Raw genomic sequence first — 230,686 nt, forward strand, 5'->3', positions numbered from 1 at the left:
ACGCAAAGATCACGGATGTAAAAATGGTACGTGCAGCAGATAACAACAGGGTGATCGGCCTCAAGAACTCGTCCGGGGTAACGGTATCCCCTAAATAATTTCCTATGAAATTTGATTTCTACGAGCAATATAAGGACTACTCAAACACAGATCTACAGAAGATCGTGCAACAGCCTGATGCTTACCAGCCGGAAGCGGTGGAAGCAGCCTCCGGGATATTGAAAGAAAGAGGAGTGACAGATAAACCACAGGTGCTGGAGCTTAAAGAACAAACCACCCACCTGCTGGACTCCTTCGACGTGACAGAAGAAACAAAGCCCCCTAATTTACTCATACTCTTCCTGATCACAGTGGGCATGGAATACCTGTGGATGGTCTATAATACAGTGATAGTGTTTCGTGAAAGCATGCCACTCTATTTCATCCTGCTCAAATCAATAGACCTTGCGTTTACACCCTTCGTATTTTACCTGCTGTGGAAAAGAAAGTCGTGGGGCTGGATACTCATCTTTATCAGCACTGCCATAACTGCTGTTACAAGGCTCATACAGCTGGATCTCATTTTCCAGTACGTAGGGCTGGACACTGTACAAGGACTTACCTATATTGCTATTACCTTCCTGAAAATAGCCTTCGCCTGGTATCTATGGCGGAAGGAGATCCGGGAATTCTTTCATGTATCAAAAGAAGTAAAGTTCTGGACTGCCGTTGCAGCTATTTGCATATTAGTAGCCGTTGCGTTCTATAGGATCTCTGCGTTGACCGGTGGCATCTGATCAATCCAGGCTCCACTTGTGATAAGGTAAACCCGCCAGCAGCAAACTGGAAAAACTCACTACGAACACAGAATAATTAAACGGTGCTCTGTAATTAGCAAAGAAGAACATACTTAAAGCAAAAATAAGCGTCAGTCCAAAACTGCCGAAAGCGGCCCATTTTGTTTTATACCCGATAATTAAAAGGATACCGAACACCACTTCTGCAATGGTTGCTATAAGCCCTGCTATATTAGCCAGCGAACGATCTATATACGGCATCAATGAATGCGTATAATCTACAAAATTGCTCCAGTTACCCCATCCAACGCCACTACTTCCCGGAGCACCTAACGCTCCGATGCGATCCAGGACAGGTAAGATAAAGCCTATACCGAGCGCAAGTCTCAGTAAGAATTGAGCATTTGAAATGTGCTTGTTCATAGTCTCACAAAAATAGGCGTATCCGGCATAAGAAAACTTAATCTAGATTAAGAAAGCTTTCAAAATGAAAAAAGCGCGACAATATGCCGCGCTTTTTTGTATAACGTATATAAGACATCCCTATCTTCCACAATCTGCTGACCAGTTCCGTCCGGACCTTGCAAATGTGATCACCAGTCTGTCTTTATTAATAGTGATCAGACCAGTTCCGTCAGAGCCAATGCTTGTGAGGGTATTATCATCTTTTCTTTCAAAATCCACACCGGTAAGGTCCGGAATACCATCTGAAAATCTGAAATTATAACGAGTACCTACTTTAGTTACAAAGATGCTACCATTATCCTGGCTGATATTTTTCTCAGCATCAATATATCCGATCTTTCCTCTGAATGTACCAGCGAAAACGTCAACATCTGCAGGATCAGTATCTTTACTGCAAGCACTAAATACTAATGCTGATAACAGCAGTACTCCGACAATCTTAAGCATGAATTTCATACACTATGGTTTTATATTTTAGAAATAACTCTACACCTACCTAAACAATTAGCATACCAAACCTTAAAAACAGCTGTAGACAGGCATTTCAGGAGGGATCAATAGCATCAATATGTTTGCAACAGTCAACACTTTGATGTGGATGTACCTAAAAAAAGTATGGCGCATACCTTTCAGTATGCGCCATACTTTTTTCTCTTTAAGCAACTAGCGTAAGGTTACCCAAACATTGCTTCCAATACCATAATCAGCCAGTGTGAGGCCATCATTAAGCGCCTGACCATTGTAATACAAGGATTTGCCGCTTACATCTACTCCGGCTATAGCACCTGCCTCTGCTTTCACATCCCCTACATTGGAAGTGGGGAACACTAACAACCAAAGGTTAAATGTGGTGCCATCTGCTCTTTTTCCTTTTACATAAAGATTGTTGGGATGCGGCTGCGGTTCTTCTGATGAAGCAACCCGGGTTTCAGGGATCTGTGCAGTAGTAATAGTTCCGGAAACAGCCATAAGAATGGCCAGCATGGTCAATAGTTTTTTCATAAAATAGTATTTGATGTGGGTTATTGAATAGTCAAAGTAAGTGGAATTCACTGCATTCTCGTATCAGTAATCTATGCATAAAAAAAGCGCCTCCGAAAATGGAGGCGCTTCTGCATTACCAGCAAATGCTATCTATTTAACTGCTTTCGCAATCTTCTTTCCTACTTCTTTACCAGCCTTTGCATAACATTCCTTGATGCTCGGAGTTGGATCAAATTCCCAGTCACTTCCTCCCATTAAAACACCTGTAGCTTTCATTTCACCTTTGGCCATTACTTTGCCGGAGGATATTTCTATTACACTGATCTCAAAAACACATTTCGGATTTCTTTTCATTACAACAACGTTCCATCCCGGATCAGTATTCAAAGTTTTTACATAAACTGTATATTTTGCATCAGCTTGTTTTTTTGCAATGAGACCGCCATTCGCTTTATAAACATATTTGCTGATCAGCTCTTCGAACATTGGTTCATAAACAAGCTGACGGGCGTTCACCCATTTTTCAGCCCAACGTTCACCTTTACCCGGTTGCTTTGCATTCAACTTGGCCATTCTTTCCTTTTTGTACGTTTCTTCCGAATCATCCACCACCTTCATATTATCATAATCGTACTCGATGTTAAATTTGGTCTGCCCGGCAAGGAATTTAAGATCTGCCTTTTCAAAATCCTGGGCCTTCAGGTTAACGGTAAGCGCTACAGCAGACAAAAGCAACAAACTGGTCTTTAAAAACTTCATGTGGTATAGGATTTAGGTTTTATAATTTAGGGATAAATGTAATATATTTTATATTAGTAAAAAAACATCCTTATATTTTATTATCATACAGCGCAATGTGCTTATTGCTAACAAACAGCCCTCTATAGAATCCTGAAAGCCAATTCCACCGCAAACAATATATTTTTATTGTTTTTCAATAAATATTTATTATGTTTGCATCGTTATCCTTTAAAACGAGCAATTATGGAAATTAAAATTACAACCAGGCAGATCCTGAAAGCACTGTATATCCTGTCCTGGATAATATTTCTTGGCGTGTGTGTTGATGCGGGCGGTATTATATGCAATGCTTTTGTTGTCCTGCTGTTCAACCCCAATGGCGCCAGCACTTTCTGGAATGGAATTGATCTGTCCAGTCTTTATAAATACGATCCCGGGTATTTTCTTGTAGAGACATTACTGATGGGCATTGCAGCAGTATTGAAGACAATTATATTTTATCTGATCCTAAAACTGCTACACGATAAAAAATTAGACATGTCCCAGCCTTTCAGCAAGGAAGTGGCACGCTTCATATTCACCGTATCTTACCTGGCTTTAGGAATAGGCCTGTTCTCAGCATGGGGTGCTAAATATGTAAAGTGGTTTATTCAACAGGGAGTAGAAATGCCCGATATACAAGACTTAGGCATAGGAGGAGCTGATGTATGGCTGTTTATGGGCGTTATCCTCTTTGTAATTGCACAGATCTTTAAAAGAGGAATTGAAATTCAAGCAGAAAACGACTTAACTGTATAGCCATGCCGATCATTGTAAATCTTGATGTAATGATGGCTAAGCGGAAGATGTCGTTAAATGAACTTTCGGAGAAAGTGGGTTTGACCTTATCTAATCTTTCCATCCTCAAAACCGGTAAAGCAAAAGCTATACGGTTTAGTACGCTTGAAACTATTTGCAAAGTGCTGGATTGTCAGCCTGCCGATATTTTGGAGTATAAAGAAGAATAGCCCGTCCAATCCCTCTATTTGTAAGGAAAACGCTGCTACCACTATCATTATTGTGCGTAAAAAATATAGTTAAAAAAGGGCGTTTTGATGCCTCACACCTCATACTTTTGACCTTTCATATCTCTAAAAAAGGCAAAATATGAACACATACGTACTTCGTTTTCAGGAAATAGACAGATCAAAGTTTATGGCCGCAGGTGGCAAAGGCGCCAATCTGGGTGAACTGTCCAGGATCAGGGAAATACAGGTGCCAGAGGGTTTCTGCGTTACCACCGAAGCGTATAAAAGAATAACTGAAAATGATCAGGAGCTGAACCACCTGCTCGATGAATTAACGCGAAGTGAAAACATCAGTGAGGTCAGCGCAAAGATCCGTGCAACCATTGAAAGCAAACCTATTCCAAAGGATATAGCAGAAGAGATTGCAGGTTATCTCAATGAAAAGGACGCCTTTGCTGTGCGTTCAAGTGCTACAGCGGAAGATCTCCCTACAGCTTCCTTTGCCGGCCAACAGGACACGTATTTGAACATCATCGGAAAGGAAGCCATCCTCCAACATATCAGCAAGTGCTGGGCATCGCTGTTTACGGAGCGGGCAGTCATTTACCGCATTCAAAATGGTTTCGATCATCATAAAGTCCATCTGTCTGTGGTTGTTCAGAAGATGGTCTTCCCACAGGCAGCAGGAATTTTGTTCACTGCTGATCCCCTCACTTCTAACAGGAAAGTATTATCCATTGATGCCAGTTTCGGATTGGGTGAAGCCCTGGTCTCCGGCCTGGTGAATGCTGATATTTATAAAGTGTCTAACGGAAAGATGATCGATAAGAAGGTATCCACCAAGAAACTGGCCATCTATGCTTTAAAAGATGGCGGCACAAAAAAACAGGAGATCGGGCCGGAGCAGCAAAATGCTCAAACACTTACTGACCAGCAAATTTTAGAACTGGCACGCATAGGAAAAAAGATCGAAGAACATTTCGGCCAGCCACAAGATATCGAATGGTGTTTGGCGGATGATACATTTTATATTATACAGAGCCGGCCTATCACTACTTTATATCCTGTCCCTGAAGCAAATGATCCTGAAAATCACGTTTATCTATCTGTCGGCCATCAGCAAATGATGACGGACCCCATGAAACCACTGGGATTGTCCATATGGCAATTAAGAGCTGCCAGGCCCATGTTTAAAGCCGGCGGAAGATTGTTTGTTGATGTCACGAATGAGCTGGCCAGACCTGCCAGCAGGGATAATTTATTAGAAAACATGGGGCAACATGATCCGCTCATAAAAGATGCATTACGGACTATCGTAGAGCGGGGAGGTTTTATAAGATCGTTACCAGATAATGAAAAAGGAGCAGGGCCTTTTAAAAGCAGTAAAGGTATGTCACCCGCGGATATTTTGGCGCAAGTGGGGAACGACCCGGCCATCGTTACTGATCTGATCAAACAGAATGAAGCATCCGTAGAAACACTAAAACAAAACATCCAAACGAAGTCAGGACCGGATCTGTTTGATGCTATCCTGGAAGATATCCAGCAATCAAAGATGATATTTCATGCACAACACCTGGGTGTGATCATGGCTGCCATAAATGCTTCAGCCTGGATCAATGAAAAGATGAACGAATGGTTAGGTGAAAAAAACGTAGCAGACATACTTACTCAATCCGTATCAAACAATATTACTTCGGAGATGGGTTTGGCACTATTGGATGTTGCGGATGCGATCCGTCCTTATCCGGCAATAATTGCGCATCTGCAGCAGGTAAACTTTTTGGATGAACTGATTAAATTGGAGGGTGGTAAGGAAACCCGGAATGCTATCTATGCTTTTCTCAACAAATATGGTATGCGATGCGCCGGAGAGATCGATATTACTAAAACCCGCTGGAGCGAAAATCCTACTATACTGGTCCCGATCATTTTGGGTAATATTAAAAACTTTGAACCTGGCGAGAGCAAACGAAAATTTGAACAGGGGCTACGGGAGGCACTGAAGAAAGAACAAACGTTGTTAGATCGACTGAAGCAATTACCGGATGGTGAACAAAAAGCAAAAGACACAAAATCGCTGATCGACCTCCTCCGGAATTTCGCCGGTTATCGTGAATATCCAAAATATGGTATCGTTAATCGCCTCTTCGTTTATAAGCAGGCTTTAATGAAAGAAACCGAACAACTCCTGCAAGCCGGCGTTGTGCATGAAAAAGAAGATGTTTACTATCTTACTTTTGAAGAATTCCGCGAAGCAGTACGCACCAATAAACTGGACTACCAGCTTATCAGCCAACGAAAAGAAGAACACAAATTGTATGAGAAGTTAACGCCCCCACGTGTTATCACGTCTGACGGAGAGATCATTGCAGGTAAGTACAACCGGGAGGATCTGCCGACAGGGGCCATTGTAGGTTTGGCCGTTTCTTCAGGCATTATAGAAGGACGGGCACGTGTGATCTTAAACATGGAAGATGCTGATCTGGAAGAGGGGGACATATTAGTTACCACCTTTACTGACCCTAGCTGGACGCCATTGTTTGTATCCATTAAGGGCCTGGTTGCCGAAGTTGGTGGATTGATGACCCATGGCGCAGTGATTGCGCGGGAATATGGCTTGCCGGCAGTTGTAGGAATGGAAAATGCGACCAAACTGATCAAAGACGGACAGCGGATCCGGGTGAATGGAACGGACGGATATGTAGAAATACTATAACGGTAAATCATCAGGTGATGCCAAACGCTGCACCTGTTCCTCTTTCTTCAGATCGTTCTTATCATAACTCTCATAAGGAACTGCAAGGTATTCAAGCTTTGTGATATGCGACCTGAGATAAGAAACGATTGGATTGTCGTTACCCTCGTCTTTCTCAAAGAAGGTAGTAGGTTGCTCATTAAAAAATTCCATGCTGGTTTTATTACTCACCTTCTCCAGGATCACTTTGCGGGAAACTGGCAACCTGGAATTAGAGATGGAAACACCAATGCCTTTCAGCAGGCTCACTGTAGTGGAGTAAGTGGGAGGCAGAACGAAATGAGCCATGAAGTGATCTGTGATCATGGTGCCTACTTCAGACAGTTGCATGGTAAGCAACTGTGGATTGGATATATATGCCAGTCCTACATAGCGGGCTGGCCCCAGATCATTTCCTTTGAATACCTGATACTGGTTATGCCGCGGATTCATTTTTATGAGGAAGGGTTCCTTTTTTATCCTGTAGCCGAATGAAGAAAGGTAATAACAATCATACAGCCCTTCTAATATTTTCAGCGTGTCGTAAGGTGTATTTTTTATCAGGTCTTCTATAAATCCCATTTGTGATTTCTGCTGTGTAGTATCTTCATGACCCAGCAAATTTTCCAGCACCTCGATATAATGCGGCAACGCTCTTTTGGTTTTCACTTCAGAAACATTTCCTGCACGCGCAAAGATCTCTGCAACCGGTATCTCCTTCTCCGGCGATTCTATATGCATTTTCACCACCGGCTTTATCACTTTATTCATCAGCGTAGAAAACGCAGAAGGGAATATATCCAGGTATTCCGCAAGATCTTTATTCTTATAACCTTTTAATTGAACCAGGTCAATTACTTCCTGCAAGCGAATAGCATCCTTTATAAATCTCGTCATAACAGCTGTATTACGCCATAAATAGAGGCCTGATAAATTAATTAATTTAATTAATACGGTTAATATATAATTAAGAATTATGTAACAATTCCTGACCCTAAAAAGCACTTGCAGGCATATACATTTGTACAGCTGGCTTCACTTTCACAACATTCCTAAAATTAGATAAATAAAACAGAAAATGGTAAGATCAGGTTATGATATAATAATTGTGGGTGGCGGTATCCTTGGAATCTCACATGCTTATTATTGCCTGAAAGCAGGATATAATGTTGCATTGATAGAACGTAATTCCTATGTGCAGGATGCTTCTGTGAGGAATTTCGGACAGGTGATACCTTCCGGGTTCAGTAGCAAGTGGCAGGCTTATGGTTTGGAAAGTCTCCGTTTTTATAACGAGGTACAGCAAAAGGTTGATATAACAGCTCGCAAAGAAGGTACTGTATATATCGCCAGCAATCAGGAAGAGGTACAGCTGATAGAAGAACTGGCAGCTATCAACAAAAAAAACGGTTACATCTCACAATTGTTATCGCAAAACAACTGTCTGAACATGTACCCCGGTATCAATGACAGTTACGCTAAAGCCGGTTTGCTCTTTCCCGAAGAGGTGGTAGTTGATCCGCGCAATGCTTTACCCCGGCTGATCGATTATTGCGTTGAACAGTTATCCCTCCATTATATTCCGAATACTACTATTAAGGAGATTGTACATACGAACGGTACAGTAACCTTAGAATCCGTTTCAGGAAAGAAATGGACCGCAGGCAAAGTGTTTGTTTGCTCCGGTAATGAATTCCAGTTACTATACCCCGATCTGTTCAGCAAAAGTGATATTAAGATCGTGAAGCTGCAAATGATGGATACGATGCCACAGGCGAATGTGAAGATAAAAGGTGGCGTATTAACCGGCTGGACCATCAGGCGTTATGAAAGCTTCCAGGACTGTCCATCCTGGGCTGACATTAAAAGCAGGGAAAACAAAAACGACTTTCATCAGCAGCATGGTGTGCACATCTTATTTAAGCAGTTACAAGATGGTTCTGTTGTTATAGGAGACTCCCATCATTATACCCCTATAGCAAAAAGCGCCGTTCCGGATTTTGATACCGATGCGGCCCTCAACAGCTATATGATAGAAGAAGCTAAAAAGATCTATTCACTTGATAACTGGCAGCTCCGCAATACCTGGCTGGGCTTCTACGCACAATGCGAAAGCAGGGAAATATTCAGAGAAACAATTGATGAGCATATTCACATCATTACCGCCATCGGCGGAAAAGGCATGACTGCATCTCCCGGTTATGCAAAAGAAACGGTCGCCGAGCTTTTATCAGTTAATGTATAGATCCTGGAAAGAAAAGGGCCTTCAACTGCGAATTGAAGACCCTGCATTTGTTTCAGGTTAAAAATTTAGATCTGTTCTGACATAATTTTTCAATCCTTAAACCTGGCAAATATATGAAAAGCAAATTTTACGGTGAACAATTGAAAAGAAATGCCCGCGGGGCAATACTTCTGCTTCTGGCAGCATGTATGTCCCTCAATGTTTCAGCCTTCTACCAGGCTTCTCCTTCCATCGAAAAAGGCAGGGTAATATCCGAAGCCGGAGAAGTCCTGCCCGGCGTTAGCGTACAAGTAAAGGGTACCTCAAGAGGTGCCTTCACTGATGCAAACGGTGAGTTTAATATTAACGCCGCCAATGGCGATGTACTCGTTATTTCCCTGATGGGTTTCACGCAACAACTAGTGCCTGTTAAAGCAGGAAGCCCCATTACTGTTACATTAAAACAGTCCGTTGCCGACCTGAACGAAGTAGTGGTAACAGCCCTGGGTGTTAAAAAGGAAAAGAAGGCAGTAGGTTACAGTGTGCAGGATGTAAGTGGTAAAGACCTGGTAAAAGCCAGGGAACCCAATGCCATCAGTTCACTAACAGGAAAAGTAGCAGGCCTTACCATCTCCCCCAGCCCCAATCTTTTTGGCGATCCCGGTATTATGCTACGTGGCAGGACCGGCGTACTGATCGTTGTAGACAACGTTATTGTAAAATCTGATTCCTGGAACCTCTCTCCGGACGACATCGAATCCTATTCCATATTAAAAGGTCCAAGTGCTGCAGCACTATATGGCGCACTGGGCATGAACGGCGCCATTATCATCACTACCAAACGCGGCACAAAGAACAAACGTGGTTTTGCCGTAGACTTTAATTCCAGCACACAATGGCAAACCGGTTATAACGCCATCCCGAAATACCAAACGGAATATGGCGCCGGTGATGGTTTCAAGTATGCCTTTAAAGATGGTATGGGCGGCGGCATCAACGACAATGATTATTTCATCTGGGGTCCCCGTTTTGAAGGGCAGCCCATTACACAATATAACAGTCCCGTTGATCAGCAAACCGGTAACCTGCAACCACTTCCATGGCTGGCCAGGGGTAAGGATAATCTGAAGAACTTCCTCCGTGATGGTATCCTCAGCACTAACAATATTGCCATATCCGCCAACAATGATAAAGGTGACATCCGCCTGTCCATCACACAAACCTATCAAAAAGGAACAGTGCCCAATTCACAGATCGCCTCTACCAACTTTAATGTTACCGGCGGGCTGGATGTAAGTAAGAAAGTTCGTTTTGAAACCAACATCAATTATAATAAACAGTACACCAAAAACTACCCTACACTGGGTTACGGGCCGCAAAGCCTCATATACCTGATCACGGTTTGGGGTGGTACAGACTATGATATCCGTGATCTCCGCAATTACTGGAAACCCGGTAAAGAAGGAATTGAAGTATATAACAGGGAATACACACTGTATAACAATCCCTGGTTAGTAGCCTATGAAAACCTGCGCGGTTATTACAAAAATGACTTGTACGGTTACGTGAAGATGGATTATAAGATCACAGACAAACTCGCATTCAACGTCCGCACCAATGTGAGTACTTATGACCTTACCCGTACTACCCAATATCCTTACGGCGGTACTTTCTACAGTCCATACAGCAAGATAGGCGGATACACAGAAGAATGGTCCAAACTCTGGGAAAACAACACAGAAGCATCGCTGAGTTATACAGATAAATTCTGGAACAATATCAACTTCAGAGGGGCCGTTTTCGGAAACCTCCGTACACTCTCTGCCAAACAGATCAGTGGCGCCACCAAAGGAGGATTAATTGTTCCGGGAGTATACAAACTCTCCAATACCAAGGAGCCAAACTCTCCTACCAATAGCAGCGCTGTTAAACAGGTAGCCAGTGCATATAGTTTTGTTGACCTCGATTATAAAGGATATGTGTACCTCAACCTCACCGGTCGTTTTGACCGATCCTCCACATTACCGCAAAAGAACAATACCTACTTCTACCCTTCTGCTTCCGTAAGCACTGTACTGTCAGACATGTTCCGGTTGCCCAGGGCAATATCTTTTCTTAAACTGAGAGGATCATACGCGAATGTTGCAGGAGACCTTGGCACAGAGCCTTATGACATCTTCAACCTCAACCCCACCTATTCCGAATATGGAACAAGATGGGATAATAATGTAGGTGTAGGTTACTCCGGTACTTTGTATAATCCTGATATCCTGTCTTCCCGCGTTAAGAACATTGAAACAGGCATGGAGATCCGTTTCCTGAATAACAAGCTGGGAGTAGATGTGGCCTGGTTCCGGAATGTTGAAGGCCCGGGGATCCAGTATGTAACTGTATCCAACAGTTCAGGCGTTACCTCTGTACAAAAGAATGCTTATACCTATATACGCCGTGGATGGGAAGTAGTATTGACAGCAGCACCTGTATCCGGGAAAAATTTCAGCTGGAATATATTGGGCAACTGGTCCACCAACCACCGGTGGCTGAAAGAGATTGATGGCGTATTGCAACGGGATGGTAACATCCGCCTTGGAGAAAGAGCCGACGGTTATTTTATCACCGATTTTCAACGGGACGGGAACGGCAATATGATTGTTGGCAGTAACGGATTCCCCGCTTATAATCCATATAGAAGCAAGATCGGATATAGCGATAATGATTTCATTGCAGCCATTAACAACAGCTTCCGGTATAAATCTTTTAACCTGTCATTCCAGGTAGACGGACGTTTTGGAGGCCTCATCAACAATTATTTGGATGGCTATCAGTGGAGTGCCGGCACGCATCCAGCATCCGCCAGTGAATATCGTTTCCTCGATTGGACCAACAGGAATAATCCCAGCTGGAAAGGTTCAGTAATGACGAACGGGCAAAAGATCGTCAGCGGACAGTTAAGTACAGACCAGGATGGCAAAGTGATCACCGATACAAGAAAGTTTGAACAGAATAATGTACCCGTTCTCTGGCAAACATGGGCACGAAATTTCTATCAATCAGGTGACCAACTGGCCAGGAACAGGACCTATCTAAAATTGCGGGAAGTGATCCTCAGCTGCAATGTGCCTTCCGGGTTGCTGAAAAGAGTGGGAAGTATCCAAAGCGCCAGCGTTTCACTTGTAGGCAGGAACCTGCTATACTTTACCGGTAAAGGAACACAGAGCATGGACCTCGACCAGTACACAGGCAGTGTATCCGATTTCCAAACACCTTCCGTGAAAAGCTTTGGCGTAAACCTCAATCTTACTTTTTAATCTTAAAGACGCAGAATCATGAAAAGCACTATAATATTACTTGCCTGTGTTCTGATGAACATTATAGCGTGTAAGAACATCGACGAGTTGCAGAAAGACCCGAACGCCATCACCAATCCACATCCCCAGCTAATTCTAACAGGATTATTGCTGGACATGCGCTCAAGCCCCTGGGGAGGAGATCAGCAGAACAACCAGTATATGGTGATCAATGAAGCTTATTACGGCAATCAGTCGTATGCATGGGGAGCAGGTAGTACTGCAGGATATAATCAACTGAGGAATGTAGTGCGACTGGAAGCAGAAGCGGAGAAAAAAGGAGAAGAAGGCAAACCCTATCTTGCCCTGGCAAAGTTTTTCAAAGCTTACTTCTTCACGGAAATGACGGTGATGCTGGGTGAACTTCCTTTAGGAGAAGCACTAAAAGGCCCAACAGAAGGCATCTTCCAACCTAAATTCGATACGCAGGAAGCAATCTATAAACAATGTCTGCTATGGCTGGAAGAAGCCAATGCAGACATCACACCACTCGCAGAAAAAAAAGCAACCGTTGGCGGTGATTTTTACTTCAAAGGTAACATGAAGAATTGGCAACTACTGATCAACTCTTATCGCTTAAGATTACTCATCAGCCTTAGCAAACGCGCTATCGATGCGCCCAATCTGAAAGTCAGGGAGCAGTTTGCAGAAATAGTCAACAATCCTGCAAAGTACCCACTGATCCTGGAGAATACAGACAATTTCAAACTGGTATACAACAGCGCATCCCGCGATAACAATTATCCCTTATGGCCGGCAGATGGTGTGGTAGTTAAACGGGATCTGAGAAACCACATAGGTGATACTTACCTCAGCATTCTCTCTGCTACCAAAGATCCAAGAATATTCGTAGTGGCCACCCCCACGGATTCAGCAAAAAATTCCGGCGATCCTGGTTATGCGGCCCGCTTTACTTCCTTCCGTGGCGGTAAAACCGGAGAGTTACAAACAACACTTAAAGATCAGGCTGTTAACGGAAAATTATCCAATATCAACTTTGATTACTGGGTAAGCTCTCCTTCAGGAGTGCCATACATTATGTTCGGAGCCGCCGAAACCTCCTTTACCATTGCCGAAGCTATCAACAGAGGCTGGGTAGCCGGCGATGCGGCTGCCTATTATAAGAAAGGTATCACACTCTCCATGAAAACCTATAGTATCAGTGATAATGATATAGCACAATACTTCCTCGCAGACCCCACAAATAATTATGCCGGGGATAATGTAAATGGATTGAATCAAATCCTCAAACAGAAGTATGTGGCCTTCTTCCAGAATTCCGGCCGGGAGGCGTATTATAATTACCGGAGGACGGGAGTGCCTGCTTTTCATATCGGGCCTGCCAATGAGAATAATAACCAGATACCCGTGAGGTGGGCTTATCCTACATCAGAGTATACTACTAATGAAGTTAATCTTAAAGCATCATTGCAGCAGCAGTATAATGGTTCTGATACACGGAATGATGTTATGTGGCTGGTGAAATAACTGCCTGGATTTTTTTGGATGCAAGGCCCAAAAGATAAAAAAGCGAAGAGAAATAATTCTCTTCGCTTTTTGCGTGAAAACAGCCTTCCATTAGCTTTGGAATGTAACTGGTAATTTCTATCTTTATTGATCATATGATCTATACTTTAATTGGACTTGTTGTTTTGGGTGGGCTTATTTTTTATATAAGTTACAAACAACGCGCTAAGCAGACAGAAAATAAACCATCTGACAGCCCTTACCTGGATTTAAGGAAGATGGCTTTTAATGTTACACCTGAGCAACTGGAACTTTCAATCCCTTCAGGCGAAACCAAAGTATTCGGTGTTATCATGGATTGGGATTTGGGTGAAGGTACTATGTCACTTATTTCTTATGAAACTGGTGATGCAAGCATCTATTTCAGCAGTGGTGGAGGTGTTATTGGTGGAGGGAAACATGAAAATGTAAATAAAGCATCAAAAGAATTTGTATCAAAGGCACAAAATTACCTTGGAAAATCCCTGAGAACTGAAATACTTCCTTTACCAGACAAAAATTGTGTAAGATTCTATTTTTTAACAAACAAGGGGAAATTTGTTGCTCAGGAAACAATGAGTAACATAGAAAATAATTCATCCGAATGGACCCTCTTTTTTGAAGAGGCTAATAATGTGATTACTGAATTGAGGCTTACAACTGAGAAAAAATAAAGCAGGACATACATTAAAATGGATACAAACAAACCCACCGCGGCAATTCTGCAAACAAAACAGCATTTCAATATTCTGGATGGATTGAGGGGCATTGCCGCCCTGGCCGTTGTAGTGTTTCATTTTATGGAATGGGCTTACACCGATTTCAGCAAGAATTTTATCGCACATGGTTTTTTAGCCGTCGATTTCTTTTTCTGCCTTTCGGGGTTTGTGATCGGATACGCCTATGACGATCGTATAGCAAAAATGGGTGTTCTCGAGTTTTTTAAATCGAGGCTCATCAGGCTGCACCCACTGATCATAGCAGGATCAGTATTAGGCCTGCTCGCATTTTTATTCGATCCATTCGGCGGCCATCCCGAATTGTACAACGCCGCTGAGATCATCGTGGCATTTTTGTGCTCATTACTACTAATTCCTTTGCCTGTCGTAGCCGACCGTGGATTCAACCTGTTCAGCTTTAATGCACCGTCGTGGTCATTGTTTTGGGAATATATCGCCAACATCGTTTACGCGCTTGTGCTTTCTAAGATCAAACGAGGCTTCCTGATACTGTTAACCATCATCTCAGCAGTAGCGATTTGCTTTGTAGCTTACCGTTCCGGCAATTTATTAGGCGGTTGGAGCGGCCCAACCTTTTGGGACGGGAGCGCCCGGATATCGTATTCCTTTTTAGCAGGACTACTTATTTACCGTTCCAACTGGATCATCAAAAACAAGCTGGGATTTATCGGCATAGCCATGCTATTGTGCCTTGCCTTTATAATGCCATTTTCAGAATGGAATTGGTTAACCGAACCTTTGGTAGTATTGTTTTACTTTCCTTTGATAATAGCTTTGGGCGCAGGGGCTACGTTAGCACCTCGTTTACAAAAGATCTGCATATTTTCAGGAAAGATCTCTTACCCATTGTACATGACGCATTATGCCGTATTATGGATGTTCGGAAATTATTACACCAGTCATAAGCCGGATACAATGCAACTGACGCTCATCATTATAGCAGGGCTAATCCTGCTGGTTGGAGCAGCCTACCTCGTAATGGTAGTTTATGATATCCCTGTAAGGAAATATCTAAGTGAAAGACGCGTCAGAAAAAATAAATAAGCCCTATGATCAACAAGTATTTTCTTCCCTTAAGCCTGGTATTTATACTCTCTACGAGTATAAATACTTCAGCACAAAATAAAAACATACTCCCCGGTTGGGCGCTGGGCGGCTTTGTCAGGCCGGAAGGTGTAAATCCTGTCATCTCAGTAGACTCAAACACAACATTCCTGGACCCAATGACCAATACCAAAATTCATTGGGAGGATAATGATACCTTCAACCCGGCAGCTGCAGTCAAGGATGGAAAAATCATTGTCCTCTACCGGTCTGAAGATAAAACCGGGATAAAAATTGGTAGCCGTACCTCAAGGCTGGGTTATGCCATTAGTCCGGACGGACTGCATTTTACCCGCAAAACAGCACCTGTTCTTTACCCTGCTAACGATGATCAAAAAGAATATGAATGGCCGGGAGGATGTGAAGATCCTCGTATAGCAGTAACCGAAGATGGCACTTACGTCATGTTATATACGCAATGGAATAGGAAAGTACCCAGGTTAGGAGCAGCCACATCAAAGGACCTGCAGCATTGGACAAAACATGGCCCAATATTTCAAGACGCCCATGAAGGGAAATTTCTTAACGTGGCTACAAAGTCAGCATCCATCTTAACACAGGTTAAAAAAGGCAGGCAGGTTATTGTTAAACTGAATGGTAAATATTTTATGTACTGGGGCGAAAGACATGTATATGCTGCAACCTCAACAAATCTGGTTGACTGGACGCCATTAGTGGACGAACAGGGAGCATTACTGAAACTGGCCTCACCACGAAAAGGCTTTTTCGACAGCGATATGACGGAATGCGGCCCACCAGCTGTAATGACCAAAGAAGGGATCGTTCTGCTTTATAATGGCAGAAACCATGCTGGCGACAGAGGCGATAAACGATATAATGGAGGCGCATATTGCGCTGGGCAAATGCTGTTTGACAAAACCGATCCTACCAAATTGCTGGCCCGCCTCGACGTCCCCTTTTTCAGACCGATGGAATCGTTCGAAAAAAGTGGGCAATATGGAAACGGTACCGTATTTATAGAAGGCATGGCATGGTTTAAGAAAAAATGGTATCTCTATTATGGTTGCGCTGATTCAAGAGTGGGTGTGGCGATATATGATCCGGCCAAACCCATTGATGCCGATCCGATTAGCGACATCAAACCATAAAGATCATTTATTAAAAACTGCAGGTAAGATAAGATCTTCCATCATTCGATCTGCCTGCCTATGTGCATAGGCCATGCCATATGCAGTTGCTGTTAGCACCACAACGAGAGGATGATCTTTAAAGATGAAGATCTTGTTACCACCATTTCCGGAACAGTAATACACTTCATAAAGTTTGCCATTCACACGGTAAGTCTTGTTCCAGAACAGATATCCGTAAAACTCGCCAGGCCGTCCGGTTATGGGTAGTTGATGTGAGAGGCTTTCACTCACCCATTTTTCCGGGAGGAGCTGTTGTTCGTTCCATTTGCCTTTGTTGGCGTACAGTTGCCCGAATTTTGCGTAGTCCAGTGAATTCATGCGGATGCCGCCAGCTGTATTTGCTACGCCTTGTGGTGTATAACTCCAACGGTAGTTGATAATATGCAGCGGTTTAAAAAAATGGTCTGCAGCATACTTTTCCAGCCCTCCGGGAATTATCTTGTCAAGTGTACTGCCCAGCAGCATCACACCGGCTGTAAAATAATGCCACTGTTTCTGATAGCGTACGGTATCCAGCGGCAGGTCCATTGTAAACTTCACCCAATTATCCGTCGGGTACATGTTTTCTTCATTACCAGGAGAGTCTGGATCATTATCATCGCCGGCGAACCGGGAACTCATTGTTAGCAATTCCTTAAGTGTTACCCGTGCTTTTTCCGGAGAGTAATGCTTATAGTTCTCCAGTTGATAGAATTCTCCGAGTGTTTGCTGCGGGGATTGCAAATAACCATCGCGAATAGCGAGGCCGGAAAGTGCCGATGTAAAGGTTTTTCCTACAGAGCGCGTGTTATGAAGACTATCACGCGAGGAACCATTGAAATATTCTTCAAAAAGGATCTTACCATTTTTCAATGCTACCACGCTGGTCACATGCCTGAAAACATCAGCTTCTATATATGCCCGTAAAGTTTTTATCTTATCCTTATCGAAGCTATCAGGAGATGCAACAAGATCATAATAAGGCCTGACAGGAGATAATTTTATAGTTGATAATCTAACCTCTGGCTTACGCTTTACCAAAAGTGCCAGTTGTCCTTCAGCGATTATTTCACCGGTGATCAGACCGGGGCTTTTAACGTAAGGGCGTAAAATAATCTGGAGATGATGCGATCCATCCGTCAGTACGCTGTCACCACCATTATACATAAATCTGTTCCAGGCCGACTGGCTCCACGATCTGCCCTCATGTTCATTGTCGATAAGTGGTTTCGTCCATATTGTATCTGCTTGCTGCTGTGCAGCAAGGGGGGCGCCGGGTAACAATTCGGTTTGATAGATCAGCTTTCCATCAACTAAAAATGAGAACTGGTAATTTCCGACTTTAGCAAGCGAATCCCGATAGATGGAGGGAGCCAGCTCACTCAGATAATCAGTTAGCGGTTTTGACAGCGAAACGGTGAGGTACAGGTTTGTCTTGTTGGACAACGTTAGCTGTTGTATTCCTTGTTCCTTTATCAGCGCATCCTGGCTGAAAAATATCTTGCCGGAAGGACGTTGTGCTGATGTAGCTAAAGCTATTGCAAGAACAGCAACCAATAGGGAAATTCGTAATGAACATTGGAACATGACACGTCATGAATTTAATCCAATATAAGATATTATACTGATATTATTCTTTATCTCTCCACCGTGTAATTCAGTTCAGTTACCCCGGAAGCAAACTGTCTGGTAGTCAATAGTTTTAGTTTTATTTTGTCTTTGATGCCTGCAAACAAGGGAATACCCTGCCCAAGAATAATTGGATTAACAAATAGCCAGTAGCCATCAATTAAGTTCAGTTGCATAAGTGAATGTGTTGCTGTCGGGCTGCCAAAAAGCAAGATGTCTTCACCTTCCTGTTGTCTTATTTCATTTATGCTGTCCGAAAGGTTGTCGCTTATAATTGTTGTGTTATCCAAACCCTCAGCTTCCATCGTTTTTGATAAAACAACTTTGTGAACCTCTTTATACCACTTTGAATGTTCAATGTCGTGTTGGCTCGCTGTCGGCTTGTCTGCTGCGGTAGGCCAGTAACTCTCCATCATCTGATAAGTTACCCGTCCATATAATGCAGTGTCGCCTTCGCCTATCCGTTTACCAACGTGGTCAAAAATTTCCTCATCTACTTTAATCCAATCCATTTCTCCGTTTGGCCCTGCTACATACCCGTCAAGCGATATGTGCATAAATGAAATGATCTTTCTCATAAAATTATTTTATTCGTTAATTAATATATTGAGGTACTCCCCAAGGCGGTTTAAAGTCTGTTTGCCACCTTCGATAGCATTTACCTTTCTGTTTAATTCATCAATAATTTCTTTTGACTTAAATACTGACTTCATTGTCAATAATGTTTTCCCTTCAGCCTCTTCAAATGAAACAGAAACAATGAAGTTATAATCTTCGTTTTCTGCGCCAGAGTGTTTATAAGATAACAGGGAAGGCTTTTTCACTTCTACATACTCAATTTTATTATCCCAATCCCGTCCCATACCATGCATGATAAAATCCCAGATCTTACCTGGTTCTACAGTCATTGATTTAGTAGTTAGCGAAAAACCGTTTGGTCCCCACCATTCTTTTATATGTGCCGGGTTGGTCCATACTTCCCAAACCAGATCTCTTGGAGCATCCAGAAGTCTTGTATGTATAAGAATGTTCCCTTCTTGTTTGAATGTATTGTAGTTTTCCATCTTTCTATTTTTTCTTTTTTTGAATTTTTGCCAGATAGCCTTCCAATGAATCAAGTTTTTTGTCCCAATATTTCCGGTATTGATCTACCCAGGCCGTTACTTCATTTAATTTTTCGAGTTTCGCTTCACAATATCTTTCCCGGCCTTGCTGCTTGATTATAATAAGGCCACAATCGTTAAGGAATTGTATATGTAATGAAACTGCCTGCCGGGTTATATCAAACTCTTTGGCAATGGCATTCACATTGAGTGATTGCCCAGCCAGCATGCCTATAATTTGCCTGCGGGTTGGATCTGCTATCGCCTGAAAAATGTCTCTTGTTTGTGCCATAATGCGCAAGTTATTCCTTGCAAATATATGCGCAAGGTTTGACTTGCGCAAATATTCGCTGATATTTTTGTTGGAGAGGGGAAAAGGCAAGGTCATTTTATCCATTATTAAACAGGTATAATCCATTGCACAGTATGGTAATACAGGGTATTTTTGAGTTCCATCATATAAACTGAACCAGGTCTATGTACAACCGCATTTCTTCTTTATTTATACTCTTGTCTTGCTTATCTGCATCTGTTAATGCACAGCAAAAGCCCTTAAGGTTATGGTATGATAAGCCGGCAAAATTATGGGAGGAAACTTTACCGCTTGGCAATGGCCGATTGGGAATGACCCCTGACGGCGGGCTAACAAATGAAAAAATTGTACTCAACGATATCACGCTTTGGTCAGGATCTGAGCAGGATGCCAATAATTATGAGGCCAACAAAAGCCTTCCGGCTATAAGAAAGTTGATCCTGGAAGGAAAAAATGATGAAGCACAGGCGTTGGTTAACCGTGATTTTGTATGTAAAGGCCCCGGCTCCGGCGGCGCGCAGTGGGGAAAATACCAGACCCTGGGCGCCCTTGAGATCCATTACAACCATAAGGACGAGGATGCCACACCCAAAGACTATAAACGCGAACTGTCCCTGGACAGCGCCATTGCCAGCTGCAGTTATACTTTGAACGAGGTAAAATATAAAAGAGAATATTTTAGCAGTTTTGACGATGATGTTGATATCATAAAGATCAGCGCAGACAAAGCAGGAATGATCAATTGCAGGATCAACATCAACCGTCCTGAAAAGTTTGCTGTCAAAATCGAGGGCCAGCAGTTGCAGATGTCCGGGCAGCTTGATAATGGAACAGATGGTAAGGGAATGCAATACCTGGCCAGGGTAAGTGTTAAGCTAAAGGGAGGAAACGTAAGTGCAGATCAAAACTCCCTGATCATTAAAGACGCGACGGAGCTGATCATTTATGTTTCAGCAGCTACTGACTTCAGAGGGAATGTATTTAAAGAAAAGACGCAGCAATATCTGGCCGCGGCGATGAATAAGTCTTATGCAACACAGAAGGCCAATCACATTGCCAATTTCAGGAAACTGTTTAAAAGATTAAGCATCGATCTTGGATCTGGTAAAACAGAAGAGCAGTCCACCGATTCCCGGCTGGCGGCTTTTTATCAACGCTCAGAATTGGATCCGGGCATGGCCGCGCTTTTTTTCCAGTATGGACGGTATCTTACCATCAGCAGCACAAGAGTTGGCCTGCTGCCTCCAAACCTGCAGGGATTATGGGCTAAAGAAATTAACACACCCTGGAACGGAGATTACCATCTGGATGTGAATGTGCAGATGAACCATTGGCCTGTGGAAGTAAGTAATCTTTCGGAACTAAACCTTCCCCTGGCAGATCTGGTAAAGGGCCTGGTAAAACCTGGTGAAAGAACAGCAAAAGCATATTATAATGCGGAGGGCTGGATCGCCCATGTGATCACCAATGTATGGGGTTTTACAGAGCCGGGAGAAAGTGCATCCTGGGGAGCGGCCAATGCAGGTTCAGGCTGGTTGTGCAACAATCTTTGGGAACATTATGCTTTCAGCATGGATCTGAAATACCTCAAAGAGATCTATCCGGTATTAAAAGGGTCCGCACTATTCTATAAAAGTGCACAGGTTAAAGATCCTAAAACAGGCTGGATGCTTACCTCCCCTTCCGTATCTCCGGAGAATACTTTTTACCTGCCAAATGGAAAGACCGCCAGTATTTCCATGGGACCCACCATCGACAATCAGATCATCAGAGAACTGTTTAACAATGTGATCACCGCTTCTACCATCTTAGGTATCGATGCGGATTTCAGAAAAGAACTGGAAAACCGATTGAAGCTGGTACCTCCTGCAGGAGTGATCAGTAAAGATGGCCGCATCCAGGAATGGATAGAAGATTATAAGGAAACGGATCCTCAGCATCGTCATATCTCTCACTTATATGGCCTGTATCCTGCGGCATTAATTACACCAACCCATACGCCGGCGCTGGCCCAGGCAGCCAGAAAAACCCTGGAAGTAAGAGGAGACGATGGGCCAAGCTGGACCATTGCGTATAAATTATTGTTCTGGGCAAGACTGCAGGATGGCAACCGTGCTTTTAAACTTTTTAAAGAGCTGCTCAAACCAACCCTCAGGCTGGATATCAATTATGGAGCAGGTGGTGGAGTATATCCAAATATGCTGTCCGCCGGACCGCCATTTCAGATAGACGGAAACTTTGGTGCCGCTGCAGGCCTGGCCGAAATGCTGATACAAAGCCATGATGGCTTTATCGATCTGATCCCTGCACTGCCAGATGCATGGAAAGCATATGGAAATGTAAAAGGATTAAAAGCCCGTGGAAACTTCACGGTAGATATGAACTGGAAAGATGGTAAGATCATCTCCTACAGGATAAGCTCCACAAAAGCAAAGAAGGTCAAAGTAAAAGTAAACGGAGAGATCAAAGAGATCACTTCCAAAAGTAATTAGGTTTCATACAAAACCTAATTACTTTCTATTTCCAATATCACACTGGTCCTGCCTGTATTTACATGAGGATTAAGACCTATGGTCATCAGGAATTCCCCAGTATAAGTTTTGGTGGAATCTATTGTTGAGCTGGTTCCGGGATATACATTCAGTTCTTTGATGCGATAGTGTTTAGCCGGATCCAGTCCCTTTAACCGAACAGGAAATTTACTGCCCTGATCGTAGCGGTTGTTCACCAGGAAATTAAACATGACGGCAGAAGTTTGCGTTGCGTTCACATACAGCATGGATGCCAGGCTGCCCTCTGTTGGATTAGCCAACCGGTATTGATCACCTTGCCAGATGATCGGTTTGATGTTGTTATACGTTTTTACTGCCTGCTGCACATAATTCAGATCATTGTCGTTTAGATGTTTGATCACAATATCAAAACCCAACTTACCCATCATGGCTACATCAGTACGGAATTTAATGGGTTGTTTGCCCCAATCTGTCACATGGTTGGAGGATGTGATGGCCGGATAAAAATAGGAGTTCTGCCATTGGATAAAGATCCGTTCCAAAGGATCGGTATTATCACTTGGCCAAAATTCTGTAAAGTATTTCAGGGCTGCATAATCTACACGGCCACCGCCACCAGAGCAAAGCATCATGGGCACAGTCGGGTATTTGCTGCGTATCCTTTCCAGCACTTTATACAGACCACGCATGTATTCAATATAGAAATGATCCTGGTTGCCTAAAGTCGCAGAATAAGCATTGTAGATGACTGCATTACAATCCCATTTGATATAGGCAAGCTCAGGATTTTTGGTAAACAGATCATTGACTACGCCGAACACAAAGTCCTGTACTTTGGGGTTGCTCAGGTCCAGTACAAGTTGATTTCTGAAATAGTATTCCTCGCGCTTCGGCTGCTTAATCACCCAATCAGGATGTTTTTCGTACAAATTACTTTTAGGATTCACCATTTCAGGCTCAATCCAGATGCCGAATTTCACCCCATTGGCTTGCGCTTCCTTCACAAGAGAAGATATCCCGTTTGGCAGCTTGGCTTTATTTTCCTCCCAGTCGCCCAGGCCGGCAACATCGCCATTACGTGGATACTTGTTTGCAAACCAGCCGTCATCCAGCAGAAACATATCCACGCCAAGCTTTTTGGTATCCTTCAGCAGTTCAAATAATTTGCTTTCATTAAAGTCGAAATAAGTGGCTTCCCAGTTATTCAGCAATGTCAGTCTTGTTCCTTTACCATCCAGCAATTTATACTGCCTGGCCCAGTTGTGCATATTCCTGCTTGCGGTACCTTTTCCGTTGCTGGACAGGGTGTATAGGAATGCTGGTGTCTCAAATTCTTCGTTTGGCTTAAGCGTGTATACAGAAGCGTAATTATTGATGCCCGAGATGATCTTTAGATTATCCTGATAATCCAGTTCCAGGTCAGTCCTGAAATTACCACTGTACTCCAGGGAACCATAAAGTACAGTTCCTTCATCTTCTGTAGCAGGTTTATTCAATGAGACCATAAATACCGATGGCATAAACAAATTTGCTCTGGTGCCAAGTTTACTGTCTAAAGTTTTTATACCATGGGTGACTTTTGATTCTTCAGGCTGCATTTCTTTAGCCCAGTCTCCATGGTATTGGGTCAGCCAAAATCCGCCTTCTGCTTTCAGGTATAAGTTGGCAGATGCATATTTGGAAAGTAGAACATTCCCTTTTTCCCGATGTTTAACGATACTCCATTGCTCCACTACATCATCTTTGAAATAGGTTTTATAATAAAGCGTTACCTGGAAATCATAAACAGGATCTTTCAAAAGTACCGTAGTCAAAGACACATCATCATCCACTTTTGTCACCTGATGGCTTACGTACCGTAAGTCGAGCGAATTATTCCCGTCAGCATGACTGACACTTATCGCAGGCTCAAACAGGCTTTTAGAACCGGAAGAAGTATAGGCTGAATTCAGAACACCTGTATAATCTCCCGCCTGCTTGTAAGCAGCTGGAATATGTGCATACTCTTCCGCGCCGGACAATTTCCTGCCAAAGTAAATGGTAGCAAGGTTGTTTTTGGCATCAGCCTGCAATACCAAAGCATTATGCCTCGTCTCTATCGGAATGGTAGTTTGACCAACACTCTGGAGTGTACATACGATCAATAAAGCAACAGGGATAAATTGTTTCATGTAATTAATCTATAAGATCTATTATCGGTTTCTGGATTTCAAGATGTTGTTTAGCCCCCAGGTGCTCAGCATCGAGGTTGAGCACATCAAGGAACGAACGGTTCGCCAGTTCATTGGACCCTAATCCCAGGTATCCCAGTCCACTGATGAAAAGGCAATGGGCCTTATTCCTCAACTGGAGATCATCTTCAAATACCAGCAGATTGGGTAGTGAAACCGCAAAGTAATCAATTTTCACGTCGTCGGTCATATGCTGCAGACCATAATTGACCAGGCGCTTAAAAATTTCAGTTGCTTTTTCATCATCTCCCAGTTTTTTCCAGGCCAGGCCCTGGTAAAAGATCTTGTCCGGTTGCTGATCATTATAGAAAATAGCGGCAGCAGGTTCCGTACTCCCGATGGTTGCTTTTTGGAAATAAGTGATGGCCTGCTGCTGATCACCGAGGTCATTAAAAGCAGAGCCCATCAGATAAAATATCTCGTTCTCCTGTGCTCCGAACAACTTTCCTTCACCCAGGTTATGGGGATAAACCTGGGCCTGTTTCAACAATTCAATAGCTTGCGCGGGAAGCCCGTCTGCAATCATCATTTTTGCTGTTTGTACCAGCGCATACACATACTGCCCGGAAGCTTTACCTTCTCCTCCTTCCCAGGGATGGAACTGTCTGTTCCTGAGCATTTGCATGGCTTTAGCATGATCACCCATAAAATTATGGATCGTGATCATTTCCAGGTAAACATCATCCCTTTGAGCAGCGGTTTCCTGGTGTTTTACCAAAAACTTCAGCCTTTCCCAGGGCGTATAGTTCAATCTTTTGTAAAGCTGGTGTAATTCCATCAGCACACGATCATCTTTGGTATCCAGTTCAAACGCTTTTTCAAAACACATTAAAGCCTTCTGCTGATCATTCAGTTTATTAAAATAAGCGATGCCAAGATTTCTCCATACCGTTGGGAATGCAGGGTCTGCTTTGGCAGCGTTCTCCCAATAATGTATGGCCAATAAATACTGGCGCTTGTCATAAAACAGGTTACCCAGGTAATAAGGAGCCCGGGGATCTGCCGGACGGAGTGATATAGCCAGCTGCAAGGCGTTTATGTCCTCCAGCCTGTTTGGAAAACACAAATAAGGATCCGCTTCAGCCGCTTTGCTGAGCAGATCTTCAACCTTATTCTTCTTGTTCAGGTGATGAGCAAACGAGGCCAGATGATAATACACCATCGGATGCGTCCCTGTTTGTTTAACAGCATAATGGAGCAGGTCTGATGCTTCACTATACAATCCTGCCGCGGCATAATCCAGCGCATAGACGATAAAATTCTGCTCATATCCCCTGGACAGTTTCATCAGCTCTTCCAAAGCGGCGGTACATTCAGCCGTTTGAAATGTTGCACCAAAAGCCAGGGAAAGTTCATATAGTGCGCCCAGGTTAAACGGATCTCTGATCAGGGCCGCTTTGGAAACCGCGATGGCCTGATCATGTTGTTCCATCTTCCGGTATGCAGCAGCTTTGACAACGTAGGCTTTGCTGTTGCCGGCATTACCATCTATTGCAGCATTGATATGTTCTAAGGCTAATTGGTGATCTCCCCGGGCCATGTCTATCTGCGCTACGGCAAAGTATCCACTGTCTTTCCAGGCTTTACCCCATGTTGCTTTATAAAAAAACTCATAAGCTTCATCGTGCTTGTTCTGGAACTTAAGGCTTAAAGCAAGGTTATAATACGGCTCAGTATCATAAGGGTTTGGATTGCGCTGTGTACTTGTCTGGATGGCTTTTCTGAAGTAAGGTTCGCTTTGGCCAAACTGACCTCTCCGCAGGTACCAAAGGCCTAATGCATTGTTACACCTGATGTCCTGGGGATCACGCTTTAAGGCTTCTTCATAATAGGGCACCGGGCTATAGGTTGCATGACGGTATTGTTCCAGATGCTGGCCTGTTAAAAATAACTGTTCGTTATTCTCTGCCAGTTCAGGTGCAACTGCAGGTTTTGCTGCTTCCGGGATCACATTGATCTTATTAGCTGCCGGTTCATACCTGATGAGCTCATTACCCTTTTGAGAATGGATGATCAATAACAAACCGTTTTCCTTTACCGCTTCCGGCAGGTTAATTTTTTTGACATAAACCAACTTCGGATCAATACTTGCCTGATCGGAAAACAGTTCAGTCCCTTCATAAAAGAGTTGAATGCGGATGTCCTTCTGCAATGAAGTCACATATATCTTTAGTTCTGCTTCTGCCTCGTGCAGCTCCAATGCCAGCAGAATATCCCGGGTAGCATTTTTCACCATACCCAATTCCTGGTAAGGCATAAAGTACTGCGTAAAGGATTTTTCTTCATTCGGCAACAGCCAGGTAAAATCCGGCTGATTGTCTGTAAACATACCGGTCATCAGTTCTATATAAGGCCCGTCTTCATCCGTCAGGTTCCTGTCCCAGGCTTGTCCAAAATCACTATGCCCCCATGTCCACTGTTTTTTCCCGGGAGAAACATGGTGATTGGCAACATGGAGTAATCCACCCTTTGAATCGTGTTCGTAGCCGCCTACAAAATCATAAGCAGAATTAATGGCCATGTAAGAAGTAGGGACCGGAATATTCTTATACATGGATATATCTGTTCCGGGAGCATAATTTACTTTGTAATAAGTGCCGGTGGCTATTGGAAAAGTAGATACATCACGTTTGCCATGATCAAACACAGCATTCACATCAGGAGGAAACACAGACTGATAGTGGTCATTCACTTTTACTGCCGGATTGGCCCACCAGAGAAAAGTCTGCGGTAAGCTGGAGCGGTTAAGCAGTTTAGCTTTGATCTCAATATAGGCCTTGCCCGGATGTAAAGTAAAACCGGCAAGTCCTTTTGTGTGGAACATCTGCTCCACCTCGTTCACCCATACCGTCATGCTTCCATCCGGATTTTCTTCAATCTTATAATCCACAGGATCAAATGTACTGGGACGATGATGTTGAGGCCAGTTGAACTCGATCCCTCCTGATATCCATGGACCGGTAAGTCCCACCAGAGCAGGTTTGATCACCTGGTTATAGTAGATAAAATGCCGCTGTTTGATCTTATCATATGCCATCTGTATCCTGCCTCCAAGTTCGGGCAGGATCATGATCTTCAGGTATTCGTTCTCCAGGAAGAGTGCTTTATAAGCCTTGTCTGTTTTTTCATCGTATATCTTTTCGATAACCGGGTTTGGATAAACTACGCCACTGCTTCCCTGGTAAATACGTTTTTCAAAGAACATAGGGTTCTTGTCTGGTTTACCGATACCATAGGTGGGTATGATCACCTCTTCTTCCCAAACGTTTACTTGCGCTGTTTTCATACTAATGTCTGATTAAATTGTCTTCGAGTTCTTCGAGGGTTTGTCCTTTGGTTTCCCTGACTTTCCTTAACACAAAGAGAAAGCCCAGAAAACAGATGACTGCATAGAGATAGAACGGTCCATATGCACCTAATTTTTTAGCGAGGATGGGAAATGTAAACACCAGGATAAAGTAGGCTCCCCAAAGAGAAACAATAGCTACCGATGAAGCCATGCCCCTTATCTTGTTTGGAAAGATCTCCGAGATCAACACCCAGGTTACCGGCGCCAGGGAAATTGCATACATGCTGATGGCCAATAAAACAAAAATGGAAACCATACCTGCGGGGTACTGATTTTGCAGCATAAAGGCCAGGATGATGTATACGACAGATAGCCCCAATGAACCGATCAGCATCAGTGGACGGCGGCCCATTTTATCCACCTGCCACATGGCCAGCAGCGTAAACACAAGATTCACAAATCCGATCGCTACCGTTTCAAAAAGCTGCCTGTCCAGGTTTGCCCCAACAGATTCAAATATGGTAGAAGTATAATTGAACACCACATTGATCCCGCAGAACTGCTGGAATACGGCTAAAGTGATCCCAACAACTACAGCAGGCCGCACACCCTTATCAAATAGTTCTTTATAAGTGTATTTAGTAGTGCCCGTCAATGATCTTTGAATGGCAGAAACCGTACTTTCAACAAATTCCACTGAACCAATTTTGTCTAAAACTTTTCTGGCTGCTACATCCTGCCCATCTTTCAGCAGCCAGCGCGGACTTTCAGGAAGCCATATCACACCTAATAAAAAGAAAACAGAAGGTACTGTTCCCAATCCGAACATCCATCTCCAGGCATTTTCACCCGTATCGGCCAAAAAATAATTCACGAGGTTGGTGATCAGGATCCCAAGAACTACCGTCAATTGGTTGATCGCTACATTCCTGCCCCGTACTTTTGCAGGCGAGATCTCAGCAATGTACATCGGGCATAACATAGATGCCATTCCAACACCGATTCCTGCGGCAAAGCGCATCAGTATAAAGAAAGTAAGGCCTGGGGAAAATGCTATTGCTATGGAAGAAACTGCGAAAATAAAAGCAGCGAGCATCAAGCCAGGTTTCCTGCCATATTTATCGGCGAGCTTTCCGGCAATTAAACAACCTGCTATACATCCTAAAGCTAAGGAACCTGTTAAAAAGCCCTCCCACCAGGCATCCAGCATAAACTGTTCCCTCAGGAAGGGTAAGGCTCCGGATATCACCGCAAAGTCGAATCCAAACAAATAACCGCCAAGGGCAGAGATGAATGAAATTCCAATAATGTACCTGTTGTTGAATGTGTTTTTGTTGTCCGTCATGTCATTACGTGGTTACTTAAAGTTGCCTTTTTGTTAGAAGTTGAACAATGGATGGATTCAGTTAAACCATGGACTATATGCTCATTCTATATTGATATAAGCAACCGCCCCTCCCCCTTTAGCCAAAGGCAGCTTTATTTTCGTTTGGCTGTTAACTGACATGGTCTGATAATGATAGTCTGAAGCATTGGTGCTACCTGCATCCGTATATAAGTTAACCTGGTAGTTTTTGCCGGCAGGTAAAAAAGAAAAATCAAGCTGCAGTGTTCTTTCATTCCAGTTAGTCATGGCACCAACAAACCATTTGTTCTGATATCTTTTGGCCATTAAAGCATAAGCGCCTACCTGGGCATCCAATACCCTGGTTTCATCAAATACAGTGGGAACAGCTGACAGGAACTTCAATACGTCCGGGTACTTCTCATATTCCACCGGGGAATCGCACAGCATGGCAAGGGGCTGATCGAAGATCACAAACATCGCCAGTTCATGGCATCTTGTTCCTTGTGTAGAAGGCAATCCCGGATCTACAGGTTTAAATGTTTCTTTGCTGCTGTTCCGCATGGAGCCCGGTGTATAATCCATAGGGCCTGCGAGCATGCGAATGAAGGGGATCAGCAAGTGATGGTCCGGATTGGCACTATAATCCCATTTTGAACATTCCGCTCCTCTTACGGCCTCATAGTTTACAATGTTGGGATAGGTCCTCTGCAGGCCGGTAGGTTTGCTGCAACCATGGAAGTTTACCATCAGGTTTCTTTTGGCTGCCGCACGGGCAATCTGCTCAAACCACTGTATGGCCAGCTGATCGTCCCGGTCAATAAAATCTACCTTAATGCCGGCTGCTCCTATTGACTTTAGAAAATCCAATTGTCCTTCAAGGTCCTTCATCAATGTACTGGCTACACACCATAGAAAAACGCCTACATGTTTTGATGCAGCACGCTGGATCACACCGCGCACATCAAGCTTTGGATTCACTTTTAGCAAATTATAATTGTCGGACCAGCCGGCATCGATCATCAGGTATTCGAAATGATTTTCTGCTGCAAAATCTACATAGTAATTATAAAGCGCAGTGTTCCTGTTGGGCATCCCGGAAGGGATAGCTGCTCCCGGCAGCAATGCATCATGCCACCATTCCCAGGCGGCCTTTCCTGGTTTTATCCATGAAGTGTTACTGATCTTTGAAGGAGTAGCAAGTTTGTAGATCAGCTGATTGTTAAGCAGCGTTTTATCGTCATCAGTAGCTATGATCACTCTCCAGGGGAAACTTCTTTCGCCATAGGTTTTAGCAATAAAACCAGACCTCTCTTTCACGACCGATACAAAATCGCCCCAGCTTCCCATTACCGTCTTTAAAGGATAGTGTGACCATAAGCCGGTCATTTTGCCATTATCTTTAAGTACATACATACCGGGATAATCAAACAGATCTGATTCTGCGATCACCACTTTAAGGCCAGATTCCGGATAAGCGAATAAGGTGGGGGTAATGGCCTTTTTCCCATCAGGTATCAGTGCCAGTTTGTTATATGTTACATAGGGCACTTCCCAGGCAGTAAAGTTGTCTGTTTCAGGAAAGATCACCTGCGGGGTGCCGGGGAGGTTAAAATCTGCGCGTTCTGCCATTACTTTTATCGTATCTGCGATATGGGTGATGAACCGGTAAGCAAGCCCATCATTATAAGCCCTGAAGGTTATAGCATACTGGCCCTGAAAGTCGATCAGCAATTCGTTGAAAGCGTTATTGAGTGCGGCCTCCTTACCATACAAGGGTTTTATCTGATCCCTGGATTTTTTCTCTCTTATCTTCTGGATATCTGCAGACTTTCCCAGCACCTGGTTTTCCAATGTCATGGAGATCACAGATGGAGCAATCACCATCTGATCTTTTAGCGATACGCTGTAAGTAATGCTGTCATCTATCAACACATTGAATTGCAGTTTGCCATTTGGTGATGCCAGTGTATACCTTTTAGGGGGCGTAGCAGCACTGGCCACTTTACAGATGAGAAGTCCGCAAATTAAAATAAGTTTTATGTTCATGACTATGCTATTGTTCTGAATTTAAAATGAATACTATGCTGATAGACAGATCCCGGCGTTAACACTGTTGAAGGAAATAAAGACTGGTTGGGACTATCCGGGAAATACTGGCATTCTAAACACAACCCGTCAAAAGGCCCGTATACCTTTCCATGATTTCCTATTTCGCTGCTTTGCAAATAATCTCCTGTATATAACATTAAGCCGGGATAGGAGGTATATACTTCCATTACCCTGCCTGATTGCGGCGAGGTGAGTATACAAGCCGGTGCTTTAGCCCATTCGCCTTCATCCAACACATAACAAACATTCAAACCGGAAACATCACCAGCTTCATTCACTGTTAATTTCTCGCTGATCTTATTCTTCTTAAAAGATAACTCAGCAGCAGGAACGATCAGGCCGGATGGTATATGGTCCGGTCCGGCATCAACTAAGTAATTCGAATGGATCGTAAGCTCGTGATCAAATATCTTGGTGGTAGCGCCTGAGAGATTAAAATATGCATGATTAGTAAAATTGGCGATCGTATTCTGATCACTGCTTGCCCAATAATCGATCAGCAGTTCGTTGTCATCAGTCCAGCGATAGCTCACCTTAAATTCCAGGTTACCCGGAAAACCTCCTTCTCCATCTTCGCTAAACAGGCTAAAGGAGAGCGTTTCCCCGTCAATATCAAAATCAAATACCCGGGCATTAAATCCGGCACTGCCACTATGGATATTATTTCCGCCATCATTAGCATTCAATGTATAACTATTGCCATCCAGGATAAACTTTGCGCCAGAGATCCTGTTAGCAAATCTTCCAATAGTGGCCCCGATATAATTTTTATCGCAGAGATATCCCTGCAGGTCTGGAAAACCGAGTATGACATTGCCTGGTAAACCTTTTCTATCAGGAACATAGGCTGCGACTAATGTCGCCCCATAATTGCTAAGGTTTACAAAAGCACCGCTGGCATTTTCCATCCTGAACAGATGGATCCTGGCATTGTTCTGTTTACTCCACGGATGATGTGTGATCTTACTCATAAACTTCTAAAGGCGCAGATTGGTTAACTGTAATTACATACTCCTGGCTATCCGCCTGCAATGTGCCTCGGTGATATGGTTTCAAATAAGCAGGAATGAAAATTTAGCTGGTTCCTTTTAGTAGTATCACTAAAAGGAACCAGCAGATCAATTAATTCACTTTAAAGAAAGACAATTCCAAAAGGTGGATGTAGTTAGCTCCACCCCATGTTTCCAGCACTTTAAAACGGAGATATTTTACCTGGGGAATACCCGCAGGAAAAGTAAACTTTTCACCAGCTCTTGCAAATGCACGGTCTGCATCAGTCAGCTGCCCCCTTGGCAGGCCCGATGGTTTAACCGAAGTAAAAGTCTCTAATTTTGTCCAGCTGTTATCAAAACTTCCGTTTGTATTTGGATTGTTGCTGCCCCATACTTCAAACACTTTAAGATTAGCGACGTCGTATAAAGCATTATCACGTTGCCAAAGCCTGAAATGGTCAAGCTTTGTGGTCTGCCCCATGTCTATTGTAAACCATTGCGGCAAACCGGAACCACCCGTATGGAAGCCCGCCGGATCTCCGCCACCTGTACCATTATTGTTGTCCCATAAGTTCTCCAGCTTCCATCCATATTCATCATTGATGTCTGTAGGCAGTTTATAGGTTCTGAATAATGATTTGTCTAATTGCGTGACCTTAATGATCGTTGGGAAATCTGCAAACTGCGTTACGTTGAAATTGTCAATAGATCCAAGCTCCGGAATATAAGAAGAACGGTATTGTATGGTTGTGCCCAGCTTGTAATTCGGGATCACGATGCTGTTATTCTCCGCCGGCAACTGTCTTTCTTCTATTGCTCCCGTGCTGTTGGTATAACGGATCGTTGTCGCTACATTCATCGTATCTTTCTTATTAAAGTTCAGCTGCAGGGTTTCATCAGGTAAGAACTGATAAGGCTCGACTGTATTTATTCCTCTGTTCAGTAATGTACTGCTATAAGTTGCCCCGTATACTCTTACATTGTTGATCTCGGTCGCAATGGACTTACTGCCTTCACTATCATAGGAAACCACTACGAAAGCATAGACATATTCATTCAGGTCAGGCACGATCACTTTTACGGTATCCTTAGGATCATGGGTGGTTGCAGCTACCTCCATTTTATTCACGCCGTTGTTCCAGGAAATAACATACTTAGTAATACTTGGATCGGGGCTTGGATGCCAAAACAGTTGTGCACGTAAGTTACCGGTGTTATAACCTGCCGTCTGGATCTTTCCGGGATACTTTATCTCTTTATCCTCCAGGAAAGCTTTATAATCATCACCATACTTTTTACACCCCCAAAATGCGAGGGATATAAAACAGATGAGGGCAATATTATTTATGATCTTCATAATCTGGTTCTTTAAATTGAACGTTAACGTTTATAGCGGATTACCATACAAGCTTATTTCCAAAGCATTTACATAAGTTAAGCCACCCCAGGTTTGGGTAATTTCAAGCCTGATGTATTTCGCAGGTCCGGCTGATCTTGGCATAGTGAAGTTGACACCTTTAGCCACAAAGGCTTTATCAGCCTCATTTGCCTGGCTTGGCGCCAAACCTGATGGTGGATTTGGGAAAACAAAATTGCCCATATTCACCCAGTCCCCGGCAACAGTGCCCAGCGCAGAACCGGTTGGCAGGTTTACATCTGCAGGGTTATCCTTATTGGACCCCCATAGCGTAAATTTGCGCGTATTCTGATATTCATAATAACTTGAACCCCTTTGCCACATTACCAAACGACTGATCTTGGCAGATACGCCTAAACCAAATGTGCCAATACTTCTGGGAACATTGGTATTGGTATGCCAGCCCGGTTCTCCCAAATTACCATCGAACATATACTTGAAGTCCCAGCCAAACTGATTGGTTGGTGCGTCACTGGCCAGTTGATAAACAGAAAATTTACTTTTATCCAAAAGGGTTTCAAACAGTGGTGTTACCGTCTTAAATACCGTATCTGAAACATTCCCAAATCTGTCTGTGGTATATACACCAACCTTCTGCGGCACCGGCGGTAAATTCCTGATAGAAACATCTATCGTGTCTGTGTTAACATATTCCGGATCCTGCTCGTCATATTTTTTGGTGGTTTCGTTGTACACCAGTAAATGCAGTGCAAGAGGTGATTTATTTTTGTTTAGTCCATAAAAATTAGCGCCTCCAAAATCAGGTGTAATTTCAAGACCGGAATTGATCATCACATAATTGGGCGTTTTGGGATGTACTTTTATAACTACCGGGTCAGACATCACATTTGCCCTGCTCACAGCAAATAAAGAAACTTCGTATTCTTTCTCCCTGGCAAAACCGTCTACCATGATAGTATCTGTATAGTAACTGGCTTTAGTTTCCCTTACACGATCATCGTTAATGGCATAGCGGGCCAAAACATACAGGAGGTTCTTTGAATCAGGTAACCTGTAGGTGATCCTTGCAGCTCCATCCAGGTTCTCTACACTTACATTACTGACCACGCCAGGTTTTGTCTTATCTGTTGAAATGATATCAATATTATCGTCCTGCTCTTTGCAGGAGGCCAGCAATATGATAAACATTAAAAAAAACAGGCTTTTTATATCATTCAATTTTTTCATCTTCATAAGTTTTGAATTACCAAAATATGGTTTGGGTCAGATTCTCATTTTTAACCACCTCTTCATTTTTTACAGGCCATAAATAATCTTTCAAACCAAAAGTTGGTACAGCCACCGTTACAGGCCTGTAATAGTTTGAAGGAGCATCCTCATTTACATTCCAACCTTGCAGCGGTCTGCTGAGTACACCTTGTAACTCTTTCCAGCGGCGCAGGTCCCAGCCACTCTGACCTTCAAAACATAACTCTATCCTTCTTTCCTGGTGGATGATCTCTCTCCTGCCTTCTTTGGTATCGGGCTTGCCGGGTTTATTTGAATACTGCTGCCATGCCGTTGCCACGCCGGGCAAACCGGCCCTGGTCCTCACTTTATCTACCCAGGATAAAATATCTGCTTTAGATGCAGTGCCTTCTTCATTTAAAGCCTCAGCATATAATAAGTATAATCCGGCCAAACGCGCAACAGGTAATTTGAAGGAAGAAAAACTGGCATTCTGATTCATGATCGACATATAGTGCACCAGTTTCTTAGGCCAGTATCCGGTTACATTCGTGGCATATTGACTCTTAGGGCCTGCAAGTGCAAACCGTCCCCTGGCCTGTACGTAATAAGCATCACTCTCGTTGATCTTATCATTACCAAACCAGATACCGCCATCGAATCCCAGTGCTGCGTAAAACCTTGGTTCGCGATTAAAATTGGCTTTTGCAGTTTCGTAACCTTCTTTGATATAATGTTTATTGGCAGCATCTCCAATCAGCGTAGTATTCCTTCCCGTGTAATCAAAAACACCACTTTTATCCTCATTGATGGGCACACCATTTTTGGTATAGAACAATTCCGTAGTGGATAACGGCACTGCCCAGTTTGAAGGATGCTCGTTACCCAGGGAAACCGATTCCTGGTTCAGTTTGGGAAAGCTGAATCCCTGGTAAGGAAAATCATATTGTGAAGAAATGATCACCTCAGGGTTCTGGTCCCATTTTTCCGTGATCACAGCTTGTAACTTCAATACCTGTTTCACTTCATCAGATACATTAGATACCTTATCGATAGGAACCCTATTGTACAGATCACCACCCTGTGCGATAAACTCATCGATGGCTTCTTTGCAGGCTTTGGCTGCCAGGGCCCATTTCTGAGGATCGGCAGTAGCTGTAAAAAAGCTCCGGCCATCTTTGTCTTTAAAATCAACATAGTCAGGATTACCATTAAATAAAGGGCTTGCGGCTGTGGTTAATACTTCAGCTTTTAAAGCCATCCCCATCGCTTTCGTTGGCCGGCCCAACTCTAAAAGACGATTACCAATAATGACCGGCAGATCCGGTATGGCTTCCTCTAAAAGCTGTGTTACATAAGCAAAGGATTCGTCCACAGTTGATCTTTCAACTTTTGTTGCCTCTATCGGGCCGTCAATTGGCCGGTTTTCTTTAGCCAGTGTGATCGGGCCATATAACTTGATCAAATAGTAATGGTAAAATGCTTTTAAGAACTTGGTCTCCGCGATCCATCTTTTCTTTTCAGGCTCTTTCAGATCATAAGGCTTGTTAATGTTCTCCAGCATGATGTTACACCTTCTTAGCACAACATACAGGGGCTGACCTCCATTGGAGCCGTTCCAGTAATTTATTACCGGGTCCGATGTATTTTGCACACCTCCTCTTATCAGCTTAAAGCCCGGAGATTTGATCTGGTTAAAGGGGTTATCATCCAGGCCAAGCGGATAGACCACTTCTGATGAGGTCACAAAACCCACATTATTCTCCACATCACGATTGATACTCTGATATGCATTAAAACACCCATAGAGGTAGTTCTCTGCTTCATTCCTGTTCGAAAAAGCGTAATCGAGCGTCCCCACATTATTAGGAACAACATCCAGGTATTTTTGACAGGACGCCCCCTGGATACACAGTACAACCACGCAGGCCAGTTTATAATAGAATTTCATATCTCAATTTTTTTCTGCTATGATTAACAATTATAAATTCAGGTTTATACCCAAATTGAATACCTTCTGTATGGGATAAGCAAATCCATTACCTGCCAACTCCGGATCCCACATTTTAAAGGGACTCCAGGTGATCAGATTCAATCCGTTAAAGTAAAAACGGCAGTTGGAGATCTTTAAAGACCGCAGTACATTTTTGGGCAGGGTATAACCAATTTCAAGTGATTTTAACCGGATGAAACTTCCATCCCGAAGCCACCATGAACTGGGCTGCAAATTATTAGCGATCAATTCATTACTGGTACCCAGGCGCGGGTAAGTAGCATACACATCCTGGTTTTCTTCAGACCAGTGACTGTCTGCAAAATCTTGCAATACCTGCGATCTCCCTTCTACATATTTTACATTACGTTCTAAAAACGGACTCACTTTTCTCGGATCAATAAAGAAGGACACCCTTGCCTGACCCTGAAAGAACGCGGAGAGATCAAATCCCTTAAACCCTGAGGAAACACCAAAGCCATATACAATTTCCGGTGTGCTGGGATAACCCATAAATACCTGATCCAGATCATCAATCCTACCATCTTCATTCAGGTCGCGATATTTAATATCACCGCCTCTTGGCATCACGCCTGTAATTTTGTTATCGTAAGCATCCACTGTGGTGAACAACTGTTTTGGTGAGTTGGCCACTTCAGCATCATCAACAAACAGGCGTTCAGCAATATAGCCATAGCCACGGCTGATCGGCTGCCCCATAAAATGCCTCCATGTTTCAGGATAATTCGGCTCTTCTATATAAGTGTATTTGTTGGTTGAATAAGTAAAGTTGCTTCTGATGGAAGCCCACAGCCCATTGTTGAAATTCTGTTTGTAATCCAGTGATAAGTCCAGCCCTTTTGAATCCACCACTCCGAGGTTGGTTAGAACATCAGCTTCAAAACCTTCTGTTGCCGGAATGTTCCGCGTGCGTAAGATATCGTAACGGTGATTCTTATAAATTTCGGCTACGATATTGAGGTTTTTCAACAAGGTGATCTCTGTTGCCAGGTTCGTTTGTCTGGATGTTTCCCAGGTAATATTTGAATTGGCATAACTTCTGATGGTCACGCCGTTTAACTGGTTTTGGTTATTGATACCAAACTGGGCAAAGTTGCCTCCATTCAGATTCACATCAGAAAGGTAGAAGAAACGTTGGGAACCGATCGCATCATTACCCACTAAACCATGGCTAAAGCGGAACTTTAAACGGTTCACGATATCGTTCTCTTTCCAGAAGGCTTCGTTAGAAGGTACCCACGCTGCACCGATGGTTGGGAAAAAACCATAGCGGTGATTGGAAGAGAAACGTTCAGATCCATTATATCCAGCGTTAAACTCTACAAAATACCTGTCCTTAAATGAATAGGTTGCCCTGCCCGCCAAACCAAGGTTTCTGAAAGGCAAAGAATAAGGCAGCGTAGTTGTCTGTGTCCTGGGATCTTTAGCACTTGAATATAAAGTCTGCTGTGAAGTACCGATCAGGGTGGAGCTGACGCTGTGGTTACCAAATTTTCTGTTATAGTCTATAGCACCCTGAATGTAGTAGAAGGAATTGGCATTGGGTTCATTCTTATAATATTCCAGGTATTCTGTAGGCACGTTGCTGAATGAGGTTCCCTTCATGGGATTAAGCCAGGTCAGTGCATAGGTATTGTCTTCCTTATTATAGCTATCCGCGCTATAAAAATAAGGGGAGTAAGCAAGTTGAGAATCAAAATAAGAATACCTGTTGGTGTTAAAGATCCCTCTTAGTTTAAGGCCCTTAGTAATAAAATCTAAGTTCTGATTGAGCTCCAGCTGTGCGGACATGCGCGACTCTGAAGAGTTCTTGTGTCCTTTTAAAAGTTGTGCATAAGGATTACCGTTCGGATAAAGAATGCTATTACTTCTTGTTCCATTTGGCCCGCCTACGTTTCCAAACAGGATGTGATTGGCTCCTATATTGGCCTCATCAGCAGGATAATAGGCCGGGAACAAAACAGGGCTGGCATGAGAAGCAATCGCATACAGGTCCGAAGCAAAAGATCCGTCTAAGGTGATCGGTCCGTTATAATCACTAAATGTCCCAGAAAGTCTTACGATCAGTTCTGTAGATTTAGTGAGGGTAAGGTTGACGTTTGAACGCAACTGATAATTCTTAAAATTAACGTTGTTCTCATTGTTGTTGCGTATATCCGTTTTCAATATTCCATTGTCCACATTATAGGAGCCGGAGATATAATACTTAGCCACACCGCCACCGCCACTAATACTTAAATTGTTACGCTGTGTGCTGGCCTTGTCTTTAAACAACATATCGATCCAGTCAACCGCCGGGTATACATAAGGATTACTGCCCGGTGTGCCGGCAATGGTGGCTTTTGTATTTTGTACTTTAAGTGCCGGAAAAGGTAAGGGTAAAGCCGGATCACGTGTTAAGGAAGCTTCATTAAAAAGCTCCATGTACTGAATAGGATCTACCAGGTTAAGTGTCTGCGTAGATTGCGATTGAGAGTATTCCGAACGGAAATTTACATTAGCCTTTCCTTCTTTACCTTCTTTGGTACTTACCAGTATTACACCATTGGCACCACGGGCACCATAAAGTGCTGTTGCACTGGCATCTTTCAGGATGGTAAAACTCGAGATATCATCAGGTTGTAAGCGGGCCAGATCATTAGGTGTCAGCTCCACGTTGTCGATCAGGATAAGCGGGTCCTGTTTGTAACCAAAAGTGGTTACTCCCCTGATGAAAAAAGAGGCATTGTCCTGCCCGGGTTGTCCGCTACGCTGATAAGCAATGATCCCTGCTGCTTGTCCGGCAAGTGCAGCGGTCAGGTTACTGGCGGGGATCTTCAGATCACCAGGTTTAATGGTGGTTACCGAACCTACTACAGCTTCTTTCCTTTGTTTTTGCCCCATCGCCGTGATCACTACTTCATTGGCCTGCATGCTGTTCTCTACGAGGCGGATGTTGATGGTTTTGGTAGTGGCCGTTACAGTGATCCGCTGCTCTTTAAATCCGATGGAAGTGATCCTGAGCACTGCTCCTTCGTTCACTACGATCACAAATTTGCCATTTACATCGGTCTGGGTTCCGAGCTTAGTGTTTCCCACGACCGCTATCGTAGCTCCGGGAATGCTTCTGCTTAGTGTGTCTGATACTGTACCGGATACAGTGATCTTAGCAGTTTCCTGTGCGTAGGCCTTATTTTCCACAATTGAAAAAAAGCATATCAGCAGAAAAATGTATCTCATAAATATGGAATTAAGTTTGTGAACAGATTAGAAGAGGATTTGTGCAGATAACGGGAATAAAAACACCTTCTGTTCCACAGAAAAAAATGATAAAACAGCTTTATACGCTGGGTAAAAGTTAGATTCATAACGCTTGGGTGGTTGATAAGTGGTATAGTAAAACTACTTTAAATCGGCTTGCAGGAAATGTATAAACTAATCATAATGATGGACAATAACATCATCCACCCCCTTCTAGACAAGGTTGAATTTTCAGATTTAAGCCTTTAAACATGCATAAAATGATCATAATGATGGACTATAGTATTATTCAAGAATCTTTATAATCACTAAAAAATGATTAATTTTCGCACAGCGGCACTTTTTTAAATATCACGTATGGAAGAACACAAAAAACTGATGGAAGAGGGTTTCCTTGGGCAAAGGATGATTGTTTTAACACCCAATATCAGGAAGGAAATCAAATCAAACCCTTTAATAAACACCCTTTACCTCACAGCCATTGGACATTATCCACATGCTGTTGGCCATGAATGTGAACGGCCAAGAGGTGCCGGCGAGTTTATTTTCCTGTACTGTACCGATGGAGAGGGCAGAATAGAAATGAACGGAGAAGAGTATGTGTTAAGGGCAAATAATTTTTTCATCATCCCCAAAAACATAGCTCACCGTTATTATAGTTCAGAAAAGGCACCCTGGAGTATTTACTGGCTGCATTTTAGCGGAACAAACTCCAGGATGATCTACGAACGCTTTTTGATCGAAGGCGAGCATCAGGTTCAGGCTATTCCATTTGAAGGATACAGGATTAAATCATTCGACCAGATATTTACTACCCTGGACCGGAGCTTCAGTTCCAGGGATATGGAAATTATGAATTTCCGGGTACTTTATTTTATCACCTCCTTCATCTATTATAAGGAGATCAATCCTATGGTGTATAGTGTGGATATGGTCAGCAATTCAATTGCCTATATGAAAATGAACCTTGATAAAAAGAAGAGTGTAAAAGATCTGGCTGATCAACAGAATCTATCCGTTTCTCATTATCTGCGCAGTTTCAAAGCGAAGACCGGGCAACCGCCTACCACGTATTTCAACCAGCTTAAAGTACAGCAGTCCTGCCAATACCTTTACTTTACGGATAAAAACATCAAGGAGATCTGCACTTTACTGGGTATTGACGACCAGTATTATTTTTCGCGGTTGTTTACAAAGCTTATTGGGACGTCGCCGTCTGCTTACCGGAAGACTTATAAAAGGTGAGAATTCTTAAGCCTGGCAATTAAAAGAGCAACTCTCTATACTCGCACCTATGCAAACACCCCGGTCCGCAAAATATTTTAATACACTCATTATCAATCAATTGAAATTTCCGTAAACTCCTGGTACCCTTAAAGGAAAAGAACGCGCAGCCTATGCCTCTGAAACCCTAAAACCCTTGGCATGTATTAACAGAACGAGAGGAGGTTTAGTCTATCACACATAATGTCAAGGTTTATTTACAAAGTTTACATTTTTATTTACAATCCAGATTCGTCGCGTCGAAAAATATCAAAGTAGATTCGCTGAATCAATTCTAACAGGATCAATAAATAAAAAACTATGAAATACATACACGTATATGCTTTGTTCCTAATGTCTGTTTTTCTCACTTCCTGTGGACAAACCCAAACAAACGTACCAAAAGATAGTATCAAGTCCGAAATTAAAGACATAGGGCCTAACATAATGGTTCGTAATATAAAAAAAGGCAGAAATGGCACCATTCTGATTGCTGGCCCGAACAACTCATCATTTGGTGATGTTTTTCGATACGATGGAAAATCTTTTACTAATCTTACAAGTAAAATAGGTTCGCACCAATTCTGGGATGTCCTGGAAGATCGCAAAGGAAATCTTTGGTTCACTTCTACTGATTCAGGCGTTTATTATTACAACGGGAAATCCATTCAACATTTCACTACCACGGAGGGACTTGCCAATAATCGGGTCAGGTCTGTTTATGAAGATAAAGCCGGCATTATTTGGTTCGGCACCGGAGATGGAATAAGCCGTTACGATGGGAAATCTTTTCGAAATTTCACATCTCCGAACGCCCCGCTTTTTTATAAAGAAGGGAATTTGAATAATGATATTAATACAATCATTGAAGATAAAACAGGGAAATTATGGGTTGGTACACAGGGCGACGCCTTTGTTTATGACGGGGGAAAATTTACCACTTTAACCCATAAAGGCGAACCCTTTCTCGACGTTTGGGGTATAATGGAAGATAGAAAAGGCAATATTTGGCTCAGCGGTTTCAATGGCTGGAAAGTAAGCCAGACCGGTGGCCTTTGGCGCTATGACGGCAGTACCTTTACTAAGGTATCGCAGAGAGGTGCTTATACTATAATCGAAGATAAAAAAGGAAACATCTGGACTACTGGTTCAGTAAATCCCGCTAATTGGAATATCCAGGCACTTTCCCGTTATGATGCAGATTCCCTGTATAGTAAGGAGCCCACTGTAACCGAAATTATGTCAGGAAATGCTTTTATGGGGCTTTTGGAAGCTAACGATGGAAGTATTTGGTTTGGATCTGCAACCGGAGTGTATAGTTATGATGGAAACACCATCACGGACTTTTATAATAAAGAGGGTCAGAAAAAATATATCATAGATACGATGCAAAGTGTTGTAATATGGAAAAGCTCTATGCTACTTGGTGCATGGGAAGGTTCTGTGTTACTTGGTGATGGTTCCAGTACAGGGGACGTCGATATATTAAAAGGAGAATTGTTGATCGAAAACAGTCATCTGGTGGGCGGTGCAGTTGAAGTAGACATGAATACAATTGAACAAAAATTTGATGATCCAGGTCCACACAATAAACCACCTGAAATTTTTGATGTCAAAAAATTCCCTGTTTCTACATTCGCCATTACGAAGGTTGAAACATGGAATGAAGGAAATGTAAAAGCTGCAGGGAAAAATATAAAAGTTACAGGGAACCTGACCATTGAAGGTATCACGAAGGCAGTTACTTTTCCAGCCAAAATGGATTTTAAGGACAGAATGGACGGAACTGTCGTGGTGAATGGCACGCTGATCATTGATCGAACAGATTGGGGTATCAATTATTTATCAGAAAAGCTCTTTGATAAGTATGGTGATGGAACTATTTCGGACGACGTTAAGCTATTTATGAAAATCGTAGCAAAAAAATATAGCAGATAATTTGAGATTCAATTTATTTGAAAATGCCCGTATTTGGCGGTATTACGCAAAAAAAAGCACTCGTTATGAGTGCTTTTTTCAATTTTGCGGACCGGACGGGACTCGAACCCGCGACCTCCGCCGTGACAGGGCGGCATTCTAACCAACTGAACTACCGATCCTCAATACCAGCGGGCTTCTACACCCACTTTTATTCCCTTGAGGGGCTGCAAATATAGAAATTTTAATCTCAAACCACCAAATATTTCTACTAAAAAGTATCAAAAAGTCCAAATAAAAGGCCTTCCCACGAAAAACGTTTCCCTTAGTTTTGAAAGATAATCCAACAGTCCGCAGATGGCCAAACTCACCCTGATCCTCTCCTCTCTTCTATTTCTTTTTCATACAGCAGGAAAAGCAAACGATAAAACAATTACCATCACCACTTCTGATAAGAAGCTTTCTATCACTATCGACTATTCAAACGGCTGTATAATAAAGGGACTAAGCATAAAAGGCAAAAACACCTTATCCCCTTCCGGGGTTTACACAGGGATCGGTGCATTTTCCTCTAAGGACGCAAAGGATATCAAAGTAACCGGAACCAGCATCGTATTAAGCTACAACAATGTAAAAGAAGAGTGGAACTTCAAAACGCAGAAAGATAAGATACTCTGGACCATCACACGGCAATACGCTCAAACCACCACCCTGGAAGACATGGCATTCCCCCAATGGAATTTTGCTGATCTATCCGTCTGGAAAGGAGGGATCATGGACAACGGAGGAATGATCTGGTGCAAATACCTCAAAGAAGTAAACGATACCTACGGCGTCCACACCGGCGGCGTTACATTCTGGAATGCGGACTCAGGAGATGCCTTACGTATCACTGCAAAAACTAACAACGCAATCGCCACAAAATATTCCCATAGCCCGAAAGGTGAATTCACCTGCACACAGCTGATAACGAATACCCCCTTACAGCAGCGATACGATCTAAGCCGCTTTGTATCCAAAAAGGCAGATGTATTTGCCCCTTTCGAAGTTAAAAAAGGAACCATAACCGCAACCTTCGAATTGCAATACGTAGATTATAATAAGGAATACAGCAGAGGAACACTTCCCGGCATAGATGCCATAGCCGTAAGGGAATTACTGAATACAACCGGCCGCTATGGCGTAGTAGATAATAATATCGTGGGAGCAAATGGCTGGCTCACCAATTGGAAATGCCTGCACGAACCCTTCTTCGCACAGATCGGTATGGCCCTGAATGATAAGAACTATACCAGGAATATGTCTGCCACACTTGATCAGGAAAGGGATCTGGCCATGCTGAATGATGGGCGTGTTCTATCCCGCTGGCACAATGTACCCGGAGATGAAATACGCGGCACCTACAACGCCAAAACCGGATACTACGAAGCCATGTGGGGATACACCATAGACTCGCAAACAGGTTACGTGATCAACACCAGTGAACAATTCTCACTAAACGGAAACATAGACTGGCTCCGCTCCCACCAGCAAAGCTGCGAAAAAGCACTGGACTGGCTCATCAAACGCGATTCCAACAACAACGGCCTCTTCGAAATGATGAACGACGGCATTGCAGAAAAGAAAGCCAGCGACTGGCTGGACATCGTATGGGCAAGTTTTGAGAATTCCTTCGTGAACGCACAGTTATATGAAGCCCTCACCCTCTGGTCCAAATGTGAAAAAATATTAGGCAATCAACAGAAAGCAGATCATTATGCGGCCATAGCAGCAAAATTAAAAACCACATTCAACAAGCCGGTGGAAGAAGGTGGTTTCTGGTCAGAAACTAAACAACAATATGTATACTGGCGGGATAAAGATGGTTCTATTCATGGTGATAACCTCGTCACCCCTGTTAACTTTGCAGCGATTGCTTTTGGCTTATGTGATGATCCAAAACGAATAGCCCTCGTCCTTGATCAGATAGAAAAGAGAACAAAGGCTGAAAACTTGTTCCACTGGCCCTTGTGCTTCGATTCATTTAAAAAGGAAGAAGTACATAACAACAACTGGCCCTTCCCCAAATATGAAAACGGAGATATATTCCCTACCTGGGGATACCTTGGCGTGAGGGCTTACATTAAACATGATAAAGCCCTCGCCCTAAAATATATCAATAACATCCTCGAACAATATAACAAGGATGGCCTTTCCTCTCAACGATATAGCAGAGTTACCCAGCTGGGTCTGGGAGATGATATCTTAGCAGGTATCTGCACCAGCATAACTGCCCTGTACAGAGACATCTACGGCATCCGCCCGCAATGGAACAGAATGGGCCTTGAACCGAATATGAGTAACACACTGAATGGAACAAAATTCTCCTATACCCTGCGGGATACTGTATACAACGTGGAACTCAGCGTGAATGATTACAGCATGCGCACGAATAGCTTTTCTATAAAGAGCAAAGAAAGTTTTGGTGCGAACAGGAGCGGAAATACCCTCACCTTTTACCCTCATAACAGAGAGGATGTAACCCTTTCCATCACCGGCCCAGCTGTTGATATAGAAATAGCAAGCACTCTTGATTGGACCATCAAATCACCCGGCAATTTCCAATTCACCATTAACGGACTACAGCCTGGAGCCAAATACCAACTTCGGATAAACAACGCCCTTCAAAATATAGAAACAACAAAAGATGGGCGTTTTTTAATAAAGAGAAACTGCAGCACAAACACGAGGTTTGTTATAAAAAAAGTCCGGCAATGACAACACTTTTTGCCTAACTTAGAGATAAGCAATCATCATTAAAAATGACGCGCACAGCATTTATCAAGGCCGCTACCTGGCATGGTTCATTGGATGAAGCAGACCAACTCCTGGCCACCCACCCTGAATTAGCCACCAGTGACATTCACACCGCAGCCATCACAGGTAATGTGGAAGCTGTCAACCGGTTCCTCAAAGAAGACCCGGCAAATGCTACTGCTATTTCGGCTCCCTACGGCGGCACGGCCCTTATCTACTTATGCATGTCCAAATACCTGCGCCTGGACAGAAGCAGAAGTAATGACTTCCTGCAAGCCGCCACCGCCCTGCTCCATGCAGGCGCCGATGCAAACGCCGGTTTTTGGACAGAAGGAAAATACCCTGAATTTGAAACCGCCTTATACGGCGCAGCCGGCATTGCGCACCATGCCCCGCTAACGAAGTTACTCCTGGAACATGGCGCAGATCCAAATGATAACGAATCCGTTTACCATTCCACTGAAACGCATGAAAATGATGCCATGAAATTACTCGTGGAAACGGGTAAGCTCACAGAGGACAACCTCACCCTCATGCTCATTCGCAAACACGACTGGCATGACTATGAAGGCGTAAAATATTTACTGGAAAAAGGAGTTGATCCCAATAAAACATGGAGCGGCCGCGGATGGTATCCACTGCATCATGCCCTCGCAAGGAGTAATTCATTGGCCATCATAAAGTTACTACTTGATCATAAAGCTGATCCCCATATAGTCAGTGATGGCCTCACCGCCATTGCCAGGGCTGCCAGAGAAGGCCGCAGTGATGTATTAGCTTTACTGGAAGAAAAACCTGAAGAAGGCATTGATCAATTAATCGCCGCCTGTGCCATGGGAGATAAAGAAGCTGCACAACACATCATTGAACAAAAGCCCAAACAGTTTACAACACTCATGAACATGAGCAGTCAATTGCTCCCACGGTTCTGCCTCTCCAATAATAAACCCGGGGTGCAATTACTCCTGGATCTCGGCATCGATGTAAATACACCTTATGATACAGGTGATGGATATTTTGGAATTCCTGAAGGAAGTCTTCCTATCCATGTGGCTGCCTGGCTTGGCTGGCCGGCCATTGTGCAGTTACTCATTGAACGTGGCGCATATATTGAAACGCCGGATAAGAATGGCCATACACCACTTGCATTGGCAATAGGAGCCTGTGTACACTCCTACTGGACGGATCGCCGCAACACTATTTCAATAGAAGCATTGCTGGATGCAGGAGCTTCTCCTGTAAACATCCCTTTGCCATCAGGATATCCGGAAGCCGATGATCTGTTGCGGGCGGCGTTGCAGAAATAAGCATCATTTCTTGTAGTTGACAACATTCATGGAAACGATCTTCCACTCGCCCGATATCTTTTCCATATAGCGGGATTCATGTGTTTGCCCAATGATCTTCTTTCCTTTCAATGAATTTTGATCGAAAGTAACATAGGCAGAAGTGGCATTTATCCGGAACTTCCAGCGTGAGCGGTCAAAAGTATCCGGGAACACCGTTTTGCTCAATTCCTTTGTGGTATATGCCACATCCAGTTCTTTGTCTGTAAGATAGAGGGTCTCCCCATTCAGATGGCTTACGATACCCACCGATTGAGGAACAACATGCCATTTGGAATAGGATGTTTTGAAATCATGTTTAAAAAAGCTGGTTGTTTCTTCTGCAAGTACTTTTTTGATCGCTTGTTCTTCTGCCTGCGCAAATGCTCCTATTGAAGAAAACATAGCGAATAGTACGATACTGATCGTTTTCATGTGTTTTACTTTTATTGAGGTTAATTAAAAAGGTTTAATATTTTGATTTACCCTGAACAGGTTATGCGGGTCATATCTGGCTTTTGTTTCGGCAAGCCTGGTATAGTTATCTTTATAAATTGATCTCACACCTTCCTCGCCTTCGTCCATCATAAAATTGACATAACCACCACCAGCAGCATAAGGCCGCAGTGCATTCCAGTATTCTTTTGTCCAGTTGATAATGGTCTCTTTGCCGGCAGCATCTGCATCTATACCGGATATCACCATGGCCCAGGTAGCATCTCTGTAATGCCAGGCCGTTTTATCCTTTCCAATACGGGCAGCAGCAGCATTTACCGGATATAAATGCATGGTGGAAAGAGCTGATGGCGGAGCACCTACGTATTGCAAATGAACATCGATCGCTTCATCACTTAGTTCATTTAAATAATCCGCTTTCCAATACCATTGCATCCCCGGCGGTAAAAGCGGATCAAATAAGCCCTGCAAAGCAATAAAAGGAATAGGCCCCGCCAGATCGATGGCAGGCTGTTTAATACTACGGATAGATTCAAATACAAAATCTGCATCTTTCATATCACCCGTAAAACACCAAATGATTGCACACATTCTTTTATGATGATATGCTTCCGGAAAAGGAGGTGCCGGTGGTACGGTGAGGAAAGCCAGGAAACCATAGATATCATCTGGTGCCTCTTTTATAAATGTCCGATACCATTGCATAATTTTCTTCACATCTTTCATTTCCCAGATCATAGGGCCACCATATACCATATCAACAGGATGCGCTTTAAAAAGGAAAGAAACTACCACACCAAAATTTCCACCGCCACCACGAATGGCCCAGAACAGATCCGGATGTTCATCCGCAGATGCCTTTATACAACTACCATCTGCAAGCACCATATTTACCTCCAGCAGGTTGTCAATAGAAAGACCATATTTGCGGGTAAGATAACCAAGCCCACCACCCAGCGTTAATCCTCCTATTCCTGTACTACCAACAACACCGGCAGCAATGGCCAGACCAAATGGATGCGTAGCCTGATCAATATGCGCCAGTGTACATCCTCCTTCCGCAAGCACTGTTTTGTCAGCCACATTTATATGCACAGACGTTAAATTGCAGAGATCAATGACCAAACCATCGTCACACATACCCAGGCCGGCACCATTGTGTCCACCTCCTTTTACAGCCAGTAATAGATCATGAGCGGATGCAAAATTCACGCAGGTTACAACATCCGCAACATCAGCACAGCGGACGATCATAGCCGGTTTTTTATCAATCATACCGTTATGTACTTTCCTGGCTTCGTCATAATAGTCGTCCGCAGGTAATATCAATTGGCCACGCAGGCTGTTCTTAAATGAACTGATCAATTCTACTGAAAGCATATACAATATGTTTGATGGCTGATTAAAGTTATGGAGGTTATTACTGGGAGGGTTAGCTATAAAGGCTAAAAATATATCTATAAAGGCGGGGAGGTGATGATGAGTTTGTTTATTCAGCAGAGGTAAGCTGTTTCCGGTATTGTAAAGGAGCCATGCCAAATTTTTCTTTAAATACCCTGCTGAAATGTGTGGTACTTTCAAAACCACACTCGTAAACGATTTCGTTGATGTTTTTTTGCGAACTCGTTAATAATAGTTGCGCATAATCCAGTCTTTTTTGAAGTAGCCATTTACCCGGTGTATTATGAAATGTTTCTGCAAAATCCTTTTTAAAAACAGTAAGGCTGCGCTGGCTTATTTTTGCAAACTCTTCCAGGGAAAGGTTAAACAGGTAATTCGCTTCCATAATTTCTGTAAGCGGGGGTTTGCTGTAATCGCTCACACTTTTTAAATAGGCTAAAAATGCCGTATTCTCCGGGTGAGAAAACATATTAAAAACAAGTTCACGGCATTTTAATTCGAGCAGGCTTTCCGATGGCGGTGGTTGCTGGGTAAAATAAGGAAGCAGCCCGTAAAAGTACGCATGTGTAATATTATTGGTACTTATTTCTATAACAGGATCTGTTTCCTGGAAAGGCAGAAGAGGAAGTACTGATTGAGCACGGTATTCTTTAAACAGTTGCTGTAAATAACTATCCGGAACACAAAAAACAATGGTACGCCAATCCACATTAAAAAACTTCCCCTGCCTCATAGCCCCCTTCTTCAGGAAAATCAGTTTACCTTCCGTTAGCAGGTAGGATTTACCGGAACCGGCAAGTTGTTTCTTTCCGCCCACAGTATAGATAATATGATTAAGATGAGAGTATAGGTCAACCCATTCTTCCATTTGCGGGCATTGATAATTTACCAGAAGACCGTCTCTTACAGTGAGCTGTTTAAAATACGTAGGATCTGCGAGGATTGCTTCATACACATTGATCATAGCAACAACGGTTTAAGATGTGGGGTGTATGTAATATACAATAAAACAGTGGCGTACAGGCATAAAAAAAAGGAAACATTGCTATTTCCTTTTAACCTTTTTTACCGCCTGGAACGAACTTATCCCACCGGCCCAAATATGTAGTCAATATTCATGATCTGCTTAATCTCATATCCCAACCCCGTCATCAAAGGCAACAACACCGTATTATACTCTTCCTTCGTCATACACTCCAATTGAATAACAGGTTTGAACTTCTTAATCAACTCCCTTCCCCCTTTCACCGCCTTTTCTTCAAATCCCTGTATATCCATTTTTATATAATCCAGCTTATCCAGGCTATGCAGAAAAAGTTCATCCAATGTGCGCATGTCAAAATTGCCATCTTCCGCTTCTTTCAGATACACACCTCCATGATTCGTCTGCGCTACCCTGCTGGATATTTTATGATCGTCTCTGAAATCAACACTTGCCTTTGTCTGATGTTCTCCTAATGCATATTTATAAGGGATCACGATATCATTTAATCCATTCAGTGAGATGTTCTCCTGTAAGATCTTAAAGATCTCTTCCTGTGGTTCAAAAGAAAGCACCTTTGCAGCCTTGCAGATCTTAGCATAATAAATAGCATGATTCCCGATGTTGGAACCCGCATCAATTACCACACTGCCGGGTTGGATATAATGACGTGTTGCCGTCAGATCAGCGATATCATAAAAAGTACGCCGCCTGATAATATTGAAAGAAATAAAATCACGCACATCAGACACCTTTATCCTGATATCCTGGCCTTCATAATTGAATGTAAAAATATTGGTAGCGGCATCAAAGGCCGGTGTAAATTTCTTGAACTTCAGTACCCTGTATTCAAATTTTAATTCTTTAAATACTTCGTTTACTCTCTTAAATATATTGGGCATATCATTCTAAATTAACCACAACAAGTTGATAATCATGCAATAATGATCTAATAAGGCAGGTTTCTGCGCTTTGATCCGCGCTCAAATGTAGAGTTTTTACTATAAAAAAGCCCCCTCTGACCAGTCCGTTATGCCGATTTTGCCGGAATTTACCCCTTAAATTGTCGTTGTTACACCAAGTCTAATCCTGAAATGAATTCCATCTTTGTATCGTCAATAAATAATGGCGATATGAAAAATTTATTCAAAGCACGTTCAATAATACTAATTGCAATCATTATGGTTACGGCATCTCAATCCAACGGACAAAACAAACCTTCTGCCAGTGGTTACGCACCTGTTAATGGTACTGAAGTTTATTATGAAGTATATGGCGATGGTATGCCTATAGTTTTACTGCATGGCGCTTATATGACCATTGATAAGAATTGGGGCCAGTTTATACCTGAACTGTCAAAAACGAGGAAAGTAATTGCTATTGAATTGCAGGGACATGGGCATACACCGTTTTCAGAAAGAAAATTATCACGTACTACTTTAGCAAGTGATGTGGAAGGAGTGATGGATTACCTGAAGATTGACAGTGCAGATGTAGCAGGATATAGTTTTGGCGGCTCTGTGGCTTACCAGTTTGCGATACAAAGCCCTAAACGGTTGAGAAAATTAGTGATCATTTCTGCTGCTTATAAAAGTAGTGGCTGGATGCCCGAAGTAAACAATGCGTTTAAAAACCTGAAACCTGAACTTTTTGCGAACTCTCCTATGCAAGCCGCATACGATGCAGTAGCGCCTGACAAAACAAAATGGACAAAGTTCGTGGAACAGATGATCGTCTCAGCCGGGGAGCCATACGACCTGGGTGATGCCAATATTGCTAAGATCACTTCTCCCGTATTACTGATCGCTGGCGATAATGACGGCCTTGATAAAATTGAGTTGGTAAAAACGTTTCAACTGCTTGGAGGTGCTGTGGTTGCTGATTTTGGGGCAATATCCAAATCACAATTAGCCATTATCCCTTCACAAGGACATGTTAGCCTGATGTCGCAGACTACAACGATCCTGACTTACCTGGATAGTTTTTTAAAGTGACCTAATGAACAGAAAATGAGAAAGTTACGGCTACCGGGTCTCAAAAAACGGGGAAGTCTTACGATTTCCCCATATCAACAAGGCTTGACACTTCCATATTCTAACTGATAATCAACATATTACAAGTGAATCAGACCCTCTAAATCAGGTTTTGTACTAATTTTACTATTTTTACAACAAATGGAGTATAATGATACCAGAAGCAAACTTGAGAATATCATTAGAGGAGTTATCATTGAGGGGTCAACAGATAATTGCACAGCAATCAGAAATCTCCTATGCCGAAGCTTTAGCACAAGTACAACGGTTAAAACAGATTTCGAAAGTAAATCAGTCATCAAAGAAGAACAGGTCGAATTCCTAAAAACGTATGCCCTGGAAAACAACCTGTGGGTAAATCAAGCCCCTGATCCCCAAAAATTTCTCGCCAGAGGAGGTGAAGCAAGCGTATACTTTGATCATGACAGTAAAAGTGTTATTAAGTTAAATGATGGCGTATATTATGCTACCTGGCTGGAGTTTTTAATAGCATTGTAATACACAATCTCCTTTTCCCTAATACAGCCTATACATTTCTTGGATTTATTGAGATAGAAGGTTCTTTTCAGGCAGTTCTGCAACAACCTTTTATTACTTCTGACAATGCCATTGATTTATCAGATGTAACGAAATTGCTCGCCTATAATGGTTTTGAAAACCGGAAAAGAAATGGTGTGCCGACTAATAACTACTACAATAAGGAATTGGGCATCATTCTGGAAGATATTCACGATGAGAACGTGATTGTAAATTCAAATACGCTCTTTTTTATTGATACAGTATTCTATACTGCTTTTCAGGATAATTGATTCCCCCACCACGGACCTCCTACCATTCCAACGGCATCTCCCCAAACGAAAAAAGCTAAAACAAACCCCTGATCCTACTACTAACTTTCATAAACACCATAAATTCAACTACTTAGTATGGAAAATAAAGGGTGGCCAGTTTTGATGAAATACCCACATTATACCTCGACAAAAAAAATATAAAATATATTTGCGCAACTCAAAAGTTGCATATATATTTGCAACCTAAGGGTTGCACAATTAATAATCAAGAATGAAACAAGATATATTCCAGGCCATATCAGACCCAACACGCAGGGCTATTTTAACGTTAATCGCTATCCAGGCATTAACACCAAATGCAATGGCGGAAAAATTTGACATGACCCGCCAGGCGGTATCAAAACATATTAAAGTATTGCACGAATGCGAATTGATTAAACCTGTGCATAGCGGCAGGGAGATCTATTATCACTTTAACGCGAAAAAAATGCAGGAGTTTGACCATTGGTTAGCCCAATTCAGGCAAAACTGGGAAACTCAATTTAACCAACTTGACCAATTATTAACAACAATTAAAGAACAGAAATAATGAACAACGATCTGCTATTTGATTTTAATGTTGACAAAAACGCGAAAACGGTTTATATAACCAGGGAGTTTAATGCCGGACTTTCTTTAGTATGGGATGCTTTTACCAAAGCGGAACTACTGGACCAATGGGGTGCACCTGCACCTATGCGCGCCAAAACTAAGTATATGGATTTCAAAGTAGGAGGGCAAAGGTTTTATGCTATGATAAGCCCCGACGGACAAGAGCGTTGGGCAATTCAGAAATATACATCCATTACTCCGAAAACGAATTTTAAAATGTATAATTCTTTTGCAGACAAAGACGAAAATCCCGAATTGCCGGGTTCTGAATGGGATTACATTTTTAGCGAACAAGACGGAAAGACAAAAGTCAGTATTACTATTTATAATGAATCCCTTGCCCGCATGGAGAAGATGATTGAAATGGGCTTCACAGAAGGATTTAAGATGTTAATGAGCAATTTGGAAAATCTGTTGACAGCCTTATCGCTGAAATTATAAGAAGGAAAATTAAAAACTAAAAAATAAAGTTATGAGAACAATTACCCCCTGGATCAACTTCAATGGAAATGCTGAAGAAGCATTCACTTTTTACAGATCAGTTTTTGGCGGAGAATTCACCAAGGTCATTCGTTTCGGGGACCTGGCAAGTGCTGAATTTCCGGTAGCAGAAAAGGAAGCAAGTAAAATAATGACCATTGCCTTGCCTATAGGAAAACACAATGTGTTAATGGCCAATGATGTTCCGGAATTTATGGGGCGGGTAAACGAAAACGAAAACCGGTCTAAAATAGTTGTTAGTGCCGAAAGTAAGGAAGAGGCCGATCAAATATTTAACGGACTATCGGCAGGCGGAGACATTGAAGGGTCTATTGGTGACAGTCCCTGGGGCACCTACGCAGGGATGTTTAGGGATAAATACGGTATTGAATGGATTGTGGAATTTGACCCAAATTGATTATCAAAAAAAAAGCGGATAAAATTGATTCAGAATCAATTTTATCCGCTTTGCGGACCGGACGGGACTCGAACCCGCGACCTCCGCCGTGACAGGGCGGCATTCTAACCAACTGAACTACCGATCCAAACCCACATCAAAACCCGAAGGCTCTTCCGTTTTGGGATTGCAAAGATAAGCACAAATAAATCATACCTACAAATATTTTTTTACCCCACACGCGAACCCAGGGAAGCCACTAAAACCATCGTACACCTGCTCGTATTTTCCGTCCTGAATTTCTTAATCGCCACATATTCCGGATCATCATACATCCCCAATGCCGCTTCCTTAGAAGGAAACTTCACAATGGCATTCATCATCCTCCCCTCCCCTTCCACAACGATCCCCGCCGTATCAGATGCCAATACCTCAGCCCCATATTTCTTAAATAAAGGAACCAACGCAGGTCCGTATTGAGAAAACCCTTCCCAATTGTCGATGTCATAACTGATCATATAATATACTGCTTCCATAAAATCAAAATTAGCCCATACACCGGCCCGGTAATTGCGATATCCTGCTTTTTATTAAGTAAATTTAAGAGAGCCAAAACCACCATATATGAGATACCTCCTGCTGCTTGCATTATTCTTCAGCTGTAACACTGCTGCCACCAACAATCAGGAAGACAGCAGTATCGTGGACGGCGCCAAAGAACTCTTACCGGTTCAACCAGCCCCTCAGCCTGTAGTAAATCCCCAAACCCATGAGATCCATGCACAGGACACCGTTTTTGAAGACGGCTCCATCCCCTCCACCTGGGCCAATGCCGGGTTCGACGATCCCGCCGGCTTCAAAGAATTCCTCCTTTCTTTTAAGGATTGGGTAAAGAAAGACCAGGTAGATAGTATTACAGCGTATATTCGCTTCCCATTAAAAAACTACAAAACGCCGGAGGCCTTTAAAAAAGCCTACTCCAAAGTTTTTGATGAAAGCCTGAAAAAAGTGGTGGAAACCCAGCGGCTGGACAGGATTTTCCGTAACTATCAGGGTGCCATGATCGGAAGCGGGCAGATATGGTTCAACACCAGCCCCGAAGGATATAAAATAATAGCGATCAATAAATAATGGAACTATCAACAGCCATAGAGCTCATAAGATCAGATGAATTTGATAAAAGCAGTATTGCCGTGTGGGCGGATCTTGGCTGTGGCAGCGGGCTCTTTACCAATGCCCTGCTCAATTATCTCCATCCCAAAAGTACCGTGTACGCCATAGATCAATACCCTGTAAAGATCAACCACCCCTCCATTGTCTTACAAAAAATGGATTTTATAACGGCAGACTGGGAATTGCCACCACTGGATGGGATCTTAATGGCCAATTCGCTACACTTTGTAGAAGATAAACGTTCCTTCCTCCGAAAAGTAAAAGCAGCCCTGAAACCCAACGGCACACTCTTACTCGTGGAATACGATACGGACACTCCCAACCACTGGGTTCCCTTCCCCGCCAGTTTCTCTTCCCTTAAAAGATTATTGCTCGAATCCGGTTTTAAAAATGTGCATCGCCTGCAGGAGCAACCATCTATTTACGGCAAAGCCAACCTCTATGCTGCATGGATAAACTGAAATACTTAGCCTTGATGTTATTATGCATGGCCTGCTCCACCAGCCCACGCGAAATAACACCTGCCTTCTATTTCTGGAAGCAACGTTACCAGGGAGAAACCACCCCGCTGGCCAAAAAGTTATACGTAAAAATGTTCGACGTAACCTGGGACGCCACAAAACATACAGCCCATCCCGTTGCCATCCTCGATCAGCGTGCCCCCTTTCCTGATAGCATGGAAATTGTGCCCGTCGTATTCCTCATGAATGAGATCTGGCAAGAGAAAAAGGAAGACACTCTGCTCATGGCCCAACGCGTATGCTCCCTGCTGGAACAATTATGCAAAAACACCAAAGTAAAAGAAGTACAACTGGATTGCGACTGGACACGGAACAGCAAAGCAGCCTATTTCGGTTTCTTAAGGAACGTCCGCCAACAGGCCTTTATGGCCAATAAACAATTGTCTGTCACCATCCGCATGCACCAGGTAAAATATACCCGCACCAATGGTATCCCGCCGGCAGACAAAGGTTTGCTGATGTGTTATAACATGGGAGATCTCCGTAAATTCGGAGATCATAATTCCATTCTCAATATGGAAGAATTGAAAGCCTACACGGAAGATGATCAGATCCGCCATTATCCATTATCTTTGGACCTGGCATTGCCCCTGTTCGAATGGAGTGTGTTGTTCCGTAATAAACTATATGCAGGGCTGCTCCGGAATATCGGAAGCACCCAACTGGAAAACACAACACTCTTTGAACCCCAGGGAAAACAACTATACACCAGCCTGCAGGATACTACCCTCAACGGTTATATGATCCGCAGGGGAGATGTGATCCGCTTCGAGACGTGCAGCCCCGATCTGTTGAAAAAAGCAGCCCGTTATTTGTCCCGGCAAAGGCAAGCCTACAATCCTACTGTGATCTTTTATCATCTTGATTCTCTTATCCTGCGAAAGTATAACCACCATGAACTGGAAACGATTTACAATATTTTTGAGTAGCCTGCTGTTTTGTTTCTTTGCAGACGTTTTCTCCTGCGGCCCGGAACCAGACCCTTACGATTATTACCCGAATTTCTACAATCCCAACATCGGCGCCAAACAAGGATTTGAACCTTTCTATTATACCGGCCTCACCAGCTACTATGGCATGGAAGAGTCGGAACAAACAATAAACCTTAAAGAATGGAGTGCTTTCTTTAAAGAGAAAGTAAAAGAGAACGACCTGAATGAATTCATTTATGGTTACACCCGTCCGGACCTCGCAGCCCTTTATGCATTTATTGATAAAGGCACACCTCATAAGTTGACAAACAACTTCATAAAAAATGAACTCACCCGCTATTTCATAGAGAGTAAAGACCTGGAAACACTAGGTTATCTCATGTATGCCAAACAATGCGAAGCCTATACCCATAGCGAAGATGTATGGACAGCCCCCATTCCCGATTCCGTAACCATGATGCGCCTTTCCCGTAACGGCGTTCAATTATATAAAGCCTGTAAAGATCAGCGCATCAAAGAACGTTTTGCCTTCCAGGCCATACGCATGGCGCATTACAGCAAAACATTCAAACAGGCGATCAATCTCTATGATTCAATAGCAGCACCTGTTGCATCATCTTCACTCATCCATTATAAAGCCCTGGCATTAAAAGCCGGCGCATTATTACGCACAGGGCAGCCTGCAAAAAGTGTCTACTTCTTCTCCCGGATCTTCGAAAACGCGCCCTCACAAAGAACCCTGGCCTATCTGAATACAGGATGGGCAGCAGCTGATCCCCAACAAGTAATGAAGTTGTGCGCCAATAATAGCGAAAAAGCCACAGTAGCTGCGATGTACGCCTTCAGAGCCGTAGATTATAATCCCGAAGGTTTAAAAGAAGTCTACCAGCTGGATCCAACATCCCCCATGCTGGACGTATTACTCGCCCGGGAGATCAATAAAATGGAAGATGGTTTCCTATATTCCGTCTTAGATGATCAGGCTAATTTCTTAGCCATGGTATCAAAACCGGAACAAACCCAGGTACTAAACCTCCAGCAACTTTTAGACAATTTCGCCACAGGCGGAAAAGTAAAAGAGCCTGCCCTATGGCACACCTCCTCTGCTTATATATCTTTCATGTTGAAAGATTATGCCGGTGCGAATAAAAGGCTCGCCACTGCCAAATCCAATAACAACCGCACTGCCGTACAGGATCAGTGGGAAATTGTACGCCTGCTGGTAACCGTAAATGAACAACCGAAAATTGATAAAGACTTCGAAGCCAAACTGCTGGAATCTTTCAAATGGCTGGATACCCGTATCGATACTTCTAAAAAAGACAACAAGTCCATCAATGAGATGTTCTTTGCCAGGATGTACCGCAACCTGCTGGATTACATGATCGCCCCACGGTATGCCAAACAAAATGATCCTGTAAAGAAAGCCCTGATCTTCATGAAAAGAGACCAGGTAGAACAGTATTCCTTCCGTTACGACATCGCCACCGGAAGGGGTTTCATCACAGACAGCCTGCAAACGGCACAACTGCACACACTATACGACGGAAAACAACAAAAGCGCAAAACACCTTACGAACAATACCTCTACGATAACCTGAAACTAAGCGATAACGAACTGGGACAGATCATCGCCCTCAACTACGTAAGGCAACATGATTTCAACAATGCCGTTACCTGGTTCAAACGCAGCGGCAGCAGCAGTTATTCCAAAAATGTATTCATAGATCAGCTGCAGGACTTCGGATACGAAGATGCAGACTCCGCAAAACAAGGCGGCATCAGTCAACTGGATTATGCGATTAAAATGGCAGATCTTGAAAAGAAGATGAAAGGAAAGAACGTAGACCCTAATGTTTACTACCAATACGCCACTGGTTTATTCAGCATTTCCTACTACGGTCACGCCTACCAGTTTTCTGTAGATTATCGCCCAAGTACCTGGTGGTATGCACCTGAGCATGAAAACACCCCTTTCCTGAAACAATATTTCGGTTGCTACGATGCGGAAGAATATTATAAGAAAGCCGCGGAAGCTTCTACGGACAAGGAGTTCAAAGCTAAAGCCCTGTTTATGGCAGCCCGTTGTGCCCAAAAGCATATTAACGCTAAAGATGATGACTGGTACATGCAAGCCACCCACCAGAACGCCTATTTCCCTTTACTGGTAAAGGATTACAGCAATACGGAATTCTATAAAGAGATCATGGGCCAATGCGGTTATCTGAGGGATTTTGTAAAAGCTAAGCGCTAGTAAACGTTATCATCTTCATCCAACTCCTCCAGGTTGAGGATGGCATCTGCAATCTTAACAAGCAGCTGAGGGTCAATCTTCCCCTTATAAGCCTGTGGCCGGAGATCATATTGCCTGTCCAGCGCAAACGTAATATCCTCACCCCTCACATGTGCAATAAACACAGCGATGTTGTTGTTGCGCAGTTCTGAGCGTACTTCAAACTCTTCTTTATCAACCGTTACTTTAAAGGAGGTCATCATACCCGTAATTTACATTTTTAGGGCTGGATTCGAAAAGATTCCCTTTTGCGTAAATATTTTTCCCGATTTCGAAGACCATTTTTCCCTGTCTGCTGCAATTTTGCACAAAAAACCACCCGGGATCCATCATGCAGCAAAGCACGCAAAAGAAAAAGGGTAAATCCACCTGGCGCCGCATCAACAACTGGCTACATCTCTGGCTGGGCCTGTCATCCGGACTCATCGTATTCATCGTAAGCGTAACAGGCTGCCTGTATGCTTTCAAAGATGAGCTGTCCGATCTCACCCAACCCTACAAGTTTGTAACAGCGGAAGCCAAACCTTACCTCACGCCTTCCCAACTGAAAGCCATTGCAGGAAAAGAAGCCTTTGGTGCTGGCAGGGACACTGGTATCAACAAGATCACCGGCGTTTCCTATGGCAGCCCTAAAACAGCTGCGATAGCCTCTTTCGTGGATAAGAAAGATGGCTTCACCATGATCTACATCAACCCTTACAACGGCACCATACTAAAGAAGAAAGCCCTCAAGCATGATTTCTTTCGCTTTGTACTGGAAGGTCATTTCCAACTATGGATGCCCCGAAACATCGGCCAGCCCATTGTTGCCACAGGTGTATTGATCTTCGTGGTACTCCTCATCACCGGCCTCATCATGTGGTGGCCGAAGAAATGGAGCAAAGCCAACCGCAACAAAAGCTTTAAGATAAAAACCGACGCCGGCCCCAAAAGGATCAATTACGATCTGCACAATGTGCTGGGTTTCTATGCCATGGTCTTTGCTTTGGTGATTGCCATGACAGGGCTCGTTTATGGTTTCCAGTGGTTTTCAAAGTCTTATTACTATACGCTCACGGGAGGAAAAAGCCTCCCGAAATTTCAAAAGGGCGTTTCAGATACCTTATTGGCAAAGTCAGCAGTACTGGTATCTCCGGAAGATAAAGCATGGGCAAACCTGCAAAAAGAATACCCGGAGCAAACAGGAACTATCCAGATCCAGTTTGCGTATTTACCAACAGATGCCATCGGTGCAGTATACAACCCGGGGGAAGGAACTTTCTACAAAAGGCAGTTCCGGTATTTCGACAAGTATTCTTTAGCAGAAATAAAAGGCGGGGGCATTTATGCTAAAACATTCGCCAACGCTTCTACCGGAGAAAAAATTTACCGGATGAACTATGACATACATGTGGGTGCCGTTTTGGGCCTCACCGGCAAGTTCATTGCTTTCTTTGCCAGCCTAATTTGCGCCAGTTTACCCATCACTGGTTTTTACATCTGGTGGGGGAAACGAAAAAAGAAGTCCGCCAAACGAATAAAACCAGCCACCCGGAGGTTACCCCGGGTAGCCGCCTCACTTTAAACAACAGAAGGTGTCTTGCAAGAGGTACCTTCCAATACCCTAGATTCGCTTGACATAGGCTAAAGATTCGATGAGAAATGCAAGATAATAGTCTTATCTTAGTATTATGGCACTAACAAACGATAACGTCATCCTCCGGAAGGCCACAGGTACCTTCGCAAAGCAGATCGTCTTCCGTCAGCGGTTCGGTAAAACGGTCATGTGCAACCGCCCCTGCAAATACCCTCCCAAAACCCCCACCCAGATAGCGAACCAGGAACGCTTCAAAAGAGCCAACGACTTCGCCAAAGCGGCTGTCAAAGACCCGGAAAAGAAGGCTTACTATCAATCCATAAAGAAACCCGGCCAAACCGCCTTCAACGCAGCTTTTCAGGATGCCTACCACAAACCGGAAGTAGAAGTAATTGTAGAAGAGAAAGTGGTCATCAAAACCACAGGCAAACACCGGATAATAAAAGTGCAGGTAGGCACAGGACATGCCGTACTGAATAACAAACAATGGGAACATCCCCTCATAGAAAAACCTTTCACCGTAAAAGTCTATGATATAGCAGGAAACATCTGCACCATAGAGATACAGGTGTAGTTTTTTTAGAAGAGTAGAATCACACACCAAAAAAAAGCGCCTTCTCAAAAAAGAAGAAAAGAATCATGCGCCCTAAAAAATGCTCCCCTAAAAAATAAAAAAACCTCCGCCCTTTGCTGCGCGGCAAACACCCAGCCCCCTACAACAAAAAAAAGACCGCCCAAAAAGGCGGCCTCCAATATCTTACAAAACCAAGCTACAAATACCATTTCTTATACCGCATCAACCCCTCCAAAAAATAATAATCCGCATAGGTAAGAGGCACATCCACTTCAGAATTAGCAAGAAAAGACCCCACACTATTCTTCAAAATAAACCCTCCATTCTCCCCCAACTTAGCCCTATACACATCAGAAGACAAAGCCCGCAACATCACAACCGCCGCACCCACATACTTATCTTTATCAGTTTTACCAACATACTGCCCAAGCTCCAACAAAGCAGACGCCGCAATAGCCCCAGCAGAAGCATCCCTGGAAGTAGGTATCTTCGGCGCATTATAATCCCAATAAGGGATCTTATCCGCCGGCAGATTAGGATGATTGAGAATAAACGCAGCAATCCCCTGCGCCTGAGAAAGGTATTTAGCATCCTTCGTAAAACGATACATCATCGTGTACCCATAAAGCCCCCAAGCCTGCCCACGACTCCAGGCCGAAGTATCATGCGCGCCCTGCCCATTCACCTTCTTAATGATCGAGCCGGTAGACAGATCATAATCCACAATATGAAAGGTACTATGATCCGGACGATAATGATTCTTCAAAGTAGTATTCGCATGTATGATCGCAATCTCCCGGAACTTTTTATCACCACCTTTTTCAGTAGCCCAGAGTAACTGCTCCAGGTTCATCATGTTATCAATGATCACCGGGCAGTTGAGGTTTTTGCTTTTATTCCATGACTGAATAGAATGAATAGCAGGCCTGTAACGCGTGATCTGGTAAACCGCCGCTGTATCGATCACGTCTTTATATTTCTTATCTCCTGTGATCCGGTAAGCATTCCCGAAACTGCTAAAGATCATAAACCCGATATCATGATCTCCCGTATGTCGTTTTTCCTTTTCCAGTATAGCCAATCTGCGTTCCGCCTCTGCACGTACATTAGCATCTTTCGTATATTCATACAGGTACCAGAGTGTACCCGGATAAAAACCACTGCACCACCAATAGGTATCAGAAGTAATGGACCGCCCCTTTTGAAAAGAACGCGGCATCCTGTTGGCCGGGGTACTATCCTGCAATACTTTATACTGCTTAACGGCAAATTGCATGTTCTCATCTATCAGCTTGGCCATCTCCTTTTTAGAAGGCTGCTGCGCCATTGAAAATAAAGGCAGGAGGAATAATAAAATTAATGTGGACCTCATGGGAGAGTGTATTTAATTGACTGTGAACGTGGTAAGGCTGCAAACGTTTGCATCATAGAGGATAAAAATACCAAACGGATTGAATTTACCAAGGATTTTTTTCTATACTTGCGCCCATGCGAGTTTTCCTGATCACCCTGATCCTTTTTATATCCGCCACAACAACCGCTCAAACCTACACCGGAAAAGTAACCGCCGTAAAGGATGGGGACACGATTGAAATGCTTGTAAACGGAAAACCAATACGGATAAGGTTCTTCGGAGTAGATGCTCCGGAAAAAGGACAACCATTTGGTGAAAAAGCCAAACAATTCACGTCAGGCCTATGTTTCGGCAAAGTGGTAAAAGCCGTACAAAAGAGTAAAGATCAATACCGCCGCGTAGTAGCAGAAGTATTCCTTCCGGATAATACCTCCCTCAATTACCGTCTCTTACTAGCAGGTTTCGCCTGGCACTATAAGAACTTCTCCAAAAGCGAAGTATGGGCGGCTGCAGAATTGAAAGCGAAGAAAGAAAAGGCGGGGTTATGGAATGATAAACATCCTATTGCCCCATGGGATTGGCGTAAGAAGAAGAGATAAATCCTACCAGATCCTGTTCTTATCCTCTAATGCCCGCAGGCGCTCTTCATCCCATGTAAAGATCACAAATATCAATAACAGGAAACCACTACTTAAAAGTGTACCGAAGATCGTCCATTTCAGCTCCCGCTCATATCTTTTTTCAAATGGAGAAAACTTCGCCTCGAGTATCAGCAGTTCATTCTTCCTATCCTCCCTGATGATCGTTTTCCTGTATTCACGCCGCAAAGTATTATTACCCATTCTCTCCATGTAAGTAACGCCGGAAAACCCCTTATCAATAAAGTTGGCGATACTCTCATCAATAAATTCCCTTTCTATTGCTTCCGTATTCGCTTTCTTTTTGATCTTAAACTGCGTCTCTGTACACAGCCATACCAGCGGCATCTTATCATCTTTAAATAACTGATTAAAGGCAATCATTGTATCTCCCACAAAATACCAATTCTGAAATACCGCTTTATCGATCAGCGGCATAGCAAAATACACATGATGCACATATGTTTTCCCTTTATTGGATGTGGTAGTAGCGGATCTGATGTATGCATACTTTTTCAATTCCGCAAACTGTGGCACCGAATAATATTTTGCATAACCTTTCTTCACTATATCAGACGGAGCATTCAAATGCGCGAATTCACCCGTAATTTTAACCAGCAAATGCTGTAACAGAATAACAGGAATGGCCATCGCCGCAACAGACAGCATATTCAAAGTAAACTGCGGACGCGTTCTTTCCGCTTTTACTGTCAGCAGCCGAAGCCTTGGCCGCAACCAGATCAGGACTACCACAATAGCCAGCACAATCGGCCCAAGGATGAGAACAACGCCCTCGGGTATTTTATCAGAAGGTTTGAGCAGGTATAACCGCCAGTCTAAAAAAGAGTAAACCACCATGCATGCCAGCAACAGCAAGAGGTAAGGAATAAATATCAGGCGGATCTTTTTATACAGATTTTCCATAGGTATAAACAATACAACAATATACTCCCTTTCCCGGAAATGTATTAATATAGCAGCATGAAAACACCGCAACATACTGTAACACTCCGCTTCTTAGCAGAACCCTCTGATGTGAATTTTGGTGGAAAAGTACATGGTGGAGCCGTGATGAAGTGGATTGACCAGGCCGGTTTTACCTGTGCTGCCAATTGGAGTGGCCAGTATTGTGTAACCGTTTATGTGGGAGGTATCCGTTTTTATAAACCCATCTCTATCGGGGACTTAGTAGAGATCTCTGCCTCAATTATTTATACCGGCAATACCAGTATGCATATCTCCATTCATGTGTACGCCGGAAATCCAAGGCAGGCGGAAAAAGTAAAAACCACCCACTGTATCATGGTATTTGCGGCCATCGATGATCAGGGAAAAACAATACCGATCCCCAAATGGGTGCCACAAACAGAACACGAATTAAGTATGGAGAAGTATGCCCATCGGCTGATGGACCTTCGTAAAGATATTGAAGACGAAATGAAGCAATTCCTTTAGGCGATCATCTTAAACAAAAGCCATAAAGCAATAATCTCTTAGGCGAATCACTTTCAAATAAAGCAAACTCTACGCAATAGCACGGCTCAAAGCCACTGCCTGCCCAGCCCTGTACACTTCAGAAAGTAACTCCCGCTCATTGATCTTCTTCTCAAAATAATGATCAATATAGGTATACGTCAGTCTTTGCGATTGCCCGATCACATATACAGCCGGCAATGGCGCATTGACTTCAATACCAGAAATACGATCCCAAAGCGGATCCGTTTCAGCATAAATGCCTGCACCCTGCGCAATCTTATGATTACGGTCGAGGGCTAAAGGGAAAGTATAATTATGTTTAGCAAGCTCCGCTTCCAACTCCTTCCTGTCATCCGCAGAAACCACCAGCAGCTGACCACCCATTACCTGGATGTCCGCATGTAATGCTTCCAGTTGTTCGAGGTAATTAACACCATAATCATTCCAGTGAATGGAATAAAATGCCAGTACCAGCGGTTGGTTGAGCAACTCGCTGCCTACTATATAATTACTCTCCTGTTGCAGGAAAGAAAAAGGTACTACAAAATCATCTTTATGCAGATGGAACAAGGGGAAAGTGCTGCCGGCAACGATCGGTTTGATCTTCGTTTTGTCAAGCGGCTTAGTATTCCTGATCTCGTAATTCTGGGGCAAAAAGTCCGCATATCGGTTTGTAGTACGCATATGTTTTCTTTAATGTTGTTGGTATAATGATCTTAAAAACGGGTAATATTCTGATGTAAAGATAGGGATATTTTTCTATTATCCTACCAATCCTGTAGACTTTATATAAATAAACAAAAAAACCCGCTCTGGGAGCGGGTTTTTCTATTCAAAAAAGTTTAAAATTATTGCTTGTTGAACTCGCCATCAGCAGTAATGGTCACGTCTTCGCTCAGGGCAGCAGCCGGGAACTTGGAACCGAATTTAAAGTCGCTGCGTTTGATGGAACCCGTTACACGGAAACCAGCTACAGGTTTTTTAGTCATTGGGCTATCGCCGGTACCACGATACCAGAGGTCCAAAGTTACTGACTTAGTTACACCAGCCAGGGTCAGGTCGCCTGTTACTTTATATTTACCCTCGCTTACCTTGGTCAGGGAAGTGCTTTTGAAAGTCAAAGTAGGGTTAGCGGCTACGTTAAAGAAATCCGGACTTCTCAAATGATCATCACGTTGGCCAACACCTGTATTGATAGAAGTAGCCTGTGCGGTCAGTTCAAATTTAGCGTCGCTGAAATCAGGTTTATCAGATGTGATAGTAGCGTCAAAATCAGTAAAATTACCAGAAACGGTAGAAAGTCCCATGTGCTGCACATCAAACTTCAGTTGTGCGTGGTATTTGTCCACTTTCCAGGAGGTTTGAGCAAAACTGGTTGCCGATGCTGCCAGCAGGAAGATAAAGAGGGTAATCTTTTTCATAAATCTATTTGGTTTTTATTTTTAACAGGTTTGCAAACTTATGTACATTTGCTTACAATTAGTAAGCGGTTACCCAAAGGTAAGTAGTTACATCGAGGTAAGTCATACTTCTTATAAAGATATGCTATGTTACAATTACAAACTATTTCAGCTGAATGGGAAGCTTGCACTGCCCTCAGTGCCGTACAGGATGCATTATACGTTTTAAATGGCAAATGGAAACTGCCTATTATCGTTGCGCTCAGTTCTGGTAATAAACGTTTTAATGAATTGCAGAAAACGGTAAAAGGTATTGCTGCAAAAGTATTATCCCATGAATTGAAAGAACTGGAGCTGAATGGTTTTGTAATACGCCATGTATATACTTCCACTCCTGTAACCATAGAATATGAGCTAACCGAATACAGTAACTCCTTAGGCCAGGTCGTAGATGCTTTAAGAATATGGGGCACCATGCACCGGGAAAAGATCCGCAGCCAACTGAGGCAGCCAAAGGCAGTTCCAGAAACCACTTAACACACCAGCAAGAGCAAAAAGGAGGTGTCGTTTTTTTACTATAATAAAAAACATTCCCTGCGCGGAAAGAGGTGTCGTTTTTTACTATAATAAAAAACATTCCCTGCGCGGAAAGAGGTGTCGTTTTTTACTATAATAAAAACCATTCTCTGCACTGAAGGAGGTCTCGTTTTTTTACTATAATAAAAACCATTCCCTGCACTGAAGGAGGTCTCGTTTTTTTACTATAATAAAAACCATTCCCTGCACTGAAGGAGGTGTCGTTTTTTACTATAATAAAAACCATTCCCTGCACTGAAGGAGGTGTCGTTTTTTACTATAATAAAAACCATTCCCTGCGCGGAAAGAGGTTTTTTAAAACTATAATAAAACCATCCCTCAAAAAAAATAAAAAAATTCCGCCCTTTGCTGCGCGGCAAACTTCCAGCCCCTCCTATTTCTTCAACCCCGTCCCCAAAAACCTACTCAGCCCTCTGGCCGCATCCCCATACGCCTCCGCAATCCTCAATGCAGGATCTTCATCATACTTCCCTTTAGCCGCCGCATTCTCCACCTTGATCTTCACCAATGCCTTTTTCGGATTATCCTTCTCCACGATCCAAACTTCCGCATCCAGTTTCGCCGCTTTATTTATAACCCCATTACTATAACCCGGCTCCAGCAACATCGGTTTAAAGATCAGCTGATAACGCGTATCAGGAAAATCCCCCACTTTAATATCTGACGCCTTTAAAAACTGCTCGATGAATTTCGGCTCATAATGTTTGCCTTTATCATTCCTCCATTTCTCCTCCCAGGCATACGCACTACCCGGCGCCCTTTTCTCTGCCTCTGCCCTTTTCAGCCGGATATAATTTGCCTCCCGGCCTGCATCACCCACAGAAAGCTTCGTGTAATCAAATACAATATGGAAGGAATCCACCCCCTTCAACCCTTCAATTTTTCCGGAAGCCAGCTTCACATCCTGCGCTTTCCCAAAGGAAGCCAATAGTAATAAGAGGAAAGAAAAAATGCTGCATTTCATAGTTTAGTATATTAATTTTTAAATGTACGTAAAAAAAAGGCCCCCGCAAATGCGGAGGCTGTCTTAACAGATTGTTTAAGTATAGCTGCTTTTCGGATACTAAATTTAAAGCGTTCAAAGCCAGGGCTCTCAGCCCTGGCCTTTTTTATCTGTAGATAATAGTAGTGCTCAGCGGTAGTGTTCCGCCATCAAATCAATAAAGAGTAGCATTCGTTCAATTAGATACTTACTTTGGTTGGGATCACACATAACTATCCCCTTCAACAAAATGTTGTTGTTAAAATCTAATGCGCGCAAATTTGAAAGGGAAAGTTGTTGTCAACTAACCATAGCTCAGGCTGTTAATGTTTAAATTTTCGGGAACTGCGTGTATCATACAAAAACAATAAAAATGACTACAATAACAATAAAAAGTAAATGCTTAGGTATACAAAAAATGATTTGGTCGATTAATCTTTCTTCTCTTCGACTTATGTTGCTTATCACACACAAGATAGGGTCTACATTAGCTAAACGATCTTTCAATTATTCAAATGTGAAAGTGTCATGACAATAAATTATGCTGTTATCATCAAATATTAGCCCTAACTGAATAGATATCCTCTCCCATGACACAAAAAGGGGGAATTTTTAATAGCATCAAAACGTTTTAAACCCAGAGGAGTAACAAACACGCTTATCTGGATGACAATGGCGTGACACACATCAGAAACGCTACTGATGTCATATTTTCCAAAATACATGTCTGATTAACAAAGAAATTACAACTACGGAAACGCATCTACGACTTATTAAAAAATCATATAACCATGAATTGAAAAATCATAGTGCTGCGAACTTAACCTTACGGGATTTTGTTTTTATATTAGTCTTTTCCAATGTGTTTCGAGAATATTATTTATCCCAACTAGCTTAATATCTGCCAACTAGCTTAATACCTATTATTAACCTTCAATTTTTCGTAATGTCAATGAAAAGCACAAGTAGTGTTTTCCAGGGGGGATGCTTTACCAGGGCCGGTAGAGTACCTGGAGAAACAGGACCACTTATTCTAAAGGGATCAGACACAAACATTAATCAGGGCCGGTTCGGCAACGTTGAGCCACAGTATTTCTCAGACCACAATTACACGGTTTGGGTATACAATCTGGAACTGGCCAAAAAAGAAGAATTAACAGTTAAGCTGCCCAAAGTATCTGCAGCAATGCTTTACAATCTAAACGGTAAAGCCACCTTAAGCACTTGCAAGTCCCATCAGTTGGAATTGGAGGAAAAAAGCTACAGTCCCCTCTCTCTCAAGCCAGGGCATCACACCTTAAAGATGAACCCCGGTTCCTGTAAGATCCTCTTCCTGCTTTTTCATCCACCCTACATTTCTCCGGTTACAGGATCCGGGCCGGTTGCGGAAGAATGCCCGCTCCAGTCAAAAGCCGAAGCCAATCTGATTAACCAAACCTGTCAGCAGTTAATTGAGGATGTGCAGCGCAATGATTACAGCGGAGAGCTGTGGCGTTTAAAACGACAAGTATTGATCCTTGATCTCTTCTTTAAATCACTTGATGAGATCGGTATTCCTTTGCAGAAAGAACAACCATTCGAACAACATCCGGATTACGAGAGAATGGTAAAAGTACAGGTTTACATTAAGGAGAATATAGATAAGAAACTTTCTGTTCAGATGCTGGCTGAGAAGTTTGCTATTCAACCCGCCCAGTTGCGCAGAACATATTTACAGGTGTTCAAACATCAGATGTGGGAATACATACGCGCAGAAAGGCTGCATCGGTCAGCTGTACTGCTGATAGAAACAGAAATGCCTGTGCATGAAATTGCATGGGAAGTAGGATATGAATCCGCTGCGGCTTTTACACGGGTGTTTACCTTTACCTTTGGGCAATCTCCCTCAGATTACCGGAAAAGCATGCAGAAAAAAGAGCCTAAGTATTCTTGCAAAGAACCTTACTCATTATGGCAACACACCTTCGCAAAATGATCACGAAGTTTACAAAAGATTTTACATTTGATATGAGAGTGCATTACAGGGACTGTAACTAAAAGTATCGCATCATTCTTCCATTCGTCCACCAAACTCCATCTTTAATTTTATTGTTCGAGAAAAGCAGCTGCTAATTTACATTAGGGAGATCTAGATTCCTGTAACCAGAAATATGAATTACTATGTCACGTCGTAAATGGATCATGGAGACCATCCTGCTACTGCTGTTTATTTTATTCGTCTACACAGCAGGAAGCAAGCTAATCAACTACAAAACCACGGTATTTCAAATGAACGCACAGCCGTTCGATAACAAGTATACGCCTTTCCTGGTATTGGGTATACCTATCGCGGAGTTCATCGTGGCCGGAATGCTCATATTTAAAAGGACCCTGCTAAAGGGACTATGGGCTTCACTGTTTCTTCTTACCTTATTCACAGGTTACATCATCCTTATCAAACTCAATTATTATGGAACAATTCCTTGTTCCTGCGGAGGAGTACTGAAGGATCTAACCTGGACAAAACACCTCTTCTTCAATTTATTCTTCATGGCTATTAGCATTGTCGGGATCCTTCTTGAGAAAAGGAATTTACAAGCCCGGCAGTATAATATGCTGAGTTGGTCTTAAGTCAAATTTTACACTAAACTCTATACTTAATGAACAGGTGAATGGCCATACCTGGGTCAAATGGCCAATACATACATTAGACCACTTCTATTAAAAATCAACTATTATGAGAAAGATCAAACTCGCATCATTAGCGGTAGTTATGTTTATTAGCGCCGTTGGAGCCTATGGTAATTACAAAGCAGCTGTGGACGTTTATTACATTGTGCCAAACACAGCTCCCACCTCAACTGTATATCAGGTAGGTTCTACACCTCCCTCTGATGGTTGCCTCGGTAATGCTGAATATGTTTGTACTGTCATCGCTTCATTTGGCTATTCTTCTGGTCAGTTTATACCGGCCCCTGAAGCTACCATTTTCACCTTGTACAATTAAGAAAAATCAAAGGATTACTTCAGATTTAAAGCCTGAAGTAATCCTTTTTAAATACACTTGCTATCTTTCATTCTGTTGTATCCCTGCCAGATCTATTTCATTCTGAGGAAAGGGATATACATATCGCTTATCATTAGGAAACAATTCATATAAAGTACCGTTATATGATCTATTGAGCACCTTCGCAAAACGAGACTCTTTGTTCAAACGCTTTAAGTCCTGCCACCGGATCTGTCCGGTAAAAGGCAACTCTTTTCTACGTTCTTCCAATATTTTAATTAATGCAGTATCTGGATTATTGGTCAGGAATTCAGAATAAGTTCCTTTTTTATATCGATTGATTAATAATTTATTTAGATCTTCCGTTGCTGACGTAACGTTATTCAATCTCGCATTGCTCTCTGCTCTAATCAGATATACTTCATTGATTCCAATGCCAGTAAAGACCATATCAATCCCTGTATAAGAACCTCTGAATTTGGCTTTACCGGTATTGTCGATGGCAAACAAATATGTCTTCCTAAGATCATTTTCATTGTAAGATTGATACAATACGCTATCTATATAAGACCTATTTGACGAAACACTAGGTGAGATTACCGCATATGGAAATCCAACTGCATAAAATAAAATCTCTGGGTTTTCTAACTTAAAGTCCGGAAATCTGTAAGGCTTCAGGATAGAAATTGTTTCACTATTAAAATCCAATAGCTTATTAGTATAAGTTAAGGCGGAATCCGCATATTCCTTAGCATCTGCATAGTTTCCCATTTGGAGATAAGTTCTGGCCAATAATGCAAATGCTGCTGATTTGCATGGTCGGGTTTTATATACAGCTACTGCTGGCAATAACGAAGCCGAAACTTTCAAATCATGGGTAATTAGGTTATATGTTTTCTCAACAGAGGACCTGGGTTCCAGATGATGAACGTCCGATATTGTTCTAATGCAAATACCCAGATCATTAGTAGCAGTATTTACATCATATTGCTTACAGAAAATGGTCGACAACTCGTAGAACATCATTGCTCTGAAAAATAATGCCTGCCCTTTAACATTATTATAATCACTAATTTTTTCAGCAGATTTATCAAGGGCCTCCACTCCTTCAAGTATAATATTTGCACTGGCAACAATATTATAGGCCGAATTATACTCCGATGAAGGTTGTCCTTCGAAGATTTCTTTATTCCATAAATAGCCATTTCTGTTTATTGCATTTAAGCTCGATACAATACCATCCGGAAAATAATAATCATCAGTGCCCAACAAACCAATAGTTGGGTAGGTTGCGTTCATTATTGTGGTATTATCAATAATTGCCTGAAAATCCTTTAATGTTTTTGGTACATTATCTGATATTTGTCTTTTCTCATCCAACCATTCATTCTGCTTTTTACAACCATAAAAAGCAAGTGCACAAATAAAAGCTATTCTTAAAGTATTTTTCATTCCTACCATTTTAAAAATTAGCTTGAACACCTATTGAAATAGCAAATGGGTTGGGCAAATTATGGCCAAGAGGAACATGATAGACATCAGGATCTATCTTAAACTTATTCGCCCGCCAGATTATCCCCAAATTGCTTAAATAAGAATAAACCTGAATTCTTTTGAATGAGATCCTGGGAGAAACCGACTCTCCAAAGGTATACCCTATTCTTATATCCTGTAGCCTGACATGATCTCCTCTTTCTACCAATAGTTCAGAGTATTGATAGAAATCATTACGTTGAGTATTACTTGGATAACTTAACGATGGTATATTGGTCTTAAGTTCATCTCCAGGCTGTTGCCAACGATTGGAAAAATCACGATTCATGTAAGAGGACAGAATATTCTGATAGTTAAGGTTAATACTTGGCCTTCTAAAATAGTAGCCTAGTTTATAAATGATATTAAATGATAAGGAGAAATTCTTATATGACAAATCATTCCTGAGAGACCCAAAAAAAGTAGGGGTAGCTGAACCGTGGTATACCAGGCTATCAGGATTAAAATTCCTTATAATACCATTATAATCTTTACTGATTTCCCCATTCAGAATGCCCTGTGGATCACCATTCTTAGGATCCAACCCAGACCATTTATAACTTAACAACCCTCTAAGCGGCTTGCCTACAACATATAATAAAGCACCAGGTTCTTTCGTGATCACCGAGCCAAAAGTTGGTTTAAAGGAATATGCTGTAACCTGATCATGCAAAGCATTGAATAGTAGTGTAGCATTCCATTTCACACGCCCTGTCATTATACGACCGGTAATGGAAACATCCCATCCTTTTGTAAGGGTGCTTGCTGAGTTCTTATTCACAGTACCAAATCCTATTTGTGGGGCTAATGTTACCCTTTCTACCAGATCAACTCCGTTTTTCATAAAATATTCTATGGTACCAGAAAGCCTTGCCCTTTTGGTACTAAAATCAACACCGAAGTTTAATAGCTTGACCTTCTCCCATCTTAGCTGATCATTAGCTGGCGAAAGTGCAACAATAGATGTCGCCCCGGTTAAAGGATTAGTAAAATTGGTTCCCGTCAAATAAGCTGATCCATTATAGACATTACCATTGAAACCATATGAAGCTCTTAGTTTCAGGTACGGCAGCCAGGAAACATGATAGAACATCTCCCGGTTCATCTCCCATCCTGCACCAACAGACCAAAGCGGAGTGATCTTTTCATTTGCCTTTACTCCAAATAAATTCGCCCCATCTTTTCTTCCACTTAATGTAAAGTCATACCGCTTATTATAGTTGTATCCAATATTGGCATAATAAGAAACATATCTGTTTAAAGTTCCCAATACAGTTCCATTCATCGGCAATGCGGAATTCAAGGTAGTTGCGCCAACCGGATTGGTGGGGTACAAGACATTGAGGTTTAAATTTCCATCAGGCATGCCAAATTCATCAAAATGCCCAACCGTATTCCTTTCAGTTCCTGAAGCAGACACTTCCCTGAGCTCAGCCCCTGCAATACCTGTAATCGCATGCCGGTCAAAACTCTGATTATAATTCAAATTGGCCCTTAGATTATGTATCCTCCAGTCATAGTTCCCCTGAGCCAAGACCCCTCCTCTTGGAAAATTGTATTTTACCATTTGGGTCACAGCATCATACACAGAGAATCTATTGATCAGGTTTCTCGTAAAATACGTATCCTCACTCCTGTAATTCCTGGATTCAATTAATTGTTTTTCATGCTGATACAGCACTTCGGCATTAAGGAAAGAAGCAAACTTATATTTAACCGCTGCCCGGAGAACAATCCCCTGAATAGTTGTATAATTATTGGCTTCGTTCACCTCATCCAATGGCCTGTACCGCCAATCCAGGAAGCCAAGCCGCGAAACACTATCCGTATAATTGGTCCGGTAATCTTTCATAGTGGGCAAAGCATTCCCAAACTCATCAGCCAACTGAGCATAAGGATACAATACATCATAAGTAGATCCTCCGGTTTTAACAGCACCATACCGTAACTCATTATGCTGGTTCACTTTGCTGTAACTATAGTTCATAAATGCCGTCACTTCCAGATTCTTAGTTGGCATAAACATACTGGACGAAGTGACTGTAGTTCTGTACATACCATTCCTTACAAGATTATCCCTATTCCTGTCATGCCCTAACGACAAATAATAAGTGATGTCCCTGCCACCGCCTCTCAGATTGATTGCATACTGTTGGTTAACAGCACTTTGATACATATACTTCTTGAAATCTCTCCTCACATCATTTCCCTTTAACTGATTGATCTGTGCTTCCGCTTCTTCATGAGTCAGTTGTCCTGCTTTTTCTTTTGTGAGGATCTCTATCACAGGAGACAAAGCAGGTCTGCTTGTGGTATTATTAATATCTGGATTGAAATACCCCAGACCATACAATTGCCGTTCCAGGGAAATGTAGTCTGCTGCATTTAAATAGTTCGGATCATAATTTAGATCAGGCCTGCTGCCAATAGTGATATTTGTATTGAAGTCGATCTTCATCTTTTCATTCAACCGTCCTTTCTTAGTGGTAAGCACAATTACCCCGTTACCACTTCTTGCACCCCAGATACTGGCGGATGCTGCATCTTTCAATACAGTAATGGATTCAATATCATTGGGATTAATATTCCTCACATCTCCTTCATAAGGGAAATTATCCAATACGATCAGGGGATTTGTATTTACCTGGTTCGGAGATAAAGTACTGAGACCTCTGAGCGAAAGACCAAGGGAAGTAACAACTGGCATTTTTGAAATATTCCCGGGAGTGGCACTCGTAAAATTTAACATCCCACTAGTCACCCCATCCAACCTGTCCAGGATATTCGTCCCAACCCTTCTTTGCACCAGCTCACTATCCAATGGTACAAAAGAACCTGTTGAACGCTCCATAGGCAAACTCTGATAACCCGTAGACACAATCGTGATACCTTCCATTTGTGTAATACCCGGATCAAGGGTAAAGGAAAGCTCCGTCTCATTTTCCAGGAAGAATTGTTTGCTGAGGAAACCTACAGAACTGATCACCAGCCAGCTACGTTTGGGAACAGCATCAATATTAAAACGTCCATTCGCTCCGGTACTCGCTCCTTTATTAGTCCCCTTCACTACGATGGTAGCCCCTTGCAAAGGATTTCCATCTATATCCATGATAGATCCGGAAATGTTCAGCACATTTTTCACCTTCACTTCGGCCGGTGCGTCCTTTGCGTATAATACTATTTGTGAATTCACCACTACCCAACTAACGTTCATGCCTTCTGTTACTTTGTCCATCACATCCCGGACACTTGCTTTTCTAAAGTTCACACGCAACTTTAGTTCTTTGTTCAGGATGGAATTTTCAAAAGTAACGGAGAGGCCCATCTGTTTCTGGATAGCCTTGAAGATATTGTTAATGGAAGTATAACCGGAATAGGTAAACGTACGTTCTTCGGGAACGCTTTGGGCATGCAATGTCAGGGAAATGAACATGCATATGATAATCCATTTGGGGTGTCCACTGATGAAAGGCATAATCTTACCTGACATGTTTAAATCCTATTGATTTTTTCAAAACGTGCTGTTACCCAGCGGAGTAACAGATTCCTGGACGCTATAAAATGGCAATCAATTTCTATTTCTACAGACATTGGTTCATGGTATAACAACCTGTATATTAAAAATTGGACGACGATATAAAAGGCAAATCGGGACAACATTCTCTAATAAACAAAATCCTATACATGAGATAGGATTACTTTTATCTTAAGCTCAGTAAATTCTTCTATCCGTGAGGTTCATTTCAGATTCCCCAATAATTCCCGCAATGTTTTCAAGGCTATTTTCACATGACTTCTAACGGTTTCCATATTCAACCCCATTTCAAGCCCTACTTCCCGGTAAGTCTTCCGGTCCAGGTGCGACTTAATAAACGCCCACCTCCTTTGTTCCGGCAAAGTTTGCACCGCCTCGTTGATCCTTTTTCTTATTTCCCAGACTTCTCCATAGTTCTTATGCTCAAATTGCGGGGCTGTTTCGGAAAAACGATCCTTTTTGCGCTGGGTACTTTGCACAACACGCTGGCGGCTTAAAGAATTATTTCTAACGGCACAGTAAAGATAAGATCGGTAGGCAGCTGGTTTCACATGGGCCAGATGGTCCTTTTCCCATAGAATAATAAATGTTTCCTGCACAACATCCTCTGCTTCATAAACATCATGAAGTATCCCGTAAGCTTCCATGATCAATGATTCACGGAACTTAAAGAATAGCTTTTGCAGTATTTCCTGGGAACGGCCCGAATCCTTTGGAGTTGTGCGATCTTCCCTCATGGCTCACTGGATATAATTAAGCGTAAACAAATGGAAGAAAACCAAAACAAATGTTCCTCGTCTGAAGGAACCCTGTTTGGGTAAAAACAATTCGAAAATAAGGGATTGTTTTCATTGAAGTTACAGAAAATAGCAAAGTGGGGTGAGACAAAAGATGTTAATCTTCGGTTAATAGCCATGTGGAATAGGTACTACATAATCGTCCCCTGCAGGGATTGCAAATGGGAGAAAAAACAGTGTGGGGTATGGTATTAGGATTACTAACGAATGCGTTCTGAGTTTCTTACAATTTCGATATGGTATCCCATGAGCTGCAAAAGCTCACTGGCGTCATCTAACTTCTCCATCAATTCTTCACGAACGTTTGAGCCATGTTCTCCAGCTCTGCATGCAATTTCTTCCCAGTTGAGATTATCCTCAAGGAGAATGTATTGAATTCTGTTGGTAATGAGATCAAAGTTGTTCATGGCAATTCAGTATTAATAAGTTACGTGTTAATGGAGATCGTTTGGTGTTATTGTAAATGGAGTATGTTTCCTTCAAATTTGTAATTCACTTCCTTGGCTATCTTCAGCACTGCCAGGAACTCTTCCAAGGGCCTGGCCTTATCCAGCCGCACGTTAAATTTATATCCGGCAATGGCTGGGTTGTCATACACGATCTTTATGTCATACCAGCGGTCAATGACATCAGCTATCACATTCATGCCTGCACTCTCGAAAAAGCAGACCCCATTCATCCATGATAATGCCCTGGATTTTTCAAAACCCTGAACAGCAATAGGCTGGCCGGTTTTAAAAGTAGCCTCCTGGTCAGGCTTTAACAACACTTCCTCACGCCCGGTTATCGCTTTTATACTACCCTCAACAAGGGAGGCGGTTGTTTTACCAGATTGGTAGGTATTCACGTTGAAGGATGTACCCAAAACCCGGATATCTCCATCAGGTGTATGTACAATAAAAGGTTTCTCTGCATTTTTGGCTACCTCAAAATAGGCCTCTCCCCTCACCTCCACTTCCCGGGTATTCCCTGTAAAAGAGAATGGGAAACGTAAGCTGGAAGAAGAATTGAGCGTAACAACGGTACCGTCGGACAGGAGGATCTTGTAATCCTTTTTAGCCGGTACTTCCAGGGTATTCCATAAACTGCCACCCCCTGACCGCTGCTGATAACGCAGTGTTTTATTCTCACTCATCAATTGCACATCTCCTACCAAACGCGAACTATTTGATTCCGGCCCGGTTAAAGCTACCTCCTCACCAGAGTATAATTTTAGTCTTATATCATATGATTTTACCGCGTTTTCGGTTGCGGCTGAAAGGTTAATGGATTGTTGTTGGGTTCTTCCCCATAAAAACCAGGTGCTCACCCCGATCACTAATAAAACGGTCGCGGCGGCAGCCCAATTCCGGATAGCCATATGCCGTACCGGTTCATCCTCCCGCTCGATCATCCGCTCCATCAACTCATTCCACCGGGTACCCGTAGGTTTTTCCCTCAAAAGCTCCCGCATTTCCGGAGAAGCATACAATTCATCCAGTTCCTGGCACATTTGCCGGATCCCCGGGTCTTCCATGGCAGCATCTAACTCCAGCTCCTCCTGTTCGGTGAGCTTATCCATGAGCCGCTGCAGGTATAATTCCTTGATATGGTTGTGATCTGGTTGCATAATGATATTAATCGATGTCTATAATAAGATGAAATTTTAGTGGGGACAGGGTGTATTGATCTGAAAAATAATTCAATTTCTGCAGTTACCATGCAAAAACGGAATGGTTGCAATGTGTACTAAAAACACTTCCGCCAACCCCTAACAGCCACCGGCTTATATTTCAACGGTTTAACAATCTTTTTCAAAAGGATGGAATAGCATTTGGCCCATAGCCGGTATTAATTTCTCAACAATGATCAATCAATTTGAAGTACCCGCCCTCATTGAAGACACACTTCCGGAACTACGGAGACCACTACACCAGTTCCCCGCCATCTTCCATATTTACCAAACAGTAGATTGCCTGAATAGCTACCTTATCCGCCAGTTACGGAATAAGAACTATCCCCTCCTGGAAAAATGCCTCCGCCTTACCGGCCGGTTATATGACAGGGGAAATCCTACTGTCAGGAAAGCAGTAACACAGATCATTGTGCCGGAACTTTCCAAAGAACCGGTACCTGACAATATCAGCCGTATCAGGTTATACTCCCTGATCCCGGCCTCCCTCTATAATTTATACATGCAACATCACCTTAGTGTACAAACGAAAAACAAATAACAATGAACTCATCTGCTAATTCGGACGAAGTCGTCGTCCGGGAAGAAACCATCATACCCGGTAACATTACCTCCGAGGATATTATCATACGACCTGCCACTGCAGCAGATATACCCTACGCAGAAGAAATAGCGGCAGAAATGGAATCCTCTGCCAAAGCCCGTGGTACCGGTATCGCAAAACGCTCTCCTTCCAGCATAGCCGAAAAGATCAGGCAAGGGAAAGCAGTGATCGCACTCACCGCTAGTGGTATATGGGCCGGTTTCTCTTACCTGGATACATGGGAACAGGATAAATTCATATCCAACAGCGGACTCATCGTAGCCCCGGCCTTCAGGATCCGGGGTATTGCCGCTACCATTAAACAAAAGATCTTTCAGTTATCCCGCTCTTTATATCCAACCGCCAAAATATTCAGCATCACCACCGGCCTCGCTGTTATGAAACTCAACACAAGACTGGGTTTTGAACCAGTTACTTACGCAGAGATCACCCATGATCCCGCATTCTGGGAAGGCTGCAAAAGCTGCGTCAATTATCCTATCCTCTGCGCCAAAGGCAAACAAAACTGTTTGTGTACAGCTTTGTTGTTTGAACCATCGTAAATCACCATACCTGGGAAAGGCAAACAAAACTGTTTGTGTACAGCTTTGTTGTTTGAACCATCGTAAATCACTAGCTAACTACGCTAAAACGATTTATCTTTGGTAACATAAAAATCAATTCCTAGCGCATGAGACGATTTTCCCTCGCCCTCCTACTTTTGTGGCCTGCTTTGCTTTTTGCACAAAACCCGGTACAATATGTAAAACCTATCATCGGAACACAAAAGATGGGACATACATATCCCGGTGCTACTGTGCCTTTTGGAATGGTACAGCTGAGTCCGGAAACAGATACGCTTCCATATGAAATGAATGGAAAGTATAATCCTGATGTATACAAATACTGCGCAGGATACCAGTACACAGATAAAACAATCGTGGGTTTCAGTCATACCCATTTTAGCGGAACAGGTCACTCCGATCTGGGGGATTTCCTGATCATGCCTACCGTAGGGCCATTGCAATTAAATCCCGGCACCGCAGATAAACCTGAAAGCGGCTATCGCTCCCGTTTTTCTCATGAAAACGAAACAGTGGAAGCAGCTTATTACAAAGTGAAACTCGATGAGGACAATATCCTCGCAGAATTAACAGCCAGCAACCGCGTGGGTTTTCACCAATATACCTTTCCGCAATCTGACCAGGCACACATCATCCTGGATCTGATGGCAGGCATCTACAACTACGGTAACAAAAACGTCTGGACTTTCGTAAGGGTTGAAAATGATACCCTCATCACCGGGTATCGCCAAACCAGCGGGTGGGCCAGGACCCGCACTGTTTATTTTGCCATGACCTTCTCCAAACCATTTAAAAAGTACGGTCATCAGAATAATGTGAATGATGTATACAAAGGTTTCTACCGTAAGTTTGACCAAACCACCAATTTCCCCGAAATGGCCGGCCGCCAGATCAGGGCATGGTTTGATTTCAATACACAAGCCGGCGAGAAGATCAAGATCAAATTTGCACTGTCTCCCGTAAGTACAGAAGGTGCATTGCTAAACCTGCGCACAGAAATCCCGGGATGGGACTTTGATGCTGTAAAACGGAATGGACAGGAACAGTGGAACAAAGAATTATCCAAAGTAGCCATCAAAGCAACTTCCGAAGATGACCTGGTGAACTTCTACACCGCCATGTATCACACTTATCTCAGCCCAACCACTTATATGGATGTAGATGGCGGATATCGCGGATTGGATCAGTTAAACCACAAAGCGAATGGCTTTATCAATTATACCACTTTCAGCCTTTGGGATACCTACCGTGCATTACATCCTCTGTTCAATATCCTGCAACCACAACGGAATGCTGATATGGTCCGCTCCATGCTGGAACATTATAACCAAAGCGTACATAAAATGCTGCCTGTATGGAGCCACTATGCCAATGAAAACTGGTGTATGATCGGTTATCACAGTGTTTCCGTGATCGCAGATGCTATCATGAAAGGCAATATAAAAGGTTTTGATGCCAACAAAGCACTGGAAGCATGTGCCACTACTGCGCGCTATAAGAAATACGACGGGTTAGAATACTATATGCAACTGGGATATATACCGGAAGACAAGAACAGTTCCTCTGTTTCCAAAACACTGGAATATGCGTATGACGACTGGTGCATTGCACAGGTAGCCAAAAAATTAGGCAGAACTGATCTCTACGATGAATTCATTAAACGCTCCCTTAATTACCGCAATGTATATGACGCCAGCACCGGTTTTATGCGTCCTAAAATGAGCGATGGTCAATTCAGGAAAGAATTTGATGTACTCAGCACACATGGCCAGGGCTACATTGAAGGAAACGCCTGGAATTACAGCTTGTATGTTCCGCAATATCCTGCCGAAATGATTGCCTTGATGGGCGGTAAGAAACAATTCACCAGCCACCTGGATTCTCTTTTCACCATGCACCTGCCGGATGAATTCTTTGCAGAAACAGAAGACATTACCCGCGATGGTATCATCGGAAATTACGTACATGGCAATGAACCTGCTCACCATGCAGCCTACCTCTACAACTGGACGGACGCTCCATGGAAAACACAGGAACGTGTACGGATGATCCTGCAAAAGATGTATAAACCTGCTTCAGATGGATTAGGTGGAAATGATGATTGCGGACAAATGAGTGCCTGGTATATCTTCAGCTCCCTGGGCTTTTACCCTGTTTGTCCGGGTTCTACAGAATATGCATTGGGCAGCCCTGCCATTCAATCAGCCACACTGCAACTGGAAAACGGGAAAACATTCCAGATAGAAGCAGTGAACCAGAGTGCCGCAAACGTATACGTACGCAAAGTGGAATTGAACGGCCAGCCCTTCACTAAACGTTTCATCACACATGATGATATCATGAACGGTGGAAAGATCGTTTTCTACATGGATCGCAAGCCAAAGAAATAAGCAAAAAAAAACATCCCGAAGAATCGGGATGTAATATCTACAGTGAACAATGAAATAGCAATTGCTACTATTCCAGGATTTTATAATCAACCAATTTTATTTTTTAGAAGCAGAGTAAGAATAAGGGAATGCATCTTCTTTTGTACCCCTTATTCTTTCTGGTGCTGACCCCATCACCAAACGCATCACACCACCTTTCTGAATATCCTCATGTGCTATCCAGTTCTTCGTATGCGCTTTCCCATTCAATAAAATACGCTGGGTATAAATGTTAGTGGCACTGTTACCTGGTGCTTCGATCACAAACTTCTTCCCATTCTCCAGGGTCAGTGTCATTTTCGGGAACAAGGGCGCTCCTAAAACATACTGATCTGTACCCGGACAAACAGGATAAAAGCCCATGGCAGAAAATACATACCAGGCAGATGTTTGACCATTATCTTCATCTCCGCAATATCCATCAGGCCCGGCATGATATAATTTATTCATCACCTGGCGCACCCAATATTGTGCTTTCCAAGGCTGGCCTGCATAGTTGTACAAATAGATCATATGCTGAATGGGCTGGTTACCATGTGCATACTGCCCCATATTACCGATCTGCATTTCACGGATCTCATGGATCACACTGCCATAATAACTCTCATCATAAACAGGAGGCATAGTGAAAACAGAATCCAGCATTTTAGCAAACATCTCGCGGCCACCCATTAAACCGGCAAGCCCCTGCACATCATGAAATACGGACCATGTATAATGCCAGCTGTTACCTTCTGTAAATGCATCTCCCCATTTGAAAGGATTAAAAGGCGCCTGGAATTTTCCATCCTTGTTCTTTCCTCTCATCAGTTTCGTTTCAGGATCCAGCAGGTTACGATAGTTCTGGCTGCGTTTAGCAAACCTGTCGATCTCTGCCTGCGGGCGTTTCAGCGCAATAGCCAGTTTGTAGATAGTGAAGTCGTCGTAAGCATACTCCAATGTACGGGCAGCATTCTCATTGATATTCACATCATAAGGAATGTAACCCAGCTCGTTGTAAAACTTCACGCCTTTACGGCCAACAGAAGTAAGCGGACCTTCATTCTCTGTATTTTTCAGAATAGCTTCGTATAAAGTATTGATGTCAAAACCACGCACACCTTTTAAATAAGCATCTGCGATCAGGGAGGCGGAATTGGAACCGATCATGCAATCCCTGTGCCCTGGGCTTGCCCACTCCGGCAACCAGCCACTTTCCTTGTAAGTGTTGGCCAATCCTTCCATGATATGGCTGTTCAGCTCAGGATACATCATATTAAAGAAGGGGAAAACGGCACGGAAAGTATCCCAGAAACCGTTATCCGTAAACATATAACCTGGCAGCACTTTCCCGTTATACGGGCTGTAGTGCATCACTTTATTCTGTGCGTCAAATTCATAGAACTTGCGAGGGAACAAGAGCACACGGTACAGGCAGGAATAGAAAGTCCTCGTCTGATCCACGGAACCACCTTCCGGTTGAATACGGCTCAGTTCTTTATTCCAGCTGTCTTTTGCTTTCTGGCGGGTAACATCAAAGCCGTCTTTGCCCAGTTCTCTTTGCAGGTTTAGTTCGGCCTGTTCAAAGCTGATAAAAGAAGAAGCTACTTTGAGGTTTACTTTCTCCCCTTTGCCGGTTTTGAATCCAACAACAGCGCCAACGTGACCAGCCTGATACTCCAGCGTATCTTTCACCAGCTGATTACCTTTCCAGGTTTTAGCTACCGTGAAGGGTTTCTCAAAATAGATAACGAAATAGTTTTTGAAATTCTCCGGTACACCGCCACTGTTACGGGTGGTATAACCAATGATCTTGTTTTCAGCAGGGATCACCTTGATATAAGATCCTCTGTCAAAAGCATCTACCACTACAAAAGCGCTATCAGTACGGGGGAAAGTAAAACGGAATTGTGCAGCCCTTTCTGTAGGAGTGATCTCAGTGGTAACATCAGCATCCGCGAGATATACACTATAGTAGTAAGGTTTAGCAATCTCCGCCTTATGGGAATACCAGCTGGCGCGATCGTCCTGGGTGAATTTTAATTTCCCCGTAACCGGCATGATGGCAAACTGGCCATAATCGTTGATCCAGGGAGATGGCTGATGCGTTTGTTTGAATCCGCGGATCTTATCTGCAGTATACTGATAAGCCCAACCATTCCCCATGGTATTGGTCTGGGGCATCCAGAAGTTCATTCCCCAGGGTACCGCGATAGCGGGATAGGTGTTACCGTTGGATAAACTTCCTTTAGAATCCGTTCCCATTAAAGGGTTTATCCATTCTACCGGATCTGTTACTTTGGAAACCGTCTGTGCGTTCACTTGCATCCCCGCGCATAAGGCTATTATTAACCATCCTGATCTTTTCATAGTGTTTTACTGAGATTTATATGCAAAATCGATTTTGTAAAAGGAAAGGGGCCGGCCCAGGATTGGGCCAGCCGTTAGATGCTACTCTTTATTGTTTGTATGATAAGCACTATAGAATAAACATTTTAGTCGACATAACCCGGGTTCTGTTCCAGGCTGGGATTAGCTATAATCTGCCTGCGGGGAATAGGGAATATCTTCCATTTGTTATTGTTCGACGCAGTGTGATCCCACCAGGAATTGGTTGTAAATTTACCAAAACGGATCATATCACTTCTGCGTTTCCCTTCAAAGATAAACTCGCGGCCTCTTTCTGCCAAAAATTCATCCATAGTTAATGTCGCCACCGTGTAAGCTGCTGCTGGCCAGTCTTCTACTCTGAAAGCACGCTTCCGTACTTCGTTCACCAGGTCAACCGCAGTCTGGGTGGGCACATTATTGTTCTTACGTGTTAAAGCCTCCGCCTTATTATAATAGATCTCTGCCAGGCGATATAACACGAAATCATTATTCCAGTAATTCACATCCAATTGAGTACCAGGTAGATACTTAGCAAAACGGGCACCACTGTTCTCCTCTCCCCTCGTCATGCCACCTGGCCCGGTTTCTCCTTCAGAATTACGGCGGATCTCTTTCACAAAAATAAGCGGCTTGTTGTTATATTCTTCCGTACCCGTCAAAACTGTATCTCCGGGATCCGTTGCACTCCTCATAGCCGGGTGTTTATATTGCAAACCAATGAGCATCCAGTTACTTTTCCGCAGGTCATTATCCGCAAAGGCATCAAATGCTGTTGGAATTACCACGATACCATTATTGCCTCCAAAAGTGGCATTATAGGCAAAACGTTGATTATAATGCCATAAGTCACCCGCCCATCCAAACCTGGCGTTACCAACCGTATAATCATAAGCAATCTGGAAAAGGTTCTCCGGAGAAGTATGATTTGCGTTACCAAAAGGCTTCATGATATCTGTTTCCAGTTTGGGAACAGTTCCAAAGAGGGAACCGCCTTCACCGTTGATGATCTTGTCGCAATAAGTAATGCATTCATCCCATTTCGGCGTGCCCGCCCACTCCTGAGCATTTAGGTATAGTTCTGCCAGCATTGCATATCCACCTGCTTTGGATATCCGTCCTACCATAGCCGGCGCAAGTGGTTGCAGCAGCTCAACATTATCTTTCAGCTCTTTCTCAATAAAGGCCCAAACTTCTGCCCGGGGCTTATTGGGAGGATTCAAAGGTTCTCCAACGGTTGTAATAATAGGAATATTTCCGTAAAGATCTATGAGTTTTAAATAATGCCAGGCACGCAACACCTTTGTTTCCGCAATAATAGAGGCTTTATCGGCTTCGGTCATTCCAATTTTAGTGAAATCAACCTTTTCAAGGTCCGTGATAGTATTGTTACAAAAGCCCATGCCCCAGAATATGAGCCTCCAGGGGTTCCAGGCATTTGGATCATCCACCGTCCAGGTATGCTGGTGCAAACGGATCCAGTCTCCCCCGTCATAACCATGCCTTCCTTTTTGTGGCCAGGCCAGCTGATCTCCGGCCAGTTCATTTACACGCCAGTAACCAACCTGCCCTGTGGGAGCAGCCCATGCGTTAGCATGTGTAAAAGGACGCAGCACCGCGGACATTACTTCCTGCCGGTTGTTGTAAAATTTTTCAGCATTCACCTGGCTGTATACATTTTCATCCAGGTTGATACATGCATTCATACCTGTTAGCATAGCCACCAGGCCCAATAATATATGTTTCTTTTGCATTGTTTTCATTTTTAGAATCCCTGTTAAAATCCAACTTGAAGGCCTACGGCAAATGATTTCGTTCTTGGATAAAAACCTCTTTCGTCAATACCCGTAGTTAACCCGTTATCCTGTAATTCAGGATCCAGTCCGGAGTATTTGGTAAAAGTGGCAATGTTCCTGCCGGTAGCATATAAACGCAGGTTGCGTATATACTTCGTGGATAATTTGAAATTATACCCCAGCGTTATGTTATCCAGTTTTACGAAATTGCCATTCTCCAGATAGTAATCTGAATACTGTGGTGCATCGTTCAGCAGCGCATGTGTAGTGAGCCCTCTTTTCAGCATATTGTTAGGTAACCATTGCTTGTTGGCAAAGTAGAGGTCCTGGAGGTTCAGGATCTTGAAACCGAACTTGCCGCGGAAGAATACAGTAAGATCAAAGTTCTTGTACCGTACCGTGTTACTCCAGGAAGCCATGTATTTAGGAATACTGTTGCCAAGTACCACTTTATCCTCTTCGGCCATGGCACCTGCTTCTGCTTTTGAACCATCCTTTTTATAGAACAGCCATTTACCCTGATCTGTAAATCCGGCAAAACGTTTTCCATAAAAATTACCGATCGTTCCACCCTCAACAACACGGATCGCATTTCCCAAAGCACCGGGAGAAGGAAGACCGCCAAACTCCAGCAGGTTAATGCTGAACTTTTCATTGGACAGGGATTTCAGCTTGTTATTCTGGTTATTGAAGGTGATATCCGTACGCCAGGTAACCTCTTTCGTTTGAACAGGTATGGCATTGATATAGATCTCAAAACCTTTGTTGGTGATGGTTCCTACATTCGTAAAAAGACTTTCCGTTACATAAGGCGGTAATTGCGCTACCGCATTAATAGCCAGGTCTTTTGTTTCTCTTGTATAGTAATCGATAGAACCACCCAGGCGGCGATTGAATAAGGAGAAGTCTACACCAATGTTATACTCCTTCTTTTTCTCCCAGCGCAGATCCGGGTTTGGATTCTTGGAAGGACCATACGTCTGATACCAAACACCGTTCTGCAGGTAGCTGCCACCAGTGCTCAACATTACCTGGGATAAGTAGTTAGCCCAGCCGTCATTACCCGTAACACCATATCCTGCACGAAGTTTCAATTCATTCACTGCTGGAATGGCTTTCATAAAATCTTCCTCACTCAACATCCATCCTACAGAAACGGAAGGGAAATTACCCCACTTGTTATTGTTACCAAACTTAGAAGATCCCTCATGGCGCAAACTTACCTGCGCCATATATTTTTTGCGGAATGCATAGTTCACCCTTCCAAAAAAAGCGATCAGCGTATTATCTTCTTTACTACTACCCATACCGGCTTTACCTTGTGTGAGGTACACGCCGTTTCCAAGGTTCCAATCCTGGAAAGCATCTGTCAGGAAACCGGAGTTATTGGCAGAAAACCATTCCTGTGTAGCATACTGATAACTATAACCACCTACAACCTGCACATCATGATCGCCCCCGATATTTTTAGAGTAATCAACGGTAGATTCAAAAATGCGGTTTACCTGGTTATCATTCCTTTTATATGCATAACCGCCACCCTGGTAATCATTCTGGGAAGAACGGGAAGCCCTCACACGGTATTGACGATCATTCCAGTTGTTACGCATGATAGCACCAAAAGCTGAAACATGTAATCCATCTATCACTTCCAGTGTCACCTTAGCATCACCGGAAAGTGTTTGCTGGTCACGCTCAGATAATTCCTGTTCCAAACGCGCAATGGGGTTATAGTTGTTGAACGCAGTGGTTTCAATGTATTTTCCATCTGTTCCTATTATAGGTGCAGTGGGATTCCTTTGTACCGCCTGCTCAAAATCTCCGGCATTTCCTCCTAACAGATCCGCCTTATTAAAGTTAGTAGCAAGATTGATCTGCATAGTCAGTTTTCCCTGTAAACCTGTCTGGTTAAGGTTCAGACGGCCACCATATTGCTGACGGTTATTACGGATAGCAATACCCTGCGCATCACTATAATAGATAGCTGCACGATAATTAGATTTATCCGTACCCCCTGTAGCGGAAAAGTTATGATAGTGGCTGAGATTATCTTTATTGATCAGCATATCGTAAAGATTCACATCAGCGCCCAGATGATTTGTAGGAGTAGTAACAGCTTTGTATTCTTCAGCAGTAAGCGTTACCGGCTTCTTGTCGATCACTTCTCTTTGCAGATAAGTAGAGTAATTGAACTGAGGTTCACCTGATCTGCCTTTTTTGGTAGTTACTAAAATAACACCACCGTTACCACGGGTACCGTAAATAGCTGCAGCAGAACCATCCCGCAATACATCAATAGATGCGATATCGTCTTGCGTAAGCAGATCTAGGTTGCCGCCAGGGATACCATCAATTACGATCAATGGACCATTGTTACCACTCAGGCTGGTTACACCTCTCAATTGCAAAGAGGCGCCCTCATTAGGGTTATTACCTCTTACACGGGTGATACTCAAACCAGCTACCTTACCTTGAACAAGATCCATGGCACTGCGGGTACCACCCTGGTTAAAATCCTCTGCTTTAATAGAAGTTACCGCAGAAGTGATCTCTCTTCTTTTTAAAGTACCATACCCCACTACCACCACATCATTCAATGTTTTGGAAGAGAGTGACAGCCCAACGTTTATTTCATCACCGGAGCCGATCTTTATTTCTTTTGTTTCATAACCGATAAAAGAAAATTCAAGGGATGTTGTCTGGGCCGGGACAACAATGCTATAAGTACCGTTAACACCAGTGGATGTACCACTGTTGCTGTTTTTAATTTTAACGGTAACACCAGGAAGCGGGGCATTATCTTTTGCATCTATCACCTTCCCCTTGATGGTGCGGGACTGTGCAAAAGAAAGCGAGGCTATAAGCAGGAATAAGGAGCTTAGCCAACTCACGCGTTTTAAATACGTGGATTTTTTGTTCATTGCAAATGAAATTGAATTGGTTAATAATATGGGCGTAAAATCTTTAGTCTCGATTTATTAATGATCTGGCATGGCTTTCCCATTCGCCTCAAAAGGAGGGCGTCAGGAAAGGGCAAAAGATTTCACACATGACATATTTAGCATGTCATGCAAAATCGATTTAGTAAACGGTTTTAAAGGCGGAACCTGGGTTGGCAATACAGCATTGCCTGATTGCTACTTTTTCATCGTAAATAAAGGTTTTTGGTACTTGAATTTTCAATAAATGATGCCTGCCCATGTGGAATCGTCACGGCAGCTCACCTGGTTTTCTTTGTAATTTTTCTTTGTAATTCTAGTTTAACGTTAGCATTGATCCCCCTTCAGTTGTATAGTGTTAGCGGTCACTTCCAAACTGAAGAAATAAGTTTAGTTCACTATTTTAATCTATTGTCTTTTCAAAAACGTCACGAAAGCTGGGTTGCTATTATTCTTGTTCACTTTTTCTTTGTGGCTTCCTTTTTCCATAAGACCTTCTCTCCTTCGGGTGCTAAATGCAAAATCGATTTAGCTAACTGTTCTAAAAAAAGACCCGAAGGATCATTGTGTTGTTATTAACGCAATAACATACACACCATAAATGTATAATTAATTTGTCTGAATCAAAATAAATTTAACATTTTTTATTCAAATGGTTTGCTGTATTTCATGTATATGCCTTACCCTAAAGGGTTTCACGGGTTAAGAGGTGTTTTTTCACCCCTTATCAGGCTGATCCCCTTTGAATAAATTTACCGGGTACTTCTATCTGATTTTTACGGCTGGCAGGTTTACTTTTATCTAACTGGTTCATCAGCAAATTCATAGCTGTTTTTGCAATCTCTTCAATGGGCTGTTGCACCACGGTTATACCGGGTGGATATAAACGGAATATATCATGGTCGTCAAAACAGATCATGGCGATATCGCTTGGTATCTTGAGGCCCAGTGCCGCTATACTTTCCAGTCCAAGTATTCCCAGGTAGTTCGTGGAAAAGAATATCGCATCCATTCCTTTATTATCTTTTATAAATGCCTGTATGGTGCTGATAGCTTCTTCTCTTGGACTGTTATAAGAAAGTTTCAGGATCAGTTTGTTCCGCACTGCCATCTCATTATCCCGCAGTGTGTCCTTATATCCCTGTAAACGTTGCTGGATCTGTACCAGTTCCATATCCACAGTTACAAACCCTATCTTTTTATATCCTTTTCCCACCAGGTGTTTTATCCCTTGTTTCACTCCACCAAAATTATCGATCAGTACATATGGTACTGCCACCTCAGGGAAATAACTGTCCATCAATACCACAGGGCGTTTATGTGCCAGTAGTTGCTGAATATCCTTCTCCATGCCTGGCGCAGGCGTGATCAGGTAACCATCTACCTGCTGGCGGCCTAACATCCGGATCAGGTCCCCTCCTTTCTGCGGATTATTCTCTGTACTGCAATACACAATATTGTAGCCGAATTTATCTGCCTCAGACTCAATCACCCTTGCTAATGCAGCAAAAAAACTGCCTGAGATACTTTCTACCATCAGACCAAGGGTCTTGGACTGGCCTGTTCTCAGATTCACAGCTACGGAGTGTGGCGTATAACCGGTTTTCTTCACTACTGCCAATACTTTCTCTGCCAGCTCATCGCTGATCCGCATCTGGCGGGCTTTTCCGTTTAATACAAAGGAGACTGTGGATGGCGCTACACCGGCCATCCTGGCTACATCTTTAAGAGAGAGACGCTTCATTTCCTGGCCTTTCGTTTCTTTCATGGTGGTTATGCGCTATTTTAACTGGCCGGGATTTGCGGCTCGAGGTTGAACGATTAGATAATGGCCTGAATGACCTTCTACGGGTGGAATTTACGGTTAATAATCGGAATATGAAGGGAGATTTCATCCGGCGGGTATGTTCAATAGTATTACACCGGCTTTACCGGAAGCCATTTCACAGTTGGCATACATCAAATCCCCAGGGAATTATCTACCCTGCGATAGCTCATGCGCCACAATACATTGGCCAGCTTTCTCGCGGTATTCTTTACAAATGTTTCACTCTTCTCCGGGAAGTAAATATGGAGGGATTCATGGAGGCTCACCTCAAGATGTTTGCGCCCCTGAAGACGGCTGTCTATTACAATGGTATTTACCCCGTAATCAGACATACCAAAGGCCTTTTCTCTCCCCAGTTTGCGATAGATCACTTTCATACCTTTTGTGTTTACCTAAAGGTACGAAGATAACCTGCTGTTATGTGGTCTTTAATAACATTATGCGATCTGTGGTGGCACTTCTCCTTTTACACGGAAGAGAGCAGCCGTACGTTTAGGATTTCCTACTACCCACACGACATCTCCTTCTTCCAGCACGGTATCAGATATAGGATTCAAAATACGTTCTTCCCCGCGTTCAATACCCACCACCATACTTCTGGCCAATTCCCGGATACCGGATTGGCGGATACTCTTGCCAAACACAGCAGAACCGGCACGCACATCAAACCTGCGCAGTTCTACTTCTGTTCTGGTATGTTTGATCTCCGGAAGATGCTGGTCTATATAATTGCGGAATAAAGTGATCTGTTCATCTGTACCTATTACCTGCAAACGATCTCCCGGATAAAGGCGTTCTGTTTTCGGCGGGATCGGGATCAGGCGTTCTCCCCTTTCGATCATGGCTATATTTACGCCATATTTCTCTCTCAATATCAACTCCTCAAGGGTTTTACCCACACCATCCCATTCCGGCCGAACCTGGAAAGAGGCCAGATGCGCATCCCATGGAGCCAGTACTGCTGGTTCCGGTTTGGCTGCTTTTGCTGCTGCCTCCGCTGCTTCACGGGCATTGAAGTTCTTAAAGAAACGATCCTCCAGCCTGTTATAAAATACCTGGATCCTGCGGGAAAGCAATATCAATACCACCACCATCACGAAAGTAACAGAGAGCGCGATGGTAAAAGAGAAAAACCTGCCCAGCGTAAACCCGATCATAAACACAGCTAATCCAATGCGGGCTATTCGCAGTAACCATAAAGGGCCTTTGTATTTGTTCTGTTTACGCAGATTGGAGAAAGCCGTGGTTTGCACCTGCCTTACCGCCAGTGCCCACAGGAAGGGCATCATCACCAGGAAAGTTATTACGCCGGTAATGATCTTTCCCCATAAAGGGTCCATGAGCTCATTCATCCTTGGAAGCAGGTATAAAGTAGACAGCAGACCAATGGCCACAATGATCACGGTACAAATAATGGTGTTGGTGAGATATGCTTTCAATACGATCTGCCAGTCGCTTGCTTCAGAGATCGTTTGGGCGCCGCTGCTATACCTGCTCAGGCTTGCCTTCCATTTTGGCGGCAAACGTTTATCCAGCCAGTTATAGAAGGGTTCTGCCACTTTGATCATATAAGGAGTGGTGAAGGTGGTCACAGCAGAAACAGCCACGGCAATGGGATATAGAAAATCGCTGGTTACTTTCAGCGTAAGCCCCAGCGTAGCAATGATAAAAGAGAACTCCCCGATCTGCGCAAGGCTCATACCAGCCTGTACAGAGGATTTCAGCGGCTGCCCGGATAATACGGCACCAAGCGTGGTACTCAATGTTTTACCCACCAGTGTGATCACGGTGATTAAAACCACCGGCCCAATATACATCTGCAACATTTGCGGATCTATCAGCATACCAACTGATACAAAGAAGATAGCACCAAACAGGTCTTTCACTGATTTGATCAGGTGTTCAATCTTTTCCGCCTGCGTGGTCTCTGCAAGAATGGAGCCCATGATAAATGCGCCCAATGCAGCAGAAAATCCAACCTGCGTAGCCAGCACCACCATCAGTAAACATAAACCCAGAGAGGTGACCAGCAAAGTTTCCTCACTCATCAAAGATTTAGTTTTCTTTAATAGAGTAGGAATGAAGAATATGCCACCCACAAACCAGAGTATTAAAAAGAAAACCAGCTTCACCACAGAAATGAGCATTTCTGTTCCGGCAAACTGCTGGCTCACAGCCAATGTGGATAGTAATACCAATAATACGATGGCGATCAGATCTTCCACAACGAGGATACCAAATACAAGGCCTGCGAATTTTTGTCCTTTCACACCCAGCTCATCAAATGCACGGATAATGATCGTAGTGGATGAAATAGAGAGCACACCTCCCAGGAAGATGCTATCCATGGCATTCCATCCCAGTAACTGACCGGTACCATATCCTAAACCCAGCATCACCACTACTTCCACCAATGCGGTAATAGAAGCGGATCCACCTACTTTCATCAGTTTCTTGAAACTGAATTCCAATCCAAGACTGAATAATAAAAAGATCACGCCTATCTCAGACCACACTTTGATATTCTCTTCTTCTCTAACGGTAGGAAACAAATCAAAATACGGACCTACCAGGATGCCGGCTATCAAATAACCTAACACCAGTGGTTGTTTCAGCTTTTTAAAGATGAGTGTTGTAATAGCTGCTGCACCCAGGATAAGGGCGAGGTCCGTAATAAGATTTGGTAAATGAATCATACTCCCGTCATTTTCGTGTGTGGCTAAAATAGGAAAAAAAATCGGGAGGTAGGGTTAATAAAGCACAAGGAATGTGGCATTTCTGCCACATTCCTTGTTATAGTAAGACTATTCTTGTATTATGCTTAACGGGCTGTCCAGGCCTTGTAGCGTAACAACGCTTCCAGGAAGTAATAATCCGCATAGGATAAAGGCACATCCAGTTCAGATTTACCAGGCATGGAACCTGTGCTGTGCATGAGGATGAAGTTATTATTAGCTCCTTCTTTTGCACGATAGGCAGGACCTGCAAGACTGATCAATGCATCTGCACCGGCATTCCAGTAACGTTTGCTTTCTGCTTTATTTGTGTATTTACTTAACTCCAACAGCGCAGAACTCATGACTGCAGCGGCGGAAGCATCCCTGATAGCATTGGGGATCTCCGGTGCATCATAATCATAATAAGGCACCAGGTCTTTAGGCATACGTGGGTGATTCAGCATAAAATCCGCAATATGGCGGGCCTGATCCAGGTATTTCTTATCCTTTGTTTCCCGGTACATCATGGTATAACCATACAGCCCCCAGGCTTGCCCACGGCTCCATGCAGAAGCGTCAGAATGGCCCTGGTGGGTCTTTTTAGCTACTACATTACCAGTGATAGTATCATAATCCACTACGTGGTAGGAACTATAATCTGCCCTGTAATGATTCTTCATGGTAGTATTAGCGTGTGCTACTGCAATTTTGTAGAAAGTAGAATCACCACTGTTCTTTGTAGCCCAGCACAGCATTTCCAGGTTCATCATGTTATCGATGATCACAGGACATTTCCATCCTGCATGATCCCAGGAACGAATAGCGCCGATAGTAGGTTTGAAGCGGGTGATGAGAGAACGGGAACTGGTCATCAGGATATCTTTATACTCCGGTGTTCCTTCCAGTCTTAAACCATTCCCAAAGCTGCAATACATAAGGAAACCCAGGTCATGGGTGTTAGTCCTGTATTGATCCGGCAGCAGGTATTCCTGGCGTTTCAGGGCTTCCTGTTTGAATGCATTGTCTTTTGTGTATTCATACAGATACCATAAGGAGCCGGGATAGAAACCAGCTGTCCACCAGTTAAATTTCGCCGTCATCATGCTGCCGTCTTTATTCGCAGATCTGGGGAAAAGCGAATCCGGCAGGCTTTTCATCATATGCTTGTACTGGGTGGCAGAGAAACGAAGGCTCTCATCTACCAGTGACAATGTTTTCTTCGTGGAAAGTTTCGTTTGTGCCTGAACGTTGGTCAGCCAACAAGCGAGTAATAAAAAGACCAGCTTTGTTTTCATAACGTTTTCAAATTGTGGATTTACTTCTTTTTCTTGCCGGCCCCCGCAGTAGATTCCCGCTCTACCAGGTGGATAGGCACTATTTCCTGGGAATGACGATATGCCGCAGGATGTTTGGCCTGGATCAGATCCATCAGTGCAGCTACGATCCGCTCTCCCATTGTAGTGGGATATTGATCTACTGAAGTGATGGAAGGTGTTACGATCTCTGTGCGCGGATCATTGGAATATCCTACGATCTTACACTGCTGTGGCACCTGGATCCCATTCTTCCGGCAATATTCCAATATCGTAAGCGCAGTAGTGTCGTTCGTTGCAAAAACACCATCCGGGTAAGGCTTCTGTGAGAAGATCTTTTCCGCCGTCTGCCATGCATTCTCTTTTGTTAGTTCGTGAAAGAACACTCTCTGCTTTTTGAATGGTAGTTTATTCTTTTGCAAAGCATCCTTATATCCTGCCAGGCGCTCTTTGTAAAGATTACAGGTAAGCGGGCCAGAGATATGCACAATATCTTTACATCCCTGATCTATCAGGTGTTCCGTAGCAAGGGAACCTCCCAGGAAATCATCCCCTTTGATCACTTTTACATTGTAATCTTTGGGTGGTACCCGATCGAAGAATACCAGGGGAATATTTTGTTGTTTGAATATATCGAAGTGAGAGAAATCAGCTGTATACAAAGTAGCAGATACGGCCAGGCCATCTACCCTTGCTGAGTACAGCGTATTGACCAATGCGATCTCCTGTTCCAGCGAATCATTACTCTGGCAGATGATCAGGTTATAGCCAAACTCCTGTAACTTATTCTGAATGATCGTACTGATAGCAGCAGGGTAGAACATGGAGATCCGGGGAACGATCAGGCCAATGGTCTTGCTTTTATTATTCCGCAAACCTGCTGCCATGGCATTAGGACGATAGCCCAGCTTGCGGGCCATTTTCTTTACACGCTCTTTGGTTTTGGCGCTGATATTGGGATGATCGTTCAATGCCCGGGATACGGTGGACACGGAAAGCCCCAGCTCATCGGCAATATCTACAATAGTTTTCTCTGTACGAATGGTCATAGTTATACATGTTTTTACCTACCCATCCAACCGCCGTCTACCGTCATAACGGTGCCGTGCATGTAGTCAGATGCGTCGGAAGCAAGAAATACAACTGGTCCCATAAAGTCTTCCGGCTCACCCCAGCGGGAAGCAGGTATACGCTCCAAAATACTTTGGCTGCGTTTCTCGTCTGCGCGCAGGGCAGCAGTATTATCTGTTGAAATATAACCGGGAGCAATAGCGTTGACATTTACACCACGGGAAGCCCACTCGTTAGCAAATGCTTTGGTGAGTTGTCCTACGGCGCCTTTACTCGCTGCATATCCCGGAACATTTATACCACCCTGGAAGGTCAGCAATGAAGCAGTGAAGATCACTTTGCCTTTTCCTCTTGCAATCATCCCTTTCCCGATATCACGGGTGAGGATAAACTGAGCAGTCTGGTTGATGGCGATCACTTCATCCCAATATTCATCAGGATGTTCTGCTGCCGGCTTGCGCATGATAGTACCTGCATTGTTCACCAGGATATCGATTGCCGGGAAGTCTTTCTGAACCGTTGCAATAAAAGTATGCAATGCTTCGCGCTTCCCAAAATCACATTGGTAGGCTTTAAACTTCCGGCCTGTAGCCAGCACCGCTTTTTCCACATCACTGCCGGATAGTTCCAGGGATGCGGATACACCTATGATATCTGCCCCGGCCTCCGCCAAAGCCACAGCCATGGCCTTTCCGATCCCTCTTTTGCAACCTGTAACCAGTGCCGTCTTTCCTTGTAAACTAAAAAGATTCAATACACTCATGGTGCGAAAATATTTTATCTGGTAAATGATATTTTAACCGGGTCCTTCAGCCGTTCAGACTGTTCCTGCAGGTAGCGGAACCATTGTCCGGCATTGGTGATACGGCCTGCTTTATCCCAGGCGGCCCCTGTATAGTAAGTTACTGTATTGTTCTTGTCTGTAGCTGAAACCGCCAGCAGATGGCCTTTAGCCACTGCCATCTCTTTCACGGGGTTCAGGATCACACAGCCAACTCCTGTGGTGCCATCCTTTCCATGTACCGGTTCCCAGTAGCCCATTACCCCTTCTGCTTCCTCTAACAACATGGTGCCCGGTTCATTACGTTTGATGATCCCTATGGCCACAGGCACACTGTCTGTAAACCGGATCTGCATTTTGCTGAGTTGTGCACCGGCATCCAGGGAAATGGTTTTGGTTACATTGATGGTAACACCGTCTACCTGCCAGGCATCATAACTTAATTCAAAAGTTGTACGCAAGGGGCCGCTATCGAGGACTTTCGAGGAAGTATAGTTCTTAGGAAACCAGATGCTGTCTTTTTTATAAGGGGCAATACCACCGGCTCCCAGTGTATAACCCACATGATAATAATCCAGGCCTTCTCCTTCATCCTTGTGATAATTACCCCGTTTGTACCAGCTATTCACGATCAGCTTTTCCGTACGTTTATTCCATACATCCACCCCATAGGCATTTTCCTTTGGAGTAGCTTCCAGCGCTTTTCCATACATGCGGAAAGCTACACGGTCATTCTCCCAGGCAAAATCGTCCTTTCTTTCCGGCACGTACCTGCCAAAAGTTTTCTTGTTCACGGGAGCAGGAGTTCCCTTCACGAAAGTGATACTTATCTTGCTGCGGGCAGCCACCGGTGTTCCAAGCAATATCTTCACCGGGACCTTATTGCCTTCAAAGATCAGCTGGTAAGCGATCTCTTTTCCGTTGGCCGCATTGATGATCTTAAAAGTACCTTTCCCCAATGACGCAGCCACCTGTGCATAATCCAGTTCTACGAGATCGCTGGCAGATGCTGCAGGATTAGACAATGCTACAACAACACGTTCCTGAGCATAACTTGTAAAAGCCATACTGATACTTAAACACAGAGAAGTGAATAACTTCATGAATAGTTTTGAAGGATAAAAGTATAATCGTTACCGTAAGTCGGGAATGGCGCAATGGTCCATATCTCCGTAATCCAGGTTTTCACCTGCCATACCCCAGATAAAGGTGTAATTGCTGGTGCCGGCACCGGAGTGAATAGACCAGGGAGGAGAAATAACGGCTTCGTTATTCTGCATCCAGATGTGCCGGGTTTCCTGTGGCTCGCCCCAGAAATGGCAAACCGACTGCCCCTGTGGCACTTCGAAATAGAAGTATACTTCCATGCGGCGATCATGTGTGTGCGCCGGCATGGTATTCCAGGTATTGCCTGATTTTAATTCCGTCATCCCCATCTGCAACTGGCAGGTAGGTAATACAGAATTAACGAGCAACTTATTGATTGTGCGGTGATTGGAAGTTTCCTGTGCCCCCAGTACAACAACATCAGCCTCTTTGCGGGTGATGTGGCGGGTAGGATAATTCATGTGGGCAGGTGTGGAATTGAGATAAAAACGGGCCGGTTCTGCTGCATTTTTACTGGCAAACATCACCTCCTGTTTACCTCTTCCAATGTATAAAGCTTCCTTGAAATCTATGGAAAATGCTTCTCCATCTACCGTTACAGTGCCTGCACCGCCTGTATTGATGATACCCAGTTCCCGGCGTTCCAGGAAATAGGCAGCTTTCAGGGGATCTACGGTTTCCAGTTTCACAGCTCCTTTCACCGGCATAACACCTCCGGTGATAAAACGATCATAATGACTATACACCAGGCGAACGGCGTCCGCTTCAAATAAAGGTGCAATATGTAAAGCTTCTCTTGCCTGTGCTGTATCCCAGGATTTCGCTTCCCGTGGGCTGCTGGCGTATCTAGTTTCTATAGACGTGCTCATCAAAAAGTGGATTTATAAAATGCCTTGTTCAATAATTTACAATCAGGTATACACCAAAAGTACAATAACAACGGAAAGGTAATATGAAAACATGAAAATTGCAAACGTTTGCATGATATTGCTATGAAACGGTCAAATATCACTATCCAAGGGGGTTCAACCATGGTTATGATCTGGTGTTTAATTAACTTCGCAGATGGTTAATATCCAATCAAAAATCAAGAGTTTAGTATTAACGTGGCGTCTGCAAATATGCTACTTTTAACAAATCATGAACACGTATCTTCAGATTCATCCGAAAGACAATGTGCTGGTAGCTTTACAAGATTTACCGGCAGGGCAGCAAATACAGTTCAATGGCTCAACAGTACAACTGAAGCAGAACGTTCCCGCCAAGCATAAATTTCCTTTAAAAGACCTGCAAACCGGTGATTCCGTGGTAATGTACGGCGTTTTAGTTGGTAAAGCCGTATCCCCTATCCAGGAGGGCGAACCCATCACGGTGAACAATGTTCAACATGATGCGAATGCCTTTCATGAAAAGGATGGCAATTACCAATGGCACAAACCGGACGTTACCCAATGGAAGAACAGGACCTTTAATGGTTTCCATCGTAACGACGGGCAGGTAGGCACAAGGAATTACTGGCTCGTAATACCGATGGTATTTTGCGAGAACAGGAATGTGGGCGTTATCAAAACTGCATTTGAAAAGGGGCTTGGTTTTGCTCCTACAGAAGTTTACAATGAGCAAGTGAACGATCTTGTGCGCCTTTATAAAAGCGGCAACCTGGACGCTATTCAAAATTACGAACCAGAAACTATCACGCATGCTGCAAACCGCAACCCGGTATTTCAGAATATCGACGGGATCAAATTCCTCATTCACGAAGGAGGTTGCGGCGGTACCCGCCAGGATTCAGATGCACTTTGTGCATTACTGGCAGGCTACATTCATCACCCGAATGTAGCAGGTGCCACGATATTGAGCCTTGGATGCCAGCACGCACAGGTTTCCATTCTGCAGAAAGCACTGAAAAAGCTCAATCCTGATTTTGATAAACCAGTACTGGTATACGAACAACAAACCAGTGATTCTGAATTCAGGATGTTATCCAATGCCATCAAGGATACTTTCCTTGCTATGGTAGAGGCTAACAAAGTAGAACGTAAACCTGCACCGATCTCTAAAGTAGTGATCGGCCTGGAATGCGGCGGCTCAGATGGTTTCTCTGGTATCTCTGCCAATCCGGCCATCGGACATACTTCAGATATGCTGGTGGCATTGGGCGGTACTTCCATCTTATCAGAATTTCCGGAACTCTGCGGTGTGGAGCAGGAACTGATCAACCGTTGCGAAAGTGAAGACACGGCTGATAAGTTTATCTCCATCATGCGTGCTTACGCCAGTTCTGCAGAAGCCGTAGGATCTGGTTTTGACATGAACCCTTCTCCCGGTAATATCAAAGACGGCCTTATCACAGATGCTATCAAATCTGCCGGAGCAGCCAAAAAAGGTGGTAACTCTCCTGTAACGGATGTGCTGGATTATACAGAGTATGTGAAGAAACCAGGATTGAACCTGCTTTGCACACCAGGTAATGATGTTGAATCTACTTCAGCAGAAGTTGGTTCAGGTGCTTCCGTAGTATTGTTCACAACAGGACTTGGAACACCAACCGGCAATCCGATTGCTCCCGTAATAAAACTGGCAACCAACAGCAGGCTTGCGAAACGCATGCCGGATATCATTGATATCGATACCGGTAGTATTATCAGTGGTTCCAAAAGCATTGAAGCAATGGGAGAAGACATTCTCGAATACGTAGTGAAAGTTGCGAGCGGAGAAGTTTTCACAAAAGCAGAGATCTTACACCAGGATGATTTCATTCCATGGAAACGTGGCGTGAGCTTATAATCACAACGATAATAAAAAGAGAAGGCCCGGAATATAATATTCCGGGCCTTCTCTTTTTATATGAAATGATGTATTAATCTTCTTTGATCACTACCTGTTCCATGCGGGGTGCAAATAAGTGCATGGCCACCCAGGCCAGCAGATACATGATACCACAGATAACGAACAGGATATTGTAACCCGCACCAATATTACCCAATGCTTTAAAGTGATCCAGTAATCCACCTACAACTATCGGGAATAAAAGTCCTCCTACTGAGCCAGCCATACCTCCAATTCCTACAACAGAACTCAATGCAAACTTGGGGAACATATCAGAAGCAGTGGTGAAGATATTGGCAGACCATGCCTGATGCGCCGCTGCGGCCAGACTAACCAATCCCACTACTACCCACATATTTGTTGCATACTGTGTAAGCATAATGGGCGTTACGCAAACTGCAAAAATGAGCATCGCTACTTTTCTTGCCTTGAATACCGGCCAGCCTTTGCTGATGAACCAGCCTGAAAGGTAACCACCACCAATACTACCAATTGTAGTAGCTGTATAAACGATGATCAGCGGCAAACCCAGATTTTTCATATCCAGTTTGAAAGTAGTAGAGAAGTAAGAAGGCAGCCAGAATAAGAAGAACCACCAGATAGGATCTGTTAATAATTTACCAAATACAAATGCCCAGGTCTGACGGATACCAAACAGTTTTACCCAGGGCACTTTACGCTTGGCTTGTGATTCATCTTCCTGATCACTGTGAATATATGCATACTCTTCTTTAGACAATTTCTTATGCCTGGAAGGAATTTCATACATCACTATCCAGAATATCAGCCACACAAAACCAATAACACCTGTCCAGATAAAAGCTTCCTGCCAGCCATATGTTCCTGCAAGCCAGGGTACAATAGCAGGCGCGGCCACCGCTCCGATATTAGCACCGGAGTTAAATATACCCGTAGCTAATGCTCTTTCCTTTTTAGGGAACCATTCTGCTACAGATTTAATGGCCACCGGAAAGTTACCGGCTTCACCCAAACCTAATACTGCACGGGCAGCACCAAATCCGATGGTGGATTTAGCCAGGGCATGAGCCATGGCTGCGATGCTCCATACAACAATAGATACTGTATATCCCAACTTTGTACCTACTTTGTCCACAAAACGGCCGAACAGCAGCAATCCAAGTGCATAGCAACCTGAAAAGACCATTACGATCTGTCCGTATTCACTTTCGGTCCAGTTAAATTCTTTTTCCAAGATTGGCTTCAGGATCCCAATTACCTGACGATCAATGTAGTTGATCGTGGTAGCAAAAAACAATAGTGCACAAACGCGCCAGCGATACCGCCCGATTACAGTGGAATTCATTTCAGATTGATTGTTTAGGATAAATACTTCGTCGGTTAAATTACTGCAATGCCCTGATATATGCAAACGTTTGCGTCACTTTTGCACTTAACCCTTTCCAGTCCTTGTTATCAATAGTAGATTTAGACAGGAGATTAGATCCCATGCCTACGCACACTACGCCAGCATCAAACCAGGTTTGCAGGTTACTTTGTTCCGGTTCCACTCCCCCGGTTGGCATAAATCGGGTAGTGGGGAATAAGGGTTTGATGGCTTTTACAAAACCCGGCCCTAACGTACTGCCGGGGAATAATTTAACCAGCATAGCGCCGTTCTTTTCTGCCACCGCTATTTCAGACGGTGTCATACAGCCCGGCACCCAGAATATATTCTGTGATTTGCAATAACTCCCTGTTTCAGGATCCACGATGGGGCTCACAATAAAATCCGCTCCCATATCTGTGAACAACTTAGCGTCCGCTGCACTTTTGATTGTACCAATACCCAGGTACAGATCTGGCATGGTAGTAGTTTTCAGGTCACGAAGGCGGGCAAAGTTCTGCCGCGCATTCTCTCCGCGATTGGTGAATTCAAACACACGGATCCCCCCTTCATAACAGGCGCGCATTACATCACAACAAACTTCCGGATCATCATGATAGAATACCGGAACTACTTTGGTGGATTCAAATGCTTTTAATACGATATCTGGCTGTGGTGTCATTTTTTCTTACATCAATTGTGTGATCGATTCCTTTGCTGTCAAATTAAAATCACCGGTACGGAACAGCTTGGTGTATGCTGCAGCAGCGGCATAGGAAATAGTTTCCTGGTCTGAGTATCCATTCAGGTTAGCATGGATGAGGCCGGCCATAAAACTGTCTCCGCTTCCTACCCTGTCTACCACTTCGTTTGTTTCATATTGTTTGGAAACAAACAGTTCTCCGTTCTTCCAATATACGGCATAATATAAATTATGCGTAGGTGCACTGGAAAAACGGAAGGTAAATGCTACCCTGTTACAGGTTGGGAATTGCGCTACAATAGCTGCAGCTGCGTCTTTTGCCGCCTGCAGGTATTGTTCTTTTGTATCTGCTGCAATAGCATCCTGGTTAAGGGGTGTGCCTAACATCATGTTGGCAGCCCAGATATTTCCCATGATCACGTGGCAATACTTCGTTAGTTCCGGCATCACGCTGATGGGTTGCTGACCGTATTGCCAGAGTTTGCTGCGATAGTTCAGATCTGTGGAAATGGTCATTCCCTTGCGGGTAGCCGCTTCCAGTACTTCTTTACAAATGATCACGGCATCAGGATTCAGTGCTGGTGAAATAGCACTCCAATGGAACCATTTTGCATCGCCCAGCAGGGCATCCCAATTCACAGTACCGGGTTTGATCTCACTGAAGCTGGAATATTTGCGGTCGTACACAACTTCTGCATGTTTCAGATCAGATCCCTGTGCCAGGTAATAAGCGCCGATGCGGTCTCCTCCCCATAACATCCTGTCCGTCTGAATACCAATTGTTTGCAACTGTTCCAGTATCTGGCGGCTCAATCCGTTTTCCGGTGCTTTACTGATATACGCTACTGTATTTCCCCATGTGGCTAAGGCTGCGGCTACATTAGCTTCTGCGCCTCCAACAAAAAGGGCTGCACGATGCTGCGTCCATTCCGGGGAAAGACGCAGTAATATTTCTCCAAAAGTTATAACTGATACAGGTTGCATTAGAAATTAAAATAGGCTTTAGCGTTGTTGTAACTGATATCCTGCACCATCTTTCCTAACCATGGTACATCACCTGGCAGTTCGCCGTTCTCTACATCATTGCCGATCAAATTACACAATATTCTCCTGAAATACTCATGCCTGGAATAAGACAGGAAACTCCGGGAATCCGTTAACATGCCTACAAATCTGCTCAAAAGGCCCATATTGCTGAGGGCATTCATTTGTTTCTCCATGCCATCCTTCTGATCCAGGAACCACCATCCGGAACCGAACTGCATTTTACCTGCAACTGTTCCATCCTGGAAATTCCCTACCATGGTAGCATATACTTCGTTATGAGAAGGATTGAGATTATATACGATGGTCTTTGCCAGTTTATCCTCTTTATCCAATCTGTCAAAGAAACGGCTCATCGCTTCTGCCATAGGCCAGTCACCGATAGAATCAACACCCGCATCTGCTCCTAAACGTTTCAGCAAACGGGAATTATTATTACGGATAGCACCAGCGTGAAACTGTTGCGCCCAGCCTTTTTCATGGTTCCAGAGGCAGATGAAATGCAGGGTAGCAGATTTGAACATAGCTACAGCCGCATCATCCAGTTGTTTACCAGCTATTACATCTTTGAATGCACTCTCTAATGCAGCTTCTGTAAAGTCAGCATAAATGAAGAAGTTAAGACCATGGTCAGAAAGCCTTCCGCCATGTGCATGAAAATAATCATGCCTATTCTTCAATGCTGCCAGTAAAGCGCTGTAGCTGTTGATATCAATATCCGCGGCTGCACCCAGCTTCTGTAAATATGTTTTGTAGCTAGCAGGATCTTCTACTGCCATGGCTTTATCCGGACGGAAAGTAGGTAATACTTTAGTGGCCAAACCTTGTTTGCTGATCGCTTCATGATGCGTAAGCGGATCTGCAGGATCATCTGTTGTGCAGAGTGCATCTACTTTATAATGTTTCAATAAAGATTTGGTGCTGAACTGCGGCAGCTGTGCATTACAGGTTTCGTATATGCTGGCGGCGTTATTCCCGTTCAGTACTTCTTTTATGCCGAAGGGATTCAGCAGTTCCATATGCGTCCAGTGATACAAAGGATTACGCATAGTATAGGGCACTGTTTCTGCCCATACTTTGAACTTAGTCCAGTCATCAGTGGCACCGGTAATGAGTTCTTCATTCACTCCGTTGGCACGCATGGCACGCCATTTATAATGATCGCCTTTTAACCAGGCTTCTGTAATTGTGGTAAACTGACGGTCACTTGCTATTTCATCGGGCGGCAGGTGATTATGATAATCAATTACCGGCATCTCCTTCGCGAAGTCGTGATATAAACGTTTGGCCGTTTCTGTTTTGAGTAAAAAGTCTTCCGATAAGAAAGTTTTCATTGCGCTGCTTATAAAACCTTAGAGTGATTGGTGACATATGCTTTCACACCATTCTGCATCATACCAACGAGATGATCTGTTACGGTATCTGCAAAACCGGGAATATTATTAAGATCCGTATCCCAGAGGCGGCTATCTCCGCAAATATTGCGGACCATACCTGAAACCTCTGTGTAGCCGGGTGTTTCAACCGATTGCCAATAGGCTGCAAAAATAGGCGCGTTTTCATCCGTGATATCATAGAATGCATCTTTGCGCTGCCCCTGGTATTTACCATCCGTTACCTTCACGGGTTTCAGGAAAAGCAAAGCGGCGGCGAACCCTAAGATCAGCATTTCCGGCAATACACCTTTTGCTTCCCGGTAACGCAGTAAGGTCTGCACATTACGGGCATTCATTTTGGAGCTTTGCTGGAAGGTAATACTTATGAGCTTATGTTCAATGGATGGATTGGCGAAACGGTCCAGCACATCCTGCGCAAATACGGCCGTTTGTGGCCCTAATGCAGAGAGTGTGGGCAAGATCTCATCTAACACCGCAGTCTGGAAAAAACGGCGCATATAGGCATCCTGCATACATTCATACACTGTGTTCAATCCTGAGAGGTAACCCAGGCAAACGGCTGCGGTATGACTTCCGTTCAAGATCCTTAATTTTTGCTCGCGGTAAGGTGTGATACTGGGTGCAATCAGCATCCTGGAATCCACCTCGTGGAAGGACAGTTTTTGGGCGATGGTGTCATCCCCTTCAATAGCCCAGAGGAGGAATGGTTCGGAATCGATCCACAACTCATCTTCATAACCAGCTTCTTCCCAGCATTCTTTCAGGTTCTTTGGTTTACCGGGTACGATCCTGTCTACCAGTGAACTGCAAAAACGGTTGGCGGAGGAGATCCAATCAATGAATTCCTTCGGCATCTGGTTGAAGGCGGCCAATTGGAGCACGATCTCTTTCAGGAGTTTGCCATTATCCACCACGAGTTCCGTGGGTATGATCACAAATCCCTGTGCCGGAAGTTTCCGGTATCGTTCAAAAAGGATGGCCAGCAATTTACCAGGAAAGGATGCGGGCACCCCGGCGGCTACATTTTCCTCCACATACTGGATCCCCACTTCGGTTGTGTTGGATACGATAATCTCCAGGCCCGGCTGCGTGGCAGCCTCTAATATTGCTTCCCACTCTGCATTCGATTGCAATACACGGCTAATAGAAGCATTTACCAGGTATTGATCTACCGGCTCCCCTTGAGAAATTCCTTTAATATGTGTAGTGTAAAGGCCGTCTTGTGCAGCAAAATCGCCTGCCGGCCCATCTGTGGATTTTACCACAACAACCCGTCCCTGGAAGAGACCTTTCTTGTTCGCCTTGTCTATCAGGTAATCTACCAATCCCCTCAAAAGCACGCCTGTACCAAACTGCAGCACTTTTTCAGGATAATGGAAGTATTCAGGTGTAATGCCCCAGGCGGGGTTGTTCATAACGTGTTTTCTATTCAATCTCGAAAGCATGCATGCGAAATTTATTAAATAACTAAACTGTTCAGCCAATAAATATATAACTAGGTATTCAAATTCTTGACAATTTACTAAAGATTTTGTGGAATTAATGCAAATCAATCGTTGTAAATCGTTGATAGGTGAATATTTATCCAGTATTGGGTAAAATCCCGGCTATATGCGTATTGACAGTATCTATAAGCATTTGGCAGGATTTCAGTAATTTTGCATCCTTAATCAATTAACAGATGAGCAAGCTTGGAAAAGTGCTGGTTGCCATGAGCGGGGGGATTGACAGTACTGTCACTGCCCTGATGCTGAATGCGCAAGGCTATGAAGTGGTGGGCATCACCATGAAGACCTGGGATTACGCGTCTGCCGGTCCTTCCAAGAAGGAAACGGGCTGCTGTAACCTGGACTCTTTCAATGACGCCCGGGCTGCTGCCGTACATCATGGTTTTCCGCACTTCATTTTAGATATACGGGATGAGTTCGGTGACTTTGTGATCAACAACTTCGTGGACGAATATATTGCCGGCCGCACGCCTAATCCGTGTGTGTTGTGCAATACACATATAAAATGGCGCGCCCTTATGAAACGGGCAGATGCGCTGGATTGTGAATTCATTGCTACCGGCCACTACGCTAAACTCCGCGAGGAGAATGGCCGTGGGGTGATCAGCAAAGGAGTGGATGAAACCAAAGACCAGAGTTATGTGCTCTGGGGCCTGGATCAGGATGTGGTGAAACGCACCATGCTACCCCTGGGTGGATACCGTAAAACGGAGATCCGCCAGATGGCGATGGACTTCGGCTATCCTGAACTGGCTAAAAAAGCGGAGAGCTATGAGATCTGCTTTGTGCCGGACAATGACTACCGTGGATTCCTGAAACGTAAAGTAGAAGGTCTGGAAGAAAGAGTGAACGGTGGCAACTTTGTACTGGCAGACGGTACGATTGTAGGGAAACATAAAGGTTATCCTTTCTATACTATCGGCCAGCGTAAAGGACTGGACATTGCAATGGGTAAACCCATCTTTGTTACAGAGATCATCCCGGAAACCAATACCATCGTATTGGGAGAGGAACATGAGCTGAACCGCAGCGAAATGACGGTGGGTGGTATCAACTTTGGTAAATATGATCACCTGCCAGAGGGCATGGAGTCTATTGTGAAGATCCGGTATAAGGATAAAGGTGCGCTTGCCAATGTTTACGGTGGGGCGGATAATACGGTGAAAGTTAATTTCTACGAGCAGGTAAAGGGTATTGCGCCTGGCCAGTCTGCCGTGTTTTATGAAGGAGATGATGTTTTAGGCGGTGGGGTCATTCGCCGGTAATCAGCCTTTTACGGCCTTGTATTGGCCTTGTAATGGCCTTACACGGCCTCGTGACAGCCTCTATCGGCCTTGCACCAGCCTTGAGCCAGCCTCGTTCGGCCTTTTTAAAGGGCCGTCTCAGTAAAAAGAGACGGCCCTTTTTTATTATGTTAAATAGCTTTTACAGATCAGCCATGGTTGCTTCATCCAAGCTTCATCCTTGCTTCATGTTGCATATCAGAGCGGGTTTAAGCTACTTTGAAGCTAGGATGAAGCAAGGATTAACTTTTTTTTGCTACCGCCACAAACATCGTATCCGCATTCCGCTCATAGCCACTGATAATTCCGCTCTCTTCGATCTTTAACCCACATTCCTTTTCCAGAAATGCCACCGCATCTTCATTCTCTTCTTTGAACACAGAACAGGTAATATAGATCAACGTTCCCCCAGGCGCCAGGAAAGGCGCCACATTACGGGCAATCTTTTTTTGCAGGGCAGCATACTCTCCTATCTGTGCTTCCTTAAAGAAGGTACTGCTTTCCGGCGTACGCCCCCAGGTACCGGAACCACTGCAGGGAGCATCCAGTATGATGCCGGAAAACTGGGGTAATTTTAAGGAAGGAGCGGTTAGATCCAGCACTTTGGAAGTATAATTCTTCAAACCAGCCTCCGCAAAACGTTTACGGAGATTTTCCAGGATACTCGCCCGTACATCGCTGGCGAACAAATTAACAGCTGGCTGCAGATCATGGAGGAGGATGGATTTCCCCCCACTGGCTGCACAACAATCCCACCAATGTTCTCCTGCCTTTGGATGAAAGCGGAGCCCTGTTTCCTGCGAGGACAAGTCCTGGATCTCATACCAGCTTTTATCCGGGAAGATCAGTTCTGTTTTGGTGCCATTGGGTAATGCTATCGTATTAGCACCGATCTGCTCATAGTTGTAATTACCTTCCAGCAAACGCAGGATGGCAGGTAATTTACCAGGCCGGGCACGTAAGAATAATTTGGGTTGTTGCAGGAAGGAACGGGTGAATTTCTCCGGATCGATGCCGGTGGAAAGGTGAGACGCGAAAGGGAAAGCTTCCGCTGCATTCCAGAGAAGCTTCAAAAAAGCAAGTTTATCATCAAAAGAAGCACCCGTATCCCACTCCGGTTTAAAGAAAGATAACAACTCATCAGGGGCCTGCTCACAAAGTAAAGTGCCCAGCAGTATCCTTTCTTTTACCGGCAGGGCTCGTTGCCAGTGCCCCAGCCGGAAGTAGTGATAGACCAGTTGCTGTATCCTTCGCCTATCCCGGCTGCCCATATGCGGATGCGCCTTGAAGAATGTTTTAAGGTAATGATGCAGGGGTAAACTTCCGTTATAACCTGTAATGATCTTCTCTGCGGCAATGATGTAATTTTCCCAACGCGTCATGTGCGCAAAGATAGGGATACTCGCCTCTTTTTTTATTATCTTCATATCAACCTAAACCTTGCTCCAATGCGCTATACTGTAACCCTTTTACTATTGTTCTTAACCATTAGTTGCTTTTCCCAGCAAAAATATTCAGCTGATATAGAAGAAAAGATCCGGCAGGTGGAAAACAACCTGGGCAGCTGGGTAACCTTTGATAATGCGCCTGTTAGTTTAAACCTCCAGGAACGTTTGTTGCATTATAAAGTGCCGGGGATCAGCATTGCAGTGATCAGGAATTATCAGCTGGAATGGGCCCGTGGTTACGGTTTTGCAGATGTGGAAGAAAAAAGGCCCGTTACTACGCAAACACTTTTTCAGGCTGCCTCTATCAGTAAATCCCTCAATGCTGTAGGTGTTTTAAAACTCGTAGAACAAAATAAGCTCAGCCTTGATGCTGATATCAATACCTATCTCAAAAGCTGGCATCCTTCTGCGGATTCCGGCAAGATCACTATCGCCAATCTCCTGAGCCATACTGCAGGCCTTACAGTACATGGGTTTAGAGGATATGAAACGAAAGATACCCTCCCTTCTGTAGTACAGATCCTGCAGGGGAAAAAACCGGCTAACTCGCCGGAAGTAAAACCAGCCTTTGCATCGGGCCTGCGCTTTCAATATTCAGGCGGTGGCACTACCATCTCTCAACTGATCGTTACAGAACAAACAGGCAGACCTTATGATCAATACCAGCAGCAGGAAGTACTAAACCCCATGGGCATGACCGGCAGTTTTTATACACAACCGGCACCGGCTTCCAAAAAGGACCTGCTGGCCACTGCCTATCACCAGGATGGCAAACCGGTAGAAGGTAAATACCATGTTTACCCTGAAATGGGCGCTGCCGGCTTATGGACCAACCCCGTTGATCTCAGCAAATACATCATTGAAACACAACTAGCCTCCGAAGGAAAATCATCCAAAGTATTATCCCAGGCTATGACGAAGAAAAGATTGACCCCTTATATTGATAAAAGCGCCGGCCTTGGTGTTTTCATCTTTGAAAATAAATGGTTTAATCACAATGGCGGGAACGAGGGTTTCAGGTGTGTTTACTATGGCAGTCTGGAAGGAGGCAATGGTCTGGTGGTGATGGTGAACTCTGATAATTATGATGTGATCAGTGAAGTAGTGAGAAGTATTGGCAAAACATACGGATGGAATGAATTTAATAAATCTACGGTCAAAACACTGGCAGATGTACCGGTTGATACACTGAAACAATATGCAGGCATCTACAAATTCCAGGACATTACACTGACGGTAACACAACAGGGAAACCATCTTTTCATCAGGCAGGATCAGGGAAATACGATGCGGATGTACTTTACTTCCGGCAAAGATTTCGTGCTTACAGAGGTTCCGGCAGAGGCCCGTTTTGAGCAGGGAAACCTACTGGTAAAGCAAGGCAATCAGGAACTTCGTTTCTTAAAACAATAAAATAATTAGGCACAATTGTGTATTTTGTGCAAATAATCAACCATTTAGGTAGAAAATATCAAAATTGCATACACTGGCCACTTTTGAGGACGACGCTTTACTGGACCTGATCAAAACAGACAACAGGATAGCGTTCAATGAGATCTATAACCGATACTGGGACCGGTTGTATGCCACTGCTTTTCACCACCTCAAAGATTCCGCTGCCGCCGAAGAGATTGTGCAGGATGCATTTATCACCATCTGGCAAAAACGTCATGACCTCCACATAGAAAGTCTTTCCAAATACCTGTCTGCCATGATCCGTTATGCCGTCTATCGCTGGATGGCCCGGGAACAGCAAAGGCAGCAGCACCAGCTTTCTGCTGGTGGTCTCAGTCCTGCTGTAACCGCGGCAAAAGATGTAGATCACAAGCTCCTGCTGGAGATCGTGGATAAATTAAGTAGTGAACTCCCTGAAAAGTGCCGCCTGGTATTCCGTGCCAACAAACTCTACGATCAACCCCTGGACGATGTGGCCCGTGAATTGAATATATCCCAAAAAACCGCAGAAGCCCATCTCACCAAAGCTTTAAAGATCATTCGCCTCAACCTGGGAAAAGCATTTCACTTCTTTTCCTGGTTCCTCTAAAAAAATATTTCCTCCACACTAAGGGTAAGTGTTTTCGAAAACACTCTATATAAGAAATACCCTTCCGCTATCAACCATGGAACAAGAACAAATCAATAAACTGGCACAGAAGTTCCTGGAAGGGACGGCTACCGACGTAGAACAGAAAATGCTGCACGACTGGTACGACAGCATTGACCCTCACGAAGAATTGCCTGTGGATGGAGAAGCCCTCCGCCTCCGCATGCAACAAGCCATAACAGGTAAAATAGCAAAACGCAACCCATGGCGGGTACGCCTGGCTGCCGCTGCTGCCATCTTATTATTGATCACTGCAGGTGCTTATATCGTACAGCAACGTAAACAGGTGCAAGTTGCCAAAACGCATCCTTACAAAGAGGATGCTGCACCCGGCACAAATAAAGCCATACTCACCCTGTATGATGGCACTACCATTGAACTGGACAGTTCCAGGAATGGTGCGCTGGGTAAACAGGGTAATACAACGATCTTAAAAGTAGCAGGCGGACAACTGGCTTATCAAAGCAATGATGTGCCGGCAAGTGAGGAGCTGCATTATAATACAGTCTCCACACCACGAGGAGGTCAATACCAGATCGTGTTGCCTGATGGTACCAAAGTGTGGCTGAATGCCGCATCATCTCTCTACTTCCCCGCAGAATTTACCGGGAAAGAGCGGAACGTGAAACTAACAGGAGAGGCATATTTTGAGGTAGCCAAAAACGCTCAAAAGCCCTTTATCGTTAATGTGGCAGATGTAAATGTGGAAGTACTTGGCACCCACTTCAATGTAATGGCTTATGCCGATGAGAAGTCCATCAAAACATCTCTGTTTGAAGGAGCGGTAAAAATAAAAGACAACCTGCTGCGCCCCGGCCAGCAAATGCATGTATATAAAGACGGGCGGTTCAATGTGATCACAGATCCTTTTATGGAAGATGCCATAGCATGGAAAGAAGGCATGTTCGTTTTCAACAATGATGAGCTGGATAATATCATGCGCAGGCTGAGCCGTTGGTACGATGTGGAAATAAGTTATTCAACAGATAAAATAAAGAACAAGGAATTTACAGGCCAAATATCTAGACAGGAGAAATTATCGGAAGTCCTTAAAATGCTGGAGCTTACCGATGCCGTACATTTCCAGATAGAAAGGAAACAAATTATCGCTATGCCTTAAACACAGGCTGGAGTTATATTATTATTGATCAACCATTTAATCAGGCCAGGGTGGCCATTCCGCGCAGGCTGAGCGCGCTTTTGTTGCTATTAATTACTTTATAAAAAGTATCGTCTAGTATGAAACTAACCGACTATCTAAAGTCACCTCCCGGGGTGACAGGGCCTCGTATTGCCTGGTTACGTCCAGGAATGCTGGCATTTTGCATGCTCCTTATTTTTCTGCAGGCTGCTGCCCATGTGTATGCACAGAAGGTTACATTGTCTGTAAAGAACATGCCGCTGACCAACCTGTTCAGAGAGGTAAGAAAGCAAACAGGATTTGCTTTCCTCTACAACAATGCTTCCATGCAGGCTACCAAACCCGTAACCATACAGGTTTCCGGTGCATCGTTGGAAGAGGTGATGGCACTTGCATTGAAAGGCCAGCCGCTTACTTACACCATTTCCAACAATACCATTATCCTCAAAACGGCTCCTGTAGCTAAAGAGGAGAAACTGGTGCAAGAGGTTACACCTATTGAGGTAAAAGGAAGAGTGCTGGATGCTAAAACAAAAGAACCGGTGATAGGCGCCACCGTTGCTGTTAAAGGAACCAGCATCGGTGCCATTACTGATCTTAACGGGGACTTTGTATTGAAGATCAATAAAGGTGATCAGTTACAGATCAGCTTTATGGGTTATGAAACGCAATTACAGAAACCGGATAAAGATGGCCGGTTTCTGTACCAGTTGCAAACATCACAACAGTCTATTAAAGATGTAGTGATCACAGGGATCTTCAGCAGGCCGAAGCAAAACTTCACCGGTGCTGCATCATCCTTTACCAATGAAGACCTTAATAAAGTAACCAATTCAAATGTACTCACGGCACTCAAATCCCTGGACCCTTCGTTCCAGATGCCGGAGAATATCAACTTCGGATCTGACAGGAACAAATTGCCGGAAGTTGTATTGAGAGGTGGGAATAGCCTTGTAGATCCCAGCCAGAGCAGTACTTCCAATGTTTTCAATTATTCCAACGCGCCTAATGTGCCCTTATTTATCCTGGATGGTTTTGAAACCAGCCTTCAAAGGATCAATGACCTGGACATTAACCGCATTGCAAAAGTAGATATCCTCAAAGATGCTGCTGCTACAGCAATATATGGTTCCCGTGCCGCGAACGGCGTTATTGTAATTGAAACCATCCGCCCTACCAGCGGGCAATTAAGGGTTACCTACAATGCTAATGTAAGAGCAGAAACTCCGGACCTTTCCGGTTATGACCTGCTGAACGCGAGAGAGAAGCTGGACCTTGAAGTTAAAACAGGCGTTTACAATAACACTTTCAACTATATAGATGAACAATTAAAATACTACTACAATCAAAGAAAAGCAAGTGTGGAGCGTGGTGTGAACACAGACTGGTTATCAAAACCACTGCGTACCGGCGTAAGTCAAAAGCATAACATTTATATGGAAGGCGGCGCAAATGATGCCTTATACGGCATTGGCGTTACCTACGACAATTGGCAGGGTACGATGAAAGGCTCCAGCCGTACTAATATCATGGGAAATACCTATCTCAGTTACCGTTACAAAAACTTCCAGTTCCGGAATGATCTAACGATCGGTTTTACACAGGGAGACAACTCTCCGTATGGTTCCTACAGCCAGTATTCCCGTTTAAATCCATACTGGGCTCCTTATGATGCAAATGGTAATCCGCTCATCTATCTGGAAGATGTGCGCGCCATAGATGGCACAAGGTTAAGTAACTTTGACAGGTACGATAACCTGGATGGTGGTGTAGGCAGGCCCGTAAATCCTTTATATAATGCCAGTCTGAATACGGCCAGCTTCTCTAAGAACCAAACAATCATTAATAACTTCTCTGCACTGTGGCAGGCTTTTCCCTGGTTACGTTTTTCCGGGCGGCTTGCGGTCACAAAACAGATCGATGAATTAAATGACTTCAAACCTGCCCAGCATACTTCCTTTACCGCAAAACCAACCTTTGAAAAAGGGTCTTACGTAAAGAACTACGGCAAGCAGAATTCCCTCGAAGGAATGCTAACGGCCGATTTCAATAAGAAGATCGACCGTCATCTTATATTTGCCACACTGGGCCTGAATGTACAGGAAACAGGCAATGGTATTGAATTTTACGAAGCACAGGGCTTTCCTAATCCAAGACTGGACCAGATCATTCTCGGCAGCCGTTATCCACCCGGGGGCAAACCTTTCGGATCAGAAAGTAAATCCCGGCTGGCGGGTTATCTCGCCAACGTGAGTTATTCATATGACAGTCGTTACCTCTTAGACCTCTCCTATCGCCTCGATGGATCATCTCAATTTGGATCTGAAAAACGTTTTGCACCTTTCTGGTCCACCGGTATTGGCTGGAACCTGCATCATGAAACATTCCTGAAAGACCTTCCCTTTATTAACCGTTTTAAACTGCGTTATTCTTTGGGTTATACCGGTTCTCAAAACTTCCCCAGTTTCCTGGGCATTACTACCAGTGCTTATTACGTAGATGTTGAATACCGTGGCATACTGGGTACCCGGTTAATGGGTTATGGCAATACAGCACTCGCCTGGCAACAGACCTACAAGAATAACATAGGTGCAGACCTCACACTTTTTGATCGTTTGGATGTAACTGCCAACTATTTTATTGAAAGAACAAAAGGAAGTGTTGCCAGTATTTCAACCGCTCCTTCTTCCGGGTTCAGCGCCTATTCTGAAAATATGGGAGATGTGCTGAGTAAAGGCTGGGAAGTGAATGCCCGCTTCAATATTATTAATAATCCAAAGAACAGGAATAACTGGTCCGTATTTGTGAATGCGTTCTCTGTGAAGAACACGATTGAAAAGATATCCAATACGATTGCCCAGTTGAATAAACGGGCGGACACTACCAAATCTACCCTTCCCATCACCCGCTATGCTGCAGGGCAATCCATCTCTTCTATATGGGTGGTTGAATCACTGGGAATTGATCCATCAACCGGCCTGGAGATCTACCGGAAAAAGAATGGTACACTCACTAATACATATGATCCGCTGGACCAGGTGATCATAGGAGATACAAGGGCCAAAGTGGAAGGAACTTTTGGTACTAACCTCGAGATCAACGGCATTGGTATGAACATGTTCTTCCGCTTCCGCTATGGCGGACAGGCTTATAACCAAACCCTGATAGACCGTGTGGAAAATGTTGCGTATACCTATTACAATGTGGATAGAAGAGTATATGAAGAACGCTGGATGAAACCCGGCGACCAAACCTTCTTTAAAGGATTTACCAATGCAGGTGGTTTCCCGAATGATGAAACCAAAGCCTCTTCCCGTTTTGTGCAGGATAATAATGAACTGATCTGCGAAAGCTTATCTGCTTATTACCGGTTCTCCGATCAGCTGAACAAAAGATTGCGTTTGCAGAATACCCGCATCACTTTCTTTACCGGTGATCTGTTCCGTTTTTCCAGTATTAAAAGGGAACGCGGTCTGGCATTTCCATTCAGTCGCAGTTTCAGCATACAATTACAAACCACTTTCTAGTGTTTAAAAATATGATCATGAAATTCAGTAGAAAATACGGCCTGATCTGTTTACTGGGGGTTGCCATTTCACTTACGGCCTGTAAAAAATGGCTGGATATAACACCCAGGACCCAGATCAAGGAATCAGAACAATTCTCCAGCCGCCAGGGTTTTATAGATGCCCTGTTCGGTATTTATCAACGTGCTGCCACAGATTCCATGTATGGCAACAGCCTGAGCTTTGGCGTACTGGATGTACTGGCTGGCCGGTATGAGAATAAATCAGGCATCGGCAACTGGTATGGCGGGCTGGCGAGATATAACTATACGTCCACTGCTTCCGGCACCCTGAATGTGGAACGTAAGATCAGTGAAATATGGGGAGCTGCTTACAACGCTATTGCACAGGCTAATTACATCCTGAAGAATGTTGATAGCCATAGAGACATCCTGGATGAAACCACATATGGCATTATCAAAGGAGAAACACTGGGGATGCGTGCCTTTATGCACTTTGATCTGCTGCGCCTTTATGCACCGGCTTACAATACAGCCAATGCACAAAAACCGGCCATCCCTTACATGGAATTATTTACGGTAGTACCGCAGGATAGATTAACCGTAGCCGCTGTTACGGATAAGTGCGAAAAGGAATTACTGGAAGCAGAAACATTGCTGTCTGTTAATAAAGACATTGATCAGATTGCCGGTAACCAGGGATCCACATCCGCAGACCTCTTTCTGATGTACCGCCAGAACCACCTGAACTACTGGGCGGTGAAGGCAACACTGGCCAGGTTATATCTCTATAAAGGAGATAAAGTGAATGCTTTGAAGTATGCGAAGGAAGTGATAGACAGTAAAAAATTCCGCTTTATCACAGCAGCAGAGATCAATAATGATGCATCCACCACAGCATCAGACATGACCTTTTCATCAGAACATATCTTCTCTATTTATGTTTCTGACCTGAGAAGAGTGGTGGAAGAGCTCTTCAAACAAACGCCTAACAATAATAATAATGATTCCCGGGACCTGTATACCGCACTCTCAAAAGTGAATGCGATGTACGAAAAGGATCTGCCCTTTTATGGAACAGATATCCGTCTGCCGGACGCTTCAAAATCTTTATGGACACCTGCCACGATAGTGGGTGTAGCCTATGTTTACTCAAAGAAATACCATGCAGACAACCCCAATAATGTAAAGCAAAGGCTGATACCGGTGCTTCGTTTGCCGGAGATGTATTACATCGCGGCAGAGGCTGCCCCTACGCCGGATGAAGGATTGACCTATCTGAACACAGTAAGGGTGGCACGCGGTTTACCTGCTTTAACAGCTTCGGATAAGCTGGAAGCGGAGATCCTGAAAGAATACCGGAAAGAGTTCTATGGAGAAGGACAATTGTGGTTCTACTTCAAACGTAAGAACACCATCACTATTCCGGATGGCACAGGCATCATCATGACGGAAGCTGCATACACCTTCCCACGGCCACAAGCTGAAATTGAATTTGGTAAATAAAAAACCGGAAAGATGAGATCATATATATATTATTTCCTGCTGCTCACGGCTATATTGGCCGCCTGTGGCAAAGATAACAGGGTGATGTACAAAGAAGATCCCAGGATCTACTTTTCCAAGTTCGCCACCAACCCGGATAGTACGGATTATTCCTTCGGTGTTAAACCCGTTGGACTATTAACAGACACTGCTTATCTCACGTTCCGTATCATGGGCACAGCCGTGGATAAAGACAGGGAGATCAAAGTGACTATTGCAGATTCATCAAAAGCAAAAGCCGGGTATCATTACAACCTCGGTCCATTGGTGATGCCTGCAAATGCATACGAAGTGAGGGTGCCGGTATACCTCTACCGTAAACCAGGTTTAAAAGACAGCATCGTAACGATTGATTTCACGATTGAGGAGTCCAAAGATTTCAAGCCGGGATATAATGATAAACCAGGACTTAATGTTTATGACCGCCTGCATTATAAGATCAGTCTTAATGACCAGTTGCTGAAACCGGCATCATGGGATAGCCGACTGGCATTGAGCTTTGGGGTATACTCCAAAACAAAGTTCAATTTTATGATCGTCACCACTGGCAAAACAGACTGGAATAGCACCATTTTTCCGGGAGATCAGAATTTCCTGATCCAGACCGTAAAGCTGTCACTCTATAATTATGAACAGGCAAACGGCCCCATGCTGGATGAAAACGGCGTTCGCGTTGTATTCCCATAACTGATAAAATGAATCTACATGAAAGCTAATCTAACCATCATCAGCATACTGGCCATATTGTTCAGCAGTTGTTATAAGGACAAAGGCAATTACGACTATGCCGCGCTGAATAAACTCGAAATAAAAGACAAGAACGGTGTGATAAATATTTCCATCATTTTTGGAGACACCCTCCGGCTAAGCCCGGAGATCACACAAACAACGGCGCAGAATGAAGAGAACCTCACATTTGAATGGATGGTGTTTGATAATTCTCCGGCCAGCAGTTACGCTTTACCCAAAACGGTGATCGCTACTACCCGCAACCTTGCCGTGCAGATCACGGAGCCACCGTTTGTTTTAAGTCAGAACTACCGCCTTACCTATAAGGTAACAGATAAACGCACAGGGGTGAGTTCTTTCCTGTTTTACAATCTTACCATCATCAATAAATATGCGCAGGGTTGGATATTCCTGGAGGATAAAGGTGGTGCAGGTGATTTCTCTATGCTCCTGCCTAATGGCACCGTAGAATATAATGTATATTCTTCCCTGAATAGTGCTGCTCCTATGAGTAAACCGGTGAAACTGGAGATCACTCCTTTCCAGATCACGGACGACATGTCTCCTTCTTCCAAAAAGATCTACCTGCTCACGGAAACAGATGGAATGGAAGTGAGTTACCAAACCATGCAGAAGAAGTTCAACTATGGCTTCCTGTTCTATGCAGCACCGCAGATCATAAAACCCACCCGGCATACCTGGGTTAGCACCAGCACTAGTGCCACCTTATCTGGTTCATTGGGCGTAGTGGTGAATGATGGCAAGGTACATACCAACCTGGTAGGTGGATTCCCGGGATCGAAGAAATGGGGAGCGTCCCTGCTTAGTCCTGCAGGTAATCTGAATTATATAACGGCTCCTTTTGTAGCTGGTGGCACTACTTATACTGCTGCGGTATACGATGTGCTGAACAAACGTTTTTACAGTGTAGGCAATACAGTACTGAGTGCTTTTCCCTCAACAGCCAGCACTGTGTTTGATATGAATAATGTGGGGATGGACCTGCTGTACCTCGATTCAGCCAATGTAGTGCGTGAATATAATGCGGTGTTTAAAGATGAAACCAACACACCGTACCTGCTGAAATTCAAAACAGTATCTACTACTGGTGCGCCCAATCTCACACTGCTTAAAACGCAAATGAATGCACCTGATATTGTGAATATGACCGCAGCGGCATCTTCTACCCTCACACCGCATATCTATTACGGCGTAGGCAACAAGTTGTATAGATATGAAACTACTTCTAATACTACTTTTCCGCAATTCACGTTCCCTGCCGGTGAAACGGTCACCAAACTGAAGTTCAGCAGGCAACCATTGGGAACCTCTCAGCTGGCAGCAGTTACCTGGACGGGCACGGAAAGCAAAGTGTATTTCTTTGATGTGTCCAACGTAGGGGATTTCACTACTTACACGAATGTGTACAGTGGCTTTGCAAGGATCGTAGACCTTGGATATAAAGTACCATAACCTTTTAAAATACTTTGCATGAAAAAGATCATCGCTTGTTTAATGACCGTGATAGGATGCAGCACACTGGCCCAGGCACAATCCGGATTTACCATCAATGGAAAAGTAAGTGACATCCCCGACAGGAAGGTGTACCTCTCTCATCAGGAAGGAAAGAAGAACATCTTAGATTCTGTGATGATGAAGAATGGCAGCTTTACCTTTAAAGGGAAAGCGCCGGGTGTTTATTTTTACTTCCTTCGGGTAGATAGTATGCGCAGGGGTTATGGCTTCTTTGCAGAGAATAAAGTAATGACCATCTCCGCAGACAGTACTTTCAGTAACGTGAAGTTCAGTGGTACGGAAGCGCAGACACAATATCAGGAATGGGCTAAGACCTGGCAGTCTATAACAGCTAAGGCCGGCCCGTTGTACAAGCAGATAGATGCTGCTGAGAAAGCAAAAGATACTGTAGCGCGTGCAGTTGCCCGCCAGGGTTTTGTAGACCTGGGCAATGAACTGGATTCAGCTGTTGTAAATTTCATCAGAAAATATCCTGCTTCCCCTGTTTCTCCCTTTATCATTATTGACCGCTACATCAACTACCCTGCTCCTGAAAAAGTGGAACGCACTTTCGCTATGCTTAAACCGGCTGCACAAAATTCGGCTTATGGCAAGGAGATCACTGAAACACGTAAGATTGCCGCTAAAACCGGCATCGGGGCTAAGCCGGATTTCTCTCTGGCAGATACGGCTGGTGTTCCTTTGAAGCTGAGCAGCCTGAAAGGCCAGTATGTACTGGTAGATTTCTGGGCCAGCTGGTGCGCTCCATGCAGGAAGGAAAATCCGAATGTAGTGGCTGCTTTTAACAAGTACCATGAAAAGGGCTTCACGATAGTAGGTGTTACATTGGATACCAGGAAAGATGCATGGCTGGGAGCTATTGCCAAAGATGGTCTTACCTGGGCACATGTAGGTGATCTGCAAGGCTGGAAAAGCCCTATTGTAGATGAATACGGGATCAAGGCGGTACCCACTAATTTCCTGCTGGACCCTTCAGGTAAAGTGATTGCGAAAGATCTGCGGGAAGAAGCGTTGCAGAAGAAACTGGCGGAGATCTTTGCGAAGTAAGGCTTTTCTATTAAAAAAAGCCACCCTACAGGGGCTGTTTCATTGCAAGTAAGCGGTTTTATTAAAAAAACCACCCCCATAGGGACTGCTTCATTGAGAGCAAGAGTTTTATTAAAAAAGCCACCCCGCAGGGGCTGTTTCATTGAGATAACGCAAAACATTTTATTGAAAACCCGCTTACAATTAAAGAGGAATTGCATCGATATGCAATTCCTCTTTGCTTCTTTCAAGGTTATATTTATTGTGAATCGACATTAGTGTTTCCTATCCCAACGGTTCTCCCTACGGTCATGTTTATCTTCTCTTCTATCGCGCACATCTTCTCTGCGGTCCCGTACATCTTCGCGTTTATCCCTTACATCTTCCATCCTGTCTTTTATACCACCATCGTGTCTGGCATCCCGAACATCCTCCCGTTTGTCCCTGCGGTCTTCCATGCGGTCGCGGACATCCTCTCGCCTGTCCCTTACATTCTCTCTGCGGTCACGCACATCCTCACGTTTATCCCAATTCTTTTGTGCAAAAGAAGACTGACTTACAAAACTGAAAGCAACAATAGCGGCTAATAATATTCCTGTTTTCATATAGAATGATTTGAAGATTGGACGGGGAATGAATGCCGGGGTTTAATACAAAAAAATAAACTTAAAGCCATTAAGCTTTTCGGGAAAACAACCGTCTAACGGCAAAAAAGGCGCCTCGGGAACATCCCGGGCGCCTTGCGTGTTTGATCAGTTAGCTCATGCTTCCTGCCTGGAAAAGCAGCAATTCAGTTATGTACGCTATTTCTTGGTAACATCCAGAAATCTTATCTCCAGAATATAAGTGCCCTCCAGTTTGAGTACAAATGCAAAACGGGGGTTGACAGAATACCCCACTCCTGCAGGGAAATTATCCACCGTCGCAAACTGGCTGGGTATACGGTAATACATGAGGTGATTCCAGTTGGTTACACCATCATCATAATTAGTAAGCGGGAAAGGCGCGATCTCAAAATCACAGATCATGGCCGTATCTGTAAAAGTAACCGGGTTGAAACGGGCGTAGTTCTCAAATACAGGACGATCTCCCCGTTTGATGATCTCACCCGCCTTTGGATTAAAGGCCCTGCCATTTTTGTCCGTCAGTTTCAGGATCAGCCTGGCACCATTTCCATTCACCCTCGTCAATGTCATCTTGGGTACTTTCTGGAGCGTAGCCACCTGGGTTACATCATGAAAAGCATTGGACACATTGTCCTCTACGGTAAAAATATCGTCCAGTTCAGGATCTGCTACTGTTACTTGTCCAAACTTTTCGAATAACCTTTTGCCCCATACATTGGTGGCTTCTATATCAAACAGGTATTCTCCTATCGGCAGATTGGAAGAAGCTTTATTGAATACGAACTGGCCGCTGTTTTCATTGAAATACATCGGTTTCACCTTTTGTACTTCCCTCTTTTTATTCAGAGCAGCTACTGTAGTATCTGTATTCACGTTAAAAGATTCACCTTCCTTAAATACCAGTACTTCATATTCTTTATCGAATTCCGGCGGCGCAGGTTTCCCCGTGAGCTTTTCACGGAAATTCAGCAGTTTGAAAGTCACCGGCGGGGTGGATTCATCTGTATTGATGCGGTCCGACTGTATCAGGGGCAGGCCTCTTTTACAATACACAGCATTGTCTTTATAACGCATCTGGTCGCTCAGGAAACCGGGAATAACCTTTTCGCAGGCAAACAGGATGGCTGTTACGGCGAGGAGGAGGAATATTATTCTTTTCATTGTAAGCAAGTTAAAAGTGAGTACAGGGGATTATTCATTGTTAAAGAGGAAGCGGTGACGCCCGTCCATTACATGAATAATACCAGTGGTGGTAATGATGCCGGAAGTCTGGCAGATATAAGAAATATCCTTTTCTGCCTGCGGGATCTGGTCCGGATTAGCGGACTGATCATCCCGGCTGCCGATGATCTTTGCGTATGTCACATAGTCTACATAGCTGAGATAATTAGCATAGGCTTTCACCCTTTCCAGTTTGACAAGGAACTTCACATTAGGCAATGGGCCTACTTCTGAATCATACAACACACCATCCAGGTTCATCTGTTCGCGGCCCAGTTGTCCCTTTATCATGTAGATCTTGATAGAATCTTTTAGCTGCGCAACGGGCATGCTATCCATCCTGAATTTGATGTTCTCATCTCCTGTTTGTCCGATGAGGCGTCTTGTGCGGGCAGCCAGGAAAGCTTCTACACCATAATTGGTGGTGGCAAAGAAAGTGACATTACCATTTACCGCGTCCTTTAGCCCTGCCCTGTCTATCAGGTATACGAGGGAATCAAAGATGGGTTTGGATTTCAGGTACTCGTAAGTGGTCATATTCACTTTAGCGATATGAACACCCTGGTCGTTTTTATAGTTATCCTTTTTGCAGGCGGCAAATGAAGCGACCAGCAATAAAGCGATGCATATGTTTCGTATTTGTTTCATAATTGACAGGTCATTGAAAGTGAAAAAAAGGATTTAGATCTTACCCAACCAGAAAGTGGTTTGCAGCAGCGATTTGTTCCCTTTGAATAAACGAGGATCAACCGGCCAGTAGAATCCTTCCCTGGCATGACGTTGGTCCGTAAGCCAGCCGATCATATAACTCCCTGTTTTAGTACGCACCAGGTCATAGAACAGGTGGCCTTCCAGGTAGAGTTCTTTCCCTCTTTCCAGGATGTAGTAATACATCAGGTACTCAGGATCAGGGATACCCACTATTTCATCCGTACCATTCCTTACACGGAAGAAATTGATAATGTCCATGGCTTTCTGCGGCTCATCCTTATAGATCGCTATTTCTGCTTTCAACAACTTCATGTCTGCCAACCGGAAGATGATCATGTTATTACTGGTATAGGCATCCACTTTTGCACCAGGATTACGGTACACGATGTTGCTGTATTTTCGGCAAAGGGGGCGATCATCCTGCCTGTAATCAAAGTTCTTTTTGAAACGTACATCGTTGGTATCATTATCCGGGAAGTGTTCATTCAGGTAATCTTTCTTCACGGCCATCCGTGCATAAGTGCCAAAGTAATCTACATACTCCCGGCCACGCAGGAACTGCATGCCAATAGATGTGTTCGACCCTTCATCATAGTCCTCCGTCATGCTCAGTTCAAAGATGCCTTCAGAAGATTTACCGATAAATGTTTTGTAGTACTGAGCCGTATCTGTTAAGCTATAACCACCTTTTTGTTCCAGTACATCAATGGCAGTATCTGCGCTGTTGATATCTTTCATTTCAATGGTACCACCGGAAGCAGCTTTCAGTGTAGTACCTCTCCACATGTATAAATGTGCCAGCAAAGCATATGCAGAGCCCCTGTTAGCAGTTACTACGGCTCCGCTTGGGTTGGATGCATATCCCCAATCCAGCAGCGCGGCAGCATCTCTTGCATCCTTTTCTATCTGCTTCATCACATCCACTTTGGAACTGCGTGCCAGTTGTGGCGCTGTTAGTGGATTATCATAATATTCTGTTACCAATGGTACATCTCCCCAGATGCGCGTCATCTCAAAATAAGTGTATGCCCTTACGAACAGTGCCTGCCCCAGGATCTCATTCCGGAAGCGGCCCGGGTTGGCCACATCTCCTTCCAGCAATTGTTCATCAGATATTTTAGGCACTTTTTCCAGGATGGTATTGCTCATGGTGATCACTTTGAAAAAGCGGCTCCAGTTACCAAAATCATTCACATTGTATTTGAAAGAATAATCACCGTTCTGGATGCCTTCCAAACCATCTCCGTTGTAATCTATCGTGAAGTAGAGTTTGGCCACTGCATCGCCATACATATAATGACCATTGCGGAATGCCAGTGCAGAACGGAGCAGTGCGTAGTTACCGGCTGTAGCGGTTTCACAGTCGCGGGCGCTTTTCCAGAATTTTTCTGCGTAAGTAGAGTTCTTAGGTTCCTGCGTAAGGATCTTCTTACAGGAAGAAACCAGGACCAGGACCGTTATATAGAAGAGGTATTTATACAATTTCATAAAAAACTTTTTACCGGATTAAAAATTGATGTCGAAACCAAGGGTGTATTTCTTGGGGATGGGGTAACCGGCTCCGTTGTATTCTCCATACCGGTTCACCGCTTCTGCATCAGGTAGTTTTTTAGATTGCTGGATCATGAGCACATTGTCCATAACACTAAAGATACGCAGCCTGTCCAGCTTGAACTTGCGCAGGAAATCCTTACCCAGGTTATAACTCAGGCTGATATTCTTCACGCGGAAATAACCGCCTTTTTCCAGGAAAAATGTTTGTGCGGAAGTGTAATAGTAACCATACGTACCGATGTCGTATTTGGCGTACTCTGCTTTATCACCGGGTTGGCGCCAGATATTTACCTTCGTAAAATCAGGTGTGGCAAACTGTGCAAAGGCATCCACGGAGCCACCTGCTGTTGAATTGCTAAACTGATCAGATTCGTACAGGTTCAATACGTCACGATCTAAAGTGAACGTACAGAAGATGCTCAGGCCAAAGTTCTTCCAGTAAAAATCATTGATAAAACCACCGGTTACTTTAGGGTTGGGATCACCTACTGCAATCTTATCCGGGTTCAGGCCATCATTAAAGATATCGATGAAGTTATCACCATCCAGGTCTGCAAAGCGGAAGTCTCCGCCTCTGTATACATAGTTACCGTTGCGGAATTTTTCCCCGGTGAATTTATTACCGGGCACATCATCATCTGTAAGGTAAACACCTTGTGTTTTGTACAGGTAGAAGGCATTTAACGGTTTGCCGATGGAGAGGATGTGAGATTTGTCGAAACGGTCTCCCTGCAGCACAAGGTCCCTGCCACCATTCGGCAGGCTCATCACTTCATTTTTATTATAGGAAGCATTGAGGGCTACTCTCCAGCGTATGGCATTTTTAGGATTCAGCGGATAAGCGGCCAGTTGCACTTCCAGACCTGAGTTACGCACGCCAATAGCATTCGTGAGTGCATTATCATAACCGGAAGTAACTGGTAATTCAATACTGAATAATTGCAGTGTACTTTCTTTATTGTACACATCTATAGAACCGCTGACACGGCCTGTCTGGCCAATTTCAAAATCAGTTCCAACGTTCCATTGGGAAGATTTTTCCCAGCTCAGGCCGGGTTGAGCAGCACCATCTGCAAAGTTGGGTGTAACGGCAGTGATACCATTGTAAGAGGTAGCGTTGAAGTTTCCGTCAAATCCTCCATTGTTCACTCTATAAAGATTGTATTGCAGGTAGTTTTGTTTCGGCAAACTACCAGAGGTACCATAACTACCCCTGATCTTTATCATGGAGAATGGTTTCACATTGATAAAACTCTCGTCGGACAGGATCCAGCCAACGGAAGCGGAAGGGAAATATCCCCATTTGCTGTTCTCTCCAAAACGGGAGGAACCATCTCCTCTTCCACTGAAAGAAAGGAGGTATTTATTTTTATAAGAATAGCTGAAACGGGCATAGTAAGATAAAAGGCCATAACTCTGGTAATCTGAATAAGCACTTGTATTAACAGGGCGGAACCCTTGTATCACCTGGATCTGGTCAGATACCCCGCCGTAACCAAGGGCCTGCATATTCTGGAATTTATCAAACTGTATGTCGGTTCCAAGTACTACACTAAAACTGTGATCATCAAGACTATTTATATAGCTGAGGTAGTTGGAAGAAAGGATGTCGTGCTGATTATCCGCGTAAGTAGTAGAGAGGTTGCCCGCACCGGAATTAAGTTCATTGGTACGGTTGTAATCCCTGCGGGTAGTGAGGTACAGGTAGGAATTCTGAGAAGTTAATTTCAGGTGTTTAGTAATGTAGTATCCAAGTGTAAGGTTTATGTTAAAGTTACTGATCACGTTACCGTCCAGCGATTCATCATAACTTCCCAGGATGGATTGTTTTTTATTAGGGTCCAGGTTGAAAAGGGAAGATGGCATAGCGCCGGCACTGATGCTGATGGGAGATTGCGCATCTCCGTCTCCGCGGTGACGGCTTACATGGCTGAAGAATATCATCGGCGTGATCTCGAGTTTATTATTCAACGCGCGGGTATTAAGTGTAAGGCGGCTGGTGTAACGTTTCAGGTCCGTTCCTCTCACAATACCTTCTTCATCATAATAACCGGAACTGAAACGATAGGTCATACCATCTGCCGATCCGCCACTGATACTCATGTCTGCATTCCTGACAGCGCCAACGCGGTAGAACATGTCCTGCCAGTCTGTATTACTGTTAAAGGCGGGATTGAGGCTATCCGTGAGCATGTAGGGTAATTGCACCCTGTCTGCGTATCTTATCCTTTCTTCCAGGATGGTGAGCTTCTGTCTTCTTTCGGCAGCGCCTACTACCACATCCCTTAATTCCGGCCGCTGTACCACTCCGTAATAACCAGATACATTCACTTTAGTGCCCCCTGTGCGCCCTTTCTTTGTGGTGATGAGGATTACCCCATACGCAGCGCGGGAACCGTAAATAGCGGCGGCAGACGCATCTTTTAATACATCCACCGATTCAATGTCCACCGGGTTGATACCAGCGAGGTAGTTAGTACCGGTTCCCGTATTGGGGCCTACATAACTTTCTGTAGGTTGAGGAATACCATCCACTACATACAGTGGAGAGTTAATGGCATTGAATTCATCATATCCCTTGTTCGCAGTTGAGTTACCCCGTACCACTACAGAACTGCGTGCACCGGGTTCTCCCGTGAAGTTTTGCACGTTCACCCCGGAGAGGCGACCTTGCAATAACTGATCAAAACCAGATGAGGGAAGGTTCTGCAACTCTTTGCCCGATATGCTGGAAATGGCTGCAGTGGAGTTTCTGCGGGTGATGGTCTGGTAACCGATCACCACTGTTTCCTGCAGGGAACTGTTGGTGAGTTCCAATGAAACATTAATGGTTCGTTGTGATCCTACTTTGATGGTTTGGGTAGTGTACCCGATGAAAGTGATTTCCAGGAAAGCACTGGGATCCACCGTGATGGTGTATTTACCAGTAACATCTGCAGTGGTTCCCCGGTTGGTTGATTTGATCCTGATGGTTACCCCGGGTAAAGGATCTTTGGAGAGTGCATCTGTTATTACTCCCGTCACCTGAACAGTCTGTGCGTTCAGTTGATGGAATAGGAACAGGCATAGAAAGGCTAAATGAAGCTTTTTCATTTTACTAGATTTTGATTGATATAATAAATAGCGTACTGATCAGGCGCCTTGCTGATACAAACACATTGACATAGATGCGCGCAAATTCGATTTAGCAGCGGCTTGCGCTGGTAAGATCAAATGTGATAAAAACTAATGGCGTACTTTAAACAATAAATTTTCTGGTGAAAAAGAATGTTACCTCGAATAGATTTTTGGTTTGCGCAGGTCCGCGCCTCGATTTGCTGTTTGATTTAGATGATGGTAATAAGGTTAAAGGTCCTCTACGTCTCGATTCTGGTTGTTGTGTCCTTATGTTAGGTTCCTCTTATAAGTCGTAATCGTGTTCACCGTATGTACCATAAATCTACGAAAAATAAACTTCTCATGTAAATAGATTTAAACCGGTACTGCTTGTTTTTTAACCGCTTTCTACAAGATAAGAAAAGGGCGCCTGAATCAGGCGCCCTTTCTCGATATTCGTATATACGTTACAGGTAACTACAGTTTCAGCAAAGCCTTTACCGGATCCTTACCAAACAGCAGCTGCTCGGGGTTTTCCAGCATTTCTTTCACTCTCACGAGGAAACTTACAGACTCTTTACCGTCAATGATACGGTGATCATAACTGAGCGCCACATACATCATGGGAAGGATCACTACCTGTCCGTTCACAGCCATCGGGCGGTCCTGGATCTTGTGCATGCCCAGGATAGCTGATTGCGGAATGTTAATGATAGGTGTGCTCATTAATGAACCGAATACACCGCCATTGGTGATGGTGAAGGTACCGCCGGTCATCTCTTCCATGGAAAGCTTGTTGTCACGTGCCTTAGTGGCCAGCTCTACTACTTTCTTCTCAATATCTGCCATACCCAGGCTTTCCGCATTGCGGATCACGGGTACAACGAGACCTTTTGGAGCGGATACGGCAATGGAAATATCACAGAAATCGTGGTAAACCAGTTCTTCTCCGTCTATATAAGCGTTAACGGCCGGGAACTCCTGCAATGCAAAGCAAACTGCTTTTGCGAAGAAGCTCATGAAACCAAGGTTAACACCGTGTGCAGTTTTGAATACTTCTTTGTATTTGCTGCGGATAGCCATGATATTGGTCATATCCACCTCGTTGAACGTGGTGAGCATGGCCGTAGTGTTCTTGGCTTCCACCAGTCTGCGGGATACTACTTTACGCAGATTGCTCATTTTCTCCCTGCGCTCTGCACGGCTGAACAGATCATGCCCAATGGCTACACCCGGATTTTCCAGGGCGGCCATTACATCATCTTTCATGATCTTGCCGTGTGCACCACTTCCTTTAATAGAAGCAGGGTCTACTTTCTTATCTGCAATTACAGCGGCAGCAACCGGGCTTGCTTTCACATCTCCAGGAAGTGTTGCAGCCGGGGCCTGTTGTGCAGGCGCCTGTGCTTTAGGTGCCGCGGCAGCCTGTTGTTGTGCAGGTTGTGCTTTACCGGCAGGGCGGGGAGCAGCCGTATCTATCTGGCAGGCTACGTCTCCTATATTGAGGGTATCTCCGTCTTTTGCGAGTGTTTTCAATACACCGGCTTCTTCCGCATTCAGTTCGAAAGTGGCCTTCTCTGATTCCAGTTCGCAAAGCACTTCATCCCTTTCCACGTAATCACCTGTTTGCTTTAACCATTTAAGGAGGGTCACTTCGCTGATGGATTCTCCGATGGTGGGAACTTTGATATCGATCGTGCCTTTGTTCACAGCTGGTGCTGCAGGGGCTGCTGCGGGAGCCGCCGGAGTTTCCGGAGCTGCTGCAGGTGCAGCAGGAGCCGCAGCCGCAGGGGCTGTGGTGGCAGCCGCGCCATCCGTATCAATAGTACAGGCTACTGCCCCGATGTTCAGGGTATCGCCTTCTTTTGCAATGATCTTCAGTACACCGGCCTTCTCTGCATTCAGTTCAAAGGTGGCTTTCTCTGATTCCATTTCGCATAATACCTCATCCTGCTTCACAACATCTCCGTCTTTCTTGAGCCATTTTGCAAGTGTTACTTCGCTGATTGATTCTCCTACCGTGGGAACTTTAATTTCGATTATCATGTGTTAACCCTCCATTCCGCTTTTATGCGGAAAGTTTTGTTTTGCGAATTTACTGGTCAATTACAAACCAGCCCTATTATTTTTTTGCTTTAACCTTAAAAGCTGCGTCTATGATATCCTGTTGCTCCTTAGCATGCACTTTACCATAACCGGTTGCCGTAGCTGCACTGGCCGGGCGGCTGATCACATCATATTTAATTTGCTGCAGGTTCATTAACAGGAAACTGGCGGCACCCATATTCAGGGGCTCTTCCTGTACCCAGGACCATGCAGCCCCTTTGTATTTCTTCTGGATAGCTTCCAGTTGCCCTACCGGCAACGGATACAGCTGTTCCATCCGCACAATGGCCACATCTTTCCGGTCTTCCTTCATTTGCTTCTCGCTCAGGTCGAAATACATCTTACCGCTGCAAAGCAATACTTTCTTCACACCAGCTGCATCTGTGATAAACGGATCATCCAGTACTTCTTTGAACCCGCCCTGCGTGAATTCCGCAATGGGGCTGTAACTCCGCACGTGACGAAGGTTGGCCTTGGGTGAGAAGTTGATCATCGGTTTACGGAAAGGCAGCGCCAGCTGGCGGCGTATAGCATGGAAGAAGCTGGAAGCTGTTGTACAATTGGTAATAAATATGTTCTGTTCAGCACACTGTTGCAGGAAGCGTTCCAGGCGGGCGCTGGAGTGTTCCGGCCCCTGCCCTTCATATCCGTGTGGCAGCAACAGCACGAGGCCGCTTTGCTTTTGCCATTTGGTTTCTGCAGATGTGATGAACTGGTCTATCAATGTTTGAGCGCCATTCATGAAATCCCCGAACTGGGCTTCCCAAATGGTCAGCGCATTAGGGTTGGCGATGGAATAACCGTATTCAAAACCCAGCACAGCAAATTCGCTGAGCAGGGAATTGTAAATGCGGAACTTGCCCTGATCGTCGCTCAGTTTGCTGAGGCGGCTGTATTCTTCGTCTGTTTCTTCGTTACGCAATACGGCATGGCGGTGAGAGAAGGTACCCCTCTTCACATCCTGGCCGCTTAAACGCACGTCCCGGCCATCTTTCAGGATACTGCCATAAGCCAGTAATTCCCCGGAAGACCAGTCCAGCAGACCTTGTTCGCTGTACAGCTTTTGTTTATCCTGGAGCAGTTTTTCCACTTTACGTAATGGTTTAAATCCTTCAGGTATAACCATTATGCCCTTGAAAAGGTTTTCCAGCTGCTCTTTGGTGATAGCGGTATCAGGAGATTTGTCGAAATCCGCCAGGGTGGATTTGCGCAGTTCCTTCCACCATTTTTCCGGGGTCTGGTAAGTATACGGTAGCGGATGTTGTTTTACATCATCCAGGCGCTCCTGCAGATCTGCCCAGAAAGCTTTTTCCATTTCCTGCGCGATGGAAGCATCCACATCCCCTTTGGCAATGAGCTGCTGGGAATATACTTCGCGGGGATTGGGGTGTTTATCGATCTCTGCGTAAAGTTTCGGTTGGGTGAATTTAGGATCATCTCCCTCATTGTGACCGTGTTTGCGGTAGCAAACCATATCTATATAGATATCGGAGTTAAACTCCTGGCGGTAACGTGTAGCAATCTCCGCAATCTTCACGGCGGCTTCCACATCGTCCCCGTTCACATGGAACACAGGGGCTTGCACAATAGAAGCTACGCTGGTACAATAATCGGAGGACCTTGCATCTTCAAAATCGGTGGTGAAACCGATCTGGTTGTTGATCACAAAGTGCATGGTGCCGCCGGTATAGTAGCCTTTCAGCTTACTCATCTGGGCCACTTCATATACTACTCCCTGACCTGCAATAGCCGCGTCTCCGTGGATGAGGATGGGGAGGATCTGATCGTAATCGCTGTTGTAGATCACATCTGCCTTGCTGCGGGCAAAACCTACCACAACAGGGTCTACCACTTCCAGGTGGGAAGGGTTGGGTGTGAGCTGTACGTTCACCTCTTTACCGGCAGGGGTTTGAATAGTAGAGCGGAAGCCCAGGTGGTACTTCACGTCTCCGCTGCCCATGGTGGTATCGGGGATGGCAGTTCCTTCAAATTCTGAGAAGATCTGCTCATATGTTTTACCCAGGATATTGGCCAGCACGTTCAAACGGCCGCGGTGTGCCATACCGATCACTACTTCCTGTACACCGTATTCGGCAGAAGTATTGATCATGGCATCCAGTGCGGGGATGGTGGTTTCGCCACCTTCCAGGGAGAAACGTTTCTGCCCGATATATTTGGTATGGAGGAATTTTTCGAACATAACACCCTGGTTCAGCTTGAGCAGGATGCGTTTTTTCTGATCCACGGTGAGGGGATTGCGGATGGTGGTTTCCATCTCTTTCTGCAACCAGTCTACCTTTGCGGCATCATTGATATAAGTAAATTCCAGGCCTACAGCTGCTGCATATACCCCTTTGAGGTGTTGCAGGATCTTGTCCAGGCTGGTTTTACCAAGGCCGATCACCTGGCCGGCAAAGAATTCTGTTTTAAGGTCTGCGTCTGTAAGGCCAAAGAAACTAAGGTCCAGATTAGGCTGGCGGTCTTTCCGGGGACGGATGGGGTTGGTATTGGCCACTAAATGGCCTTTTTTGCGATAGGCCTGGATAAGGCGGTAAACACCCAGTTCCTTCACAAGTTGTTCGCTGCTTACCGGCAAGGTTACCGCAGTGCCACCAGCGGCGGGGGCCGCTTTACCGTTAGTGTTGCTCACCGCAAAGTCAAATCCTTCAAAAAACCTGATCCATTCCGGATCTACACTAGCCGGATCAGTACTGTACTCTTTATACAGCGATTCGATGTACGCCGGATGCGAGTTGGTGACAAACGAAAAGTCCTTCATTTACAACGAAAATTTAAGCTTGGTCTTTTATTCTGAAACATATTCCATTCTATATAACACACAAAACGGGATATGGGATTGCAAATATCGCTAAAGATTTGGGATTTTATGGTATTTCCACAGTGGTTTTATGAGGATTTCAAGGTATAATATGTGTATAATTTATTATCTTTGTGACCCGTATCGAAAAGGGTAATTCTCCGGCTCCGGAGGAAATCCCTTCTTTTTATTTTGTTTGTAATAAGTAAAAACATACCTTTGCCCTCCGAAACTTGAAAATTATACAATGGCAAACCATAAAGCAACGAAAAAAGACGTACGTCAAAGCAGAAAGCGAAATGAGCGTAACCGTTACTACGGTAAAACTACCCGTAATGCCATACGGGACCTGAAAAAGCTGACTGACAAGGCTGCTGCTTCAGAGAATTTACCTGAAGTAATTTCTATGATCGACAAACTGGCTAAGCGCAATATCATACACAAGAACAAGGCTGCAAACCTGAAGAGCAAGCTCTCCAAGAAGGTTAACGTCCTGGCTTAATTGCGCTGCGTAAAAATACTTCAGCTCTTCCTGGAAAACGGGAAGAGCTTTTTTTATTTGTGTTAAGAGATTGATAACCAGCTTCTTTAAAAAGTAATCCCACACCAATCCCGTATCAATCCCGTACCAATCCCGTATCCTTCCCGTATCCATCCCGTATTAAGGTGGGGTACCTGTCAAAATAGCAGCATAAAAACTGCCACCTCATTCATATAATTCCCACAAACGAGGCAAGGATATTTAACCCAGACCCTGTATTTTTATAGCCATGAGGAATTTCTCCATTATTCTGCTATCCTGCCTGGCTTTATCTGCTTCCGCACAGGATTTTACCACTAAATATGAACGTACCGGCAGCAAAGAGACCGTTACCTACCATGAATGCATTGCTTACTACAAAGCCCTCGTAAAACACTACCCGCAGCTAAAACTGATGGAAATAGGGCAAACAGATGCCGGATACCCACTCCACCTGGTAGTGCTCTCCCAGGATAAAGACTTCAATTTCGAAAGCCTTCATAAAAAGAATAAACGCATTATCCTGATCAACAATGGCATCCACCCCGGCGAACCGGATGGTATTGATGCCAGCATGATGCTCCTGCGGGACATTGTACAGGGAAAAAAGAAATTACCGGCGAATGTGGTATTGGCCGTGATCCCCCTGTATAATATCGGCGGTTCCCTCAACCGGAGTGCTTTTTACCGGGTAGACCAAAATGGCCCCGAAGAGTTCGGTTCCCGGGGCAATGCCCAAAATCTCGATCTGAACCGGGATTTCATCAAAGCTGATTCCCGCAATGCCCGTGCCTTCCAACAGATCTACCAGATGACGGATGCCGATGTGTTTGTAGATAACCATGTAAGCAACGGCGCTGACTATCAGCACATTATGACCTTGCTCACTACCCAGCACGGCAAACTGGGCGGCCCCATGGGTGAATTCATCCATAAAAGCTTTGAACCCGGCCTCTACCGTTTAATGAAGGAAAAGGGTTACGATCTCCTCCCCTACGTAAATCATTTCGGCGATACACCGGACAGTGGCTGGGTAGCTTATGCGGACGGCCCAAGATATTCCAGTGGATACACCACGCTCTTCCATACTTTCGGTTTTGTGCCGGAAACTCATATGCTGAAACCCTATAAGCAACGTGTGGAAGCTACTTATGCCCTCATGGAATGTTTTATCAGGTTCACCAGCGAAAACAGTGAAGAGATCAGCCGGCTGCGCAGGCAAACGAAAGAAGCTGTCAAATCCCAAACAAAGTTCCCGCTTAGCTGGGCACCGGATATGACCAAATCTGAATATTATACGTTTAAAGGATTCAAAGCCGGCAGAAAACCGAGTGAGATCTCCGGATTACCCCGCCTTTACTACGATAGGAATCAACCTTATGAAAAACAGATCAGGATCTTCAATACGTTTGAAGGAGGTGATTTCGTGGATAAACCGGAAGCTTATATTATCCCGCAAGGCTGGTGGGCTGTGATAGAATTGCTGCAGAACAATAAAGTTCGCATGCGCCAGCTGGCCAGGGATACTTCCATTGAAGTAGAAGCTTATAAGATCGAAGATTATAAAACACCCTTACGCCCTTATGAGAAACACTATATTCATAATGGTGTGAAAGTGAGCGCCAGCAAACAAACCATCAAATTCCTGAAAGGAGATTATTACATCCCCATGAACCAGGTTGCTAACCGTTACCTGGTGGAAACACTGGAACCAACGGGTGGTGATTCCTTCTTTGCCTGGAATTTCTTTGATGCTATCCTGGGTCAGAAAGAAGGGTATTCTACTTATGTGTTTGAAGATACCGCAGCAGAATTCTTACGCCAGCACCCGGAAGTGAAGAAAGAACTGGAGAAGAAAAGAGCAGAGGACAGCACATTTGCACAGAGTGCATCTGCGCAGTTGAATTTTGTGTATCGTGCTTCTCCCTGGAATGAACCTGGATTCATGCGTTACCCGGTATACCGTGTTGTTCATAAATAACCCTCATATATGAAACCCTTTTTCATGCTAATGCTGCTCATTGGCCACGCTGCCATGGCACAGGTACCTGTTTTACAATATAAAACCGGTGCTAAACACCGGTATCAGCTGTTCACGTCTTTCAGTTACAATGGCCAGCCGCAGCCATCTTCCCTGGCTATCTGTGAAGTCACAACCGGTAAGGATCAAAAAGGTATTCCCTTTGAAGAAGTGAAATGGATCAGCCTTAAACGGATCAAAGGAACGGATACCACGGATGAATCTGCTACCGCACTGGCCGTAAAACCTTATACACTTTCGCTGGATAGCAAGGGCAATCTTGCTTTGCCGAAGATAGACGTAGCAGATATGACCGGGCCCATCACTGATTTTCATACTTTCTATGTTGCTGTAGGCCCACAGCTTGGCTTGCAGCAATTGAAAAAGGCCGGAGATAAAGTGGTAAAACCAGAATTAGTGAAAGGAGATTTTGCCAACGGGAAAACAATCCTTGTTGGGCATGATTGTTTGCAAGTGATTTCGAGCCTCACTGCCATAAACAAACAACAGGTGATCGTTAAAACCCAATTCCTCCCTCCTGCCAATCCATGCCTTAACTTTCTGCTGGAGGATATGAAGGAACCTGTGATCAAAGACACGCTGAATAATTTCCAGATGGTACGCCCCGGTGCAGCAGGAGCCTATAATGTGCAATATGGCCGTGAATTCTTTACCATCAATACTTCCATCCGCACCACAGATGGCAGGATTGAAAAAGCAGATATGCACAACCTGCTAAACCTGAAAGTAAAACTGAATTGTGATAGTACTTACCGGCAATGCCAGCACGAAGTGCCATTTAAAATTGAACGGAATCTTACATTGGAATTATTATAATACATTTACATCATAAAAGGTGACTAGTGAGTAATCGTTTCTTTCAATATATATCAAAGATCTTTGGCGGCAGTTATGCCAAGTCAGGGCCTACGTTTGAAGAATTACTGCAAAAGATAATACTGCAGGATAAAACCCATTTCATTACCGGGTTCAAATCTTTTCAGGCGGATTTTAATGTTGAGTTCAATGATTTCAATTATGCGCATCTCCAGGCACTAATTGAAAAGGGACAAACAGATCATTTTAATAAAGCGGAATTTATCAGTGAGCATACGCTGGAAACCTTAACGGTAGCCAGGTTGAAAGCACAGGACAATAAGGAATACATTGCGCTGTTCTATGATCCGGTGGACTTCTTTTCTAACCCGGAGGTGTTGAAGATCTATAAGATAGCTTAGCTATTACTCAGCAACAGGAAAGTGTGCTGATCTCCATAGAAGTTATTATAGATAAGTATCTTCTTCAACCCCTGCTCCTTTATCACCTGCGTAGCCAGCCATAATGCAAAAGCAGATGCCGTATCATATTCACCGCAGAGTGTTTTAAACGGTAGCGAAGTGGTAGCAGGGAAATATTGTACAATTAAATTGTGGTAATAGTGATCGTGGTTCACATCTCCATTCTGGCCGGTGATCAGGAGATCGATATCCGATGGGGTAATTTCATGCTGTGCCAGGAATGTTTCCAATGCAGCATGTAACTTTTCCTGCGTGGGCTTGTACACCATCTTAATGCCTTCAATACAGGCCAGTGGATGGTTTCCGGGTTTACTGCCCAACATGAAGAAAGCCGATCCTTCGCCGGCAATGGTGCCGGGCGTTCTGCTGGTTAAAAGTTCTGCAGGTTGCGTGAGGGCTTTTTTCCAGTAACCAATGCGACTCTTGATATAAAAATGTTCGTCGGATATTTCTTCGAAGGCGCCTGTGAGCACTACATCTGCATTGCCTTCGGCGATTTGCATCATACTATCCAGCAGGGCGTGCTCAAAGGAAAAACCACGGTGAACGAAAGTGCTGTTGTATTGTGTACATTTCTGTTGCACCGCTATAAGGCCGTTCACAGAATTGTAGGTGGATTGAATAAAGGGTGTTGGATTGAGCGCTGTTTCTGCGTACTCTGTAATGTTCTTCAGGAAACGTTCTGTATCCTGCAAACTGCCTTTACCGGTGCCAGTGATAATAGCGCCAGGCATACTTACCTCACTGTTGCGTAAACATTGCAGCGCAGCTACCAGTCCCATTTTGAGCACGCGGCTCATGCGGCGTAAATTGTTGGGAGGAATGAAACCGCTGTAATCCGGTTCCTTGATACGCAACAGGTTTTTATCCGCCAGCGTTAGCAGCTGTGGAACAAAAGGGCCCGAAAAGCTTTCCTGTGGAGAGATAGCGGCGGCCGACTGTATGTAGTATTTACCCTTCATATTTACTGATCACAAGTGATGCATTATTCCCACCGAAACCAAATGAATTGGAAATTACGTTCTTCACGGGGTAATTTTCCAATAATTGCGTTTCTGGTGTGATGTGCAGTTCTTCCATCTTTTCAGAGAAGTGAAGATTCGGAAAGACCAACTGTTCCCTGATGGCCAATACCCCAAAGATAGCTTCTATCGCTCCTGCGGCGGCCAATGTATGTCCGGTGAATGGTTTGGTGGAACTGAATTTAGGCACATTGCTTCCAAACAGCCGCTCCAATGCAATGCCTTCAGATACATCATTATTTAAAGTAGCTGTGCCGTGTACATTTACGTATTGCACATCTGCCGTACTTCTGCCGCTCATCTTCAAAGCTTTCTTCATGGCTTCGTATGCACCATCCCCTTCCGGTGAAGGTGCTGTAGGATGAAATGCTTCGTTGGTATTACACCATCCGCTGAGTTCTGCGAGGATCTGTGCGTTCCTTTCCTTCACCAATGATTCACTTTCCAATACCACGTAAGCAGCTCCCTCTCCCAGGTTCAGCCCATTACGCTGCTGATCAAAGGGGCGGCAGAATTGCTTATCGATGTTCTTCAGTGAATTAAAACCGTTCATGGTGAAGCGGGTGAGTGCTTCTGTGCCACCACATACAGCACGTTGTACCAGGCCCTGCTGAATGAGGCGTGCGCCATACATTAGTGCATTGGCAGAAGAAGAACAGGCGGTGCTGATGGTAGTTACATATTCATCGATACCAGTTTCGTCTGCTATGCGTTGGGTGCAATCTGCGCAGTCCAGGGTATCGATGTAATTGAGGAAGTCTCCTTCTTTGTTAGGATCCAGGATATCGAAATATACTTTTTCCGTATCACACATACCGCCAACGGTGGAAGCATTGATGAAGGCGGTGGGTAATTCTTTCGCATCCTTTATACCGGCGGAGCGTAAGGCTTCCTGTATGGCCACAAGGCCCAGCAAGGTGGTGCGGGTGTAACCGGGAAGTTCTTTAATACCGGCCATGGCAGCCAGTTCAGCTGTAGTGGCCGCTACTTCTCCTACAGGCAACACATCTCTGTGAATGGTATCAATATGACGGGTGTATCCCAATCCACTCTTCTGCTCGCGCAGATGACGGAGATTCTCCTGCACATTGTTGCCAATGGCAGAGATCATGCCTATCCCTGTTATAAAAACGCGTTCCGCCATGCCGTTGTTTAAGCTGGTTGTTTGCTCTGAATGAACTCAGCCATGCTTTGTACGGACTGTAGTATTTTACGCCCTTCGCGGGGATCTTCTACTTTGATCTTGTATTGCCTTTCCAACAGCACCATCAATTCCAGCGAATCGATACTATCCAGTCCCAATCCTTCGCCGAACAATGCAGCATTGTCGTCAATATCTTCAGGGCGGGTGTCCTGCAGGTTCAGGGCCTCAATGATCTGCTGTTTCAATTTCAGTTTTAACGCTTCCATAATTGTTGTAGGTTTCACGCTCGTGGCGCATTTCCAAGGGAGTAAAAATAATTGTTTTACCGTTGTTAAGAAAATGTTTATTCTTCGTTAACTGATCCTTCTTTGTTCCACCCAGGCCGCAATACCCAGCATCACCAACCCGCAGGCCAGTAAACGGGTAATATCCGGCAGGATAAAACTAACATTCCCATTCCTCAGATAAACATCGTTTATAGCATCCAGGCCCCAGCTCAGAGGAGATAATCTTCCGATCATCTGGATATTCTCCGGCATGATCTCCAGCGGGATCCAGATGCCGCCAATGGCGCTCAGGATCACAATAGAAATAGCCCCAAAGTTCAGTGCCTGGTTAGGTGTTTTAAATAAAGTGCCTATCAGGATGCCATAGGCAGTAGCAGTAACACCGATAGTTACAGCTGTTATGAATCCTGCCAGATGGTTCACACCCAGTTGCAGGGCCGGCAAATCCAGCAGGGGCATGACATAGATACCGATAACGATCATCAGATAGAACTGTACCACACAAATTCCTACAAAGAACAACAGTTTGCCGGAGAGGATGGAGAGGTAATTGCCAGGGATCAGTTTCATCCGCACGAGGCTGCCATCTTCTCTTTCACGGATCATGTTGCCGGCAATGGGGATCACGATGAAGAACATGGCGAAGATACTCCATGCCGGTACGTTGTGTTGTACAGAATTAGAGATCACATCTATCTCCTGGTTTTTACCCAGGTTGGTTTCCTGCAGGCCTACTGCTTTCAGTTTGATGGCAGGAAATGTATCTGTGGCCGTGCTATCCTTACTCTTCAGCTGTAGCTGGATGCGTTCCAGCAAAAGGTCTGTTTGCACCTGCGTCAGGAAATTATCCAGGGCCTGGTGAATAGCACTTTTAAATGCTTTCTTGGCTGCAGGGTCAAAGTAGAGTTGTACTGCCAGGGAGTCCGCGGCTATGGCCTTTACCGGCAGCTGTACCGGAATGCCCATGCGTTTGGAGATATCGTTCACGATCTTGTTGGCATTGCTAACAATCTCTGCTGTACTGCCTTTAGGGATGATGATACTTATTTTATAATGCCCCTCTCCTATTAATGCTTTGGCGGTTGTTTCGCTAACGGGTTGATCATTTAATGAATCTATCACATTGAATTGACCGCTGTTGCCAAGCCCTTCTCTGATGTAGCGGCCCAGCCTTCCCTGGTCGTTATCCACGGTGAGGATATCGAACTTCACTTCCTGGTAATCTTTAAACGGTGCGTCCTGGATCAGGGCCATCACGGTGATCAGGATAATGGGCATGGCAAATAGCAATGCCAGTCCCGCTTTATCCCGCAGGAGCAGCAGCCATTCTTTTCGTATTGTAGCAATGAGCCTTAACATGTTTTTTTAATCTCTAACTGCATGCCCTGTATAATGTAAAAACACATCTTCAAGATTCCTGCATGCCGGATGCTGCCGGATCAGATCCGTCGGATTTCCCTGTACCACCAGCTTTCCTTCATCAATAATGGCCACATCTTCACAGATCTGTTGTGCTTCGTCCAGTAAATGGGAAGTATATACTACGCTGTTACCTTTCTGATTATATTCTTTTAAGAATTGCAGGATCATGGTGCGGGATTGTACATCCACGCCTGCGGTTGGTTCGTCCAGGATGAGTAAACGGGGCTCATGCAAAATGGCGGCGATGATGTTCGTACGCCGTTTCATACCACCGGAAAACTTCCCCACTTCTTTGTCTGCCGCTTTTTCCAGTCCGAATATTTCCAGGTAATGATCTATTTTTTGCTTTAATGCTTTGCCCTTGAAACCATACAAGTTGCCGAAATAACAGAGGTTCTCTTTTGCGGTGAGCTGCGGGAACAATGCTATTTGCTGCGGCACGATACCGATGATCCGTTTGATGGCTTCACGGCGTGCTGCATCCTGTGGTATATCAAAGATCATCACCTTGCCGCTGCCTGCTTTTACGAGTCCGCATAAGATAGAGATAGTGGTGGTTTTTCCTGCGCCATTGGGGCCCAGCAAACCTACTATCTTTCCTTCGGGGAATGAAAACGACAACCCTTCCAGGCTTGGCGTTAAGGCCCCTGCGTAAGTTTTATGCAGATCCGTTACAGCAATGCTAGTCATACTTCACTTTTGATAAACGGCGGAAGATCTTTTCTTCCTCATCCGCAATATGCATCAGCATATCTCCCAACTCGTTATATGGACTGTTATCCACTACGCGGGCTTTACACACACGGCCGGCCGCAAATGCAAAATTGCGCCAGAGGTCTCCCACCAGTGTGAGGTCTTTCCCGATAGCGATCAGCTCTTCTTTTTTCAATAAAGTGCCTGCTTCCTGTAAAAAAGCGGCATACATAAAACGAAATCCTGCACCACCGGTACCGATCTCTTCCTGCATGCGGATAATATTACCGAGGTACAATGCAGCTCTTCTGTCTCCCTGTTTTTCAGGATATTGTCTTACACGTTTGGCGAGGTAGCGGATGCCTTTGATACCGAATTGCGGCATTGGCACCTTCAGCATAAAATAACAGGCCTGTTTGATACCTGCTTTTATGGGACCAGCAAAATCAACGTTCTGCGGAACACTCACCGGATAGTACATTTTGCCTTGCGGCGCAGGGAATCCTTTTGCAAAGCGTGCCTGCTCAAGACTTTCAGGATCTATTTTTGTAACCGTATCCATTACGGGATCACTCACGAGGTAATCATTTCCTTCTTTTCCAAACACTACCAGGTTATGTGCATTGAAGTGGAACCGGTAAGAAGCAGGGAAGTAAGGCAGGTAATATACGCTGGATTGCATGCCCACCGGTATACCTTTTGCGATCACATCATCCAGCGCCTGCTGTGCTTTTGCGGGATTGCTGAACTTATGTGATTCCATTTTTACACCAAGGCGTTTGCATACCCTGGAGAAAATAGCGCCGGGCCAGATGCGGTAAGTGGTACCCGGTACACCGTTCACTTTTACAAAGGGCAGGTGGCCGAAAAAGATACCTGCGCCAATGCCAAATGCCATGGGTTCACTGATCTTTAAACCATAATGGCGGAACATATTGGAAACTACGCCGCTCTCGCAATGAGCTGTTTGTACGTGATTGAACGTTGTCATGAAAGGTTTTTATTGGGGTCGTTGGAATGGTAACAATTCGCCCTTTTGTAATACATCCGCAGGAATAGAAAAAATGGCTGCGTAACGTGTTATCATTCCGGTGCTTAATTTTTTAAATACAGCAGGTTTCATATGCCGTTTTACCTGCCAGCCGAACTTACCGGCTTTACTGGCCAGCAAAGGAAGGTCCAGCAGGGTTCTTTCCATATAGTATGCAATGGGGCTTTTCTGGCCGGCCAATACCTGGTCCCTGGTTTCATTCACACGATGTTCTACTTCTTCCCAGGCCTGGTCCAGTGCCACATTCTCCGGTTCCCAGCCAACGCTGGATACAGGGGCAGTGTATTCACCAGACTGGTCTACTGCATAAAAAAGTTGTTTAAAGGTGCCTTTGTGCAGGTTGTCGCCATCCTGCGGAACTTCTTCTTTTTTCATTGTTGCAGTTTTGAAGGATATTACTGAAATGCAGCAGGAGCCCTTATTTCCGGCCCCTGCTGCATTATATTGTTCTCGTAATGAATTCCTATACTACCGTGATCTGTGCATATGCGTAAGAGAACCTTGCGCTCTCCGGCACCATCATCACAATTTTGTCTCCCTTCTTCAACAGGTTCTGGTTGAGCAATTCTTCCAGCATAAAATAAGGAGAAGCGGTACCTACGTTCCCTACGCGTGTAAGGTTGGTGAACCATTTTTCCTGTGGGATGTGTACACCCAGCTTTGCAATTTCCTCATCTATCCTGAAACGGAAATATTCAGAAGAAAGGTGCGGGAGGAAATACGTGATCTCATCTATATTGATGTTGTATTTCTCCACCATCGCTTTCCACATATGCGCACCGGAAGGTACAATGTTCTTGCCGAGCAGGCGGGTATCCTGTTTGAAGGAGAAAACGCTGTTGGCAGCCCATTCTTCAGGGGTCATATCTGTCCATCCTTTCGTAGTACCGTCACCGTTCTTGATGGCGCCGGCATACATGCAGGTATCCAGTTCGTTGGCATATGATGCGATCTCTACCCAATCTACGCGGAGCGAGAGGCCTTCTTCATTTGGTTTATCCTGGAAGAGGGCAGCGCTGGCGCCGTCGGAGAGCATCCATCTTAAAAAGTCTTTTTCGAAAGCGATGATAGGGTTCTCTGCGAGGCTCTTCAGGTTTTCTGTTTCCGGCTCAAACTTTTGAGACAGCATCCAGCTGGAGAACTTTTCAGAACCGGTACTTACCGCATTAGTGGTATTCCCGCATTTGATAGACATGAAAGCATACTTAAAAGCCTGCATCCCTGCAGCACAGGCACCAGTAGCAGCAATCAGCTCTACGGGCGGGCATTTCAGGATACCATGCACCATAGCAGCATGGTTAGGCAGCAACTGATCCGGAGAAGTGGTACCGCAAGCCAGCAATTGCAGTTTGTTGATAGGGAACTTTTCATCAAACAGGTTCCGTACCGCCTCAGCAGTCATCTCTGCATTGGAATGTGTAGTTTTTCCTTCTTTATCCAATGCATAGTAACGGGTTTTGATCTTGTTGTTTCCCAAGATCATCGTCCTGGCCCGGGACGGCTTTCCGTCCACCATTCCGAGGATACTTTCCATCTCATCATTCCCTACTGGCTCGTTCGGCAAAAATTTGGAGAGCCTCGTAATATATACTTCTTTCATGACTGGATTTAAAAAAGTTTAAGCGGGCGTAAAGATAAAATTTTGAATGGATAATCGAATCACACACATTTCCCATGGCAGGAAATTAATATACGCTCTCGTCTATAGAGATCATCCTTCCCGGAGATCTATTCCTTTGTAATAAGTAACATCCTTTGCCAGTTGTTCCTTCTGCAGCGTGAGCTTTAACCAGGAAGCAACAGTGGTGAAAGGAGACAGTACAGGAATGGCTACCAACAGAATAGCCCTGTACATGGAAACGCGCCCCTGCCTTCCCGCATCACCAGGACCGCCTTTTTCACTAATATAATTGGCCCAGAAACGGAAAGGTTTCACCCCTCTGAATTCCAGGACTACCAGGCTTGGTTTTAACTCAACGCTTTCCAGCGCCAGTAATTGTGTATGTAACTGGTCATAATTATGCTGCTCCAGCGCCTGCAGGATAGGCTCTGCAAACCTGCCGGATTCAGCGATCTCTTTTTCCTGCACGCCTGCGGGCGGGAAAATAAAGAATGCCTCTTTTTTCCCTTTGGTGGCCCAGCGGAGGATAGTGATCAGGGATACCAGGTTGGGATTTTTGTCTACCAACACGATATTCCCTACCAGTTTTGCACCTGCCTTTTGCAGGTAACGCTTCATTTTCTCCTGTGCATTGATCCACATGTTCCGGCAACCGAGTAAGGTAACTACCGGTTTACCCTTCAGCAAGCGGATACCTTCTTCACTTTGCAAAAATGCTGCCACTGGTTGAGACGGGGAAAGGAACCATGGCTGATAGGCCATGATCACCAGGTCAAAATGCGTATTTGGGTCCACTTTCAGTGGCATGATATGACGCGGTTTTGCCAATACCGTTTCCGGCATGGCATCAAAAAACGCCTGTTTAGACCATGGGAAAGGGAAAGGCTGAATGGGCACCAGTTCCTCGAACACTATATCTGCCTTGCCCTGCAATGGCGCTGTCACATGATCAATAATTCTCCGTAGCTGACCGGTTTGGGTGAAATACACCACTAATATCTTAGGTTTCTGCGTCATAAGTTGGTTCGGATGGTCTTATAAAAAGCCTGCAAACATACAAAAGATTTTCAATTTGATTTACTGCTTCTTTACTGACCCGGAGCCAATCTTATTGAGCTCTACGGTTGGATCTCCTTTATATTTCACATCGCCGGAACCTACTATATTGGCTTTCAATGAACGGCTGGCATGGAGGTCCACATTCCCGCTGCCGGCAATGTCCAGATCCGCTGTTTCCGTCATCAGATCTTCCAGGTGTGCGTTTCCGCTACCTGCCAGGTTCACTTTCAGGTCCCGGGTTTCTCCTTTTACCTTAAAGTTACCGGACCCTGCCAGATCGAGATTCACTACAGGGGCGCTAAAGCTGGCGTTGAGGTTTCCGCTGCCGGAAAGGCTCAGGTGTACCGGAACAGCGCTTTCAAAATGGCTTTGAATATCCAGGTCTCCGGAGCCGGAAAGCTCTGCGGATACCAGTTTAGCTGTTGTGAGGTAGATCTTCACCTGTTTGCGGGTATTGATGTGTACATTCCTTTTGAAACGCACTTCCAGCCGGCCACCGTCCTCTACCAGTTCTATGAAGGGGAGGATATTATCTTCCGCTTCAATAGTGGCATGAGAAGTATTGCCTTTGGTAATATATACATTCATGGAGCCGGATGCCTCCACAGCAGTAAATTCACTGAGGTCACGTTCTTCTTTACTAACGTTACCGCTGCCACGCACTTCGTCGCAGGAGACAAAAGCGGGAGTTAAAAGGAGCATTAATGCAAAATATTTCAAATTCGTAAGCATAACCTGGGTTTAATATTGGACTAGTTGCCCGGAAAATTACAAAGAATTCCGCGTTCCGCATGCATTTCACATCATATCCCCCAATTCAGAAAACCAAAATCCGAAATTCCACTATCTTTGCGCGACCATGACAGAAAAGATCTTGATCCTCGATTTCGGTTCCCAGTACACTCAATTGATTGCAAGAAGCATACGGGAGCTGAATGTTTATTGTGAAATTCAACCATGTACGAAGTCCATTACCTGGGACGACAGTATTAAAGGTATCATTCTCTCCGGTTCACCATTTTCTGTGAACGACCCTCAGGCGCCTGTAGTGGACATTGCCGCCATGGGCGAAAAAGTACCGGTTTTAGGGGTTTGCTACGGCGCCCAGCTGATGGCGAAAGTATTTGGCGGAGATGTGGCCAAAAGCAGCACACGTGAATATGGACGTGCCTTTATGGAGCACAATGACAAAGAAGAGCCCTTATTATATGACATTTCTCCCAAGAGCCAGGTTTGGATGAGCCATGCGGACACTATTAAACGTCTCCCCGAAGCTTTCATTCCTATCGCTCATACTGAAAATATACCGGTAGCAGCTTTCAAAAGCTTTACCCTGGCCAAATTCCCGCTTTTTGGACTACAATTCCATCCGGAAGTAACTCACTCCCTGGAAGGCAAACAGATCTACCGCAACTTCCTGGTACACATCTGTGGTATCAGGCAAGACTGGACACCAGCAGCTTTTGTACAGGAAACAGTAGCTAAGATCAAAGAACAAGTTGGTGATCAGAAGGTAGTGATGGCTCTCAGTGGCGGAGTGGATTCCACCGTAGCGGCTGAACTGATCCATAAAGCTATTGGCAGCAACCTCTATTGCGTGTTTGTTGATAACGGACTTTTACGGAAAGACGAATACGAAACGGTACTGGATTCCTATAAACATATGGGACTCAATGTAAAAGGGGTAAATGCCAAAGAACTCTTCTATGGTAAGCTGAATGGAGTGAAAGATCCGGAAACAAAACGCAAGATCATTGGCGGCCTTTTTATAGAAGTGTTCCAACAGGAATCCACTGAGTTAAAAGATATTGCCTTCCTCGGTCAGGGTACTATTTACCCCGATGTGATCGAATCCGTTTCTGTGAATGGTCCTTCTGCTACTATTAAATCACACCATAACGTAGGCGGTTTGCCGGAGAAAATGAAAATGGGTCTCGTAGAGCCCCTGCGTTTCCTTTTCAAAGATGAAGTGCGCCGTGTAGGTAAAGAGATAGGTATCAGCGATATTTTCCTCGCTCGTCATCCTTTCCCCGGTCCTGGTTTGGCTATCCGCATCCTGGGTGAGATCACTCCTGAAAAAGTGCACATGCTCCAGGAAGCAGACGCTATCTACATTGAAAACCTGAAAGAATCCGGCCTGTACAACCAGGTATGGCAGGCAGGTACCATCCTGTTACCTGTGCAAAGTGTTGGTGTGATGGGAGATGAAAGAACTTACGAGTTCTGTGTGGCCCTCCGCGCGGTAACTTCCACAGATGGTATGACGGCAGACTGGGCGCACCTTCCTTACGAGTTCCTCGCCAAAGTTTCCAACGACATTATTAATAAGGTAAAAGGCATTAACCGGGTGGTGTACGACATCAGTTCCAAACCTCCGGCTACGATAGAATGGGAATAATTAAGGAACGATTTTTGCAATTTTGGCACCATATGAACCGATCGAGTACCATCACCAGTCTTGTAATAGCAGTATCATGCATGATGCTGATGCAAGCCTGTAGCATCTTCCGAAGCACTCCGGTTAAAACTGACGGTCCGCCGCCAGTATTGACCAGGCCGAAACCGGAAGAAAAGAAACCAGAAGAAAAACAGCCTGAAGTAAAAGGAGCGCCATTTAATGTACCCGCTTTTGCGAAAGAAGTGAAACGCAGCAGTTATAATGTGGCCATTTTTGCCCCTATGTACCTAGATTCTGTTTTTGCTGCCAGCCTGGATATTCCCGGCCGTACCATGCCACGGTATGTATTACCCGGCCTCGAATTCTACGAAGGCGCACAACTGGCGCTGGATACCCTGGAAAGACAAGGCGTACAGCTGAATGTACAGGTTTATGATAACAAAGCCCGCCAGGCAGATGTAGCCGCCCTGATCCGTAACAAACAACTGGATGCCATAGACCTGATCATTGGCGCAGTAAGCACACCGGAACTGAAACTGCTGAGCGACTTTGCCAAACAAAAAGAGATCAACTTTGTGTCCGCTACCTACCCGAATGATGGCGGCATTACAGATAATCCTTTCATGCTCATCAGCAACAGCACCCTGAGATCTCATGTGGAAGCGATGCATGATTACGCACAGAAAGGTTTTGCCAACAAGAACATCCTCATCATCAGAAGAGGTACTGCTTTTGAAGCCGGCATTGCCAACCATGTGAAGAATGCTTACGAGAAGATGAACTACGACAAGAAATCACGGGTACGGGAAGTGATCTGGAATGAAACCACTACAGACCTGCAACTCACACAATACCTGCTGGCAGACCGTCCGAATATCCTGATAGTAACAGCATTGGATGAATTAGGCGCAAAGACCATCCTCCGGAAACTGGCTGCACAAAAAGCCACTTACCCGATGCATATTTTCGGGATGCCTACCTGGGATGTGATGAAGTTCAAGGAGCCTGAATTTGCCGGCTTAACGCTGTATTATTCTTCTCCTTATTACAACGACAAAACGGATATCTATAGCAAGTATGTAATAGATCATTTCAAGAACGTTTACAAATCACGCCCGTCTGACATGGCTTTCAAAGGTTTTGAGCAGACGTACTACTTTGTAAAACTGCTTACGCAGGATGGCCTTTATTTTAACAAGGACCTGAACAAACCCGGCAACAGGATGTTCACTACTTACAATTTCCAACCGGTGTATTCAAAGGATGGAGATCAAGTACCGGCTTACTTCGAGAATAAAAATATTTACATTATCCAAAAGGGAGACAGTGTTGATTTCAAAATGAATTCAGCCTTGTAAAGATGTATTGCTGTTATTGTAAAAGGGATGACCACATTGGTCGTCCCTTTTGTTTTTATGCTATATTTATCTAAGCATGCTCACATTCACAGATAAAGGTATCTACTGCCCGGCAGGGGATTTTTATATAGATCCCTGGAAACCCGTAGCCCGGGCTGTGATCACACATGCGCACTCAGATCATGCGCGGTTGGGTAATCAGCATTACCTCTGCACCAAAGACAGTGTTCCCTTTCTGCAATTACGCCTGGGTAAAGAGATCAGTGTGCAGGGACTGGCTTATGGCGAAACCATCTATATCAATGGTGTTACGGTCTCTTTCCATCCGGCAGGTCATATGATCGGTTCGGCACAGGTGAAGGTTACTTATGAAGGGCAGACCTGGGTGGCCAGCGGAGATTATAAAGTAGAGAATGATGGTATCTCGGGTGAATTTGAGCCGCAGAAATGCCATGTGTTCATTACGGAATCCACCTTTGGTTTACCTATTTATCACTGGAAACCGCAGCAGGCTATTTTCAGTGATATACGCACATGGATGAACGAAAATGAGCAGGCCGGGAAGAATAGTGTGCTGGTGGCTTACAGCCTGGGCAAAGCGCAAAGACTGCTTTACAATTTGCAGCATTCCGTTTCGCGTTTTTTAGTGCATGGTGCTATTTTTAATGCGCATGAAGTATGCCTGCAAAATGGGTGGCCGCTTCCTCCCGTAGAATTGATCACACCGGAAACCCCGAAAGAAAGTTACAAAGGCAGCCTGATCATTGCCCCTCCTTCTTCAGCTGATTCTACCTGGATGAAACGTTTCAATCCTTATTCACTGGGCGTTTGCAGCGGCTGGATGCAGGTACGCGGAAATGCGCGGAGGAGTAATGTGGATGCGGGTTTCCCCATATCAGACCATGCAGACTGGCGGGGATTATTACAAACGATCAAACAAACGGGTGCGGAAAAAATATTTGTAACGCATGGTTTCACCAGTGTATTGGCACGTTACCTGCAAGAGAATGGTTTATCGGCCGAAGAAGTGAAAACGGCCTATGGTAGTGAAGAAGAAGAAATTACATCCTGATGCAGCATTTCTCACAACTCATATCCACACTGGCGCAAAGCACGAAGACCAACGAAAAGCTGGAGGCGCTGAGCCGTTATTTTACCACGGCAGATGAAAAGGATAAACCCTGGGTGCTGGCACTCTTTAGCGGCAGAAGACCCAAGCGGGTATTGAATTCTGCGCAGATGCGGCAATGGAGTATGGAACTCACCGGTTTGCCGGAATGGTTGTTTAATGAATGTTATCATACGGTAGGTGATCTGGCAGAAACGATCGCACTTTTATTACCGCCACCGGAAACAAAAGCTGGTTCTCACCCACTGCATTACTGGCTGGATGGATTACTTCGATTAGATAAAGCCAGCGAAGAAGAAAAGTCTGCCTTTGTGCGCAATGCCTGGGACCAGATGGAATACCGTGAAAGATTTGTATTCAATAAACTGATCACCGGCGGATTCAGGATAGGTGTTTCTCAAAGCACTATTGTGAATGCGCTGGCGAAAGCATATAACATTGTCCCCGCCACGGTTTCCCATCTCATCAGTGGAAACTGGGACCCGCAGCAGATCACCATGACTGCATTATTGAATGAAGAAAGCAGTACTATAGATGATTCCAAACCTTATCCTTTTTTCCTCGCCTATGCATTGGAAGGAGGGCCGCAAACATTAGGCGATCCCGAGGAATGGCAGGCGGAATGGAAATGGGATGGCATCAGGGGGCAGGTGATCAGAAGGAACGGACAGCTCTTTATCTGGAGCCGTGGGGAAGAACTCATCACAGAGAAATTTCCGGAGATCACTGCATTGTTGCCTCACCTGCCGGATGGCGTGGCCATTGACGGGGAAATATTAGCTTATGATCTGGCAGCAGGCCGCCCCTTGCCTTTCCAGGCATTACAAACCCGTATCGGCAGAAAGAACCTGACTAAAAAACAATTACAGGAAGCACCGGTGATCTTTCACAGTTACGATCTGCTGGAATATGATAAACAGGACCTGCGTTTGTTACCGCTGCAGGATCGCAGGACATTGCTGGAAAAACTGGTGAATAAAGCAGATCAGCCAGCGCTGAAACTCTCTCCTGCCATCCCTTTTACGAAATGGGAGGAATTAACTGCTTTGCGGGAAGAATCCAGGAATAACGGCAGTGAAGGATTAATGCTGAAAAAACTGAACTCCGTTTACCAAACAGGGCGCAGGCGTGGTGACTGGTGGAAATGGAAGATAGATCCTTATACAGTGGATGCAGTGATGATCTATGCGCAAAAAGGCCATGGCCGGCGTTCTAACCTGTATACAGATTATACTTTTGCCGTGAAGAACGGTGATCAGCTGGTACCTTTTGCCAAAGCCTATTCCGGATTAACAGATAAAGAGATTGCCGAAGTAGACAATTGGGTGAAGCGTAATTCACTGGAAAAATTCGGGCCGGTGCGTACGGTGAAACCGGAGCTTGTATTTGAAATAGCCTTTGAAGGGATAGGATTATCCAGCCGCCATAAATCAGGAATTGCCATTCGTTTCCCCAGGATACACAGGTGGCGGAAAGATAAGCCTGTAGCTGAAATCAACACTTTAGACGATCTCAAAAAACTCCTGTAGACCATACCCCTTTAGTCTACAGATTATGTGTTGATATAACCCCCTAAATTTGTACTTATATCCTTACTGCCTCTGGTAACTAAGGGAACCAACATTAAAAGATTTTTACCCGCAGGGAACACCAACCACTGCTAACTATTTCACGAATGGATGCGTTGAATGCATTATTACTTGTAGGCTTAGGATTCTTCATTGGTACCTTTGGGACACTCATAGGCGCCGGTGGCGGATTTATCCTGATGCCACTTCTACTGTTAATGTACCCCGATATGTCTCCGGATGTATTGACGAGTATTTCCCTGGCCGTAGTATTCCTGAATGCTTCTTCCGGTTCCATTGCCTATGCCCGTAAAAAACGCATCGATTACCGCTCTGCGCTCATCTTTGCATTGGCTACTTTACCCGGAGCCATTATCGGCGCCTTTACCACTACTTTATTATCCCGTCACATTTTCAATATTATTTTAGGCGCCCTGTTAATAGTGGTAGCCATATTCCTGATGCTGAAACCGCAGCAGGGCGGATATGCTATGAGAGGCTTGAAAGGCCGTTGTGTAGATCGCTGTGTAACAGAAAGGAATGGCGATGAACACCGCTTCTCTTTTAATATCTGGACAGGCATCTGGATCAGTTTCGTTGTTGGTTTTATCAGCAGCTTATTAGGTATTGGCGGCGGCATTATTCATGTGCCTGCATTGATCAGTCTTTTAAATTTCCCCATACATGTAGCTACGGCTACTTCTCACCTGATATTAGCTATCATGGCTTTGGCCGGCACTATCGTTCACATGATCCAGGGTAGTTTCTGGGAAGGCTGGCAAACAGCTTTAGCCATTGGCAGTGGTGTGGTGATAGGTGCGCAACTGGGCGCAGGGCTTTCTTCCAAAGTAAAACCGAAAGGTATTATCCTTGCGCTGGCAGGGGCTTTGCTGATAGTAGGCGTACGGTTGATCCTCACTTAAAAATTCCCGCTGTGCTTTTCGGATTAAATTTTCCTAATTTCGAAAGGCATGAAAAATACACCCGGCTGGCAAGCGATAGAACAGTGGCTGGCGGCAAAAGAATTAAAGCCGTTCACCTTCCAGGAAGAAGCTTGGGAACATTACCTGCAGGGCCATTCCGGCCTCGTAAATGCCCCTACGGGCTTCGGCAAGACGTTTTCTCTGTTCCTGGGAGTAGTGATCAGGTGGATGAATGAAGAGCCGGCATATCGCAGCAAAACACACAATGGTTTACAACTACTTTGGGTAACCCCTTTACGCGCACTCGCCAAAGATATCGGCCGCGCCATGGAAGAAGCTTTGCATGAATTGCATATTCCCTGGAAAGTAGGCATCCGCAGTGGTGATACCACTACTGCTGTTCGGGAACAACAGAAAAAACAGATGCCGGAGATCCTCATCATCACACCGGAATCCATTCATATCTTATTATCACAGAAAGAATACGCATCTCGTTTTGCCGGTTTGCATACAGTAGTAGTAGATGAGTGGCATGAACTGATTGGCAGCAAAAGAGGTGTGATGGTGGAACTGGGATTGAGCCGTCTCCGCGGGTTGAATAAGGGATTGCAGACCTGGGGGATCTCTGCTACTATCGGTAACCTGGAAGAAGCGTTGGATGTATTGATGGGGTTTGGTGGTCAACAAAAAGCCATCGTGCGGGCAGATGTGCACAAAGCTATTGACGTGCAATGCATCCTCCCGGATGAAATTGAGAAATACCCCTGGGCAGGGCATCTTGGCATCAGACTATTGCCAAAGGCTTTATCGGTGATACTGGAAAGTAATACTACCCTGCTCTTTACCAATACCCGTTCCCAATCTGAAATATGGTACCAGCAGATATTGAAGGCCTGTCCGGAGTTAGCAGGAGCCATTGCTTTGCATCATGGTTCCATTGATGCGGAATTGCGGATCTGGGTGGAAGAGGCTTTGCATACAGGTACTTTAAAATTGGTGGTTTGCACTTCCAGTCTTGACCTGGGTGTGGATTTCCGCCCTGTGGATACGGTGATACAAGTGGGCAGTCCCAAAGGTGTTGCGCGTTTTCTACAACGTGCAGGCAGAAGTGGTCACAGGCCGGATGCTGTGAGTAAGATCTGGTTCCTGCCCACCCATTCCCTGGAATTAGTGGAAGCCGCGGCCTTGAAAGATGCCATGGCAGCAAATATGATAGAAAGCCGCATGCCGGTGATCTTAGCATATGATGTACTGCTGCAATACCTGATGACCCTCGGCGTATCTGATGGATTTAATGCAGATGAAATATGGAACGAAGTAAAAGGCACTTTCTGTTTCCGTGATCTCATGCCCGATGAATGGCAATGGATCCTTTCTTTTCTCACCACAGGCGGAGAAGCACTTTACAGTTACGATGAATTTCACAAACTGCATAAAGTAGGCGATCACTATCATTGCGTGAGCCGCCAGCAGGCCATGCGGCATCGTTTGCACATCGGCACCATTGTAAGTGATGCCATGCTCAAAGTGCGTTTCATGACAGGCGGGTACGTTGGCGTGATAGAAGAATACTTCATTTCCCGCTTAACTGCCGGCGATAGTTTCAGCCTCGGCGGGCAGAACCTGGAATTTGTGATGATCAAAGACATGACGGTACTGGTACGCAAATCGAAATCGAAGAAAAGTATCGTACCCAGCTGGAATGGCGGGCGTATGCCCCTCTCCGCCAACCTGGGTAAAATGCTCAGGCGCAAATTTCATGAAGCCATGGCCGGTACCGCGCAGGAAGAAGAGATCCTCATCCTCCAGCCTTTATTCGATCTGCAACAATTGCTGTCGCACATCCCCAAAGAAGATGAGCTGCTCATGGAACAGATCGAAACGCAGGACGGCTACCACCTTTTTGTATACCCTTTTGAAGGACGGCTGGTGCATGAGGTAATGGCTGCACTCCTGGCCTGGCGGATCAGCCAGCGGCATCCTATTACTTTTTCCATCGCCATGAATGATTATGGTTTTGAACTCTTATCAGACCAGCCCATTCCTGTAGATGATACCAATGCGCAGGAATATTTCTCACTGGAAAATCTGAACATTGATCTGCAAAGCAGTGTAAACTCCACAGAAATGGCGCGGCGCAAATTCAGGGACATCGCCGTGATAGCAGGCCTCGTATTCCAGGGATTTCCCGGAAAGGCGAAAGCCAACCGGCATCTGCAATCTTCTGCCTCTTTGCTGTTCAATGTCTTCAATGATTACGATTCCCAGAACATCCTGCTGCGGCAGGCTTTCAATGAAGCCTTCTTCTACCAGATGGAAGAAGCACGGCTCCGGGAATCCATGGACAGGATCTATCATAACAAGATCGTGATCACTTTCCCGCAGCGACTTACACCATTCTGCTTCCCTATTAAAGTGGATAGCCTACGGGAACAATTAACCAGTGAAAAACTGGAAGACCGCATCAAAAAAATGACTTTATTTACGTACGAATGAGCTTAGAGGATACCACATTTCAGTTTAAGGGCCAGCATTGGCGGCTCTCGGCCGGCAGGGCTATTTATTGGGAGGAAGAGAACGCATTGATCGTGGCGGACCTGCATGTAGGGAAGTCTGCCCACTTCCGGAAAGCAGGGATTGCCGTTCCTGCGAATATCGTGCAGGAGGACCTTTACCGCCTGCAACAACTCATTACCAAATATCATCCGAAACAGATCCTCATCGTGGGGGATATGTTCCATTCCTCCGCCAATAATGAAGTGCAATACTTTAAGATCTGGCGGCAGCAGTTTCCCCACATCACTTTTGAATTGATAGAGGGAAACCATGATATATTGGAGTCCTCCGTCTACGATGACCTCCAAATTAACCTCCACCAGGTACTCTCCCTCCGTAACTTCTATTTTGTGCATGATGCTGAGGACAAACCCTCAGTGCTGGAAGGCCATTACCTTATCTCGGGGCATATCCATCCGGGGATCAGGATGATCGGAGCCGGCAGGCAGAGTTTACGGTTACCCTGCTTTTATTTCGGGATGGAAGGGGCTGTTTTACCGGCTTTCAGTGGGTTTACGGGATTGTATTCCCTGCATCCGGAGCCGGATTCTGCGGTATTTGTGATCGCGGAAAAGAAGATATTCCGGATATAGATCTTTTTCTGTATTTTAGGATAACAGACCCATTAAGAGACCTTACACTCACACTATCAAAATCAAAAAACCGTCATGAGAAAAGTATTATTCCTCCTATTTCTATTGCCCCTGTTTGCTGTAGCCCAGGACAAGGGGATCAAATTTGAACATGGATTATCCTGGAAAGAAATTCAGGCTAAAGCCAAAGCCGAAAACAAATATATTTTCATCGACTGCTTCACTACCTGGTGCGGGCCCTGTAAATATATGACCGCCAACGTTTTCCCACAGCAGGAAGTGGGTGATTTCTTCAACAGTAAGTTCATCAATGTAAAACTACAGATGGATGTTACTCCCGGAGATAATGAAGAAGTGAAAAAGTGGTATGAAGATGCTAAAGCCATTGGCGAGCAATATAGCGTGAGGGCGTATCCTACCTTCCTCTTCTTTTCACCGGATGGTAAAGTAGCACACCGTATGGTAGGTGGCGGAGAAGCAGAGCCTTTCATTGCCCGTGCCAAAGAATCCCTCGAGCCTGAAAAACAATATTATGCACAGCTGACTAAATATGAGCAAGGCAACCGCGATCAGGCTTTCCTCCGGAAATTTGCGGAGTCTGCTTTAGCTGCTTATGATGCAAAAACAGCACAAGCTGTATCTACAGAATATTTTAATACACAGAAGGACCTTTTCACCAAGGAGAACCTGGAACTGCTGGCTAAGTTCACCCGTACCAGTAAGGACAAAGGGTTCACTATTTTCCTGAACGAAGGTGCAAAAGCCAATAAGATATTAGGCGAAGGCAAATCAGAAGGAATTGTGTCCGGCATTATCAGCAATGAAGAAATATATCCTAAGATCTTTAAGAAAGATGCCGGCGCTCCGGACTGGAATGTTTTGCAATCAGATCTGGCAGCCAAATATCCTGCGCTGGCGGATGAAATGATCGCTAAAAGCAAGGTGATCTATTATTCCAATATGAAAGATGCAGAGAATTCTGTGAACAGCATTGTTGCCTATATGAAGAAATATAGCCACAAAGCCAGCCCGCTGGACCTGAACCAATTTGCATGGGCAATATTTGAGAACTGCAAGGATATGAAATGTGTGGAAGATGCGTTAGCCTGGAGCAAACGTTCTTTCAGTGAGAACCAGGATCCTAATTTCATGGATACTTATGCTAACCTGCTTTATAAGCTGGGCAGGAAAGAAGAAGCTATTTCCTGGCAGGAGAAGGCTGTAGGGCTATCTAAGGATAAAAAGGCGCTGCAGGAAACACTGGATAAAATGAAGAAGGGGGAGAAGACCTGGAATTAAGGGGTTTCTTTTTCTATATAAGATATGAACTTGAGGACGCAAATTGCGTCCTCAAGTTTTTTTAAGGGGGATTGGATGCTTAATGGTGGGGAGTTTAAGGGTTGTTTCTGCCTTCCGATTTACTTTAAAATCTTTAAAGAATAAATGCACCAAATTGGAGGACGCAAATTGCGTCCTCCAATTTCTGGGATGCTGGAAACCTTTAAGCGTGCTAGTTTTTCGGATAATTTCCGTTTTGTCTTTACATGGATTCACCTTTAAAGGCAAATGTTTGAGGACGCAAATTGAGTCCTCAAACATTTTTAATCGCTGAAGACCTTTATGTATATTGATTCGTCGGGGAATTCCACTTCTTCTTTTTATCCAGAATTTGCCATTTTAAGGATATAAACTTGAGGACGCAGTTTGCGTCCTCAAGTTTATTTTAACCGGCTGAAACCTTTATGCAGATGGCTTCTTATGGAAGTTTCACTCTCCTAATTTTTATCCAGAGCCTATCATTTTAAGGGGAATAAACTTGAGGACGCAAATTGCGTCCTCAAGTTTACTTTGACCGGCTGAAACCTTTATGCGGATGGCTTCTTATGGAAATTCTACTATCCTGTTTTTTATCCAGAGCCTAGCATTTTAAGGGGGATAAACTTGAGGACGCAAATTGCGTCCTCAAGTTTACTTTAATCGACTGAAACCTTTATGCAGATGGCTTCTTACGGAAATTTTACCATCCTGTTTTTTATCCAGAGCCTAACATTTTAAGGGGGATAAACTTGAGGACGCAAATTGCGTCCTCAAGTTTACTTTGGCCAGCTGAAACCTTTATGCAGATGGCTTCTTATGGAAGTTTCACTCTCCTAATTTTTATCCAGAGCCCATCATTTTAAGGGGAATAAACTTGAGGACGCAAATTGCGTCCTCAAGTTTACTTTGGCCAGCTGAAACCTTTATGCAGATGGATTCTTATGGAAGTTTCACTCTCCTAATTTTTATCCAGAGCCCATCATTTTAAGGGAAATAAACTTGAGGACGCAAATTGCGTCCTCAAGTTTGTATTAATCGCTGAATACCTTTATCTGTACTATGTTTTATTCTAATTTTCCGTTTCCTCTTTCCTGTTAAAACCTATTAAAGTCCTTGGTTCCTTTGGAGGACTGAGCAGCTCCTTCAGGTATTCAAATATCTTCTTAATCTCGCCGTCGTGGCGAGATGTTTTTGTTTCCAATTGCTCCAGTTTCAACAGGATATCTTTATGGGTGAGCATCATTTCCCGCATGCGGGTAAAGATCCGGATAATACGGATGTTCATAGAAATGGCTCTTTCACTGCTCAGTACGCAGGACAACATAGTAACTCCCTGTTCAGTAAAGCAAAATGGAGTATAGCGCAAGCCTCCATGGCGATCATTATTGGCCGACGCCATTTGCTTCTTCCAATTTTCGAGTTCCCTTTTACTCATTTGGAACATAAAATCTTTAGGGAATCTGGTTGTATTCCTTCTGACAGCCTCTTTCAGCCGTTTGGTCTCTACACCATATAACTCCGCCAGATCGTGGTCTAACATTACCTTTTGCTTTCTAATGTAATAGATCTTATCCATTACAACTTCATCCGGTACTACAATGGTGTTTTCATTCTGTTTGGTAGTCATAAAACAATGGTTTTAAAATTTGACATTATACATCGGTTCATCCTTTCGATGGACCATGAGATTGCATATACACTTTTGAGGACGCAAATTGCGACCTCCAATTTTGATCATGTTCTCTGGATGTAGAATGTTTATTTGGGGTAGGTGGGAAAGAAAAATCAGTGATGCAATATACAACGAAAAGTGTCAGGAGAAAACTCCCGACACTTTGATGGTTAACTTGGGGGGCAAACAATGTTTTCCTATGTTCCCTTGCATATGACATTGGAATCAACCTATGTCAAATTTTTGTTCCTATAAATCCTATATCTGTGTTCCTAGTTTTTCATTTGTTTTTTGAGCATGCTCACCTGGTCCTGCAGCTGGCTGACCATGCCGGCAAGATGGTTTACACTGAGGCGGTGTTGCTGACCCATTTTCTGGATCACGGCATCTGCCTGCCAGATCTCGAGTACTTCTTCCATACTAACGGGGTACGGATCATACTGCGGGTTATCTGAAACGAGGGTTACTTTGCTCTTGGAGCGGTTGCTCTTCACCACACGTTTGTACACAATGCCTTCGCGGTTGGTGACTACGATATACGCTTCGTTGTTGCGGATATCTTCCCAGCCATCCACCTTATGGCAGACCACTACGGAACCGGATGGTGTTGGTAACATAGAGTCTCCGGCGATCTCAAAAGCCCTGTAACTTCCGGCACCTAACATGGGTAAGGTGAAGGTGTTCAGCTCTTCTATGAATTCGTCGTCATTAAAACCGGCCAGGTAACCGGCGGCAGCTTTAACGGGAACAAAGACAACGTTCTGCCGGTCTTTACTCCCCATCTTCTGCTGACGGCGTCTTTCCAGGAAGCTTTCCTTCGAGGAACTCAGATCGCGGCGTAACAGATCATCGATGGATACACGAAACATGTCAGAAACCTGTTCCAGTACTTCGGTACGTGGTTCTGCCCGTTCTTCTTCATACGCGCCCAGCAGGGAACGTTTAATGGAGAGACGATCGGCAAACTCCTGCTGCGTCCAGCCCTTTTGCTTGCGCAGATATTTAAGATTACGACAAACAGTAGACATCCCTAAATAATTTAGTATGATAATGCTAACAAAATTAGCAAATATTTTTTATAATTACCAAATTAATCTTGGGTGCATCACTTATTTTTGTTGCAGACAAACTCAATTATTATGCAAGATACTTTGTTAGGTATTCACTCTGTGGTTAGATGGCTGATCCTGTTATTCGGCGTCTGGGCTGTTATTCGTGCAGTAATGGGCGTTAGTGGCAAATCTGCCTACACCGCAGCCGATACTAAGGCAGGCCTTTTCTTTATGATCTTTTTAGATATTCAATTCCTGCTGGGGATTATCCTGTTCATCGCCAGCCCGCTGATCAAAGCTGGTTTAGGAGATATGGGTGCTACCATGAAAAATGCCGGTCTCCGTTTCTTTACGGTGGAACACACCCTGATGGCATTAATAGCTTTAGCCCTTGTACATATCGGCCGCAGCAAGATCAAGAAATCTGCTTCCGATGCCAAAAAGCACAAAACAGCACTGATCTTTTTCGGCATTGCCCTGATCCTGATCCTGGCCCTGATACCATGGCCCGGCCGTGAGGCTATCGGCAGAGCATTGGTTCCTTCTTTCTGATAATTCTTTATAATAATAAAAGCCGGGCACCTGATAAGTGCCCGGCTTTTTTAATACTACAGGATGCTTGCCATCAATCCTGCTTATCCATGTGTTACATAATAAAGACGGTAAGAATAGATATATGGTAATGCCGCCAAAGCCCCGGCGGCAAAAATAAACATGAACACTCCGCTCACTACCGGCAGGAACATCCCCGCAATGATGATCACAATCCCCGCATACAACCACAACTTCCCGGCAAAGGCATGCACCTTCAGCCAGATCTCATCACTCTTCATCGTCCAGGGCGTTCGTACCCCCACAAAATTATTGGGCTTCAGGTTCCGCAGGTAAAGGCCGATCAGGGAGATCAAAAGCCCTACACCTATAAATACCCACTTCTCCAGGAAAATTTCCCTGCCCACACTCACCAGGTATATAATAACCGTGGTAAACACTGCCAGGTAAACATGGATCCTGAAACGGGTACGGTAATAAGCCTTTATATGATTAGCAGTTTCTGTGGCCGGCTCTTCTTCCTCATCGGGTTTGGGAATGTAGCGGAAGAGTGCATATAACAATGCATTCGTGAAAAAGAGGAAGATCATCAGCAGCAGGAATTCCTGCTTATCCCCTCGCCTGTCCGGCACGCCGTTTAAATGAAAATTGGTGGGGATGATCTCGGGGAGGCTGTTCCAGATAACACCCAGGTAAACCATGGGCGCAAATAAGAGTATTAATAACAGCAGTTCTTTAACGTAATCCGGATGTTTCATATGAAAAAGGATTAGTTGTACATATATATCTACATTATTCGGGCCAATTAAGTTTAAAAAGGTTTATTTTCTACTAACTACATTAGTAATGCTAAATTATTTAGTATTTTTGAGTCAAATCAGTGTGTATGCTACTAGATGGACAGAGAACCATAGCTCATATAGACATGGACTGCTTCTTCGTGTCTGTGGAATGCCTGAAAGATGGCAGTTTGAAAGGGAAACCCGTATTGGTTGGCGGGCGTGGGGACAGAGCTGTGGTAGCTGCCTGTAGCTATGAAGCCCGTACTTTTGGCATCCATTCCGCCATGCCTATGAAAATGGCGCTGCGCCTTTGTCCACACGCTATTATAAGGGGTGGGGACATGGAAGAATACAGCAATTTCTCTCACCAGGTCACCGATATTATTGCAGGTAATGCCCCGCTTTATGAGAAATCTTCTATTGATGAATTCTACCTGGATATCAGCGGTATGGATAAATATTTTGGTACGTTGAAATGGGCGAGTGAATTACGGCAGAAGATCATGCGGCAGACCAAATTACCCATTTCGCTGGGGCTGGCTTCCAACAAAATGGTCTCTAAAGTAGCTACCAATGAAGCCAAACCCAGTGGTCAGCTTTCTATTCCATTCGGGCAGGAGAAAATATTCCTGGCGCCGATGTCTATTGATAAAATCCCCATGGTGGGGAAAGAAACCGCGGCACAATTGAGGCGCCGGGGAGTGGAAACGGTGAAAACACTGAGTGAGATCCCCATCGGTTTACTGGAAGCCTGGCTGGGCAAAAATGGTATCTCTCTCTGGAATAAAGCGAATGGAATTGATGAAACCCCTGTGATCCCGTTTCATGAGCAGAAATCCATCTCCACGGAAAGTACTTTCTCTACAGATACCATCGACCTGGGTTTTATTCACAGTGAACTGGTGCGCATGACAGAAAAGATTGCGTTTGAACTCAGGCAGCAGAACAGGTTAACCGGTTGCGTGACGGTGAAGATCCGGTATTCTGATTTTGAAACAGTCACGAAACAGATGAGTATTTCTTATACGGCCAGTGATCATGTGCTGCTGGAAAAAGTAAAAGAGCTTTTCTCCAAACTGTATGACCGGCGTTTGCTGATCCGCCTGATAGGCGTACGTTTTTCCAATATGGTATCCGGCAATTATCAGATCAGCCTCTTTGAGGACACGCATGAAATGATCTCTTTATACCAGGCCATAGATAGTATTAAAAGTCAGTACGGCTGGCAGCTGGTGATGCGTGGCAGCAGCAGTGGCGGCAGGTTTGAAGAACAATTACAGCCTTATCAGAAGAAAGAAACTTTCACCATGAAACGCCGTTACCCCAAATAGCCCAGCTTATGTACCTGAATTGTAAGACCTGGTTCAGCCTTCGCTATGGCACGATCAGAACAGATGAATTAGCGGCGTTGGCGCAACAGTGCGGGATCACTTCCCTTGCACTCACTAATATCAATGCAACTACGGATGCGTGGATGTTCGTACAGGAATGTATACAGCGGGATATTAAACCCATCCTCGGACTGGAATGCAGGAATGGCGCTGCTTTCCGCTATGTGCTGCTGGCCCGCAATATGGAAGGCTGGCTCGAAATCAACCGCTTTCTTTCTCATCATTTACAAACAGAAGAACCCTTTCCTGAAACGGCTCCTTTTCTGCCACATACATTTGTGATCTATGCATGGGGAAGCCGTCCGCTGGATAACCTGGCGGAACATGAGTTGATGGGCGTACGCCCGAGGGAAGTGAATAAACTTTTCCGGTTTGACACCAAAAAATGGGCGCATAAACTGGTGGTATTGCAACCCCTGAGTTTCCAGAACCCGGCTGCACAACAGTTGCACAGAGTATTGCGGGCAGTGGATAATAATTTACTGATCAGTCAGTTGCCGCCGGAAGAAGTAGCGGGTGTAGATGAATGTTTTATTCCGCCACATCAGTTACTGGAGCATTTTAAAGAACTTCCACATCTTGTAAAGAATACGTTGGAGATCATGGACGCCTGTGAAATTCATTCTCAATTCGGCAAACATTTAAATAAACAACGCTTTACAGAGAGCCGGGAAGGAGACCGGGAACTGTTGCGGAGTGAAGCGATGAAGGGAATGATCTATCGTTATGGCCCCAATAATAAAGAAGCGAAAGAACGGGTAGAAAAAGAATTGCAGATCATTGAGCAGCAGGATTTCAATGCTTATTTCCTCATCACCTGGGATATTGTGCGCTTTGCGCGAAACAAGGGTTTTTTCCATGTGGGACGCGGCAGCGGGGCTAATTCCGTTATTGCCTATTGCATGGAGATCACGAATGTGGACCCCATCGCACTGGACCTTTACTTTGAACGTTTCCTCAATCCGCATCGTACTTCACCACCAGATTTTGATATTGATTTTTCCTGGCGGGACAGGGACCAGGTGATCAAATATGTTTTTGATAAATACACGACGGAACATGCTGCCTTATTAGGCACGGTTACTACATTCCAAACAAACGCTATTGTACGGGAACTGGGCAAGGTATATGGATTGCCCAAACAGGAAATGGACAAGATCCTGGAAAACCCTTATCAGGTGAAGCTAGGGGAAGATAGTGTCCATCAGCGCATCATTCAATATGGTCGTCAGCTGGACCGCTTCCCCAATCACCTGAGCATTCATGCCGGTGGCATTTTGATCAGTGAAGCGCCCATCCATCAATATTGCGGAACGCATATGCCACCTAAAGGATTCAGTACAGCACAACTGGATATGCATATGGCAGAAGCCATCGGGCTGCATAAGTTTGATATCCTCAGCCAGCGGGGTTTAGGGCATATCCGCGATACCATGGACCTTATCAAAGAAAATAAGGGTGTGGAGATCGATATCAATGATGTGAAATCCTTTATGGTAAATGAGGATGTGAAAAACGCTTTGAGAACGGTGAACACGATCGGCTGTTTTTATATTGAATCTCCTGCTATGCGGCAATTGCTGCTGAAACTGCGATGTGATGATTACATCACATTGGTGGCAGCGAGTTCTATTATCCGGCCGGGTGTGGCGCAGGCTGGTATGATGCGCCAGTATGTATTGAACTTCCATGCGCCGGATAAGGTGAAATACCTCCACCCTATTATGAAATCCTTACTGGGAGAAACATATGGGGTGATGGTGTACCAGGAGGATGTGATCAAAGTAGCGCATCATTTCGCAGATATGGACCTTGCCGATGCAGATATCTTAAGAAGAGCGATGGCGGGTAAGTATCGTGGGCAGAACAATTTTGAGAAGATCAAAAAGTTGTTCTTTGATAACTGTGCCAGGATAGGGCATGCAGAGGATGTGAGCCTGGAGGTTTGGCGGCAGATAGCCAGCTTTGCGAACTTCTCTTTTTCAAAAGCACACTCCGCCAGTTTTGCGGTGGAGAGTTACCAGAGCCTTTACCTGAAAACATTTTTCCCTGCAGAATTTATGGTGGCGGTGATCAATAACTTCGGGGGATTTTATAACCGGGAATTGTACTTCCGCGAATTGCAAAAAACAGGTGTGGAGTTGTTCCCGCCCTGCATCAATAACAGTGATTATTATACCAATATTAAAGGGAACGAAGTATTTGTGGGATTCATTCATGTAGAAAGATTGGAGCAGGCATGGATGGAGCGCGTACTCCTGGAACGTACAACCAACGGGAATTACAAGGGGCTGGAGGATTTTGTGGAAAGAACAGAGCCGGGTGCAGAGCAACTGGAAATACTGATCCGGATCGGGGCATTTAATTTTACCGGTTATACGAAAAAAGAATTGCTCTGGAAGGGCTCTGCTCTATTGAAAACCACTCCGCCGGATGAACACAAACCCCGCTTGTTTGCAGAACCTTCGCGTAACTGGGATCTGCCCAACCTCTCCTATCACCGGCATGAAGATGCCTTTGATGAAATTGAACTATTAGGATTTCCATTATGTTCCCCATTTGACATACTAGCACACGACCAGCGGAGATACATGCCTGCCAGGGATTTCGAGGGGAACCTCGGAAGGCATGTGCATACGATTGGTTACCTGGTATGTTTAAAACATGTATACACCAGCAAAAACGAACCCATGTGCTTTGGTACTTTCCTGGATAAGGAAGGCGCTTTCATGGACACGGTTCATTTCCCGGCCAGCCTCCAGAAATACCCTTTTATGAAAAGCGGGTTCTATATCATGGAAGGCAGAGTGATGGAGGAGTTTGGGGTGTATACCTTAGATGTACATGTGATGCGGAAGATCGGGTACTTCGAGGATAAGGCCCCTGATGCCGGCATGCGTTTGATGGCGAAGTAAAGTTTCCTTCTTCATAAACGGCATACGTTTAATAGCGAAGTAAGTTTTTCTCCATCATCTATACATCAAAACAGGCTGTACCCTTTTATAGGATACAGCCTGTTCTTTTTTATTTTTCTTTTTTTATTACTCGAGATTGAATAAACCCTTATTCAACAGACGTAAGGTATGTTCCTTATGCTGCCCGCCAACGAGGATAGAAATATTATGCCTGCTGCCACCATAGGAGATCATGCGTAATGGCACTTCTTCCAGTGATTCAAATAATTTTTTGATGATGGAAGGTGTGGCCGCTACTTCATTTCCTACGATAGAAACGATGGCCTGGTGGTGATCCAGTTCCACAGAACCAAAGGGCTGCAGTTCTTTCAGGATCTGCTCCAGGTGTTTTTTATCATCGATGGTGATGGATACCGCTACTTCGGAAGTAGTGATCATATCGATGGGCGTGCGGTATTTTTCGAATACTTCAAAGATCTTACGGAGGAAACCGTAGGCCAGCAGCATACGGCTGCTCTTGATCTTGATAGCGATGATGCCGTCTTTTGCAGCAATTGCTTTTACGCCATTGCCATCCGGCATTTCTGTGATGATGGTTCCTTTTGCTTCTGGTTGCAGGGTGTTGAGCAATTTAACAGGGATGTTGAAATGCTGTGCAGGCCAGATAGAAGCGGGATGTAAGATCTTTGCGCCGAAATAGGCCAGTTCTGCTGCTTCGTCGAAGGACAACTGATCTATGGGGAAAGTTTTCTTCACAACACGAGGATCATTGTTATGCATACCGTCAATGTCCGTCCAGATCTGAATTTCAGAAGCCTGGATAGCAGCACCGATCAGGGATGCAGAGTAATCACTTCCACCTCTCTTCAGGTTATCAATTTCACCACGTGCATTGCGGCAGATGTATCCTTGCGTGATAAAGAGTGTGTGTCCTTTTTGCTGTTCGATCAAAGCACTGAGGCGCACTTTCATGCGGGGGATCTCAGGTTCTTCAAACTCATCTATGCTCATGAACTCCAGTGCGGGGACCAGTACAGCTTTGATGCCGGCATCTTCCAGGTAAGCGCAGAACAGCTTGGTGGAGAGCAGTTCGCCCTGTGCCAGGATGTCTTTATTTAACGCTTCGTTGAAAGAGATCCGGAGAATGATGTTCAGGAACTCAAAATGTTCGTCTACGATGGCTTTTGCGTTTTCTCGCCCCGCATCAGTTTTCACCAATTCCTCACAGAAAGTACGGTAATGTGCTTCCAGCTTGTCAATCTGCTGTTTAGCCACGTCCTTCTTTCCTTCTACGAGAGATTGACTGATCTCAACGAGGGAATTGGTTGTGCCTGATAAGGCGGATAATACGACGATCTTAGCATCGGGATCCGCTGTTATCAACTTCGCTACGGCATGCATACGCTCTGGTTTTCCAACCGAGGTTCCGCCAAATTTCAAGACTTTCATTTATTGTTACGGTATATATTGCTTAAAAATCAATTTTAAATCTCATCGCTATTTCATAGAGGTCCTTCATCACCGGATCTAAGAGGGGAACCCCTGTGATCCTTCTCTCCGCCTCTATTTCTCTTTCCGGATCTCCCGGGATCAGCACTTTTTCCTGTCCTTCTACCGTTTCTGCACTTCTGAACCTTCCGATCCATTTATCCATGTTCTCCTTAAACTCGTCCGCGGGCCTGAAAGCGTCTACCCGCATGGCTCCGAAGAAATGACCGAGGCCTTTACCAACCGGATCGGGCGGCAAAGGTAAGAAACTAACGAATGGCGGAGCCCATGGACCATAATTTGCGCCCGAAAGTACGGCAGAAAAAATATCTACAATAGACCCGAGGCAATACCCTTTGTGACTTCCATGCTCCCGGTCTCCTCCAAGTGGCAGCAAAGCGCCGCCGCTTTTGAGTTCATTCGGGTTAATGCTGGGCGCACCATTTTTATCCTGGATCCAGCCCAGTGGGGCTTCCTGTTCCTTTCTTTGTAAAATTTCCAGTTTGCCGTTGGCAGCTGTGGTGGTAGCAAAATCTGCTACAAAAGCCGGTTGCTGATTAGCGGGGATGGCTACTGCGATGGGATTTGTTCCCAACATGCGCTCCGTGGCAAAAGTGGGTGCTACAAGGGGGCTGGCATTTGTCATGGCCATTCCTATCATATCCTGCTGCAGAGCCATCATAGCATGATAACCTGCAATACCGAAGTGATTGGAATTGCGGACACTTACCCAGCCGGTTCCTGCAATTTTAGCTTTATCAATAGCCACCTGCATGGCAAAAGGTGCCACAACGAGGCCCAGGCCACTATCCCCATCCACTACAGCGGTACTGGGGGTTTCGTGAACGATCTTAATATCTGGTGTTGCATTGATACGACCGGCTTCCCAGAGACGGATATAACCGGAAAGGCGTGCTACGCCATGAGAGTCAATGCCCCTGAGATCAGCAGAGAGCAAAACCGTACTGGCCAGCTCAGCGTGATCCGTGGAACAGCCCATTTTTATAAAAACGTCCCGGGTAAAAGCGTGGAGATGTTCGTAGGGAAAAACCTGTTCCATTATGCTTGCGCCGTTGGCCCTCCGAAATTCATGGGGATGGATGATACGGGCTCCTGGTCCTGGATGGTACCATGGGTAGCTTCATATTTCTTCACGTTATCCAGCAGGGCCTTCATCAGGCGCTTGGCATGCTGGGGTGTGAGGATGATCCTTGATTTCACTTTTGCTTTGGGCAAACCAGGCATCACATTAATAAAATCTACAACAAACTCAGACGGAGAGTGGGTAATAATGGCCAGATTGGCGTAGGTTCCGTCCGCAATTTCTTCGGTCAGCTCAATATTCAACTGTTGCTGCTCTTCCTGATTTTCCATTATTTGCGCTTTAATTATGGTACAAAAGTAAAAAACAGCCCCCGCATTTGGAGACTGTTTTTTACAAGTTGCTATTTTTTGATACTCAGTACTACTATTGGGGTTTTCTAAGATCATTGTTTATCCCACCAGACGCGGGTATCGTGGGTATCAGCTCCCTGACGGGCAACGGCTTCTTTATAAGCCGGTTCGTTCAGAGTGGCCTCATTTGTCGGATATGCATATCTGCGGGGGATCTGTTTACTTGAATTCACGGCGTAAATAGTGGGTTTCAGCGCAGGGAAACCACTTCTTCTCCATTCTGCCCATCCTTCCCAGCCATTGGGATACAAGGCTATCCATTTCTGGGTTCCCAACAGGCGGGGATATGCCCCATTTGTCCAGGAGGTTTTTGGATTAGCGATGTAGGCATCATAAGCTGTTTGTGTGAAAACGCCCCATTGTTCCCAGGATGCTTTGATGGCATCGTTGTACAATTGGCCGGCGTTTTCTGCCGTCCAGCCTAATGTGGCTGCTTCTGCACGGGATAATAAAACCTGTGCAGCTGTGATCACATAGTCCGCAGAAGTTTGACCGGTAATGTTCTTACCTACTTTAGAATACAGCGGATTAAGGGCAGACCATTCTATCAAGAGCTGGCGGGTAAGGCCATAAGGTACTGGTTTGATCACCCCACCTGTTAATGCATCAGCAAATGCATTAACACGGGGATCAGCATAAGCGGCCAGTGTATCTGCCAGGGTATTGGAGATGGCATAGTCAGAACGGCCATCATACATCTGGAACCAGGGATTCTTAAAAGAACTACCAGGCCATTTCATGATCACGTTTTTGCTGTTGGCATCTATGATCCCTGCAGGATCGGCCAGTGCTGCGGCAAATTCTGTTTTAGGGAGATTGCCCATTTCTGTACTTCTTTTGGAGAGGCGGAGTGCCAGGATCATTCGGAAAGTGTTGGCAAAACGTTTCCATTGTGCCACATCGCCACTGAACAGGATATCTCCTTTTACTGCAGCGCCATTGTCGAATTGTGCCATGGCTTCTTTCAGTTCCTTAAAGAGATCTGTGTAGATATCTTTCTGGGCATCGTACTTAGGCGTTGGGGTTTCAGACAGTGCTTCTGTGTAAGGAACATCTCCCCACTGATCTGTTACGAGTGCAAAGTAATATACCTTCAGGATCCTGGCGATGGCGATCTGGTTATTATTAGAACCACCGGAGGTTACAGTTGCCAATCCTTTTTTATCAGCGTCTGTATTATACTTAATGATATTGGTGAGATCTTCCAACGGACCTGCATAAAATTGCGACCATGCCCTGGCAGTAACGGAATATTGTGATTCATCCGGATACTGTGTTTGAGAAGTATACTGTGCATACATGGCGCCTTCATTTAAGAAACGCACATCAAATGCATATGTAACGGTCATACTTCTGCCGCTGCCAAAGTAGGCGAGCGAATTAGTTAACAGTGCGGATGTAACAGGCCCTGTGGCTGAGTTTGGAGAAACATTCAGGTCTCCGAAATCTTTACACCCCTCTGCGGTCAGTAAGGAAACGCATAGTATTCCTATATAAAGTAGTTTTTTCATTGTCGTATATTTTAGAATCCTAACCTGAGATTAATACCTATGGAACGAACACCCGGCATCTGGCCATTTTCACCGAAACGGCCGGAGAGTTCTGATGGGTCAAATCCTTTTTCATCTGCATAGATCATCCATACATTTCTTGCTACCACTGAAATGTTAGCGCGTGTGAAGATCTTTTTCGCCATTTTAGCTACGGGGAAATTATATCCCAGTGATACTTCCCGCAGTTTTACGAAGGATGCATCGTAAACAGACATTTCAGCCATGTTGGAATTGGTACGGAACTGGTGCCAGTATAATTGTGCATCTACATACACCTTTGTTGGTTTACCATCTTTATCAACACCTTCTACATTTACGCCACCGCCATCTGCAACAGCTGTCCGTACAGGAATACCTTTATCATTGTTAACGGCCGTTTTAGCCATGAGGCCGGAGAAGGAACCCCAGAAATCAGACAGCGAGAAGTATTTACCGCCTTTCTGGAAATCGATCACGGCACTCAGTGTGATGTCTTTGTAAGTGAAAGTATTGAACCATCCGCCGGTGAACTCAGGTAGTACGGAACCGAAATAGAGATTGGGCGCCATTTCGAATGTGCCGTCTGCTTTTAAGACGGGCACACCTGCTTCATTACGTTTGATACCATTACCGCGTAATTGTCCCCATTCCTGGTTGTCTATGGAATGTACTACCTGTACTGCGCCAAATGAAGGTGAAGAGCCGCCTCTATCTGTATTCGGCAAGGTATAGGTACTGAGGTTTGGTGCCAGTTTTACTACTTTGGAAGTACCTTTCGAGAAGTTCACAATGGTTTCCCAGTTGAAGCTTTTGCTGGCAACGGGTATAGCATTCAGTTGTATTTCTACACCACTTCTTACCACACTGCCGGCATTGATGGTCTTGGATAAAAATCCGCTGGCAGTTGAAATATTTACATCCAGGATCTCATTCCTTTTATCTTCATGATAATAGGTGAAACTTGCGCCCAGACGGTTATTAAAGAATTTCACATCGAGGCCCAGTTCTCCGGAAGAAGAGAGGGAAGGCAGGATGCCATCATTGGGTTGGCCATTCGGCGTGGTCATAATAGAGTTGCCGGGGCCGAATGGATTCTGACCTAAAGAATATAACAGGTCGAGACCATAAGGATCCAGGTCAGATCCTATCTGTGCCCAGCTACCTCTTACTTTACCAAACGATAAAGCAGTGAAACTTTCTTTCAGGAATTCGCTGAACACAATACTGGCGCCTACAGAAGGATACCAGTAAGAGTTGTTATCCTTGGGTAATGCAGAGCTGATATCGTTCCGGATAGAGAAGTCTACGAAGAATGTTTCCTTCCAGCCAAGTGTACCTCTTCCATAGGCACTTCTTACTGTTTTCTTTGTGCGGGTATTTGAATAACTGATCGGATCGACAGAATTGCTCAGTGCAAATAAGTTAGGTACGGTTAAGCCCTGATTGGTATTGGCGGCAATAAAGGAAGTGCTGTTCTTTCTTACGTTTCCGCCGATGTTCAGATCTACGGAGAGGTTGTCAAAGAATTTATTGTTGTAGGAAGCCAATACTTCATAGTTATCCTCGCGGGCGAAGGTTTGCCTGGTGGAATAACTTTGTTTCACACCTGTTTGGTTAGCGCTTACTTCCAGGATGTACGGCAATTTATTTTCAAAGCTGGTGTTCAGTTCATTCCTTCTTAAGAACCCTGCTATCCTGAAGTGATCGTTGAGTTTATAGGTAAGGTTGATATCTCCGATGAGGCGGTTCCTGTCTGCCTGGTTATCTACGTTATCAAAGTAACTGAACGGGTTATACCAGTAGTTAGGTCCGTAGAAAGTTTTGGGATTGGCTGCTGAATAAGATTCAGGGTTATTGTGGTTCCAGCTTCCCAGTGCGCCTTGCGGAGAACGCAGGTCCTTCAGTTCTTTTAGTTTCTTCATATCCAGATCCCGGTGAAACCACTGGTTGAATGATCCGGTAGAGTTATTGGAATATCCATCCACGAATTCACCTTTCAATTTTTCAGTGGTGTAATAGAGATTGGATGCGATGGTGAAATGTTTGCCGAGGTTAAATGAGTTCTGTGTGGAGATACTGTTCTTATCGATGCTGGTTCCGGGCATAACACCAGAACGTTGCAGGTTGGTGAAAGATACTCTCACTGTATAATTATCTCCGCCCTGGCTGAACTGCACGTTGTTATTGAGTGAAAGGCCCGTTCTGTAGAAATCTTTGACGTTATTTTTCTGTGGAGTTAAGGATGCAGTTTTACCAAGATCGGCGCCGGGATACCAGGCGTACCAGGGAATATATTCCTGGCCTGTCATTTCAGGGCCCCAGCTGGCATCATCAGAATAATCGTGATAATACTTTCCGTCTAAAGCTTTCCATTCTTCCGGTTGGCCGGCTGCCCATTTGTATTGGGTGAGTTCAGAATTACCACCGCCGGAATATCTGTTCTGATAATCAGGTACGAGATACACACGATCGAATGTGGTGGTTTGATTTATTTCCAGGCCGATGCCGGATTGCAGTTTTCCTTTTTTGGAGGTAACGATCACCACACCAGCGTCTGCACGTTGGCCATACAATGCAGTGGCGGTTGGACCTTTCAGTACAGATACACTTTCCACATCGTCCATGTTGATGTCTTCTGCGCTAACGGGGGTGCCATCCAATACGAACAATGGATTTTTATCTACCAGAGAGCCGGCTCCTCTTAAGCGGATCACGGCACCTTCTCCGATCTTTGCACCAGACTGGCCCTGAATTTGAACACCAGCAATTTTACCTGCTAAAGCAGTGCTGATGTTGGTTTCGCGGGTTTGTGTGAGTTTGTCTGCATTGATCTGTTGAACGGAGTAGGAAACTGATTTCTGGGAGCGTTTGATACCGAGTGCGGTTACTACTACTTCCTGGAGGTTTTTGTTGTCGGTGATCAGGATCACACTTACTTCGGAACTGCTGCCTACGGGAATTTCCTTGAGTGCATAACCTACGCTTCTTACGATCAATACTGCGTTGTTGCCCGAAACATTCAGTTTAAAATTTCCGCTTTGATCAGAGGTGGTTCCCGTTGTGGTTCCTTTAATCTGGATGGTAGCAAAAGAGACGGGTGAGCCGTCGTCTCCTGCTACTTTCCCTGTCACCTGGCGTTGTTGTGCAAACGCCAGGCTGACTGTCACCATGGGTATGGTGCATAGAAGTAACGCTTTTTTCATAAAAAAAGATTCAGATTTTGGATGATTGAACTCGTTGTTCTTAATAAATGGCTTAGTTGTGTGTTAGCTTTTTAATCAGGTCATAAGGCATGTTTGTTTTTTAGTTGTGGCGTTTAGTTAACGTTTAGCGGTTGATGGAAAACAGGTTAGTAAGCGGCAATACATTTCCAGTATAAAAACAAGTGTTTTTATGCAGGTCCGGGTTATAAAATGAATCGACAAGGTTAAAAGAATGGCTGTCTTTTTACCGTTACTGGAATCTTAGCTTAAGGTTTAGAAGTCGGAACAGTTGGGCATGAATAGATCGATTTAGATTTGATGTTTTAGTTTTAGAGCGTTGATATGTCGATTTTATCGTTTGGCAATCAAATAGGGGGTGAAGATGGTATTTTACCTCTTTCGTACTTTGGATGAATTTATTAATACTGCTTTTGGATGACTCTTGTAAGTTAGTATTTTTTTCATTTCACAAAGTTTTTTGGTTAAGCCTTTGTTAAAAACCCTACTTGATAAGTTTATATCTTCCTGTTTTTCAATTCAATACACGTGGAAAATTTGGAAGAAAAAAGTTGTCACATATATCTTTGTATAATCTTATCATGTGAAATCGTGAAAAAAAGTACTTGTTTTTTGTTGTAAACAATGATTACAAAAGGTGCATATACTATTACAAAATCGGGGGAATTTTGGTGTTTTGGGGCGTTAAAATATTATTAGTGCAACAATAGTTGGTACTGCAACATTATTGCAGTGGTGTTTTGTTTCGCGTTTTCTTTGGTGTTTTGGTTGATGTTTTGGTTGATGTTTGAGGATGACCAGCGGCACCAGATCTTGTGTTTTTTGGAGAGGTTGTATTGGAGGGTGATGTGGGTGGATGATCCTTTTCCGGAGAAGCGGGCGAGGGAATGATCTCCGGGGAATCCTTGTCCGGTGAGGTAGAGGCCTTCTTTTTCTGCGGTATCGAACCAGGTGTATGCTGCGGTGATCTGCCAGTTTTTTCTTTTGATGTGGCATTGTTGGTGGGCGAGGAAGGAGGGGGTTTGTGTGGCGGTTGGGGATTCTGTGGTGGTTGGGGTTTGTGTGGTGGCGGTTTGCGTGGTGGTTGGGGCTTGTGTGGTGGCGGTTTGTGTTGGATTTTTGATATTGCTTACCTGCACTTTCGATTTCCAAACTATTCCATCTGTTATTTGCATTGTCCATTGGCCACGCAATTGTTGTCTTTGCATGGAGGATTTATCATCGTACCTCAACTGTGCGTTCAATTCAGTTGTTTTATCCGGGCGCCAGGTTGTTGATATTAGTACATCATAGCCTTCTGAGGGTTTGTTTAATTGAAATACATCTGCGTATGCGGATAGTTCCCACTTCGCTCCTCCCTTTAATAATAACGCAGTGTATAAACCGGATTCGTTGCCGGGTGTTGCGTTTTCGCCAAATGCATTTCCGTATAGTGTTTCATAAGCAGGATCTTCTTTGCGGTATAAAATTCCGAGATCTACACCGTGTGCGAGTGTAACCATGGCCCCTTGCAGGATGGCTATCTCTTTTTGTTTACTGACTGCGGCTTCTCCAAAGACATGTAAATTCCGCCAGTTGAATGCATGATCGATGCTGGTGTTCTCCCCTCCTTTGTCTAATGGCCTGGAGAATTTATGCCCGATGATATTCCAGGCTACGTGCCCTCTTTTCACAGACCATTTCAAAACCGCACCGGCAGAGGTTTGTGTTATGTTACCTTTTAACGCAAGCTCTGCATTGGTGCGGTGGTATCCTGTACTGATCAATGTTCCTGCACCATCCAATTTTCTGCTGGACATAAATGCCGTGAAAGTAAGAGGGCCTGTTTGGCAGGTGATACCTGCTCCCCGGTAGAAAAAGAATTCTCCGGCAGAGGCGTATGGCCTTAGTACATCTCCTTCCCTTTTGGTGTGCATCACGGCACTGCTTTTCCCGAATGCAAGACCATGCCATTGTATTAGCCCCTGGCCCATGTTCACTGTATAATCTCCGAGTGCCAATGCTTTTATTCGACCTATATTCCTGAAGAACACATGTATTCCGTAATGATCAAATCCTTTCTCTCCGGCATCCTTTTCCATCACTATGCCCCAGCTGGCATAACGGGAGAATTGGTATCTGTATCGCAGCAACATCTTATCGGCACTTCCCCTGTATTGCTCTGTTGTTTGGAAAGGATGGGCGTATCTGGCCAGCAGTGTGTGTCTGCCACGTTTCAAATAATCCTTCCAGGTGTAATAAGGTTCAAATCCATTTCCGGCATGAACGTAAGGCAATAATGTTCTGATCAGTGGTATACTAAAACCGGGCACTGCCTGTAATTCATAAATGCTGATCAAAGCGCCTAACGTACTTCGGTATAACAGGAACTGTTCTATTTGTAATGCATGGAGCAGGCCCAGTGATTCCAGGGCTGCGACATCAGCTGTGTTCAGATTTAGTTTTCTATGTGTGTACTGTTCGCGCTGCTGGGTTTGTTCATCATTCTCCGGCAGGGCGTGTTCCTGTTGTTCCAGTTCTGATTGCATGGCTTCTTCTTCCTGTGCATAAACTATCTGGCAGATGAATAGCAACAGCCATATACACTTTACTCTGCTGCCCATGTTAAAGCAATGCCGGGTGTAAATCCTAACAATTGATGACGGCTGCCGGTAATACTTATACGCATATTACGTAACAGGAATCCGACACCTGCAAACTGATACACCGGTTGTGTGGCAAAACCTCCGAGCAGCCAGAACCTCTTTAACGGACGGTATATTCCATCTATCCAGGTACTCAGCGGTTGCCCTTCTTCCTTTCTCCATTCGGCTTCTATTAATACCTGCGGGGAGGCTTCGTATCCTAAACCCATGGTGTATAACTTCACTCCTTTGCCTGTAGGATTCACCACATTCGCTCCTATGCCCAAACGTTCTGCTATCTGCCAGAGTAAACCTGCTTCTGCCGTCACAAATGTTCTGCTGTATTGCGGGGCACGTTCTATGCTGTAATGCAGGTGAGCACCTGCGTTTAACTTTTTGCCTAAGGGCATCGCATACCCTATACCAAACTGTTGCTCTTTGTATAAGCGAAAACCAAATTGGTTGATATGTATGCCAATTGTTCCTGGTGTTACAGGAAGTGCAGCATTCAATGCATATCCGCTCATTTCTTTTATCATAAAACGACGTTCTGCATATACGCCGGCGGTATGTTTTTTTATACCGGCTAAGGCAGCGGAATTTCTATTTGCTGCAAATACTTCTGCAAAATTTCGGTTATAAACCCCGATGGACGGGAGTCTTGAAGGTTGCGCTATAAATAGCAGCGCGTAAAGGCTACAAACAATTGCCAACATTTGAATCGCATTTAGGTGAACAAACAACAGGGATAAAATTAATGGCAATTACGATCTGTACCAAAATAAATATCTCCGAATTTCGGAGGTTGAACTACGAGATCCGGAGATTAAGAAGTTGTAAGAGGGAGATATTTTTATTGCGAAAACGATTCTTAATTCAGGCGGTTCTTAATTGCGAAAACGATCTGGAGATTAAGCGGTTATTTCTTAGAACAACCCGTACAATTCTGAGTCTACACGAGAGATGATCTCACCCAGGTGCTCGTCATTTTCAGGGAATTTATTCTTGTCTACATCAATGATCAGCAGCGGACCATCTTTGTATTTTTCTATCCATGAATTATAGAACTCGTTTAGGCGTTTGAGATAGTCCAAACGAATATTTTCTTCGTACTCTCTTCCTCTTTTCTGGATCTGTGCTACCAGGGTTGGAACGGAGGCCTGTAAATAGATCAGCAGGTCTGGTGGCTTCACCATGGACTTGAGGGTTTCGAAGAAATTGAAATAGTTGTCAAAGTCCCGTTTGGTCATCAGGCCCATTTCGTAGAGGTTGGGGGCAAAGATGTGCGCATCCTCATAAATGGTCCGATCCTGGATCACGGTATCTTTTCCATGTTGAATATCTACGAGCTGCTTGAGCCTGCTATGCAGGAAGTAGACTTGCAGATTGAAAGACCAGCGCGGCATATCGTCATAAAAATCACTCAGATAGGGGTTGTGCTCTACGTCTTCATATTGGGGAATCCACTTATAGTGCTTAGACAGCATTTCAGTTAAGGTGGTTTTTCCAGCGCCGATATTTCCGGCAATTGCGATGTGCTTGATCTTATTTTTTGCCATGCATGGGGGAATAATGTAACAAGATAAAATAAATCAATAAAAGTTAATACCCATTAATTTACGTGCTTCCTGCAAAGTCTGTGCCGCTGAAGCCCTGGCCTTTTCTGCTCCGTACCGCATAATACGATTTAAATAGGCAGAATCCTGCCGGAGGGCTTCGGCTTTTTCGCGGATAGGGGCAATAAATGCCACCATATCCTCTCCCAGCTGCTTTTTCATGTCGCCATAGCGGATGGAGCAACCGTTGAAGGCATCCTCGAAATGTTTGACTGTATCCGGGGTAGATACCAGGCGCATGAGGGTAAAGAGGTTCTCGATATAATCAGGTTTGGCCGAGTTAGGTTCCTGCGGGCCACTGTCTGTTTTGGCTTTTTTCAGTTTGTTCCGGATGGCGTCATCACCGTCATTCAGGAACAGGGTGGAGTTCTGGTTCTCGCTTTTGCTCATTTTCCCTATCCCGTCCAGGCTCATGATCTTGATGAGATCATCGCCATAGTTGAAGGGAACGGGTTCCGGGAACAGGTAACCATAGCGGTTATTGAACCTTTGGGCAAAGTTGCGGCTCATTTCCAGGTGTTGTTCCTGGTCTTTTCCTACGGGAACATTCAGGCCCCGGTGAACGAGGATATCTGCTGTCATCAATACGGGATAGGTTAACAGGCCGGCGTTTACGTTATCCGGGTTCTGCCTTACCTTGTCTTTGAAGGTAGGTACCTTCTCCAGTTCCCCTTTATAGGCCATCATGTTCAGCATGAGATAAAGTTCTGCTATCTCAGGGATATCGCTTTGCACATAGAGGGTCACTTTTTCAGGATCGAGGCCACAGGCGATATTTTCCGCCAGTACGCGAAACACGTTACCGCGCAATTCTTTAGGATCAGGATGCGTAGTGAGGGAGTGCCAGTCTGCCACAAAAAAGTAACAGTTAAACTCTTCCTGCATCCGGATATAATTACGGATGGCGCCAAAATAATTCCCTAAGTGTAAAATTCCTGTGGAGCGGATGCCGCTAACAACGATTTCTTTTTCCTGTCCCATATAGGGGCGCAATTTAATAAATTTAAGAATGACGATGACGGAATTGCCTATTTTTGCGAATTGATCACATTTATCCGTTATATTAATACTATTTATTAGTTTAATTCGTTAATTTGAACTCATGGAAGTGAATGATGCACTGATTCAACAGTTGGCCACCCTGGCAAGGCTGGAATTCAATGCCGGAGAGCGTGAAGAGATCCGGCACGACTTACAGCGAATGATCACTTTCGTTGAAAAGTTGAGTGAGCTGGATACTGAAAACGTGAAACCTTTGTTATTTATGACGGCGGACTCTAATATTTTCCGGGAAGATACGATATTGCCCAATATTAGCCGGGAAGAGGGTTTAAAGAACGCTCCCGCCCATACCGAAGAATATTTCAGCGTCCCTAAAGTAATCAAGAAATAAATATGTCCAACACTGTTATCCTACTCGATCAGATCCGTAAAAGCTATTTCATCGGCAAGAACGAATTGCCGGTGCTGAAGGGTGTTTCCCTGAACATCAACAGGAATGAATATGTAGCGTTGATGGGACCTTCCGGTTCCGGGAAGTCTACGCTTATGAACATTCTTGGGTGTTTGGATACGCCTACCAGTGGTAAATATATCCTGAGCGGGCATGATGTGAGCAGTATGGAGGACAATGAACTGGCCCGGATCCGGAACCAGGAAATTGGATTTGTGTTTCAGCAGTTTAACCTGATGCCGCGGCTTTCTGCCCTTGAGAATGTGGCTGTGCCGTTGATCTATGGTGGGGTTGGTAAAAGGGAGCGTGAAGATAAGGCCAGGGCTATGCTGGAGAAGGTGGGGTTGGGAGACAGGTATAAACATAAGCCTAATGAGCTTTCTGGTGGACAGTGTCAGCGGGTGGCGATTGCCAGGGCGTTGGTGAATGATCCTTCTATTATCCTTGCGGATGAACCCACGGGGAACCTGGATTCTAAGACTTCTATTGAGATCATGGATATTTTTGGTAAGATCCATGATTCGGGGAATACGGTGATACTTGTAACACATGAGGAGGATATTGCGGCACATGCTAAGCGGATCATTCGTTTGAGGGATGGGGTGATTGAGTCTGATAAGATGAATGCGGTGAAGGAGGTTTTGGCGCATTAGGCTGAGGGTTTGCCGCGCAGCAAAGGGCGGTTTTTATTTATTTTTTGGAGAGGGTGTTTTTTTGGGGAAGAACCTTTTATTCTTTTTGGAAAGGGCGTTTTTTTGAGGATGTTTGACTTGAGGGTTTGCCGCGCAGCAAAGGACGGTTTTTATTTATTTTTTGAGGGGGCGTTTTTTTTGGGATGAGTCTTTTATTCTTTTTGGAAAGGGCGTTTTTTTGAGGATGTTTGACTTGAGAGTTTGCCGCGCAGCAAAGGGCGGTTTTTTTATTTATTTTTTGAGGGGGCGTTTTTTGTTTGGGGAATGAGTCTTTTTTTTGGGAAGGAGCTTTTTGAGGAGGCAATTAAAATTTTACAATTCAAAACTTTTAATACAAAAGGTAACGGGTCTTCCCTGTTACTTTTTTTTATTTATTTATCTTCGTTGTATGGCAATGAAGATCTACACCAAAACAGGAGACAAGGGCAAGACATCGCTCATTGGCGGGACGAAGGTTTCTAAGAGTCATCTTCGGATTGAAACTTATGGGACGGTAGATGAACTGAACTCCTGGCTGGGGTTGGTGAATGATTATATTACTGAAGCGGATCTGAAGGTGTTCAATAAATATATACAGGACCGTCTGTTTACTATTGGTGCCTCGCTGGCTACTGATCCGGAGAAGGGGACCAAGATGAAGATCCCTGATCTACATGAGGCTGACGTTAAGTTATTGGAAGATAAGATGGATGAGATGGATACAGTGCTGCCGGAAATGAAGTTCTTTATATTGCCAGGAGGACACGTGGCGGTATCTCATTGTCATATTGCCCGTTGCGTTTGCCGCAGGGCGGAAAGGCTGTGTGTGGAAATGCAGGAGCAGGACACTTTTGTAGAGCCCCTGGTGCTGCAATATATTAACAGGTTGAGTGATTATCTGTTTGTGCTGGCACGGTATATGGCGCACAAACTACAAGTGGAAGAGATCCCCTGGAAACCAAGGGTGTAAACTCACTTCTCCAATTTGGTGATCGCCATGCTTCCCATCAGTTTCCCATTTTTATTATAACTCATGGATTTGACCATCCCAAAACCAGGTGCGAACCATTCCGTAGCCTTTAGATCCATCGGTACGCCCGCTCCCATTACGGATACTTTCATTTCAATGTTATAGCTGATCTTAAAGCACTCCCAGGTACCGGCTGTTGTAGTAATGGATTCCTTTGCTTCCACTTTCCGCTCTGATATTTTAAAATCCATGACCATGGGCATGCCGTTCATTTCTGATTCCATTTTGAAGGCGCCGTCAGCCAGGTACTGTCCTACTCTCATGGTAGTTGGATACGCGAGGTAGGAGTCCGAAGCCTTCACCTTAGCATTCATACTCTGCGCGGGGCCTCCTCCGGGTATGTTCATCTTCATGTCCACTCCAATAGTGACACCATTACATTTGAACTTACCCTCGGATTTGGAGACTTCTTTCCCGTTTTTGTCCATGAAGGAAGTGGTAAAGGTAGACACCAAATCGCTTCCCTTCTTTTCAACCTCTGCAATCTTGTAGAGCTGTTTACCCATCAGTTCCTCCTTCTCGTTGTAGATACTCATTTCTACAACGGCGTTGTCGGTCATGTAGTAAAAACTCTTACAATCCTGCGCGGTGGCAGCCAGTGCTGCAAATAATAAAAACGTGGTAGTTATCCAGAGACATTTCATAAATCGATATAACCTTTTCGAGGCATTCCTAATATACGACTATTTCCCAGATTAAGCATGTCCCCGGAAAATTGTAGGTTTGCACAAATTTTATTCGTCTTTCAATGAATCTTATAACGGAATTACGCTGGCGTGGCATGGTGCAGGATATCAAGCCGGGAACGGAAGAACAACTGCAAAAGGAAATGACCACGGGTTACATAGGTTTTGATCCTACGGCAGACTCTCTGCACGTGGGTAGCCTGGTACCGATCATGCTACTGGTACATCTCCAAAAGGCAGGACATAAACCCCTGGCGCTGGTTGGTGGGGCTACCGGCATGGTGGGAGATCCTTCCTTTAAAGCAGAGGAAAGAAAGATGCTGGACGAAGAAACGCTACGGCTGAACCAACAAGGTATCAAAACACAGCTGGAAAGGTTCCTGGATTTCGATCCCTCCAGGCCCAATGCGGCGGAAATGGTGAATAACTACGACTGGTTTTCGGGGATCAGTTTCCTGAACTTCATCCGGGACATCGGGAAACATATCACGGTGAACTATATGATGGCGAAGGATTCTGTGAAGAAACGCCTGGATGGGGATAGTGGGATGTCCTTTACGGAGTTCTCTTACCAGATGATACAAGGGTATGATTTTCACCATCTTTATACGCATAAGAACTGTAAACTCCAGATGGGCGGTTCGGACCAGTGGGGGAATATTGTTACGGGTACTGAGCTGGTTAGGCGGATCGGCGGTGGGGAGGCTTATGCTTTTACCTGTCCGTTGATCAAGAAGGCGGATGGTACCAAGTTCGGGAAATCTGAAAAGGGAAATATCTGGTTGGATCCGAAGAAGACGAGCCCTTATGAGTTTTATCAATTCTGGCTGAATGCCAGCGATGATGATGCGGAGAGTTATATTAAGATCTTTACTTTCCTGGATGAGCCGACTGTTAATTCACTCATTGCAGAACATAGGACCGATCCGGGGAAACGTGCATTGCAGAAGGTATTGGCGCAGCATGTGACCACCTTCATTCATGGTGCGGAGGAATATGAATTTGCTATTAAGACCTCTCAGATATTGTTTGGGAATGCTTCTGTGGATGTGTTGAAGTCGCTCTCCGAAGAGCAGTTGCTGAAGGTGATGGCGGGGGTTCCGCAGTTTGAAGTTGCTGCGGCGGATCTGGCGGCTGGGAAGGATGTGGTGAGTTTCCTGGCGGATGCCGGGATCTTTCCCAGTAAAGGAGAAGCGCGGAAGACGATCCAGGGTGGTGGTGTGAGTATGAATGGAAGTAAGATTGCCGGGATTGATCTGGTGATCAATAATGAGGCGTTGATCATTGGGAAGAATATCCTCTTTCAGAAGGGGAAGAAGAATTATATTTTAGTGAAGATCGTGTAATGTTATTTTCTTTTATAAAAGCGGCGTGGTAACTCAATCACGCCGCTTTTTTTTTATATTTGGTTAAAGTCCCCCTACCATGAAAACATCTATGTTAATACTGAGTCTGTTCTTCTCAGCTATTTCAAATGCACAAACTGCAAAGGAAGTTTTTAACTCCGCTGAAATTCCCGTCACTTACCTGGGCATTGATTTCACCCGCGCAAAGATAATGGGGGAAATTGCCGGGAACATGGAGATCCTGAAAGCTTTTGCGGCCATCAACAATACGGTGGCGCATGAATCAAAGAAATATGATATTGCCGCAGCTATCCGGAAAACAAATGTGGTTAATAATCTCAGCTTTGTTGGACCGCGTAACAAGGCAGTGGATGTCAGCAAGATCAAAACCGACCAGGTTTCTGATTTCACGCACCTTGCTCCTGCAGACATAGACAAGCTGGTAAAAGAATACAATTTTTCTGGTCAAAAAGGGATCGGGTTGCTTTTTGTGGTGGATGGTATGAGCAAATTAGCAGGCAAGGCCTCTGTGTATGTTACTTTTATTGATATGGGTGCGAAGAAGGTGTTGTTTACTGAGCGGATGATGGGAAAGGTTGGTGGGTTTGGGCTTCGGAATTACTGGGCGAAACCTTTTGAGGATATATTGAACCAGATAGAGGCGTCGAAGTTTAAGGAGTGGAAGGGGCGGTGAGTTTTTGTTCAATAAAGAACAAACCGCTGAAGGGAGTGACACAACGGCGGCTGATGCATGTGCAAAAGCTGGCTACCAAAGAACTGTTATATCTGTATGCAGAGAGTTTGCCGCGCAGCAAAAGGCGGAGGGTTTTTCTTCTTTTTTGGGAGAAGTTTTTGGGCATGGGGTTCTTTTCTTCTTTTGAGAAGGAGTTTTTTTGAGGAGCTTGCCGCGCTGCAAAGGGCGGAGGTTTGTTTATTTTTTAAGTGAGTGTTTTTAGGGCGTAGGATTCTTTCTTTCTTTTCTGAGAAGGCGCTTTTTTTGGGGTATGTGATTCTATTCTTCTAAAAAATCTACACCTGTATCTCTATGGTGCAGATGTTGCCGGCTATATCATAGACTTTTATGGTGAAGGGTTTTTCTATGAGGGGGAATTCCCATTGTTTGTTTTTTAGTACGGCGTGGCCTGTGCCTACTTTCACTTTCACTATTGCGTGTTTGGCTTTCGCTTTGATGACTACCTTTTCTTTCACAACTACCTCTACTTCCGGTTTATTGTATGCATCCTGAAAAGCTGCGTTGAAGGCGGTTTGATTGTGTTTTGCTATTGATTTATAGTAGGCCTTCTTTTCCGGGTCTTTGATGGCTTGTTTAGCGAAGTCGTTGGCTCTTTTGAAGCGTTCCTGGTTGGCTATTTGGGTGGGGGTTTTGGGAGGGTATTTGCAGGGGCGGTTGCACATCACGGTTTTGCCGAATCGTTGACGGAAGACGATCTGCTTTGCGAAGGTGCCGGTGGCGCCTTTTGTAATGACGTTATGTTCTGAGACTGCCATAATACTAAGGTAAAGCTTTTATTTTGATTTTTACTTCGAATCTTGAACCTATGTCAAGCGAATATAGATACTTATATCCCTATGGTTTTGATAGGAACATAAATAACAGTACTTTTCTTACCTCATGCCATCTAGAATATATTACGTTGTACTGCTATTGATTGTGATTGCCTGTCATAATGAGACGAAGGGGCCTGCTGCTGTTAAAAAGGAGCCCCTGAGCCTGGGCAGTATTGATGCATTGCCTGCTACCTATGCCTCTCCGGCTGATAACCCTTCTTCGGCCGAAAAGATTGAGTTGGGGAGGTTGCTTTTTTATGATCCTGTATTGTCAGGCGGGAAAGACGTGTCCTGCGCTACCTGTCATCATCCGGATTTTGGGTATGCGGAGAGTCTTGAGCTCTCTATTGGGGTAAATGGGAAGGGGTTAGGGGAACATCGGCAATTTAATGCGCAGAACGATATTCCTTTTACTAAGCGGAATTCACAATCCCTGCTCAATACGGCCTTTAATGGCATTGGGGCGGATGGACATTACATACCGGAAGAAGCACCGATGTTTTGGGATCTTCGGGCGAAAGGGTTGGAAGATCAGGCTTCTTTTCCGGTGAAAGCTTTTGAAGAAATGCGCGGGCATCGATTTGCGGAAGAGAACATTGCAGATGAAGTGGTGAAAAGAGTCGCTGCTATTGTGGAATATAATCGCTTGTTTAAAACAGCTTTTCCGGAAAATGATTCGGTGTCGCTGCGCAATATCTCTAAAGCGCTGGGGGCTTTTCAAAGATCGCTGATCGCCAATAACTCGCGGTTTGATCAATACATGCGTGGCGACAGAGATGCATTATCGGAACAGGAAACAGAGGGGATGAAATTATTTTTGAAGTCGGGTTGTGCAAGGTGCCATAGCGGGCCTATGTTGTCCGATTTTAAACCGCATGTACTGGGTGTTGCGGAAAATGAGAAACTGCCTTTTTCGGACTCGGGTTATCAAAGTACCTATGCATTCCGGACCCCTACCCTTCGGAACCTTCAGTTCACGAGGCCTTATATGCACAGTGGGAAAATTGCAACGGTTAAAGATGTATTGTTCTTTTATGAGGACCTTCATGGGAAACCACTTCCTAATCAACATATAAAAAGAGCGCAGTTGGACCCATTAGCCCAGGAGATAAAAGTTGAATTTAAGGACATCAATGCCATTGTTGAATTCCTTAGTACCTTGAATGACGACAACTACGATAAGAAAATACCTTTGGCTGTTCCGAGTGGATTACCGGTAGGTGGATTTTAAATTGTTTTATGAAGAAATTAACCCTGGCCCTTCTTTTAACTGGCGCGATGTCTTCATTCGGGCAATCAAAAAATATTGCTTCGATTGATAGCTTACTCACTGACATGACCCGGCGGGATCTTTTTTCCGGGGCTGTTCTCATTGCGGACAGTTCAGGAGTATTGTTGTCTAAAGGTTATGGTTATTCTGACAGGGAAAATAAAATAAAGAATACACCGGCTACCCGGTTTAGTTTATCATCGGCTTCAAAGGTATTTACGGGAACGGCTATCACTTATCTTGCTCAGCAAGGGAAGCTGAAATTTACGGATACATTAGGGCAATATCTTAAAGGATTTCCTTCCGGAGATGTGATCACTATTCATCAAATGCTCACGCACTCTGCTGGTTTGGATGACTTCTTTAAAGCGCAAAATTTCAGTTATGAAAACGTGAAGAACTGTACGGACATGCTGCCCTTCATGCGATCATTACCATTGGTGTATCCTCCGGGAGATAGCTGCCTCTATTCAACGGGAGATTGCATTGTATTAGGGGCGATCATCGAAAAAATTACCGGGATGGATTTCCAGGATTATATTAAGGCTGTATTTATTGATCCGCTGGGTTTGAGCAATACCAGTTTTACGCCTTATTGGACATTGGATGATAGCCAGCGGAAATATGCTATTGGTTACCGTAAGGGTTATCAACGCATTCCTTTCAACTATGATAATGGTTCTATTCCATTATCGGCTGGCGGGGCATGGAGTAGCGTGGAAGATATTTATAAATTTGATAAAGCAGTATTCTCTGGTAAGGTTGTGCAGGAGGAATTTCTTTCGCAGATGACGGGCAGATATACTTCTTCATGGGAAAATTCACATTTTGGTTATATCTGGATCACTACCGATAAAAAGAATGGGGATTCTATTGGGCATTCCGGGGATAGTTCAGGATGGCATGCGATGAATGAGTATTATCCTAAGCAGGGATATACTGTTATTATTTTAACCAGTTTCGGAGCGGTGGATCTGTATGAGCTGTCGGGTAAGGTAGAGGAAATGCTGTTTGCTAAGTAACCTACTGCTGTTGCTTTGCTGGCACAGGTTTTGGACTTCTTTCCTAAAAAAGGAGGCTACTATGAAAAAAGCAATCTCTTTATTAATACTGCTGTTTATGGGTTGTAACAACAGCTCCACTGATAGTGAAAAAACAGCGAAAGAAGAAAACAAGGAAATGATCGATAGCATGAAGTTGAATGAAGGGCCTTCTGTTATGCCTTCTCTTTCCAAAGCTGATGCTGATTTTCTTGTAGAGGCAGCCAGTGGAGAAATGATGGAAGTTGAATTGGGTAAACTGGCGCAGGCTAAATCTCAGCGTGAACAGGTGAGGGCTTTCGGAAGTATGATGGTAAGGGATCATGAAGCAGGTGGAGAGAAATTGAGGGACCTGGCCGGATCTAAGAATATAACACTTCCTGCTGCCACATCTATTGATGATCATAAACTGATGAAAGAGAAAGATGATTTTGACAGGGCTTATATCACTTTGATGGTAGATGATCATAAGAAAGACATCCGCGAATTTCAAAAGATGGCGAAGAATGGATCGGATAGTGAAATAAAAGCTTTTGCTGCGGAGACTTTACCGATGTTGTATAAACATCTTGATTCAGCGCAGAATTTGTTGAAGCGAATGGGGCCAGGCAGGATACCGGTTTCGGCACCACCTTATCAGTAAATTTGTTTAGAAAGAGGACGCTCTTACCCAGAGCGTTCTCTTTCAATTTATTTTTTCTTTGCGTAATATTTATCTATATTTATTGCATTAACCGCTCCTACCCCAAAATTTAGCCATTCGAAAATTGATTCAACCTCAAACATGTTTGGGATCAAATAGATCCAAGTGAAATTCTTTTGAACCTCATATAATTTTTCATTTTGAATTATTAAAATAAATCATCAATGAAGGAAATCACCCTTAAAAGAGATTATTCAATAATTCAGGCACAAACGAATACCCCCACTGCAGTGCTTTTTTATGCCAGGGAAGATGTAGAGAGCGAGCTTGCTGAAATTTCCATGAACAACCTGGATAGATTATACGCAAGCGATATGCATTTCTCTAAAATTGCTGTAGATAGTAAACATTTCTTATTCGAAGGTCAGCATATGGTGCTGCCATTTGTAAAAATTATGGATGACGGATATCCAATTTTATTCAGGAATCGAATTGATTTCAAGGAATTGGAATCCCGGATTCGTCAGATCCTTGAAAGAAAAAAACATTCCGCATTATCTTCTCAGCCTCCACAAATAGAGGTAATTAAGACTAAAATATTAAATATAAAATGGGTAGCCTGGACTGCTATAATAGGAGCAGCATTAATCGCCATTATTAAATTCGTTATTGAGGTCACTAAAGATAATAACAGCAACAAAAGATAACCTGTTGTTTAACTTCTAATCCCTTACCCACTGCACTTCCCCATGAAATCTTTACCCTTTGTTTTCGCGGCCCTTTTAATTTCGCACACAAGTCTCGCCCAGAATGATGCCGGAAGTGCTTACGCCACTGCCTCCAGCAAAATAGACAAGGTGCATAAACGTACGGCAGAGCCGGTGCCATTTGACAGGGCATTCTCATTGGTATATGAAATTGCCAAAGATGAAAAAGTAGAGAATATTTTCATCTATAAAGTAGAGATACTACATGGAACCAGGGATATCTATACTAAACGGAAACAGGTGGGATTTGCGCCTTCTGATTATCTCAAAAAATGGGAGGTTAAAGAAAACTTACTGACGATATGGATCAAACCACTTCCTCCTAATATACTAATAGATATCCTTGTTTTGAAAAGGCCTGGAAATGTGTTAAAGGCTGAATTAACAGCACTTAGTTATAATGGTTATTTACTTACAAGGAGCAGTGGCACATTTGAAGAAATGGAAAAGGCCAACAATAATTTCAAAAAAGGGTACGACGAGTTTATCAAAAAAATAAGCGACGATACATATCCGGATCGTGGCCTGGATAAAATGAGTATCGATACGTTTAAAGCCCTTTACAAAGGTGAGTTAGGTAATGCCTACAAAGCAATAACTGAGTTTGATTACGATATCAATACATTACCTATTCCTGATGGCCTGTTTGTTCATCTGAATAATACTTTCACCAAAGCTAAAATAAGCAATGATCTGTTGGTGCAGCTTTATCAACAATCAACTGCTAACCGGAAGGCGAATTTCCTCCAGGGCATCATTACCCTGCAATCAGGAGTTGCCGACAAGGGGGTAAAAGCCCATGAATTTGATAAACGCATAGCGAATCTTGATTCCAGTATCAAAAGCCTTGAACAACTGGTAATACTTACAGATAAATGCATGCTGCCTCCTGTAGATGGAGCCCTGGTATCTTTCAAGGCCGACCTGCTGAAGCTCATTAAAAAACTGGATGAGAGCAGCAAGCTACTCAAAGACAATTATAAACTGGCAGCTGCCGTGTTAAATGATCCTTTACTGCAACAGGAAGAATGGCTACTGACAGGTAATGACTTTAGTGATCTTGCCCAGAAATCAAAATCACTGATCGTTCCGGACATTGGTATTACTAATATCTGGGTGCAGGGCCGTAACCGGGGATATTATTTCCCCCGCCCTTTTGTTGGCGCTAATATATACCTGCGGCCGGTGGATAAAACAATCCGTGAGAACACTTTTAAAAACTATGACTGGAAAAGGGTGTTCTCCATCCAGGTGGGACTAACCTATGGGAATTTCGACAGTCCGGAATTCAGTAATCTTTTCAATGACATGTCCCTGATGCTGGGGCCCAGCTATAAGATCAACCGAACGCTTCGTATAAGTGGTGGTGTTATGCTCATCAGAAAGGAAGACCAAAACCCGATCGTCAAAAAAACGGTGGTACATGCTACTCCTTACCTTGCCTTGTCTTTTGATATTGATATTGTCGGCAACGCTGCCAGCCTACGTTCCAGAATTTTTAAATAAGCGATCATGAAACTGAAATATATTTTACCCTTCTTGCTGGTACTTGTTGCCGGTTGCCAAAAAGACCTGCTTACTACAGATTTCATTCGTCAATTGAATGTACCTGATCAGGATATTCCTGCTGACGGCACTACCATTATTACCATCACAGCAGAGCTGAACCCTGATGCGATAGCCAGTGCAAGAAATGTAATATTTAAAACGTCGAAAGGTTCATTTATAGATGGAAAAGATGGTGCGATCACCAAAAAAGCAGAGTTTGAGAATGAGAAGCTGATTGCCCGGGTACAATTTAAAGCCCCCACCAGCATAGGAAAGATAATTATCCAGGCAGAGATTGATATGCCGGAAGAAAAAAGGGATTATATCGTATCCGATTCCATTACGGCCATCCCATCTCAGCCAGACAAACTACAGTTATTTGCCAGTGCTTTTGGTGTAATGATCAACTTTGGCAATGAGATAACTGTAAGTGGTACTTTGGAGAATAAAGAGGGTGGTGGTGTTTCCTCTGGTAATAAAATTTTGCTGGAAGATTTTTATGTGGATAACGGTACTCCTGTTAATGGCCGGTTCAGAGACGCGAAACTGTCTACCAGCGGCACATCACAGGTATCTGCCATTTACTCTCCCGGCTTCATTGATATCGGTAAAAAGATATGGATAATAGGAACGGTATTGGATGCGGCAGGCAATAGGACGCCGATGAAAGACACCGTATTAATTCAATCAATTCAAAATTAAGTTATGCCTGATCAACAAGAGAAATTACAGGTGTTACCTGAAGAACTGGCACGCAAAATTGCAGCAGCTGTTAACGGGCTGCTTAAAGATGCAAAGGAAAGTTTTACACTCGGGCCGTTTATGCTGGACGAAGTGAAAGGTGATGCAAAAATGAAAGGTTTGCATGATGCATGCCCGGGAGGCAAGTGGATGATTGATCCGAGAACAGGGCTGGGTAGATGTGTAAAACCAAACTCATGAAACATTAGATAAAAAGAGGCATCCCTTGCGGAATGCCTCTTTTTATTCCACGGCCTTAGTCGTCATTGCAAACTGAATATACCTCACATTCGCACAGCATTCACGCACTATAGTACTGTCTTCAAAAGTGGCAAACAATCGCCCTGCCACATCAAATCCCTCTATTTTCATTTTGCTGGCACCCTCTCCTCTTGCTCTCACATGCTTCCAGGTGGCCCCTGTATCTGTACTATAATAACAATTAGACACCTCATAGCCAGGGCGGCGCACATTCAATGTGTCTGCCGTAGTGTAGATACTTCCTTTCTGATTCACCCATACATTCTCAAATCCCGGACGGATCATATCTGAAGGCATAGGTAACGTTATAATTTTCGCGCCCTGTTCTTTGATAAGAAAAAATCCTTTGGTACTGGTCACATAAATATTCCCATTACCTGCACAGGCAAAATCCCGCACTATTTCATACAGGCCATCACCTTTGTATAACAATTTCCAGTTTGCTGCTGTAGCGTTATAATACAATATATCTCCATTGGACATCTTCACATATAACAATCCATCGTTGTCCACTAATATTTTAGACGGCCTTTCAGCTGCGTATCCGGGGATCTCTGTACACTTGAATGTTTCTCCTTTGTCCCTGCTCCGGGCAATATAACATCCCGGCCTTTGCCCATTAAAATCTTTACTCCCTACCAGGCCAACGTATACATCTCCATTTTTAGCGGAAGCCAGTGCATAATATCCTCCTGTGAGGGAAGCTAATCCATTTAAACCGGACTCCAGGTTGATGCTGATGTTGGAGACGGTTGTGTAGTCCTTGCTTATCCGATATAATTTTTTGCTTGCATAGTATCTATCATAAGGAAGCACATATATCTCATTGTTCTTTCCGGGGGCTATCTGCCGTAGTTCTGTACCGTAGTCCAGTTCTATACCCTTCGTATTAAATGTATATGCGAATGCCGTCCAATTTGTCATTACCTCGAACTTGCGGGAATATAACCGATACCACTGCCCCACGTGAAAGACGGTGTCCGGTGTACCTACCATGTTGAAATATTCACCGTCTTTTAAATTCGCGATTATCTTGGTGCCTACCCAATAATCCATTGGATATGTAACTACGGGTTCTGGCTTATCGCCCTTTTTGCAGGCGGTGGAGAATAATAGAATGAATAAAGTACAGTAGGTTGTGAGCTTCATGATGGTATAGAGATGTGGGAATGTTTGCGAAAGTACGACATTAATGATCTTTGTTGATGGAGAATTCCTGTTATCGGCATCCGCTTTATCCTTTTATCCTATCATTTTAGCCCGTTCATCCTATCATTTTGATAGGAAAGAATGCCTATTATGATAGGATAATTCCTATCACGATTTCAATTTTTCCTATCATTCTGATAGGAAAAAGGTGTATTTTTGATAGGATAAATTAATTTTCATGCCTACTACTCCTCGTCAGCAATTGATTATCAGAATATTAGGATCACATCCCAATATTCAAATATCTGAAATAAAACAAAGACTAACCCAAGAAGTATCAATACCGACTCTTAACCGGGATTTGAAAGAATTGGTGAGTCAGGGTCTACTGACCAAATCGGGGGAAGGACGAAATACCACCTACCGCATAACATCGGCTTACCAGTTATTAAATGAGCATATTGGTGATTCCTACTTTGATAAAGATATAGATGAACGAGAGGGAAATAAACGATTTGAACCGGACATTCTCTCCTTACTCGAAACCAACAACATCTTTTCTGAAAATGAACTAAAGTATCTGGGAGAATTGCATGCTATGTTTCTTGAAAAGATAGCTACAATTTCACCAACATTATTGCAGAAAGAAACAGAACGCTTAAGTATTGAACTTAGTTGGAAATCTTCACAAATAGAAGGTAATACCTATTCCTTACTGGAAACAGAGTTACTGCTCTCACAAAAATTGATGGCGAAAGATAAAGATAAGTCTGAAGCTACTATGCTGTTGAATCATAAAATGGCAATAGATTATCTATACGATCACCGGATCACGCTTACTCCATTAAAAGTGCGGGATATTGAGGATATTCATTCTCTGTTAATTCAGAACCTGGGTGTAAGTAAAAATTTAAGGAAAAGACCTGTAGGCATTACAGGAACTACTTATACCCCTCCTGATAATGAATTCCAGATAAGGGAATATTTAGAAAGGGCTTGTGAAGTAATTAATAATAAGGACTCTGTTTTTGAAAAAGCATTATTGGCTATTTTGCTTATATCCCTTATTCAACCATTTGAAGATGGGAATAAACGGACTGGGCGTATTACCTCTAATGGGATACTAATAGAAAATGGGTATTGCGCATTGTCCTATCGTGGGGTTCAGCCCTTGGATTATAAGAAGGCTATGATTCTCTTTTATGAGCAGAATAATGTATCAGCTTTTAAGAAGTTGTTTATTGATCAGTATGCATTTGCAGTTAGGAATTATTTTTAGTTGGGAGGTATTTTTTTGAACTGCAACGTGGATGAATCCGTTCTTCAGTCATATCTAATGACAGAACCATTGATAGGTACATTCCAGATATTGCTCTAGGCCTATTGGCAGGATTTATCCCTAAAATCAGCTGAGGTTGGGTCATCTAATCATCGCCTTTCTCTTCCTTCTTTGCCCAAATCAATAAGATCAAAATAATTTGATTGACTAAAAGTAAAAACGTTGGCTAGTACATAAGATTAACATCGATCAATTTATCAAATTATACTATCTCGTTGAAGTTGAAACTTCATTTCTTTGCCTAAGCTACTCCGTTTTTATAAAGGTTAGCCCAAGCAGCTTTGTCTTCTGTTGAATATCCCCTAGTGGAATATTCCACTTCCTTTCCATAAACTCTAATAATTTAAGCCCTTTCTTAAGGATTTCCTGCGGTGTCCATTCGGTCAATTTACTAATTTCATTTTCTGAATATGAGCCATACCGGTATCCCACTTGATTAGTGTCATTATCAATTTTTTTTAAGAAACACTTATTCTGAAGGCTGGAATTTTTTGGTTTGGATAAAGGGAGTAGATTTCCAAGCGAGTTTTTCAAGATCTCTCTTTGACGAGGAGTGTATCTACTGAAGTCAATCTTCCAGCAATCTGTATTAGAATCTTGCGGATAAATATGTTCGACAGTGATGTAATCATCCTTTTCTTCAATGAATTCAATCCAGTTAATTTTTTTCTTTTTACTTTTACTTGATTCTCTCAAATGCATGTCAAATTCATAAAGAAAGTATCTTATTCCCATCCACTCATAGAATCCACCGCTAAATCTCCTTGTTGCCTCTATAATGAAATCGGTATCCATGATTTTTTTCTGTATAGTTTTAGTTAGTTCCTTCTCAAGCTCTGCGATAGTAGTCTTTCCTTTTGAAATATCTAATGCAAAATCACCAAAAGCCATTAAAGGAGCTCTATATTTATAGCCGAGCATAGAGACAAATCCAAATCTCTCTAATGTTTCAAGAAACTTTAATTTTGTTTTCTTATTTACTTTTTTGAGGTAGCAAATAAGCACTAAGGCTGAAAAATGATGACTGTTAATACGGAATATCTTTTCTAAGAGATTTTTTTCCTCTTCTTCAAAATCTGACTGCTGAGGATTAAAAAGGTTGAACCATATCTCTACACTTTGTTGCAAGCTCTCAATATAATTGTTGATTTCTTCTATTGATAATTTTGGACGCCCTTCGGAATCTGTTTCAATTAGATTTTTTGTATTAAATTTTTCCTCTAGCAAAAAGCTCTCGTAACGTTCCTTCAAAAGAAGACTGGGGCGTCGAGATGAATTATATATACCTGCTTCTTGATATGAATTCGTGAATTCATCTCCAAAATAAATAATAAAATGATTCATGAGAAACGTATCATCATTTAATGGATTTGCCTTATTCCTCCCTAAATAATGATACACTGATTTCCATGAATTATTTATTCTTTTTCTGAGCTGCTCTTTCTCTGATTCTTCGACATCTACTTTTGTTGATAGATATATTAATCTGTTTTTTAAGAGTTCCAGATTTGAAAGTGGTTTACCCCTGTTATTCATTGTTTCAAATGCAATGAATACATCTATATCAGAGGTGATTGTATATATATTGAAAAGGAGATTCTGAGTAATCTTTCTAAATACAATTTCCAGCGCATCCCTATTTAGCTCCTTTATTTTTGAGCTTAAGTATTCTTTGGCAAAAATTAAGTTTTGTGTGTAAATCGTTTCTTCTTTTCGATATCCACTGGTTGAATTCTCCAAGAATATTTTTCTCTTCAAAAATTCGTAGCTAGGATTATCCTTTTCATAACCAAAAATATAGGATCTAGAGATGCCCTTATCTTTGGAATCAAAGATATACCTCTTCCTTACCTCCGCTATTGTTGCAAAATTTAATGTAGAATTGGGAGATACCCTTTCCGTAATGGCTTGTATAAGGATAATTGTTGTTGTTAATCTCTGTTGACCATCTACTATAAAATATGGCTCATAGTTTTTAGATTTTATTATCCAATTGTCATCACTCCACTTATTAAATACTTCCTTAGGCACTTTTTCAAGAGTAAGAACACCTACATAATGATTTTTCCCTTCTTCTAGTTGTATGATGTCATTCCAGAAATCCTTCAATTGTTTCTCTGTCCATGCATACCCTCGTTGATAATCAGGAATTCTATACAATTTATCTGTAAAAATCTTGGAAATAGATAGTAGTTGTGAATCCATATCTGCTTATTTTGAGAGGGGGTAGATTAAGAAATTTTAATTCGGAAATTGAAATCGCACTTTATTGTGATGATAGCGAATGTGAAGAAACTAATAACAATGAAGCTACTTGCCAATAATTGACATTAATTTTTATTCTATTGTTCTTATTGGAACATACCAAGTACTTTGCTAAACGCTATCGGTTCTCAAATATTTATAATCATGATACACTAAGTAATATAATATACCTATTATAAACAACCTTTTTACATAATACAAATAAAAAGGTGGATTTCTGAATATTTTTTACCATAAGTTCGCACAATCATATTTGTGGCACCAAAAGGGATTGAAGACCCTTCCTTGATTCCAGCCGGAAAAACTAGGACATTCCAGATATATTTGGATAATCAGACTGAAGCTACGTATTAGCATCAGTCGATTTCTCCTGCACAAACCTTCCTACTGATTCTAGAGTTGAGTGGGATCATACATCTTTCTGAGTAGTCCCTGTCTTCTTTCACAACGGGTTGTTAAGTGTAATCTTCGCTTTATAGCGATTTAACAGAAATCCGCGCATACACTTAGCAGACTAAAGAAATGTTTCGTTTTTATATATTTTCATTTTGCTACTTTCATTCATTCTCGATTCAACTGAATTCGTTCTGCGTTATACCAAAAAAGAATTAATGCCCTTCTTAAATCAATTCAATCAATGATATCTGTAATCCCAATCTGATCATTCAAAATAATTCGCCTCATCATTCACTCCTTAATTGATAAATTTTCCTTCAAATCGACACTCCTAAAAACCCAAAATGCCGCAATCACTATGTTTACGGGTTCTCTATTCCCTTTAAATCTCATTCTGGTCGGGATGACGGAATCTACTTCTCCCAAATAGGGCATTCCTCACGGAATGCCCTATTTAAGCTTATAAAAATGAATCCTCAATTCAACCCATACTTATACTTATACCTTTCATACAACTGCTTATGTTTATCCTCCAAACTCACTTCTCTCCCCTGAATATAAGCCCTCGTTACTACACTGGATTTCATATCCAGAATATCCCCGGTGCTCACTACAATATTCGCATCTTTCCCTACTTCCAATGAACCCGTTTTATCTGCAATGCCTAAGATCTTAGCGGCATTGAGGGTGATGGAACTTAACGCTTCCTCTTTGCTTAAACCATAAGCGCCTGCAGTACCTGCATTGAAAGGCAGGTTACGTTGCTGCCAGAAACCTTCGTTGCTGATGCAGAACAGGATGCCTGCTTTTTGCAATTGGGCAGCGGTTTTGTAAGGTTGATCCACATCATCATCCTGCATAACAGGAAGGCTGTGTGGTTGATTGAGAATAACAGGGATGTTGTTCTGTTTGAGCACATCTGTGATCAACCATGCATCTGTGCCACCTACGATCACTACATCGAAGTTGAACTCTTTAGCGATGTCTGTAGCTACTACTAACTCCTTCACCAGGTCGCAGTGAATGAAGAGTTTTTGTGAACGGTTGAATAAACCTTTTACGGATTCATATTTCAGGTTGGTGGCGGTATGCTTTTCTGCTTCGGCGTATGCTTTCGCTTCGCGGAAGAATGCTTTCACGGATGCAATCTCTGCCATGGCTGCTTTGATAGCGTCAGTACCAGGGCCCGCAGCAGCAGCGCCAAATGGATTACCACGTGGCATCAGGCGGGGCATGTAGAAGTGAATGCCGTTGTCTGTTTTATAGGCAGCATCTTCCCAGTTCCAGGCATCTAATTGCACCACGGAAGAACTTCCGCTGAGCAGGCCGCCTTGTGGTACTATCTGTGCTAACAGGATACCATTCGTACGAAGGGTAGCGATTATTTTCGAATCTGTATTGTAGGAAACGATAGAACGAACAGAAGGATTGATCTCTCCTACTTCCTGGTAATCATTGGTGGCGCGTACGCTTTCTACTTCTGTGAGACCCAGGTTACTCTCGGGAGCAATGATGCCGGGATAGACGTGCTGGCCTTTTACGTCGAAGACTTTTACGTCGTCTGCAGGGATGGCTACATCTGTTCCTACGGCAATGATCTTGCCGTTATTGAAACCTATTGTGCCATTGTTGATCACCTGGCCATTTCCTACATGAATAGTAGCGTTCTTCAGGAATACCAGGCCTTTCTGCGCTTTGGCAGGATACACGGTTTCCTGCGCCTGCAGGGAAGTGTAACTGGCGGTAAATCCAAGTATATATAAAAATAATTTTTTCATTTGTTGCGATTTACGGTTACATTATTTAGCGTCCTCTTCTGTATGGTTCACATCACGCATAATATGATGCTGGTGACCAGCCTGCAGATCTTCGCAATGCCAGATCTCTTCCCGACTTGGCGTTGGCCTTGCCATTGGGGCACCTTTCTTTTTCTCACCCAGCATCTTGCCGATCAGACGCGTACGCTCTGCTGCTATGCGGGCACGCAGTTCGAGGTCTTTGTCCCTGTCGAAATACACGATACCGTCTACGATGGTTTTTTCTGCTTTTGCGTAAATGCTGAGGGGATGATCGCTCCAGAGTACGAGGTCTGCATCCTTTCCTGTTTTCACACTACCGATGCGATCTGCTACATGCAATAACTGTGCAGGATTTAAGGTGACCATTTTCAGGGCATCTTCTTCCTGCATGCTGCCGTATTTTACACTCTTCGCTGCTTCCTGGTTCAGGCGGCGGGCCATTTCGGCATCGTCTGAGTTGATAGCTACGGTGAGTCCTACACGTTGCATGATAGTGGCGTTCTGCGGGATCGCATCTACTACCTCCATTTTGTATGCCCACCAGTCTGCAAAAGTGGAAGCACCGGCGCCGTGTTCTTTCATTTTGTCGGCTACTTTATAACCTTCTAAGATGTGGGTGAAGGTGTTTATTTTAAAGTTGAAACGGTCTGCTACTTTTAACAACATGTTTATTTCGCTCTGTACATAAGAGTGACAGGTGATGAAACGTTTGCTGTTGAGGATCTCTACCAGTGCATCCAGCTCCAGGTCGCGGCGTTTGCCTGCTCCTGCTTTCTCGTAATCTTTTGCACGGGTGAAAGCATCTACCAGTACTTGCTCTACTCCCATCCGGGTTTGCGGGAAACGTACGCGTTGCCTGTCTCCCCAGTTGGATTGTTTCACGTTCTCTCCTAATGCAAATTTGATGAAACCTCCCCAGTTCTGGAATTTCAGTTCTTCTGCATCCGCACCCCAGCGTAATTTGATCAATTGGCTTTGTCCGCCGATCGTGTTAGCAGAGCCATGCAGCAAGTGAGAAGAAGTAACACCACCACTTAACTGGCGATAGATATTTACATCATCGGGATTGATCACATCTGCAATGCGCACTTCTGCTGTTACGGATTGTGAACCTTCATTCACACCACGGGAAATAGCGATGTGGGAGTGTTCATCTAAGATACCGGGCGTGAGGTGTTTGCCGGTACCATCAATTACTTTGGCGTTTCCGGCAGCGAGCCCTTTTCCTACCTGTGCAATTTTGCCGTTGCGGATCAGTACGTCTGTGCCTTCCAGTTTTCCTTCTTTTTCATTCGTCCATACGGTGGCGTTGCGGATCAGGATGTCTTCTGCTTTGGGCAGTGTTTCATATCCATAACCGGAGAAGGGGAAATAGATCTTGCCGTATTGTGGTGTTTCTTTCTTTTTAGCAGTATCTGCTTTGGGAACGAAGGCTTTGGCGAAAGTGGCCGTCCAGTTATTGTACTGACCTTTTTCGTCTACACCGGAACCGCTCCATTTATTTTCTGCACCGATCACACCACTGAGGCGTAATTGTTGTTTGCTGTCTTTTGTAAGGGGGACATTCAGTTTTATCAACTGGCCGTCTATATCGATTTTGCCGGCGATGGTATCTTTGCCTAAGTAAGATAAAGCGGGCGCGGCTTGTGTACCTTTTATTTCGATCGGGTAAGTAGCGCTGCCGAATTGCAAAGTGTAAGTACCCCTGATATCATTCCATCCTTCTTCTTTCACTATATATTTATTCCCCTGTACCCAGTTTTGATACAACACGGTGTTTTCCTGGAACACGGGACCGGAAGTGATAATGAAATTGGCGAGTTTGCCTGCATCCAGGCTGCCTATTTTATCGTAAGCCTTTACAATGGTGGCGGGTATTTTAGTCAGTGCTTCGAGGGCCTTTTGTTCTGACAGGCCATATTCAATGGCTTTGCGCACATTGGCTATAAATGATTTTGTGTCTTTCAGATCTGCTGCGGTTAAACAGAAGGGGATATTCGCTTTTTCGAAAGCACCTGGCTCTGTTGGCGCCAGTTCCCAGTGTTTCATATCTGCCAATGCTACGAAACGTGCATCGTTAGGATCTTCCACATCCATGGCCTGCGGGTAATTCAGGGGAACAATATAAGTAGCTTTGGTGGCTACTATTTCCGGAATACGCTGGTATTCATTGCCACCAGCTTTGATCACATATTGTACGCCAAATTCATCGCCGATCTTATCTGCGCGTAAGGCATTCCATTTATCACTGGCATCAAAGATCTGTATAAGGGACTGGTTATCATTCCATGATTGCAGGCTGAGGTTCAGTCCTTCTTTTGCAGGTTGTGTTTTATACCATTGCGCATCCAGGTATTGCTGGCGCAGCAGGGCAATCATTCCCATTAAAGAACCGGGATAATCCTGTGTGGAGGAGCCTTTATCGAAAGAATAATGTGCGGATGCTTTTTCACGGATAACGGTCTGGCTTTCTTTTTCAGCTGCCAGGCTTACCAGTGCGCCTGTACCGCGGGCAATTCCATCAGCCTGATGGGTGAGCACTACACCAAAACCTGCTTCCCGCAAGTTTTTGGCTTTGCTTTCATCCGCGGCGAATAACTGGATGGCATTCACTTCGCTTTTGATGGCCTGGTTCCAACCTACTGCTCCTTTGGTAGCCGTAAAAAGCTGTGGCGCTGCGCCAAAAGCCCGTCCTCCGCCAGTACGTTGCTGAGCACCCGGCATACCATAATCGCTGTAGATATCAACGAAGGATGGATAGATGTATTTGCCTTTACAATCAATGACTACGGCATCTTTCGGGATGGCCACATTGGGGCCGGCTCCTATGATCTTTCCATCGCGGATCACGAGGATAGCATTGCTGAGCGTGGTCTGTGCATCTTTTACAATGGTGGCATGGGTAAACGCATAACAGGCATCTTTGGGTTCAGAAACACCATTTACGGGCCAGGTTTCCTGGGCATTGGCATTAAAACCAGCCAGCAATAACCCGATGGCGCCGAATAGGGTTGCCCGGAAGAGGGTCTTCCTCTTTACCGATATAACATCGGCAGGGTACGGATTTGATTTCATGTAGATTCAATTTAGACGTTAGATGATGGCTGATGTAAAACCACCGGCAAACAGGTTTAGACAGAAAATGCCGGCATTACAGCTACAAGTGTTAAATTTAACAAATCATTGATCGCTTGTAATACTATTTTAGTATAAATTTTACGAACGGTATTATACTTGCGGCAACCAGCTTAACCTAGTTAGATATGAAAAAGAAGAATTGGCCGATCATCATGCTCCTCCTCCTCACTGTGTTTAGTGCCAGCGCACAACAGAAGGCCAAATGGGATGCTGCTGATAAGGCAGACAAAATGAGCGATAAATTGTATCGCGAACTGGATCTCACCAAAGAACAAAACAAAAAGATCCACGATATTAATGAAGATATCTCCCGCCGCCGGGAAGCGGCTAAAAAAGATACCAGCCTGAAAGCGCGTGACCTGATGAAAGTGCGGCAAACACTGGATGCGGAAAGAAGTAATCGTTTCAAAACGGTGCTTACACCAGCACAGTATAAGAAATGGAACGACTGGGAACTGAAGAAGAAAGAACAGCTGGAAGCAAAGATGGACCGCAAACAGGATAAACGACAAGCCCGCAAAGCCAATCGTTGATGGATCAGCAAATACAACAAGCCATTTCCATTTTTGAAAGCGCCGTTGCAGCTGTGCAGCCACGGCAATTCATGCGTGCGTGTTTAGGAGCTGATCATATTTTGGGGGAAACGTTGCCTTTGTCCGGGCGCATTTATGTACTCGGCGCAGGAAAAGCAGCGGCCTCTATGGCCAAAGAAGCAGAAGAGATCCTGGGAGACCGTATCACACAAGGTTTCGTGGTCACGCATCAACCTACCCCCTTTCATTTAAAAAAGATTGCTTCTATTGTTGCCGGGCATCCGGTACCAGACCTTAACAGCCTGATTGCCACTACCACTATGCTGGAAGTGGCCAGGGGCATACATCCGGACGATATCGTTATCTTCCTGCTTTCCGGCGGAGCCTCTTCCCTGTTGGCAGATGTTCCGCATGGTGCCTCCATGGAGGAAGTACAATCACTATTTGATAGTCTCCTTAAAAGCGGTGCAGACATTAAAGAAATGAATACGGTGCGTAAACACCTGAGTGCCATCAAAGGAGGGCAACTGGCTCAAAGACTAAACCCGGCCAAGGTGTACACTATCATTCTTTCAGACGTACCGGGAGATGATCCTGCTGTAATTGGCTCCGGGCCTACCATTCCTGATCCTTCTACTTTTGCGGAAGCCTGGGCGGTGCTGGAAAAATACCAGATCAGCTCCAGCCTGCGGGATCATATCAAACAAGGTATGGACGAATTGCTACCGGAAACGCCTGTAGTATTAGATAACTCCATTTATAAAATAGCTGCCAGTAACCGTACTGCCTTGAAAGCAGCTAGTGCAAAGGCAACCGAGATGGGATTCCATACACAAATATTACCGGAACTGGTAACTGGCGAAGCCCGGGAAGCTGGTATTCACCTTGCCCGGCTGTCCATTGATTATAAAGGTCCCTTTCCGGCCTGCATACTGGCAGGAGGCGAAACGACGGTACAGGTAAAAGGTTCCGGCCGTGGAGGGCGTAACCAGGAACTGGCGCTGGCTGCGGGTATCCAATTGGCAGCGGCACCGCATGTCACTTTTTTATCTGCCGGAACGGATGGGATCGATGGACCTACTGATGCTGCGGGTGCTATTGTGAGTGCGGATATTATGCAGCATGGCCCGGAAGATCCTGTTTCTTTCTTAGATAATAATGATGCCTGGCATTTCTTTTCGTCTGCCGGAAGTTTGATCAAAACAGGGCATACCCATACTAACGTCATGGATATCATGATCATCCTTCTACAAAAACCAGTAGATCTTTAAGGCTATCTTGTTAATAGCTGTTAACACCATCACGCAGAAATTGGGATATTTCTTGCGGATTATTTGCATATCCCGCATTTGATTCTATTTTTGAGTAACAAAAAAAAGCTTTGAGTATGTTGAGAATGGAACAGACCTGGCGGTGGTTCGGTCCGAAAGACCCCGTTAGCTTGTCAGACATCAGGCAGGCAGGCGCCACAGGGATCGTTACTGCACTACATCATGTACCTAACGGCGTAGCATGGACGAAAGAAGAGATCCTGCAAAGAAAACACGAGATTGAAGCTGCAGGCCTTACCTGGTCTGTTGTGGAAAGTGTGCCGGTTCATGAAGATATTAAAACACAAACCGGGCGGTTTAAGGAATATATCAAGAACTATCAGATCAGTCTCCGTAACCTTGCGGCCTGTGGGGTTTACACCGTTACCTATAATTTTATGCCGGTGCTGGATTGGACCCGGACTGACTTAGCCTACACAGTGGAAGATGGTTCCAAAGCCCTGCGGTTTGATAAAGCGCAGTTCATGGCTTTCGATCTTTTCATGCTGCAAAGGCCTGGTGCGGAAAATGATTATCCTGAAGAGGAGATCTCCCGTGCTAAAGAGCAGTTCGATAGTATGACGGATGAAGAGAAAACTTTGCTGCAACGGAATATCATTGCGGGGTTACCTGGCTCTGAGGAAAGTTTCACCCTGGAACAATTCCAGGCGGCATTGGATAAATATAAAGATGTGGATGCGATCAAACTGAAACTGCATCTCTTTTATTTCCTTCAACAGATCGTTCCTGTAGCGGAAGAAGTGGGGATTAAACTGGCGATACATCCTGATGATCCTCCATTCCCTATTCTTGGATTGCCAAGGGTGGTGAGTACGGAACAGGATGCACGGGAGTTGTTGGCTACGGCTGCTTCTCCGGCTAATGGGCTTTGTTTCTGTACAGGGTCTTATGGTGTTAGGGAGGATAATGATCTTCCTGGTATGGTGGAGCGTTTGGGTGATCATATTCACTTCATTCACCTGCGTGCTACTAAGCGTGATGCACAGGGGAATTTTTATGAAGCAAATCACTTAGAGGGTGATGTGGATATGTATGGTGTGGTGAAGAATATTCTTTTGGTGATGCAGAAGCGGAATCTTTCTATTCCTATGCGGCCGGATCATGGGCATCAGATGCTGGATGATCTGCATAAAAAAACTAATCCGGGGTATAGTGGGATTGGGCGTTTGAGGGGATTGGCGGAGTTGAGGGGATTGGAGATGGGGATTGCTGGAGGGATGAAATAAGCTGGGAGTTTGCCGCGCAGCAAAGGGCGGTTTTCTTTTCTCTTTTAAGGAGGTGTTCTTTTATGAAAGGGAAGCCGTTTCTTTTAGGAGGAGTTTTTCTATGAAAGGGAAGCCCGTTTCTTTTAAGGGATTATATTTTTTGTTCCAAAAAATAAAAAAAGTAAGCCCGGCACAGACGTGTCGGGCTTCTTTTTTTTAACACACACTACAAAACAATGAATCCTATTTCCAGAATTCATTGCCGTTCAGTTGTAACAATGCCAGGCTGGATAAAGACAGCTGGTATTGGTATTGTATTTTAGACAACTGCGCTTCCAACATACTCGTCTGCGCATTTTGCAGATCGAGGTATGTTATCACCCCATTTTTATAACGACTTTGAGCTAATTGCAATGCACGTGAAGCCTGTTGCAATAAAGACTCTGCAGTGAGTAAACGCTCACGGCTGGCGGCGATATCTGACTGCTGTTGTACAACTTCTTTCTGTAAATTATCTTTCACATCCTGCGTATTCCATTTAGCTACTTCTACCTGTTGCGTAGCCATGCGTTCCTGTGTGCGAAGTTTCTTACCATGAAAAATAGGTACGTTCAAACTTACGCCGGCGTTATAGTTAAACTTGGTTACGCCAATATCAGGCAGGTATCCGTTTTTGAAACCAGTACCTGCATCCAGGAACAAAGAAGGTTTGTATTGGGCTTTGGCGATCTCAACACCGGTTGCCGCAACCTTTTCTTTTTCCATGGCTGTTTGCATGGCAGGGTTATTTAAGAATTCCTGGTCAGCAATTATAGCTGGCACGGGCCATTCGAAACCTGCATGAATAGAGTCCTTCGGCTGAGCACCGGTTAAATATGCCAGCGTAGCCATTTGTTTTTGCAAAGAGTTTACGTAGTCTACTTTTTTATTCCGGTAAGATTCCAGTTTCACGCGGGTATTGATCAGGTCCAGATCAATGGCATCACCATGTTTGAGTTTATTCTCTACCATAGTTTCCGTTTCTTCCAGCAGTTTGATGTTGGCATTCTGCACGGAAATGTTGTTATAGAGGTAGGCGATGTTCAGATAAACATTGGCTACTTCGTATGCCAGCAATTCTTTTGCTTCTGTGGTTTGTGTACCCAGCAATCTTGCTTCTGCTTCACTTTGTTTGATCTGGCTGCCGCTTTTACCGAAATCCAGTAACAGCTGGCGGGCTTCGATCCCTGCATTCACATTCTCAGAAGGAACGGGTTGGAAAGTAAAATCACTTCCGGGCAATTGTACTTTCGGCACGGGGTAGATATGACTGTAACTGGCGGTACCATTTACGGTGGGCAGGCGGTTGGCCTTTGAGAGTTCTACCTGGCCGGCAGCAATCTTCTGCTGCACTTCCATAGCTTTGATCTTCGACTGATGGTCAAATGTTTGTTGTACCATTACTTTCAGATCATCCGGCACTGTTTGTGCGGAAACGCTGAGCATTGTAAAAGAAAGTATGGTGAATAATATCTTTTTCATTTGTTGTGTGTTTTTTAGTGCGCATGTTCTGCTGCTTCTTTCACAGCTGCTGCGCTCAGATTACGTTTCTTTACAAAGAACATTACCGGCAATACGCATATAAAGAAGATCCCTACAATGCGGAAGGTATCCAGATAAGAAAGGATGTAAGCCTGTTTGGTTACAACAGCATCCAGCATACTTAATCCAACATGATGTGCCTGTGCGGCATCCATTCCTTTGGCAGCGAGTGCGCTGGTTGTTTGTTCCAAACGTGCTACCGCAGCAGGACTATCCGGCGTTATATAATTCAGTAACTGCGTACGGTGTTCTGAGTATTGTTTTGCCACGTAAGTATTCATAAAGGCAATACCAAAAGCGCCACCCAATTGACGTAACATGTTGTTGACGGCAATACCCTGCGGCATTTCCAGGGGCGTTAATCCTGATACAGCCTGTGAGGTAAGCGGAACAGTCAGCATAGCCGCACCAAGCCCGCGTAATAAAAGCGGTACAAAAAAGAAAGCTACACCGGCTTCCGGACTGGCAGTAGACATCCAGAAACAGAAAATGGCAAAGATGATGAAACCGGTTGTGATAAGGTATTTGGACGGAAGTCCTTTTTGCAATGCCTTACCGGCCAATGGCATCATAATGGCTGCCACAATAGCGCCGGGGAGTAATGTTTCACCTGTCAGTGTAGGTGTATAACTCATCACTCTTTGCATCCATACGGGATATACGAACATGGAACAATACATCCCCAAACCCATGATAAATGTGAGCAGGGTGGTAATGGCCAGCGTTCGGTTCTTTAATACTTTCAGATTAACGGCCGGCGCATCGGTTGTTAATTCCCACCATATAAATCCTATGAAAGAAATGACGGCTACCACGGTGAGTACAATAATATGTGTGGCGGAAAACCAGTCTTCCGACTGACCTTTCTCCAAAATATATTGCAGACTACCTACCCAGGCAATGAGTAAAGCAATACCCAGGTAATCGATCTTGATAGCCTTTCGATTTATATTATACTCGTGCTCCTGTTTATCAATAAATGTATATACCAGGAATGCAGCTATAATACCTACGGGCACGTTGATATCAAAGATCACAGACCAGTGGAAATTATCTACGATCACACCACCGAGTGTTGGTCCGATCGTTGGCCCGATGATCACGCCCATCCCAAAGATGGCAGAGGCGGTGGGCCTTTCAGATATTTCGAAAGCATCAAAGAGGATAGACTGGGAGGTGGATAATAATGCACCACCACCTATACCTTGTATAAAGCGCCATGCTACCAGTTCCCAGAGTGAACCGGAAACACCGCACATGTAAGAGGCGAATGTGAATATAATAATGGAGGCGAGGTAATAATTCTTTCTCCCAAAATAGGAAGCAAGAAAACCCGTCATGGGGATGACGATCACGTTGGCGATAGCATAAGCAGTGATCACCCAGGAAGCATCTTCAATGGTGGCTCCCAGGTTACCGCTGATCTGCGATAACGCAACGTTCACAATCGTTGTATCGATCAGCTCCAGCATAGTGGCTGAAATAACCGTGGCCACTATGATCCATTTGGCAAAGCCTTGCGGTTTGAGTGACATACAACTAGTATTTTAAAGCTACTTCTACGCTCAGGCCTGCACGGAGCTTGTCGAGGTATTGGTCTGCGTTATCAATAGATATCTTAACAGGAACCCTTTGCACAATTTTTACGAAGTTACCGGTAGCATTATCTGGCGGCAGTAAAGAGAATTTAGCGCCGGTAGCACGAGAAATAGCTGCCACATGGCCTTTCAGATGAAGATCACTAAATCCGTCTATTTCAATTTCTGCTTCCTGGCCTATGTTGATATGCGGCAGTTGTGTTTCTTTGAAATTGGCGATGATGTAAAATCCGTTTTCATCTACGATCGTGAAAAGGCTTTGACCTGCCTGTACAAACTGACCGGGTTCAATATTCTTTTTACCAATGCGGCCACCAATATTAGCGGTGATATTGGTGTAGGTCAGTTTTAATTTCATCTGATCTATCTGCGCTTTTTTGCTGGCCATCAAGGCTTCTGCCTGTGTTACTTTAGCTGCAGCAACAGATACGCTTGATCTTGCGAGGGTAATATTATCCTGCGCAGCGAGGTATTGTTTGTCGTTAGTAAGACTGGTGGATTTTGTATCATCCAGCTGGCGGTTGGTGATGGCCTGATCGTCAAAAAGACTTTGATCTCTTTTGAGGTCTGCTACGGCTTTATCTTTTTTCACCAGGGCTACCTGTGCATTGGCAGCAGCTACAGAGATACCGGCATTGGCATTTCCTAAAGTAGCACGTGCAGATAATAAGTCTGCTTCCGCTTGTTGATAATCAGCTTCTGCCTGTTGGAGAGAAATGCGGTATTCCTCATCGTCAATAGATAATAAGGTGTCCTTTTGTTTTACGTTACCGTAATCCTGTACATACAGGTTCTTTACGTAACCGGAAACACGGGCAATTACAGGAGCGGCATGTCCTTCTACCTGGGCGTTGTCTGTTGTTTCATGGTGACTGGCATACATCCATTGACGTACCCCAAAAATTGCGGCTAAAATGAGGATGGCGATGAAAATAAGTCGCACTGCTAACTTCCCTTTACGGGGGTTACTTGTTGTTTCCATTGTAGTGTGTGTATTTTATGGGAGCAAAGGTAAACTAAGTTGACATAATAGACAACTTATTTGTCTATCTATAAAAAGTTTTATCTTTGCATGACAAAAGGAGTATTTTAGACACAAAGCCTACAACGTATATAATAATATAACTATGACGACACCGTCTTTAGACCAGCAATTTCTGGATGTGGTGGCCATGCGGCCACGTTTGCTGATTAAGCTATTAAGCATTGTTAAGAAGGACTTTGATTTTCAGTTGATTGAACAGTTACAACAGCGTGGTTATAAAGACTTTAAGATAGGAGATATGGTATTATTGGCGAATATATCGCCAGAGGGGACCATTAACAATGAGTTGGCCAAGAAAGCAAGGATCACCAAGCAAGCCATGAGTAAAGTGGTAAAGAACCTGGAAGCGAATGGTTTCATATTTACCCGTAAACATGAAACGGACAACCGGGCCACCGTGATCTATTTAAGTGACAAGGGGAAACAATTGGTGATTGATTCTTCTGCCTGTGTGCAGGATATCCAGCGTGGCTACACGAATATTATCGGGGAAAAGGATGCAGAGGTATTAAAAGATATCTTGTTTAAACTGGTGGAAGGGATCTTACCTGCTGCTGTGGGAAAATAATTTTCTTAAGAGGACGATCAGTAAAATAAAGGCCCCACCAGCTCCGATCCAGATAAAATAATTCCCTTTTTCTTCCGGCTTTTCCAGTGTAACGGGATGATGATGCCCGATATAGGTAAGTGCTGCCCAGTAATAGGGTAGCTTGAGCTGTTGTTTGGTATCCTTATCTTCCAGCCATTCCATTTTTGCATCATGCAAGGCCATCATGGGACTTTCCGCAGCAGGCAGTTGCTGGTAGAAATTACCGGTAAGCCTGGCCACGGTGGCATCGTGCACATTCCATAAGCCGGCTACGATTCCTGTAGCGCCGGAAGCTGTGAATTCGCGTGCCAGTGAAATGATCCCCTCTCCTTCTGCCAGCATGCCCTGCCCTGTTCTGCAAGCGCTCAACATAATAAGGCCGGGTTGAAATTTGCGGGCATATAATTCAAACAGGAAGAATGGCCCGTCTGACAACTGGATGGCCGGCAATTGCTGACTTCCTTCCAAAGAGGCATGGGTACTGAGATGCAGGATACCGTTCTTTCCCAATTGTTCGCGGAAGGCGGCTAATGTTGCCTTTTCATTTTGATAATAATTTCCTTTTACGGCATGGCTTACGGCTTCGAATTCCTGTTGCACTGCGGGTAATTCTACGCCTTCATTTGCTTTTGAAATAAAGAAACCTGTCATGCCTTTCATTTTTCCACTGCTCCGTTCCTGTTGCTGCAACCAGGTTTGCATGGAATAGGCAAGGCCGGTAGCTGCTTTCTTCAACAGGAAAGGCCATTTGGCCAGATCTCTGTTATATACACTGTCTGTGGGTAATGCATCAAATGGCAGATAACCCAACCAGCCATCTGGTATTAATAAATACTTATTGCCCGCGATGGTATCATTCCACAACCAGCGCCAGATCTGGTATCCCTGTTTATAATAATCCTGCGGATCATTTTGCATGGCTTGCGGGCCGTTGTGGAAATATTTCGTAACGAACTGGTGAATGAAATCCAGTTTCTTTTCTGCGTCTGGTAATCTTTTTATGGAGAGGATGCCTTGTTTTTGCAGGTCTATAATATAGATGTGATCTGTTCCTGCAAAAAAGTTCTTTACGATCAGGCCCTGTGGTAAGTTTTTCAGCGAAAAGGGAACCGGTTTAACTGGTTCGAAAAAATCAGGGTACTTCTTTTTGATGGCTAGTTGTACCTGTGAAAGCTCGTATGCTAACTCCGATCTGTTGTTGGATGTTTTATTACCCAGCGCATTTTCTCTATCATAATAAGCAATGGCCTGTTGCAATTTTCTTTGCCGGTCTAATAAAGTATCCTTTACCTGCAAGCGGCTGTTCTGCATATTGAATTGCTGTTCTTCCAGTAAAACCTGCGCTTTACTTTTCTCCATGACATCTAACATGGCCAGGGAATACTGCGGGTCTTTGGTTTGCTCCCACAGCTGAAAGGCAGTGTTCATAGCCTTTTCCGCCAGCATGTGACTTTGCTTCTGGTGTAATAAGCGGGTGGCACGGCTAAAGAATTCTCTTCGTAATAACTGCTCTATGGAAAAGATAAGCTGATAACCGGTGAGTGCTTCTTGTAGCTTTCCTGCCTGTACCAATGCATCTGCTTTACCTTCCAGCGCATCTGCCAGCATGAATTCCCCATACAATTGTTTCTCCTGCGGCCAGCCGTTACTACCGGGAACCAGTAAACGAATGGCTTTATCAAAATCTGCTGTGGGCTGTTTTAACTGTAAGGCAATACGGCCGGACTTTTCCAGCAGGCGGGCTTTCTCTCTGCTCCTCGCCCCGGCATAATTTGATTCCATCACCTGTAGCGCTTCCTTTAGAAACTGCTGCGCTTCCTTATAACGATGCTGACTAAACGCCACATCGCCGGACATCTGTAAAGCAGAAGACAACCAGTAAGCCGCGTTTTCTTCTTTCTTATCCTTTAGCGCTTTTACAGCCTGCGCAGCACTAATAGCTGCACTATCTACCTTACCTGTTTTCAAATAAATGTCTGCCAGTGTGGAATGTAACAACCCTGCAATGCTGCTATTGGCAGGTGCATATTTTAAACCGGTAAGCCCCTGCCGGATAGCATCTGTGAAAAGCTCCTGCATCTGGTAAGTAACGGCGAGGTTATTATATACGGCGGCTATTTGCCTTGGATCTCCTTGTTTTAATACAGATTCAAGGGCTTTTGTTTGAATGAACGCAGCCCTTTCATAATCTCCGAGGCGGGTGTAATTATTGCCGAGGGGTTTTAAAATATATTCTACTATATCTGTTTTAGGAATCGGGGCTGCATTATAAAAACGGTAAGCTGCTTCGTAGGACTCTATAGAGGGAAGAATATTGCCGGCATACATGAGATAGTATCCCTGGCTGGTAAGCAGGTCCAGCCAGGCTGCCCGCTCGTTTTCATCTTTCGGTTTACGCCATGCCCAATCATCTATCTGCATGAGTTCCCCTAAACGTTCCGGTGGTTTTTCGTAGACATGGTCCAGCATGTAATAGACCCATTCTTCGAGGTTGTCTTCCTTTTTCAATTCATCCCCCCGCTTCTTTAATGCATCAGGGACCTGCGCATAAAGCGGCTGGCATAACAGTAAAAAGATAAGGAAGCGGATCGTGGTCATGCTTTAAAAAGGAGTGTCCTTCCTTCTTAAAGATAATTAAAATCTCCAGATGCCATAAAAGAACAGCCGCTGCTGCGGGTCTTTGACATATTGCAGGATACGTATACCCAAAGCCGGGCCGGCACGCACTTTACCAATATTCAGATCTGCAAATATAGCACCGTCTGCTGCGGAGAAGTTCTTCGTGACGGTGCCGGCCAGTCTGTCGAATTTCTGAATGACGCCGGATGGCGGTACCGTCATCTCTGTTACCTGCACTACTTTTTTCTCCTGTGTTTTTTCAGAAGTTACTACGCTCACCATGATACCAGCACCCACTCCTAACCAGCCGGTAATATTATAACGCAGGTGTAAGGGCACTACATCCATCGTTGTTCTGCTTACTACATTATAATTCTCTCTGCCTATCACTAAATATTTACCGGTACCAATGCTGGTATCCCGCTGGTCCCGGGAAAAGGATTGTAAGGTTTCCGTTTTCTGCTGGATATTGAAATACAACTCTGCCTGGAAGTATGGTTTATAAGGGGCAAACGCGGAAATCGTAAAACCCAATGTACCGGCAGGAAGGCCCAGTGGCAGTTCACCTTTACTCATTCCTTTGCCATAACCGAGTATCACACCCGGTGAAAGCCCTGGTTTAAATCGTCCTTTGGAACGGTTGGTGATCACAGGTTCGTTCTTGTCAAACACGATAGCCGCCTGGCTGGTGAAAGGGAGTTTCTTTAATTCTTTGCTGAAACGGATCCTGTATTTAATAAACCCTTTTGTAGAATCCTGGTCTTCCACCCCTTCCTGTTTCACTCCTTTCAGGTAAATATTATTGAAGACGAAAAAGATACTGTCTTTGCGGATGATGGTATCCAGGCAGCTTTGGCGCTCATAGGCGGAATCACACATCAAACATTTAGGGGAATAATCTGTGATCTCCAGCGACTGGCCATTCAGCATCCCGGGTACAGCCACACCAATGGATACTTTGCTGGCAGGGCCTTTTCCGGTGTTCTGAAATTGTACTTTATAACTTAACTCCTTTGATTTACTCACAAAACGGTAGTTCATGCGCCTGTTCTTCAACTGCATCCGGTTGGGATCATGAGAAGCTACGATCTGCATATCCAGGTTATACTGTGATACCGGAAAAGCAGGATCATCCGGTACGAACATCCCGCTGATGGTCACCACCGCATTGGTATCCTTGATCATTTCGGGGGTTGTTTCCATAGAGAGGAAGAGGAATTTTTCCTCTCCTGCTTTCAGGTCTTCCACCCGCCAGATGTGCTGTTCCCGGAACAGGGCTTTCTTTTCTGCCAGTAAACCAGCTAAGGCTGTTTTCCTTACAGGGTCTATCCATGGAGTGGCAGAAGGGCCACCCGCCAGAGGTACGTATAAATTTTCGGAAGGGGCCATGGCCAATAAAGAATCCAGTCCAAACTTGCGTTCCCCGTTGTATTTACGTTCTTCAGACAGTACGAAGTTCTTCTGGGCAAATTGCTTTTCGTTATAGAACAATAGCAGGGAACCGCTTACGGCAGCTGTTCCTCCGGGATGCCGGTAACCCACGATCGTCACCATCTCTTCTCCGGGTTTGGGCATCCGGTTGGCTTTCATAGCCAGCATATCAGAGGCGGCGAAGAAAGAAGAAGGGGCATCTGCGGCGGCGTACATGGTCTTTTTCACTTTGATGCGGCGGGGTTTTCCTTTCGGGGCCTTGCCATCATCATAGTTATTGGTGGCATATAAGCGGATCTCGTAAGAGCCGGTATCCTTATAATTATGTACAGGTTGCGGGGCAAAGCTGAAGGTGCCATCCCCGAATTCCCAGAAGTAAGTGTAAAAGGCTTCCGGTGCGCCGGCGATCTGGCGGAGTGGACGCAGGCCTGCTTTTATGACGGTCTTATTCTCATCCTGCTCCACATCAATGGTGCTCAGGATGGTATCCGGCGCTGCTTTTTGCTGTGCCATAGCGGATCCTGCAAGCATCAGCAAGAGTATAGAGGCGAATAAATATTTCGACATAGAAAGGTATTTAGGACATATATGGCTGAGGCCCGCTTGCTCCGACAGTTTATAACCACAGTAATATATATCATTTTAATTGTAACGGCAAAAGGCCCTAAGGCCTTTTGGGTGTATTCGGCGTTAAGAGGAACGGGAGCTTCTGCCAATAGATAAACTGCCTCCCTGATTTGTTACCCCCGGATTTTTAATATCTTTATTTTTATATGTCACACGCAGATCAACATTTTATCCACGCACTCCTGCATAACGAAACGCAGGTGGTGGGAGAGATCTACCAGCGTTTTGCTCCCAAGGTGAAATATTATGTGCTCCAGAACAGCGGTTCCGCTGATGATGCAGCCGATATCTTCCAGGAATCCCTGGTGGATATTTACAACCAGGCCAAATACAAGGACCTCCAGCTGACCTGTCCTTTTGAGGCATTCCTTTTGATGGTGTGTAAACGTAAGTGGCTCAACGAACTCAAAAAAAGAGGGCGCCAGGGGGTAACAAAAGACCTGGATGAGCAATTTAATGTTGGCGAGGATAGTTTCCGGGATGCAGAAAAGACCTGGGCAGACAATGAAAAGGCGCGGCTCTTTAAAACTATGCTGGGGCAAATGGGGGAACGATGCCAGGAGATCATCCGGCTTTCGTTAACCGATAAACCGCAGGAAGAGATAGCTGCCAAGCTGGGTGTTACGTATGGATACCTTCGTAAGAAGAAATCTGAATGTATGGCCTCCCTCATCAGCGCTATTAAAGATAACCTTTCAAAATGGGGACTGACATGAACGACATCGATTATGAACTGATAGAACGTTACTTCTCCGACCGCATGACGGAGGAAGAACTGATGGCTTTTGAGAGCCGTAGAGAGGCGGATCCTGAATTCCATGAGATGGTAGCCACCTGGTTTGATGTAAGCAATACATTACGTCAGTCGCTTCAGGCAGATCCTCAGCGGGATGCATTGGTGCAAACTTTACAAAGCAACCGGCCTATATTTAATGAGAAAGCTAAAGTTGTTTCTATCCGTAAATTAATGGCAGCGGCTGCTTCTGTGGCGGTGCTGATTGCTACTTTGATGTACTGGAGTCCATGGAAAAAAGATCTCTATTCGCAATATTCCATAGAAGAAATGATCTCTCCTGCTGAACGGGGGTCTACTAAGGATTCCCTGGCACAGCAAGCGGCGACGCAATTTAATCATCGTGATTATAAAGAAGCGGTTGTTACACTGGATAAATTATTAGCGGCACAACCGGGTGATGCTTATGCGCGTTATTACCGGGGGCTTTCTTATCTGGAAGATGGGCTGACTTCGCGTGCGCGTGCTGATCTGGAAGTTATTTATAACGGGGAATCTGTTTTTAAATATGATGGCGCTTTCTTTGTTGCGTTGAGTTATTTGAAGGATAAGAATACTGTTAAATGCAAAGAGTGGTTATTGAAGATTCCTGCGAGTGCGGAGAATTATGATAAGGCGCAGGAGTTGTTGGGGGATTTGTAGGTAGGGTGTTTGCCGCGCAGGAAAGGGCGGAGTTCTTTTTTTGAAGAGGAACGTTATTTAAATAAAGAACCTGCGGTTCTTTATTTTTTCTTGAAGGAAGTGAGATTGTTTTTATTAAAATAAAAAGCACCCCGTTCAATAAAGAACAAGCCGCTGAAGTGAGTGACACAACGGCGGCTTCATAGTTTTACTACCGCCTGTTACATCCAAACTTATAAGAAAAAAAGATGCCGGCTCAGACGAGACCGGCGTTATCATATTCCACGTCTACAGTAAAATCTTTAGTACGTTTATGATTATCTTTTTAGGTTAAATGGTCACCATGAAGATCTCGGGGTTTCGTATCGGCAGATTGCGCAATACTTCTTCCACCTGAGGATCATGCTCAAGTTGTTTCCATAATGTAAAGTAGACTGGATTGTTGTAGGCAGCTGCGCCAAAGAGCAGGAAAGGGTGGGCCACCGGCCATTCATCCCAATACATCACATCCTTTGCAAACGGCCAGCTGTTCTTGTTCTGCACATATGGGTACATATATGCAATGCCTTTGCTAATTGCTTTCGTCGATGCAGTATACTTCCAGAGATCATCCTTAGGGCTGCTAAGTATCTGGCATACTGTTGCCATCGCATCTAAATTGAATAACGCATAACCATAAGGTTTTGTTCGACGAATTTCTAAAGGAAAACTTCCATCTTCTGCCATTTGTTTTGGCAACAAAACCTCTTTATATCTGTTACGGCAAAATTCTATCCATTGCTGATCTTTCAGGAAGGTAGCGAAAGCAGCGACCTGCATCACCCAGCAGGTGCCATGATTATTCGCCGCATTCATTTCATCCAGACCGTATTTATGTTCCGTCATCCATTTCAGATATGCTGCAAACCATTCTTTAATGGCTACCAGATCTTTCGGAGGGATCATACCGGCCTTCTCCATAATACGCAATGCCTGTGCGATCTCTATAAAATGAATAGTATCAATGATCCCGATCCCACGGCCTGTTGCGCGGCCTTTGATGGCCTGTGCATACAATAAGTTGGGATTCATTTTTGTATCAGCATTCACAAACCATGCTTTGATATGTACCAGCGCATGATCCAGGTAACGTTTGTTGCCATTGGCTACATACGCTGCTGCCAGATCCCCTACCACTCTGCTGAAACGTACCATGGCCTGGCGATGCGCCACAAAATTCTCCGGATTGGTTTGTCCATCTTTTTGAATATACGGACTATCAGGACTCACTGGATTAGGCCACCAGTAGTCTCCTTCAGAATAAAAATCATGTATACCTCCTGCGCTGCGTTCAGACTTTGCCGCAGTAACCGTAACAGGCTTTTGTAACATAGCCCATTCCGCTTTCTTTAGAATATCTGCCTTACGGGCTTCTATGGCTTGCTTCAGCCAATCCGCTTTGGCGAACTGTGCAGAGACGATCAATAATAATATTAAAATGCTTTGCTTCATTTTACGGGTGTTAGCGTTACTTCCATCAACTTCATCAATTCCTTTCCTGCTATTTTCTCTGATTTAATTTCCAGTGTGTGTTCTCCTTTTGGCAATGTGATACTTCCGATCTCCTGTTCCTGTAATCCTGATAATACCTGTGCGCTGAGTTTTTTATCACCGAAGGATACGGTATAACTTCCACCACCTTCTGCTTCGTACTTTAACTTCACAGCATAAGTAACGGGTTCATCATTGCGGGTGAGCCATTTCAGGGATTGATCGTTCCGCGTCCAGTTCTGTACATAATACCTGTTGGTTTTCCCATCTCCGAATCCAAAACCTTTCCCTTGTTGTGTGGCATCGAATGCCAGCAATACGTTGGGATAATCTTTTGTGAACAGTGCCTCTGCTTTACTTTCCGGTGCAGGACCTTTTGTTGTTTCCAGTACCAGCACTGTGTTATTTGCATCGGGTGCTTGTTCCGGCACACTGATCTCCCAATTGAAGGGGCTGACCTTCTTTACTACAAGTGATTTGTTGTTTACTAATAATCTTGCACTGTTGATCTTAAAGAAACCATTCACCAGTAACTTACCATCCTTCGGCCATTTGAAAACATGCAGGTACTTTTTATCTCCCTTCTGTGTTACAACGCCCCATGGCTGTGGTACATCAAAACCTCCCTGTGCGCCATAAATACTTTCACCGTTCGGCACTAACCAGGCTCCTACTTTATGCAGGATGGTAGTATCTCTTGGATCAATGATGCCATTGCCCATCGGCCCGATATTCATCAGCAGGTTACCGCCTTTTGCGGTTGCCTTTGCCATTAGCTGGATAAAGAATCCTGCTGGTTTGTGGCTGTCATCGAATTTAGAATAACCATATGATTCATTGGTGGTAGGAATGGCTTCCCAATCTCCCGTTACCGGGTAAAATTCCGCGGGACGATCTGCCGTGTTCTTATAATCACCGAATGAAACAACGGAACTTCTTGCCAAACGGCCATTCACTACTACTTTATTATCAATGTCTCTAATCGCTTTCAGGATCCTTATGTTTTCAGACAGGGGTAATTTATGCGGCGTATCAAACCAGATAATATCCGGATGATACTTGCGCAGTAACTCCTGGATCTGCGGGATGGATTTCTCATTTACATACTTCACTGCTTTCGGCAATAACTCCGGATGTTGATCATACCAGTTAGTTCCGCCGAAGAGATTTTTATCACCGCCGGGATTGTTGTAATCCCAATCGTTGCCCGGTGCATTGGGATCTTCCCAGTCGAAGGCATGGGAATAATAGAACCCGAATTTAATACCGTATTTCTTACAGGCGGCTGACAGCTCCTGCATGGGATCTCTTTTAAAAGCAGATTGCTTTAAGGTGTAATCCCCTATGGCGGAAGGATACATAGCTACTCCATCATGGTGTTTAGCCGTGATGATCAGGTAACGCATGCCTGCATTTTTGATCAGCTTCACCCAGGCGTCTGCATTAAACTCCGTTGGGTTGAAAGTTTTGATCAGTTTATCTGCATATTCCTGGCGGGGGATCTTTTCCTTCCGCATCAGGTGTTCTGCGTATCCGCCTACTTTCTTTCCTTTCCATTCACCACCGGGTACTGAATAAACACCCCAGTGAATAAAACAACCGAACTTGGCATCTCTCCACCAGGCTATCCTTTCATCATGTTCCTTCATAGAATTTGTCCACCAACCACTCACTGCTTCTGCAATAGCGATGCTGTCCCGCGATGCAGCTTTCTGCATCAGGATGCCATCATCATCTCCCTTGAACTGGGCAAATGAACTGGCAGATAGAGCTATCAGCGCTGTTGTTATATATGTTCTTACTCCGCTCATTTTACTGTTATCTCATGTACGCCGGCAGACAGCATCACATTTTGGTCATATACTTTTTTCAGGTTCAGTTCCGGTAATTTGGAAGCATCCTTTATCTCTTTATTCACGGGAAAGCCATAATCTTTTACAAGGCTGTAATCCAATGTTGGAGGCCCAACGGGAGATTTAATCTGCACAGGTTCAAACGTACGGATCACTTGTTTTCCACCTTCATAGGTTGAATGGATCACGGCTTTCACGAGGCGTTTATCTTTCCAGGTAATATCTACTTCAAAACCACCTTTTACTTTTAATCCTTTTACACTGCCCGTTGGCCATACGGAAGGTAATGCAGGTAATAAATGGATCACACCATCATGGCTCTGCACCAGCATTTCCGTAATACCGGAAGTAACACCAAAGTTGCCATCTATCTGGAAGGGCGGATGCGCATCAAAAAGATTTGCATAAGAACCACCGCTGTTATCTGCCACACTCACAGAATCTCCTGATGCGTAAAAGAGTTGTTTATTCAACATCAGATAGGCATGGTCTCCATCTTCGAGCCTGGCCCACCAGTTGATCTTCCATGCTTTTGACCATCCTGTTCCTCCATCTCCACGTAATTCCAAGCTACGTTTAGCAGCAGCAGCCAGTTCAGGCTGACGGCGTGGTGTGATCATATTGCCAGGGAACAGACCATAGAGATGTGATAAGTGACGGTGACTATCTTTCGCATCATCCCAATCCAGGTACCATTCCTGTAACTGACCCAAACGGCCTGCATGGAAAGGATATAAGTCTTTTAATACACCGTTTATTTTTTCTGTGAACTGTTTGTCTGTTCTTAATTCATTCGCCGCTTGTACCGTTCTGTTAAGCAGATCATAGATGATAGACATATCCATGGTAGAGGCAATGCTCACACTTCCTTTCCTGGCACCATCTATCAGGAAATTATTCTCCGGGGAGGTGGAAGGATTGGTTACCCATTGGCCCTGCGGGTTCTTCACCAGCCAGTCCAGCATAAACTCTGTAGCTCCTTTCATTAAAGGATAAGCTTTATCGCGCAGGAATTTTTCGTCTCCGGTATATGTATAATGTTCCCACAAATGCCTGCACAACCATGCACCTGCCATTGGCCAGATGGCCCAGCGTGGATCACCTTTCGGATCTTTCCAGTCGAACCCTCCGGAGGGAGAAGACAATGCCCAGATATCCACGTTGTGATGTACCGCCCAGCCTTTCATGCCATAATTCACTGCTGCTGTTTTCGCTCCTGTTACAGAAATCTGTTTAATAAAATCGAACAGCGGCTCAGCACATTCAGAAAGGTTAGCCGTTTCTGCCGGCCAGTAATTCATTTCCGTGTTGATATTGGTGGTATAGTTAGAACCCCATGGTGGCTGCATCTTATCATTCCAGATCCCTTGCAGGTTCATAGCGGGGCCGCCTTTGCGGGAACCGGCAATCATCAGGTAACGGCCATACTGATATAACAGCGTGGTCAGTTGCGGATCCATATTACCACCTGCTTTTGTGTATGCTTTCAGGCGTACATCTGTTGCTTTTGGTCCGGAACCGTCATCACCCAGGTCCAGTTTCACCCGGTTGAATAATTTTGTATAGTCAGCAATGTGCTGTTGTAATAAAGTGTTGTAATCTTTTGGTTTGTCCAAATATTTTAAGGCTTCTGCTGCAGGATCTTTTCCTTCACTTACCGGGTTCTTTAAAGCACCGTTGAAACTGGTACCGATGGAAACCAGCAGCACGGCTTCTGTTGCGTTCTTTACCTGTAAGCCATTTTCATCTGCTACACTGCTGCCGTTCTTCAGTTTTGCCTGTACGTGTACTTCATACTTAATACCATTCTTCGGATCATATTCAAACTTCCTCGTTTCATATGGGCGGTGTGGTACATAAGAAGGACATTGCCCACTTAATACGATGTGGCTGCTTGTACGTTTGCTGATCTTAGTGGGCATGGGATTATCAAAGGCCACATGGAAATTCAGGGCGCCTGCCTTTGAGCTGCGCCAGCGGATCACGAGTAATTGATCCGGATAACTCACAAATGTTTCCCTTGTATATTCCACACCGTTTGAAGTATACTTTACTTTAGCAACAGCGTTGTTCAGGTTTAATTCTCTTTCATATTTTGTAGCAGTGGCTACCGGCTGATCATTCTTCAATAATAAATTCCCCAGGGTAAGATACCTGGCAGAATAAGTACCCAGCATTAAACGACTGATGGAATCCGCTTTCATGTATTCCGCATTCCACAAGGCTTGCCGAACAACGAGCAACTGTTCTTTTGCACCGGGATTGTTACCATCCTTCGGACTGCCACTCCATAAAAATGCTTCGTTCAATTGCAGTTTTTCTTCCTGTACGGTACCAAATACCATCGCGCCAATACGGCCATTCCCAATGGGCAGGGCTTCATTCCAGTTTGCGGCCGGTTGCTGATACCAAAGCCGGAGCAGGGGATCTGCTTTCTGGCCCAGTGTGAGCAATGGCGCGCTTATTAATACCAATCCGAAAACGAAACTTCTCATATTATCTTAGTTTACCCTCTCCTTTCCAAGCTGCCAGTAATTCCCAGATATTTCCGGATGCCTGTGCTTTAGTGATGGTGTTATCAACTGCTTTATCTCCCAATCTTTCTTTCAACTGTTGCAGATACAGGCTGCGGGGTGATACCGGTGTACCCCAGCTTTCCCAGTAACCTGTAGTTCCGTCCTGTTTTTGTCCGGTGCAACCAATGGCCCAGTTCTTTGAACCCGGTGCGCTGGTTACTTTAAGATCACTTTTGTAAGAGTGATTATTCCAGAACATCACCTGTGCACCAGACCATCCATGGCCACTTCCCATAGCCCCGCGATTTTGCACCCTTATCTGACCGCCATAAATATTATCAAACAACAAACCGGTTGCCCAACGGTGATGCGGACCAATGTCCGCATAAGTATCCGTGGCATAACAATCCAGGAATACATTCGGGCCGGGCACCACAGAACCTGTTACAAAATCATGCCGTCCGCCGCGGGAATAGCAACGGTTCAATAAATTAAATGCTGAACCGCTTTCTATTACAAAAGAATATTTCCTGCCGCCGGTGGTGATGGATTTAGGATCCAGCATCGCACATTCCATTACCGTATTATAAACAGATTGCGATTCGATGGATACACAGGCATAACCGAAATACTTTGCTGTTACCTGTTTCACCCAACAATTCTCTGCCCGTAACAAAGCCACTGCATCCCATCCGTGATCTTCACTGGTATCTGTTTTATAGGCAGATTCCATCCGCATGTTTTCAATACCACAGTTGCTGATGCGGCCATTTCTCTTTGCTTTATAAATATACCCTCCGCCATGCTGCACCCGTATAGGATCAACAACAGGCTCTTTTAGGGTGAGTTGATTGCCGGTTATTTTGACAATCGTTCTCTCAAATTCTGCTTTATATGCGTTAGGCTTCCAACCGAACTGTGCCGTATTGAGATCATCTATCCATAACTGATTCGGCGTACGCACCAGCATAATACTATCTCCCGCTTTAAATCCTGCAGCATTTTCTACTTCCAGTACAGTTGCTCCTGTGGGCAGATATTGTGTAGTAATGTTACTACGGTTACTTTCACTACCATGGCCTTTCCCTTCTCCTTTGATGCGGATAAAGCTATGCTGACCGGGTACGAGGTCCTTTAATATTGTACCATCTGCTCCTTGTCCTTCTCCTCTTAATACTACACCACTTTTTGAAATGGTGAGCAGTCCATTTAATTCATACGTACCTGCTTTCAGCAGGATGGCTCCACGGATACCATTTTTATCAAGCGGGAGTTGTTCCACTGCATGAATGGCATCTTGTATATATTGATGATTATCTCCGGCCTGAGGACTTAAAGTCTTCTTTACGGATACTTCCGGCAGCGTTATACCGCCTCCTTTGTAACCAGCATGAGAATAGTCAGGTACCTTATTAATACTGTTGCTCTCTCCTTCATTGGCGTAGGTGGCATAGATCAGTTTACCATTGCTTCCGGTTTGCACCAGTTTGCTTTGTTGACCGTAGGCCCCGACAGCCGCGAGTGTTAATACTACAATTGCGTGGAACTTCATGTAATCTGTTGTAACGTGGTTTACCAGCTTCTGCCCTCCACAGGAAGTACGGCATCTACAAACCGTACAGCCCGTGAATTGCAGCAAAAGCATGATCTTAATAGTAATGAAAAAACGTGTCTAATCTTCATAACGCGGTGCCCTCGTGGGCATATAAAAAAAGAGTTTATTGTTCTAATCTTTGCAAACGTTTGCATCCTTAGGGACACTTGTGCGCAATAAAGGTATTGAATCCGTTACACAAATTATGCAATCGGTTGCACATACTTGCACATTATTTTAACCTTTCTTGATATTGAATTAGCATTTCACAGCGCGGGGCTGGAAAAACCCAGGGATTTCAGGCCTTTTTTGATGTCCGGATGACTCATAAAAAGCCGCCAGAGCAGCCCTGAGCGGTAGTTTTCGATCATTACCACAATAGGGCCCTGGTCTATGGCCAGGTATTGGTAGTCATACCAGTTATGGGATTCGGAGAAAGCATCGTAGAAGCCAAATTCCCCCCAAAGCCTTGCCCCTACTTTGTTGTAGAAGTATTTGAGGGCCTGCATGGAATAGACGGGGGTGTAAGGAAAAGAGGATAATGCGGCAGTAGGTGTTATAACACCGAGATCATTAGTGGGGGAATGTGCATTGTAGAATTCATGATTATCGCTGGCGGTTAGGCCCCAGCAATCTGCGCTGTATCCTTTATATTGTTTGGGATTATTAATACAATACTGGCGATTGATCAAAGTATGGTTGGTGTTCTGCTCCCAGTAATCTGCATACTGGTCTTTTAATCCACGCGGGTCCAAACCCAGGAATGAATAATGCGCAAAGAAAAGCGGGCCACCGTAATCAAAACCCAGCGGTAATTTGATCCCCAGGAATTCTTTTCCGTTCTTAAAGTAATTACTCACTGCCCAGCCCTGGTGGTAGGCTTTAGGGGACACCCGGAAATTAGGAGAGGAAGCCCCCAGCACATAAGTGATCAGGCATTCATTCCAGCCACGGATGGTATGATTCATAGACCATCCGTTGTTGGGCGACCAATGCCAGTATAATACATCCTGCCCTCCCTGTGTGTACCAATTCCATTCTGCATCATTCCACAGCCCGGTGATCCTGTTCCGCAATTCCTGTTCTTTTGGGGTATTGCGATCAAAGTATTGCTGCACGGCTAATAAACCCTGGAACATAAATGCAGATTCCACCAGGTCTCCTCCATCATCTTTTCGGCTGAAGGGAATGGTTTTACCGGTGGCCCCATTCATCCAGTGTGGCCAGATGCCGTGGTAGTGATCTGCTTTTGACAGGAACTGTACGATCTTTAATAAACGTTCCAGCCCCTGTTCCCGTGTAACGAATTTTCGTTCTATTCCTACCAGGATAGCCATCACGCCAAAACCGGAACCACCAATGGTAACGACTTCCGGAGTGGTAGTACGTTCAGGTGCTAAGCCAGATACGGGATGCGCAAACTTCCAGAAATAATCAAAGGTTTTCTGTTGCACGAGGGTGAGCAAAGCAGAGTCCCCCAGTTGTGGCCGGGGGATCTGTTTCTTTTGTGCGGCAACCGGTAATGCGGTGCCAATAAGCAGGCTTAATAATAAGATGCGCATCAATAATTTGGATTTTGTTCTAAACGCCCGCCGCTTAAGAGGATCTGCTCTTGCGGGATGGGGAATAATTCATGTTTTCCGTCTACAAAGTTCTTTCCATGTGCTCTCATCACTTGTCCTGCACGTCCTTGTCTTACCAGGTCCCAGAAACGATCATGTTCCATGGCCATTTCCACTCTCCTTTCTTTCCAGATAGCTAAGCGCATGTCTGCTTGTCCTGCTGCAGGGGCATCTGGTAATCCGGCACGTTTGCGGATGATGTTCAGTTTTGCCAGTGCTTCTCCTGCGCTACCTATTTCATTTGCCGCTTCTGCATAGATCAGCAACACTTCTCCGTAACGCAGCACGCGGAGGTTTTTGGGCGTACGATCCGGGCTACCGCAATAAGGTTCCTGTGTACGACTGTGATAAGCTTTATAATTATACCGGTCGTTTTCCACGGAATCCCTGGAAGGTACCCTAAAGCCATCCCATAACGTTGTACCGTTCGGCTCTATGGTAATAATGGTACCTGCTTTGCGTTTGTCGTTTGGCTCGTAAGCTGCTGCCAGATCTGCGGTGGGATTATTAAATCCGAATCCGAAATCAGACCAGCCTTTCCTTGCCCGGATACCCTGGCAATTTGCATACAGCTCTATCGCAGAGTTGCAGGCAGCGCTGGTGCCCGTTTGTACCTCAAAGATGGATTCCATTGAATTAGCCCCCTTTGCACGCCAAATATCGGCATAATTGGAAAGGGTATCATATAACTTTGAATCGATCACGGCTTTGGAGAGATCAAATGCTTTCTGATAGTCCTTCTTGTAAAGATAAACTTTGGCCAGCATGCCCTGTGCCGCTCCCTTTGTGATACGGCCTACAGGGGTTGCGCCTTTCAGCGGCAAATTATCTACTGCAAACTGCAGGTCGCTGATGATAAGATCATAGATCTCTGTAGCAGTAGCACGCGTCTGGAATTCATCTGAATTGGCTTCTTCCGGTTTGGGTACACGATCCAGTTTAGGCACACCTCCAAAAGTACGTACGAGGTTAAAGTAAAAATACCCGCGCAGGAAACGTACTTCACCGATCAACCTGTTCTTTGTAACATCATCCAGCGGACTCAATGGTAATTTATCCAATGCCTGGTTTGTTCTGGCAATGGCCTGATAATAACCCGTCCAGAAATTCTGCACGTTGCTATTAGCCGGTGTGTAGGTGAAATTATCGATCTCTAATGCAGGACCATAATCCTGTGGTGTACTGCCTTTATCTCCTTCATCACTTGCAATGCTGGTGAGCACTACCATTTGTAATCCATGTACATCTGGTCCAAAACCTCCCAGCCACATTACATTATATACACCATTCACGAGGTCTATCGCTGCATTGGGATTGTTCCTGATCTCTTCTTCCGTTACCCTGCCCTGCGGTGGGATATCCAGAAAACCTTTTCCGCAGCTGACATACATCAGCCCGAAACTTATAAGTAATATACTGATTAGCCTTTTCATGATAACGTTTTTAAAATGTAACATTCAATCCAACTGCAAACGTCCTTGTGGTAGGATACGGCATCAGTTCTATGCCGCTTTCCAGTGGACTGGCATTGTTCTGTGCTGAAATGAATCCATCCGCTTTTGGATTGGTGGAGATCATTTCAGGAGAGAAACCACTAAAGCGTTTTACCGTGAAAAGATTCTGAGAGGTGAGGTAGATCCGCAGCCTGCTCATCTTCATGCGTTCCAGTAATTGTTTAGATAAGGTATAACCCAGCGTGAGGTTATTGAGGCGGAAGAAATTACCGGACTCAATGAAATAGGTGGAAGCCGGGATGCTGCTGTTGAGGACTCTTGGATCTGTTGCTGAAGGGCGAGTAGATGTCCAGCGTTTATCAGCGTAATCTGCTTCTATGTTATCCGTGATCTCGTAGCGGAATGCTTTTTTACCGTTGTATATCTTATTACCGGCATTGCCGTAAAAATCCACACTCAGGTCTAAACCTTTGTAATTTACACCGGCATTGAGACCGTAATATAACTTAGGCTGATAGGAACCTGCATAGATCTTGTCATCTACTGTGATACTGCCATCATCATTTACATCCCTGTAACGCAGATCGCCTGGTTTAGCATCGGGCTGGATCTTTTGCCCGTTCTTATTCAGATAGGCATCTACTGCTGCCTGATCTACGAACACACCCTGTGCATCATACACATAAAAACTACCAATGGGATAACCACTGGCTGTTTTTGTTACTGGTCCCTGGCCGCCCACACCACCTTTCAACAATGGCTGGCCCTGGTTGAGACCGGTTACTTTGTTATCATTCAGGGTGAGGTTGCCCCCAAATGTATAATCGAAACCATCACTGATCTTATCTTTCCATTGCAGCGTGAATTCCCATCCTTTGTTGACGAATGAACCGGCATTGGTGATATATTCATTATCCGGATCGCCCAACAGACCAGGGATCTTTACGCCCACCAGCGCATCGATGGTTTTCTTGTTATAGTAGTTTATTTCACCGGTTAGTTTTTGTCCGAGGGAAGTAAACTCCAATCCAAAATCATACTCTTCCGTGGTTTCCCATTTGAGATTGCGGTTCTTGATATCTGCCAGGCTGGTACCCAGTGTAGCTTTGCCATCAAAGAAATATTGCTGGCCGGTGCTGCCGGTTAGCACATACAGATTGGACTCAATATTATCATTACCAATACGCCCCCAGCTGCCGCGCAGTTTCAGGAAGTCGAAGATCTTCTGGTCCTTCAGGAAGGCTTCCTGTGAAAGCACCCAGCCCACACCTACAGCAGGAAAATAACCATTGCGGTTTTCTGAAGGGAAACGGGAAGAGGCATCGTTCCGGAAGGATACGGTAGCGAGGTATTTATCTTTATAACTATAGTTTACACGGCCAAGAATGGAGGCACGCGCATATTTATCACCATCTGCGGTAACAGTGGAGGTGTTGGGATCTCCTGCAATCAGGTACCAGAGGTCTGTACTGATAGGCACATTCCTTCTGCTGCCTTCAATATATTCTCCCTGGTATTTTTGTGCAGTATATCCTGCCAGCACGGTGAGATCATGATCGCCGAAACGTTGCTGAAAAGTAGCGGTATTATCCCAGAGCCATTCCTGATTCTGTTCTTTCACCATGGTCAACTGACTTTCCGGACGTTGCTGGTTACCTCCTGCTATGAGGAAAGTGGATTCGTCATTCAGGAATTGAAAGTTATACTTCTTCCTGTTAAAGTTGGATTGGTTTACACTCATGCTGGAACGCAGCTTGAGGAATTTCCAGGGAGAGTATTCCAGGTAAGTAGTTCCCTGTACACGGCCTTCCTGGAGTTTATCATTGTTCTTATCAATGGTGAGCGCAGGGTTACCTACGTTGCCGAAAGCCGCGGTATTACCATATTTCCCGTTCTGCATAACAGGGATCAATGGAGAGGCGCGATAGGTATTGGTATAAATTCCCTGCAAATCTACATACTGCGTATTGGAACGCATGTAAGAGAACTGCGCCACGAATTTCAACTTATCGTTGATGTTGTATTCGTTGTTGGAGCGGATAGTTAACCGATCATATTTATTAGTGTTCACCACCCCTTCATCTGTGAGATATCCTGCATTGAAATAATAGAGGAATTTCTCTGATCCGCCGGAGAGGGAAATATTATGTACCTGCTGGAATCCCTTCCGCAGAACAGCATCATACCAATTGGTGGATACATTATAACCGGGCAGGGTAACATTAGGCGCTGCATCTTTCAGGTAATCTGTATACTGCGTACTGTTCGCCATTTTAACGAGATGGGCTACTTCTCTGAATCCAGCGTTCATGTTATAGCTTACTTCCATCTCCCCGATCTTCCCACGTTTGGTGGTAATGATCACTACGCCATTGGCAGCCCGCACACCGTAAATGGCGGCGGAGGATGCATCTTTCAGGATGTCCATGGAAACAATGTCTGCCGTGTTGATATTCCTGATATCATTGGTGAGCACACCATCCACTACATATAAAGGTTCTGCACCAGCCAGCATACTACCAGTACCGCGCACACGTACAAGTGGTTGTGACCCTGGTGCGCCGGAACTGATGATCTGCACACCGGCCAGTTTTCCCTGTACACCTTGTGTGGCAGCATTTACCGGTTGCTTAGTTAATTCCTCTCCCCGCACGCTACCGATAGATCCTGTGAGGTCTCTTTTGCGGCGGGTGCCATATCCTACTACCACTACCTGTTCCAACTCACTGGTAGATGCATTCATCACTACATTCAATTCTGTTCTTCCATCCAGTGCTATCTCCTGCGGATCGTATCCGATATAAGAGAACAGCAATGTTACATTGGCATCGGGCGCATTCAACGTAAAAGCGCCATCCGGTGTGGATACAGTTCCCACACTGGTACCTTTTACCTGGATGGTTACACCGGGGATGGGCTGACCATCTTTATCCTTTATGGTTCCTTTTATGGGAACAGCGATATTTGTTTGCACAGTGATCAGCGCAGGCTGGATCACATACAAACCTTCGTCTATCTTTTTATATTGTAATTGCAGTGGTGTGAGCATGTCATCCAGTGTTTCCTGCAATGGTCTTTTTTTCTCGGAAACAGCGGGAACTTTCTTATTGTCGATGAGTTTGCTGCTGTAGGCAAAGCTGATCTTATGTTGCTTACCAAGTTTGTTGAGTGCTGATCTGAGCGGCATGGCTGTTTCCTCTGCTTCGGATGGTGGTGGCGGAACGTATCCCACATCCTGCGCCTGCATGCACAAGGGCAATAAGAGCATGCATCCGCATAGTAATCTGTTTAGTTTCATAAGAACGTGTTTACGGAGTAACAATAATCCTGTTTTGGTCGTCTTTATTTCCTTGTAAAAATATACGTGCTGTCAGCTCCCGGTGTTAATTCCAGGCTGAAAGCTTCTTTGATGGCAGCAAGTACTACTGCCTGGTCTGCCGTTGTTAACGTTGCGCTGAACTTTTCTTTTGCAAGTGATGAATCCCTGAAAACCAGTCTGATCCCGAATTGATGATACACTTGTGCGGCCACTGTTTCCAGTGATGCATCTTCGAACACAAGCGTACCCTTTACCCAGGAAGCATACCGTTCCGGCTGTACTTCTCGGCGTATATATTTTTCTTCTTTCTCTTTATATTCTACGAGATCGCCGGGTTTCATAATCAGTCTTTCTTTCTGCCTGCGCAGGGCTATTTTTCCTGAACTCAGTACTACCTGTGTATTGCCTGTGTAATTTTGTACATTAAATGTGGTGCCTAATACTTCAATATCCAGCGAGCCGGCATGCACAATAAATGGTACTGCGGTAACAGCTGTATGCTGTACGTTGAAATAAGCTTCACCTTCCAGCCATACTTCCCTGATCTCTTTGAAACTTCCTAAACGGAGCGTGGAATGCGGGCCCAGTATTACTTTTGAACTATCCGGCAAAATGAGCGTTCTGTTCTCTCCAAACTGACTGGTATAAACAGGTGGAATTGTTTTACTCCGGAACAACCATAATGCAGCTACTGCTACAATGCCTGTTGCCATGGCTGCTGCCAATGCCATGGGCCATCTTCTCTTTCTCACAGGCGTGGTTGTTTCCATCTCTTCTGCTATCACACTCCAGATCCGGTCATAACTTTCCACAGGCATTTCTTCCCTGGTATATTCCAGGGAGAGGAGGATCTTGCGGGCCTCTGTGATAATGGGCTGGCGTGTAGGATACAGCTGTTGCCATTCTTCCCAGAAAGCATTATTCTCCTTATTGGGTCTCAAAACCCATTCCGAAAAATAATCGTCTGTCAGGAAATCCTCCTGCCGGTAATCCGCATAATCTTTCCATTCCATAAGGTGCGATTGTACTTGACCATATGTATAGAGGAGAACAGGACGGGTTTTATCCCTTCTTCATAAAAATATTTATTTCCAGAGAAGCCAACCCATTGCCAGCCATAAGGGGAAATCGATCAGGCGGTGGCGGAGTTTATCAAAAGCTTTGTATACCATCTTATACACGGACTTCTGGTGAATGTTCATGATGGCAGCAATATCTTCAAAAGAAAGGTTTTCATAAAAGCGCAGGAACAGTACTTCCTTCATCCGGGGTGGCAGCGCATTGATCTCTTCCGCTACTTTACGACGGCGGGCCAGGGTACTTTCATCACTGATAAGTTGGGTTTCAGGGGAAACAGTGATATCAAAACCTTCTATGGGGAGTTCCTGTTGTTTCCGGTTTTCCGTGGCCATACGTAAAAGATCACGGCGGAAAGCCTTCACCAAATATGCTTTTACATTCTGTACGGCTGATAAATGACTGCGGTGTGTTAGCAGGTAGAGAAACAGCTGTTGAATACAATCCTCTATCAATGAACGATCTGCATACAACTTGCAACCATAGTTATATAACTGTGGTGCATAACGGGCATACAGGGTTCCGCAGGAGGCCTGATTTCCGGTTATGAAAGCCTGCCATTCGGCGGCATCGTCGTGGAATGAAGTTGCATACATGCGTACTTCAAAGATAGGGGAATTATCACTTCATGGCTTAATTCATGAGGTTTCCTTATTGACTGACTGGTACAAAAATGTAATCATTGTGCTAATAGAACTAAAAGACTATTGATAAAATCTATGGTTTAGTAATTCTCCATTGGGGCTAAATTCGTATTCAAAATTCCCAACAACAAAGTATCTTTCTCCCATATTTTTGCCTTTAAGCTCATTTGAGAGCCAGTATCTCCCATGATTAATTTCCAAAAATTCATCTAAGGTTATGCTCTT

General features: G+C 44.3%; 180 protein-coding genes, 2 tRNA genes and 1 pseudogene (2 of these 183 cut by a window edge). 80 read left to right on the forward strand and 103 right to left on the reverse strand.

Going from position 1 to position 230,686, the window contains the following annotated elements; translation table 11 throughout:
* Together GFS24_RS19405 and GFS24_RS19410 are read left to right on the forward strand one after the other, a co-directional pair.
* Positions 1-98, forward strand: the end of a protein-coding gene (locus tag GFS24_RS19405) for an endopygalactorunase (RefSeq protein ID WP_153662271.1). 2,701 nt of this gene lie to the left of the window's left edge; 98 of the gene's 2,799 nt are visible here — the last part of the coding sequence; its start codon lies off the left edge, out of view; the stop codon is at positions 96-98.
* Positions 99-104: 6 nt separating this feature from the next.
* Complete coding sequence (locus GFS24_RS19410; protein ID WP_153662273.1) at positions 105-776, forward strand: hypothetical protein; 672 nt, start codon at positions 105-107, stop codon at positions 774-776.
* Here GFS24_RS19410 and GFS24_RS19415 read toward each other — a convergent pair whose 3' ends face one another.
* The 4 genes from GFS24_RS19415 to GFS24_RS19430 form a co-directional block, all read right to left on the reverse strand.
* Positions 777-1,199, reverse strand: a complete 423-nt coding sequence (locus GFS24_RS19415) for a DoxX family protein (RefSeq protein WP_153662275.1) — start codon at positions 1,197-1,199, stop codon at positions 777-779. It lies immediately after the preceding gene.
* A gap of 120 nt (positions 1,200-1,319) precedes the next feature.
* Positions 1,320-1,697, reverse strand: a complete 378-nt coding sequence (locus GFS24_RS19420; RefSeq protein WP_153662277.1) for a hypothetical protein — start codon at positions 1,695-1,697, stop codon at positions 1,320-1,322.
* 207 nt (positions 1,698-1,904) lie between these two features.
* Positions 1,905-2,243: a ubiquitin-like protein gene (locus tag GFS24_RS19425; protein WP_153662279.1), complete on the reverse strand. Its 339-nt coding sequence runs from the start codon at positions 2,241-2,243 to the stop codon at positions 1,905-1,907.
* Positions 2,244-2,375: 132 nt separating this feature from the next.
* Entirely contained in the window at positions 2,376-2,984 is a 609-nt protein-coding gene (locus GFS24_RS19430; RefSeq protein WP_153662281.1) for a hypothetical protein, read from the reverse strand.
* A gap of 225 nt (positions 2,985-3,209) precedes the next feature.
* Between GFS24_RS19430 and GFS24_RS19435 the strand changes: the two genes are divergently transcribed.
* The 3 genes from GFS24_RS19435 (at position 3,210) to ppsA (ending at position 6,692) form a co-directional block, all read left to right on the forward strand.
* On the forward strand, positions 3,210-3,764 hold the full coding sequence (locus tag GFS24_RS19435) for a DUF2975 domain-containing protein (protein ID WP_153662283.1): 555 nt from the start codon (positions 3,210-3,212) through the stop codon (positions 3,762-3,764).
* Between the two features lie 2 nt (positions 3,765-3,766).
* Positions 3,767-3,973, forward strand: a complete 207-nt coding sequence (locus GFS24_RS19440) for a helix-turn-helix transcriptional regulator (protein ID WP_153662285.1) — start codon at positions 3,767-3,769, stop codon at positions 3,971-3,973.
* A gap of 139 nt (positions 3,974-4,112) precedes the next feature.
* Positions 4,113-6,692, forward strand: coding sequence for a phosphoenolpyruvate synthase (ppsA, locus tag GFS24_RS19445; RefSeq protein WP_153662287.1), 2,580 nt, complete (start codon positions 4,113-4,115; stop codon positions 6,690-6,692).
* On the opposite strand, the gene GFS24_RS19450 is transcribed toward ppsA, so the two are convergent.
* Complete coding sequence (locus tag GFS24_RS19450) at positions 6,687-7,607, reverse strand: hypothetical protein (RefSeq protein ID WP_153662289.1); 921 nt, start codon at positions 7,605-7,607, stop codon at positions 6,687-6,689. The genes ppsA and GFS24_RS19450 overlap by 6 nt on opposite strands.
* 181 nt (positions 7,608-7,788) lie before the next feature.
* Here GFS24_RS19450 and GFS24_RS19455 point away from each other — a divergent pair, with 181 nt between their 5' ends.
* The 6 genes from GFS24_RS19455 to GFS24_RS19480 all read left to right on the forward strand — a co-directional run bounded on the left by GFS24_RS19455 (position 7,789) and on the right by GFS24_RS19480 (position 16,740).
* Positions 7,789-8,955, forward strand: coding sequence for a TIGR03364 family FAD-dependent oxidoreductase (locus GFS24_RS19455; protein WP_153662291.1), 1,167 nt, complete (start codon positions 7,789-7,791; stop codon positions 8,953-8,955).
* A gap of 113 nt (positions 8,956-9,068) precedes the next feature.
* Positions 9,069-12,242, forward strand: a complete 3,174-nt coding sequence (locus GFS24_RS19460; protein WP_216647452.1) for a SusC/RagA family TonB-linked outer membrane protein — start codon at positions 9,069-9,071, stop codon at positions 12,240-12,242.
* An 18-nt stretch (positions 12,243-12,260) separates the two neighbouring features.
* Entirely contained in the window at positions 12,261-13,769 is a 1,509-nt protein-coding gene (locus tag GFS24_RS19465) for a SusD/RagB family nutrient-binding outer membrane lipoprotein (RefSeq protein ID WP_153662293.1), read from the forward strand.
* Positions 13,770-13,903: 134 nt separating this feature from the next.
* Positions 13,904-14,461 carry a hypothetical protein gene (locus GFS24_RS19470; protein ID WP_153662295.1) on the forward strand — a complete coding sequence of 186 codons (558 nt, stop codon included), beginning with the start codon at positions 13,904-13,906 and terminating at the stop codon, positions 14,459-14,461.
* Between the two features lie 18 nt (positions 14,462-14,479).
* Positions 14,480-15,571, forward strand: coding sequence for an acyltransferase (locus GFS24_RS19475; protein WP_153662297.1), 1,092 nt, complete (start codon positions 14,480-14,482; stop codon positions 15,569-15,571).
* Between the two features lie 5 nt (positions 15,572-15,576).
* Complete coding sequence (locus tag GFS24_RS19480; protein ID WP_153662299.1) at positions 15,577-16,740, forward strand: glycoside hydrolase family 130 protein; 1,164 nt, start codon at positions 15,577-15,579, stop codon at positions 16,738-16,740.
* 3 nt (positions 16,741-16,743) lie between these two features.
* Here GFS24_RS19480 and GFS24_RS19485 read toward each other — a convergent pair whose 3' ends face one another.
* From GFS24_RS19485 to GFS24_RS19500, 4 genes are read right to left on the reverse strand one after another with little or no spacing between them, the layout of a single operon-like run.
* Positions 16,744-18,348 (reverse strand): serine hydrolase, encoded by a 1,605-nt coding sequence (locus tag GFS24_RS19485; protein ID WP_153662301.1) that lies wholly within the window; start codon positions 18,346-18,348, stop codon positions 16,744-16,746.
* A gap of 50 nt (positions 18,349-18,398) precedes the next feature.
* A complete protein-coding gene (locus tag GFS24_RS19490; RefSeq protein ID WP_153662303.1) occupies positions 18,399-18,968 on the reverse strand; it encodes a dihydrofolate reductase family protein in 570 nt (189 codons plus the stop codon).
* A 9-nt stretch (positions 18,969-18,977) separates the two neighbouring features.
* On the reverse strand, positions 18,978-19,454 hold the full coding sequence (locus GFS24_RS19495; protein WP_153662305.1) for an SRPBCC domain-containing protein: 477 nt from the start codon (positions 19,452-19,454) through the stop codon (positions 18,978-18,980).
* 4 nt (positions 19,455-19,458) lie between these two features.
* The gene (locus GFS24_RS19500; protein ID WP_371731225.1) at positions 19,459-19,890 is read right to left on the reverse strand and encodes an ArsR/SmtB family transcription factor; all 432 of its coding nucleotides are present in this window, start codon (positions 19,888-19,890) and stop codon (positions 19,459-19,461) included.
* 80 nt (positions 19,891-19,970) lie between these two features.
* On the opposite strand from GFS24_RS19500, the gene GFS24_RS19505 reads away from it, so the two are divergent.
* The gene (locus tag GFS24_RS19505; protein WP_153662307.1) at positions 19,971-22,298 is read left to right on the forward strand and encodes a glycoside hydrolase N-terminal domain-containing protein; all 2,328 of its coding nucleotides are present in this window, start codon (positions 19,971-19,973) and stop codon (positions 22,296-22,298) included.
* A 14-nt stretch (positions 22,299-22,312) separates the two neighbouring features.
* Here the strand turns inward: GFS24_RS19505 and GFS24_RS19510 are convergent, their stop codons facing one another.
* From GFS24_RS19510 to GFS24_RS19550, 9 genes are all read right to left on the reverse strand, one after another.
* Positions 22,313-24,490, reverse strand: a complete 2,178-nt coding sequence (locus GFS24_RS19510) for an alpha-galactosidase (protein WP_153662309.1) — start codon at positions 24,488-24,490, stop codon at positions 22,313-22,315.
* A gap of 4 nt (positions 24,491-24,494) precedes the next feature.
* Positions 24,495-27,836: a DUF5107 domain-containing protein gene (locus tag GFS24_RS19515; protein WP_153662311.1), complete on the reverse strand. Its 3,342-nt coding sequence runs from the start codon at positions 27,834-27,836 to the stop codon at positions 24,495-24,497.
* A gap of 1 nt (position 27,837) precedes the next feature.
* On the reverse strand, positions 27,838-29,184 hold the full coding sequence (locus tag GFS24_RS19520) for a sugar porter family MFS transporter (RefSeq protein WP_153662313.1): 1,347 nt from the start codon (positions 29,182-29,184) through the stop codon (positions 27,838-27,840).
* Positions 29,185-29,265: 81 nt separating this feature from the next.
* Positions 29,266-31,233: a glycoside hydrolase family 97 protein gene (locus GFS24_RS19525; protein WP_153662315.1), complete on the reverse strand. Its 1,968-nt coding sequence runs from the start codon at positions 31,231-31,233 to the stop codon at positions 29,266-29,268.
* A gap of 2 nt (positions 31,234-31,235) precedes the next feature.
* A complete protein-coding gene (locus tag GFS24_RS19530; protein WP_153662317.1) occupies positions 31,236-32,267 on the reverse strand; it encodes an aldose epimerase family protein in 1,032 nt (343 codons plus the stop codon).
* 151 nt (positions 32,268-32,418) lie between these two features.
* Positions 32,419-33,645 carry a DUF4998 domain-containing protein gene (locus tag GFS24_RS19535; protein ID WP_153662319.1) on the reverse strand — a complete coding sequence of 409 codons (1,227 nt, stop codon included), beginning with the start codon at positions 33,643-33,645 and terminating at the stop codon, positions 32,419-32,421.
* Between the two features lie 30 nt (positions 33,646-33,675).
* Positions 33,676-34,893, reverse strand: coding sequence for a DUF4959 domain-containing protein (locus tag GFS24_RS19540; protein WP_153662321.1), 1,218 nt, complete (start codon positions 34,891-34,893; stop codon positions 33,676-33,678).
* A gap of 16 nt (positions 34,894-34,909) precedes the next feature.
* Positions 34,910-36,844, reverse strand: a complete 1,935-nt coding sequence (locus GFS24_RS19545; protein WP_153662323.1) for a RagB/SusD family nutrient uptake outer membrane protein — start codon at positions 36,842-36,844, stop codon at positions 34,910-34,912.
* 30 nt (positions 36,845-36,874) lie between these two features.
* Positions 36,875-40,126 carry a TonB-dependent receptor gene (locus tag GFS24_RS19550; protein WP_153662325.1) on the reverse strand — a complete coding sequence of 1,084 codons (3,252 nt, stop codon included), beginning with the start codon at positions 40,124-40,126 and terminating at the stop codon, positions 36,875-36,877.
* A gap of 378 nt (positions 40,127-40,504) precedes the next feature.
* Between GFS24_RS19550 and GFS24_RS19555 the strand changes: the two genes are divergently transcribed.
* Both GFS24_RS19555 and GFS24_RS19560 read left to right on the forward strand, forming a co-directional pair.
* Complete coding sequence (locus GFS24_RS19555; RefSeq protein ID WP_153662327.1) at positions 40,505-41,392, forward strand: AraC family transcriptional regulator; 888 nt, start codon at positions 40,505-40,507, stop codon at positions 41,390-41,392.
* 339 nt (positions 41,393-41,731) lie between these two features.
* Entirely contained in the window at positions 41,732-43,348 is a 1,617-nt protein-coding gene (locus tag GFS24_RS19560; RefSeq protein ID WP_153662329.1) for a two-component regulator propeller domain-containing protein, read from the forward strand.
* A gap of 87 nt (positions 43,349-43,435) precedes the next feature.
* On the opposite strand, the gene GFS24_RS19565 is transcribed toward GFS24_RS19560, so the two are convergent.
* A tRNA-Asp gene (locus tag GFS24_RS19565) sits at positions 43,436-43,509 on the reverse strand.
* A gap of 175 nt (positions 43,510-43,684) precedes the next feature.
* Here GFS24_RS19565 and GFS24_RS19570 point away from each other — a divergent pair.
* Entirely contained in the window at positions 43,685-46,084 is a 2,400-nt protein-coding gene (locus GFS24_RS19570; protein ID WP_173003128.1) for a hypothetical protein, read from the forward strand.
* Between the two features lie 44 nt (positions 46,085-46,128).
* Complete coding sequence (locus GFS24_RS19575; protein WP_153662331.1) at positions 46,129-47,430, forward strand: ankyrin repeat domain-containing protein; 1,302 nt, start codon at positions 46,129-46,131, stop codon at positions 47,428-47,430.
* Between the two features lie 3 nt (positions 47,431-47,433).
* Here GFS24_RS19575 and GFS24_RS19580 read toward each other — a convergent pair whose 3' ends face one another.
* The 4 genes from GFS24_RS19580 to GFS24_RS19595 form a co-directional block, all read right to left on the reverse strand.
* On the reverse strand, positions 47,434-47,883 hold the full coding sequence (locus GFS24_RS19580; RefSeq protein ID WP_153662333.1) for a hypothetical protein: 450 nt from the start codon (positions 47,881-47,883) through the stop codon (positions 47,434-47,436).
* Positions 47,884-47,907: 24 nt separating this feature from the next.
* Complete coding sequence (locus GFS24_RS19585; RefSeq protein ID WP_153662335.1) at positions 47,908-49,284, reverse strand: FAD-binding oxidoreductase; 1,377 nt, start codon at positions 49,282-49,284, stop codon at positions 47,908-47,910.
* 109 nt (positions 49,285-49,393) lie between these two features.
* Complete coding sequence (locus tag GFS24_RS19590; RefSeq protein WP_153662337.1) at positions 49,394-50,269, reverse strand: helix-turn-helix domain-containing protein; 876 nt, start codon at positions 50,267-50,269, stop codon at positions 49,394-49,396.
* Positions 50,270-50,388: 119 nt separating this feature from the next.
* Positions 50,389-51,189, reverse strand: a complete 801-nt coding sequence (locus GFS24_RS19595; protein WP_153662339.1) for an FkbM family methyltransferase — start codon at positions 51,187-51,189, stop codon at positions 50,389-50,391.
* A gap of 279 nt (positions 51,190-51,468) precedes the next feature.
* Here GFS24_RS19595 and GFS24_RS19600 point away from each other — a divergent pair, with 279 nt between their 5' ends.
* The 5 genes and pseudogenes from GFS24_RS19600 (at position 51,469) to GFS24_RS19620 (ending at position 54,660) form a co-directional block, all read left to right on the forward strand.
* The gene (locus GFS24_RS19600; RefSeq protein ID WP_253906536.1) at positions 51,469-52,281 is read left to right on the forward strand and encodes an alpha/beta fold hydrolase; all 813 of its coding nucleotides are present in this window, start codon (positions 51,469-51,471) and stop codon (positions 52,279-52,281) included.
* A gap of 180 nt (positions 52,282-52,461) precedes the next feature.
* Positions 52,462-53,129 (forward strand): annotated as a pseudogene (locus GFS24_RS29490) (hypothetical protein).
* A gap of 253 nt (positions 53,130-53,382) precedes the next feature.
* Complete coding sequence (locus GFS24_RS19610; protein ID WP_153662345.1) at positions 53,383-53,700, forward strand: helix-turn-helix transcriptional regulator; 318 nt, start codon at positions 53,383-53,385, stop codon at positions 53,698-53,700.
* A complete protein-coding gene (locus tag GFS24_RS19615) occupies positions 53,700-54,203 on the forward strand; it encodes an SRPBCC domain-containing protein (protein WP_153662347.1) in 504 nt (167 codons plus the stop codon). The genes GFS24_RS19610 and GFS24_RS19615 overlap by 1 nt, the downstream gene beginning before the upstream one ends.
* Positions 54,204-54,234: 31 nt before the next feature.
* Entirely contained in the window at positions 54,235-54,660 is a 426-nt protein-coding gene (locus GFS24_RS19620; RefSeq protein WP_153662349.1) for a VOC family protein, read from the forward strand.
* A gap of 53 nt (positions 54,661-54,713) precedes the next feature.
* Here GFS24_RS19620 and GFS24_RS19625 read toward each other — a convergent pair.
* Together GFS24_RS19625 and GFS24_RS19630 are read right to left on the reverse strand one after the other, a co-directional pair.
* Positions 54,714-54,787, reverse strand: a tRNA-Asp gene (locus GFS24_RS19625).
* An 82-nt stretch (positions 54,788-54,869) separates the two neighbouring features.
* Positions 54,870-55,175: a DUF1330 domain-containing protein gene (locus GFS24_RS19630; RefSeq protein ID WP_153662351.1), complete on the reverse strand. Its 306-nt coding sequence runs from the start codon at positions 55,173-55,175 to the stop codon at positions 54,870-54,872.
* Between the two features lie 88 nt (positions 55,176-55,263).
* Here GFS24_RS19630 and GFS24_RS19635 point away from each other — a divergent pair, with 88 nt between their 5' ends.
* The 4 genes from GFS24_RS19635 to GFS24_RS19650 are packed head-to-tail and all read left to right on the forward strand — an operon-like array spanning position 55,264 to position 59,519.
* Complete coding sequence (locus GFS24_RS19635) at positions 55,264-55,770, forward strand: hypothetical protein (protein ID WP_153662353.1); 507 nt, start codon at positions 55,264-55,266, stop codon at positions 55,768-55,770.
* Positions 55,770-56,273 carry a trans-aconitate 2-methyltransferase gene (locus tag GFS24_RS19640; RefSeq protein ID WP_153662355.1) on the forward strand — a complete coding sequence of 168 codons (504 nt, stop codon included), beginning with the start codon at positions 55,770-55,772 and terminating at the stop codon, positions 56,271-56,273. The genes GFS24_RS19635 and GFS24_RS19640 overlap by 1 nt, the downstream gene beginning before the upstream one ends.
* Positions 56,261-57,262 (forward strand): hypothetical protein, encoded by a 1,002-nt coding sequence (locus GFS24_RS19645; RefSeq protein WP_153662357.1) that lies wholly within the window; start codon positions 56,261-56,263, stop codon positions 57,260-57,262. The genes GFS24_RS19640 and GFS24_RS19645 overlap by 13 nt, the downstream gene beginning before the upstream one ends.
* Positions 57,228-59,519: a hypothetical protein gene (locus GFS24_RS19650; RefSeq protein ID WP_153662358.1), complete on the forward strand. Its 2,292-nt coding sequence runs from the start codon at positions 57,228-57,230 to the stop codon at positions 59,517-59,519. The genes GFS24_RS19645 and GFS24_RS19650 overlap by 35 nt, the downstream gene beginning before the upstream one ends.
* Here the strand turns inward: GFS24_RS19650 and GFS24_RS19655 are convergent.
* Complete coding sequence (locus GFS24_RS19655; protein ID WP_153662360.1) at positions 59,516-59,761, reverse strand: hypothetical protein; 246 nt, start codon at positions 59,759-59,761, stop codon at positions 59,516-59,518. The two genes, GFS24_RS19650 and GFS24_RS19655, sit on opposite strands and share 4 nt — an antisense overlap.
* Before the next feature lie 128 nt (positions 59,762-59,889).
* On the opposite strand from GFS24_RS19655, the gene GFS24_RS19660 reads away from it, so the two are divergent.
* The gene (locus GFS24_RS19660) at positions 59,890-61,122 is read left to right on the forward strand and encodes a PepSY domain-containing protein (RefSeq protein ID WP_153662362.1); all 1,233 of its coding nucleotides are present in this window, start codon (positions 59,890-59,892) and stop codon (positions 61,120-61,122) included.
* Between the two features lie 106 nt (positions 61,123-61,228).
* Positions 61,229-61,708: a hypothetical protein gene (locus GFS24_RS19665; RefSeq protein WP_153662364.1), complete on the forward strand. Its 480-nt coding sequence runs from the start codon at positions 61,229-61,231 to the stop codon at positions 61,706-61,708.
* Between the two features lie 196 nt (positions 61,709-61,904).
* Here the strand turns inward: GFS24_RS19665 and GFS24_RS19670 are convergent, their stop codons facing one another.
* Complete coding sequence (locus GFS24_RS19670) at positions 61,905-63,080, reverse strand: glycoside hydrolase family 88 protein (protein ID WP_153662366.1); 1,176 nt, start codon at positions 63,078-63,080, stop codon at positions 61,905-61,907.
* A 116-nt stretch (positions 63,081-63,196) separates the two neighbouring features.
* Here GFS24_RS19670 and GFS24_RS19675 point away from each other — a divergent pair, with 116 nt between their 5' ends.
* Positions 63,197-63,661, forward strand: coding sequence for a thermonuclease family protein (locus tag GFS24_RS19675; RefSeq protein ID WP_153662368.1), 465 nt, complete (start codon positions 63,197-63,199; stop codon positions 63,659-63,661).
* A gap of 3 nt (positions 63,662-63,664) precedes the next feature.
* Here GFS24_RS19675 and GFS24_RS19680 read toward each other — a convergent pair whose 3' ends face one another.
* A complete protein-coding gene (locus GFS24_RS19680; RefSeq protein WP_153662370.1) occupies positions 63,665-64,624 on the reverse strand; it encodes a hypothetical protein in 960 nt (319 codons plus the stop codon).
* Positions 64,625-64,681: 57 nt separating this feature from the next.
* Between GFS24_RS19680 and GFS24_RS19685 the strand changes: the two genes are divergently transcribed.
* A complete protein-coding gene (locus GFS24_RS19685) occupies positions 64,682-65,155 on the forward strand; it encodes an acyl-CoA thioesterase (RefSeq protein ID WP_153662372.1) in 474 nt (157 codons plus the stop codon).
* Positions 65,156-65,224: 69 nt separating this feature from the next.
* On the opposite strand, the gene GFS24_RS19690 is transcribed toward GFS24_RS19685, so the two are convergent.
* Both GFS24_RS19690 and GFS24_RS19695 read right to left on the reverse strand, forming a co-directional pair.
* The gene (locus tag GFS24_RS19690) at positions 65,225-65,860 is read right to left on the reverse strand and encodes a redoxin domain-containing protein (RefSeq protein ID WP_153662374.1); all 636 of its coding nucleotides are present in this window, start codon (positions 65,858-65,860) and stop codon (positions 65,225-65,227) included.
* A gap of 164 nt (positions 65,861-66,024) precedes the next feature.
* A complete protein-coding gene (locus GFS24_RS19695) occupies positions 66,025-66,597 on the reverse strand; it encodes a YceI family protein (RefSeq protein WP_153662376.1) in 573 nt (190 codons plus the stop codon).
* A gap of 126 nt (positions 66,598-66,723) precedes the next feature.
* Here GFS24_RS19695 and GFS24_RS19700 point away from each other — a divergent pair, with 126 nt between their 5' ends.
* The gene (locus tag GFS24_RS19700; protein WP_153662378.1) at positions 66,724-67,113 is read left to right on the forward strand and encodes a helix-turn-helix domain-containing protein; all 390 of its coding nucleotides are present in this window, start codon (positions 66,724-66,726) and stop codon (positions 67,111-67,113) included.
* Between the two features lie 433 nt (positions 67,114-67,546).
* Here GFS24_RS19700 and GFS24_RS19705 read toward each other — a convergent pair whose 3' ends face one another.
* Positions 67,547-68,137: a hypothetical protein gene (locus tag GFS24_RS19705; RefSeq protein ID WP_153662380.1), complete on the reverse strand. Its 591-nt coding sequence runs from the start codon at positions 68,135-68,137 to the stop codon at positions 67,547-67,549.
* A 970-nt stretch (positions 68,138-69,107) separates the two neighbouring features.
* Here GFS24_RS19705 and GFS24_RS19710 point away from each other — a divergent pair.
* The 3 genes from GFS24_RS19710 (at position 69,108) to GFS24_RS19720 (ending at position 71,141) form a co-directional block, all read left to right on the forward strand.
* Positions 69,108-70,130: a helix-turn-helix domain-containing protein gene (locus GFS24_RS19710; RefSeq protein ID WP_173003129.1), complete on the forward strand. Its 1,023-nt coding sequence runs from the start codon at positions 69,108-69,110 to the stop codon at positions 70,128-70,130.
* 185 nt (positions 70,131-70,315) lie between these two features.
* Positions 70,316-70,765 (forward strand): MauE/DoxX family redox-associated membrane protein, encoded by a 450-nt coding sequence (locus GFS24_RS19715; RefSeq protein WP_153662384.1) that lies wholly within the window; start codon positions 70,316-70,318, stop codon positions 70,763-70,765.
* Positions 70,766-70,871: 106 nt separating this feature from the next.
* Positions 70,872-71,141, forward strand: coding sequence for a hypothetical protein (locus GFS24_RS19720; protein WP_153662386.1), 270 nt, complete (start codon positions 70,872-70,874; stop codon positions 71,139-71,141).
* Between the two features lie 60 nt (positions 71,142-71,201).
* Here GFS24_RS19720 and GFS24_RS19725 read toward each other — a convergent pair whose 3' ends face one another.
* The 5 genes from GFS24_RS19725 to GFS24_RS19745 all read right to left on the reverse strand — a co-directional run bounded on the left by GFS24_RS19725 (position 71,202) and on the right by GFS24_RS19745 (position 78,615).
* Positions 71,202-72,593 (reverse strand): RagB/SusD family nutrient uptake outer membrane protein, encoded by a 1,392-nt coding sequence (locus GFS24_RS19725; protein WP_173003130.1) that lies wholly within the window; start codon positions 72,591-72,593, stop codon positions 71,202-71,204.
* Positions 72,594-72,603: 10 nt separating this feature from the next.
* The gene (locus GFS24_RS19730; protein WP_153662390.1) at positions 72,604-76,164 is read right to left on the reverse strand and encodes a SusC/RagA family TonB-linked outer membrane protein; all 3,561 of its coding nucleotides are present in this window, start codon (positions 76,162-76,164) and stop codon (positions 72,604-72,606) included.
* 248 nt (positions 76,165-76,412) lie between these two features.
* The gene (locus GFS24_RS19735; protein WP_153662392.1) at positions 76,413-76,946 is read right to left on the reverse strand and encodes a sigma-70 family RNA polymerase sigma factor; all 534 of its coding nucleotides are present in this window, start codon (positions 76,944-76,946) and stop codon (positions 76,413-76,415) included.
* Between the two features lie 260 nt (positions 76,947-77,206).
* Complete coding sequence (locus tag GFS24_RS19740) at positions 77,207-77,413, reverse strand: hypothetical protein (RefSeq protein ID WP_153662394.1); 207 nt, start codon at positions 77,411-77,413, stop codon at positions 77,207-77,209.
* A 47-nt stretch (positions 77,414-77,460) separates the two neighbouring features.
* Positions 77,461-78,615: a FecR family protein gene (locus tag GFS24_RS19745; RefSeq protein ID WP_153662396.1), complete on the reverse strand. Its 1,155-nt coding sequence runs from the start codon at positions 78,613-78,615 to the stop codon at positions 77,461-77,463.
* 235 nt (positions 78,616-78,850) lie between these two features.
* Here GFS24_RS19745 and GFS24_RS19750 point away from each other — a divergent pair, with 235 nt between their 5' ends.
* From GFS24_RS19750 to GFS24_RS19760, 3 genes are all read left to right on the forward strand, one after another.
* Positions 78,851-79,219 (forward strand): hypothetical protein, encoded by a 369-nt coding sequence (locus GFS24_RS19750; protein ID WP_153662398.1) that lies wholly within the window; start codon positions 78,851-78,853, stop codon positions 79,217-79,219.
* A gap of 2 nt (positions 79,220-79,221) precedes the next feature.
* Positions 79,222-79,824 carry an N-acetyltransferase gene (locus GFS24_RS19755; RefSeq protein ID WP_216647454.1) on the forward strand — a complete coding sequence of 201 codons (603 nt, stop codon included), beginning with the start codon at positions 79,222-79,224 and terminating at the stop codon, positions 79,822-79,824.
* A 128-nt stretch (positions 79,825-79,952) separates the two neighbouring features.
* On the forward strand, positions 79,953-82,235 hold the full coding sequence (locus tag GFS24_RS19760; RefSeq protein WP_153662400.1) for a GH92 family glycosyl hydrolase: 2,283 nt from the start codon (positions 79,953-79,955) through the stop codon (positions 82,233-82,235).
* Positions 82,236-82,331: 96 nt separating this feature from the next.
* On the opposite strand, the gene GFS24_RS19765 is transcribed toward GFS24_RS19760, so the two are convergent.
* The 11 genes from GFS24_RS19765 to kduI form a co-directional block, all read right to left on the reverse strand.
* Positions 82,332-84,623 carry a GH92 family glycosyl hydrolase gene (locus tag GFS24_RS19765; RefSeq protein ID WP_153662402.1) on the reverse strand — a complete coding sequence of 764 codons (2,292 nt, stop codon included), beginning with the start codon at positions 84,621-84,623 and terminating at the stop codon, positions 82,332-82,334.
* A gap of 125 nt (positions 84,624-84,748) precedes the next feature.
* Entirely contained in the window at positions 84,749-86,395 is a 1,647-nt protein-coding gene (locus GFS24_RS19770) for a RagB/SusD family nutrient uptake outer membrane protein (protein ID WP_253906537.1), read from the reverse strand.
* A 23-nt stretch (positions 86,396-86,418) separates the two neighbouring features.
* Entirely contained in the window at positions 86,419-89,358 is a 2,940-nt protein-coding gene (locus GFS24_RS19775) for a SusC/RagA family TonB-linked outer membrane protein (protein WP_153662406.1), read from the reverse strand.
* 745 nt (positions 89,359-90,103) lie between these two features.
* Positions 90,104-91,144 (reverse strand): LacI family DNA-binding transcriptional regulator, encoded by a 1,041-nt coding sequence (locus GFS24_RS19780; RefSeq protein ID WP_253906538.1) that lies wholly within the window; start codon positions 91,142-91,144, stop codon positions 90,104-90,106.
* A 191-nt stretch (positions 91,145-91,335) separates the two neighbouring features.
* On the reverse strand, positions 91,336-91,581 hold the full coding sequence (locus GFS24_RS19785) for a hypothetical protein (RefSeq protein ID WP_153662408.1): 246 nt from the start codon (positions 91,579-91,581) through the stop codon (positions 91,336-91,338).
* A 60-nt stretch (positions 91,582-91,641) separates the two neighbouring features.
* A complete protein-coding gene (locus GFS24_RS19790) occupies positions 91,642-93,900 on the reverse strand; it encodes a cation:proton antiporter (protein ID WP_153662410.1) in 2,259 nt (752 codons plus the stop codon).
* Positions 93,901-94,025: 125 nt separating this feature from the next.
* Positions 94,026-95,216 carry a glycoside hydrolase family 88 protein gene (locus GFS24_RS19795; protein ID WP_153662412.1) on the reverse strand — a complete coding sequence of 397 codons (1,191 nt, stop codon included), beginning with the start codon at positions 95,214-95,216 and terminating at the stop codon, positions 94,026-94,028.
* Positions 95,217-95,236: 20 nt separating this feature from the next.
* A complete protein-coding gene (locus GFS24_RS19800) occupies positions 95,237-96,283 on the reverse strand; it encodes a LacI family DNA-binding transcriptional regulator (protein ID WP_153662414.1) in 1,047 nt (348 codons plus the stop codon).
* A gap of 14 nt (positions 96,284-96,297) precedes the next feature.
* Positions 96,298-97,068, reverse strand: a complete 771-nt coding sequence (locus GFS24_RS19805; RefSeq protein ID WP_153662416.1) for an SDR family oxidoreductase — start codon at positions 97,066-97,068, stop codon at positions 96,298-96,300.
* A 14-nt stretch (positions 97,069-97,082) separates the two neighbouring features.
* Positions 97,083-98,189, reverse strand: a complete 1,107-nt coding sequence (locus GFS24_RS19810; RefSeq protein ID WP_153662418.1) for a DUF4861 family protein — start codon at positions 98,187-98,189, stop codon at positions 97,083-97,085.
* 30 nt (positions 98,190-98,219) lie between these two features.
* Entirely contained in the window at positions 98,220-99,062 is an 843-nt protein-coding gene (gene kduI, locus GFS24_RS19815) for a 5-dehydro-4-deoxy-D-glucuronate isomerase (RefSeq protein WP_153662420.1), read from the reverse strand.
* 271 nt (positions 99,063-99,333) lie between these two features.
* On the opposite strand from kduI, the gene GFS24_RS19820 reads away from it, so the two are divergent.
* Positions 99,334-100,980, forward strand: a complete 1,647-nt coding sequence (locus GFS24_RS19820; RefSeq protein ID WP_153662422.1) for a UxaA family hydrolase — start codon at positions 99,334-99,336, stop codon at positions 100,978-100,980.
* Positions 100,981-101,053: 73 nt separating this feature from the next.
* Here the strand turns inward: GFS24_RS19820 and GFS24_RS19825 are convergent, their stop codons facing one another.
* From GFS24_RS19825 to GFS24_RS19845, 5 genes are read right to left on the reverse strand one after another with little or no spacing between them, the layout of a single operon-like run.
* Positions 101,054-102,346: an MFS transporter gene (locus GFS24_RS19825; protein ID WP_153662424.1), complete on the reverse strand. Its 1,293-nt coding sequence runs from the start codon at positions 102,344-102,346 to the stop codon at positions 101,054-101,056.
* A 40-nt stretch (positions 102,347-102,386) separates the two neighbouring features.
* The gene (locus GFS24_RS19830; RefSeq protein WP_153662426.1) at positions 102,387-103,049 is read right to left on the reverse strand and encodes a bifunctional 4-hydroxy-2-oxoglutarate aldolase/2-dehydro-3-deoxy-phosphogluconate aldolase; all 663 of its coding nucleotides are present in this window, start codon (positions 103,047-103,049) and stop codon (positions 102,387-102,389) included.
* 6 nt (positions 103,050-103,055) lie between these two features.
* Positions 103,056-104,054, reverse strand: coding sequence for a sugar kinase (locus tag GFS24_RS19835; protein ID WP_153662428.1), 999 nt, complete (start codon positions 104,052-104,054; stop codon positions 103,056-103,058).
* Positions 104,054-105,448: a glucuronate isomerase gene (uxaC, locus tag GFS24_RS19840; RefSeq protein WP_153662430.1), complete on the reverse strand. Its 1,395-nt coding sequence runs from the start codon at positions 105,446-105,448 to the stop codon at positions 104,054-104,056. Before uxaC ends, GFS24_RS19835 begins: the two co-directional genes overlap by 1 nt.
* 8 nt (positions 105,449-105,456) lie before the next feature.
* Positions 105,457-106,956 (reverse strand): tagaturonate reductase, encoded by a 1,500-nt coding sequence (locus GFS24_RS19845; protein WP_153662432.1) that lies wholly within the window; start codon positions 106,954-106,956, stop codon positions 105,457-105,459.
* Between the two features lie 236 nt (positions 106,957-107,192).
* On the opposite strand from GFS24_RS19845, the gene mnmA reads away from it, so the two are divergent.
* Positions 107,193-108,284 (forward strand): tRNA 2-thiouridine(34) synthase MnmA, encoded by a 1,092-nt coding sequence (gene mnmA, locus GFS24_RS19850; protein WP_153662434.1) that lies wholly within the window; start codon positions 107,193-107,195, stop codon positions 108,282-108,284.
* A gap of 260 nt (positions 108,285-108,544) precedes the next feature.
* On the opposite strand, the gene GFS24_RS19855 is transcribed toward mnmA, so the two are convergent.
* Positions 108,545-109,729 carry an Fmu (Sun) domain-containing protein gene (locus tag GFS24_RS19855; RefSeq protein WP_216647455.1) on the reverse strand — a complete coding sequence of 395 codons (1,185 nt, stop codon included), beginning with the start codon at positions 109,727-109,729 and terminating at the stop codon, positions 108,545-108,547.
* Positions 109,730-109,750: 21 nt separating this feature from the next.
* On the opposite strand from GFS24_RS19855, the gene GFS24_RS19860 reads away from it, so the two are divergent.
* From GFS24_RS19860 to GFS24_RS19895, 8 genes are all read left to right on the forward strand, one after another.
* Positions 109,751-111,163, forward strand: a complete 1,413-nt coding sequence (locus GFS24_RS19860; RefSeq protein WP_153662436.1) for a serine hydrolase — start codon at positions 109,751-109,753, stop codon at positions 111,161-111,163.
* A gap of 64 nt (positions 111,164-111,227) precedes the next feature.
* The gene (locus GFS24_RS19865) at positions 111,228-111,794 is read left to right on the forward strand and encodes an RNA polymerase sigma factor (RefSeq protein ID WP_153662438.1); all 567 of its coding nucleotides are present in this window, start codon (positions 111,228-111,230) and stop codon (positions 111,792-111,794) included.
* A gap of 76 nt (positions 111,795-111,870) precedes the next feature.
* On the forward strand, positions 111,871-112,974 hold the full coding sequence (locus tag GFS24_RS19870) for a FecR family protein (RefSeq protein ID WP_153662440.1): 1,104 nt from the start codon (positions 111,871-111,873) through the stop codon (positions 112,972-112,974).
* 119 nt (positions 112,975-113,093) lie between these two features.
* Positions 113,094-116,522, forward strand: coding sequence for a SusC/RagA family TonB-linked outer membrane protein (locus GFS24_RS19875; protein ID WP_153662442.1), 3,429 nt, complete (start codon positions 113,094-113,096; stop codon positions 116,520-116,522).
* A 17-nt stretch (positions 116,523-116,539) separates the two neighbouring features.
* A complete protein-coding gene (locus tag GFS24_RS19880; protein ID WP_173003131.1) occupies positions 116,540-118,027 on the forward strand; it encodes a RagB/SusD family nutrient uptake outer membrane protein in 1,488 nt (495 codons plus the stop codon).
* Positions 118,028-118,039: 12 nt separating this feature from the next.
* Complete coding sequence (locus GFS24_RS19885) at positions 118,040-118,753, forward strand: DUF4843 domain-containing protein (RefSeq protein ID WP_153662446.1); 714 nt, start codon at positions 118,040-118,042, stop codon at positions 118,751-118,753.
* A gap of 18 nt (positions 118,754-118,771) precedes the next feature.
* Positions 118,772-120,268, forward strand: coding sequence for a PKD-like family lipoprotein (locus GFS24_RS19890; protein ID WP_153662448.1), 1,497 nt, complete (start codon positions 118,772-118,774; stop codon positions 120,266-120,268).
* Between the two features lie 18 nt (positions 120,269-120,286).
* Positions 120,287-121,378: a TlpA disulfide reductase family protein gene (locus GFS24_RS19895; RefSeq protein ID WP_153662450.1), complete on the forward strand. Its 1,092-nt coding sequence runs from the start codon at positions 120,287-120,289 to the stop codon at positions 121,376-121,378.
* 254 nt (positions 121,379-121,632) lie between these two features.
* Here the strand turns inward: GFS24_RS19895 and GFS24_RS19900 are convergent, their stop codons facing one another.
* From GFS24_RS19900 to GFS24_RS19930, 7 genes are all read right to left on the reverse strand, one after another.
* Positions 121,633-121,962 carry a hypothetical protein gene (locus tag GFS24_RS19900; protein WP_153662452.1) on the reverse strand — a complete coding sequence of 110 codons (330 nt, stop codon included), beginning with the start codon at positions 121,960-121,962 and terminating at the stop codon, positions 121,633-121,635.
* Positions 121,963-122,160: 198 nt separating this feature from the next.
* Positions 122,161-123,144 carry a DUF5007 domain-containing protein gene (locus GFS24_RS19905; protein WP_153662454.1) on the reverse strand — a complete coding sequence of 328 codons (984 nt, stop codon included), beginning with the start codon at positions 123,142-123,144 and terminating at the stop codon, positions 122,161-122,163.
* A gap of 30 nt (positions 123,145-123,174) precedes the next feature.
* The gene (locus GFS24_RS19910) at positions 123,175-123,852 is read right to left on the reverse strand and encodes a hypothetical protein (RefSeq protein ID WP_153662456.1); all 678 of its coding nucleotides are present in this window, start codon (positions 123,850-123,852) and stop codon (positions 123,175-123,177) included.
* Between the two features lie 33 nt (positions 123,853-123,885).
* Positions 123,886-125,403, reverse strand: coding sequence for a RagB/SusD family nutrient uptake outer membrane protein (locus GFS24_RS19915; protein ID WP_153662458.1), 1,518 nt, complete (start codon positions 125,401-125,403; stop codon positions 123,886-123,888).
* Between the two features lie 18 nt (positions 125,404-125,421).
* Complete coding sequence (locus tag GFS24_RS19920; RefSeq protein ID WP_153662460.1) at positions 125,422-128,562, reverse strand: SusC/RagA family TonB-linked outer membrane protein; 3,141 nt, start codon at positions 128,560-128,562, stop codon at positions 125,422-125,424.
* A 480-nt stretch (positions 128,563-129,042) separates the two neighbouring features.
* Positions 129,043-130,611: a 2-oxoglutarate dehydrogenase complex dihydrolipoyllysine-residue succinyltransferase gene (gene odhB / locus GFS24_RS19925; RefSeq protein ID WP_153662462.1), complete on the reverse strand. Its 1,569-nt coding sequence runs from the start codon at positions 130,609-130,611 to the stop codon at positions 129,043-129,045.
* A 76-nt stretch (positions 130,612-130,687) separates the two neighbouring features.
* Positions 130,688-133,450 (reverse strand): 2-oxoglutarate dehydrogenase E1 component, encoded by a 2,763-nt coding sequence (locus tag GFS24_RS19930; RefSeq protein ID WP_153662464.1) that lies wholly within the window; start codon positions 133,448-133,450, stop codon positions 130,688-130,690.
* A 286-nt stretch (positions 133,451-133,736) separates the two neighbouring features.
* Here GFS24_RS19930 and rpsT point away from each other — a divergent pair, with 286 nt between their 5' ends.
* The 4 genes from rpsT (at position 133,737) to GFS24_RS19950 (ending at position 137,267) form a co-directional block, all read left to right on the forward strand.
* Positions 133,737-133,991: a 30S ribosomal protein S20 gene (gene rpsT / locus GFS24_RS19935; protein WP_153662466.1), complete on the forward strand. Its 255-nt coding sequence runs from the start codon at positions 133,737-133,739 to the stop codon at positions 133,989-133,991.
* Positions 133,992-134,259: 268 nt separating this feature from the next.
* Positions 134,260-135,990, forward strand: coding sequence for a M14 family metallopeptidase (locus tag GFS24_RS19940; RefSeq protein WP_153662468.1), 1,731 nt, complete (start codon positions 134,260-134,262; stop codon positions 135,988-135,990).
* Positions 135,991-135,999: 9 nt separating this feature from the next.
* Entirely contained in the window at positions 136,000-136,866 is an 867-nt protein-coding gene (locus tag GFS24_RS19945) for a hypothetical protein (protein ID WP_153662470.1), read from the forward strand.
* 26 nt (positions 136,867-136,892) lie between these two features.
* Positions 136,893-137,267, forward strand: coding sequence for a hypothetical protein (locus GFS24_RS19950; RefSeq protein WP_153662472.1), 375 nt, complete (start codon positions 136,893-136,895; stop codon positions 137,265-137,267).
* Here GFS24_RS19950 and GFS24_RS19955 read toward each other — a convergent pair.
* The 10 genes from GFS24_RS19955 to GFS24_RS20000 form a co-directional block, all read right to left on the reverse strand.
* A complete protein-coding gene (locus tag GFS24_RS19955; RefSeq protein ID WP_153662474.1) occupies positions 137,264-138,289 on the reverse strand; it encodes a beta-ketoacyl synthase chain length factor in 1,026 nt (341 codons plus the stop codon). The genes GFS24_RS19950 and GFS24_RS19955 overlap by 4 nt on opposite strands.
* On the reverse strand, positions 138,279-139,493 hold the full coding sequence (locus GFS24_RS19960; protein WP_153662476.1) for a beta-ketoacyl-[acyl-carrier-protein] synthase family protein: 1,215 nt from the start codon (positions 139,491-139,493) through the stop codon (positions 138,279-138,281). Before GFS24_RS19960 ends, GFS24_RS19955 begins: the two co-directional genes overlap by 11 nt.
* Positions 139,494-139,501: 8 nt before the next feature.
* Positions 139,502-139,777 carry a phosphopantetheine-binding protein gene (locus tag GFS24_RS19965; RefSeq protein WP_371731276.1) on the reverse strand — a complete coding sequence of 92 codons (276 nt, stop codon included), beginning with the start codon at positions 139,775-139,777 and terminating at the stop codon, positions 139,502-139,504.
* Positions 139,778-139,846: 69 nt separating this feature from the next.
* Positions 139,847-141,139, reverse strand: coding sequence for an ABC transporter permease (locus tag GFS24_RS19970; RefSeq protein WP_153662478.1), 1,293 nt, complete (start codon positions 141,137-141,139; stop codon positions 139,847-139,849).
* 6 nt (positions 141,140-141,145) lie between these two features.
* Positions 141,146-141,892, reverse strand: coding sequence for an ABC transporter ATP-binding protein (locus GFS24_RS19975; RefSeq protein ID WP_153662480.1), 747 nt, complete (start codon positions 141,890-141,892; stop codon positions 141,146-141,148).
* Complete coding sequence (locus GFS24_RS19980) at positions 141,885-142,886, reverse strand: BtrH N-terminal domain-containing protein (protein ID WP_153662482.1); 1,002 nt, start codon at positions 142,884-142,886, stop codon at positions 141,885-141,887. Before GFS24_RS19980 ends, GFS24_RS19975 begins: the two co-directional genes overlap by 8 nt.
* Before the next feature lie 9 nt (positions 142,887-142,895).
* Entirely contained in the window at positions 142,896-143,321 is a 426-nt protein-coding gene (locus GFS24_RS19985; RefSeq protein WP_153662484.1) for a hypothetical protein, read from the reverse strand.
* 88 nt (positions 143,322-143,409) lie between these two features.
* A complete protein-coding gene (locus GFS24_RS19990; protein WP_153662486.1) occupies positions 143,410-144,546 on the reverse strand; it encodes a beta-ketoacyl-ACP synthase III in 1,137 nt (378 codons plus the stop codon).
* 111 nt (positions 144,547-144,657) lie between these two features.
* Positions 144,658-145,584: a dialkylrecorsinol condensing enzyme gene (locus GFS24_RS19995; RefSeq protein ID WP_153662488.1), complete on the reverse strand. Its 927-nt coding sequence runs from the start codon at positions 145,582-145,584 to the stop codon at positions 144,658-144,660.
* Positions 145,585-145,644: 60 nt separating this feature from the next.
* Positions 145,645-146,358 carry a head GIN domain-containing protein gene (locus GFS24_RS20000; protein WP_153662490.1) on the reverse strand — a complete coding sequence of 238 codons (714 nt, stop codon included), beginning with the start codon at positions 146,356-146,358 and terminating at the stop codon, positions 145,645-145,647.
* 127 nt (positions 146,359-146,485) lie between these two features.
* Here GFS24_RS20000 and guaA point away from each other — a divergent pair, with 127 nt between their 5' ends.
* The 8 genes from guaA (at position 146,486) to GFS24_RS20040 (ending at position 157,450) form a co-directional block, all read left to right on the forward strand.
* Positions 146,486-148,024, forward strand: a complete 1,539-nt coding sequence (guaA, locus tag GFS24_RS20005) for a glutamine-hydrolyzing GMP synthase (RefSeq protein WP_153662492.1) — start codon at positions 146,486-146,488, stop codon at positions 148,022-148,024.
* Between the two features lie 32 nt (positions 148,025-148,056).
* Positions 148,057-149,382 carry an ABC transporter substrate-binding protein gene (locus GFS24_RS20010; protein WP_173003132.1) on the forward strand — a complete coding sequence of 442 codons (1,326 nt, stop codon included), beginning with the start codon at positions 148,057-148,059 and terminating at the stop codon, positions 149,380-149,382.
* Positions 149,383-149,458: 76 nt separating this feature from the next.
* Positions 149,459-150,454 carry a ligase-associated DNA damage response exonuclease gene (locus GFS24_RS20015; RefSeq protein ID WP_153662496.1) on the forward strand — a complete coding sequence of 332 codons (996 nt, stop codon included), beginning with the start codon at positions 149,459-149,461 and terminating at the stop codon, positions 150,452-150,454.
* Complete coding sequence (locus GFS24_RS20020; protein WP_153662498.1) at positions 150,454-152,040, forward strand: ATP-dependent DNA ligase; 1,587 nt, start codon at positions 150,454-150,456, stop codon at positions 152,038-152,040. The genes GFS24_RS20015 and GFS24_RS20020 overlap by 1 nt, the downstream gene beginning before the upstream one ends.
* Before the next feature lie 146 nt (positions 152,041-152,186).
* Positions 152,187-153,002, forward strand: a complete 816-nt coding sequence (locus GFS24_RS20025) for a sulfite exporter TauE/SafE family protein (RefSeq protein ID WP_153662500.1) — start codon at positions 152,187-152,189, stop codon at positions 153,000-153,002.
* Between the two features lie 48 nt (positions 153,003-153,050).
* Positions 153,051-155,498, forward strand: a complete 2,448-nt coding sequence (locus GFS24_RS20030; RefSeq protein WP_153662502.1) for a ligase-associated DNA damage response DEXH box helicase — start codon at positions 153,051-153,053, stop codon at positions 155,496-155,498.
* The gene (pdeM, locus tag GFS24_RS20035; protein ID WP_153662504.1) at positions 155,495-156,151 is read left to right on the forward strand and encodes a ligase-associated DNA damage response endonuclease PdeM; all 657 of its coding nucleotides are present in this window, start codon (positions 155,495-155,497) and stop codon (positions 156,149-156,151) included. Before GFS24_RS20030 ends, pdeM begins: the two co-directional genes overlap by 4 nt.
* A gap of 75 nt (positions 156,152-156,226) precedes the next feature.
* Positions 156,227-157,450 carry a thioredoxin fold domain-containing protein gene (locus tag GFS24_RS20040; protein WP_153662506.1) on the forward strand — a complete coding sequence of 408 codons (1,224 nt, stop codon included), beginning with the start codon at positions 156,227-156,229 and terminating at the stop codon, positions 157,448-157,450.
* A gap of 1,087 nt (positions 157,451-158,537) precedes the next feature.
* Here the strand turns inward: GFS24_RS20040 and GFS24_RS20045 are convergent.
* Both GFS24_RS20045 and GFS24_RS20050 read right to left on the reverse strand, forming a co-directional pair.
* The gene (locus GFS24_RS20045) at positions 158,538-159,095 is read right to left on the reverse strand and encodes an ORF6N domain-containing protein (RefSeq protein ID WP_216647456.1); all 558 of its coding nucleotides are present in this window, start codon (positions 159,093-159,095) and stop codon (positions 158,538-158,540) included.
* Positions 159,096-159,412: 317 nt separating this feature from the next.
* Entirely contained in the window at positions 159,413-160,168 is a 756-nt protein-coding gene (locus GFS24_RS20050; protein ID WP_153662508.1) for a LexA family transcriptional regulator, read from the reverse strand.
* A 111-nt stretch (positions 160,169-160,279) separates the two neighbouring features.
* On the opposite strand from GFS24_RS20050, the gene GFS24_RS20055 reads away from it, so the two are divergent.
* Positions 160,280-160,744, forward strand: a complete 465-nt coding sequence (locus GFS24_RS20055; RefSeq protein ID WP_153662510.1) for a hypothetical protein — start codon at positions 160,280-160,282, stop codon at positions 160,742-160,744.
* Between the two features lie 83 nt (positions 160,745-160,827).
* Here GFS24_RS20055 and GFS24_RS20060 read toward each other — a convergent pair whose 3' ends face one another.
* On the reverse strand, positions 160,828-161,502 hold the full coding sequence (locus tag GFS24_RS20060) for an SdpI family protein (RefSeq protein WP_153662512.1): 675 nt from the start codon (positions 161,500-161,502) through the stop codon (positions 160,828-160,830).
* Positions 161,503-161,630: 128 nt separating this feature from the next.
* On the opposite strand from GFS24_RS20060, the gene dinB reads away from it, so the two are divergent.
* A complete protein-coding gene (gene dinB, locus GFS24_RS20065; protein ID WP_153662514.1) occupies positions 161,631-162,857 on the forward strand; it encodes a DNA polymerase IV in 1,227 nt (408 codons plus the stop codon).
* 8 nt (positions 162,858-162,865) lie between these two features.
* Complete coding sequence (locus GFS24_RS20070) at positions 162,866-165,832, forward strand: DNA polymerase III subunit alpha (RefSeq protein ID WP_153662516.1); 2,967 nt, start codon at positions 162,866-162,868, stop codon at positions 165,830-165,832.
* Positions 165,833-165,958: 126 nt separating this feature from the next.
* Here the strand turns inward: GFS24_RS20070 and GFS24_RS20075 are convergent, their stop codons facing one another.
* From GFS24_RS20075 to trpS, 9 genes are all read right to left on the reverse strand, one after another.
* Positions 165,959-167,281, reverse strand: coding sequence for an aspartate kinase (locus GFS24_RS20075; RefSeq protein WP_153662518.1), 1,323 nt, complete (start codon positions 167,279-167,281; stop codon positions 165,959-165,961).
* Between the two features lie 22 nt (positions 167,282-167,303).
* The gene (locus tag GFS24_RS20080; RefSeq protein WP_153662520.1) at positions 167,304-168,380 is read right to left on the reverse strand and encodes an Ldh family oxidoreductase; all 1,077 of its coding nucleotides are present in this window, start codon (positions 168,378-168,380) and stop codon (positions 167,304-167,306) included.
* On the reverse strand, positions 168,380-168,694 hold the full coding sequence (locus tag GFS24_RS20085; protein ID WP_153662522.1) for a DUF3467 domain-containing protein: 315 nt from the start codon (positions 168,692-168,694) through the stop codon (positions 168,380-168,382). Before GFS24_RS20085 ends, GFS24_RS20080 begins: the two co-directional genes overlap by 1 nt.
* 113 nt (positions 168,695-168,807) lie before the next feature.
* Positions 168,808-170,286 (reverse strand): SusD/RagB family nutrient-binding outer membrane lipoprotein, encoded by a 1,479-nt coding sequence (locus GFS24_RS20090; protein ID WP_153662524.1) that lies wholly within the window; start codon positions 170,284-170,286, stop codon positions 168,808-168,810.
* 11 nt (positions 170,287-170,297) lie between these two features.
* A complete protein-coding gene (locus tag GFS24_RS20095) occupies positions 170,298-173,510 on the reverse strand; it encodes a SusC/RagA family TonB-linked outer membrane protein (RefSeq protein ID WP_153662526.1) in 3,213 nt (1,070 codons plus the stop codon).
* Positions 173,511-174,223: 713 nt separating this feature from the next.
* Positions 174,224-176,131 carry a helix-hairpin-helix domain-containing protein gene (locus GFS24_RS20100; protein WP_153662528.1) on the reverse strand — a complete coding sequence of 636 codons (1,908 nt, stop codon included), beginning with the start codon at positions 176,129-176,131 and terminating at the stop codon, positions 174,224-174,226.
* Positions 176,116-176,691 carry a hypothetical protein gene (locus GFS24_RS20105; RefSeq protein ID WP_153662530.1) on the reverse strand — a complete coding sequence of 192 codons (576 nt, stop codon included), beginning with the start codon at positions 176,689-176,691 and terminating at the stop codon, positions 176,116-176,118. The genes GFS24_RS20100 and GFS24_RS20105 overlap by 16 nt, the downstream gene beginning before the upstream one ends.
* Positions 176,692-177,078: 387 nt before the next feature.
* On the reverse strand, positions 177,079-177,711 hold the full coding sequence (locus GFS24_RS20110; protein WP_153662532.1) for a deoxynucleoside kinase: 633 nt from the start codon (positions 177,709-177,711) through the stop codon (positions 177,079-177,081).
* A gap of 33 nt (positions 177,712-177,744) precedes the next feature.
* Positions 177,745-178,749: a tryptophan--tRNA ligase gene (gene trpS / locus GFS24_RS20115; protein ID WP_153662534.1), complete on the reverse strand. Its 1,005-nt coding sequence runs from the start codon at positions 178,747-178,749 to the stop codon at positions 177,745-177,747.
* 121 nt (positions 178,750-178,870) lie between these two features.
* Between trpS and gatC the strand changes: the two genes are divergently transcribed.
* The 3 genes from gatC to GFS24_RS20135 all read left to right on the forward strand — a co-directional run bounded on the left by gatC (position 178,871) and on the right by GFS24_RS20135 (position 180,862).
* Positions 178,871-179,161, forward strand: a complete 291-nt coding sequence (gene gatC, locus GFS24_RS20120; protein WP_153662536.1) for an Asp-tRNA(Asn)/Glu-tRNA(Gln) amidotransferase subunit GatC — start codon at positions 178,871-178,873, stop codon at positions 179,159-179,161.
* A gap of 2 nt (positions 179,162-179,163) precedes the next feature.
* Positions 179,164-179,874 (forward strand): ABC transporter ATP-binding protein, encoded by a 711-nt coding sequence (locus GFS24_RS20125; RefSeq protein ID WP_153662538.1) that lies wholly within the window; start codon positions 179,164-179,166, stop codon positions 179,872-179,874.
* 427 nt (positions 179,875-180,301) lie between these two features.
* Positions 180,302-180,862: a cob(I)yrinic acid a,c-diamide adenosyltransferase gene (locus GFS24_RS20135; protein WP_216647457.1), complete on the forward strand. Its 561-nt coding sequence runs from the start codon at positions 180,302-180,304 to the stop codon at positions 180,860-180,862.
* Between the two features lie 2 nt (positions 180,863-180,864).
* Here the strand turns inward: GFS24_RS20135 and GFS24_RS20140 are convergent, their stop codons facing one another.
* Positions 180,865-181,566, reverse strand: a complete 702-nt coding sequence (locus GFS24_RS20140; RefSeq protein ID WP_153662542.1) for a hypothetical protein — start codon at positions 181,564-181,566, stop codon at positions 180,865-180,867.
* A 104-nt stretch (positions 181,567-181,670) separates the two neighbouring features.
* Between GFS24_RS20140 and tyrS the strand changes: the two genes are divergently transcribed.
* Positions 181,671-182,954: a tyrosine--tRNA ligase gene (tyrS, locus tag GFS24_RS20145; RefSeq protein ID WP_153662544.1), complete on the forward strand. Its 1,284-nt coding sequence runs from the start codon at positions 181,671-181,673 to the stop codon at positions 182,952-182,954.
* Positions 182,955-183,033: 79 nt separating this feature from the next.
* Positions 183,034-183,648 carry a hypothetical protein gene (locus GFS24_RS20150; RefSeq protein WP_153662546.1) on the forward strand — a complete coding sequence of 205 codons (615 nt, stop codon included), beginning with the start codon at positions 183,034-183,036 and terminating at the stop codon, positions 183,646-183,648.
* 335 nt (positions 183,649-183,983) lie between these two features.
* On the opposite strand, the gene GFS24_RS20155 is transcribed toward GFS24_RS20150, so the two are convergent.
* Complete coding sequence (locus tag GFS24_RS20155) at positions 183,984-184,463, reverse strand: hypothetical protein (RefSeq protein ID WP_153662548.1); 480 nt, start codon at positions 184,461-184,463, stop codon at positions 183,984-183,986.
* 124 nt (positions 184,464-184,587) lie between these two features.
* Here GFS24_RS20155 and GFS24_RS20160 point away from each other — a divergent pair, with 124 nt between their 5' ends.
* The 7 genes from GFS24_RS20160 to GFS24_RS20190 all read left to right on the forward strand — a co-directional run bounded on the left by GFS24_RS20160 (position 184,588) and on the right by GFS24_RS20190 (position 190,733).
* Positions 184,588-185,754 carry a cytochrome-c peroxidase gene (locus GFS24_RS20160; protein ID WP_153662550.1) on the forward strand — a complete coding sequence of 389 codons (1,167 nt, stop codon included), beginning with the start codon at positions 184,588-184,590 and terminating at the stop codon, positions 185,752-185,754.
* 8 nt (positions 185,755-185,762) lie between these two features.
* Positions 185,763-186,815, forward strand: coding sequence for a serine hydrolase (locus GFS24_RS20165; protein ID WP_153662552.1), 1,053 nt, complete (start codon positions 185,763-185,765; stop codon positions 186,813-186,815).
* 61 nt (positions 186,816-186,876) lie between these two features.
* On the forward strand, positions 186,877-187,476 hold the full coding sequence (locus GFS24_RS20170) for a DUF4142 domain-containing protein (RefSeq protein ID WP_153662554.1): 600 nt from the start codon (positions 186,877-186,879) through the stop codon (positions 187,474-187,476).
* A gap of 224 nt (positions 187,477-187,700) precedes the next feature.
* Positions 187,701-188,183, forward strand: coding sequence for a hypothetical protein (locus tag GFS24_RS20175; RefSeq protein ID WP_153662556.1), 483 nt, complete (start codon positions 187,701-187,703; stop codon positions 188,181-188,183).
* A 42-nt stretch (positions 188,184-188,225) separates the two neighbouring features.
* Positions 188,226-189,749: a hypothetical protein gene (locus GFS24_RS20180; RefSeq protein WP_153662558.1), complete on the forward strand. Its 1,524-nt coding sequence runs from the start codon at positions 188,226-188,228 to the stop codon at positions 189,747-189,749.
* 6 nt (positions 189,750-189,755) lie between these two features.
* The gene (locus tag GFS24_RS20185; RefSeq protein ID WP_153662560.1) at positions 189,756-190,493 is read left to right on the forward strand and encodes a hypothetical protein; all 738 of its coding nucleotides are present in this window, start codon (positions 189,756-189,758) and stop codon (positions 190,491-190,493) included.
* Between the two features lie 3 nt (positions 190,494-190,496).
* Positions 190,497-190,733 (forward strand): hypothetical protein, encoded by a 237-nt coding sequence (locus tag GFS24_RS20190; RefSeq protein WP_153662561.1) that lies wholly within the window; start codon positions 190,497-190,499, stop codon positions 190,731-190,733.
* A gap of 42 nt (positions 190,734-190,775) precedes the next feature.
* Here GFS24_RS20190 and GFS24_RS20195 read toward each other — a convergent pair whose 3' ends face one another.
* Positions 190,776-191,942: a hypothetical protein gene (locus tag GFS24_RS20195; RefSeq protein WP_153662563.1), complete on the reverse strand. Its 1,167-nt coding sequence runs from the start codon at positions 191,940-191,942 to the stop codon at positions 190,776-190,778.
* Positions 191,943-192,180: 238 nt separating this feature from the next.
* On the opposite strand from GFS24_RS20195, the gene GFS24_RS20200 reads away from it, so the two are divergent.
* Complete coding sequence (locus tag GFS24_RS20200; protein WP_153662565.1) at positions 192,181-193,221, forward strand: Fic family protein; 1,041 nt, start codon at positions 192,181-192,183, stop codon at positions 193,219-193,221.
* Between the two features lie 306 nt (positions 193,222-193,527).
* Here GFS24_RS20200 and GFS24_RS20205 read toward each other — a convergent pair whose 3' ends face one another.
* The 3 genes from GFS24_RS20205 to GFS24_RS20215 form a co-directional block, all read right to left on the reverse strand.
* Positions 193,528-195,486 (reverse strand): DUF262 domain-containing protein, encoded by a 1,959-nt coding sequence (locus GFS24_RS20205; RefSeq protein ID WP_153662567.1) that lies wholly within the window; start codon positions 195,484-195,486, stop codon positions 193,528-193,530.
* A gap of 932 nt (positions 195,487-196,418) precedes the next feature.
* Positions 196,419-197,720, reverse strand: coding sequence for an amidohydrolase family protein (locus GFS24_RS20210; protein ID WP_153662569.1), 1,302 nt, complete (start codon positions 197,718-197,720; stop codon positions 196,419-196,421).
* A 21-nt stretch (positions 197,721-197,741) separates the two neighbouring features.
* On the reverse strand, positions 197,742-200,816 hold the full coding sequence (locus tag GFS24_RS20215) for an amidohydrolase family protein (RefSeq protein ID WP_153662571.1): 3,075 nt from the start codon (positions 200,814-200,816) through the stop codon (positions 197,742-197,744).
* Between the two features lie 188 nt (positions 200,817-201,004).
* Between GFS24_RS20215 and GFS24_RS20220 the strand changes: the two genes are divergently transcribed.
* From GFS24_RS20220 to uxuA, 3 genes are all read left to right on the forward strand, one after another.
* On the forward strand, positions 201,005-201,412 hold the full coding sequence (locus tag GFS24_RS20220; protein ID WP_153662573.1) for a hypothetical protein: 408 nt from the start codon (positions 201,005-201,007) through the stop codon (positions 201,410-201,412).
* Entirely contained in the window at positions 201,412-202,683 is a 1,272-nt protein-coding gene (locus GFS24_RS20225) for a glycerate kinase (protein ID WP_153662575.1), read from the forward strand. Before GFS24_RS20220 ends, GFS24_RS20225 begins: the two co-directional genes overlap by 1 nt.
* A 116-nt stretch (positions 202,684-202,799) precedes the next feature.
* Positions 202,800-203,969, forward strand: a complete 1,170-nt coding sequence (gene uxuA, locus GFS24_RS20230; RefSeq protein WP_153662577.1) for a mannonate dehydratase — start codon at positions 202,800-202,802, stop codon at positions 203,967-203,969.
* Positions 203,970-204,191: 222 nt separating this feature from the next.
* On the opposite strand, the gene GFS24_RS20235 is transcribed toward uxuA, so the two are convergent.
* Genes GFS24_RS20235 through GFS24_RS20245 form a run of 3 tightly spaced genes read right to left on the reverse strand, consistent with a single transcriptional unit; the run spans position 204,192 to position 208,109 of the window.
* A complete protein-coding gene (locus GFS24_RS20235; protein ID WP_153662579.1) occupies positions 204,192-205,469 on the reverse strand; it encodes a TolC family protein in 1,278 nt (425 codons plus the stop codon).
* Between the two features lie 14 nt (positions 205,470-205,483).
* Positions 205,484-207,064, reverse strand: a complete 1,581-nt coding sequence (locus tag GFS24_RS20240) for a DHA2 family efflux MFS transporter permease subunit (RefSeq protein WP_153662581.1) — start codon at positions 207,062-207,064, stop codon at positions 205,484-205,486.
* 4 nt (positions 207,065-207,068) lie between these two features.
* Positions 207,069-208,109, reverse strand: coding sequence for an HlyD family secretion protein (locus GFS24_RS20245; protein ID WP_153662583.1), 1,041 nt, complete (start codon positions 208,107-208,109; stop codon positions 207,069-207,071).
* A 145-nt stretch (positions 208,110-208,254) separates the two neighbouring features.
* Here GFS24_RS20245 and GFS24_RS20250 point away from each other — a divergent pair, with 145 nt between their 5' ends.
* Positions 208,255-208,740 carry a MarR family winged helix-turn-helix transcriptional regulator gene (locus GFS24_RS20250; RefSeq protein WP_153662585.1) on the forward strand — a complete coding sequence of 162 codons (486 nt, stop codon included), beginning with the start codon at positions 208,255-208,257 and terminating at the stop codon, positions 208,738-208,740.
* Here the strand turns inward: GFS24_RS20250 and GFS24_RS20255 are convergent.
* Positions 208,717-211,359: a CHAT domain-containing protein gene (locus GFS24_RS20255; RefSeq protein WP_153662587.1), complete on the reverse strand. Its 2,643-nt coding sequence runs from the start codon at positions 211,357-211,359 to the stop codon at positions 208,717-208,719. The two genes, GFS24_RS20250 and GFS24_RS20255, sit on opposite strands and share 24 nt — an antisense overlap.
* A gap of 36 nt (positions 211,360-211,395) precedes the next feature.
* Entirely contained in the window at positions 211,396-213,378 is a 1,983-nt protein-coding gene (locus tag GFS24_RS20260) for a PKD domain-containing protein (RefSeq protein ID WP_153662589.1), read from the reverse strand.
* A 206-nt stretch (positions 213,379-213,584) separates the two neighbouring features.
* Here GFS24_RS20260 and GFS24_RS20265 point away from each other — a divergent pair, with 206 nt between their 5' ends.
* Positions 213,585-214,154, forward strand: a complete 570-nt coding sequence (locus GFS24_RS20265; RefSeq protein ID WP_153662591.1) for an RNA polymerase sigma factor — start codon at positions 213,585-213,587, stop codon at positions 214,152-214,154.
* Positions 214,151-214,873, forward strand: a complete 723-nt coding sequence (locus GFS24_RS20270) for a hypothetical protein (protein WP_153662593.1) — start codon at positions 214,151-214,153, stop codon at positions 214,871-214,873. Before GFS24_RS20265 ends, GFS24_RS20270 begins: the two co-directional genes overlap by 4 nt.
* A gap of 309 nt (positions 214,874-215,182) precedes the next feature.
* On the opposite strand, the gene GFS24_RS20275 is transcribed toward GFS24_RS20270, so the two are convergent.
* The 10 genes from GFS24_RS20275 to GFS24_RS20320 all read right to left on the reverse strand — a co-directional run.
* Positions 215,183-216,343, reverse strand: a complete 1,161-nt coding sequence (locus GFS24_RS20275; protein WP_153662595.1) for an alginate lyase family protein — start codon at positions 216,341-216,343, stop codon at positions 215,183-215,185.
* The gene (locus tag GFS24_RS20280) at positions 216,340-218,193 is read right to left on the reverse strand and encodes an alpha-L-fucosidase (RefSeq protein ID WP_153662597.1); all 1,854 of its coding nucleotides are present in this window, start codon (positions 218,191-218,193) and stop codon (positions 216,340-216,342) included. The genes GFS24_RS20275 and GFS24_RS20280 overlap by 4 nt, the downstream gene beginning before the upstream one ends.
* A complete protein-coding gene (locus GFS24_RS20285; RefSeq protein ID WP_153662599.1) occupies positions 218,190-220,730 on the reverse strand; it encodes a glycoside hydrolase N-terminal domain-containing protein in 2,541 nt (846 codons plus the stop codon). Before GFS24_RS20285 ends, GFS24_RS20280 begins: the two co-directional genes overlap by 4 nt.
* Position 220,731: 1 nt before the next feature.
* Positions 220,732-222,303, reverse strand: coding sequence for a hypothetical protein (locus GFS24_RS20290; protein WP_153662601.1), 1,572 nt, complete (start codon positions 222,301-222,303; stop codon positions 220,732-220,734).
* Between the two features lie 308 nt (positions 222,304-222,611).
* Positions 222,612-223,907 carry a glucoamylase family protein gene (locus tag GFS24_RS20295; RefSeq protein ID WP_153662603.1) on the reverse strand — a complete coding sequence of 432 codons (1,296 nt, stop codon included), beginning with the start codon at positions 223,905-223,907 and terminating at the stop codon, positions 222,612-222,614.
* Positions 223,907-225,400, reverse strand: a complete 1,494-nt coding sequence (locus tag GFS24_RS20300) for a RagB/SusD family nutrient uptake outer membrane protein (RefSeq protein ID WP_153662605.1) — start codon at positions 225,398-225,400, stop codon at positions 223,907-223,909. The genes GFS24_RS20295 and GFS24_RS20300 overlap by 1 nt, the downstream gene beginning before the upstream one ends.
* A gap of 10 nt (positions 225,401-225,410) precedes the next feature.
* Positions 225,411-228,719 carry a TonB-dependent receptor gene (locus GFS24_RS20305; RefSeq protein WP_153662607.1) on the reverse strand — a complete coding sequence of 1,103 codons (3,309 nt, stop codon included), beginning with the start codon at positions 228,717-228,719 and terminating at the stop codon, positions 225,411-225,413.
* A 44-nt stretch (positions 228,720-228,763) separates the two neighbouring features.
* A complete protein-coding gene (locus tag GFS24_RS20310) occupies positions 228,764-229,753 on the reverse strand; it encodes a FecR family protein (protein ID WP_153662609.1) in 990 nt (329 codons plus the stop codon).
* Between the two features lie 72 nt (positions 229,754-229,825).
* The gene (locus GFS24_RS20315) at positions 229,826-230,413 is read right to left on the reverse strand and encodes an RNA polymerase sigma factor (protein ID WP_153662611.1); all 588 of its coding nucleotides are present in this window, start codon (positions 230,411-230,413) and stop codon (positions 229,826-229,828) included.
* Positions 230,414-230,521: 108 nt separating this feature from the next.
* Positions 230,522-230,686, reverse strand: the 3' end of a protein-coding gene (locus tag GFS24_RS20320) for a hypothetical protein (protein ID WP_153662613.1). 732 nt of this gene lie beyond the right edge of the window; only the last 165 of its 897 coding nucleotides appear in the window; its start codon lies beyond the right edge, outside the window — the gene reads right to left on this strand; its stop codon occupies positions 230,522-230,524.

It is taken from the genome of Chitinophaga sp. SYP-B3965 (assembly GCF_009647655.1).
Taxonomy (GTDB): domain Bacteria; phylum Bacteroidota; class Bacteroidia; order Chitinophagales; family Chitinophagaceae; genus Chitinophaga.

Bases quoted from the DNA above. Each gene is read 5' to 3' on its own strand.
- GFS24_RS19620 (WP_153662349.1), top strand. From the start codon at position 54,235: ATGAGAACAATTACCCCCTGGATCAACTTCAATGGAAATGCTGAAGAA.
- GFS24_RS19540 (WP_153662321.1), bottom strand. From the start codon at position 34,893: ATGAAAAAATTGAATGATATAAAAAGCCTGTTTTTTTTAATGTTTATC.
- GFS24_RS20200 (WP_153662565.1), top strand. From the start codon at position 192,181: ATGCCTACTACTCCTCGTCAGCAATTGATTATCAGAATATTAGGATCA.
- pdeM (WP_153662504.1), top strand. From the start codon at position 155,495: ATGAGCTTAGAGGATACCACATTTCAGTTTAAGGGCCAGCATTGGCGG.
- GFS24_RS19735 (WP_153662392.1), bottom strand. From the start codon at position 76,946: ATGAGGGAAGATCGCACAACTCCAAAGGATTCGGGCCGTTCCCAGGAA.
- GFS24_RS20180 (WP_153662558.1), top strand. From the start codon at position 188,226: ATGAAATCTTTACCCTTTGTTTTCGCGGCCCTTTTAATTTCGCACACA.
- GFS24_RS20100 (WP_153662528.1), bottom strand. From the start codon at position 176,131: ATGGGCAGCAGAGTAAAGTGTATATGGCTGTTGCTATTCATCTGCCAG.
- GFS24_RS19695 (WP_153662376.1), bottom strand. From the start codon at position 66,597: ATGAAAAAGATTACCCTCTTTATCTTCCTGCTGGCAGCATCGGCAACC.
- GFS24_RS19500 (WP_371731225.1), bottom strand. From the start codon at position 19,890: ATGGATAAAATGACCTTGCCTTTTCCCCTCTCCAACAAAAATATCAGC.
- GFS24_RS19665 (WP_153662364.1), top strand. From the start codon at position 61,229: ATGGCACTAACAAACGATAACGTCATCCTCCGGAAGGCCACAGGTACC.
- GFS24_RS19485 (WP_153662301.1), bottom strand. From the start codon at position 18,348: ATGTTCCAATGTTCATTACGAATTTCCCTATTGGTTGCTGTTCTTGCA.
- GFS24_RS19740 (WP_153662394.1), bottom strand. From the start codon at position 77,413: ATGAACAACTTTGATCTCATTACCAACAGAATTCAATACATTCTCCTT.
- GFS24_RS19650 (WP_153662358.1), top strand. From the start codon at position 57,228: ATGAACTGGAAACGATTTACAATATTTTTGAGTAGCCTGCTGTTTTGT.
- GFS24_RS19885 (WP_153662446.1), top strand. From the start codon at position 118,040: ATGAGATCATATATATATTATTTCCTGCTGCTCACGGCTATATTGGCC.
- GFS24_RS20165 (WP_153662552.1), top strand. From the start codon at position 185,763: ATGAAGAAATTAACCCTGGCCCTTCTTTTAACTGGCGCGATGTCTTCA.
- GFS24_RS20170 (WP_153662554.1), top strand. From the start codon at position 186,877: ATGAAAAAAGCAATCTCTTTATTAATACTGCTGTTTATGGGTTGTAAC.
- GFS24_RS19635 (WP_153662353.1), top strand. From the start codon at position 55,264: ATGAGATACCTCCTGCTGCTTGCATTATTCTTCAGCTGTAACACTGCT.
- rpsT (WP_153662466.1), top strand. From the start codon at position 133,737: ATGGCAAACCATAAAGCAACGAAAAAAGACGTACGTCAAAGCAGAAAG.
- GFS24_RS20040 (WP_153662506.1), top strand. From the start codon at position 156,227: ATGAGAAAAGTATTATTCCTCCTATTTCTATTGCCCCTGTTTGCTGTA.
- GFS24_RS20160 (WP_153662550.1), top strand. From the start codon at position 184,588: ATGCCATCTAGAATATATTACGTTGTACTGCTATTGATTGTGATTGCC.
- GFS24_RS19915 (WP_153662458.1), bottom strand. From the start codon at position 125,403: ATGAAATTGTATAAATACCTCTTCTATATAACGGTCCTGGTCCTGGTT.
- odhB (WP_153662462.1), bottom strand. From the start codon at position 130,611: ATGATAATCGAAATTAAAGTTCCCACGGTAGGAGAATCAATCAGCGAA.
- GFS24_RS20060 (WP_153662512.1), bottom strand. From the start codon at position 161,502: ATGAAACATCCGGATTACGTTAAAGAACTGCTGTTATTAATACTCTTA.
- GFS24_RS20075 (WP_153662518.1), bottom strand. From the start codon at position 167,281: ATGAAAGTCTTGAAATTTGGCGGAACCTCGGTTGGAAAACCAGAGCGT.
- GFS24_RS19845 (WP_153662432.1), bottom strand. From the start codon at position 106,956: ATGCTTTCGAGATTGAATAGAAAACACGTTATGAACAACCCCGCCTGG.
- GFS24_RS19910 (WP_153662456.1), bottom strand. From the start codon at position 123,852: ATGAAACAAATACGAAACATATGCATCGCTTTATTGCTGGTCGCTTCA.
- GFS24_RS19440 (WP_153662285.1), top strand. From the start codon at position 3,767: ATGCCGATCATTGTAAATCTTGATGTAATGATGGCTAAGCGGAAGATG.
- GFS24_RS19755 (WP_216647454.1), top strand. From the start codon at position 79,222: ATGAACTCATCTGCTAATTCGGACGAAGTCGTCGTCCGGGAAGAAACC.
- GFS24_RS20070 (WP_153662516.1), top strand. From the start codon at position 162,866: ATGTACCTGAATTGTAAGACCTGGTTCAGCCTTCGCTATGGCACGATC.
- GFS24_RS19520 (WP_153662313.1), bottom strand. From the start codon at position 29,184: ATGACGGACAACAAAAACACATTCAACAACAGGTACATTATTGGAATT.
- GFS24_RS20125 (WP_153662538.1), top strand. From the start codon at position 179,164: ATGTCCAACACTGTTATCCTACTCGATCAGATCCGTAAAAGCTATTTC.
- GFS24_RS20250 (WP_153662585.1), top strand. From the start codon at position 208,255: ATGACGACACCGTCTTTAGACCAGCAATTTCTGGATGTGGTGGCCATG.
- GFS24_RS19560 (WP_153662329.1), top strand. From the start codon at position 41,732: ATGAAATACATACACGTATATGCTTTGTTCCTAATGTCTGTTTTTCTC.
- GFS24_RS20300 (WP_153662605.1), bottom strand. From the start codon at position 225,400: ATGAAAAGGCTAATCAGTATATTACTTATAAGTTTCGGGCTGATGTAT.
- GFS24_RS20220 (WP_153662573.1), top strand. From the start codon at position 201,005: ATGAAAAAGAAGAATTGGCCGATCATCATGCTCCTCCTCCTCACTGTG.
- GFS24_RS19515 (WP_153662311.1), bottom strand. From the start codon at position 27,836: ATGAAAACAGCGCAAGTAAACGTTTGGGAAGAAGAGGTGATCATACCC.
- GFS24_RS19980 (WP_153662482.1), bottom strand. From the start codon at position 142,886: ATGACAACGTTCAATCACGTACAAACAGCTCATTGCGAGAGCGGCGTA.
- GFS24_RS19760 (WP_153662400.1), top strand. From the start codon at position 79,953: ATGAGACGATTTTCCCTCGCCCTCCTACTTTTGTGGCCTGCTTTGCTT.
- GFS24_RS19475 (WP_153662297.1), top strand. From the start codon at position 14,480: ATGGATACAAACAAACCCACCGCGGCAATTCTGCAAACAAAACAGCAT.
- GFS24_RS19765 (WP_153662402.1), bottom strand. From the start codon at position 84,623: ATGAAAAGATCAGGATGGTTAATAATAGCCTTATGCGCGGGGATGCAA.
- dinB (WP_153662514.1), top strand. From the start codon at position 161,631: ATGCTACTAGATGGACAGAGAACCATAGCTCATATAGACATGGACTGC.
- ppsA (WP_153662287.1), top strand. From the start codon at position 4,113: ATGAACACATACGTACTTCGTTTTCAGGAAATAGACAGATCAAAGTTT.
- GFS24_RS20020 (WP_153662498.1), top strand. From the start codon at position 150,454: ATGCAGCATTTCTCACAACTCATATCCACACTGGCGCAAAGCACGAAG.
- GFS24_RS19800 (WP_153662414.1), bottom strand. From the start codon at position 96,283: ATGACCATTCGTACAGAGAAAACTATTGTAGATATTGCCGATGAGCTG.
- GFS24_RS19705 (WP_153662380.1), bottom strand. From the start codon at position 68,137: ATGAAATGCAGCATTTTTTCTTTCCTCTTATTACTATTGGCTTCCTTT.
- GFS24_RS20135 (WP_216647457.1), top strand. From the start codon at position 180,302: ATGGCAATGAAGATCTACACCAAAACAGGAGACAAGGGCAAGACATCG.
- GFS24_RS19490 (WP_153662303.1), bottom strand. From the start codon at position 18,968: ATGAGAAAGATCATTTCATTTATGCACATATCGCTTGACGGGTATGTA.
- GFS24_RS20215 (WP_153662571.1), bottom strand. From the start codon at position 200,816: ATGAAATCAAATCCGTACCCTGCCGATGTTATATCGGTAAAGAGGAAG.
- guaA (WP_153662492.1), top strand. From the start codon at position 146,486: ATGACAGAAAAGATCTTGATCCTCGATTTCGGTTCCCAGTACACTCAA.
- GFS24_RS19575 (WP_153662331.1), top strand. From the start codon at position 46,129: ATGACGCGCACAGCATTTATCAAGGCCGCTACCTGGCATGGTTCATTG.
- GFS24_RS19895 (WP_153662450.1), top strand. From the start codon at position 120,287: ATGAAAAAGATCATCGCTTGTTTAATGACCGTGATAGGATGCAGCACA.
- GFS24_RS20305 (WP_153662607.1), bottom strand. From the start codon at position 228,719: ATGAAACTAAACAGATTACTATGCGGATGCATGCTCTTATTGCCCTTG.
- GFS24_RS20240 (WP_153662581.1), bottom strand. From the start codon at position 207,064: ATGTCACTCAAACCGCAAGGCTTTGCCAAATGGATCATAGTGGCCACG.
- GFS24_RS19505 (WP_153662307.1), top strand. From the start codon at position 19,971: ATGTACAACCGCATTTCTTCTTTATTTATACTCTTGTCTTGCTTATCT.
- GFS24_RS19875 (WP_153662442.1), top strand. From the start codon at position 113,094: ATGAAACTAACCGACTATCTAAAGTCACCTCCCGGGGTGACAGGGCCT.
- GFS24_RS19790 (WP_153662410.1), bottom strand. From the start codon at position 93,900: ATGATTCATTTACCAAATCTTATTACGGACCTCGCCCTTATCCTGGGT.
- GFS24_RS19720 (WP_153662386.1), top strand. From the start codon at position 70,872: ATGAGAAAGATCAAACTCGCATCATTAGCGGTAGTTATGTTTATTAGC.
- trpS (WP_153662534.1), bottom strand. From the start codon at position 178,749: ATGGGACAGGAAAAAGAAATCGTTGTTAGCGGCATCCGCTCCACAGGA.
- GFS24_RS19470 (WP_153662295.1), top strand. From the start codon at position 13,904: ATGATCTATACTTTAATTGGACTTGTTGTTTTGGGTGGGCTTATTTTT.
- GFS24_RS19820 (WP_153662422.1), top strand. From the start codon at position 99,334: ATGAACACGTATCTTCAGATTCATCCGAAAGACAATGTGCTGGTAGCT.
- GFS24_RS19480 (WP_153662299.1), top strand. From the start codon at position 15,577: ATGATCAACAAGTATTTTCTTCCCTTAAGCCTGGTATTTATACTCTCT.
- GFS24_RS20195 (WP_153662563.1), bottom strand. From the start codon at position 191,942: ATGAAGCTCACAACCTACTGTACTTTATTCATTCTATTATTCTCCACC.
- GFS24_RS19460 (WP_216647452.1), top strand. From the start codon at position 9,069: ATGAAAAGCAAATTTTACGGTGAACAATTGAAAAGAAATGCCCGCGGG.
- GFS24_RS19945 (WP_153662470.1), top strand. From the start codon at position 136,000: ATGAAACCCTTTTTCATGCTAATGCTGCTCATTGGCCACGCTGCCATG.
- GFS24_RS19770 (WP_253906537.1), bottom strand. From the start codon at position 86,395: ATGCAAAAGAAACATATATTATTGGGCCTGGTGGCTATGCTAACAGGT.
- GFS24_RS20015 (WP_153662496.1), top strand. From the start codon at position 149,459: ATGCTCACATTCACAGATAAAGGTATCTACTGCCCGGCAGGGGATTTT.
- GFS24_RS19645 (WP_153662357.1), top strand. From the start codon at position 56,261: ATGGATAAACTGAAATACTTAGCCTTGATGTTATTATGCATGGCCTGC.
- GFS24_RS19730 (WP_153662390.1), bottom strand. From the start codon at position 76,164: ATGTCAGGTAAGATTATGCCTTTCATCAGTGGACACCCCAAATGGATT.
- GFS24_RS19600 (WP_253906536.1), top strand. From the start codon at position 51,469: ATGGTTACGGCATCTCAATCCAACGGACAAAACAAACCTTCTGCCAGT.
- GFS24_RS19630 (WP_153662351.1), bottom strand. From the start codon at position 55,175: ATGGAAGCAGTATATTATATGATCAGTTATGACATCGACAATTGGGAA.
- tyrS (WP_153662544.1), top strand. From the start codon at position 181,671: ATGAATCTTATAACGGAATTACGCTGGCGTGGCATGGTGCAGGATATC.
- GFS24_RS19940 (WP_153662468.1), top strand. From the start codon at position 134,260: ATGAGGAATTTCTCCATTATTCTGCTATCCTGCCTGGCTTTATCTGCT.
- GFS24_RS19900 (WP_153662452.1), bottom strand. From the start codon at position 121,962: ATGAAAACAGGAATATTATTAGCCGCTATTGTTGCTTTCAGTTTTGTA.
- GFS24_RS20190 (WP_153662561.1), top strand. From the start codon at position 190,497: ATGCCTGATCAACAAGAGAAATTACAGGTGTTACCTGAAGAACTGGCA.
- GFS24_RS19415 (WP_153662275.1), bottom strand. From the start codon at position 1,199: ATGAACAAGCACATTTCAAATGCTCAATTCTTACTGAGACTTGCGCTC.
- GFS24_RS19785 (WP_153662408.1), bottom strand. From the start codon at position 91,581: ATGAAAGTGATCTATCGCAAACTGGGGAGAGAAAAGGCCTTTGGTATG.
- GFS24_RS19810 (WP_153662418.1), bottom strand. From the start codon at position 98,189: ATGAAGTTATTCACTTCTCTGTGTTTAAGTATCAGTATGGCTTTTACA.
- GFS24_RS20000 (WP_153662490.1), bottom strand. From the start codon at position 146,358: ATGCTTACGAATTTGAAATATTTTGCATTAATGCTCCTTTTAACTCCC.
- GFS24_RS20085 (WP_153662522.1), bottom strand. From the start codon at position 168,694: ATGGAAAATCAGGAAGAGCAGCAACAGTTGAATATTGAGCTGACCGAA.
- GFS24_RS20260 (WP_153662589.1), bottom strand. From the start codon at position 213,378: ATGTCGAAATATTTATTCGCCTCTATACTCTTGCTGATGCTTGCAGGA.
- GFS24_RS19555 (WP_153662327.1), top strand. From the start codon at position 40,505: ATGGAAGAACACAAAAAACTGATGGAAGAGGGTTTCCTTGGGCAAAGG.
- GFS24_RS20315 (WP_153662611.1), bottom strand. From the start codon at position 230,413: ATGTATGCAACTTCATTCCACGACGATGCCGCCGAATGGCAGGCTTTC.
- GFS24_RS20295 (WP_153662603.1), bottom strand. From the start codon at position 223,907: ATGCGCATCTTATTATTAAGCCTGCTTATTGGCACCGCATTACCGGTT.
- GFS24_RS20140 (WP_153662542.1), bottom strand. From the start codon at position 181,566: ATGAAATGTCTCTGGATAACTACCACGTTTTTATTATTTGCAGCACTG.
- GFS24_RS19955 (WP_153662474.1), bottom strand. From the start codon at position 138,289: ATGAAGGGTAAATACTACATACAGTCGGCCGCCGCTATCTCTCCACAG.
- GFS24_RS20150 (WP_153662546.1), top strand. From the start codon at position 183,034: ATGAAAACATCTATGTTAATACTGAGTCTGTTCTTCTCAGCTATTTCA.
- GFS24_RS20245 (WP_153662583.1), bottom strand. From the start codon at position 208,109: ATGGAAACAACAAGTAACCCCCGTAAAGGGAAGTTAGCAGTGCGACTT.
- uxuA (WP_153662577.1), top strand. From the start codon at position 202,800: ATGTTGAGAATGGAACAGACCTGGCGGTGGTTCGGTCCGAAAGACCCC.
- GFS24_RS20010 (WP_173003132.1), top strand. From the start codon at position 148,057: ATGAACCGATCGAGTACCATCACCAGTCTTGTAATAGCAGTATCATGC.
- GFS24_RS19675 (WP_153662368.1), top strand. From the start codon at position 63,197: ATGCGAGTTTTCCTGATCACCCTGATCCTTTTTATATCCGCCACAACA.
- GFS24_RS20265 (WP_153662591.1), top strand. From the start codon at position 213,585: ATGTCACACGCAGATCAACATTTTATCCACGCACTCCTGCATAACGAA.
- GFS24_RS19715 (WP_153662384.1), top strand. From the start codon at position 70,316: ATGTCACGTCGTAAATGGATCATGGAGACCATCCTGCTACTGCTGTTT.
- GFS24_RS19535 (WP_153662319.1), bottom strand. From the start codon at position 33,645: ATGAAGATCATAAATAATATTGCCCTCATCTGTTTTATATCCCTCGCA.
- GFS24_RS19975 (WP_153662480.1), bottom strand. From the start codon at position 141,892: ATGACTAGCATTGCTGTAACGGATCTGCATAAAACTTACGCAGGGGCC.
- GFS24_RS19530 (WP_153662317.1), bottom strand. From the start codon at position 32,267: ATGAGTAAGATCACACATCATCCGTGGAGTAAACAGAACAATGCCAGG.
- GFS24_RS19880 (WP_173003131.1), top strand. From the start codon at position 116,540: ATGAAATTCAGTAGAAAATACGGCCTGATCTGTTTACTGGGGGTTGCC.
- GFS24_RS19430 (WP_153662281.1), bottom strand. From the start codon at position 2,984: ATGAAGTTTTTAAAGACCAGTTTGTTGCTTTTGTCTGCTGTAGCGCTT.
- GFS24_RS20310 (WP_153662609.1), bottom strand. From the start codon at position 229,753: ATGGAATGGAAAGATTATGCGGATTACCGGCAGGAGGATTTCCTGACA.
- GFS24_RS20050 (WP_153662508.1), bottom strand. From the start codon at position 160,168: ATGTCTACTGTTTGTCGTAATCTTAAATATCTGCGCAAGCAAAAGGGC.
- GFS24_RS19995 (WP_153662488.1), bottom strand. From the start codon at position 145,584: ATGACGCAGAAACCTAAGATATTAGTGGTGTATTTCACCCAAACCGGT.
- GFS24_RS20030 (WP_153662502.1), top strand. From the start codon at position 153,051: ATGAAAAATACACCCGGCTGGCAAGCGATAGAACAGTGGCTGGCGGCA.
- GFS24_RS19655 (WP_153662360.1), bottom strand. From the start codon at position 59,761: ATGATGACCTCCTTTAAAGTAACGGTTGATAAAGAAGAGTTTGAAGTA.
- GFS24_RS19550 (WP_153662325.1), bottom strand. From the start codon at position 40,126: ATGAGATACATTTTTCTGCTGATATGCTTTTTTTCAATTGTGGAAAAT.
- GFS24_RS19420 (WP_153662277.1), bottom strand. From the start codon at position 1,697: ATGAAATTCATGCTTAAGATTGTCGGAGTACTGCTGTTATCAGCATTA.
- kduI (WP_153662420.1), bottom strand. From the start codon at position 99,062: ATGAGCACGTCTATAGAAACTAGATACGCCAGCAGCCCACGGGAAGCG.
- GFS24_RS19570 (WP_173003128.1), top strand. From the start codon at position 43,685: ATGGCCAAACTCACCCTGATCCTCTCCTCTCTTCTATTTCTTTTTCAT.
- GFS24_RS19970 (WP_153662478.1), bottom strand. From the start codon at position 141,139: ATGTTAAGGCTCATTGCTACAATACGAAAAGAATGGCTGCTGCTCCTG.
- GFS24_RS19615 (WP_153662347.1), top strand. From the start codon at position 53,700: ATGAACAACGATCTGCTATTTGATTTTAATGTTGACAAAAACGCGAAA.
- GFS24_RS19495 (WP_153662305.1), bottom strand. From the start codon at position 19,454: ATGGAAAACTACAATACATTCAAACAAGAAGGGAACATTCTTATACAT.
- GFS24_RS19450 (WP_153662289.1), bottom strand. From the start codon at position 7,607: ATGACGAGATTTATAAAGGATGCTATTCGCTTGCAGGAAGTAATTGAC.
- GFS24_RS19920 (WP_153662460.1), bottom strand. From the start codon at position 128,562: ATGAAAAAGCTTCATTTAGCCTTTCTATGCCTGTTCCTATTCCATCAA.
- GFS24_RS19835 (WP_153662428.1), bottom strand. From the start codon at position 104,054: ATGCAACCTGTATCAGTTATAACTTTTGGAGAAATATTACTGCGTCTT.
- GFS24_RS20235 (WP_153662579.1), bottom strand. From the start codon at position 205,469: ATGAAAAAGATATTATTCACCATACTTTCTTTTACAATGCTCAGCGTT.
- GFS24_RS19660 (WP_153662362.1), top strand. From the start codon at position 59,890: ATGCAGCAAAGCACGCAAAAGAAAAAGGGTAAATCCACCTGGCGCCGC.
- GFS24_RS19595 (WP_153662339.1), bottom strand. From the start codon at position 51,189: ATGCCCAATATATTTAAGAGAGTAAACGAAGTATTTAAAGAATTAAAA.
- GFS24_RS20210 (WP_153662569.1), bottom strand. From the start codon at position 197,720: ATGAAAAAATTATTTTTATATATACTTGGATTTACCGCCAGTTACACT.
- GFS24_RS19830 (WP_153662426.1), bottom strand. From the start codon at position 103,049: ATGACACCACAGCCAGATATCGTATTAAAAGCATTTGAATCCACCAAA.
- GFS24_RS20080 (WP_153662520.1), bottom strand. From the start codon at position 168,380: ATGGAACAGGTTTTTCCCTACGAACATCTCCACGCTTTTACCCGGGAC.
- GFS24_RS19690 (WP_153662374.1), bottom strand. From the start codon at position 65,860: ATGCGTACTACAAACCGATATGCGGACTTTTTGCCCCAGAATTACGAG.
- GFS24_RS19590 (WP_153662337.1), bottom strand. From the start codon at position 50,269: ATGATCAATGTGTATGAAGCAATCCTCGCAGATCCTACGTATTTTAAA.
- GFS24_RS20025 (WP_153662500.1), top strand. From the start codon at position 152,187: ATGGATGCGTTGAATGCATTATTACTTGTAGGCTTAGGATTCTTCATT.
- GFS24_RS19985 (WP_153662484.1), bottom strand. From the start codon at position 143,321: ATGAAAAAAGAAGAAGTTCCGCAGGATGGCGACAACCTGCACAAAGGC.
- GFS24_RS19465 (WP_153662293.1), top strand. From the start codon at position 12,261: ATGAAAAGCACTATAATATTACTTGCCTGTGTTCTGATGAACATTATA.
- GFS24_RS19960 (WP_153662476.1), bottom strand. From the start codon at position 139,493: ATGGCGGAACGCGTTTTTATAACAGGGATAGGCATGATCTCTGCCATT.
- GFS24_RS19745 (WP_153662396.1), bottom strand. From the start codon at position 78,615: ATGCAACCAGATCACAACCATATCAAGGAATTATACCTGCAGCGGCTC.
- GFS24_RS19795 (WP_153662412.1), bottom strand. From the start codon at position 95,216: ATGAAAACAAAGCTGGTCTTTTTATTACTCGCTTGTTGGCTGACCAAC.
- GFS24_RS19710 (WP_173003129.1), top strand. From the start codon at position 69,108: ATGAAAAGCACAAGTAGTGTTTTCCAGGGGGGATGCTTTACCAGGGCC.
- GFS24_RS20285 (WP_153662599.1), bottom strand. From the start codon at position 220,730: ATGAGAAGTTTCGTTTTCGGATTGGTATTAATAAGCGCGCCATTGCTC.
- GFS24_RS20205 (WP_153662567.1), bottom strand. From the start codon at position 195,486: ATGGATTCACAACTACTATCTATTTCCAAGATTTTTACAGATAAATTG.
- GFS24_RS19805 (WP_153662416.1), bottom strand. From the start codon at position 97,068: ATGAGTGTATTGAATCTTTTTAGTTTACAAGGAAAGACGGCACTGGTT.
- GFS24_RS20045 (WP_216647456.1), bottom strand. From the start codon at position 159,095: ATGACTACCAAACAGAATGAAAACACCATTGTAGTACCGGATGAAGTT.
- GFS24_RS19425 (WP_153662279.1), bottom strand. From the start codon at position 2,243: ATGAAAAAACTATTGACCATGCTGGCCATTCTTATGGCTGTTTCCGGA.
- GFS24_RS19670 (WP_153662366.1), bottom strand. From the start codon at position 63,080: ATGAGGTCCACATTAATTTTATTATTCCTCCTGCCTTTATTTTCAATG.
- GFS24_RS19585 (WP_153662335.1), bottom strand. From the start codon at position 49,284: ATGCTTTCAGTAGAATTGATCAGTTCATTTAAGAACAGCCTGCGTGGC.
- GFS24_RS20110 (WP_153662532.1), bottom strand. From the start codon at position 177,711: ATGGCAAAAAATAAGATCAAGCACATCGCAATTGCCGGAAATATCGGC.
- GFS24_RS19855 (WP_216647455.1), bottom strand. From the start codon at position 109,729: ATGAAGATAATAAAAAAAGAGGCGAGTATCCCTATCTTTGCGCACATG.
- GFS24_RS19580 (WP_153662333.1), bottom strand. From the start codon at position 47,883: ATGAAAACGATCAGTATCGTACTATTCGCTATGTTTTCTTCAATAGGA.
- GFS24_RS20155 (WP_153662548.1), bottom strand. From the start codon at position 184,463: ATGGCAGTCTCAGAACATAACGTCATTACAAAAGGCGCCACCGGCACC.
- GFS24_RS20280 (WP_153662597.1), bottom strand. From the start codon at position 218,193: ATGAGCGGAGTAAGAACATATATAACAACAGCGCTGATAGCTCTATCT.
- GFS24_RS19525 (WP_153662315.1), bottom strand. From the start codon at position 31,233: ATGAACATAAAACTTATTTTAATTTGCGGACTTCTCATCTGTAAAGTG.
- GFS24_RS19680 (WP_153662370.1), bottom strand. From the start codon at position 64,624: ATGGAAAATCTGTATAAAAAGATCCGCCTGATATTTATTCCTTACCTC.
- GFS24_RS20225 (WP_153662575.1), top strand. From the start codon at position 201,412: ATGGATCAGCAAATACAACAAGCCATTTCCATTTTTGAAAGCGCCGTT.
- GFS24_RS19780 (WP_253906538.1), bottom strand. From the start codon at position 91,144: ATGAAAGAAACGAAAGGCCAGGAAATGAAGCGTCTCTCTCTTAAAGAT.
- GFS24_RS19510 (WP_153662309.1), bottom strand. From the start codon at position 24,490: ATGAAACAATTTATCCCTGTTGCTTTATTGATCGTATGTACACTCCAG.
- GFS24_RS19775 (WP_153662406.1), bottom strand. From the start codon at position 89,358: ATGAACAAAAAATCCACGTATTTAAAACGCGTGAGTTGGCTAAGCTCC.
- GFS24_RS19870 (WP_153662440.1), top strand. From the start codon at position 111,871: ATGGAACAAGAACAAATCAATAAACTGGCACAGAAGTTCCTGGAAGGG.
- gatC (WP_153662536.1), top strand. From the start codon at position 178,871: ATGGAAGTGAATGATGCACTGATTCAACAGTTGGCCACCCTGGCAAGG.
- GFS24_RS20090 (WP_153662524.1), bottom strand. From the start codon at position 170,286: ATGAAAAAACTACTTTATATAGGAATACTATGCGTTTCCTTACTGACC.
- GFS24_RS19930 (WP_153662464.1), bottom strand. From the start codon at position 133,450: ATGAAGGACTTTTCGTTTGTCACCAACTCGCATCCGGCGTACATCGAA.
- GFS24_RS19750 (WP_153662398.1), top strand. From the start codon at position 78,851: ATGATCAATCAATTTGAAGTACCCGCCCTCATTGAAGACACACTTCCG.
- GFS24_RS20270 (WP_153662593.1), top strand. From the start codon at position 214,151: ATGAACGACATCGATTATGAACTGATAGAACGTTACTTCTCCGACCGC.
- mnmA (WP_153662434.1), top strand. From the start codon at position 107,193: ATGAGCAAGCTTGGAAAAGTGCTGGTTGCCATGAGCGGGGGGATTGAC.
- GFS24_RS19435 (WP_153662283.1), top strand. From the start codon at position 3,210: ATGGAAATTAAAATTACAACCAGGCAGATCCTGAAAGCACTGTATATC.
- GFS24_RS20175 (WP_153662556.1), top strand. From the start codon at position 187,701: ATGAAGGAAATCACCCTTAAAAGAGATTATTCAATAATTCAGGCACAA.
- uxaC (WP_153662430.1), bottom strand. From the start codon at position 105,448: ATGAAAACTTTCTTATCGGAAGACTTTTTACTCAAAACAGAAACGGCC.
- GFS24_RS20185 (WP_153662560.1), top strand. From the start codon at position 189,756: ATGAAACTGAAATATATTTTACCCTTCTTGCTGGTACTTGTTGCCGGT.
- GFS24_RS19700 (WP_153662378.1), top strand. From the start codon at position 66,724: ATGTTACAATTACAAACTATTTCAGCTGAATGGGAAGCTTGCACTGCC.
- GFS24_RS19860 (WP_153662436.1), top strand. From the start codon at position 109,751: ATGCGCTATACTGTAACCCTTTTACTATTGTTCTTAACCATTAGTTGC.
- GFS24_RS19905 (WP_153662454.1), bottom strand. From the start codon at position 123,144: ATGAAAAGAATAATATTCCTCCTCCTCGCCGTAACAGCCATCCTGTTT.
- GFS24_RS19990 (WP_153662486.1), bottom strand. From the start codon at position 144,546: ATGAAAGAAGTATATATTACGAGGCTCTCCAAATTTTTGCCGAACGAG.
- GFS24_RS19545 (WP_153662323.1), bottom strand. From the start codon at position 36,844: ATGAAATTCTATTATAAACTGGCCTGCGTGGTTGTACTGTGTATCCAG.
- GFS24_RS20255 (WP_153662587.1), bottom strand. From the start codon at position 211,359: ATGACCACGATCCGCTTCCTTATCTTTTTACTGTTATGCCAGCCGCTT.
- GFS24_RS20095 (WP_153662526.1), bottom strand. From the start codon at position 173,510: ATGAAAAAAGCGTTACTTCTATGCACCATACCCATGGTGACAGTCAGC.
- GFS24_RS20055 (WP_153662510.1), top strand. From the start codon at position 160,280: ATGCAAGATACTTTGTTAGGTATTCACTCTGTGGTTAGATGGCTGATC.
- GFS24_RS19825 (WP_153662424.1), bottom strand. From the start codon at position 102,346: ATGAATTCCACTGTAATCGGGCGGTATCGCTGGCGCGTTTGTGCACTA.
- GFS24_RS20290 (WP_153662601.1), bottom strand. From the start codon at position 222,303: ATGAAGTTCCACGCAATTGTAGTATTAACACTCGCGGCTGTCGGGGCC.
- GFS24_RS19890 (WP_153662448.1), top strand. From the start codon at position 118,772: ATGAAAGCTAATCTAACCATCATCAGCATACTGGCCATATTGTTCAGC.
- GFS24_RS20275 (WP_153662595.1), bottom strand. From the start codon at position 216,343: ATGAAGCAAAGCATTTTAATATTATTATTGATCGTCTCTGCACAGTTC.
- GFS24_RS19725 (WP_173003130.1), bottom strand. From the start codon at position 72,593: ATGAAAAATACTTTAAGAATAGCTTTTATTTGTGCACTTGCTTTTTAT.
- GFS24_RS19685 (WP_153662372.1), top strand. From the start codon at position 64,682: ATGAAAACACCGCAACATACTGTAACACTCCGCTTCTTAGCAGAACCC.
- GFS24_RS19610 (WP_153662345.1), top strand. From the start codon at position 53,383: ATGAAACAAGATATATTCCAGGCCATATCAGACCCAACACGCAGGGCT.
- GFS24_RS19410 (WP_153662273.1), top strand. From the start codon at position 105: ATGAAATTTGATTTCTACGAGCAATATAAGGACTACTCAAACACAGAT.
- GFS24_RS19640 (WP_153662355.1), top strand. From the start codon at position 55,770: ATGGAACTATCAACAGCCATAGAGCTCATAAGATCAGATGAATTTGAT.
- GFS24_RS19455 (WP_153662291.1), top strand. From the start codon at position 7,789: ATGGTAAGATCAGGTTATGATATAATAATTGTGGGTGGCGGTATCCTT.
- GFS24_RS20105 (WP_153662530.1), bottom strand. From the start codon at position 176,691: ATGATAAAAGAAATGAGCGGATATGCATTGAATGCTGCACTTCCTGTA.